We start from the raw sequence: 229693 nt of genomic DNA on the forward strand, positions 1-229693 counted from the left end.
TTCGGGTGAACTATGGTTAAGGAACTCGGCAAAATGCCCCCGTAACTTCGGGAGAAGGGGGGCCATTTCTGGTGATCCGATTTACTCGGTGAGCTGGGGGTGGCCGCAGAGACCAGCGAGAAGCGACTGTTTACTAAAAACACAGGTCCGTGCGAAGCCGTAAGGCGATGTATACGGACTGACGCCTGCCCGGTGCTGGAACGTTAAGGGGACCGGTTAGTCACATTTCGGTGTGGCGAAGCTGAGAACTTAAGCGCCAGTAAACGGCGGTGGTAACTATAACCATCCTAAGGTAGCGAAATTCCTTGTCGGGTAAGTTCCGACCTGCACGAATGGCGTAACGACTTCTCGACTGTCTCAACCATAGGCCCGGTGAAATTGCACTACGAGTAAAGATGCTCGTTTCGCGCAGAAGGACGGAAAGACCCCGGGACCTTTACTACAGTTTGATATTGGTGTTCGGTTCGGCTTGTGTAGGATAGGTGGGAGACTTTGAAGCGGCCACGCCAGTGGTTGTGGAGTCGTCGTTGAAATACCACTCTGGTCGTGCTGGATGTCTAACCTCGGTCCGTGATCCGGATCAGGGACAGTGTCTGATGGGTAGTTTAACTGGGGCGGTTGCCTCCTAAAGAGTAACGGAGGCGCCCAAAGGTTCCCTCAGCCTGGTTGGCAATCAGGTGTTGAGTGTAAGTGCACAAGGGAGCTTGACTGTGAGACCGACGGGTCGAGCAGGGACGAAAGTCGGGACTAGTGATCCGGCAGTGGCTTGTGGAAGCGCTGTCGCTCAACGGATAAAAGGTACCCCGGGGATAACAGGCTGATCTTCCCCAAGAGTCCATATCGACGGGATGGTTTGGCACCTCGATGTCGGCTCGTCGCATCCTGGGGCTGGAGTCGGTCCCAAGGGTTGGGCTGTTCGCCCATTAAAGCGGTACGCGAGCTGGGTTTAGAACGTCGTGAGACAGTTCGGTCCCTATCCTCTGCGCGCGTAGGAATATTGAGAAGGGCTGTCCCTAGTACGAGAGGACCGGGACGGACGAACCTCTGGTGTGCCAGTTGTCCTGCCAAGGGCATGGCTGGTTGGCTACGTTCGGAAAGGATAACCGCTGAAAGCATCTAAGCGGGAAGCCTGCTTCGAGATGAGTATTCCCACCCCCTTTGAGGGGTTAAGGCTCCCAGTAGACGACTGGGTTGATAGGCCAGATGTGGAAGCCCGGTAACGGGTGGAGCTGACTGGTACTAATAGGCCGAGGGCTTGTCCTCAGTTGCTCGCGTCCACTGTGTTGTTCCCAGGCCACGAACTATCGTGCCGGCGGGACTTGTTTCACTTACTTAATTGAAGAGTGTGCTTGTTCGCTAGAGCCCAAATAGGGTTTCGGTGGTCATAGCGTTAGGGAAACGCCCGGTTACATTCCGAACCCGGAAGCTAAGCCTTTCAGCGCCGATGGTACTGCAGGGGGGACCCTGTGGGAGAGTAGGACGCCGCCGAACAATCTTTGAAGGACCTTTGGTCCCAGCGTTCAGCGCTGGGACCAAAGGTCCTTTTTTTATTTCCCGAAGCGCGTCGGATCGCCGATTGCGTGAGAATGACTGCGGTACCCGAAGACAGGAGCCCCACCCATGTCCACCAACTCTCCCGACGACCGACCGGAGCGCGAGCCGCGTCGCCGGGACGGCGGTGACCAGGGCGGATTCCGCGGTGGTCGTGACAACCGATCCAGCGGCCCGAACCGGGACAACGACCGTGGTGGTTTCCGCCGTGACGACAGCAGCCGCGGCGACAACCGCGGCGGCAGCGGCGGCTTCCGTGGCGGTCGTGACGACCGTTCGTCCAGTGGTCCGCGCCGTGATGACCGTGGTGGACGTCCGGCCGGTGCCGGTGGTGGGTTCCGTGACGACCGTGGTGGGCGTCCGGCCGGTGGTGGGTTCCGTGGTGGTCGTGACGACCGGCCGTCGAGTGGTCCCCGTCGTGACGACGACCGTGGCGGACGTCCCAGCAGCGGTGGCGGATATCGCGGCGGACAGCGCGACGACCGGCCGTCCTTCCGTCGTGATGACAGCCGTGGTGACCGTCGTGATGACAGCCGGGGTGGCCGCCCCGGTGGTGGCGGTGGCTTCGAGCGTCGTGACGACCGTTCGTCCAGTGGTCCGCGCCGTGACGACCGTGGTGGGCGCCCGGCCGGTGCCGGTGGTGGGTTCCGTGGTGGTCGTGACGACCGGCCGTCGAGTGGTCCCCGTCGTGATGACGACCGTGGCGGACGTCCCAGCAGCGGGGGTGGATACCGCGGCGGACAGCGCGACGACCGGAGCAATGACCGCGGTGGGTTCCGTGGTGGTCGTGACGACCGGCCGTCGAGTGGTCCCCGTCGTGACGACGACCGTGGCGGACGTCCCAGCAGCGGGGGTGGATACCGCGGCGGACAGCGCGACGACCGGAGCAATGACCGCGGTGGGTTCCGTGGTGGTCGTGACGACCGCCCTTCCAGCGGCCCGCGCCGCGATGACGACCGTGGCGGGCGTCCCAGCAGCGGGGGTGGGTTTGCCCGTCGTGACGACCGGCCGTCCTTCCGTCGCGATGACAGCCGTGGTGACCGTCGTGATGACAGCCGGGGTGGCCGCCCCGGTGGTGGCGGTGGCTTCGAGCGTCGTGACGACCGTTCGTCCAGTGGTCCGCGCCGTGACGACCGTGGTGGGCGCCCGGCCGGTGCCGGTGGTGGGTTCCGTGGTGGCCGTGACGACCGGCCGTCCGGTGCCCCGCGCAGGGACGACGAGCGCGGTGGCGGTTTCCGCCGTGACGACCGGCCCAGCGGTGGCGGCTACGACCGGAGCAATGACCGCGGCGGCCGCCCGTCCGGCGGCGACCGCGATGGATTCCGCGGTGGCCAGCGTGACGACCGGGACCGTGGTGGATACCGCGGTGGTCAGCGCGACGAGCGCGGCGGCGGTTTCCAGCGTGACGACCGTGACCGCGACCGCGAGCCGATCAAGCGGCTCCCGATCCCCGAAGACGTCACCGGTCAGGAGATCGACAAGGACGTGCGGCAGGAGCTGATGAGCCTGCCCAAGACCCTCGCCGAGGATGTCGCCAAGAACCTGGTGATGGTCGCCCGGCTGATCGACGAGGACCCGGACGAGGCGTACGAGTACTCCCGTATCGCGCTCCGGCTGGCCTCCCGGGTCGCCGCTGTGCGTGAGGCGGCCGGTTTCGCCGCGTACGCGACCCAGAAGTACACGGAGGCGCTCGCCGAGTTCCGCGCCACGAAGAGGATGACCGGCACGGTCGACCTCTGGCCGGTCATGGCCGACTGCGAGCGTGGCCTGGGCCGGCCGGAGCGGGCGATGGCGATGGCCGGGGAGCCCGAGGTGCAGAAGCTGGACAAGGCGGGGCAGGTCGAAATGCGTCTCGTCGCCGCCGGTGCGCGCCGCGACATGGGGCAGATCGACGCGGCGATCGTGACGCTGCAGAGTCCGGAGCTCGCGTCGAACTCCGTACAGCCGTGGACCGCTCGGCTGCGCTACGCCTACGCCGACGCACTGCTCGCGGCCGGGCGTGAGGACGAGGCGCGCGAGTGGTTCGCCAAGACCATCGAGTCGGACAAGGACGGGTCGACGGACGCCTCGGACCGGCTCGCCGAGCTGGAAGGCGTCGAGTTCGTGGACGTCGAGGACGAGTCGGGCGACGGGCCCGCGGAGTCTCCGGCCGACGCCCCCGGCCACAGCGGGGACGACGACGGCACCGCAGCCGACCGGGACTGACCCCCCGCCGGCCCGGTGAAGGCCGCGTGCTGAGAACGACGAGGGCCGTACCCCGCGAAAGCGGGGTACGGCCCTTTTCCCGGTATCGGTGGTTTCAGTCGATGGTGAGGCTGCGCAGCACGAGCCCGGTCGCCGGTTTCGGCCCGAACGAGGTGGACTTGCGGGGCATCGTCACGCCTTGGCGGGCCAGTTCCCGGACGATCTCCTCGCGTACCGGATGCATCAGAACAGCCGTGCCGCCGTGCCGCTCCGCCTGCTCGACAGCCGCGTCCGTGGCATGGATGTACGCGATGTGCTCAGGGGTGTCGGGGACCGACCAGACCGTGTCCAGGAGCGTGTGGTGGAGGACGGTCGCATCGAGGGAGCGCCAGGCTGCCGGGTGGTCCGCGGGGACCGTGCGGGCCAGCAGCTCCCCGGAAGGGCGGTCGGCGAGATGGAACCGGCCGTCGCCGGCCAGCAGAAAGGCGTTGCCGCAGGCCGCGGCCTCGGCCAGCGCGTCGAGTGCCTGCGCAAGCGTGTCGAGCGCACGGACCCGGAAGACCCCGTCGAGCGCGGCCAGCGCATCGGCGACCGGCAGACGGTGCAGTACCCGGTGGATCGCCCGGACCTGGAGCGGATAGCGGACCGTGTCGATGAGGAGGACCAGTCCGTACCCCCACGGGCCGGGGCCCGGGTGTTCGGAGCGGAGCCGGAGATAAGTGGCCCACCGGTGGTGCCCGTCGGCGATCAGAGCCTGACGGCCCGCGAGGTCCGACTGCGCCTCCGCGATCTCCGCCGGGTCCGTGAGAGCCCACAGCCGGTGGCTGAAGCCGTCCTCGGTGGTCGTCGCGAGCAGCGGCGCCCCGGCTATGGTCCGCTCGATGACGGCCGTCGCGCCCGTGGTTCCCGTCGCGCCGCCCAGGTAGGTCAGAAGCAGCGGTTCGAAGTTGACGGCCGTGGTCCGCATCAGCGCCGCCCGGTCCTCGACGATGTCGGCCATCACGTCCTCGTGGGGGAGGACCACGCCCTCCTCGGGGGCGGAGAGGGCCAGAGCGCCGATCAGCCCGCGCTGGATTACGTCGCCGTTCCGCTGCTCGTACACATAGAGGGCGGCCTCGGGGTCGGCGGCGAGGATTCCGTCCGCGATCCAGCGGGCGAGCGTCGCCGCGGCCTTCTCGTTACGGGCGGCGGGCGTACCGGCCTGCGGCAGGATCAGCCGGACGATGTTGTGCGGATCGGCCGACTCCAGGTGCAGCAGCCCGTCGGGCCTGACGACGACGTCGTACGGGGGAGAGGTGACGGCCGCGAGGCTCCCCACGCGTTCAGGGACGTAACGCACTCCGCGGAAAGGGAGAAGCCGCAGCCCGTTGTCCGCATGCCGACCACTTGAAGTCATTGGTGCATGGTATGTGGGGATCCGTCGTACGGGATGATCGGGAGAAGGACAGCCAACGAGGAGTGCGATGACCCGGCAGACCAGGACCAGCCCCGACGGCATGAAGACGGCGCTGAGTGAGACGTACGACACAGCCCTGCTCGACCTGGACGGTGTGGTGTACGCGGGCGGTGAGGCGATCGACCACGCTGTGAAGTCGCTCGGGACCGCGCGGGACGGCGGGATGCATCTCGCGTACGTCACCAACAACGCGCTGCGGCCGCCGGACGCGGTGGCGCGCCACCTCACCGAGCTGGGGGTGCCGGCCGATGCCGCCGATGTCATCACATCGGCCCAGGCGGTGTCCCGGCTGATCGCCGATCAGGTTCCGCCGGGGGCCAGGGTGCTGGTCATCGGCGGGGAGGGACTCCGGCTCGCGCTGCGCGAACGGGGCCTGGTGCCGGTGGACTCCGCGGACGACTCCCCGGTGGCGGTTGCTCAGGGGTACGGCGGCCCCGACATGACATGGGCACGGTTCGCCGAGGCCGGGTATGCGATCAACAACGGTCTGCCGTGGTTCGTTTCCAACACGGATCTGACCATTCCCAGTGCGCGGGGGATCGCCCCCGGGAACGGGGCCGCGGTCGAGGTCGTCCGCATCGCTACCGGGGCCGAGCCGCAGGTGGCCGGGAAGCCGCTGCCCCCGATGCACCGGGAGACCGTGCTGCGGACCGGCGCCGAGCGGCCGCTGGTCGTCGGGGACCGGCTGGACACCGATATCGAGGGCGCGTTCAACGGAGGCGTGGACTCGCTGCTCGTACTGACGGGCGTGACGGACGCGGCGCAGCTGCTGGCCGCCCCGCCCGAGCACCGGCCGACCTACGTGGACGCCGACCTGCGGGGACTGCTCACCGCGCAGCCCGAAGTGACCGGGGACGGCGGTGCGTTCCGCTGCGGTGGCTGGACTGCTTCCGTACAGGACGGGCAGACGGTCGTCGAGGGTGACGGGGAACCGCTGGACGGTCTGCGGGCGCTGTGTGCCGCGGCCTGGACGTACGCCGGTGACGGTACGTACGGTGCCGGCGCGGGCGACGCGTTGTCGCGCATCGGGCTCTGACCGTACCGGGGCGTCTCCCTCCTCGAAGAATTATGGGAGGGTAGGCTAACCTAACCACGTGTTGGTCGACAGTCCCTCCAGACAGAGCGCGGAGCAAGCTCCCGCGCCCCCCAAGCACAACGCCGCGCGCGCCGCGGGGCTGCTGCTCTCGCTGGCCGTGCTCCTCGTGGTCGTCGTCGCCAGCATCGCGGTCGGTGCCAAGGCGGTGCCGGTCGGCGATGTGTGGCACGGCCTGGTGCACGGTTCGGGCAGCGGCAACGACGTCCTGATCCGGGACGTGCGGGTACCGCGCACCGTGCTGGGGCTCCTCGTCGGGGCCGCGCTCGGGGTCGCGGGAGCGGTGATGCAGGCGCTCACCCGCAACCCGCTCGCCGAGCCCGGGGTTCTGGGCGTCAACGCGGGGGCGTCCGCCGCGGTGGTCTCCGCCATGAGCTTTCTCGGTGTCAGTTCCTTCACCGGCTATGTGTGGTTCGCGTTCGCGGGCGCCGCCGTCGTCTCGGTGCTCGTGTACGTACTGAGCGGGAGCCGCGGAGCCACCCCGGTCAGGCTCGCGCTCGCCGGTACGGCTGTCACCGCGGCACTGTTCGGCTACGTCAACGCCGTACAGCTGCTGGACTCGGCCGCGCTGGACAAGATGCGCTTCTGGACGGTCGGTTCGCTGGCCACGGCCACGACCGGCACCGTCTCGGAGGTCTGGCCCTTCGTGGTGGTCGGGCTGCTCGTCGCGCTGCTGCTCGGCCGCCCGCTCAACGCGATGGCGCTGGGCGACGACACGGCCAGGGCGCTCGGCGCGCATCTGACGCGTACCCGGGTGCTCGCCATGGTCGCCGTCACCCTGCTCTGCGGTTCGGCCACCGCCGCCTGCGGCCCGATCGTCTTCATCGGGCTGATGGTCCCGCACATCGTCCGGGCCATCACCGGTCCCGACATGCGCTGGACACTCCCGTACGCGGCTGTCCTCTCGCCCGTCCTGCTGCTGGGCGCCGATGTCGTCGGCCGGCTGGTCGCCCGGCCCGCCGAGCTCCAGGTCGGCATCGTGACCGCGCTCATCGGCGGTCCCGTCTTCATCTTTCTCGTACGCCGCCGGAGGATGACTCAGCTGTGAAAGCGATCCATGCGATACGGACCCGGGGCGGGGTCTCCCTGCGGGTCGACGTCAGGGCCGCGGTCGTCGTCGTACTCCTCGCGGTGGTCGCGCTGGTGGCCGGCGTGGTGCTCATCGGCAGCGGTGACTTCCCGATCGCACCCGCCGATGTGATCCGCACGCTCCTCGGCAACGGCAGCACGGCCCAGGAGTTCATCGTCAGCGATCTGCGGCTGCCCAGGGCGCTCGTCGGTCTCCTCGTCGGAGCGGCGCTGGGCGTCGGAGGAGCCGTCTTCCAGTCCATCTCCCGCAATCCGCTGGGCAGCCCGGACGTGATCGGTTTCGGACAGGGCGCCAGTGTCGGGGCGCTCTCCGTGATCGTGCTCTTCCACGGTGGTGCCACGGCGGTGGCCGGCGGGGCGGTCGTCGGTGGTCTCGTCACCGGCGTCGCCGTGTACCTGCTGGCGTGGAAGCGCGGCGTGCACGGCTACCGGCTGGTCCTCGTCGGAATCGGCGCCGCCGCGATGCTCACCGCCTGCAACAGCTATCTGCTGACCAAGGCCAATCTCGTCGACGCGACCCGCGCCGTCGTGTGGATGACCGGATCGCTCGACGGCCGTGACTGGTCGCAGGTCTGGCCACTGCTCGCCGCCTGCGTGGTCCTGATACCGCTGGTGCTCGGATACGGGCGCAACCTCAGGATGCTGGAGATGGGCGACGACGCCGCGTACGCCCTGGGGGTGCGGGTCGAGCGGACCCGGCTGGTGCTGATGCTGGCCGCCGTCCTGCTCACCGCTGTGGCCACCGCCGCCGCCGGACCGATCGCCTTCGTCGCGCTCAGCGCTCCCCAGCTGGCCCGGCGGCTGACCCGCTCGCCGGGCGCCAATCTCCTCCCGTCGGCCTTCATGGGCTCCGCCCTGCTGGTCGTCGCCGACTGGATCGCCCAGCGGGCCTTCGGTGACCGGCAGCTTCCGGTGGGCGTGGTGACCGGAGTCCTCGGCGGCTGCTACCTGCTGTGGCTGCTGGTCTCCGAACGCAAGGCAGGACGGATCTGATGACAACCAGGAGTACGACCATGCAGCGACTCACCGCCGAATCGGTCACCCTCGGCTACGAGCAGCGGACCATCGCCGAGAACCTCTCGGTGGAGATCCCCGACAACTCCTTCACCGTCATCGTCGGGCCGAATGCCTGTGGCAAGTCGACACTGCTGCGCGCGCTGTCGCGCATGCTGAAGCCCTCCCAGGGGCGGGTGCTGCTCGACGGCCAGGTGATCGGCTCGATGCCCGCCAAGAAGGTGGCCAGGACGCTGGGGCTGCTTCCGCAGTCCTCCATCGCCCCCGACGGCATCACCGTCGCCGACCTGGTGGCGCGCGGCCGCTACCCGCACCAGGGGCTGCTGCGCCAGTGGTCGCCGGAGGACGAGCGCATCGTCGAGGAATCCATGGCGTCGACGCGGATCGGTGAGCTCGCCGACCGCTACGTCGACGAACTCTCCGGGGGCCAGCGCCAACGCGTGTGGATCGCGATGGCGCTCGCCCAGCAGACGCCGCTGCTCCTGCTCGACGAGCCGACGACCTTCCTCGACATCCAGCACCAGATCGACGTGCTGGACCTCTGCGCCGAACTGCACGAGACCCAGGGGCGCACTCTGGTGGCCGTACTGCACGACCTGAACCACGCCGCGCGCTACGCGACCCACCTCATCGCGATGCGGGAGGGCGAGATCGTCGCCGAGGGGCCGCCCGCGGAAGTGGTCACGGCAGGGCTGGTGGAGAAGGTGTTCGGGCTGCGGTGCCAGATCATCGACGACCCGGAGACGGGGACACCGCTGGTGGTTCCCGCCGGGCGCCGGGCCCGTACACCGGGGACGGCCGCGGCTACAGCAGTGTCCTGAGGCGCAGCAGATCACGGAAGCCCGCCTCGAGCCGGACCCGCCCCGAGCCCCAGGCCTTCGCGAAGTTCAGCTCGCCCCCGACCAGGGCCACCAGGTCGTCGCCCTTCATCGCCAGCCGGATCTGGGCCTTCTCGGGCGGCGGGCCCTGGACGGTGTCCAGGACCTGGATCCGGCCGTCCACCAGGCGCCCGGTGAAGGTGATGTCGAGGTCGGTGATGTGGCAGCTCAGTGAGCGGTCCTGAGCCGCCGCGCCGCGTACCTGGCTGTTCGCCTCTGTCATGTTGTCCGAGAGCCTGTCGAGGGCGCTGCGGCACTCTTCTGTCGTCGCCATCGTGACCGACCGTACCGCAGTGCTTCGCGGTAGCGTCTGGGCATGAGTGACGTGATGCCGGAGCCCGCCGGGGCGCGGGCCGGGAGCCAGGACGGTACGGAAGACACCCCTGCGCCGCTGGGGGTGGCCCGCACGCCGACCGGGAACAGCGGGGTGGACGCGGTACTCGACCGGCTGGCCGACGCCGACCACCTCGCTGCCGGCGGACATGTCGAGGTGTACGAAGATGTACACCAGGGGCTGCGCGATGCGCTGGACGCGCTGGACGCACCGCCCGGACCGCCGGTCCCGGCCGGTGGCCCCCTCCCTCACAACGTCCCTCACAACAGCAGGAGCTGAACCGAACGTGGCAGGAGTGGCACGCCGGCGTCTCGACGCCGAGCTGGTCCGCCGGAGTCTCGCCCGCTCGCGGGAGCACGCGAGCCAGCTCATCGCGGCAGGGCGGGTAACCGTCGCGGGCGCCACCGCGACCAAGGCGGCCACCCAGGTGGAGACGAGCGCCGCCGTGGTCGTACGCAAGGACGACGACGACCCCGACTACGTCTCGCGCGGCGGGCACAAGCTCGCCGGCGCCTTCGCGGCGTTCACACCGCTGGGGCTGCGCGTCGAAGGGCGGCGGGCGCTCGACGCGGGCGCGTCCACCGGCGGCTTCACCGACGTGCTGCTGCGGGCGGGCGCGGCACACGTCGTCGCGGTGGACGTCGGATACGGGCAGCTCGCCTGGTCGCTGCAGAGCGACGACCGCGTCACCGTCAAGGACCGTACGAACGTACGCGAGTTGACGCTGGACGACATCGGCGGAACGCCCGTGGACCTCGTCGTCGGAGACCTCTCGTTCATCGCCCTGGGCCTGGTTCTGCCCGCTCTCGTGCGGTGCGCGGGCCCCGGCGCCGATCTGGTGCTGATGGTCAAACCGCAGTTCGAGATCGGCAGGGACCGGCTGGGCAGCGGGGGTGTGGTCCGCAGCCCGGAGCTGCGCGCGGAGACGGTAAGGACCGTGGCCGGGCAGGCGGCCGGGCTCGGACTCGGTGTGCGGGGTGTCACCGCCAGCCCGCTGCCGGGGCCATCGGGAAACGTCGAGTACTTTCTGTGGCTGCGGGCGGATGCGCCCGCACTCGATCCGGCGAATGTGGAGCGTGCAGTGGCGGAGGGGCCGCAGTGACGGATGAAGCATCACCATCGGCAGCTGGTTCATGGCCGGGAGTACCACCGGCGCACGCTCCGGCAGCACCGGGAACCGTACCGGCGGCGGCGTCCACCGCCGAACGCACGGTCTTCCTGCTCGCTCACACCGGGCGGCCCGCCGCCATCCGCAGCGCGGAGCGCGTCGTGGAGGGCCTGCTGAAGAACGGGCTGCGGGTGCGGGTCCTGGTGGCGGAGGCGGCCGATCTGCCCGTACCGCCCTCGGTCGAACTCGTCGCCGAGGCGACACCCGCCTGCCTCGACGGCTGTGAACTGCTGATCGTGCTGGGCGGCGACGGAACGCTGCTGCGCGGTGCCGAGTTCGCCCGCGCGTCCGGGGTGCCGATGCTCGGCGTCAACCTGGGCCGGGTCGGCTTCCTCGCCGAGGCCGAGCGCGACGACCTCGACAAGGTCGTGGACCGGGTGGTCAGCCGGTCGTACGAGGTCGAGGAGCGGATGACCGTCGACGTCCTCGTCCACAACAACGGCGACATCGTGCACCGGGACTGGGCGCTCAACGAGGCCGCCGTGCAGAAGACCGAGCCCGAGCGGATGCTGGAGGTCGTACTGGAGATCGACGGCCGTCCGGTGACCGGCTTCGGCTGCGACGGCGTCGTCTGCGCGACCCCGACCGGTTCGACCGCGTACGCCTTCTCTGCCGGAGGACCGGTGATCTGGCCGGAGGTGGAGGCGCTCCTGATGGTGCCCATCGGCGCGCACGCCCTGTTCGCCAAACCGCTGGTGACCTCTCCCTCGTCCATCCTCGCGGTCGAGGTGCAGCCGCACACCCCGCACGGCGTCCTGTGGTGCGACGGGCGCCGTTCGGTGGAGCTGCCCGCGGGGGCGCGCGTCGAGGTGCGCAGGGGCGCCGTACCCGTACGGCTGGCACGGCTGCACCACGCGTCGTTCACCGACCGTCTCGTGGCCAAGTTCGCGCTGCCGGTGGCGGGCTGGCGCGGGGCGCCGCACTGACTGCTCCACGGCCGCGCGAGGCGTCCCGCGCGGCCGTGCCGGGGCCCCGCCGACCGGGCCACGTCGCACGGGACCCGGGAAACCTCGTATGGTCATGTGCGTGTTGGAGGAGATGCGGATACGGTCGCTCGGAGTCATCGACGACGCTGTGGTGGAGCTTTCACCCGGTTTCACCGCGGTGACCGGTGAGACCGGCGCGGGCAAGACCATGGTCGTGACCAGCCTCGGGCTGCTGCTCGGCGGGCGCGCCGACGCCGCCCTGGTGCGGCTCGGAGCCAAGTCGGCGGTGGTCGAGGGGCGGATCGTGCTGCCCCCGGGTGCGCCGGCCGCGGTACGGGCCGAGGAGGCGGGCGCCGAACTCGACGAGGGCGCGCTGCTCATCAGCCGGACCGTCTCCGCCGAAGGGCGCTCCCGGGCGCACATCGGCGGACGTTCCGTACCTGTCGGGCTGCTCGCCGAGATCGCCGACGAACTGGTCGCCGTCCACGGGCAGACCGACCAGCAGGGACTGCTGCGCCCGGCCAGACAGCGCCAGGCCCTCGACCGGTACGCGGGAGACGCCGTGGCCGGCCCGCACACGAAGTACGCGGCTGCCTACAAGCGGCTGCGCGCCGTCGCCGCGGAGCTCGACGAGCTGACCACCCGGGCGCGTGAGCGGGCCCAGGAGGCGGACCTGCTCCGCTTCGGTCTCGATGAGATCGCAGCGGTCGATCCGCTCCCGGGCGAGGACACCGAACTCGCTGCGGAGGCCGAGCGGCTGGGGCACGCCGAGGCGCTCGCGTCCGCAGCGTCCGCCGCGCACACCGCTCTCGTCGGCAATCCGGAGGACCCCGAGAGCGTCGACGCGACGACGCTCGTCGCCGGGTCGGGCCGGGCGCTGGACGCCGTACGCAGCCACGACCCCGCGCTGGCCGCGCTCGCCGAACGCATCGGTGAGATCGGCATCCTGCTCGCCGACGTGTCGGGGGAGCTGGCCGGGTACGCGGACGACCTCGACGCCGATCCGCTGCGGCTCGCCGCCGTGGAGGAACGGCGGGCCGCGCTGACACAGCTGACCCGTAAGTACGGACAGGACATCGCGGCCGTGCTGGCCTGGGCCGAGGAGAGCGCCGCGCGCCTCGCCGAGCTGGAGGGGGACGACGACCGGATCGGCGAGCTGACAGCGGAGCACGACGCGCTGCGCTCCGAACTGTCGGGACTCGCGCAGACGCTGACCGACGCCCGTACGGAAGCAGCCGAACGGTTCGCGGGCGCCGTCACCGCCGAACTCGCCTCGCTGGCCATGCCGCACGCGCGGGTGTCGATCGACATCCGGCAGACCGAGGACCCGGAAGGGGTCGAGGTCGGCGGGCGGACCGTCGCCTACGGCCCGCTGGGTGCCGACGAGGTGGAACTGCTGCTCGCCCCGCACCCCGGTGCGGCCGCCCGGCCCATCTCCAAGGGGGCGTCGGGCGGTGAGCTTTCCCGGGTGATGCTCGCGGTCGAGGTCGTCTTCGCGGGGTCCGACCCCGTACCGACGTACCTCTTCGACGAGGTCGACGCAGGGGTCGGCGGCAAGGCGGCAGTGGAGGTGGGCCGTCGGCTCGCCAGGCTCGCCAGGTCCGCTCAGGTCGTGGTCGTGACCCACCTTCCGCAGGTGGCCGCCTTCGCGGACCGGCAGCTGCTCGTCGAGAAGACGAACGACGGCTCGGTGACCCGCAGTGGTGTCACGGTCCTGGAGGGCGAGGACCGGGTCCGGGAGCTCTCCCGGATGCTCGCCGGCCAGGAGGACTCGGAAGCGGCGCGGGCACACGCCGAGGAGCTGCTGGCCACGGCGCGGGCCGACGGCTGAGCGGGACCCCGCGGAGGGCCGGCCCGCGGCGGCGGGCCGGCAGCCGGGCTGCGGGGGAGCGGCGCTGACGGGGGTTCGCGCCCGGAGTTCCGGGGTGCCGCCGGGACCCTCCCGCACGAGGCCTAGGGTGGAACGCATGATCAGACACGGCGCCCGTACCGCCGCACTCCTCGCCTCGTTCGGCGCGACCCGCGCCGTGGCGACAGGTCTGCGCAGCCGGCTGCCGGGCGGCTCGCCGCGCTGGGAGCGCACCAACTACGCGGGGCGCACGGTCGACCTCTGCGCCGGCCCGGCCGCCACGGTCGGAGCCGCGGTCGGCGCGGTTGCCGGGACCCTTCCGCCCCGCGCCCGAGGCGCGGCCACGCTTGCCGTGCTCACGGCCGGGGCCTGCGGGGCCTACGACGACACCGCCGGTGCGGGCGACCCGCGCCGCGGTTTCCGTGCCCATCTCCGGGCCCTGGGCCACGGTGAGATCACCAGCGGCACCGTGAAGCTCCTCGGTATCGGCGCGGCGGGTATGGCCGCGGGCGCGATGCTCAAGGACCGCCCCGTCGACCGGATACTCGCCGGTGTCGTCGTCGCCGGCACCGCCCACTTCGTCAACCTGGTGGACGTACGCCCGGGGAGGGCGGCCGTCGCCGTCATCGGCCTCGCGGCGCCCGGTCTGCTGCGGCGCGGCCCGGCCGGCGCGCTTGCCGCCGCACCGCTGGGAGCCGCATCGGCGGTCGTCATCGACGACCTGGCCGAACAGACCATGCTCGGCGACGCGGGGGCGCACGCGCTCGGCGCCGCCCTCGGCGTGGCAGTTGTCGCGGGAAACGGGCGGGCCGGACTCGCCGTCCACGCGGCAGCGGTGATCGCCGCAGCCGCGTACGGTGACAGGGTGAGCCGGGTGGCAGCCGGGTGAGCCGCGGCTCACCCGTGCGGGTGACAGCTCCGGCGCGTTGACGCGACGGTAGCGGGGCTCAGGCCTTCGGAGAGTGCCGGAACGCGCGTGCGGGCTGGCATCCTGGGGCGCACCATCCGTCCGACGCCGACTCAGGAGCTCCGGTCAGTGAGCAGCACCCAGGTCCCGCCGTACGGCCGTTCACCTCTCCGCGCCGTCCAGGTGCTGGGCGGCGGCAGCGCCGGCGGCAGCGCCCACGTCCGGTCCGTCTCCGCGGGCCTGGTCGAGCGGGGCGTGCACGTCACGGTGTGCGCCCCCGTCGAGCTGGAGCGTGCGTACGGCTTCAGCGGGACGGGCGCGCACTTCGTGCCCGTGCCCCGGCGCAGTGATCCGGCGTCCGTCACCGCGCTGCGCGCCGCCTGCCTGCGGGCCGACGTCGTCCACGCCCACGGGCTGAACGCCGCCGTGCGGACCTCGTTGGCGCTCAGTGGACTGCGGCTGCCCCTGGTCGTCACCTGGCACACCCGCCCGCACGCCGAGGGAGCCAGGGGCCGCCTCCTGCGGCTGATGGAGCGAAGGGCCGCCAGAGCTGCGGCAGTTGTGCTCGGTACGTCGTCCGAACTGGTCGACAGGGCGCGCAGCCGGGGCGCGCGCGACGCGCGACTCGCGCCGGTCGCCGTCCCGGCGCCCCGGGTGGCCGCCGGCGGGGCGGAGAGCAAGGCGCGTGCGGAAATGGGCGCGGTCGGGAGGCCGTTGGTGATGGCGGTGGGCAGTCTGGTCCCGCACCACGGATACGGGACACTGCTGGACGCCGCCCGGCTCTGGCAGCACCTCGACCCGGTACCGCTGCTGGTGATCGCCGGAGAGGGCGTCGAGCGTGCCGTGCTGCAGAGCCGTATCGAGGCCGACGCGCTCGCGGTCCGGCTCATCGGCAGCCGCGACGATGTGACGGAGCTCCTCGCGTCCGCCGATGTCGCGGTGCTGTGCAGCCGTTGGGAGGCGCGCTCACTGGTGGCGCAGGAGGCGCTGCGGCTGGGGGTGCCACTGGTCGCTACGGCGGTCGGCGGGGTGCCCGAGCTGGTGGGCGACGCGGCCGAACTCGTCCCGTACGGCGATCCCGGGGCGCTCGCCGCGCGGGTGAGCGCGCTGCTGGCCGACCCTGCTCGGCGGGACGAGCTCGCCCACGCGGGCCTGGCCCAGGCCGCGAGCTGGCCGACCGAGGACGAGACCGTGGCGCAAGTGCTGAGCGTCTACGACGAGTTGACGCAGTCCGCCACCGACGGCTGAGGCTGCGGCCCGCCGCATCCGGGGGCCCGGACAGACCTTGTCACGGGGTGTGCCTGCGGGCCCGCAGTGCCAGGCTCAGGGCCAGCACCGTCTGCGGGTCGTCCAGGTCGGTACCGAGGAGTTCGGCGATCCGCGCCAGCCGGTTGTAGAGCGTCTGACGGTTGAGATGCAGCTCCCGTGCCGTTTCGGCCTTGCGGCCCGCGTGCGCCAGATAGGTCTGGAGTGTGGGCAGCAGCGCGGGCCGGGACGTACGGTCGTGGTCACGCAGCGGGCCGATGGCCCGGTCCACGAAGGCCGCCAGGTCCGGCTGGTCGCGCAGCCGCCAGAGCAGCAGATCGATGTCCAGACGCCGCGCGTCGTACCAGGGGCGGTCGGGCAGACCCTGCGCGGCGGTCGCCGTCTCCGCGGCGTGCCGCAGACCGGCTGAAGCGGCGGCCCAGCCACCCGCAACGCCCACCACCACGATCGGCGGATGCGCGCCGGCCCGCTCCAGGCCCGCGCGCGCCACACCTGCCCGCAGCGCGACGGCCACCCGGTCGGCCACGGCGGTGCGTTCCGATTCCGTACGCAGGCCGAGAAGCAGCGGGACCCGGCCCTCCACGGGACGCACGCCCAGGAGCACCGGCACCCCGACGGAGCTCAGTTCCTCCAGGACGGCGCGGGCCAGCACCGCCCAGTTGCCCGACGGCGAGAGTTCGGCGGCCAGCCGCATCACCACGGGGAGCAGCGGGCCGTCACCCGGGCGGAAACCGAGGACCCGGGCCTGTGCGGGCGCGTCGTGGGACAGGACCCGGCCCTCGGCCAGGTCGGTCAGGAAGTCTCCGCGCCCGCGTGCGGCCAGCTCCTCCTCCTGGCGGGCCTGCATCAGGACGACGGCGAGGATCCCGGCGGCGCGCTCGGCGGCCATCCGGTGCACCGGGGCCAGCGGCGCCGTCACCGGGAGCAGCGCCAGTCTGGCCCGGACCGAACCGGCACCCGAGCCGCCGCCGGGCACGTCCACCAGCACCGCCCCCGCCGGGCGGTGCCCGCGCAGCCCCTCCCACACCTGGAGCGGCTCACCCTCGCCCGCGGCGTAGAGGAGCTGCCCGTCAGGGGTCTCCAGAAAGACCGGATTGGCGGTGAACTCGGCGAGGATCGACAGCACCTGCGGTACTCCGCCGCCGCCGAGCAGCGCCTGGGTGCACCTGCGGTGCACCTCGTCGGCGCGCTGCACCAGCGCGTAGTGACCGTTGACGATCTCGGTGTGGACCTCCTCCGTCACCGAGACGAAGGGCACCTCGCGGTGCAGCTGGACCAGCGGCAGTCCGGCTGCCCGAGCGGTCTCCACGAGCGTCGAGGGCAGCTGTGAGAAGCGCGGGCCGAGCTCCACGACGAGGGCGGCGATCCCGCGGTCGGCGAGCCGCCGGACGAACGCCCGCTGTTCGGCGGGGCGGGTGCCGAGCCCCAGCCCCGTGGTGAGGAGCAGCTCGCCGCCCTTGAGCAGGGAGGCCATGTTCGGCACCTCACCCGCGTGCACCCAGCGGACGGTGCGGCTGAGCCGGTCGGCGCCCGCGACGACCTCGGGCAGTCCGCCGCGCAGCCCCGGCAGCTCAAGCGCCCGCTGCACCGTGATCCCGCCCTGGTTCTCCATGGGGCCGGACGCTACCCGAAGCCGTGCCGAGGGTGCCCGTGAGCCATGTCCGCGCCCGGTAGCGCTCGGGATCGAAGGCGGGTGGGGCGTCCGCCGCGGGAGCCCTTGGCTTTGCGGCGGGCGATCTGGTCGCTGCGTTCCGGGCTGGTGAACGCGATCCCGCGAGCTCAACAATCGACAGGCTCCGCTGATCGACATCCACGCCGTTTGAACAGAGTCCCGATTTCACCCACCTCGCCAGACCGCGCGGGGTTACACCGAGTGACCGGCCTCGAACGTCGAAACGATGCCGCCGACCGCAGATCGGCAGGTCCGATCGGTCCGAGCGTCGGTGCCGTTCCCATTCCCGGCTTCCCGGCGTCGTGCGCGCATAACGCTGGGCTGACCGGCAAAAGAGACACTCGTTCATGCGATCACGAAGACCACGCGCGATCCTCGCTGCCGCGTTCTTTGCGGCGGTGACTGCGGTGGTGCTCACCAGACGTTACCGGCCGGCGCTCAAGACGACGGGGCTTCGCAACCCGGTACCCGGCCGGCGGTCATGGGTGTCGGCAGGCCGGCCGTCACAGCCGCGTCCACCAGCGGACTCCAGTTGATCGCCAACGAGCGTGAACACATCTCGAAGTCCATCGCGGCGGTTACCACCGATTCCGATATCGGTGCTGCGCTCACCGTTCGGCCGTCGGTCGCCGGCGCGACTGATCCGTCCACCGCGTGCACCAGAGCCTGGTAGAGCAGATGCGGGCCGGCGCCGCTGTACCCCCCCCCGCCGAACACCGTGCCTGAGCAGAAGTGTCGCCGTTATCATTGACCGGTGATCGGCAACCTTGAGTCGTTCCAGGACGAGCTGGCCGCCAGCGGGTTTCCGCCGCTGATCAACAAGCTGGCCGGGGCCGGCTTCCGGGGCGGGATCGCCACCCGTGACCTCGGGCCGCTGCGGCTGGTCTCCCTCGACACGCCCGAGAGCGCCTGCATCGGGCGGGAGCGCGACGCCTCCGACGGCGAGAACCTGGCGGTCAAGGTGATGACCCGGGGCCGGACGCGGATCGAGCAAGGGCGCGGCGACGCCGAACTCGGGCCGACCGACCTGGTACTGCTCGATCCCACGCGTACGCTCCGGTTCGAGAGCACCGCCTCGGCGCACGTCACCATCCTGGTTCCGCGCCGGGAGCTTCGGATCCGGCCCGCGCAGATCGACCGGCTCATCGGCGTACGCATCGACGGCAGCCACGGCCCGGGCGCTCTCGTCTCCGTGCTGGCCCGGCAGTCGGCGTGGTCGGCGACCGAGTTCCGCGAGGCGGAGGCGCTGCGGTCGGCGGCGGCCGTCGTCGAGCTGATCGCGGTCGCACTGGAGGCCCGGCTCGGCGACGAACAACCGGCCGCGGACGAGTGGCTGCGGAGCCGGATCGCCGGCTACATCGAGACCCGGCTGGCCGATCCCGATCTGTCCCCGCCTGGCATCGCCGCCACCCACAACATATCCGTACGCCGGCTGCACAAGCTGTTCGAGGACCAGCCGCTCACCGTCGCGGCCCTGATCCGCCGTCGCCGCCTGGAGCGCTGCCGGGCCGAGCTGACCGGAAGCGGACGTACGGTCACCGCCGTGGCCGCCCGGTGGGGATTCTCCGATCCCACCCATTTCAGCAAGCTCTTCAAGGCGACGTACGGCTACAACGCCCGTGCACTGGTAACCAGCAACCGTGCACAGACGACCAAGACGCGCACAGCCGGCCCGGACAAGGATGGTGGTGACCAAGGCAGGCAATAGCAATAGGAGAAGTCGTGGCGAAGATAAACATCGTCCGCCCCGGTGAGGGCGAGATCCTCGGCAGCGGGGCGCAGCAGATCCGCATCCTGGAGAACGGCGAGCACACCGACCACCGGCTGGGGTTCGCCGAGGTCACCATTCCGCCGGGCACCCCGAGCCCGTTGCAGCATCGCCACGCCCAGCATGACGAGGGCTTCTACGTGCTGGCGGGAACTTTCCGGTTCACCGTCGGCGAGGACCAATACGACGCCGGGCCGGGCACCTGGGTCATCGTGCCGACCGGGGCGCCGCACACGTTCGCCAACGTCGGCGACGAGAACGCGGTCATGCTGAACACCTTCACGCCGGACCTGTATGTGCAGTACTTCCGCGACTTCAAGGCCATGATCGATTCCGGGCAGCCGGTCAACGCCGAGACCATGCAACCGCTCTGGAAGAACTACGCCACCGAGATCTCGAACGAATACGCCTCGTGAAGCGCCTTCAATACGACCGCTACGGCGGCCCGGAGGTGATGCGGCTCGCTGAGTTCGAGCCACCACGCCCGGGTCCGGATGAGGTTCTCGTCCGCGTCCGAGCGGCGGCTTCCAACGCGCTGGACTGGAAGATGCGCAACGGCGAGATGAAGCTGATGACCGGCCGCTCCTTTCCCCGGGCGATGGGGCACGACTTCGCCGGAGTCGTCGAGGCGGTCGGCGCCGGCGTCACCCGCCTGAAGGCCGGCGACGCGGTACTCGGCCGGGCTCGGTTCCGGCATGCGGGGGCGTTCGCCGAGATGGTGACGGCCCCGGAGAAGGCGGTCGTGCTCAAACCGGTGGACCTCTCGTACGAGCAGGCAGCCGCCCTGCCGACCGTGGGCGTGACCGCCTACCAGGCCACGGCGGAAATCCGGCCCGGTCAGGCGGTCTTCGTCAACGGGTACCTGGGCGGGGTGGGCCGTTCCGCCGCCCAGTTCGCCCAGGCGCGGGGAGCCTCGGTCGCCGGCAGCTGCCGCAACCCTGCGGCCGACGAGGCCCACGAGCTCGGCGTCGAGCCGGTCGTGGGTTTCGGCTTCGACCCGGCCGCCCTCGCGGAACGGTTCGATCTCGTCCTCGACACGCCCGGCATGCTTACCTTCGCCGCGGCCCGAACGCTGCTGAAGCCCGGCGGAACCATCGTCGACATCGTCCCAACCCCGGCCAAAATGATCAGAAGCGCACTGCCCGGCCCGTTCCGGGCGATGATGGGCCGACCGGTGACCGCCGACCTGGAGGAGGTGGCCCGGACCCTGCGCCTGCCCATCGCCCGTACGGTCCCGTTGGCCGAGGCGATTCCCGCCCTGACGGAGCTGGAGCGCGAGCAGCGCCCGAAGGGCGGCAAACTGGTCATCGCCATGGCCGGAAGCTGAGCCGGGCCGAGCTGGGGCGTGTCCTGTAGGTCGGCACGCAGCCATCCTTGGTTCCGTGGCCCCGTGGCGTGGATCGCAGCGACTACGGCTTCACCGATCTGGGTCAGTTTCATCGGTGATGCCGTGGTTGTACGAGTGAGAAGTGGGTGTCCGATCTCGCGACGCAGTCTTCCAACTCTCGTGATCAGGGCCGTGCGGGCCGCGAGGTCCTCGTCATCGGCGGCAGACGGGCCTGACCTATCGTGGATCAGCTCGGCGCGATCGCAAGTCAGCAGCTCGCGCAGTGACATCCTGGCCAGCCGGTCGCGCCCGTCCTTGAGGACGACCTCCATGCCCGTGGCCAGGCTGGCGAACTCCACGACCTCGACCGTCTCGCCGTCCAGCCGGAAGTGCGTCCCGACCCCCAGCTTCGTCCCCGCCCCGCTCATGCTGCCCTCCGCAACACGTGGCCTGTGCTCAACGGCCGGTCCAGCGCGGTCGTCACATGCCCGGACCACAGCAGGTACAGCACCGCCGACTTCACCAGCGGCCGGGGACACTCCGGCCGCAGCCGGAAGGCGTCGCCCAGCGACATCCCGTCCAGGTCCACCGCCCGCAGCGCGGTCACCGGGTCAGGGTCGAACAGCCAGGCGCGGCGGTAGCCGGCCAGGAACCGGACGTTTTCCAGCACGTGCGGATCCGGCTCGCTCCACACCTCGTACTGCCACCCGCGCGAAGTCACGGCCTCCTGCGTCCAGGCGAAGGTGAAAGCGACTTCCGGCTTCTCAAGTCGGTGCCGCGGTTGACGTCCACGACCACCGGACCGTCATCCGTCAGTAGCAGATAGTCCGGGATGTGCTTGCGGACCTTGCCATCAACGCCGGCCTTGAGCAGGAACGGCTGGGCGACGATTTGCCGCACCTCGGGAGCGAAGCCGGCGAACAACAGCCGCCCCAGCTCCAGCCGCGACTCGTAGATCACATGATCGCCCACGGTCGCCGACCAATACGTGCCCGAATAGTGCTGCTGCCCCTTGAACCAGCGGAACGTCCGCCACGGCCGGGCCTGCCGCAGCAGCCCGAGCGGCACCGATGGCCACTCCAGGTCCTCCACCACGGACTCGTCACCACGCCGGACACTCAGCCGTACCGGCGCGGCCACCGCTGTACCCATCGGACCACCAACCCCGCGTTTCTCCAGGCAGCCTCGCCAGCCGCCGAACGCTGGGGTCCTGCCCCGGCCACGCCCGCAGACGCCGCCCGGGGCAGTCCTGTACAAAAAGTGGGGAACTACTGGCTCACGAGGCATGAATCCCATGCCCGCGTCCTACTGGCCACGCAGTGGACACGGCCGGTGGGAAAAGGACACGAGATCTGGGAACCTGCATCGGGTCAGCCCCCGTAGGCCCCCGACGCGGTGAGCCGCAGTGCCGTGTCGATCAGCGGGACATGGCTGAAGGCCTGCGGGAAGTTGCCGACCTGGCGCTGGAGCCTGGGATCCCACTCCTCGGCGAGCAGCCCGAGATCGTTGCGCAGGCTCAGCAGCTTCTCGAAGAGCTTGCGCGCCTCATCCACCCGGCCGATCATCGCCAGGTCGTCGGCGAGCCAGAACGAGCAGGCGAGGAACGCTCCCTCGTCACCCTCCAGGCCGTCGACACCGGCCGCGCCGCCCGTCGTCGGATAGCGCAGCACGAAGCCGTCCGGTGTGGACAGCTCGCGCTGGATGGCCTCGACGGTGCCGATGACGCGCTTGTCGTCCGGCGGCAGGAACCCCATCTGCGGGATGAGCAGCAGCGAGGCGTCCAGCTCCTTCGAGCCGTAGGACTGCGTGAAGGTGTTGCGTTCCTTGTCGTAGCCGCGCTCGCAGACATCGCGGTGGATGTCGTCACGCAGCTCACGCCAGCGCTCCAGCGGACCGTCGGCGTCCCCCGACTCGATCAGTTTGATCGTCCGGTCGACGGCGACCCAGGCCATCACCTTGGAGTGCACGAAGTGCCGGCGCGGCCCGCGCACCTCCCAGATGCCTTCGTCCGGCTGGTCCCAGTGGTCCTCCAGATACCGGATCAGCTTGAGCTGAAGCAGGGATGCGTAGTCGCTGCGGGCCAGGCCCGTCATGTGAGCGAGGTGCAGGGCCTCGGTCACTTCGCCGTACACGTCCAGCTGGAGCTGTCCGGCCGCGCCGTTGCCCACCCGGACGGGGCCCGAGTTCTCGTAGCCCGGCAGCCAGTCCAGCTCCGCCTCGCCCAGCTCGCGCTCACCGGCGATCCCGTACATGATCTGCAGGTTCTCCGGGTCGCCCGCGACCGCCCGCAGCAGCCACTCGCGCCAGGCGCGGGCCTCCTCGCGGTAGCCGGTGCGCAGCAGCGACGAGAGCGTGATCGCCGCGTCCCGCAGCCAGGTGTAGCGGTAGTCCCAGTTGCGGGAGCCGCCGATGTCCTCCGGCAGCGACGTCGTCGGCGCGGCGACGATGCCGCCGGTCGGCGCGTAGGTGAGCGCCTTGAGGGTGATCAGCGAGCGGACCACGGCCTCCCGGTAGGGGCCGTGGTACGTGCACTGGTCGACCCAGTCGCGCCAGAAGTCCTCGGTCGCCACCAGCGAGTTCTCGGGCTCGGGCAGCGCGGGAGGGGCCTTGTGCGAGGGCTCCCAGCTGATGGCGAAGGCGATCCTGTCGCCAGGTCCGACGGTGAAGTCGGAGTACGTCGTGAGGTCCTCACCGTAGGTGTCGGCCGAGGTGTCCAGCCAGACCGAGTCGGGTCCCGCGACCGCGACCGTCCGCCCGTCCACCTTGTGGACCCAGGGCGTCACCCGCCCGTAGCTGAACCGCATCCGGAGCGCGGAGCGCATCGGGACGCGCCCACTCACCCCTTCCACGATCCGGATCAGCTGGGGGGCGCCGTCACGCGGTGGCATGAAATCCGTCACACGGACGGTGCCGCGCGGCGTGTCCCACTCCGATTCGAGGATCAGTGAGTCCCCGCGGTAGCGGCGCCGGTCCGCGACCGGCGGGCATGCCGAAGGGGCATGCGCCGGTCCCAGCCGCCAGAAACCGTTTTCCTCGGTTCCCAGCAGTCCGGCAAAGACGGCGTGCGAGTCGAAGCGGGGAAGGCAGAGCCAGTCGGCCGTGCCGTCCCGGCAGACCAGTGCGGCGGTCTGCATGTCTCCGATGAGTGCGTAATCCTCGATGCGCCCGGCCACGTGCAATCTCCAGTCGAACGGCCACGTCGCCCCGCGGGGCGCTTGTGTTGCAGTCAGGGGCTCTTTACTAAGCGCTGACGAGCGCCGACGGGCGCTGGTTCCGGAGACCGGGCGGGGGTGGTGCCGGTTTCCGGCCGTCTCGGCAGCGAGTGTCCGAGCAGGATACGACGCACCCAGGTGATCCGCATGACGCGCCCGGCAACCCGGCTGGGCCGAACGGGTGAGCGTTGGGTGACTGGATTGCGACCGTCCGGTGAAGCCTGACCTGTGCGTGCTCGATTCGATGCGGTGCGTGGCCGGAAGCGGTCTCCCGTCGTCGCTGATACCCTGGTGGCCCGTGGACCGGTGGTCATTACGCCCCGAACCGCAGCGACGGCACCCCCGGAAGTCTCCGGGGCCTCGTGCCGGTACGCAATCCAGATCGCGACCACGGGAGCCCCCTCTTGGCCATGCAGGCCCGCAACTCGACATCCGCGACGACCAAGCACATCTTCGTCACCGGGGGTGTCGCCTCCTCCCTCGGCAAGGGTCTGACCGCCTCCAGTCTCGGTGCGCTCCTCAAGGCCCGCGGCCTGCGGGTCACGATGCAGAAGCTCGACCCCTACCTCAACGTCGACCCTGGCACGATGAACCCGTTCCAGCACGGCGAGGTCTTCGTCACCAACGACGGCGCCGAGACCGACCTGGACATCGGCCACTACGAGCGTTTCCTCGACGTGGACCTCGACGGCTCGGCCAACGTGACCACCGGCCAGGTCTACTCCACGGTCATCGCCAAGGAGCGGCGCGGCGAGTACCTCGGTGACACCGTGCAGGTCATCCCGCACATCACCAACGAGATCAAGCACCGCATCCGCCGGATGGCCACGGACGATGTCGACGTCGTCATCACCGAGGTCGGCGGAACGGTCGGCGACATCGAGTCGCTGCCGTTCCTGGAGACCGTCCGCCAGGTCCGCCACGAGGTCGGCCGGGACAACGTCTTCGTCGTGCACATCTCACTGCTGCCCTACATCGGCCCCTCGGGCGAGCTGAAGACCAAGCCCACCCAGCACTCCGTCGCCGCGCTGCGCAACATCGGCATCCAGCCCGACGCCATCGTGCTGCGCGCCGACCGCGACGTACCGACCGCCATCAAGCGCAAGATCTCGCTGATGTGCGATGTCGACGAGGACGCCGTGGTGGCCTGCGTCGACGCCAAATCGATCTACGACATCCCGAAGGTCCTGCACACCGAGGGCCTGGACGCGTACGTCGTCCGCAAGCTCGACCTGCCGTTCCGCGATGTCGACTGGACGATCTGGGACGACCTGCTGGACCGTGTCCACAACCCCGACCACGAGGTCACCGTCGCCCTGGTCGGCAAGTACATCGACCTGCCCGACGCGTACCTCTCGGTCACCGAGGCCATCCGGGCCGGCGGCTTCGCCAACCGGGCCCGGGTCAAGGTCAAGTGGGTCGCTTCCGACGACTGCACGACGCAGGCCGCAGCGGAGAAGCAGCTCGCGGACGTCGACGCGATCTGCATCCCGGGCGGTTTCGGTGAGCGCGGCGTGGACGGCAAGGTCGGTGCGATCCAGTACGCCCGGGAGAACCGGGTCCCGCTGCTCGGCCTCTGCCTGGGTCTCCAGTGCATCGTCATCGAAGCGGCGCGCAACGTCGCGGGCATCCCCGACGCCAACTCCACCGAGTTCGACGCGGCGACCGGCCACCCGGTGATCTCCACGATGGAGGAGCAGCTGGCCTACGTCGAGGGCGCCGGCGACCTCGGCGGCACGATGCGGCTCGGCCTCTACCCGGCGAAGCTCGCCGAGGGCTCCCTCGTCCGCGAGGCGTACGAGGACCAGCCGTACGTCGAGGAGCGCCACCGCCACCGCTACGAGGTCAACAACGCCTACCGCGCCGAGCTGGAGACCAAGGCCGGTCTGGTCTTCTCGGGCACGTCCCCCGACAACAAGCTCGTCGAGTACGTCGAGTACGCCCGCGAGGCGCACCCCTACCTCGTCGCCACCCAGGCGCACCCGGAGCTGCGCTCCCGGCCCACCCGGCCGCACCCGCTCTTCGCGGGCCTGGTGAAGGCCGCTGTGGAGCGCAGGACGGGCAGCAAGAAGGTCAAGTAGGGCGCGCGCACGAGCGGCTACCGTGGACCGGGGCAGGGGCCTCATGAGCCCCCTGCCCCGGTTTCTGCTTTTGAGAGGACGCTTCCATGGCCATCAAGGACACCGCCGAGGAGTGGCAGGTCACCGCGACCACCACTCCCTTCACCGGGAACAAGACCAGCGTCCGAACCGACGACGTGGTGATGCCCGACGGCGCCGTCGTGCACCGTGACTACCAGGTCCACCCCGGCTCGGTGGCCGTGCTGGCGCTCGACGACGAGGGCAAGGTCATCGTCCTTCGCCAGTACCGCCACCCCGTACGCCAGAAACTCTGGGAGATCCCGGCCGGGCTGCTCGACATCCCCGGCGAGAACCCGCTGCACGCCGCGCAGCGCGAGCTCTGGGAGGAGGCGCACGTCAAGGCCGGGAACTGGCGGGTGCTCGCCGATGTGTACCCGACGCCGGGCGGCTGCGACGAAGCCGTACGGATCTTCCTCGCCCGTGACGTGTCCGAGGCCGAGGGCGCGCGCTTCGAAGTCTCCGAGGAGGAGGCGGACATGGAGCACGCGCGGGTCGAGCCGGCGGAGCTCGTCCGGGGCGCGCTCGCCGGTGAGCTGCACAACACCTGCCTGGTCGTGGGGGCCCTGGCGCTGACCGCCGCGCTGAACGGCGACGGCCTCGACGCGCTCCGCCCCGCCGACGCCCCCTGGCCCGCCCGGCCGTTCGAGGCGTAGACGGAACGGAACGGGGAAACACCCGGGAGAGCAAACGAAGAACACCCGGAGAGCAGCCGTCGGTCAATCTGATGATCCGTTGATCCGATCGAGGGACATCCCTACTGAGCCCGCCCTGCTCCACCTGGTTCGTCTGGATACGTGAACTACGCTCGGCACCGTCCCGTCCGGGTCCCCGGCGGGCCGGTGCGCAGGCGGACGGAGCGAGCCCGTGACGGATCAGGCGGTGGACGCGATCGACCGGGTCACGACTCCGGGCACCGGGCGGACCAACGGACACTTCGTCGGCAGGCAGCGGGAGTTGAAAGCGCTGCGCGCCGACATCGAACGCGCCGGTCTGGACACCATGGCCGGGCGCAAGGGCGCCCGCCCCCGGGTGCTGCTCATCGCTGGCAAGCCCGGTTCGGGGCGGAGCGCACTCGCCGCCGAACTGGCGGAGCAGCTCGCCACCGACTACCCGGACGGCGTGTTGCGGGCCGGCCTCACCACACCCGGCGGCGACCCGGTGCCCACCGGGGACACCGCCCGTCAGCTGCTCGGTGCGCTCGGGGTTCCCGCGCCCGCCGGCGCGGCCGACGACGACCTCACGGAGCGGGTGCGCGAGGCGCTCGCCGGGCGCCGGGTGCTGCTCGTCCTGGACGACGCGGCCGAGGCCGGCCAGGTCGACCCGTTCCTCCCCGACGTCTCGCGGTCCCTGGTCGTGGCCGTCTCCACCGGGCCGCTGACCGGTATCCCCGACGTCAGGCCGTGCACGCTCGGAGGCCTGGACACCGGCTCGGCCGTCGGCCTGCTGGAGAACTTCACGGGCGGGGTCCGCATCACCGTGGATCCCCGGACGGCCGAAGCGCTGGCCGAGGAGTGCGGGGGGCAGCCCGCCGCACTGGTGCTGCTCGGCGGCTGGCTCGCCGCCCGGCCCATGCTGTCGGTCGCGGATGCGGCGCAGCAGTTCCGGGGTCTGCCCGATGAAGCCGGTGGTCCCGCGGCCGGCCGGCCGCTGGCCCGCGCCTTCCGGTTCGTGTACGGCTCCCTCCCGCAGCCGGCCGCCCGGATACTGCGGCTGCTGGCACTCGCCCCCGCCGGGCTCGCCGACGCGCACACGGCGTCCGCGCTGGCCGGCTGCTCGGTGTCGGCCGCCCGTTCCACCCTGGAGGACTTCGCCGGACTCGGACTGCTCCGGGCGCGCCCGGAGGGCCAGTTCGAGGTGCCGGGCTGTCTCGCGCCGCTGCTGCGCGCGCTGATGGAGGACCAGGACCGGGCGCCCGAGGTGCAGCTGGCGCGGGCGCGGATGCTTGAGCGGACCGTGCGGCTGCTCCAGTCCTGCCGGGCGGTCACCGACCCCGACGGTTCCCCGTCCCGGCGGAAGCTGGCCGGGCTGCCCCGCACGCTGCGCTTCGCGAACGTCCCGGCCGCCGCTGAGTGGCTCAGGGTCAGGGAGCCCGCTCTGCTCGCGAGCGCTCGGCTCGCCGTCGCGGACGGTGAGCTCGACACGCTGGCCAGGCGCCTGGTCGCCGCTCTCGTACGGGCCCTATCCGCGCACCTCGGCGCCGAGGCCGCGGCTTCCCAGCTGTACGGGCTCCACCAGCTGGTACTCGGCGTCGCCGAACGGCGCGGCCTGCACCGGGAGCAGGCGGCGGCACTGCTCAATCTCGCCGATCTGGACGCGCGTACCGGCCGTACCCAGGACGCCCTGGCCCGCTACCGGGCCGCGCTGGACGCGGGACGCACCGCGAACGACCCGTACGCGACGGGCCGGGCGACGGAATCCGTCGGCGCCGCGTACCAGGAGCTGGGGGACTGGGAGCGCGCCTGTGACTGGTACGGACGGGCCCTGTCCCAGCGGCAGGCGCGCGGGGAGGCGGCCGACGAGTCCAGGCTCTACGGGCGCCTCGGGACCGTCCACACCTACGCGGGCCACTACACCGACGCGCTGCGGAGCTGGCGCGCCGCGGTGGCCGGATACCGGCGCACCGGGGATCTGCCCGGCCAGGCGCGGGCCCTCAGCGAGGTGGCCCGGGTGCAGGAGTACGCGGGGCGCCCCGACGAGTCGCTCCGTACCTGCACGGAGGCGGTGGAGTGGGCGCGGCGCGCCGACGACGTGCGGCTTCAGGCGGCGCTGCATCTCCGGCTGGCCGACACCCTGGAGCGGCTGGGTGACTCGGCTGCCGCGCGGCTGCACCGTGGTTCGGCTGAGAGATTGCTAGCTGATTAGAGATTTGCCTACGAAATCCGTGGTGTCTCGACTGAAGATTGATGCTTTGAAAGGCTAGACAGCGCGAAGTCCTTCATTAACACTGGTTCTGTCGCGTCCATCCGGGATGCCTCCAGCTCTGCTGTGCATAACCGGACATGTGCGTCATCTCCAGGAACATCCCCCAGATCAAGGACCGTGATCGACGTGCTGGTCGGCATCCCCCGCGAGGTCAAGAACAACGAGTTCCGGGTGGCCATCACCCCGGCAGGTGTGCACGAGCTGGTGCGCCACGGACATCAGGTCGTCATCGAGCAGAGCGCGGGTGTCGGCTCGGCGATCACCGATGCCGAGTACGTCGCCGCAGGGGCGCGCATCCTCCCCACGGCCGACGAGGTGTGGGCCGCCGCCGATCTGCTGCTGAAGGTCAAGGAGCCGATCGCCGAGGAGTACCACCGCCTCCGCAAGGACCAGACGCTCTTCACCTACCTGCACCTCGCCGCCTCCCGCGCGTGCACGGACGCGCTGCTGGAGTCCGGCACCACCGCGATCGCCTACGAGACGGTGGAGACGGCGAACCGCCAGCTGCCGCTGCTCGCCCCGATGTCCGAGGTGGCCGGGCGGCTCGCCCCGCAGGTCGGCGCGTACCACCTGATGCGCTCGGCGGGCGGCCGCGGTGTGCTGCCCGGCGGTGTGCCCGGTACGGCGGCCGGCGAGGCGGTCGTCATCGGCGGCGGCGTCTCCGGCTGGAACGCCACGCAGATCGCGATCGGCATGGGCTTCCACGTCACCCTGCTGGACAAGGACATCAACAAGCTCCGCGAGGCGGACAGGATCTTCGGCACCAAGGTGCAGACGATCGTGTCGAACGCGTTCGAACTGGAGAAGGCGGTCGTCGCGGCCGACCTCGTCATCGGCGCCGTACTCATCCCCGGAGCCAAGGCGCCGAAGCTCGTCACCAACGCGCTCGTCGCCAAGATGAAGCCCGGAAGTGTACTTGTCGACATTGCGATTGATCAGGGCGGCTGCTTCGAGGACTCCCGTCCGACCACGCACGCCGAGCCGACGTTCCAGGTTCACAACTCGGTGTTCTACTGCGTGGCGAATATGCCGGGTGCAGTGCCGAGTACGTCGACTTATGCCCTCACCAACGCCACGCTCCCGTACATCCTGGAGCTCGCGAACCGCGGCTGGGAGGACGCGCTGCGCCGCGACCCCGCGCTCGCGCTCGGCCTCAACACGCATGACGGGCAGGTCGTTTACCGTTCAGTGGCCGAGGACCTCGGTCTCCCGCACACCGAACTGGGCGCTCTGCTCGGCTGACCCGTCAACACGCGCCGTCAATCTCACGCAACCGGCCGGACCTTGCTTGCCGAGGTCCGGCCGTGTGCGTTTCTGTCCCTTTTGTTCCCCTCGTTCAACTCGCCGTGAACGTAACCCTTTAGCCGTTTCGTACACCCGCGAAACGTGCTGAGTGATCCCTGTACGCCCTTGACACCGGGGTGTTCTGTTGCCGACACATCGAGCCGGGTCCGGCGGATTGTGTTGCTGCGGAGTGGTGACACGCCATAGAGTCGCCCATCGTCGGCATGGTGCCACGCTGACCTATCGATAAAGTTTCCTGGTCACGTCCAAGGAGGTAAGACGACTTGTGAATGAGTCGACATTTACTCCCGGGGGTGGTCGACCAGGAATGCCTGCTCGGGGCCACGGCCCTGCGGGGCGCGAGGCTGTCGGCTCCGTCGCTGTCCGCGCCTCCGCGAGTCACCAGACCCACCAGCACATGACGACAGCCCACCAGAGTATGGACGGCCTACACGTGAACGCCAGGGCCGGCGACCGGAGTGGCGATTCGACCACCCATCTCGCCGTCTACAACGAGGTACCCGAGGGTCACTTCTACGACCCGGACGCCGAGTACGAGCCCGACCCGGAGTACGCGGCCACGCTCGCCCCGGACGCTGCCCGCCAGCGCCGCGAGCGGATCGGCCCGACCGGACGGCCGCTGCCGTACTTCCCGATCCCAGGACCGCTGACCGACCACGGTCCCGCCAAGATCATCGCGATGTGCAACCAGAAGGGCGGCGTGGGCAAGACCACGTCGACCATCAATCTGGGCGCCGCCCTCGCGGAGTACGGACGGCGGGTGCTGCTGGTCGACTTCGACCCGCAGGGCGCGCTCTCCGTCGGTCTCGGTGTGAACCCGATGGAGCTCGATCTCACCGTCTACAACCTGCTCATGGAGCGGGGCATGGCGGCGGACGAGGTCCTGCTCAAGACCGCAGTGCCGAACATGGACCTGCTGCCGAGCAACATCGACCTGTCGGCCGCCGAAGTGCAGCTCGTCAGTGAGGTCGCCCGGGAGTCCACGCTCCAGCGGGCGCTCAAGCCGCTGATGCAGGACTACGACTACATCGTGATCGACTGCCAGCCGTCGCTCGGTCTGCTGACCGTGAACGCGCTGACCGCCGCGCACAAGGTCATCGTGCCGCTGGAGTGCGAGTTCTTCGCGCTGCGCGGAGTGGCGCTGCTGACCGAGACCATCGAGAAGGTCCAGGAGCGGCTCAACCCCGACCTGGAACTCGACGGGATCCTGGCCACGATGTACGACTCCCGTACGGTGCACAGCCGCGAGGTGCTGGCACGTGTGGTCGAAGCCTTCGACAACCACGTGTACCACACAGTCATCGGCAGGACCGTGCGCTTCCCGGAGACCACGGTCGCCGGTGAGCCCATCACGACGTATGCCTCCAACTCGGTCGGTGCGGCCGCCTACCGCCAGCTCGCCAGGGAGGTGCTCGCCCGGTGTCACGCCGAGTGAGTCTGCCGGGGGCCGACGAACTGTTCCGTACGACCGGCGGTACGGCGCTCCAGTCGTCGTCCCCGCGGCGGCCGGTCAACGGCGATGCGCGGATCCCCGGGCCCGCAGGTGAGAGCGACCCGGCCGCTTCGGCCGCGCCGTCCTCCGAGCGGGCCGGCCCCGGCGGGGCCGAACACTCCACGGCCGGGGCGGAGACCACCGAGTCACGCGGCAGGACCGGCGAAGCGGATGCGGCCGCGGGCCGCAGAGCGCAGGAGGCCCGTCCCATGCCGGCGCCGGCCGCTCCGGCCGGCCAGCAGCGCCGTCGCGGTGGCGGCAGGGGGGCCAACCGGCGCCCCACCGGGCGCGAGCGGCACGACGAGAAGATCACGGTCTACGTCTCGGCCGAGGAACTGATGGACCTCGAACACGCGAGGCTGGTGCTGCGCGGTGAACACGGTCTCGCCGTGGACCGCGGACGCATCGTCCGCGAGGCGGTGGCCGTAGTGCTCGCCGATCTGGAGTCGCGCGGCGACGCCAGCATCCTGGTCCGGCGGCTGCGCGGGCGCTGAGCGGCTGCGCGCCGGTAACCTGCGCGCGCCCGTACTTCCGTACCCTGGACCGCGATGCCTGCTGCCGACGACTCAGTCCCGAACCGACGTCGCGCCCTGGGACGTGGTCCGGGGGCGCCGTCCGGGGTGCAGGGGGCGCCGGAGCCCGTCGGTGCGCCCGAGCCTGTCACGGAGGCGCCCGTACCCGTACCACCGCCGGGGCCGGAAGCCGCGACGCCCGCACCCGCGCCGGTACCCGAAGCCGCCGCACCGGCTCCCGTACCCCCTGACCCTCCGCTTCCGGCTCCGCCCGCCGGTGACCCCGACGAACCGCACGACGGCCGGTTCACGGTGCGGCTCACCAATTTCGAGGGTCCTTTCGACCTCCTCCTGCAGTTGATCTCCAAGCACAAGCTGGACATCACGGAGATCGCCCTGTCGAAGGTCACCGACGAGTTCATGGCGCACATCCGGGCCATGGGCGCGGAGTGGGATCTCGACCAGACCACCGAGTTCCTGGTGGTCGCGGCCACGCTCCTCGACCTGAAGGCGGCACGGCTGCTGCCCGCGGCCGAGATCGAGGACGAGGGCGACCTCGCGTTGCTCGAAGCGCGGGACCTGCTGTTCGCCCGGCTGCTCCAGTACCGCGCGTACAAGCAGATCGCGGACATCTTCAGCGACCGGCTCGAAGCGGAGGGCAAGCGGTATCCGCGCACCGTGGGCCTGGAGCCGCACCACGCGGCCCTGCTGCCCGAAGTCGTCATCAGCATCGGCGCCGACGGCTTCGCGAAACTCGCCGTGAAGGCGATGCAGCCGCGCGCCAGGCCGCAGATCTACGTCGACCACATCCACGCACCGCTGGTCTCCGTACAGGAGCAGGCCGAGATCGTGGTGGCCCGGCTGCGGTCCTGCGGCGAGGTGAGTTTCCACACCCTCACCGAGGACGCGGCGGACACCCTCACCGTGGTCGCCCGCTTCCTCGCCCTGCTGGAGCTCTACCGCGAGAAGGCGGTCGTCCTCGACCAGGCGGAGGCGCTCGGTGAACTGCTGGTGCGCTGGACCGGCGGTGACGGCGCGGAGCCCGTGGTGACCGATGAATTCGATCAAGTGGTGGAGGAGCCGGCATGAGTGATCTCAGGTCCGCGACGAGCGATCCCGGTCCGCCGGCGAGTGATCTCAAGCCCGCGCTCGAAGCGGTTCTGATGGTCGTCGACGAACCGGCGACCGAAGAACACCTGGCCAAGGTCCTGGACCGGTCCGGACGCGAGATCGCCGACGCGCTGCGGGAGCTCTCGGACGAGTACACGGTCGCGGGCCGCGGATTCGACCTGCGGCTCGTCGCGGGCGGCTGGCGGTTCTACACCCGTCCCGAGCACGCCGGGGCCGTCGAGAGCTTCGTTCTGGACGGGCAGCAGGCCCGGCTGACCCAGGCCGCGCTCGAGACCCTCGCGGTGGTCGCCTACCGCCAGCCGGTCAGCCGGTCCCGGGTCTCCGCGGTGCGCGGAGTGAACTGCGACGGGGTCATGAGGACCCTCCTCCAGAGGGGTCTGGTGGATGAGGCGGGCGCGGAACCCGAAACAGGTGCGATCCTGTACAGGACGACGAACTACTTTCTGGAGCGGATGGGCCTGCGAGGCCTGGACGAGCTCCCGGAGCTCGCGCCCTTCCTTCCCGAGGCGGATGCGATCGAGGCCGAGACACAAGAAGGTGTGCCGTCGTTCGATCCGGATGCACCGTACGGTCCGGACACCGACGCAGACGACAAGACGGAACTTTGATGCGAAGCAACGGCAGGAACAGCGGAACCGGCAACCGGGACAACCGGGGTACGGGCGGGAAGCCGCCCCGTCCGAAGTCCGGGGGTGCCGGCGGGGCGCGCGGCGACAAGCAGGAGGAGCGCCCGCGCCGGCCCCGTCCCGAGGAGCGCCGTTACGACGTCGGCACGAGTTCCTCCGACGACCAGGGCCGCAAGCCTTCGGGCGGCGGCCGGGGCGGCCCGGCGGCGGGCGGCAGGTCCGGCGGACAGACCGGCGGCAAGACGGCGGGCAGCCGCGGTGCGGCAGCCCGCGGCGGCGCCAAGGGCGGCCCGAAGAAGAGCCCGCAGGGCACGCCCCCGCGCCGAGGCCCGCACGGCCAGCGGGAGACCTCCAGGCCGCGCGAGCTCGACGCCAAGATCGAGGAGCGCAACAGGGAGCGGCACAGCAAGCCGCAGGTGAAGACCCCCAAGACCTTCCCCGGTGCCGAGGAGGAGGGCGAGCGCCTGCAGAAGGTGCTGGCCAGGGCCGGTATGGGTTCGCGCCGCGCCTGCGAGGAGCTCATCGAGCAGGCCAGGGTCGAGATCAACGGCGAGATCGTCATGGAGCAGGGTCGCCGGGTCCTGCCGAAGGACGAGATCAAGGTGGACGGTCTGACGGTCGCCACCCAGTCGTACCTCTTCTTCGCGCTGAACAAGCCGGCCGGTGTCGTCTCCTCGATGGAGGACCCGGACGGCCGCCAGAACCTGGGCGACTACGTCAACAACCGCGAGACGCGGCTGTTCCACGTGGGCCGGCTGGACACGGAGACCGAGGGCATCATCCTGCTCACCAACCACGGCGAGCTCGCCCACCGGCTGACCCACCCCCGGTACGGCGTGAAGAAGACCTATCTCGCCGCGATCCAGGGCCCGTTGCCGCGCGACCTCGGCAAGCGGCTCAAGGACGGCATCGAGCTGGAGGACGGGTACGCGCGCGCCGACCACTTCCGCGTCGTCGAGAACACCGGCAAGAACTACCTGGTCGAGGTGACCCTCCACGAGGGGCGCAAGCACATCGTCCGCCGGATGCTGGCCGAGGCCGGATTCCCGGTCGAGAAGCTGGTGCGGGTCAGCTTCGGCCCGATCCCGCTGGGCGACCAGAAGTCCGGCTGGCTGCGCCGCCTCACCAACACCGAGGTCGGCATGCTGATGAAGGAAGTCGGCCTGTAGGCACGGCCGCATCCGTCGCACCGGGAACCCGGTCCCCGCTCGCAGCGGGGGCCGGGTTCTCCCTTGTTCCGGCCCGCTCCCTGCTTTATAGTCATAGTGACCATAAATAAGGCGGGCGGCTGCCCGGACCGGGCCCACGGGGGTGGACCGGGCCCCGGACAGCCGTGCGCCGGCCGGGCCGGAGGGGGCCGCGTGTGAAGGGCTACGACCCCTACGCCTTCGAGCCGTTCGCCGTCGCCGTGGACCTGGCCGTCTTCACGGTCAGGGAAGGGGCGCTGCATGTCCTGCTGATCCGGCGCGGCGAGGAGCCGTACCGGGGGGCCTGGGCGCTCCCCGGCGGCTTCGTCCTGCCGGACGAGTCGGCCGACGAGGCCGCCAGACGCGAACTGGCCGAGGAGACCGGGCTGTCGGGGAAGACCGCTGCCGCGCTCCATCTGGAGCAGCTGAGGACGTACAGCGAGCCCGGCCGCGACCCCAGGATGCGGGTCGTGTCCGTCGCGTACGCCGCGCTGGTACCGGATCTGCCGGAGCCGCGGGGCGGCGGCGACGCGGCCCACGCACAGTGGATGCCCGCCCGTACGGAGCATGCACTGGCGTTCGACCACACCCGGATCCTGGCCGACGCCCACCGGCGGATCGGCGCCAGGATCGAGTACAGCTGCCTCGCCACCTCGTTCTGCCCGCCCGAGTTCACCCTCGGCGAGCTCCAGCAGGTGTACGAGACGGTCTGGGGCACCGTGCTCGACCGCCCCAACTTCCGCCGCAAGGTCCTCGCCAGCCCCGGCTTCGTCGAACAGGTGCCGGGGGCCGCGCGCCTCACGGGCGGCCGCGGCAAACCGGCCGCCGTCTACCGGGCCGGCCCCGCCACCGCACTCCACCCACCTCTGCTGCGCCCGGAAGGACGATCCGAATGAGCCTCGCCAGCCGTACGAGCCGGATGAGCACCGCCACCCGTCAGGCCGCCACGGGCGCCCTCACGGGCCTCGCCCTGGGGGACGCCCTCGGCTACCCCACCGAGTTCCACGGCATACCGGCGATCCTCGCCGCGTACGGCCCCTGGCGGGAGATGGAGCTGCCCCGCCCCGCGCTCGTCACCGACGACACCCAGATGACGCTCGCGCTGGGGCGGGCCCTGCGGACCGTGATGGACCGCGGGGTACTCGAACCGTCGGCGACGGCGGCGGCGGTTCGGCAGGAGTTCGTCTCCTGGTACCACTCGCCGGAGAACAACCGCGCGCCGGGAAACACCTGTCTGACCGCCTGCGGCCTCCTCGACAGCGACCGGCCCTGGCAGCAGGCGAGCCGGCTGCACTCCAAGGGGTGCGGGGCCAACATGCGGGTCGCACCGCTCGGGCTCGTACCCGGCCTGAGCACCGAACAGCGCGCGGGAGCGGCCCAGTTGCAGGCGGCGCTCACCCACGGCCACCCGACAGCGCTGGCCGCCAGTGACCTGACGGCGCACGCGGTGTTCCTGCTGGCGCAGGGGGCGGAGCCGACCGGGCTGGTGGGACAGCTGCGTTCGTACGCCATCGAGAACCGCACGCACTACCACGAGCGGTGGCTCGGCGACCTCTGGACGTACGCGGGAGACTCCGGGGGCGCAACCCCCGCCGACTTCATGGCGCGGGGCTGGGACGACTGCCTGGCCGTCCTGGACCGGCTCGTCGACGCGCTCCGCGCGCCCTCGCCCGAGACGGACCCGTGCCTGGCCACCGGGGAGGGCTGGATAGCCGAAGAGGCCCTGGCCACCGCGCTGCTCTGCTTTCTGCTCTTCCCCGGTGAACCGCTCCTCGCGCTGCGCCGGGCCGCCTGCACCAGCGGCGACTCGGACTCGATCGCCTGCCTGGCGGGGGCATTCGCCGGGGCACGGCTGGGCCCCGGCGCCTGGCCCCAGGAGTGGGCGGAGCGGATCGAGCACCACGGTGAACTGCTGGCGCTGGGCGCGCTCTGGGACACCTGAGCGGCTGGTGCCCGGCGGCCCGGCCGGGAGTGCCCCGGTGCCGCATCGACGCGCTGCACGCCGCCGTTCTCGACGCGGCACAGGCCTCCTCGCCTCCTCGCACCTGTCCGCCGGGAGTCAGCGCTCCATGACCTCGTCGTACGGACCCGGCCGGAGCGCCGACTCCCGGCGGACCCGGAACAGGAAGTCCTCGACCCGGGCGCGGTCCGGTTCCGACGGAAGCGGGGTGCGGGCGGCGGCCTCCTCGGCCTCTTCGGCCAGCCGGGACATCCACCGCTCGGACTCCTGCCACGTCAACTCGCCCCGTCTGACGGCGAGCAGCCGCTCCCGAGCATCGCCGACGTCTATCACCAGCTCGCCGGTGCGCAGCAGATCGCGGCAGGCGGCCATCAGCCGCAGCAGATGCATGGCGTGCTTCCAGCGCGGGGCACCGTGCTGCCGTACATCCGCCGCCAGCTTCGCCCGCTGGCTCAGCGCGTACCGCGAGAAGGTGCGGTGTACGGCGCGGGAGAGGAACGCGTCACGCAGGGAGAGGAGTTCACGGCCCGTGGCGTCGATGTGCTCGACGATCGGGGAGTGCAGACACTCCAGGATGTTGGGGTTGGCGGCCAGGGCCAGCTCGCAGAAGCGCTCCAGCTCCCAGGAGAACTGCTCGTCGGCCGGGCCCTCCACATGCGTCGGCGGTTTCCCGAAGCCCCAGAAGAGCGGAGTCGGCGCGAGGAAGACCCCGCGGCGGTCCGTGTCGCTGGCTTCGGTTGCCAGACCGAAGGCACGCGAACCCATCACACAGGAGTAGACGGTGTGGTCACGGACCAGGGTGCCGGGAGTGAGCCGCATGCCAAGAGGCTACGGGAGGCGCCGTGGGCCGCTGCCCGTCTCGCAGGGCGGGCGCGGAGGCCGAAGGCCCTGGGGCCTGACTACTCTGGACGGACCGGCGCGGCAGACGGGCCGCCGGTGTGCACAGGAGCGAGGAGCAGGACGTGGCGGTACGAGCGGTCAGGGGAGCGGTCCAGCTGGAGCGGGACGAGGCCGGGCACCTGGAGGACCAGGTCGCCGCCCTCCTCACGGCCATCCTGGAGCGCAACGGCCTCGGCGCCGACGACCTCATCAGCATCTGGTTCACCGCGACCCCCGATTTGCACAGCGCCTTCCCCGCGGCTGCCGCGCGCGGGCTCGGCATCACGGACGTCCCGCTGATCTGCGCCCAGGAACTGGACATCGCCGGGGCCATGCCGCGCGTCGTGCGGATCCTCGCGCACATCGAGAGTGATCTGCCCAAGTCCGGGATCACCCACGTCTATCTCGGCGCCGCCGGGGCTCTGCGCAAGGACATCGCCCAGTGAGGACCGCCCTGGTCATCGGGACCGGTCTGGTCGGCACCTCCGCGGCCCTCGCCCTCGCCGGCCGCGGCGTCACGGTCCACCTCGTCGATCACGACGCCGGCCAGGCCCGCACGGCCGCGGCGCTCGGCGCGGGTACCGACGAGCCGCTGGAAGGGCGGGCCGACCTCGCGATCGTCGCCGTGCCGCCCGCCCACGTCGCGGCCGCGCTGGCCGAAGCCATGCGGCGGGGCGCGGCCCGCGCCTACCTCGACGTGGCCAGTGTGAAGAGCGGGCCGCGCCGCGAGCTGGAGGCGATGGGCTGCGACCTGGCCCCGTACATCGGCACACACCCGATGGCGGGCAAGGAGCGCTCCGGTCCGCTGGCCGCGACCGCCGACCTCTTCGAGGGGCGTCCCTGGGTGCTCACCCCGACCCGGGACACCGACACCGAGGCGCTCAACCTGGCCCTGGAGCTCGTCGCGCTCTGCCGGGCGGTGCCCGTGGTCATGGACGCCGAGGCACACGACCGGGCCGTCGCCATGGTCTCGCACACCCCGCAGCTGATCTCCTCGATGGTCGCCGCCCGGCTGGAGGAGGCGGACGAGACGGTCGTACGGCTCTGCGGCCAGGGCATCAGGGACGTCACACGGATCGCCGCATCGGACCCCCGGATGTGGCTGGAGATCCTCTCGGCCAACCCCGGTCCTGTGGCGGACGTCCTGACCGGGGTCGCCGACGACCTGGACGAGACGGTACGGGCGCTGCGCGCCCTGCAGTCCGCCGACGAGGAGAAGCGGCGGAGCGGGGTGACGGGCATCGAGGATGTGCTGAAGCGGGGCAACGCCGGCCGGGCGCGGGTGCCGGGCAAGCACGGGGCCGCACCGGCCTCGTACGAGATCGTGGCGGTGCTCATCAGCGACCAGCCGGGGGAGCTGGCGAGGATCTTCGCGGACGCCGGGCGGGCCGGGGTCAACATCGAGGACGTACGGATCGAGCACGCGACCGGGCAGCAGGCGGGCCTGGTGCAGCTGATGGTGGAGCCCAGCGCGGCCCCCGGACTGGCCGCTTCGCTGAAGGAGCACGGCTGGTCGCTGCGCCAGTAGCCCCGCACCGCCCCGCACCCGCCCGGCCCGGCCCCGGTGCGGTGCGGGGCCGCCGCCGGACGGCGTAACGGGACGGCCGCCCCAGCCAGTAACCTTGTGCGGGGCGCACCTGCGCCCCGCACATACCGCCCCGTGAAGCAGGAAGGTGTCCGTCACCGTGGAAACCGCCGCCCGGAACGCCCCGGCAGCAGTGATCGTCGCCATCGACGGCCCCTCCGGCACGGGCAAGTCCAGCACGTCGAAGGCCGTCGCGGCCAAGCTCGGCCTGAGCTACCTGGACACGGGTGCCCAGTACCGGGCGATCACCTGGTGGATGATCAGCAACGGGATCGACGTGCAGGACGCCGCGGCCGTGGCCAACGCCTCGGCGAAGCCCGCCATCGTCTCGGGCACGGACCCGTCGGCCCCGACCATCACGGTCGACGGCGCCGACGCCTCGGGCCCCATCCGCACCCAGGAGGTCACCTCCAAGGTCAGCGCGGTGAGCGCGGTGCCCGAGGTGCGGGCCCGGATCACGGAACTGCAGCGTGACATCGCCGCCGCGGCCGAGGGCGGCATCGTCGTCGAGGGCCGCGACATAGGGACCACCGTGCTGCCGGACGCGGACCTGAAGGTGTTCCTGACGGCTTCCCCCGAGGCGCGGGCCGCCCGCCGCAGCGGTGAGCTGAAGGGCAGCCAGGCCGCCGGCCTCACCGCCACCAGGGACGCCCTCGTCAAGCGTGACGCGGCCGACTCCAGCCGTAAGACATCGCCCCTGGCCAAGGCGGACGACGCCGTCGAGGTCGACACCACGGAGCTGACCCTTCAGCAGGTCATCGAGTGCGTCGTCACCCTCGTCGAGGAGAAGCGGGCCGCCAGGTGACCCCACCCGGGCCACGCGGTGCCGCGGTCGGGCGGGGCATCGGCATCGGGCTGATGTACGGCCTGTGGCGGCCCCGCGTCCTCGGCGCGTGGCGGGTCCCGTCGAGGGGCCCGGTCATCATGGCGGTGAACCACTCGCACAACATCGACGGGCCCATGCTGATGGGAACCGCACCCCGGCCGGTGCACTTCCTGATCAAGAAGGAGGCGTTCACCGGCCCACTCGACCCGTTCCTGCGCGGAATCGGGCAGCTGAAGGTGGACCGTACGACCGCCGACCGTGCCGCGGTGACGGACGCACTCGGGGTGCTCGCCGGCGGGGGAGTGCTCGGGATATTCCCCGAGGGCACCAGGGGCGAGGGCGATTTCGCCTCGCTGCGCACGGGGCTCGCGTACTTCGCGCTGCGCGCGGGCGCGCCGATCGTCCCGGTGGCCGTCCTGGGCAGCACGGAACGCGGTGGGCGCCTCGTCAAGGCGCTGCCGCCGCTGCGCAGCAAGGTCGACGTCGTGTTCGGCGAGGCTTTCGACGCCGGTGACGGCAGCGGACGGCGTACACGCGGGGCGCTGGACGAGGCCACCGCAAGGATCCAGCGGCGGCTCACCGCCCACCTGGAAAGTGCCAGGCGCCTCACCGGGCGCTGAGCGAGACTTGAGTAGTGGACCGCGCAACCGCGGTCCATCGATGACGCAACAGAGGAACGGACTTCATGAACGACCAGCACGACCACGGAGCACTCGGCGACGCCGAGTACGCGGAGTTCATGGAGCTCGCCGCGGAAGAGGGCTTCGACGCCGTAGACGTCGAAGGCGCTCTTGAGGAGGCGTCCCACGGCCCCCTGCCCGTCCTCGCTGTCGTCGGCCGGCCGAATGTCGGCAAGTCGACCCTGGTGAACCGCATCATCGGCCGCCGTGAGGCGGTCGTCCAGGACAAGCCCGGCGTCACCCGCGACCGCGTCTCGTACGAGGCCGAGTGGGCCGGCCGCCGCTTCAAGGTCGTCGACACCGGCGGCTGGGAGCAGGACGTCCTGGGCCTGGACGCCTCCGTCGCGGCCCAGGCCGAGTACGCCATCGAGACCGCCGACGCCGTGGTCTTCGTCGTCGACTCGACGGTCGGCGCGACCGACACGGACGAGGCCGTCGTCAAGCTGCTGCGCCGGGCGGGCAAGCCCGTGGTGCTCTGCGCCAACAAGGTCGACGGGCAGAGCGGCGAGGCCGACGCCAGTACCCTCTGGTCGCTCGGTCTCGGCGAGCCGCACCCCGTCTCCTCGCTGCACGGCCGCGGCACCGGCGACATGCTGGACGCCGTACTCGAAGCGCTCCCCGAGGCCCCGGAGCAGACCTTCGGGAACACGGTCGGAGGACCGCGCAGGATCGCCCTCATCGGCCGCCCGAACGTCGGCAAGTCCTCGCTGCTCAACAAGGTCGCGAACGAGGACCGGGTCGTCGTCAACGCGATGGCGGGCACCACCCGTGACCCGGTGGACGAGCTGATCGAGCTCGGCGGCATCGTCTGGAAGTTCATCGACACGGCCGGCATCCGCCGCCGGGTGCACCTCCAGGAGGGCGCGGACTACTACGCGTCGCTGCGTACCGCGGCAGCCGTGGAGAAGGCCGAGGTCGCGGTCATCCTGATCGACGCCACCGAGTCCATCAGCGTCCAGGACCAGCGCATCGTCACCATGGCTGTCGAGGCGGGCCGTGCGATGGTCCTCGCCTTCAACAAGTGGGACGACCTCGACGAGGAGCGCCGCTACTACCTGGAGCGGGAGATCGAGAGCGAGCTCGCGCAGGTCGCCTGGGCTCCCCGGGTGAACGTCTCCGCACGCACCGGGCGCCACATGGAGAGGCTGGTCCCGGCGATCGAGACCGCCATCAAGGGCTGGGAGACCCGGATCCCCACCGGCCGTCTCAACGCCTTCCTCGGCGAGATCGTCGCGGCGCACCCGCACCCGGTCCGCGGCGGAAAGCAGCCGCGCATCCTCTTCGGGACGCAGGCCGGCACGATGCCGCCGCGGTTCGTCCTCTTCGCCTCCGGCTTCCTGGAGGCCGGCTACCGGCGCTTCATCGAGCGCCGCCTGCGCGAGGAGTTCGGCTTCGACGGCACGCCGATCCACATCTCGGTCCGGGTGCGCGAGAAGCGCGGCCGCAACAAGTAGCCAGGAGTGCCGCGGGCCGGATGCCCGGCCCGCGGCACCTGCCGGGGCCACCGGCGGCCGGGCGGGTCACAGGCCTCTGCGCGGGCCCGGCGGCAGCGCGGCCCGCGCATGCCCCCCGGTGTTCTGGCGCTGCCAGGTGCCGGGACTCTCCGGCGGCCGCTGTGTGCCGCCGCCTCCGTGCGCCCCGGTGCCATGCATTCCGGTTCCGTGCATACCCGTGCCGTGCAGGCCGGTCCCGTGCATACCCGTGCCGAAGGCCGTGAAGCCGGTGTGTTCCTCGTTGTTCCGGTCGCCGGGGAGCGTACGGAAGGATCTGCGGTACTCGGCGTAGAGCGCGTCGTAGATCGGTGTGGCGGAACGGTGCCCCGTCGGGTCCTGCGACGGTCGCATCGCGGGGATCGGGGTCGGGTACGGCTGGCGGCTCGGCTCGTATGGGTGCACGTAGGGGCCAACGAACCCCGGGCTCTTCGGATGCGGGCGGACAGCAGCGGATTTTTCTACGCATAAACGCCCATAGCCCCCAGGCCGGAAGCGGCAGGGGGCCATGGGCGGAGGGTCACTCAGGTGCCGGCCAGCGGAAGAGCGGCGGCCACCAGGGCGCCCCGCATCGCCGCCCGCTCCAGAGCATCACGCAGCAGATCCTCGCGCCCCTGCTGCCCGATCGACCCCGCGGGCGCCGCGAAGACCAGCACCGTGTGCGACTTGTTGGCGGCCGCCCGCCAGCCGTCGGTCACATGGAGCGGCTGGTGCGCCTGCCACCAGGAGACGGGGCTGCCGCCTCCCGTGCCCGGCTGGAGGATGGCGTGCAGCTGCCCCATGGCGAGCAGCACGGACCAGCCCGGCAGAGCACCGGGCGCCCGGCTCAGATCGGCGACGGGCAGGAACCCCTGCTCGGTGAGGAGCTGCAGGAAGTCGTCCCCCGTACCGGTGGAGCCGGGCCGGACGACGGGAGCGGTCGGTTCGACGACGAGCGCCGGGTGGAGCTCGTCCCCGATCAGCACGAGACCGCTGGTGATGCCGAGCACGGCCTGCTCCGGCGCCGCGGCGGCCGGCGGGACCTGACCCTGCGGGGCGCCGCTCTCGCCCGTGATGCTCCGCACTGCTCCCTGGAGCTGTGTCTCGGAGACCTTGACGACCTGGGAGGGAATGCAGGTGGCGTGGGCGAAGGCGAGCACGGCGGTCTCGTCGCCGACGAACAGTACCGTGCTGGTGCGCTCCTGCTCGGAGTCTCCGGCGGTACGGCAGGAGGTGCAGTCGTAGCTGCCCGGGGCATTGTCCCCGGCGAGCAGGAGATCGGCTTCTTCGTCGCCGATCTCGGCACGTACGTCCTGGCTGACGTCGAGCATGCGCGGCACGGGTGGCTCCTCGAACTCGGTGCGTGCGCCGGCCAATTCCCGGCCGACAAGAGAACAACGGGAGACCCGCTGCCGGGGTCACGCGCAAAGGGCGAGGGAATCGAACCGGTCATGAAATCGAACTGGCCCCGGGAGGCGTCAGGTCCGCCGACCGGGTGGGGAAGCCGACGCCCGCCGCGCGGCACGATCATCATCCGATCCGATCTGTTTAGCGTGGCCCGATGCAGACCCCTCGTGTGTGGCCCGCCGCCCTGCTGGCCCTGCTGGTCGCCCTGGCGCCGTCCGGTGCCCACGCGGCGCCGCTGCACGGCGCCGTGGCCTCCGCTCCGGCGCCGGGCTCCGCACCGCTGCCGTGCACCGGCGACGCGCGGCCCTGGGGATGCCTCGCAGACTGTGAGAGCGGCGGCCGCTGGGACGCCAACACCGGCAACTCCTTCTACGGCGGGCTGCAGATCCTCCAGTCGACCTGGGTCGCGAACGGCGGTCTCACGTACGCCCCACGAGCCGATCTGGCCACCCGGGAGGAACAGATCGCCGTCGCGAAGAAGATCCTCGCCTCCCAGGGCTGGCAGGCCTGGCCGGTCTGCTCCAAGCGGTACGGCTTCGGCGCCCAGGACGGCCTCGGCGCGCAGGAGCGTCCGGCCCGGCCGGCGGGCCGGAGCCATGTCGTGGCGTCCGGCGAGAGCCTCAGCTCGATCGCCCGGCGCCACCACGTCAGGGGCGGCTGGCCCGCGCTCTACCGGGCGAACGCCCGCTCCGTCGGGGCGCACCCCGACCGCCTCGCCGTCGGCACCCGGCTGACGCTGCCCGCCACGGCCGGGGGCTCCGCCTGAGCGGCCGGAGGGCCGCCGAGTAAAGTCCCTCCCACGGCATCACGGGGGGAATCCGGGCGCCGGGACGCCGGGGATGCCGCAGGCCCCCGGGCACAGGGCGGGCAACGCGGGGGACACGACGGCGACATGCACATATCTTTCATGCTCCACAACGCCTACGGCATCGGCGGCACGATCCGGACGACCTTCACCCTCGCCGGGACGCTGGCCGAGCAGCACGACGTGGAGATCGTGTCCGTCTTCCGGCATCTCGACCGGCCGACACTGGGCGCCCCCGCCGGGGTACGCATGAGTCATCTCGTCGATCTGCGCAAGGAGAGCGCGGACTTCGCCGGTGACGATCCGCACCACTCAAGACCCGCCACCGTCTTTCCCCGCGGGGACCACCGCCACCGCCAGTACAGCCGGCTCACGGACACCCGGATCGCCGGGTACCTGAAGTCCGTCGAGGCGGACGTCGTCGTCGGTACCCGTCCGGGCCTCAACGTGCAGATAGCCCGCCAGACACGGCGCGGACCGGTCCGTATCGGCCAGGAGCACCTCACACTCGACAGCCACAACGCCCTGCTGCGCCGCGAGATCGGTTACCGCTACGGGCTGCTGGACGCGGTCACCACGGTCTCCGAGGCCGACGCGCACGCCTACCGCACCCGGCTGGCCGTTCCCGGCCTGCGGATCGAGGCCATACCCAACAGCGTTCCCGAGCCGGTACTCGCGGCGTCCGGCACCACCGCGAAGTGGGTCGTGGCAGCGGGCCGGCTGACCGAGACGAAGCGGTTCGACCTGCTGATACGGGCCTTCGAGCAGGTGGTGGCGGTCCGCCCGGACTGGCGGCTGCGCATCTACGGCAGCGGTGACGCCAGCGGCAACGAGAAGGGTGCGCTGCGGGCCCTGATCAACGAACTGGGGCTGTACAACCATGTGTTCCTGATGGGCCCGGCCAACCCGATCGAGGCCGAATGGGTCAAGGGCTCGGTGGCCGTGGTCACTTCGCGTCTTGAGTCCTTCGGCATGTCGCTCGTCGAGGCCATGCGCTCGGGCCTGCCCGTCGTCTCCACCGACTGCCCGCACGGCCCCCGCGAAATCATCAGCGACGGCACCGACGGACGCCTGGTGCCCGTCGGCGACACCGGGGCCATCGCGTCGGCGCTCCTGGAACTGATCGAGGACGACGCGCTGCGCGCCGCGATGGGAAGGGCCGCGCGCTCCAGTTCGGCGCGCTTCGACCCCGCGCCGGTCGCGGCACGCCACGAGGCGCTCTTCGCCGGACTGGCCGCCGGTCGCGGCGGCGGACCGGCCCGTGGCGCGCTGCGCGACTGGCTGCTGCGCGCCCGTGGCACGGCAGGGAGCAGAGCGTACGGACTCCGGCACCGGGTCTCCGGTGCGGTGCGAAGGAGGAGGGCCGCATGACCGGGACCGCTGAGGGGCTGCCGGCCTACGCCGTCGACTGCACGGCCGGTGCCGACGGAAGCATCGCCTTCGCCGTCACAGTGACCGGCCCGACCGGTCTCGTACTGAAGCGGCGGAACTCCGGTGACCTGGTCCGGCTGGCGCTCACGGAGGCATCCGACGGCGCGTGGTCGGCGGTACTCGAGGCCGGCGCCGAGCTCGGGGAGGGCCGCTGGGACGTCTTCACGGAGGGCGGCCCTGCCGGGGAACAGCGGGTCGAGCCGGGTCTCAGAGACCTGCGGCACCTGATCGGCCGCACACCGGGGCCCGCCGCGACGACGGTGGCCGCACGCGTCCCGTACCGGACGGCCGAAGGGAAGCTCGCGCTCCGCGGCTGGTCCCGCTCACCGCACGCCGAAGCGGGTGACCTCACCGTCCGGGACAGCGCGCTGACGGTCCGGGGGCAGCTGTACGGGGCGGAGACCGGCGTGGACGCGGTGATCGAGGCGCGGCTGCGCGGCGCACCGGGGCAGGTGCACAGGGAACCCGTGCTGACGGGCGGTGGGGGAGCGTTCAGCTGCACACTGCCGTACGGGCCCCTGGCCGGGGGCGACGGTGACGACCCCCGGTTCTGGGACCTCTGGCTGCGGCCCGCGGGTGCGGCGGACAGCGGGCGGGGTGTCCGCATCAGCCGGATCCTCGACGACCTCGCCGGCCGCAAGTCCGTGTTCGTCTACCCGGGCTCCCCGTGCGGCGGTGCGGACCGGGGCGCCACGGCGACGCCGTACTACACGGTGGACAACGACCTCAGCGTGCGGATCGACCCGGGGGAACACTGAGAGGCCAGGACGGCCCCGTCCGTTCCCGGAGCCTTGGCCCCGGCCCGGTGGGGAGCCGGGCCCGGTGCCGCGGCCGGTTCGGTCGGCCGTGTGCTCACGGTCGGCCAGCCGCGCAACGCCGCTCCGGGACGGATGCGGAAGCGTTCTGCCGAGCCGTTGACCGTCCGCACCGGCGCCGAGGTGGCCGGGCCGGAGCGCACCGGCCGCCGTCTCGGTCCGCACCACCGGCGGACACGTACCGCATCGGTGTCCGTACTTCTCGAAATGGCCCGGTCGCCGCGCCCGGCCACCCGCAGAATCAGGCTGACGACACCGTTTCCCCTCACCCGGAAGGGACCACGCCATGACCACCCCGCACGCATTCCCCCTGGAGCCCACTCCGATCCATGTGTCCGACACGGTCCTCGACGACCTGCGTGCCCGTCTCGCACTGACCCGTCCGCCGCTGGACGAGGGGAACGCGGACTGGTCCTACGGTGTCCCGGACAGCTGTCTCCGTGAGCTGGTCGCCCACTGGCGGGACGGCTACGACTGGCGCAAGGCCGAGGCGGCGATCAACGCCTACGAGCACTACCGGACGAGCGTCGCCGGCGTTCCGGTGCACTTCATGCGCAAGCCCGGCCGCGGCCCCGCCCCGATCCCGTTGATCCTCACCCACGGCTGGCCGTGGACGTTCTGGCACTGGTCGAAGGTGATCGACCCGCTGGCCGACCCTGCCAGGTTCGGCGGTGACCCCGCCGACGCGTTCGACGTCATCGTGCCGTCCCTGCCCGGCTTCGGTTTCCCCGGTCCGCTCACCGGCTTTCCGGACATCAACTTCTGGAAGGTCTCCGACCTCTGGCACACGCTGATGACCGAGACCCTGGGATACGAGAAGTACGCCGCCGGGGGCTGCGACATCGGCGGGATCATCTCCAGCCAGCTCGGCCACAAATACCCTGACGAGCTGTACGGCATCCACATCGGCTCCGGGCTGCCGCTCGACTTCTTCACCGGCCCCCGCGCCTGGGACTTCGCCCGGAACCGGCCCCTCACCGACGACCAGCCCGCCGACGTCCGCGCCCGCATCGTCGAACTGGACCACCGCTCGGCGTCCCACCTCGCCGTGCACACCCTCGACGGCGCCACCCTGGCCCACGGGCTGAGCGACTCACCCGCCGGACTGCTCGCCTGGCTGCTGGAGCGCTGGAACGCCTGGAGCGACAACGGCGGCGACGTCGAGTCCGTCTTCACCAAGGACGACCTGCTCACCCACGCCACGATCTACTGGGTGAACAATTCCATCGCCACGTCGATGCGTTACTACGCCAACGCCAACCGCTACCCCTGGGTCCCCGCCCACGACCGCACCCCGGTCGTGCAGGCCCCGGTCGGCCTCACCCTCGTCACGTACGAGAACCCGCCCGGTATCCACACCGCCGACGAGCGTGTCCGGGCGTTCGAGAACGGTCCGCAGGCCGACTGGTTCAACCACGTCAATGTCAACGCGCACGACCAGGGCGGTCACTTCATCCCGTGGGAGAACCCCGACGCCTGGGTGAGCGATCTGCGCCGCACCTTCCACGGCCGCAGGCACTGAACACCCCACGCGCGCTCGTCCGGTGAAGGCCGGGCGAGCGCCGTCCGGCGGGAGGGTGCGCCCCGGTCGCCGCCCGCCGGCATCCGGCTTGCCGACGGCTCTCCTCCGGCGTCCGCCGGCCTGTTTTGCGGCTGGTGCCCGAACCGGGACCCCGGGCCGGACCGGGCCGGACCCGCAGTGCGGATCCTGTGCGGAATTCGTGAATCAGCGACGCTCCGCTTATTCCTTCCCGAGTTATTCACCCGGGAATTCGGCACCCGTACACCGGGCGATCACAGCGGAATTGGAGAGGCGGCAATTAACCGGCGGTTCACGTTGCGGGCAATGAGGATTCGTCTTGGACGGAACACCCCATCGGGTGACGGGCCACGGCCGAACAGGTGTGTTGGTCCTGTGACAGAAGTGTGACAGTGAGCAGGTATCGCGGTGGTCCGGACGGGGCTCCCGCCCGGACTTCCGTCCCCCCGGCCAGGGGCCTACGGTGGGTGTCATGGCACCCATTCCGACCCCTCCCGTACAGCCCGATGACGCGCCCGACAGCTATGTGGGCCTCGATGAGGAGCAGGCCGGGCGGCTGGCCAGGGAACATGGCTGGTCCACCGTGAGAGCGCTGCCCACGGGCACCGTGATCACCATGGAGTTCCGGTCGGGCCGGCTCAACTTCGAGGTCGACGGGGGGAAGGTCGTCCGCTGCTGGCCGGGCTGATTCCGCCGCCGGAGGCCGGGACATCCGTTGGCCGCACGCGAAGGCCCCGGACCAGGAGGAACCCGGTCCGGGGCCTTCGCGTGCGGTGGAAGGAGCCTGTGCGTATCGCTCCGCACCCGCCGGGAGGCGCTGGTGCGCGCTCCGTCAGGTGGACCCGCCCGGCACCGGCCGGGTCTGGCCGGACCGTGGAGTGCGGTCGGCGTGCGGGGGGCGGCGGCTGCCCGCCGGGGTGACGGGTGTGCGCTCCGACCGCGGCCCGTGTGCCCGCTGGAGCGAGGTGGGGTGCGGGCCGCCGTTCCTGGGGGTCCCGGCGGTGCGTCCCGCGATGCCGACCGGCTCCAGCGGCTGGCTCTCCTCGTCGGAGCCCTCCGCCCGCGGGTGGCCGTGCGGGAGCAGTGCGGGCTGGACATCGACCGGCACGGGCGCGGGCCCGGCGGACCTGCGGCGGGAGGCGCGCAGCTTCTCGCGCACCGCGAAGACCGCGGCCTCGGTGCGCCCGATCAGCGGCTCGAACCAGGGGAGCGCCAGCAGGACCAGCAGCCCGGCGGCCCAGCCGAGCAGCACATCGCTCAGCCAGTGCGTACCGAGGTAGACCGTGGTGGCTCCGACACCCAGTGCCAGCGCGGACGAGCCCACCGACAGCCAGCGCCTGGCCAGCGGGGTGGTGGCCAGGTAGGCCAGGATTCCCCAGGTCACGACGGCGTTGGCGGTGTGTCCCGAAGGAAATATATCGCCGCCGTTGAAGAGCTCGGCCGAGCCGATCTGGGTGGCGTAGTGCGGGCCGAGACGGCCGAGGCCGAGCTTGACCGCGCCCACCGTGACGTTCAGCAGCAGCAGGGCGGCGCCGAGCGTCAGCAGGGGCCTGAGGGTGTGCTGCCGCCAGGAGCGCCAGCCGAGCCAGGCCGCGACCATCACCGCGGTGGGGCCGCGCTGGCCGAGCACCACGAAGTAGTCGAGGAAGGCGTGCAGCTGAGGCCACTGCTGGTACGGCCGGAAGAGCATGACCTTCCAGTCCAGTTCCACGAGCCAGGACGTGGACAGCACGGCGACGACGATGGCCAGGTAGAAGGCCAGCGTCGAGCCGAGCAGGGCGGCCCGGGTCCGGCTCATCCGCGGAATCTCTAGCTTCGGCGGTTCCGGCTCCCGGTCCAGGCGGGCAAAGATTCGGTCGATACGCACCCAATCGACGTTACAGCGAGTGAGTGACAAGGCTGGCCGATCCGGTCTCTTCGTGATGACGATGTGATGTGGACTATGTCTCAGCAGTTCGTTTATTCCAACGGAATGCCGAATAGCGGTTCGTGGGTCTCGTTATATGCAAGAAGGTCCTTACGCTCGTCTTATCGGCTCTCCACTGAAGGCTTTTGTGACTGAGCACTCAGTATTTTTCGAGGGTGCCGCCGCCGTACCGGCCCCCTCGCAGGCCCGTCCGGGCGCCCCGGGCCCACGGCCGGTCCGGTCCGGACGAAGGGCTCCGGAGGTGACATGGGCCACGTGACAGGCGCGAGGTCTCGCGTACGCTGACGGCTCACTCGCCCGTCGAAGCCGGGCCCCGGAGGGCGTGAGTCCCCGCAGGTCCGCCGAGCGCGAGGGAGACACTGTTGTGGGAGGTACGCGCATGTCAGGGACGTCCACGGCCGGCAGGCGCCCCGGCGCCGCCGTCGCTGCCGGTGCCAACCGCTGGGTCGTCCTCGTCGTCCTGTGCGTCAGCCTGCTGCTGGTGGCACTCGACGCGACCGTGCTGCACGTCGCGGTCCCGGCGCTCACCGAGGACCTGCGCCCCGGAGCCATCCAGCTGCTCTGGATCGTCGACGCCTATCCGCTGGTCTGCGCGTCGCTGCTGATCCTCTTCGGCACGCTCGGCGACCGGGTGGGCCGCCGCCGCATTCTGCTGATCGGGTACGGACTGTTCGGGGTCGCTTCGGCGGTCGCGGCCTTCTCCGGGACCCCCGCGATCCTGATCGGGGCGCGTGCCCTGCTCGGTATCGGTGGCGCGATGATCATGCCGGCGACGCTGTCGATCCTCCGCGCGGTCTTCCCGGACCGTCGGGAACGCGCCGTGGCGATCGGGGTCTGGACCGCGGTGGCCGCGGTCGGCGCTGCCATCGGCCCGGTGCTCGGCGGCTTCCTCGTGGAGCACTTCTGGTGGGGCTCCGTCTTTCTGATCAACCTCCCGCTGATGGCGGTGCTGCTGCCGCTGGCCCGGTGGGTGCTTCCCGAGTCGAGGGGCAGCGCCGACGGCCCCTGGGACGTGCTCGGCGCGCTGATGGCCGCCGCCGGTGTGCTCGGCGTGATCCTGGGTGTGAAGCGCATCGGCGGCGGAGAGGGCTTCCTGGGCGCCGCGACGCTCGTACCGCTGGTGGCGGGCGCCGTGCTGCTGGTGCTCTTCGTCCGGCGGCAGCGGAGCCGGGAGCATCCGCTCATCGATGTCCGGATGTTCTCCAGGCCCACCTTCACCACGGCGGTCGGCTGCATCGTCGTGGCCATGCTGGCCCTGGTCGGCCTGGAGCTGATCGCCGTCCAGTACCTCCAGCTGGTGCTCGGCCTGAGCCCGCTGGCGACCGGTCTGCGGCTGCTTCCGCTCACCTTCGCCGCGATCACCGCCGGAGCCCTGGGGTCCTGGGTGCTGCGCCGGGTCGGGCCGCGCCGGATGGTCGGCTGGGGTTTCGTGCTGACGGCGGCCGCCGTGCTCTGTCTGGTGCGGATGGGGTCCCACGACGACCCGCTGGTGCTGACCATCGCCTTCGTGCTGCTCGGTTTCGGCCTCCAGGCCACGCTCTTCGGGGCGTACGAGTCCATGCTCAGCGAGGTGCCCGCCGACCGGGCCGGCGGCGCTGCCGCGATCGGCGAGACCTCGTACCAGCTGGGGGCCGGTATGGGGATAGCGCTTCTCGGCAGCGTCATGAACGCCGCGTACGGCCCTTCGCTCCGCTCGGTGCCCGGGGTGCCGGCCGCGTCGAGCCGTCAGGCGGCAAACTCGCTGGGGGAGGCGTACCAGGTCTCCGCCCGGCTCGGCGGCCCCGCCGGCGCCGCGCTGCGCAGCGCGGCCCGCGACGCCTTCGTCCACGGGCTGCACGTGACCCTCTTCGTCAGTGCGGGGCTGCTGCTGCTCGGCGCGGTCGCCGCGCTGCGGCTGCCCCGGGTGATGGAGTGCGGAGCGGGTCCGCAGGAGCGGCCGCGCGTCGGCCGGCCGCGGACGGAGCCGGACGGGGCGCGGGCCGACGCCGGGCCGTCCGTCGACGGGCAGGTCCGTGAGGGTCTGCCGAGGGTGCCCGCACCTGCCCAGCCGCGTCCCGTGTCGGCCGAGGCGGCCGGGTCTGGACGAGCGGGACACTGACCCGTAACGTCAGCGGCACTTCCGTAACTAACACTGCTAGTTTTAATCCGTTGTCCGCGCGAGCCGCCGGAGGCACCCCCATGTCCGCACCGTCCAAGCTGCCGCCCTTCGACCCGGCCGATCCCATCGGGCTGGACGATCTGCTCGGCGACGAGGATCTCGCGATCCGCGGCACCGTCCGCGCGTGGGCCGCCGACCGGGTCCTGCCGCACATCGCCGGGTGGTACGAGAAGGGCGAGCTGCCCGGCATCCGTGAGCTGGCCCGTGAGCTGGGCTCGCTCGGCGCGCTGGGCATGTCCCTGCAGGGGTACGGATGCGCGGGCGCCACCGCCGTGCAGTACGGACTCGCCTGCCTGGAGCTGGAGGCCGCCGACTCGGGCATCCGGTCGCTGGTCTCGGTGCAGGGTTCTCTGGCGATGTACGCGATTCACCGCTTCGGCTCCGAGGAGCAGAAGCAGCGCTGGCTGCCCGGTATGGCCGCCGGCGAGATCATCGGCTGCTTCGGGCTCACCGAGCCCGACCACGGCTCGGACCCGGCCGGGATGCGCACGTACGCCAAGCGCAGCGGCACCGACTGGGTGCTGAGCGGCCGCAAGATGTGGATCACCAACGGATCGGTGGCGGGTGTCGCCGTCGTCTGGGCGCAGACGGACGAAGGGGTCCGCGGCTTCGTCGTCCCCACGGACACCGCGGGATTCTCGGCTCCCGAGATCAAGCACAAGTGGTCGCTGCGGGCCTCGGTCACCAGCGAGCTCGTCCTCGACGAGGTCCGGCTCCCGGCCGAAGCGGTCCTGCCCGAGGTCACCGGGCTCAAGGGCCCGCTGAGCTGCCTGAGCCACGCCCGGTACGGGATCGTCTGGGGGGCGATGGGCGCCGCGCGCGCCAGTTTCGAGGCCGCGCTCGACTACTCCAGGACGCGTGAGCAGTTCGGCAGGCCGATCGGCGGCTTCCAGCTCACCCAGGCCAAGCTCGCCGACATGGCGGTCGAACTGCACAAGGGCATCCTGCTCGCGCACCACATCGGGCGGCGGATGGATGCCGGGAGGCTCCGTCCGGAACAGGTGAGCTTCGGAAAGCTCAACAACGTGCGGGAAGCGATCGAGATCTGCCGCACCTCGCGGACGATCCTCGGCGCCAACGGGATCTCACTCGAGTACCCGGTGATGCGGCACGCGACCAACCTTGAGTCGGTGCTCACCTACGAGGGCACCGTCGAGATGCACCAACTGGTGCTGGGCAAGGCACTCACCGGCCTCGACGCGTTCCGGTAGGTCCGGGCCGCGGTCGCCGCCGGCCGTTACGTGCTCCGGGGGCCGTCCCCCCGGAGCACCGCCGGGGCTCACCCCGGGCTCAGCTCTGGTTGAAGAAGCCGCCCTCGGTGGACCGGCCGGCGGCCTCCCCGCTGACGATCTTCGTATCGGACGGGGTCAGCAGGAAGACCCGGTTGGCCACGCGGTCGATCGATCCGCGCAGCCCGAAGATCAGCCCGGCGGCGAAGTCCACCACACGCTTGGCGTCGGCGGGCTCCATGGACGTGAGGTTGACGATCACCGGGACGCCGTCCCGGAACATCTCGCCGATACTGCGCGCGTCCCTGAAACTGTCGGGTGTGATCGTCGCGATCCGGCGGCTCTTCGCCTGAGCCGCCTCGGAGGCGACCCTGACCCTCGGGTCGGTCACCCATGCCTCGGCCGCAGCCGGGGACTCGGCGCCCTCCGTGTAATCGTCGTCGTAGTAGCGGTCGTCGTCGTTGTCCTCGACGAGCCCCAGCCAGGCACTCGCCTTGCGTACCGATCCCATGGACGCCTCCTTTCGCCGCGGTTCTTCTGCGTTCCGCCCCCCTATCGTCGTCCATGATGTGGATCGTGCGCCAAGTGGATAGTCGGCGCGTAGGGGATTCGTGACGGTACTGGTGCAGAAGTTGTGGCGGTTCGTCAGGATTCTTCCTACGTACGACTGCTGACAGAATGAAAATAGGAAGTCTCCAGCCGTATGGGTGACGGTGGGGTCGTACGGGTGAAGAGGCCCCTCGCTACGATGCCTGGGGCGCCGTCACACCCTGTCCGGCACCGGTGAACGACGCTCGGGGGAGCACCGTGTTCGGAATAGTCAGGCCCTGTACGCACCGCCTCTCCGAGGGGTTGAGGGCCGAGTGGATGGCTCATCTGTGCGGGCTCTGCCTGGCGCTGCGCGGTGACCACGGCCAGTTCGCGCGGATCGCCACCAACTACGACGGCCTGATCATCTCCGTGCTGACGGAGGCTCAGACGGAACGGCCCACCGGCCGGCGCAGGACCGCGGGCCCCTGCCCACTGCGCGGTATGCGCACCGCTCCTGTCGCGAAGGGTGAGGGCGCCCGGCTCGCGGCCGCCGTATCCCTGGTGCTGGCCTCGGCGAAGATGCGGGACCACGCGGCGGACGGTGACGGGCTCCTGGCGCGCAGGCCGGTCGCCGCGGCAGCCCGGCGTGTCGCCGCCCGCTGGGACCGCGCCGGGGCCCGCACCGGCGCCGAGCTCGGATTCGACACCGCCCTGCTGCTCGACGCCGTCGACCGGCAGACCGGGATCGAGGCGCTCGCCGGCCCCGGCACGCCCCTGCTCACCGTCACCGAGCCGACCGAGACCGCCACCGCGGCGGCCTTCGCGCACACCGCCGTGCTGGCGGGGCGACCGGGTAACGCCGCGCCGCTCGCCGAGGCCGGCCGCCTCTTCGGAAGGCTGGCCCATCTGCTGGATGCCGTGGAGGACAGGGAAGCTGACGCCGCGTCGGGAGCCTGGAACCCGCTCGCCGCGACCGGTACCTCCATCGGCGAGGCCCGCAGGCTGTGCGACGACGCCCTGCACGGCATACGGCTCGCGCTCCGCGACGCGGATTTCGCGGACGACCGGCTGGCGCATGTACTGCTCGCCCATGAGCTCGGGCGCTCGGTCGACCGGGCCTTCGGCGGGAGCTGCACCCACCGGGCGCCCGGACCGTTCGGCCCGCCGCCGCCCGGATTCGACCCGGAAGCCCCGGAAGCACCCGAGGGCGGAGGGCCGGGCGGTGACGAAGGGCACGAGAAGCGTCCCGGGCGCGGTTTCCTGGCGGGCTGCGCCGTCGCCACCGGCCTCTGCTGCACCTGCCAGGTCTGCTGCTCCTCCGAGTTCGAGGGCCCCTGGTCGCGCCGGAAGCGCGAAGGCTGCTGCAACGACTGCGACTGCAGTGACTGCGACTGCGGCGGCTGTGACTGCAGCGGCTGCGACTGTGACGGCTGCGACTGCTGTTGCCCCTGTGACGGCTGCTGACCGCCGTACGGGGTTACTTGATCTCGGGCGGTGAGATCCGCGACTCCTTGATCCCGGACGGCACGGTGCCCCATTTCTTCAGGATGCGCTCGTACGTACCGTCCTTGATGAGCCGGTTCACCGCGGCCCGGAAGGCACGGGCGAGCGGAGTCCCCTTCTTGAAGGCGAACCCCACGTCGAGGCGGTGGAATTCATTGAGGAACTTCAGCCCCGGCTGCTGCTCGACCGCGAAGCGCAGGCCGTTGATCGTCGACATCACGACATCGCTGCGGCCCTGCTGGAGGGAGCCCCAGAGCGCGGCGGAGTCCGCGTACGTCTGGACCTTGTAGTCCTTCTTCCCCGCTGCGGCACACTGCTTTCCCGCTGCCTCCAGCGTCGCCTCGAACGTCGTGCCGGCACCGGTCGCCACATTCAGACCGCACAGCTGGGTCAGATCGGTCACCTTGCCCAGCTTGCTGTCCTCGCGTACGGCGAAGCCCTGGCCGTCATTGATGTAGGTGACGAAGTCGATGACCTTGCGGCGCTCGTCGGTCACACCGAAATTGCCTACGCCCAGGTCGAATTTGCCGCTGCCCAGCGCGGGCAGGATCGTCTCGAAACCCGCTGCCTGGCGCTTCAGCTTCAGGCCCAGCGCTCTGGCGGCGGCGTCCGCGAAGTCGATGTCCTGGCCCGCCATGGTCTTTCCGTCGGGCAGATAACTGGTGCCCGGCGGAGCGCCCCCCACCGCGGTCGCCATGCTGAGCGTGCCCTGTTTCCGCACGTCAGCGGGGAGCAGGGCGGCGGCGGCCCGGTCGGTACGGACACTCGACACCACATCCCGGGTCGGCAGCGCTGCCGGCTTCGCCGCGGGCCGCGAACCGCCGCCCGTCGTCGCCGGGTCGCCCGAACCGCAGGCCGTCAGGGTCAGCGCGGCCGCGGCGATCAGGGCAGCGGCAGCGCCTCTTGGGATCTTGTTCATGACGTCGGGTTCTCCAGATGCGCACGGCACGACAGCCGTTGCGACCGGCCCAGGACGGCGCACCGCGAGGCGCGGGCACGACGGGGCAGCGGACTACGGCGGAAGGGCCCACGGGGAAAGGCGGACAGTGAGGGAGGGGGGGAAAGCGCTGCGCGGGTGAAGGCGTGAGAGATCAGCGCGATGCCGCGGCGCGAACGCGGGACGAGATCGCCTGAAGGAGGCCCGCAGAGAGGGCAGGAGCGGAAGCGGTACGCGAAGAGGCGCGCAGCGAGAATGTGCGGGGGTCAGCTCAACAGGAAGAGGACCACACTCGACCGAAGTCGATGTGGGAGCGTGTGACCAGCCACTGCTGCGGATGCATGGCCCAAGTGGAACAGGCATCCGTTTCCCCGTCAACTGCCTTGAGACGTAACGCCCACAGTGTGGACATGCTTGACAGCGCACGGAACGGGCGCCGTAGTCTCAGCCGTGGACCGTGCTGAGGGGCTCGGTCCGCGCTGCAAGCGTTGAAGGCAACACCGTGTTCGATCTCTGCATCCACGGAGCCTTCTCATGTCCGCGTCGTCAGACACCCTTCCCCAGCTCTCCCAGGCGCCGCCCGCAGCCGAGGACCCCGTACCGCGCATCGTGCCGGTCCGCCGCACCGGCCAGTGGGTGGCGGCCACTCTGGTGGCGCTGCTGCTCGCGGGCGCCGTCACCTCCGTCGTCCGCAACGACGCCTTCCAGTGGGGCGTCGTCGGCGACTACTTCGCCACCACAGCGGTGCTGCGCGGGCTCGGCCTCACGCTGTGGCTCACCGCCGCCGTCATGGTGCTCGGATTCGCGCTCGGCACCCTGCTGGCAGTGATGCGGATGTCCGCCAACCCCGTTCTGCGCGCCGTCGGCTGGGGATACATCTGGCTCTTCAGGTCGACACCGATCCTGGTGCAGCTGCTGTTCTGGTTCAACATCGGAGCCCTCTACCCGCAGATCCTGGGCGTCAGGACCGTCAACCTCCTCGGCCCGGTCACCGTCGCCATCATCGGACTCACCCTGCACGAGGCGGCCTACGCCGCCGAGGTCGTCCGCGGGGGCATCCTCTCCGTCGGGCGGGGCCAGATCGAGGCGGCCGAGTCGCTGGGGCTCGGCCGGTGGCGCAGGCTGCGGCGGATCGTGCTCCCGCAGGCCATGCGGTCCATCGTGCCGCCCGCCGGGAACATGCTCATCGGCACCCTCAAGGGCACATCGATCGTCTCCGTCATCGCCGTCCAGGACCTGCTCTACTCCGTGCAGCTCGTCTACCACCGCACCTACCAGGTCATCCCGCTGCTCCTGGTGGCCACCATCTGGTACGCGGCCGTCACCTCGGTGCTCAGCGCGGGCCAGCACTACATCGAGCGCCACTACGCGCGCGGTGCCCGGTGAGGGGGACCGTCGCGGTGATAGGCGCCGGACCGCGCGGCACCGGATTCCTGGAGCGGCTCGCGGCCAACGCCCCTTCGCTGTACGGGAACCGGCCACTCGACATCCATCTGGTCGACCCGTTCCCGCCGGGCGGCGGGCGGATCTGGCGGCGTGACCAGTCCCCGTTGCTGTGGATGAACTCCATGGCGGCCGACGTCACCATGTTCACCGACGAATCCGCACAGCCCCTGGAAGGGCCCGTACGCCCCGGCCCCGCCTTCGACGCGTGGGCGGGGGCCGACCCGCAGTCCTTTCCCAGCAGGCAGGCGCAGAGCGGCTATCTGCGCTGGGTGTACGAGGAGGCCGTGGCGGCGCTGCCGCCGGGCAGCACCGTGCACGAGCACCCGGCACGGGCCGTACGGATCAGCGGTCCCGCCGACGGCCGTCAGCAGGTGTGGCTGGAAGGGGCCGCCGAGCCGCTCGTCGCCGATCTGGTGGTGCTGGCGTTCGGCCACCTCGACGCCGACCCCGACGAGGAACAGCAGGAGCTGGCCGCGTTCGCGGGACGGCACGGCCTCGTACACCTGCCGCCGGCCTTCACCGCGGACAGTGACCTGTCGGTGCTCGCGGCCGGTGAGCCGGTCGTCGTCCGCGGCTTCGGCCTCGCGTTCGTCGACCTGATGGTGCTCCTCACCGAGGGGCGCGGAGGCCGCTACGACGAGCGGGGGGAGTATCTGGCGTCCGGCCGGGAGCCGGTCCTGTACGTGGGATCGCGGCGCGGGGTGCCGTACCACTCCAAGATCGGCTACACCTGGACCGGCGAACGCCCGCCGCTGCCGCGCTTCTTCGGTCCCGCGCAGGTGGACGAGCTGCTCGCCAGGGACGAACCCGTCGACTTCGACCGTGATGTACGGCCGCTCATCGACCGTGAGCTCGGATTCGCCCACTACCACCGGCTCTTCACCGCACACCCCGGGCGCACCACCGTCGACTGGCCGGTCTTCGAGGAGAAGTACGCGGCCGTCTCCGGCTCCGAACTGGCCGCGCTCGCCGAGGACGCCGTCCCCGACCCCGCCGACCGATTCGACCCCGCCGCGATCGACCGGCCGCTGGACGGCCTACGCCATGAATCCGCCGACGCGCTCCAGGAGAGCCTGCGCGACTACATCGAGGCCGACCTCGCCCGCCGCCACGACCCGGCGTACAGCGCTGACCTGGCCGTCTTCCTCGGACTGCTCTCGGTCTACGGGCAGCTGACCCGCCTCGGCGACACCGGTGCCGGGGGCGCCCGCTGGCACGGGTTCTTCAGCTACCTGGCGTCGGGGCCGCCGGGCCCGCGGCTGCGCCGGCTCCTCGCCCTCTCGCGCGCCGGCGTGGTGCGGTTCCTCGGCGCGGGCATCACGGTCGAAGCCGACGAGAGCCGCGGTGTGTTCAGCGCGGGAAGCGCGAGCGTGCCCGGAGCGCGGGTCGAAGCCCGCGCCCTGGTCGAGGCGAGGCTCCCGTCGCCCTCGCCCGAGCGCACCCGCAGCCCTCTGCTGAGTGCGCTGTACGAGGACGGGGCGCGGTCCAACGAGGCGGGACTGCTCGTCGTGGACCCGGCGGACGGGCGGGTCGTGGAGCGCGGCACGGGACCCCATCCACGCCGCTTCGCGCTCGGCCCGCACACCACGGCCCGCTCCGCCGGCGCCTTCGCCAGGCCGCACACGAACGCCCCCGCCTTCCGGCAGAACGACGCCACCGCACGCGCCGCCCTCACCCTGCTCAAGGAGCCCACACCATGACAGCGAGCCCGACGGGAACGAGCCGCACGCGACCGGGCGGTACGGAGGCGAGCGGCACCGAACCCGGCACCGAACCCGTTGCCCCCCTCGCGGCGGGTACGGACACCTCCCCGGCCATGGTCGAGATCCGCGCCGTGCACAAGAGCTTCGGCTCCCTCGAAGTCCTGCGCGGCATCGACCTGACGGTCCGCGCCGGCGAGGTCACCGTCATCCTCGGCCCGTCGGGGTCGGGGAAGTCCACGCTGCTGCGCACCATCAACCACCTGGAGAAGGTGGACCGCGGCTGGATCAGCGTGGACGGCGCCCTGGTCGGCTACCGCCGCTCCGGAGACCGCCTCCACGAGCTGCCCGAGCGCGAGGTGCTCAAGCAGCGCACCCGGATCGGGTTCGTCTTCCAGAACTTCCATCTCTTCCCGCACCTGACCGTGCTGGAGAACATCGTCGAAGCGCCCGTGGCCGCCCTCGGGAAGCCGCGGAAGGAGGCGGAGGCAGCCGCGGCGGAGCTGCTCGCCCGCGTCGGGCTCGCCGGCAAGGCCTCCGCCTACCCGGCCAGGCTCTCCGGCGGACAGCAGCAGCGTGTCGCCATCGCCCGCGCGCTCGCCCTGGAGCCCCGGCTGCTCCTCTTCGACGAGCCCACATCGGCTCTCGACCCAGAACTGGTCGGTGAAGTCCTCGACGTCATCAAGGACTTGGCCGCCCACGGCACCACGATGATCGTCGTCACCCATGAGATCGGCTTCGCCCGTGAGGCCGCCGACACCGTGGTCTTCATGGACGAGGGCCGGATCGTGGAGCAGGGCCCGCCCGCCGGCGTACTCGACCACCCCGCGCACGAGCGCACCCGCGCCTTCCTCTCCAAGGTCCTGTGAAAGGACTCCTGACCATGGCAGCACCCCGACCCCTCCACCTCGCCGCCGAGATCGGCGGCCGGCCGCAGTACGGCGCCGCGCACCACACCGCCCTCGCGCGTCTCGCCGAGCGCGGCACTCTCGACTTCGTCACCCTCGACGACTCCTTCGCCCGGCCCGGCCCCGACGCGCTCGCCGTGCTCGCCCGAGTCGCACCCGAGACCGGACGGATCGGCCTCGTACCGACCGTGACCACCACCCATACCGAGCCCTTCCACGTCTCGTCCGCCGTGGCCACCCTGGACTGGGTCAGCCGCGGCCGGGCCGGCTGGAGCCCCGCCGTGTCGGCCACCGCGGGCGAGGCCGCTCTGTTCGGGCGGCGCGACGCCGCGCCCGTCGACGAGCTCTGGCACGAGGCGGGCGAAGTCGCCGATGTGTCAGCCAGGTTGTGGGACAGCTGGGAGGACGACGCGGAGATCCGGGATGTCGCCACCGGCCGCTTCATCGACCGTGACAGGCTCCACTACACCGACTTCACCGGCCGCACGTTCTCCGTCCGGGGTCCCGCCATCGTCCCCAGACCGCCCCAGGGCCACCCCGTCACGGTGATCGACGGAACCGGCGCCGCGGCCCGCGAGGCGGCCGTCCGCCATGCCGATGTCGTCCTCGTACGGGCCGAGGACCCGCTCACCGCCCGTACGCTCCGGGAGGAGATCAGGAACCGGGCAGCCGCCCGCGGCCGCAGGCCCGGACAACTTCGGGTCCTGATCTCGCTGCCGGTGGAACTGCACACCAGCGCGGACGCGGTGGGCCTCGCCCGGCTGATCGCCGACTGGTACGCGCAGGACGCGGCCGACGGCTTCCACCTGCGGCCCGACGACGTGGAACGCGACCTGCCCCTGATCGTCGACGGTACGGTCCCGCTGCTCCAGCACCACTGCCTGCTGCGCCGCTTCTACCCTGGCGCCACACTCCGCGAGCACCTGGGGCTCGCCCGGCCCGCCGGCGGGCACGCGCGCGGCCCGCGGGCCCCCGGCGCCGCCGCTCCGGGGCACTCACGGACACCGGGCACCCGGGCACGGGACACGCAGGCCCAGCACCCGAAGGACGCGATCACCGGGGGGCGGCCGTGACGGCACAGCAGAAGCAGATCCATCTCGCCGCCCACTTCCCGGGCGTCAACAGCACCACCGTATGGACGGATCCGCGCTCCCGGAGCCAGATCGACTTCTCGTCCTTCGAGCATCTCGCCCGCACGGCCGAGCGCGGCAGGTTCGACTTCTTCTTCCTCGCCGAGGGGCTGCGGCTGCGCGAGTACCAGGGGCGCATCCATGACCTGGACGTGGTCGGCAGACCGGAGTCGATCACCGTGCTCAACGCCTTGGCGGCCGTCACCGACCGCCTCGGTCTGGCGGCGACCGTGAACGCCACCTTCAACGAGCCGTACGAACTCGCCCGCAGGCTGGCCACCCTCGACCACCTCAGCGGCGGCCGGGCCGCCTGGAACGTGGTCACCTCGTCGGACGCCTTCACCGGCGAGAACTTCCGGCGGGGCGGTTACCTCGACCGGGCCGACCGCTACACCCGCGCCGCGGAGTTCGTCGCGACGGCGCGCGAACTGTGGGACTCCTGGGCCCCCGACGGGGGTCCGCGTCCCTTCGCCCACACGGGCCGGCACTTCGACATCGCGGGGGAGTTCACCGTCCCGCGCTCCCCGCAGGGGCACCCGGTGGTCATCCAGGCAGGCGACTCGGACGAGGGACGGGAGTTCGCCGCCTCCTCCGCGGACGTGATCTTCACCCGGCACGGCACGCTGGAGGCGGGCCGGACGTTCTACGCCGACATCAAGCGGCGGCTGGCGAAGTACGGCCGCGAGCCGTCGGACCTGAAGATCATGCCGGGTGTCAGCTATGTGCTGGGCGACACGGCGGCCGACGCGGCGGAACGGGCCGCGGCAATCCGCGAGCAGCAGGTCTCCCCGCAGAACGCGATCCTCGCCCTGGAGCAGATCTGGGGCCGCGACCTGTCCTCGTACGATCCGGACGGGCCGCTGCCGGAGACCGACCCCGACCCCGGTTCGGACTTCGTCCAGGGCCGTGTCCGGGTCGCCGATCCGGCGGCCGTCGCCGCGAAGTGGCGGGCCCTGTCGCAGGAGAAGGGGCTGTCCATCCGGCAGACGGTCATCGAGACCACCGGCCGTCAGTCCTTCATCGGCACTCCCGGGACGGTGGCTTCGGAACTGGACGAATTCGTCCGGACGGACGCGGCCGACGGGTTCATCCTCGTCCCGCATCTCACCCCCGGCGGGCTCGACGACTTCGTCGACCAGGTCGTACCGCTGCTCCAGGAGCGTGGCGTGTTCCGCACGGAGTACGCCGGCTCGACGCTCCGCTCCCACCTCGGCCTCGCCGAGCCGGTATGGAAGGGTTGATCTCATGACAGAAGGAACGGGCAGGACCGGCGGCGGGGACGAAGCGGCGACAGCGCCGGACAGCTGGAAGGCATGGCACGAACAGCGCACGGCGACGGTCGAGGCACCGTACGGTCCGCTGGCCCTCACCGGTACCCACTGGCTCGACGACGCGACGGACGGACGGATTCCGGCCGTCGCCGGGCGTTGGGAGGCGGCCGGCGACGAGGTGGTGCTCACAGCCACCGAAGAGGACGGACTCTCGCTCGACGGGAGGCCGTTCACCGGGCGGGCCGTGCTCACGGCCGACCACGCCCCGCCCGCGGAAGCCCGCCTGGCCCAGGGGGAGCGGAGGCTGGCCGTGCTGCGCAGGGAGGGGCTGTGGGCGGTCCGCGTCTGGGACCCGGACTCCGCGAACCGGCGGGCCTTCGCCGGTATCGAGGCCACCCCGTACAGCGCGGACTGGGTGCTGCCCGGCCTCTACCGGCCGTACGCCGCGAGCCGGACCGTGCGGGTCCCGAACGCCGACGGCCGGGACCGCGGTCTCGGCCTCGCGGGCGAACTCGCCTTCCATCTGGCGGGCGACGAACACACCCTCCAGGTCGCCGAGGAGGAGGACGGCTCGCTGTGGGCGGTCTTCGCCGACACCACCAGCGGGACGGGCAGTTACCGGTTCCGCTTCCTGCGGCCCTCCGCACCGGGGGCCGACGGCAGAGTGGACGTCGACTTCAACCGGGCTCTGCTCCCGCCCTGCGCGTTCGCCGAGCACTTCATCTGCCCCTTCCCGCCGCCGGGCAACACCCTCCCGATCGCGGTCGCGGCGGGTGAGCGCAGGGCGCTCACGCACTGACCCGGGACCGTGCCGCGGCGGTGCCCGGCCGAAAGGCGCTCTTGTGCCCGACGGCCGGGTCGCGCTGTACTCCCGGCAGCGCATTTGTCAGGGACACGGCGATTCCGTCGGCCGTGTCCCGGCCTGCGCCTCATGGGCCCCCACCCGAAGGGCCCGCGGATTCTCTTCCGGAGGAACTGATATGAGGATCAAGCGCACCACCCCCCACAGCGACCCGGCGAGACGCGGCCGGCTGGTCGCCGTCGCGTCCGGCCTGATGGTCGCGGCAGCGCTGACCGTCCCCGCGGCCCACGCCGACCAGGCCAGGTCGTACAGCCCCCAGCAGCTGACGGCCGCGAGCAACGCCGTGCAGAGTGCGGACGTGGCGGGCACCGCCTGGTACACCGACAAGGCGACCGGCACTCTTGTCGTCACCGCGGACAGCTCGGTCTCGGCGGCGGACATCAGCCGGATCCGGCAGCGGGCCGGGGCCGATGCCGGCGCGGTGCGCGTCGAGCGCACATCCGGCACGTTCAACAAGCTCCTCAAGGGCGGCGACGCCATCTACACCTCGCAGTGGCGGTGCTCCGTCGGCTTCAACGTACGCAGTGGCTCCACCTACTACTTCCTCACCGCGGGGCACTGCACCGAGGGTTCTCCCGCCTGGTACACCAACTCGTCCGACACCACGAGCATCGGCCCGACAGCCGGCACCAGCTTCCCCGGCAACGACTACGGCATCGTGAAGTACACCAACTCCGCCGTGGCGCACGACGGGACCGTCGGCAGCCAGGACATCACCAGCGCGGGCAACCCCACCGTGGGGCAGACGGTGACCCGGACCGGCTCCACCAGCGGGACCCACAGCGGCAAGGTCACCGCGCTGAACGCCACCGTCAACTACGGCAGCGGCGACGTCGTGTCCGGCCTCATCCAGACGACGGTCTGCGCCGAGCCGGGAGACAGCGGTGGCCCGCTCTACTCGGGCTCCAAGGCCCTGGGTCTCACCTCGGGGGGCAGCGGTGACTGCACATCGGGCGGTACGACCTTCTTCCAGCCCGTCACCGAGGCGCTGAGCGCCTACGGGGTCAGCGTCTACTGACACGGCATTTCCGCCCCGTCAGAGCCCCCGTCCGGAAGTCCGGACGGGGGCTCTGCGTACTTCACCGCCGCTGACCGCCCATCAGTACGTCATGCGGCGCGAGGAGTTGGTGGGAATGTGTGGGTACGGCTGAGGGGCGCCGCAATCCGGTCCTCCGGCGGTGGATAGCGGACATGAGGCAATCGCGCCCGCTTCGCGTTTGTCGCTTTCCGGGGCTTTCTTCGGTATTGATCCCGCTGGATGGCTCCCTATTCGTGAACGGAGTGCGGTCGCCTTGTTGGTGTCGTGTGCCCGTCCTCGAGTCGACCTTGTGTGCGAGCTGTGACTGTCGGAATAGTGGGCGGCTCCATCCTCCGCTTCCGGTCACCCCACATGACCGGAAGCGGCCCCCACAGGAGGTCGAAGTTGAAGCACCGTCGCATACCCAAGCGCCGCGTGATAGCGGCAGCGACCGGCGCCGCCGCACTGATCGCCGCAGGCGTCACCTTCCAGACGGCCAATGCCAGCGAGTCGGCACCGGCGTCCCCGGTGAAGACGCTGTCCGTGACGGCGGCCGGGAACCTGGCGTCGTCGCTGACCCACAAACTGGGCGCCGACTCGGCAGGTTCGTACTACGACGCCAAGAGCAAGAACCTGGTGGTGAACGTCGTCGACGAGGCGGCCGCCCAAGGTGTGCGCAAGGCGGGCGGCCGGGCGAGAGTCGTCCAGAACTCGCTGGCCGAGCTGACCGGCGCCCGCAAGACTCTGGCCGACAAGGCATCGCTGCCGGGCACCTCGTGGGCGGTGGACCCGGTCAGTAACAAGATCGTCGTCACCGCCGACCGCACTGTCTCCGGCGCGAAGCTCTCGAAGCTGGACGGTGTCGTCAAGGGCCTCGGCTCCAAGGCCGAACTCAAGAGGAGCGCGGGGGAGTTCAAGCCCCTCATCGCGGGCGGCGACGCCATCTGGGGCTCCAGCGCGCGCTGCTCGCTCGGCTTCAACGTGGTCAAGGACGGCCAGCCGTACTTCATCACGGCCGGGCACTGCACCCAGGCCGTCAGCAGCTGGTCGGACTCGCAGGGCGGCTCCGAGATCGGCACCAACGCGGCCTCCGACTTCCCCGGCCACGACTACGGCCTGGTGAAGTACACCTCGGACACCCCGCACCCGAGTGAGGTCGACCTCTACAACGGCAAGACGCAGCCGATCACCAAGGCTGCCGACGCGACCGTCGGCATGGCGGTCCAGCGCAGCGGTTCCACCACGCAGGTGCACGGCGGCACGGTCAAGGGGCTCAACGCCACCGTCAACTACGGCAACGGTGACGTCGTCAACGGTCTCATCCAGACCGATGTCTGCGCCGAGCCCGGCGACAGCGGCGGCGCGCTCTTCTCGGGCGACAGCGCGATCGGTCTGACCTCGGGCGGCAGCGGTGACTGCTCCGCCGGCGGTGAGACGTTCTTCCAGCCGGTGCCCGCGGCGCTGGCGGCCTTCGGGGCGACGATCGGCTGACGTCCCGCGACGGCACGTTCCGCGGCGGCATCCCGCCCGGCGGCGCGTTCCGTGACAACAGCACTGTGGCCCGGCCCGGACCGTCCCCACGACGGTCCGGGCCGGGCCTCTGCCGTGGCCCTCAGATCTCCGGCGCGGTCCGGGCGGGGCCCGGTGCGGCGGCCGGCTTCCTGCGGAACGTGGACATGCCGATCGTGATCACGGTGCCCACCACCGCCCAGCCGGAGAGCACCAGCAGTGACCCGGTGACGGAGTTGCCCCTGAAGTACGCGATGGAGCGCGCCGCCCAGGTGCCCGCGCCAGGGGGCAGCCAGGGGCCGATCGCGTGCCAGAACGGCGGCAGCATCGGCAGCGGGAAGGCCCCGCCGGCGCTCGGGTTGCCCGCGACCACGACCAGCAGGACGGCCAGGCCGATCCCCACGATGCCGGTGAGCGCCTGAAGGGCGAGGGTGATCGCGCCGACCCCGAAGACGACCAGGGCGCCGAGCCCCCAGAGCCCCAGGACACTGCCGGGCAGCGCGCCGAGCACCGGGCCGACGATGACGGCGCCCCCCAGCCCGCCCAGCACCGAGTAGAGCGCCATGGTGGCGAGCCTGAGCACCGCGCGCCGGCCGTTGGCGGCCCGGGATCCCGCGCTGATCGCCAGGATCGACGCGCAGAGGTAGCCGCCGACGCACCATCCGACGACCAGGTAGAACGCGGAGAGCCCGTCGAAGTCCTGGGCCGACGCCGGTGCCGTGTCGACGGTCCGCACGCTCCTCCCCTGCGTCTTCTCGACGCCGGTGATGATCCGGCCGAGCGAGGAGGACAGTACGGTCCCGCCGCCGGACGCGACCAGGAGAGTGTCCTTCGAGCCGCCGGGGCGGACGATCAGGGCACCGTCGAGATCGCGGTTCAGGATCTTCCGGCGGGCCTCGGCCGCGCTGGAGACCGTACGCGGGTCCAGCGGGCCGCCGGGGAGCTTCCTGAGCTCGCCGACGAGGCGCGGGGCCGCCTGGGCGGGGGCGACGACCCCGAAGGCGATGTCCTTCGGCTTGGGGTTGTGCAGCGCTCCCACATAGGACGCGATGAACAGCAGCTGCAGGACCAGCGTGCCGATGACGAGCAGGGCCGCCCGCGGAGTGACAGCGGTCTTCATCTCATCGGCGAAAGTCATGCGCCCACGGTCCGGCAGATCGGGTGTTTGTGCAGGTGGGGCGGGCCCGAATGGCTGACGCACCGTTAATCGCACAAGTATTCGAAAGTGGTCTATGGTGGAGAAGGGAGGTCAGGAACGGACTGGATCATCGGAGCAGGAGGTGCGGCGGATGCCCGGTTTCACGCATCTCCACACCGTCTCGGGGTTCTCCCTGCGGTACGGGGCCTCCCACCCGGAACGGCTCGCGGAGCGGGCCGCCGAGCGGGGCATGGACGCCATCGCCCTGACCGACCGGGACACCCTCGCGGGCACCGTCCGCTTCGCCAAGGCCTGCGCGGCGGCCGGGGTCCGGCCGCTGTTCGGAACGCGGCTCGCGGTCGGCGCGCTGCCGCGTCCCGATGGGCCCACACACCGGATGCGCACCCCGGTGCGCGGCGGGGTGTTCGTCGACGAGTCCGTGCCCCGCGTCACCTTCCTCGCCCGGGACGGCGCGACGGGCTGGGCATCCCTGTGCAGGCTGGTCACCGCTGCCCATGCGGCAGGGGAGCGGCCCCTGCTGCCCTGGGACGAGAACCACGGGGACGGAATCGCCGTCCTGCTCGGCCCGGACTCCGACGTCGGCCGGGCGCTCGCGGCCGGCCGCCCGGACAGGGCCGCCGTCCTGCTCGGGCCCTGGCGGGAGGTCCACGGCGACGCGCTGCGCCTCGAAGCGGTCCACCACGGGCTGAGCGGTACCGGACCCGGCTCGCTCAGGCTCGCCGCCCGTACGGTCGGTTTCGCTGCCGAGCAGGGCGTGCGCCCGGTGCTGACCAACGCCGTCCGCTACGCCGACCAGGGGCAGGGCCCGGTCGCCGACGTCCTCGACGCCGCCCGCAGGCTGGTTCCCGTCGACCCGCGCAAGGGTCTGGACAGCGGCGAGCGCTGGCTCAAGGACGCGGGTGACATGTTCCGCACCGCCGAACGGATCGTCGAGGCGGCGGGCTTCCGCCGGGACACCGCGCACCGGCTGATCGACGGGACCCGGGCCCTGGCCGCCTCGTGCACCGTCGACCCGGATGATGACCTCGGCATGAACACCGTCCACTTCCCCGAACCGCGTCTCGTCGGCGCCACGCACCGCACCGCCCAGCGCGTGCTCGTGTCCCGCGCCGCCGCCGGCATGGTGCTGCGAGGCTACGACCGCAGGCGCGAGTACTGGGAGCGGATGCACCACGAGCTGGACATCATCGCTTTCCACGGTCACGCCTCGTACTTCCTGACCGTCGCCCGGGTCGTGGACGACGTGAAGGAGATGGGTATCCGGGTCGCGGCCCGCGGCTCCGGCGCGGGCTCCCTGGTCAACCATCTGCTGGGCATCGCCAACGCGGACCCCGTCGAGCACGGGCTGCTGATGGAGCGCTTCCTCTCCCGGCGCAGGCTCGCGCTGCCCGACATCGACATCGACGTCGAGTCGGCCCGCAGGCTCGACGTCTACCGCGCGATCATCGGCCGCTTCGGCGCCGAGCGGGTGGCCACCGTGGCCATGCCGGAGACCTACCGGGTGCGCCACGCGATACGGGACGTGGGCGCCGCCCTCTCCATGGACCCGGCGGAGACCGACAGGCTCGCCAAGGCCTTCCCGCACATCCGCGCCCGTGACGCCCGCGCGGCGATGGCGGAACTGCCCGAACTGCGCTCCGTGGCCGAGGAGTCGAAGCGGGACGGCGGGAAGTACGGGCGGCTGTGGGAGCTGGTCGAGGGGCTCGACGCGCTGCCCCGCGGGATCGCCATGCACCCCTGCGGTGTGCTGCTCTCCGACGCCTCCCTGCTGCGGCGGACCCCGGTGGTGCCGACCAGCGGCGAGGGCTTCCCCATGTCCCAGTTCGACAAGGAGGACGTGGAGGACCTCGGGCTGCTCAAACTCGATGTGCTCGGGGTGCGGATGCAGTCCGCGATGGCCCACGCCGTCACCGAGATCGGACGGGCCACGGGCGAACGCCTCGACCTGGACGATCCCGCGCAGGTGCCCGCCGGCGACCCCGCGACGTACGGACTCATCCGCTCCGCCGAGACGCTGGGCTGCTTCCAGATCGAATCGCCCGGCCAGCGCGACCTGGTGGGGCGGCTGCAGCCCGCCACCTTCGACGACCTGGTCGTCGACATCTCGCTCTTCAGGCCGGGACCGGTCGCCGCCGACATGGTGCGTCCCTTCATCGAGGCCCGGCACGGCCGCGCGCCGGTGCGCTACCCGCACCCCGATCTGGCGGAGGCGCTGAGCGGTACGTACGGGGTCGTCGTCTTCCACGAGCAGATCATCGAGATTCTGCGGATCATGACGGGCTGTGGCCGGGACGAGGCGGACCAGGCGCGGCGCCGGCTGTCCGACCCCGAGTGGCAGGGGCGTATCCGTGCCTGGTTCGCCGGGGCGACAGCTGAACGGGGCTATACGCCCGAAGTCGTCGCGCGTACCTGGGAGATAGTCGAGGCGTTCGGCGCGTACGGCTTCTGCAAGGCGCACGCGGTGGCCTTCGCCGTGCCGACGTACCAGTCCGCCTGGCTCAAGGTGCACCACCCCGCGGCCTTCTACGCGGGGCTGCTCACCCACGACCCGGGGATGTACCCGAAGCGGCTGCTGCTGGCGGACGCGCGCCGGCGCGGGGTCCCGGTGCTGCCGCTGGATGTGAACCGGTCCGCGGTCGCCCACCATATCGAACTGGTGTCCGGTGAATTCGGTGTCCGTCTCGCGCTGTCCGACGTCCACGGCATCAGCGAGGCCGAGGCCGGGCGGATCGAGGCCGGGCAGCCCTACTCCTCGCTGCTGGACTTCTGGCAGCGCGCCCGGCCGGGGAAGCCGGTCGCGCAGCGGCTCGCGCAGGTCGGCGCGCTGGACGCGTTCGGCGCGAACCGCCGGGATCTGCTGCTGCACATCTCCGAACTGCACGCGGGCCGCAGCAAATCCGCGCACAGCGGCCAACTCGCCCTGGGGGAAGGGAGGAAGACGGCTCCCGCCGGGCTGCCCGACCTCAGCGACACCGAGCGGCTCAGCGCCGAACTCGGCATCCTCGGCATGGACTCCTCACGCCATCTGATGGAGGACCACTACGCCTTTCTGAAGGAACTGGGCGCGCTCTCCGCCCAGCGGCTGCGCTCCGCCGAGCACGGGCAGAGTGTCCTGGTCGCGGGCGCCAAGGCCGCCACCCAGACCCCGCCGGTGCGCTCCGGGCGACGGGTCGTCTTCACGACCCTGGACGACGGCACCGGCCTGGTCGACCTCGCCTTCTTCGACGACAGTCACGCCGCGTGCGCGTACACCGTCTTCCACTCGTGGCTGCTGCTGGTGCGCGGTGTGGTGCAGCGGCGCGGGCCGCGCAGCCTCAGCGTGGTCGGCTCGGCGGCCTGGAACCTGGCCGATCTGGTCGAACTGCGGCGTACCGGCGGCCTGGAGGCCGTCGCAGCCGCCCTGGCCGCGCCCGCACCCGGCGACCCGGAGGGCTCCGGCGACACGGGCCGCCGTATCCAGCTGTCCACCGGCTACGAGATGAACCCCTGGGCCGACCTCAGGCCGGCCGGTGACCAGGCCGTCACCGGTCGCAAGCTCTGGCACTCCAGCCCGGGGAGCGCGGGATGATCCTCTCCGTACGGTTCACGCCCGCGGCCCTGCCGATCGCCCTGATCGAGGACCTCAGCCCGGTGGTCCAGGCGTTCCCGCCCGACGCCGCGCTCGTCGATGTGCGCGGCGCGCAGCGGTACTTCGGGCGGAGCGCCACCGAACTCGCCGCGCTGCTGCGGGTGAGGGCGCTCGCGCACCACGGGCTCGACTGCGCGATCGGGGTGGGCGCCAATCCGCTGCTGGCCCGGATGGCCGCGCGCGAGGCCAGGCCCGGGACGACCCTGGTGGCAGGCGACGCCCGTACGTTCCTCGCGGACAAACCCGTCGCCGCGCTCCAGGGGGTCGGGCCGAAGCTGGCCCGCACTCTCTGCTCGTACGGCCTCGACTCCATCGGCAGGATCGCCGCGGCGCCCCTTGCCACCCTCCAGCGGATCGCCGGAGCGCGCGCCGGGCGTGAACTTCAGGAGCGGGCGCGCGGCATCGACCGCACGCCGGTCGTACCGAACGCCGCGGCCCGCTCGGTCTCGTCCGAACGGGCCTTCCCGCGCGACGAACTGGACCGGGACCGGCAGCGCCGGGCCCTCCTCTCGCTCACCGAGGAACTGGGGGTCCGGATGCGCCGTGAGGGGCAGGTGTGCGGCTCGCTGGCGCTCACCGTGCGGTACGCCGACCGGTCCACCACCACCCGCGGCCGCACCCTGCGCGAGCCGAGCGCGCACTCCGCGGAGCTCGCCGCCGCGGCGTACGCGATCCATGAGTCGCTCGGGCTGCAGCGGGCCAGGGTGCGCGGGATCGCGCTGCGCGCCGAGGGGCTGACGCCGGCCGAGCGCGCCGCCCACCAGCTGACGTTCGACCCCGCCGACGACAAGGCGCGCCGGATCGAGGCGGTCGCGGACCGGGCGCGGGCGCGGTTCGGTCCGGGGGCGATCGTGCCGGGGACGCTGGCCACGCAGGACCGGCGACACACCTGCCGTACGGAACGGTCCGCACGGCGGGCAGTTGTACGGTGACCGCGAAGATCGGTTTCTGATCCTCCATCAGTTCTTTACCGACGCGTAACTTCCCCCGCTACCTTACTCGCGCGTAATTTGACGTGAGCAGAACATTCTTGTGGTCCGGGCCGCAGGGCGAACATCCGTCGTCACCCCCTTGAGTCGCAAGGAGATCACTCGATGATGCCCTGGAAGCGTGCGCTCGCAGTCCTGCCCGCACTGGCTCTGGCGGTCGCCGCCGCCGCCGCCGTCCCCGCCGCCACGACGGCACAGGCCGCGGCCCCCAGCAGCGGATGGAACAACTACTCCTGCAAACCGTCCGCGGCCCACCCCCGGCCCGTCGTCCTCGTCCCCGGAACCTTCGGTAACGCGGCCGACAACTGGCTGGTGCTCGCCCCGTACCTGGTCGACCGCGGCTACTGCGTCTTCTCCCTCGACTACGGCCAGCTCCCCGGTGAGGGCCTCTTCGACGGGCTCGCCCCGATCGACCGGTCGGCCGCCCAGCTCTCCGCCTTCGTCGACAAGGTGCTCGCGGCGACCGGCACCCCGAAGGCCGACATCGTCGGCCACTCACAGGGCGGCATGATGCCGAACTACTACATCAAGTTCCTCGGCGGGGCGGCCAAGGTGAACTCGATGACCGGCATCGCCCCCGACAACCACGGCACCACCCTGCTGGGGCTCACCAAGCTCCTCCCGTACTTCCCCGGCATCGGCGACATCCTGGAGAAGGGCGCACCGGGCCTCTCCGACCAGGTCGCGGGATCGCCCTTCGTCACCAAGCTGAACTCCGTGCCCGACACGGTGCCCGGAGTGCACTACACCGTCATCGCCACCAAGTACGACGAGGTGGTCACCCCCTACAAGACACAGTTCCTGAGCGGCCCGGACGTCAACAACGTGCTGCTCCAGGACAAGTGCGCCGCCGACATCTCGGAGCACGTCACCATCGGCCTCACCGACAGGATCGCCTACCACGAGGTCGCCAACGCCCTCGACCCCGCGCACGCCACCCCCACCACCTGCGCGTCGGCCGTCGGGTAGGCCGTGTCCGCGATGCCGCGCCGCCGCCCAGGGGCGGGCGCGCGGCGTCCGGTGCGGCGGGAGTGCGTATCGGGCGTCGCATGCCAGGCGCGACTTCGCGGACACGGCCCGGCACCCGAGGAACCGGCAGGGCGCGGTGCCCCCTCCCGGGCTGGGAGGAGACACCGCGCCGGAACACGGTCAGCGTCCGCGCCGGCTCACCTGGCCGACCTGCGGCGGACGCCTGCGAACAGCGCGGCGGCGCCGATGGCCAGGGCGGCCGCGCCGCCCATCGCCAGGTACGGGGTGCTGCTGTTCCCACCGGTCTCGGCGAGGTGCTGCCCGTCGCCCGCAGCCGGGGCGGCCCGCCCGCCCTGCGCCTCCGGGGCGTCGGCACCGGTTGCGGGGGCTCCCGCGGAGTCCGGTGCGGCGGCTTCCGCGGCGGCACCCGAAGTGGCGTGATCCGACGGAGCCATGGACCCCATGCCGTGATGCATGGGCATGCTGGACTTGCCGGCCCCGTCGGCGATCTCCTGCTCGGTCGGGGCGGAGGCACTGGGTGCGGCGGCGGCACCCGACGAACCGGCGGACTGGCCGAAGACCACGTCGGAGCAGGTGTAGAAGGCCTCCTCGCTGTCCGAACGCTGCCAGACCGAGTAGATCAGCTGGCGGCCCGTCCGCTGCGGGACCGTGCCGTCGAAGATGTACTCGCCGTTCTCCAGTTTCGGGTCCGTGACCTGGGCGAACGGCTTCGACTCCAGATCCGACCACTTCAGCGGCCTGGTGGGGTCGTAGCCCTGCTTCGTGATGTACAGCGCGAAGGCGCCCTTGTGCGGCGCGGTGGCCCGGTAGTGGAAGGTGTGGCTGCCGGCGGCCATCCTGGTGGACGGCCAGTCGCCGCGGGGCAGATCGAGGCCCTTGTACTCGTCCTTGCCGGCACTGCACAGCTTGCCGTCGGGGACGCGCTCCTTCGACTGCCCCGCGGCATCGGCCATGTTGACCGCCGGCCAGTCGTACAGGGCCTGGGTGCCGCCCGCAGCGACTGCGGCCTTGCAGGCGGGCGTGTCCGGGCTCTCGGGTCCTTCCGCGTAGCAGGCGGCGATCCGGCTGACCGGATCCGTCATCGAGCCATGGGCGGCGGCCGGGGTGGCGGCCAGCGCGGTCAGGGCGAGCGGCGCGATACCGAGGGCGGCGATACCGGCGGCCTTACGACGAACGGTCATCGGGGCGTACTCCTTCAGCGGTGGGGTGCGTGGGGGGTGCCGGCACATGAGGGAGACCCGGCCGGACGCTCAGCACGCTAGCCCGCCGGAGCTGGGCAGACAGGGCCCGGGAGCGGCTGTTGGCGATCTTTATGGCGCGGTTAAGGGGCCGCTGAGTGACGGTTAAGAGCGGCCGGTGAGGGTCGTAACGTTGTTCGTATGAGTTCAGACGGCATCCGTCCCGCGACCGCCGCCGACGTCGCCTCGGTGCGGGCCGTGACCGAGGCGGCGTACCGCCCGTACACCGAGCGGATCGGGGTCGTCCCGGCGCCGATGGAGGCCGACCACGCCGCGGACGTGGCGGCGGGACGGGTGTTCGTCACAGGCGATCCGGTGGCCGGTGTCCTGGTGCTCGTGCGCGGGGCCGGGCATCTCCTCCTGGAGTCGGTCGCGGTCGCCCCGGACGCCCGCGGCACGGGGGTCGGCCGCCGGCTCCTCGCTTTCGCCGAGGTGTACGCACGGCGCTCCGGGCTCGGCGAGGTGCGGCTGTATACGAACGCGCTGATGCGGGAGAACCAGGCGCTGTATCCGCGGTACGGCTACGAACTCCTGGAGCGCCGCACGGACGGGCCGTACGACAGGCTGCACTACCGAAAGCGGCTCCAGGGGTGAGGCGATACATGCGTGTTTCGCCGGGCATGGGATCAGCCGGATTGTCAGTGGGAGCTGAGAACATCGGCTCATGACGATCAACTGGGATGCCGCGGCCGCCACCTTCGACGACGAAGCCGACCACGGTCTGCGCGACACCGGGGTGCGGGAGGCATGGGCGGGGCGGCTGAAGAGATGGCTGCCGGGGGAGCGGTCCGCGGTCCTCGACGTCGGCTGCGGCACGGGAAGCCTCGCTCTGCTCGCCGTTGAGCAGGGGCACCGGGTGACCGCGGTCGACCTCTCGCCCCGGATGGCCGAGCGGGCGCGGGCCAAGCTGGCCGGTACGGACGCCGAGGTACTGGTGGGGGACGCGGCGCAGCCGCCCGTCGGCGAGCGGACCTTCGATGTGGTGCTGGCCCGCCACGTGGTGTGGCTGCTGCCCGACCCCGAAGCGGCGCTCAAGCACTGGTGTTCACTGCTGAATCCGGGCGGCCGGCTGGTGCTCGTGGAGGGGGTCTGGGGCGGCGTCGGGCTCTCCGCCGGCCAGCTGATGGCGGCCCTCGACCCGCTCACCGAGTCCGTCCATCACGAACTGCTCTCCGCCGACCCCGCCCTCTGGGGCAAGGAGGTCGACGACGAGCGCTACGTACTGGTGGCGATGGCCTGACGTCCCCGGGGGCCGGCGGACGGCGGATGCCGGGCGGGCCCCTGCCTCCGCCGCCCGGTCAGGCGAGCGGCAACTGGCCCCGCCCGGCCAGGAGTTCAAGCTCGTCCAGCGCCTGTACGGCCTGCCGCGCCGCCACCGGGTCGCGCCCGGCCAGACCGCTCGCCTCGAACTCGTCCTCGTCCAGCCGGAGGATCTCGGATCCGTCCACCGACACCCACAGGTCGAGGTCCAGATCCTCCACGACCAGCTCGCCGTCACGCACCTCGACCGGGCGCGTCACGTCGCAGTACCAGCCCTTGAGCTGTCCGGCTGCGGTACGTACTTCCTTGACCGCGTACCACCGGTCGCGCCAGTAGTGCTCGGTGAACACATCACCGGGCTCGAACCGTACGAACCCGAAGTCCCGTACACCCGCCCCGGCCCACTCGGCCCGCACGCTCACCCGGGTGCCGTCGTCGGAGAGCAGTGCTGCCGGATAGCGGATCTTGGTGCGGCCCGCTTTCAGCAGAACGACCGTCATCCCGGCCGCCGGACTCGCGGACATGCCTGCCTCCGTCGTACGGATCCTGTGGCCGGGCCACTTGACTGCTCTTGATGGATCGCAGGCTACGTGGGGGCTCCGGCGGCCCGCCTCCCGTTTTTCCGGCCGGTGTCACGGAACAGGAGGCCGGCGTGGGGGAGAATCGCAGGGTGACTCTGAAGATCGCCATTGATGCGGACGCCGCCACCGCCCCGTACGAGCAGTTGAGGTCCCAGATCGCCGGACAGGCCCGTTCGGGAACGCTCCCCGCGGGATACCGGCTGCCGACGGTGCGCGGCCTGGCCGAGGAGCTCGGTCTCGCGGCGAACACGGTCGCCAAGTCGTACCGGGCACTTGAGGCGGACGGCGTGATCGAAACGCGGGGACGCAACGGGACTTTCGTCGCGGCCGCCGGTGACGCCGCGGAGCGGGAGGCGGCCGAAGCGGCACGCGCTTTCGCCGAGCGCGCCCTGCGGCTGGGCCTCGGCCAGGCCGCGGCCCGTACCGCGGCGGACGACGCCCTGAGGGCGGTCTACGGGCAGTAGACCCGGCCGCGCGTCGCCCCTCGCCCCGGCGGGCTGCGCCGACCTGCCCCACCGGCGGGACCGGCCGCCGCCCGCATTTCCGGGACCGGTGCGGGTGCCCGCAGCGACATGGGGTTATGGACGAGATGGGCCGGGTTCGCCGTGGCGTGGGCACTTCTGACCGGCGCGATATCGACTCTCTGGATGGAGGCCTGGGGCGAAAGCGTGATGTTCGGCGCCGTACAGGGGATCGTCGTCATCGTCGTCCGGAGGTCGCGGCCCCACACCGGCGGCGGCCCCCGGAGCGAGGAGCAGTCCCGCGGCGGGCCCCGTTCGCCGTGTGGCGACGTACCGCCCTCTACCCGAGGTGACGGCCGCCGGGCGGCCACGCGATCCGGGCGCTCATGGTGCAAGGGCCCCTTACAGGTAGAGCCCCGCGTCCATGCCCCGCTCCTGCGCCGGTACGGACGCGGGCCCCGCTCCCCGCCGCAGCGCGAACAGCTCCGCGAGCGTGGTGCCGTCCCGGCCGACGCCCTCCTCCGTGCCCAGCCACGCCGTCGACTCCGCACGCGTCAGCGGGCCGACCTCGATCCGGGCCAGACAGCGGCCCGGACGCACCACCGCGGGGTGCAGCCGCTCCAGGTCCTCGTTGGTGGTGACGCCGACCAGGACGTTGCGGCCCTGGCCCAGCAGCCCGTCCGTGAGGTTCAGCAGCCGCGAGAGAGCCTGGCCCGCGGTGTGCTTGGCCTCGCCGCGGATCAGCTCGTCGCAGTCCTCGAGCAGCAGCAGCCGCCAACGGCCCTTCGCGGAACCGTCGTCCTCGCCGATGGCGATGTCCATCAGATAGCCGACGTCGTTGAACAGCCGCTCCGGGTCGAGTACGCAGTCCACCTGGCACCAGTCACGCCAGGACCTGGCCAGTGTGCGCAGCGCGGACGTCTTGCCGGTGCCGGGCGGGCCGTGCAGGAGGAGGAGCCGGCCCGAGATGTCGTCGGGTGTGACCTTCATCAGGCCGTCCAGCGCACCGGCCACCGGAGCGGTGTAGTTGGCCCGCACCTCTTCCCAGGTGCCTGCCGCGATCTGCCGGGTCGTGCGGTGCGGGCCGCGGCGCGGGGACACGTACCAGAACCCCATCGTGACGTTCTCGGGCTGCGGTTCGGGCTCGTCCTGGGCATCGTCCGTCGACTGCTCCAGTACCTTCGCCGCCAGCTCGTCGCTGACCGCGGTCACGGTGACATCGGCGCCGCGGTTCCAGCGCGAGACGAGCAGGGTCCACCCCTCGCCCTCGGCGAGTGTCGCGCTGCGGTCGTCGTCCCGCGCGGCCCGCAGGACGGTCGCTCCGGGCGGCAGCAGGGTGAGTCCCTTCTTGACGCGGTCGATCGACGAACTGTGCGAGTACGGCTGCTCGCCCGTGGCGAAGCGGCCGAGGAACAGCGCGTCGACGACATCGGACGGCGAATCGCTGTCGTCGACGTTGAGCCGGATCGGCAGGGCGGCCTCAGGGGTTGCGGACATACGCCCATGATCCGGCACCGGGGCGGCCCGTGCACGCGCTTTGTGCCACGCGTTCCTGTCCGATGAGGCCGCGGTGCGTCCGTCCGGCCCACTGACGTCCTGTCACCGAAGGTGTGAATCGGAGGCGTTCACGCCCGGGGCAACCGGGTCCGGGATTCACTGACAAGCAGGCGTCCTGGGGCCGTCGAGGCGCCGAATACTTGGCATGCACACTTCCAGAAGTCGGGTGTGAGCTGGTACGACATACGTGGCGGAAATCCTGCTAAAGGAGGTTCCATGAAATTGTCCAGATTTGCGACTCTCTCATCCTCTGTTCTGCTCGCCGTCGGACTCGCCCTCACCGGGGCGGGCGCGGCTCAGGCTGCCCAACCGGCCGCATCCACCGGCTATGTGGCCCTCGGTGACTCGTACTCGTCGGGGGTCGGGTCCGGCAGCTACGACAGTGCCAGCGGGGACTGCAAGCGCAGCAGCCTCGCGTACCCGAAGCTGTGGGCGGCGGCCCACTCGCCCTCGTCGTTCTCTTTCGTGGCCTGTTCGGGCGCTCGTACGGGTGACGTTCTCTCCAGCCAGCTCTCCGCGCTGACCCCCTCGACCGGCCTGGTCTCCCTCACCATCGGCGGGAACGACGCGGGCTTCGCCGACACCATGACGACCTGTGTGCTGAAGTCCGAGTCGACCTGTCTCGCCAGTCTGGCGACAGCCAACACGTACATCACCTCGACCCTGCCCGGCCTGCTGGACAAGGTCTACTCGGCGATCACCGCCAAGTCCCCCTCCGCGCACGTGGTCGTGCTCGGCTATCCGCGGTTCTACCAGCTGAACGGCAGTTGCATCGCCGGACTGAGCGAGACCGAGCGTTCCGCGATCAACTCGGCCTCGGACCACCTCAACGCGGTGACGGCCAAGCGCGCCGCGGACCACGGCTTCGCGTTCGGCGATGTCACATCCGCCTTCGCCGGGCACGAGATCTGCTCGTCGAACAGCTGGTTGCACAGCGTCAACATCCTCAACCTGACCGAGTCCTACCACCCCACGGCGGCCGGCCAGTCCGGCGGCTACCTGCCGGTGCTCACCGCGCAGGACTGACGCTCAACGCCGGGGGAGCGGCCGGTCTCCGGGCCCCCGTCCGGTTCCTGCCCGCCGGTTCCGTCCGTCCGCTCCGGACGGAGCCGGCCAACTCTCCCCGGAACCAGATATATTCGTGGAGTTACCGTCAACCTCCGTATGGCAGAGGTGAATCCGGCGCCCGGGATACACGGACGCCTCCCAGGGGCGATAGGGTTACTGTGCCCCGGGCCGGGTGCCCTCGTACGGGTGGGGAGTGACATGGAACAGATAACGGTGCGCAGCAGGCCACGAGTGCCTGCGATTCAGTGCGGAAGCGGTGCGACCAGTTCGCGCCTCGACCGCCATCTCTCGGTGCTCGGCGGCCCTGTCGTCCCGCAGCGCGAGTCGGCAGAAGCGACGTCCCTGATGCGTGAGCTCACCTCGCGCGACGTCGCACATTCCAGTACGGGCAGGGGAGCGCGCGTGAAGCTCTTCGCACCGCTGCGGCGGCTGCGCCGCTCGCTCTTCGGCAGCCGCGGCTGAAGCCTCCGAACCGGAACTGACAGAGAAAACCGATCCACGATCGGGCGACCACACCGTCCCGGTGCGGCGCCGCTCACGCCCCGCCCGTCATTCCCGGGGCGCACAGTGGCGCGTCGGTGTGTTCGCCGGCTCCGCAACACGCCATGGACGTCCTCGGGTACTCCCCAGCCCGCAGGCCGGCCGGCGCCGGCTGAGTACGGCCCGCTGCCCCTCCACCCCCGTGCACGTCACTTCCCGTACTCCGCTTCCGCGCCTCCGGTGCTTCCGTGCGGCCGGCGCTCCCGCACTCTCCACGGCCCCGCGGTGTCACCGCGTCACACCAGGGCGAACTGGCCCTCTGGTCCCTCCTCGTGGTGGTCGAGCACCGAAGCGGGCCGCCGGGCCGCCGCGGGCACCGGCAGGACACCCGCCGATGCCAGCTCCGGCCGCCCGATACGCGGGCCCGCCGCCAGCTTCCGGTGCAACTCCTCCCGGTCAGGGCCCAGCCCGTCCAGCAGCGCCAGCACGGTGATCAGCTCAAGCAGTTCGGAACTCCACTCCGGGAGCCAGCCGGACGGCCGCAGAGCCTCCAGTGTGCCGGGCTCCGCGGGGGCGGTCCTGCGCCCGAACCAGAGGTCGAGCACCCGCACCCCGCCCACCGTGAAGTCCCAGGCCCCGGCCGGTACGGGTGAGATGCGCCCGGAGCCGAGCAGCAGAGCCTCTTCCCCGGCGTCGTACGCGAGTGTCTCCGGCCGGGAAGGGACGGCGGCCCGCACATAGGGCCGGCGGCCGCCGGGCAGCCGGGGGCGGCCACCGCCGCGGGCCCCGCGCAGCTGGATACCCAACAGCTGCCGGCCCAGCTCCGTCCCGCACGACCAGAGTTCCGGATCGGCGGTCAGCGGTACGGCGCACCCGGCGGGCGACGGGCCGGACGCGGCCGCCGCCCAGGCGAGTATCTGCTCGGCGGTGACCTCCCGCCCGTAGCGCTGGGTGAGCAGATCCGTCAGCCCCGGCGCGATGTTGGGTTCGGCTCCGCCGGGCCTGCGGTACAGGGGCCTGATCCGGCCGCCCCGGCCCGCCGGCGAACGGCCGTCCGGGAGCACGGCCGAGACCAGCAGCCCCGGGCCCGTACCGTCCCCGGCCTGTCCGACGGCGAAGTACTGCCGCTCGTCGGCGACCCTCCACAGCTCCGGGCGGGCGGCGTCCAGCAGCCGGTGGTCCGGGAGCAGCCACTGCTCGTCGAACGGGCCGCAGCCCAGCCGCACCGGCGCGGGGCACGGGCCCGCCTCACGGCTGAAGCGGCCCGTCCCGGTGGGCTGTCCGGGCAGCGCGGATACCGAGCTCTCCGGCGTCCTGGCTCTGGTGGCACGGAACAGCCGCTCCCGCTCGGGGCCCTCCGCCCGTACCAGGGCGTCCCAGCGCGCCTTGAGCGAACGGGTGTCGGGTGCCACCACCCAGTCGCGCCCGAACCGCGGGGACCCCACCGACCAGGGCATCAGATCGTCGAGCAGGGGAACGTCATGGGTCACGCTCCGCATGCTAGTGCCGCGTCATCGGGCACGCCGGTCCACTGCCCCCGCCGGGGAGGCCGGCGCTCTACTTTCTGACCACCAGGAAGACGATCACCGCGACAACGGCCAGGGCGGCCACCACCGCGGCGGCGATCTTGCCCTTGCTGTACGGGCGTTCGCCGATCACCTCGGCGGTCCGTGCGTTGACCATGACCTGCCAGCTCCGGCCCGCGTACAGGTAGGTCAGGAACCACACCGGCAGCAGCATCAGTTTGAAGGTGAGCCCGGAGTACCGGGTGTCGACCGAGTGCACCCGCTGTTCGTCCCCGCCGATGTCGGACCGGCAGTCGCCCGTGATGACCTCGGCCATCCGCTCCTTGGCCGTCACCAGCCCGTCCTCGGGCTCCACGTCGTACCGCACGGTCTGGAAGCCGGCAAGATATTCCGGCTGGTAGGGCCTGGCCTCCTCCAGCGGCCAGGGGGTCAGCTTGTCCAGCTGCTCGGTGGCCACGTGGTTGGTCCCCGCGACCAGCACGTCGTCGAAGTCGCGGCCGACCGTCCCGGCGGCGTGGTACCAGCGGGTGTGGCGCACCTCGCGGGTCTTGGTGACGGTCTCGCCGTTCTCCTCCGTGGTGTACGTCTCGGTGACGTAGTAGTACTCACCGCGCTGGCCCCGGTACACGGAGACCGTCCTGGCGTCGTACGTCCAGTGCGGCAGATAGCTGCCCTTGAAGGTCTCCGCCTCGCTGACCTTCTTCAGGCGGGAGGGGGCGAACCAGCGCGACGACGTCCACTTGTGCAGCGCCTCACGGGCGTTGTCGCGGTCCAGCCCGAAGGGGACGACCGCTTCCGGGGTGACGCGTTCGGCGGCGTCCGGCTCCGCGACCAGCGCGGTGGCGCAGAACTGGCAGCGAGCTGAGAGGTCGTCGCTCTCGGTGTGGGCGCCGCAGCCGGGGCAGACATAGCTCCGCACCCCCGCGGCGACGGAGCCCCGCGGTTTGGCGGGCAGCGTGGCCAGCTCGTCCCAGCTGTGTTCACGCACCTGGCGGGGCACCGCGGTGACTGCCTGTTCCTGGCCGCAGTACGGACAGCGCATCGCGTCGGAGCCCGGAGCGAACTCCACTGTGGCGCCGCACGCCCGGCACGGGAAGGTGCGGGTGGCCGGGGCGGACGCGGCCGCACCGGCGCCCGGATCGGTGCCGGGGCCGGTGTACTGGTCGTCGGTGCTCATCGTCCCCGCTCTCAGGCCTGGGGCGGGAGCGGCGGCGGAACGGAACCGAAGAGCCCGCTCACGCCGGGAACCTGGTCGGCGGGCAGCCAGCCGGACATCCCGTCCCGCCAGACGAGCGTCGTGCGCGCCAGGGTGCCCGCGCCGACCAGACCGCTCAGCGCGGCGCTGTCGTACGGCCCCTGCTGGGCGCCGTCGACACCGATGAACCACTGCTCCTGCGCGGGCAGCGGCGGCGGGCCCGCCGGGGCGGGTGCGGCGGCCTGAGCGGGCACCGCTGCGGGCTGCTGCGGGGCGAGACCCGCCGCCATCCGCTGGCCGGCGGCCATTCCCAGGCCGAGCCCCATGCCCTCGCCGACACCGCTGCCGGGGGTGCGGGCACCGGCGCCGAGCGCGTCCGCCGCCTGGAACTGGGTGTACTGGTCGAGATTGCCCGCGATACCCATCCTGGAGCGGGTGTCGATCGCCTGCTCCACCTCCGGCGGCAGCGAGATGTTCTCGATGATGAACCGGGGCACCGCGATGCCGACAGGAGCCAGCTCCTGGGTGAGTACACCGGCCAGCTGCACGCCGAGCGCGTCCTGCCGGGTGGCCAGGTCCAGCATCGGTACGCCCGAGTTGGCCAGCGCGCTGCCCAGCTTGCCGACGATCAGTTGGCGCAGGTACTCCTGCACCTCCTCGGTGCGGAACTGCGGGTCGGTTCCGGCCAGCTCGCGCAGCAGGGCGGCGGGATCGACGACCCGCGCCGCGAAGGCGCCGAACGCCCGCAGCCGCACCATGCCGAACTCGGGGTCGCGGACGACGACCGGGTTCTGCGTACCCCACTTCATGTCGGTGAACTGCCGGGTGGTGACGAAGTACACCTCGGCCTTGAAGGGCGAGTCGAACCCGTACTTCCAGCCCTTCAGGGTGGAGAGCAGCGGCAGGTTCTGCGTCTTGAGGGTGTACGTGCCGGGCTGGAAGACATCCGCGATCCGGCCCTCGTTGACGAAGACCGCAGTCTGCGACTCGCGTACGACGAGCCTGGCACCCATCTTGATCTCGTTGTCGTGGCGCGGAAATCGCCGGACGATGGTGTCCCTGCTGTCGTCGGTCCACTCGACGATGTCAATGAATTCTCCGCGGATGCTGTCGAACAGCCCCATGGAACCTCCCCCGCTCTTGCGTGTTCGCGCGCCGCTCCTGACCCGCCCGGGAACGATAGCAACCGGTCCGGACACCCGGCGGGGCCGTACACGGGCCCCCGGCCGGTTCAGGGTGATTCCACCGTCACGGAGAAGGAGAACCGGTCTCCCCGGTACCGGATCCGGGCCACATCCACCACCTGGCCCGACTCGTCGTACGTCACCCCTGTGTAGTGCAGGATCGGGGAGAGCAGCGGAACCTTGAGCAGCTCGGCCGTCACCGGGTCCGCCAGCCGGGCCTCGACCGTGTCGGTGATGCGGCTGATCCGCACCCCGACCTCGTCGCGCAGGACCTTGGTCATCGGCCAGCGCTCCAGATCGCCGACCCGGACGGCGGCGGCGATCTCCGGACGGAGCGCGTTCTCCGCCCAGTTGGTGGGCTCGCCGCTCTCGCCGTCCCAGCGCAGCCGGGTGTAGTCGACCACCTCGTCCAGGCCGGGGAAGTGCTCGGCCAGCTCGCCCGGCACGGGGACGGGGCCGTGGCTGAGCACCGTCGTCCGCTCGCCGGACTGCTGCGCGACGATCGCGTCGATCGACCCCAGCAGACGGCGCGGGGCGCTCGGACGTGCGCCGGGATCGATGAAGGTGCCGCGCCGCCGGTGCCGGGTGATCAGACCTTCGGTCTCCAGCTCCTTGAGGGCCTGGCGCATGGTGAGCACGCTGACGCGGTAGTGCCCGGCGAGCTGTTCCTCGGTCGGCAGCCGCAACGGGTCGTGCGGACGGCGGCCCAGTATCGAGGCCCGCAGTGACTGCGAGACCTGATACCAGAGCGGCAGCCTGCGGTTCAGGACCAGCGAGTCGGGAGCGAAGGCGGTCACGTGGGGTCTCCGTACGTACGGACGGTCGGCAGGTCCGGTGCCGGGACGGCGGTCGGCCGTGGTGTCCGGTGGAGTATCCCTCAGCCCTCCCAGTGCTTCTCCAGCCCCTGCCACACGTCGTCGTACCCGGTCTGCAGATGTCCGGCCCGCGCCGCCTGCGCCGTCGCCGTCATCGGCCAGCGCGTCTCGAACATGAAGGCGAGGCCGTCGTCGATCTTCTGCGGCCCGAGCTCGGCGGCGGAGGCCCGCTCGAAGGTCTCCCGGTCGGGGCCGTGCGCGGACATCATGTTGTGCAGGGAGCCGCCGCCCGGCACGAACCCGCCCTTGCCCGCTGTCTTCGCGTCGTACGCGCCCTCGATCAGACCCATGTACTCGGTCATCACGTTGCGGTGGAAGTACGGCGGTCTGAACGTGTCCTCGCCGACCAGCCAGCGTGGCGCGAAGACCACGAAGTCGACACCGGCGAGCCCCGCGGTGTCGGAGGGAGACGTCAGCACCGTGAAGATCGACGGGTCCGGGTGGTCGTAGCTGATGGACCCCAGCACATTGAACCGGTGCAGATCGTAGACGTACGGCACATGGCTGCCGTGCCAGGCGACGACGTCCAGCGGCGAGTGGTCGTAGGCCGCGGTCCAGAGATTGCCGCAGAACTTGTTGATCACCTGCACCGGGCGCCCGTCGCCGTCGTCCTCGTAGGCGGCCACCGGGGCCAGGAAGTCCCGCGCGTTGGCCAGGCCGTTGGCGCCGATCGGTCCGAGGTCGGGGAGCTGGAAGGGGCGCCCGTAGTTCTCGCAGACGTAGCCGCGGACCACCTCGTCCAGCAGCTCGACGCGGAACCGCACCCCGCGTGGGATCAGCGCGACCTGGCCGGGGCCCGCGCTCAGCAGCCCCAGCTCCGTGCGGATGAGGAGCCCGCCGCTCTCGGGGACGATCAGCAGCTCGCCGTCGGCGTCACTGAACACCCGGTCCGTCATCGGGGAGTTGGCGTGGTAGAGGTGCACGGCCATCCCGGAGCGCCGGCTCGCGTCGCCGTTGCCGCCCAGCGTCCACAGGCCGGCCAGGAAGTCCGTACCCGGCGCGGGCTCGGGCAGCGGGTCCCAGCGCAGCCGGTTGGGATCGGGGACCGTCTCGGTGAACGGAGCGCCCCGCACCGCGCCGTTGTCGGTCCGCACGAAGGGCGGATGAGCGGCGGACGGCCTGATCCGGTAGAGCCAGGAGCGGTGGTTGTGGGCGCGCGGCTCGGTGAAGGCCGATCCGCTGAGCTGCTCCGCGTACAGGCCGAGCGGGGCGCGCTGCGGTGAGTTCCGGCCGTGCGGCAGGGCGCCGGGCACCGCCTCGGTGCTGTGCTCATTGCCGAAGCCCGACAAGTACGTCAGTGCCCCGGCCGTCTCCCTGGCCTGCTGGATGGTGCTCATCACTCGCTCCCGGTGCCGAAAGAATCCTATGCTCAACAGTAGGATTGCGCTTACCGCGCGTCAACGGGGAGAAACCGGCTGCGACACCGCTCCGGGGCATCATGGGGTGCATGGACGATCCGAAGGCGCTCCGGCGCGTCCCCGTACAGCAGCGCAGTGCCGAGCGGCTGACCCGGATACTCGGTGCCTGCGCGGAAATCCTCGACGAGGGCGGCTACGAGCAGCTGACCACCCGCGCCGTCGCCGCGCGGGCGGCTGTGCCCATCGGCTCCGTCTACCGCTTCTTCGGGAACAAGCGCGCGATGACCGACGCCCTGGCGCAGCGCAATCTGGACGGCTACGCGGCCGGGGTCGCCGAGCGGCTGACCGCGGTCCCCGCGGCGGACTGGCGGGGGGCGATCGACGCCGTGCTGGACGAATACCTCACCATGCGGCGGACCGTGCCGGGATTCGCCTTCGTCGACTTCGGCGGCCCCGCGACGCTCGACGAACCCAACCCGAAGGTCGCCGACCGCCTCACCGGGCTGCTCGCGGCCCACCTCGGCAGGGCGGCGGACGGCACGCTGCGCCGCAAGGTGCTGGTCGGTGTCGAGGCGACCGACGCGCTGCTGCAACTCGCCTTCCGTGCCGAGCCGTCGGGGGACCCCGGCCTGATCGGGGAGACCCGGGAGCTGCTGCACGCTTATCTCGGGCCGGTCCTGGACTGAGGGGGCGGGACAGCGTGTCCGCGGCGGCGCCGCGGCAGATGTGCCGTACACATCCCTACCGGTCGGTATGGTGAATCGGTAGGGTCGGGAGCGCCCGTGCGCCACCATCGCCGCCGCCCCCGGGAGGGCCCGTGGATCCGACCGCCGCCGCACACCCCGCCCCGCCTCCGGCCGCCCGCACCGCGCTGCGCGTGTGTCCGCTGTGCGAAGCCACCTGCGGGCTGGTCCTCACCATCGAAGGCACTCGTGTCACGGGGGCCCGCGGCGACCGAGACGACGTCTTCAGCCACGGCTTCATCTGCCCCAAGGGGGCGTCCTTCGGTGAACTCGACGCCGACCCGGACCGGTTGCGCACTCCTCTCGTGCGCGAGAACGGCGTGCTGCGGAAGGCGGAGTGGGACGAGGCCTTCGGCCTTGTCGCGGCCCGGATCGGGCCGCTGCGCAGGGAGCACGGCGCGGACTCGGTCGGGGTCGTCCTCGGCAATCCCAATGTGCACACCGTCGCGGGCGCGCTCTACCCGTCGGCGCTGCTCGCCGCGGTGGGCACCCGCAACCTCTTCACCGCCAGCACCCTCGACCAGATGCCCAAACACGTCGCCGCCGGGCTGCTGTTCGGTGATCCGCTCGCCGTCGCCGTGCCCGACCTGGACCGTACGGACCATCTGCTGCTGCTCGGCGCGAACCCCCTGGAGTCCAACGGCAGCCTCTGCACGGCCGGGGACTTCCCCGGCAGGCTCAGAGCGCTGCGCCGCAGGGGCGGCACCCTCACGGTCGTCGATCCCCGCAGGACGCGTACCGCAAGGACGGCCGACAGCCATCTCGCCATCAGGCCCGGTACGGACGCGCTGCTCCTCGCCGCCCTCGCCCACACCCTCTTCGACGAGAAGCTCACCGCGCTCGGGACGCTCGCCGACCAGGTGCAGGGTGTCACCGAAGTCGAGGAAGCCGTAAGGGACTTCACCCCCGAAGCCGTTGCCGCGGCCTGTGACCTGGATGCCGTGGTGATCAGGGGACTCGCCCGCGAACTCGCCGCCGCGCCCGCCGCCGCCGTGTACGGCAGGATCGGCAGCAGCACCGTCGAATTCGGCACCCTGACCAACTGGCTCGTCGACGTGCTCAACATCCTCACCGGCAATCTGGACCGGCCCGGCGGCGCCCTCTTCCCGCTCCCGGCGACCTCCCCGCCACCGCGCCCCGCGGGGCCAGGCAAGGGCTTCGCGCTCGGCCGCTGGCGCAGCCGGGTGAGCGGCCACCCCGAGGCCAAGGGCGAACTGCCGGTCGCCGCACTCGCCGAGGAGATCGACACGCCGGGAACGGGCCGGATCCGTGCCCTGATCTCGATCGCCGCGAACCCGGTGCTCTCCGCGCCCGACGGTGACCGCCTCGACCGGGCCCTGGCGGGGCTCGACTTCATGGTGAGCGTCGATCCGTATCTCAACGAGACCTCGCGCCACGCGGACGTGGTGCTGCCACCGCCGCCGCCCTCGCAGAGCGCCCACTTCGACTACGTCTTCAACGGGATGGCCGTACACAACCAGGTCCGCTACTCCCGCCCCGCCGTGCCCCTCGCGGCGGGCCTCATGGACGAGAGCGAGATCCACGCCCGGCTGATCCTGGCGCTGGGGGAGCGCCACGGCGCGGACCCGGCCGAGGTCGACACGGCGGCCATCGGCCGCATGCTGACCAGGGCCGGCGTCCCCGGTGAGCTCGCCGGACGGCTCACCGGGCGCACCGGCCCGGAACGACGGCTCGATCTGATGCTGCGCCTCGGCCCGTACGACCTCACGCTCGACCGGCTCATCAGCCACCCGCACGGGATCGACATCGGCCCGCTGAGGCCACGCCTCGCGCAGGTCCTCAGGACCCGCAGCGGACGCGTCGAGCTCTGCCCGGAGCCCATCGCGGCCGACCTGCCCAGGCTGCGCCGGGCGCTCAGCGCCGGCCCCGCGCCGCTGGTGCTCGTCGGCCGCCGCCATCTGCGCTCCAACAACAGCTGGATGCACAACCTGCCCGCCCTGAACAGCGGTTCCAATACCTGCACCCTCCAGGTCAGTCCGCAGGACGCGGACCGGATCGGGCTCACCGACGGCGGCCGCGCCCGCGTACGTGGCGCGGGCGGGGAGCTCCTGGTGCCCGTCGAGGTGACCGACGCGGTACGGGCCGGGGTGGTGAGCCTGCCGCACGGCTGGGGCCACGACCGGCCGGGGACCAGACTGGGTGTCGCGTCGGCCCGCCCCGGTGTCAACGTGAACCAGCTGCTCGACGGCTCTCTCCTCGACCCGCTGTCCGGCACGGCCGTGCTCAACGGGTTCCCGGTGGAGGTGAGCCCAGGGCAGTGAGGCGCGGCGCTCCGTCCACCGGACATGAGCCGAGCGTGATGATTGGTCGGTCCGGGCCATTCCCAACCTGCGGGCGACCGGCTAGTTTTCGCCACAGTCGTCACTTTGGACACAGCGCTTCGGGTCACCGCCGTCGCGCTGACCGCCCCGGACGGAATGCCATGTCTCGTGCCATCTCCCTGCACAGCATCTCCAAGACGTACGACCGCGGCGTGCGCGCCGTCGACCGGGTCTCCATCGAGGTCGAGCCCGGCGAGTTCCTCGTGCTGCTCGGACCGTCCGGGTGCGGGAAGTCGACCGTCCTGCGCATGGTGGCGGGTCTTGAGGACATCACCGAGGGCGATCTCCTCCTGGACGGCGCCTACGCCAACCATCTGCCGCCCGGACAGCGCGGGATGGCCATGGTGTTCCAGAACTTCGCGCTCTACCCGAGCATGACCAGCCGCGACAACATCGGCTTCCCGCTGCGTTTCGAGGCGCCCGGCGAGGACAGCGCGCCGCGCGTCGAGGCGACCGCGCGGATGCTCGGTATCGAGGACATCCTGGACCGCTACCCCGGCCAGCTCTCCGGCGGCGAGCGGCAGCGCGTCGCGATGGGGCGGGCGATCTCGCGGCGGCCCTCCGTCTTCCTCATGGACGAGCCGCTGTCGAATCTCGACGCCAAGCTGCGCAACCATCTGCGGGCCGAGATCGCCCACCTCACCCGCGAGTTGGGGGTGACGACCATCTACGTCACTCACGATCAGTCGGAGGCGATGTCGCTGGGCGACCGGGTCGCCGTGATGCGCGGCGGGGTACTCCAGCAGATCAGCAGGCCCCGGGACGCCTACGGGCTGCCGGAGAACGTCTTCGTCGCCGCGTTCATCGGCACCCCGCGCATCAATCTGCTCCAGGCCGTGGTGCACGCGCCGCTGGACGGCGCGATGTCGGTCGACCTCGGCAGGCAGCGGCTCCGGCTCCCGGAACCGCTCTCCGCCGACCACCAGCTGCTCCGGATCCAGCAGGGCAGAGAGCTCATCGTGGGGCTGCGCTCGGAGGCCGTGCGGATCGCACCGCCCAGCCAGGCGCGACCGGGCGAAGTGCCGATCAGCGGTCTGGTCCAGCACATGGAGTACCAGGGGCATGAGGCGCTGGTACACCTCGACACCGGTTCGCGGCCCGCCGTGGTGCCGGAGCTGGAGTCGCCCCGTACGGCCACCGGTCCGCGCCGGCGCAAGAGCCCGGCGCCGGGCGTGCTGACCCGGATCAAGGGGCGTGCGCAGCACGTCACGGGGGCCGTGGGGGTGCTGGACGGGCCCGCCGCGCAGGGCCGCCCGTACACTCCCGACCGCCCCTCGCTCGGCTCGGCCGATCTGGTGGTCCGCACCGGCCCGGATCTGCGGGTGCGCACCGGAGCGCAGGTGCCCCTCCTCGTCGACCTGGCCCACCTGTACGTCTTCGACCACCACGGCCGCAGGATCTGCCCCGCGCCGGGTGATCTGCCCGGTCTCGACCAGGGGCCTCTCTGACCCGGCACCCGCGCGGGTAACCCGCGCTCGTCACCCGCACACCCCGTGGCCCGGCAGCTCTCCCTGCCGGGCCACGGTGCGCCGGACCGGGGCCGTCGCCCGGTGTGCTCGCGGCGCCGTTGCGGCAGCGAGACGTACCGGGGGGCCCTGGCGCAGGAAAACTAACACCGCTAGTTTGGGTGGTGTCACGGCGCCGGTGGCGGCCACGGCACGGCGCCGTACGGTACGGAACAGTCGGACCGGCAGGCTCTGGAGGAGTGCGATGAAGGCCCACGACGGCATGTACATCGGCGGCGAGTGGCGGCCCGCGGCGGGCCGGGACACGATCGCGGTGGTGAATCCTGCCGACGAGCAGGTCATCGGCCACGTCCCGGCGGGTACCCCGGAGGACGTCGACGCGGCGGTAGGGGCGGCCCGCGCCGCCTTCCCCGGCTGGGCGGCGACGGCGCCCGCCGAGCGCGCCGCCAGGATCGGGGCGCTGCGCGACGTGCTGGTGGCGCGCAAGGACGAGATCGCGGAGACCGTCACAGCGGAGCTGGGCGCGCCCCTGCAGTTCTCCCGGCTCGTACACGCGGGGGTCCCCGCGCTGGTCGCCGGCTCGTACGCGGAACTCGCCGCGTCACACCCCTTCGAGGAGACGGTCGGCAACTCGACGGTCCTCTCCGAACCGGTCGGTGTGGTCGGCGCGATCACGCCGTGGAACTACCCGCTGCACCAGATCGTCGCCAAGGTCGCCCCGGCGCTCGCGGCCGGCTGCACGGTCGTACTGAAGCCCGCCGAGGACACCCCGCTGACGGCGCAGCTCTTCGCCGAGGCGACCGCCGAGGCCGGGCTGCCCGCCGGAGTCTTCAACCTGGTCACCGGAGTCGGGTCCGTCGCGGGCCAGGCGCTCGCCGGCCACGACGGCGTCGACCTGGTCTCCTTCACCGGCTCCACCGCGGTCGGGCGCCAGATCGGTGCGGTGGCCGGGGCCGCGGTCAAGCGCGTAGCCCTGGAGCTCGGCGGCAAGTCCGCCAACGTCATCCTGCCGAGCGCCGACCTGGCCAAGGCGGTGGGGGTCGGCGTCGCCAACGTCATGGGCAACTCCGGCCAGACGTGCAGCGCCTGGACCCGGATGCTCGTCCACCGGGACCAGTACGACGAGGCGGTCAGCCTCGCTGTGGCGGCCGCCGCCAAGTACGTCCCGGGCGAGCGGATGGGTCCGCTGGTCAACGCCAAGCAGCTGGCCAGGGTCCGCGGATACATCGAGAAGGGCGTCGAGGAGGGCGCCAGGGTCGTCGCGGGCGGCGCCGAAGCGCCGCTGGAGCGGGGCTACTACGTCAGTCCGACCGTCTTCGCCGATGTCACGCCCGGGATGACCATCGCGCAGGAGGAGATCTTCGGCCCGGTTGTCTCCCTCATTGCCTACGAGGACGAGGAGGACGCCCTGCGCATCGCCAACGGCACCGTCTACGGGCTCGCGGGCGCGGTCTGGGCCGGTGAGGAGAGCGAGGCGGTGGCCTTCGCCCGGCGGATGGACACCGGCCAGGTCGACATCAACGGCGGCCGGTTCAATCCGCTCGCGCCCTTCGGCGGTTACAAGCAGTCCGGTGTCGGCCGCGAGCTCGGCTCGCACGGCCTCGCCGAGTACCTCCAGACCAAGTCCCTGCAGTTCTGAACCCAGGAGTACCGCACATGGTCCGCGCCGCCGTCCTGTCCGCCGTCGGTTCCCCCCTGGAGATCACCGGCATCGAACTGCCCGAGCCCGGCCCCGGAGAGGTGCGGGTGCGCCTCGCCGCCGCCGGGGTCTGCCACTCCGACCTCTCCCTCGCCAACGGGACCATGCGGGTGCCGGTCCCCGCTGTGCTCGGCCATGAGGGGGCCGGCACCGTCGTCTCCGTGGGTGACGGGGTCACGCACGTCGCCCCCGGTGACGGGGTCGTCCTCAACTGGGCGCCCTCCTGCGGGAAGTGCCACGCCTGCACGCTCGGGGAGGTCTGGCTCTGCGCCGACGCGCTGTCGGGTGCCGGCCGGACCCATGCCCGCACCGCCGACGGCACCGCACTCCACCCCGGTCTGAACGTCGCGGCGTTCGCCGAGGAGACGGTCGTCGCCGCCAACTGTGTCCTGCCGGTGCCCGACGGCATTCCGCTCACCGACGCGGCCCTGCTCGGCTGCGCGGTCCTGACCGGGTACGGCGCGGTCCACCACTCGGCGCGCGTCCGCGCGGGGGAGACGGTCGCGGTCTTCGGCGTGGGCGGCGTGGGCCTCGCCACCCTGCAGTCCGCACGGATCGCGGGCGCATCGGCGATCGTGGCCGTGGACGTCTCCCCGGCGAAGGAGGAACTGGCGCGGGCCGCCGGAGCCACCGAGTTCGTGGTGGCGTCCGACACGACGGCCAAGGACATCCGGAGGCTGACCGGCGGCCACGGCGTGGACGTCGCGGTCGAGTGCGTCGGCCGCGCGGTGACGATCCGTACGGCCTGGGAGTCGACGCGGCGCGGCGGGCGCACGACCGTGGTCGGTATCGGCGGCAAGGACCAGCAGGTCACCTTCAACGCCCTTGAGCTCTTCCACTGGGGCCGCACGCTGTCGGGGTGTGTCTACGGCAACTCCGATCCGGCGAAGGACCTGCCGGTGCTCGCCGGGCACATCAGGGCCGGCCGGCTCGACGTCGGCGCGATGGTGACGGAGCGGATCGGCCTGGAGGGCATCCCCGGGGCGTTCGAGAACATGCTGGCGGGCAAGGGCGGACGGGCGCTGGTGGTCTTCGGCCAGTGAGGCCGCTCCGGAGACCCGGCTGCAGGTCCGCGTCCCTTCGGGTGGCGCGGACGGGGGTTCGCCCGGTGCGGCGACCGGCATCCCGGTGAACTTCGGCGCAGGGGAGCGCGGCATCTGCGGCCGCAGGTGAACGCTGGCTAAGGTCGCGCCGCCGGCCTCATCCGGCCGCGCCGCCCCCTGCTTTCCGGACGCGGGGCTCCCACAGCCGAAAGGGTCTGCCCATGCATCGCGTTCCCAGCCGAGCCCGCCTCCGCAGAACCGCGCTGGCCGCGTGCGGGATCCCGGCGCTCCTCGCGCCGCTCGCACTGGCCGGCGCCGGCCCGGCGGCCGGAACACCCGTTCCTGGCAGCGCGAACCGCGGCGGCGGTTCCGTCATCACCGTGACCACGGTCGAGGTGGGCAGGCCCGGCAACCCGGCGATCGGCGTCGTGCCCTTCACTGACGCCGTCTACCGGTCGTGCGCCGACGCCCCCGTCACCTCCAAGGGCTGTCTGACGGTCGGCGGCGTCCGGCACCCGTACCAGATCGGGCAGCTCGAAGTCACCGTCGACGAGTGGGTGGCCTTCCTGAACACGGCGGACCCCACGGGCCGGGATCCCCACAGCCTCTACGACCGCACCGAGAGCGGGACCGCGTGGCCCAGATTCGGCCAGATCGATTTCTCCGCCGGGGCCCGCAGCGGTCACCACTACAAGGTGGCCTATCCGCAGTGGGCGGACAAACCGTACGGGTTCGCGACCTTCCTCCGGGCGGCTCGCTTCGTCAATTCGCTCTACAACGGCCGGCTGATCTCCGAGAAGAGCGGGAACGGCGGGGGTTTCAGGTCCAGGACGTACACCGTCCAGCTGTCGGCGCGTACCGAGCGGGGCATGTACGACCTCGCCCGGCCGAAGGCCACGCGCTCGCACAGGTCGGGCTTCGTCCTGCCGAGCCAGGACGAGTGGATCAAGGCGGCCTACTACGACCCGAAGGGCGGCGGCACCGATTCCTACTGGAAGTACCCGACCAACCCAGGAGTCTTCGGCGACGGTGACGCGACCGCTCCGGCGCCCACCGCCCTGAACCCCGCCACCGGGGACGTCACCAACGCGGAGACCCAGCCCCTGGCCACCTATCACGCCTCCGGTCTGCCGGCGCCGTCCTGGTGTCCGGGGCAGGTGCAGCCCGACGTCTGCTCCTCCGTCAACCCGTTCGGTCTGGACCCCACGCTCTACGCCAGTCTCTACCAGGGCAGCCTCAGCACGGTCGGTCAGGCGCGGACCACTTCGCCGTGGGGCACGTTCGACCAGGGCGGCAACGCGGTCGAGTGGACCGACACGATTGCTCCGGCTCCCTCCGGGCAGGACTCCAGCCGCGTCTGGCGGCGGCTGCACGGCGGGATCGCCAGTGCCCCGGCCTACCAGATGTGGCCGTCGGCCGTCGGGCTCCAGCCGCAGGACAACCCGTTCTTCGACCACGTCTACCCGTGGCTCGGTATCCGGGTCGGCGTCATCGGCAGCCTGCGGACAGCCGGTCACCGGCGCTGACGTCCGCCGCAGGCGTCAGCCGCCGTCCGGCACCGGCCGGACGGCGGTGAACTGCACCGCCAGGCCGTCCACCAGCGCCCTGAGCCCGGTCTCGAAGGCTCCGTCGTCGACCTTCTGCTGCCGGTCGGCGAGCAGATGGGCCTGGCCGAGGTGCGGGTAGTCGGCAGGGTCGTAGGCCGTTTCGTCGTCGACGAAGCCGCGGGCGAACGAGCCGAGCGCCGAGCCGGTGATGAAGTACCGCATCAGCGCCCCGATGTACGTCGCCTGGGCGGGCGGCCACCCCGCCCGGACCATGGCGCCGAAGACCGCGTCGGCCACTCTCAGCCCCGCCGGGCGCCGGCCCGGCCCCTGGGCCAGCACCGGAACGATGTTGGGGTGGTCGGTGAGGGCCGCCCGATAGGAGCCTGCCCAGTCGTGCAGCGCGGTGCGCCAGTCGCGGCCGTCGGTCTCGTCGAACATCGACAGGTCGATCTGCGCCGAGACGGCGTCGGCGACCGCTTCGAGGATCTCGTCCTTGGTGCGGAAGTGGTTGTACAGCGAGGGCCCGCTGACCCCCAGCTCGGCGGCGAGCCGGCGGGTGGAGACGGCGGCGAGCCCTTCGGAGTCCACGAGCGCGCTCGCGGTGGTGACGATGCGTTCCCTGCTGAGGAGGGGCTTGCGTGGGCGGGCCATGGCGCACATAGTAGGGCCTGCCACCAGGAAACTAGCAGTGCTAATTTAAATGAGGTGCCCGATGAATCTGGAGCTCAGTGAGGAGCAGTCCGCGGTACGGCGGCTCGCCGAGGACTTCGTCGCCCGGGAGATCGCGCCGCATGTCGTGGAGTGGGACCGGGCGGAGAGCGTCGACCGTTCCGTGGTGCGCAAGCTCGGCGCGCTGGGCTTCCTCGGGCTGACCGTTCCCGAGCAGTACGGCGGTTCCGGCGGCGACCACCTCGCGTACTGCCTCGTCACCGAGGAGCTCGGCCGCGGTGACTCCTCGGTGCGCGGCATCGTCTCGGTCTCCCTCGGCCTGGTGGCCAAGACCATCGCGCACTGGGGCGACGAGGAGCAGAGGCAGCGCTGGCTGCCCGGCCTCACATCCGGCGAGCTGATCGGCTGTTTCGGTCTCACCGAGCCCGGCACAGGCTCCGACGCGGGCAACCTCACGACGAGGGCCGTCCGGGACGGCGGCTCCGGCGACTACGTCATCAACGGTTCCAAGATGTTCATCACCAACGGCACCTGGGCCGATGTGGTGCTCCTCTTCGCCCGCTCGACGGATGCCCCGGGCCACCGGGGGGTGTCGGCCTTCCTGGTCCCCACCGACACTCCGGGGCTCACGCGCCGTACCGTCCACGGAAAGCTCGGTCTGCGCGGCCAGGCGACGGCCGAGCTGGCCTTCGAGGACGTGCGGGTGCCCGCGTCCGCGATGCTGGCGCCCGAGGGCAAGGGCTTCTCGGTCGCCATGTCGGCGCTGGCCAAGGGGCGGATGTCGGTCGCGGCGGGCTGTGTGGGTATCGCGCAGGCGGCGCTCGACTGTGCGGTGAAGTACGCGACGGAGCGCGAACAGTTCGGCAGGACGATCGCCCACCACCAGCTCATCCAGGAGCTGATCACCGACATCTCGGTGGATGTGGACGCCGCCCGGCTGCTCACCTGGCGGGTGGCCGATCTGATCGACAGGGGCGAGCCCTTCGCCACCGAGTCGTCCAAGGCGAAGCTTTTCGCGTCGGAGGCCGCCGTGCGCGCCGCGAACAACGCGCTCCAGGTCTTCGGCGGCTACGGGTACATCGACGAGTACCCGGCCGGGAAGCTGCTGCGCGACGCCCGGGTGATGACGCTGTACGAGGGCACCAGCCAGATCCAGAAGCTGGTCATCGGCCGTGCGCTGACCGGGGTCTCCGCCTTCTGACTGCCGTCCGGACCCCTTCAGGGCGCCGGAGGATGAGTATGCGCGCTGAGTAGCTGTGCGGATGTGGCGGGCGCCACATCCGCACGATGCTGTCCCCATGAGTGACACACCGGTCAGACAGCCGAACACCGCCGCCTACTACGGCCAGGCCGTCGCGTCCTTCGCGGTCGCGCTCGGAGCCATGGCCCTCGGGATCCTCAACCTGGATGTCAACGTCTGGGTGCGGGCCTTCCTCGGTCTCGGACTCCTCTACCTCACGACGTCCGCCTTCACCCTCGCCAAGGTCATCAGGGACAGGCAGGAAGCCGGGCAGATCGTGAGCCGCGTCGATCAGGCCCGGCTGGAGAAGCTGCTGGCCGAGCACGACCCCTTCCAGAAGCTCTGACGGGCCTGCGCGGCCGGTGCCGCCGGGCTTCTAAGCGCTTGCTCACCTTCGGGGTATGGTGTGCGTCCTGCAGCAGCGCTGCGTCATGGGCGGGAAGGGGCGAGCAATGAGCACGGCTGAGGAGACGGCGGGCGGCGAGGAGCCGTGGGCGGAGGTCGGCCCCGAGGCCGCCAGGCGGCTGCTCGTCGCCGCGGTCGAGGCCTTCGCCGAACGCGGCTACCACGCGACGACGACCCGCGACATCGCGGGCCGCGCCGGAATGAGCCCGGCCGCGCTCTACATCCACTACAAGACCAAGGAAGAGCTGCTCCACAGGATCAGCCGGATCGGCCATGAGAAGGCCCTGGAGATCCTGGAGACGGCGGCGGACGGGCCGGGTACCCCGAGCGAACGGCTCGCGGCGGCCGTCCGCTCCTTCGTCCGCTGGCACGCCGGGCACCATACGACCGCACGGGTCGTCCAGTACGAACTCGACGCGCTCGGCGCGGGACACCGCGAAGGAATCGTCGAACTGCGCAGGCGCAGCGACGACGCCGTACGCCGGATCATCAACGACGGTGTGGGGACGGGGGAGTTCGACGTCCCGTATGTCCCCGGAACCGCGCTGGCCGTACTGTCGCTCTGCATCGACGTGGCGCGCTGGTTCAACGTGGAGGGGCGCAGTACGCCCGACGAGGTCGGCGCGTTCTACGCCGACCTCGTGCTGCGCATGGTGTCCGCCCGGAAGTAGCGCGGGCGCCCTGGGGACAGCGGCACGGTCTCGCGGCCGACCCGGGCGGGCGCAGTGCGAGGACCCCTCAGGCGGGACGCGGGTCAGAAGTAGTAGCGCGAGACGGATTCCGCCACGCACACCGGCTTCTCGCCGCCCTCGCGCTCCACGGTCACGGTGGCCGTCACCTGAACGCCCCCGCCGGCCTCGGTGACGTCGGTGAGGACGCCCGTGGCCCGCAGGCGCGAGCCGACCGGGACCGTGGCCGGGAAACGCACCTTGTTGGTGCCGTAGTTGATGCCCATCTTCATTCCCTCGACCCGCATGATCTGGGGGACGAGCGTGGGCAGCAGCGACAGGGTCAGATAGCCGTGCGCGATGGTCGTCCCGAAGGGGCCCGCCGCCGCCTTCGCCGGGTCGACGTGGATCCACTGGTGGTCACCCGTGGCGTCCGCGAAGAGGTCGATCCGCTTCTGGTCGATCTCCAGCCAGTCGCTGTGCCCCAGCTGCTCTCCGACGCCGGAGCGGAGCTCCTCGGCGGATGTGAAGATCCTCGGCTCTGCCATGCGTGATCCTGCCTTTCCAACGGTCCCGGTGGTTGCGCGTCGCGACGTGTCCATGGGTAGTGTCCAAGCGCTTGCTCAGCATTGTCGGGAGCGGCCGTCCCTGTCAACGACCGGCTGTCCGGGAGCGGGCATTAGGCTTCGCGGAGTGCCGCAGATTCCAGAGAAGATCCACGAACTCACGGTCGGCCAGCTCTCCGCACGCAGTGGGGCCGCCGTCTCGGCCCTGCACTTCTACGAGAGCAAGGGCCTGATCAGCAGCCGCAGGACGAGCGGCAACCAGCGCCGCTACACCCGTGAGGCGCTGCGCCGCGTCGCCTTCGTCCGCGCGGCCCAGCGCGTCGGCATCCCGCTCGCCACGATCAGGAACGCGCTCGCCGAACTGCCGGACGAGCGCACGCCGACCCGCGAGGACTGGGCCCGCCTCTCCGCCGCCTGGCGCTCCGAACTCGACGGGCGTATCGCTCAGCTCGGCCGGCTCCGTGACCATCTCACCGACTGCATCGGCTGCGGCTGTCTGTCGCTGGAGAACTGCGTCCTGTCCAACCCGGACGACGTCTTCGGCAACCGCATGACCGGTTCGAGACTGCTTCCCGGTCCCGCGGGGGAGAGCGGAACCGGGTGACCGGGCGGCGGCTCCTCAGGCCGCCGATGCCAGGGCCGGGCGCAGGGCGCTCCTGGCGCGGGCCAGCGCGCCGGGGGTGAGGACAGGCCGCGGCACGAGGATCCCGCACCGGCTGCAGACCGGCCCCGACCACCGCTCACGGCCGGACCGGGAGGTCCACGTGATCGTCTTCTCGGCGCAGACGGGGCAGGCGCCGTCCGGATCGGCCCGTAGGGCGGAAATCAGCCGCCGCAGAACGTCCGCCAGCGGCCGGGACGGGTGTACGGACGGGTCGCCGCACCAGGCGACACCGCAGCCGCCCCAGGTGCGCCGGTGCCAGTCGTCGAAGGCGCCGGGACGCCGTATCCCGTCGTGCTTCTCCCGCTTGCGCCGCTCCGCGAACTCCGCCTCATAGGCGAGCCAGACGGTCCGCGCCTCTTCGAGTTCGTCGAGCGCGGCCACCAGCCGCGCCGGATCGGGGGCCCGGTCCTCGGGCCCGATGTGATGCCGGGCACACAGATGATCCCAGGTCGCCCTGTGTCCGTACGGGGCAAACCTCTCCAGACACTTGCGCAGCGAATAACGCCGCAGGGCAAGGTCGTGGTGCGGATCGCGCACCTGTCTCGCGAGACTCCGGAAACCGGCCATCGCCGCCACCTCCGTCGCTGAATACTGCTGCGTCAGTCAATGGACGTACGGCTACCCGGATCGGCTCCATCGAATTCCCGATGGGAGCCATCACCGATGCGACCGCTCCGGCACCTGTGTGGCGATTCGGAAAAGGTGACGCATGTTCACCTTACTGACGGGTCACCTCGCCAGTACCGTCCGTCTCATCGGCTTCCCCCTCAGGAGCATTCATGCGACGACGCACCGGAAAGCTCAGAACTGCCATCGCTGTAGCTGTGTTCGCGCTCGGCGCGGGCCTGATGACACCGCCGCCGGCTACCGCCGCGGACCCCGTCACCGACTACTGCAAGAGCCAGTGCAACGACATCCTGCCGCCGGGCGAGAACGGCAACGCCACCCTCGCCCAGATCCTCGCCCACCGGGCGCTGGGCACCCGGCCCGACCACAGCGCCGACCAGCTCGGACCGTACGACGCGCTGCCCGCCGGGGCCCCGTCGCTCACCGACTCCACCCTGGGCAACTTCTTCAACGACGGCTCGTTCGGGGTCCCCGCGGACCAGGTGGCATCGGTCACCAAGCCGCGCGACGACGTCAGCATCACCCGCGACAAGAAGACCGGCGTGCCGCACATCCAGGGGACCACGCGCTACGGGACCGAGTTCGGCGCCGGATACGCGGCGGGCCAGGACCGGCTCTGGCTGATGGACCTCTTCCGGCACATCGGCCGCGGCGAGCTCACCTCCTTCGCCGGCGGCGCACTCGCCAACCAGGGCCTCGAGCAGGAGTTCTGGCCGCAGGCTCCGTACACCGAGCAGGACCTCCAGGACCAGGCCGACCGGATAGCGGCCCAGGGCGCGCGCGGCAAGCAGGCCATGGACGACGCGCAGGCGTACGTCGACGGCATCAACGCCTACCGGCAGAAGTCCAAGGACGGCCGCTACTTCCCGGGTGAGTACGTCCTCACCGGGAAGATCGACGCGATCACCAACGCCGGTGAGATAGAACCCTTCAAGATCACCGACATGATCGCGCTCGCCTCGGTCGTCGGAGGACTCTTCGGCGGTGGCGGTGGCGGCGAGGTCCAGGCCGCGCTCTCGCTGCTCTCCGCCCAGCAGAAGTACGGCGTCACCGAGGGCAGCAAGGTCTGGGAGTCCTTCCGGGAGCGCAACGATCCGGAAGCGACTCTCACCGTCCACGACGGCACCAGCTTCCCGTACGCGCAGAAGCCCGCTGACCCCAAGGGCGCCGCGATGCCGGACCAGGGCTCCGTGAAGGCCGAACCGCTGGTGTACGACCGGACCGGAGGGGCCAAGAGCGGCGCGAAGGCACCGGTCAGCGCCCCGAAGAAACTGAAGCCCGTCCAGGGCATGTACGACAACGGAGTCCTGCCCGCCGATCTGTTCAGCAGCAAGAAGGGCATGTCGAACGCTCTGGTCGTCTCCGGGCAGCACACCGCGAGCGGAAATCCCGTCGCCGTGTTCGGCCCGCAGACCGGGTACTTCCTGCCCCAGCTGCTGATGCTGCAGGAACTCCAGGGCCCCGGCATCAGCGCCCGCGGAGTCTCCTTCGCCGGTGTCGGCATGTACATCCAGCTCGGCCGGGGCCAGGACTACGCCTGGAGCGCCACATCGGCGGGCCAGGACATCACCGACACCTATGCCGTGGAACTCTGCCAGGACGACACCCACTATCTCTTCCACGGCGTCTGCACCCCGATGGAGAAGATGGAGCGGACCAACTCCTGGAAGCCCACCGTCGCCGACTCCACGGCGGCCGGCTCCTACCGGATGCAGGTCTACCGGACCAAGTACGGCATCGTGACGCACCGGGCGACCGTCGGCGGCAAACCCGTCGCGTACACCTCGCTGCGCAGCACCTACGGGCATGAGGCCGACTCGATCGTCGGCTTCCAGATGATGAACGACCCGGGCTATGTGAAGGACGCCAAGACCTTCCAGGAGGCGGCCGACCACATCGGCTACACCTTCAACTGGTTCTACGCGGACTCCCGGCAGGCCGCCTACTTCAACAGCGGCATGAACCCGGTGCGCGCGGACGGTGTGGACGCCTCGCTGCCCGTCAAGGCCGAACCGGCCTACGAGTGGAAGGGCTTCGACCCCGGCCAGCACACCACCGACGTGACCCCGGCCGCCGAGCATCCGCAGTCCGTCGGCCAGGACTACTACGTCTCGTGGAACAACAAGCAGGCCAAGGACTACTCGTCGGCCGGGTTCGGCAACGGCTCGGTGTACCGGGTCGACCTGCTGGGCGACCGCGTGGCGAAACTCGTCGCCAAGGGCGGCGTGACCCGGGCCTCGCTGACCCGCGCGATGGCCGAGGCGGCCGTCACCGACCTGCGCGGCGAGGACGTCCTGCCCGAACTCCTCGACGTCGTACGGAGCAAGCCCGTCACCGACCCGGCCGAGGCCAAGGCCGTCGAGCAGCTGGAGGCCTGGGCCGCCGACGGCAGCCAGCGCAAGGAGAACGCCCAGAGCTCGCACGTGTACACCCATCCGGACGCCGTGCGGATCATGGATGCCTGGTGGCCGCTGCTGGTGGAGTCCGAGTTCAAACCCGGGCTCGGCGACGACCTCTACTCGGCGCTCACCGCCAACCTCTCCGTCGATGAATCTCCGTCGGCGGGCCACGGGCCCACCGGGGCCCACGCCGGATCGGCCTTCCAGTACGGATGGTGGAGCTATGTCGACAAGGACATCCGTACGGTCCTGGGGCGTCCGGTGCAGGGCAAACTGGGCAAGGAGTACTGCGGAGGAGGCGACCTGAGCGCCTGCCGGGACGTGCTGCTCTCGACCCTGGGCCAGGCCGCGGCCAAGACCCCGGCACAGGTCTACCCCGGCGACGACAGCTGCGCCGCCGGTGACCAGTGGTGCTCGGACGCGATCATCCACCGTCCGCTGGGCGGGCTGAAGTTCTGGCCCATCCAGTGGCAGAACCGGCCCACGTACCAGCAGGTCGTGGAGTTCCCCTCGCACCGGTAGCGGGTGCAGCGGATACCGGGAACAGAAAACCGCGGGCCGGGCCGGACAACTCCGGCCCGGCCCGCGGCCGTTGCTCAGCGGTACGCCAGATACCGTTCGCGGACCGAGCGGAAGGCGCTGAGTTCGCCCTGCCAGGCAGCCACCACGTCGTCGGTGCCCGCGCCCTTGTCGATTGCCGTGCGGACCTGCTCGGACCCCGTCAGCTTGTCGATCCAGTTGTCGGAGCGCCAGGCGAATCCCGGCCACACCCTCTTCGCCGTGACCAGCAGTCCGACGGCGGTCCGCACCGGGTCGAACACCGTACGGTCCTGCACGTGGAGCTGCACACCTCCGGCCGTCTTCCCCTCGAACTTGTCGAACGTCGGTGCGAAGTACGCCTCGCGGAAGACGACTCCTGGCAGCTCCAGCGCGTTGGCGGCCTCCGCCCACCGCCGGTCGATCCCCTCGGCCCCCAGCAGTTCGAAGGGCCTGGTGGTGCCCCGGCCCTCGGAGAGGTTCGTCCCCTCGAAGAGACAGGTGCCCGAGTAGACGAGAGCGGTGTCGGGCGTCGGCATGTTGGGGCTCGGCGGCACCCACGGCAGCCCCGTGGCATCGAAGAAATCGCCCCGGCGCCAGCCCGACATCCGCACGGTCTCCAGCTCGACCGGCTTCGCGAGGAACTCACCGTTGAACAGCCGCGCCAGCTCGGTCACCGTCATCCCGTGCGCCTGCGAGATCGGCTGCCGTCCGACGAACGTCGCGAACTCCTTGTGCAGCACAGGGCCGAGCGCGGCCCGCCCGGTGACCGGGTTCGGCCGGTCCAGCACCACGAAGCGCAGGCCCGCGAGCGCCGCCGCCTCCATGCAGTCGTACAGCGTCCAGATGTACGTGTAGAAGCGGGCGCCGGCGTCCTGGATGTCGAAGACCACCGTGTCCACGCCGGACGCGGTGAAGATGTCCGCCAGCGGCTGCCCGCTCTTCGTGTACGTGTCGTACACCGGCAGTCCGGTCGCCGGATCGTCGTACCGTCCCTCCGAACCGCCCGCCTGCGCCGTGCCGCGGAACCCGTGCTCCGGGCCGAAGACGGCGGTGAGGTTCACCTCCCGGTCGGCGTGCATGACATCGACGATGTGCCGGACGTCCTGGGTGACCCCGGTGGGGTTCGTGACGATCCCGACCCGCTGCCCGTCGAGCAGTCCGTATCCGTCGGCGGCCAGCCGGTCGAATCCGGTGCGCACCCGGCCGCGCGACCCGCTCGCGGCGGCCGGTTGCGCCGCGCCCACGGCCCCGAGCGCTCCCACCGCTCCGCTCGCTGCCAGCAGTCCCCGCCTGGAAAGGTTCATCGGGCTACCTCCTTGGTCTCGCCGACTGTCATGGGCACGCAGGCTAGTCCCGTGACCCCTTTCCCTGCTCCATACCGACTGGTTAGTCTGCTGGTGCATTCAATGGAGAGGCAGGTCCAGATGGGTACGGTCGACGGCGCGGGTGTAGTGGTCACAGGGGCGGGCGGCGGTATCGGTGCCGCACTGGCCCGGCGGTTCGCCGCGGAGGGAGCGCGTGTCGTCGTCAACGATCTGGACGCCGCCAAGGCCGGTGCGGTGGCGGCGGAGATCGGCGCGACCGCGGTGCCCGGCGACGCGTCGACGATCGTGGACGCCGCCCGGGAGGCGCTCGGCGGCCGCGTCGACGTCTACTGCGCCAATGCCGGCCTCGGCTCGCCCGGTGACCCCTTCGCCGACGAGGCGGTCTGGGCGTCCGCCTGGGACGTCAACGTGATGGCTCATGTCCGCGCCGCCCGCGCGCTGTTGCCCGACTGGCTGGAGCGCGGCGAGGGCCGGTTCGTCTCGACGGTGTCGGCCGCCGGGCTGCTCACCATGATCGGCGCGGCGCCGTACAGCGTGACCAAGCACGGTGCGCTCGCCTTCGCCGAGTGGCTCTCGCTCACCTACCGCCACCGGGGACTGAAGGTCCACGCGATCTGCCCCCAGGGCGTACGGACCGACATGCTCACATCGGCGGGTTCCGCGGGCGATCTGGTGCTTGCCCCGACGGCGATCGAGCCCGGGGAAGTCGCCGACGCGCTCTTCGCCGCCATCGCCGAGGACCGGTTCCTGGTACTGCCGCACCCGGAGGTCGCCGGGTACTACCAGGCGCGTGCCGCCGAGCCGGACCGGTGGATCGGCGGCATGAACCACCTCCAGCAGAAGTGGGAGGCCGCGCAGTGAGCACCTCCGTCTATGCGGCGAAGCCCTGGCTCGGGCTGCTCAGCGAGGCCCAGCGCCGCCCCCTGCACCCGCGGGCGAGCGTGGTGCACGCCTTCCGCGACGCGGTGGCCCGCACTCCGGAACACCCGGCCCTCGCCTACTTCGACGGGCGGCTCACCTACCGCGAGACCGACGCCCTATCCGACTCGGTCGCGGGGCATCTCGCCGCCAGGGGTGTCGGTCGCGGGGACCGCGTCGCGATCATGCTGCAGAACTCGCCGCACTTCGTACTGGCGCTGCTCGGCGCCTGGAAGGCGGGCGCCACCGTCGTGCCGCTCAACCCGATGTACAAGTCGGGCGAGGTCGGCCACGCCCTGCGGGACGCCGACGTCACCGCGCTGGTCTGCTCCGACCGCGCCTGGGAGGAGTATCTGCGGGAGACGGCGGCCGGTTCCCCGCTGCGGTTCGCGCTCACCGCCTGCGAACGCGACCTGCAGAGCCGTGACGACACACGGGTGCTCGGCTTCGAGCGGCTCCCGTGCCCCGACGACACCGACGATCTGGTGGCGGTCGCCCGGCTGGGGCTCCCGGCCCCAGCGGACCGCGATCCGCGCCCCACCGATGTGGCCCTGATCAGCTACACGTCGGGCACCAGCGGGACACCCAAGGGCGCGATGAACGCGCACGCCAAGATCATGGTGAACGCCGAACGCCAGCGCACCGGGCACCCCGTCGCGGAGGGCTCGGCGTACTTCGCGCTCGCGCCCCTCTTCCACATCACCGGCATGGTCTGCGAACTCGCCGCGTGCGTCGCCAACGCCGGCACGCTCGTCCTCGCGTACCGGTTCCACCCCGGAGTGGTCCTCGACGCGTTCACCGAGCACCGCCCCGCCTACACCGTCGGCCCCTCCACCGCTTTCATGGCGCTCGCGGCGGACCCCTCGGTCACCCCGGAGCACTTCGCGTCCTTCAAGGTGATCTCATCGGGCGGCGCACCGCTGCCGCCGGCGCTGGTGGACGGTTTCCGCGAGCGTTTCGGCCCGTACATACGCAACGGCTACGGACTCACCGAGTGCACGGCCCCGTGCGCCTCCGTCCCGCCCGAGCGGGAGGCGCCGGTCGACCCGGTGTCCGGCACGCTCTCCGTCGGGGTGCCGGGTCCCGACACCGTGGTGCGGATCATCGACGCCAGGGGCGACGAGATGCCCTTCGGCGGACAGGGCGAGATCGTGGTGAGCGGGCCGCAGGTCGTCTCCGGCTACTGGGGGCGCCCGGACGCCACCGCCGAGACGTTCCCCGGCGGGGAGCTGCGCACCGGGGACATCGGGTTCATGGACCAGGACGGGTGGCTCTACGTCGTCGACCGGATGAAGGACATGATCAACGCATCAGGCTTCAAGGTCTGGCCGCGTGAGGTGGAGGACGTCCTCTACACCCATCCGGCGGTGCGGGAGGCCGCGGTGGTCGGGGTCCCCGACGCCTACCGCGGCGAGTCGGTCAAGGCGTACGTGAGCCTGCGGCCCACGGGCTCCGGAACCGCTCCGGACCCCGCGGAGCTGGCGGCCTACTGCAAGGAGCGCCTCGCGGCGTACAAGTACCCGCGCGAGGTCGAGATCCTGCCGGAGCTGCCGAAGACGACCAGTGGGAAGATCCTCAGGCGGGAACTGCGTTCCCCGCAGTGAACGGTCGCGGGCAGACGTGCACGGCGAGCACACGAACGGACGGAAGGTGCGGCGATGGCAGCCAGAACGACCGACGGGAACGGCGTCCCCGTCCCGCAGAGGCTGCTGGCCGCCGCCACCCGGCTCTTCGCCGAACGCGGTTACGACCGGACCTCGGTCCAGGAGATCGTCGAAGCGGCAGGGGTCACCAAGGGTGCCCTCTACCACTACTTCGGCTCCAAGGAGGATCTGCTCCAGGAGGTCTACGCCCGGGTGCTGAGACTCCAGCAGGAGCGGCTGGACGCGTTCGCGGACGCCGACGCCCCAGTGGAGGAGCGGCTGCGTGAGGCCGCGGCGGACGTCGTCGTCACGACCATCGACAACCTGGACGACGCGGCGATCTTCTTCCGCTCCATGCACCACCTGAGCCCCGAGAAGAACAAGCAGGTACGGCTGGAGCGGCGCCGGTACCACGAGCGCTTCCGGGCGCTGGTGGAGGAGGGGCAGCGCACCGGGGTCTTCTCGACGGCCACGCCCGCGGACCTGGTGGTCGACTACCACTTCGGGTCCGTGCACCATCTGTCGACGTGGTACCGGCCCGACGGCCCGCTGACACCGCGCGAACTGGCCGAGCAACTGGCCGGCCTCCTGCTGAGAGCGCTGCGGCCTTAGGTGTCCTTGCGCTACGCCCTCCCGGTCGCGCCGGCACAGAGCGAGGACCTCTAGAGTCCCTGCCGGAAAGCCGCCGTGCCGCCCTCTGCTTCCGGGTGGCTCGGTCCGGCCGCGTATGCCGGCGGAGGGGCGATGCGAAATGGAACGGCACCGCCCTCTACCGGTTCGAGGACGGCCGGATCGCCGAGTCCACCTACGTCGAGGACCTCCTCGACCTCCAGCTCCGACTCGGCATCACCGAGATCCCCGCCGCCTGATCGGCCCCCGAAGGCCCCGCCCGTCGACCACTTGGCGACGCCTCCTTCCGCCAGTACCGGATCCGGTGCCGTGCCGTGCCGTGCCGTGCCCTGCCGTGCCGTGCGGGCCGGATCGGGCGGTGCCGGGGCGGGGCGGCGTCCCCCGGCCCCGGCAACGGGCCCGCCTGCCTACAGGTACTTCTTCAGCTCACGCCGCGCCAGAGACCGCTGGTGCACCTCGTCCGGCCCGTCGGCCAGCCTCAGCGTCCTTGCGCCAGCCCAGAGTTCCGCCAGCGGGAAGTCCTGGCTCACCCCGCCCGCGCCGTACAGCTGCACGGCGTTGTCGATGATGTCGATGACCGCGCGCGGCGTCGCGATCTTGATGGCCTGGATCTCCGTGTGCGCCCCCCGGTTGCCCACCGTGTCCATCAGCCAGGCCGTCTTGAGGACGAGCAGCCGCAACTGCTCCACGGTGACGCGGGCGTCCGCGATCCAGTTCTGCACCACGCCCTGCTGGGCCAGCGGCTTACCGAAGGCCGTACGCGACACCGCCCGCCTGCACATCAGCTCGATGGCGCGCTCGGCCATCCCGATCAGCCTCATGCAGTGGTGGATCCGGCCCGGACCGAGACGCGCCTGCGCGATGGCGAAGCCGCCGCCCTCCTCACCGATGAGGTTCGACGCGGGCACCCGGACGTTGTCGAACACCAGCTCGGCGTGGCCGCCGTGGTAGTGGTCCTCGTAGCCGTACACCTGCATGGCGCGGCGGACTTCGAGGCCCGGGGTGTCACGTGGGACCAGGATCATCGACTGCTGGCGGCGGACGTCGGCCCCGTCCGGGTCGGTCTTCCCCATCACGATGAAGATCCTGCAGTCGGGGTTCATCGCCCCCGAGATGTACCATTTGCGGCCGTTGATGACGTACTCGTCGCCCTCACGCGCGATGCGGGTCTCGATGTTCGTGGCGTCGGACGAGGCGACCTCCGGCTCCGTCATGGCGAAGGCCGACCTGATCTCGCCCGCCAGCAGCGGCTCCAGCCACTGCTTCTTCTGCTGCTCGGTGGCGAACTGGAACAGCACCTCCATGTTGCCCGTGTCGGGAGCCGCGCAGTTCAGCGCGGTCGGCGCCAACTGCGGTGAACGGCCCGTGATCTCGGCCAGCGGCGCGTACTGGAGGTTGGTCAGCCCGGCACCGTACTCCGCGTCGGGCAGGAAGAGGTTCCACAGGCCCTGGCGGCGCGCCTCGGCCTTCAGCTCCCCGACCACGGCCGGAGTGTCCCAGGGGGAGGCCAGCTGCGCCCGCTGCTCGTGGGCGACGGTCTCGGCGGGCAGGACGTGGTCGTCCATGAAGGCGAGGAGCTTGGCGCGCAGCTCTTCGGTGCGCGCGTCGAATGCGAAGTCCATGGGGGTGTTCAGCCTTCCTGGAGGGTGGTGAGGCCGTGCTCGATGAAGACGGGGACCAGCGAGCCGATCCGGTCGAATCCGGCGCCGACGGTCTGCCCGAGGGTGTAGCGGTAGTGGATGCCTTCGAGGATCACGGCGAGCTTGAACCACGCGAACGCCGTGTACCAGGCGATGGCGGAGGTGTCCCGGCCCGAGCGGGCCGCGTAGCGCTCGACCAGTTCGCCGGGCGAAGGGTGGCCGGCGGCGCCGCTCGTGGTGGAGACGGGCGATCCGGACACGCCCAGGTCGGAGCTGTACATCACCAGCAGGCCCAGGTCGGTGAGCGGATCGCCGAGCGTCGACATCTCCCAGTCGAGGATCGCGTTGATCCTGTCGTCGTCACCGAGCAGGACGTTGTCCAGGCGGTAGTCGCCGTGCACGACCGTGGGGGCGGGGGAGTGCGGCATGCCCCGGCCGAGTGCGGCGTGCAGTTCGCCGATGCCGGCGAGTTCACGGTTGCGTGAGGCGTCCAGCTGCTTGCCCCAGCGGCGCAACTGCCGGTCGAGGAAGCCGTCGGGGCGGCCGAAGTCCGCGAGGCCCACCGCGTCCGGGTCCACGGCATGCAGATCGACGAGCGTGTCGACCAGGCCCAGGACCGCCGCACGGGTGCGCTCGGCGCCGAGGGGCGCCAGCTGGCCGGCCGTTCGGTACGGAGTGCCCTCGACGAACTCCATGACGTAGAACGGCGACCCGATGACCGACTCGTCCTCGCACAGCAGCACCGGTGCAGGCACCGGGACCCCCGTCGGGTGCAGCGCGCTGATCACCCGGTGCTCGCGCTTCATGTCGTGCGCGGTGGCCAGCACATGGCCGAGCGGGGGCCTGCGTACCACCCACCGGCCGGTCCCGTCGCTGACGGAGTAGGTCAGATTGGACCGGCCGCCCTCGATCAGCCGTGCGCTGAGCGGTCCGTGCACCAGGCCGGGCCGCACCCGGTCGAGATGACCGCGCAGCGCCTCGGGGTCGATTCCCGGTGGATGGACTGCGCTCATGGAGCACCTCCGTGCGTAGGGCGGACGGTCCGGACGGACCGTCGCGCGAATGTCGGCCGGGACGCCGGCGGGAGACGTCTTCGACCATCATGCCGACCAGTCGGTATGCCGTCCAGCCCCGGCCCGGTCCGGCCGACCTGTACGTGATCGTCACACCACTGGTACACCGCCCGGCCGGGCGGGGTTCCACTCCGGCCGGAACCGCCGCCCGTCCCGGTGGGCCGGGTCCGGTTGCGCGCGGCCGGGCCTGACCAGAGGCTCGTAGGTATGAAGGCGATCAGTTACAGCCGTTACGGCGGCCCCGAGGTCCTGGAGTACGGCGAGCGCCCGGAGCCCAAGGTCGGTCCCGACTCCGTACTGGTGAAAGTACGGGCGGCGGCCGTCAACCCGGTCGATGTGCACGCCCGTGAGGGACACCTCGACGCGAGTCTTGAAGCAGTCTTCCCGGTCGTGCCCGGCTGGGACGTCTCCGGTGTCGTGGTGCAGCCGGGCGCCGCGGTGACGGAGTTCGCCGTCGGGGACGAGGTGATGGGGTACGTGCGCGAGGACTTCCTGTCGCGGGGGACCTTCGCCGAGTACGTGGCGGCCCCGGTGCGCACGCTCGCCCGCAAGCCGCTGCGGCTGAGTTTCGAGGAGGCGGCCGGGCTGCCGCTGACCGGGCTCACCGCCTACCAGGCCCTTCGGGCACTCGAGATCCGTTCCGACGACACGGTTCTCGTCCACGCGGCGGCCGGTGGTGTCGGCTCGATGGCCGTGCAGCTGGCCCTGCACTCCGGAGCACGGGTCATCGGCACCGCGAGCAGTCGCAACCACGAGCATCTGCGCACCCTGGGCGCGGAGCCGGTCTCCTACGGCGACGGGCTCGCCGACCGGGTGCGGGCCCTGGCGCCCGGTGGAGTGGACGCGGTCCTCGACACGGTCGGCGGCGACACCCTGAGGCTCTCGGCGAACCTGCTCGCTCCGGAGGGCCGGCTCGCGTCCATCGTCGACGGCGATGTCGCCGAGTTCGGCGGACGGTACGTCTTCGTACGGCCCGACCCGCTGGATCTGCACGTACTGGGCGAACTGGCCGACCAGGGAGTCATCGCGGTCCACGTGGACCGCTCCCTCCCGCTGGAGCAGACGGCCGATGCGCAGCGGCTCAGCGCCGAGGGCCACACCAGGGGGAAGGTCGTCGTCACGGTCGACTGGGACGCGGACTGACCCGTACCCGGGCCGGGCCGCGGCGTCCGTCTCCACCGGGCGCCGCGCCGCCGGCCGGGTCACGGACCCGGAGCGTGGTCCGGGTCAGCCGGTGCGGATTACGGCGCGTCACAGCGCCGAACACCACGGCGGTTTCGGTCATCAGCGCGATCCAGAGAAGGTGCACGGGCCGCCACGAGGGCGGGATCATGGAGACGTCCATGAGGCCCTCAACAAGGACTTCGGCGCCCACCAGGAGATGGAGAACGACGCGCAGGTCGGCCGAGTGCCCCGGCGAGATCCCGTCCCCCGGGGGCCGAGGGCGCCACAGGTATGAGCCGATCGCGTCCCGCAGGACCTTCGCCGCCGTGGCCCACCTGCCGGTGACTCGCACGTCCACTTCGTACCCGGTGCCCCCTCCGATGCCGGCCACGGGATCGCGCGCCGACGCCATCCTGACCGAGGGGAGGGCCGTGGGAAGGGGCGTTGCCGGATGTTCCGGTCCTCAGCGGACGACCGCCGCACCGATGACCGCCAGCGCGACGGGGCAGGCCGCCGCGAGAAGCGCGGTACGCAGGGTCATGGCCGGGGGCTCGCCGCCGGTGCTCACCGCGCGCATCCGGTGGTGCGCGGGCCGCAGGAAGGCCAGCCAGACCAGCGCGCAGAGCGCGATGACGAGGACCCCCGCGGCTGTGGTGCCGTGCTCCACCGCCTGCCTGCCCGCCAGCAGGGCGGCGACGGCGAAGGAGAGAGTCGTGCGCCGCCACGCCAGTCCGGTGCGTTCGGGCTGGAGCCCGGGGTCGCGGGCCGTCACCGGCCGGCCGGCCTGAGGATCACGACGACGACCATCGCCACCGCCACGACGCCCACCGCGAGGCTCAGCGCGGCCGGGAAGCGGGAGACCGGAAGGTCCTCGCCCCGCCGCATCGCCCGCTCGCAGCGCACCCAGTGGTTGACGGCCCGCAGCGCGCACAGCACGCCGGCGCCGAGCAGAGCCAGTGCGAGGCCGGCCCTGACCCCCCACGGCAGGTCCGGCAGGAACTGGTCCACGGCGAAACCGCCACCGATCAGCGCCAGTGCCGTCCGGATCCAGGCCAGGAAGGTCCGCTCGTTGGCGAGCGAGAATCGGTAGTCGGGCGTGCTGCCCTCATCCCGGACCCGCTCCGGTGCGAACCAGAGCCGGAGTCCCCGCAGGTAGTCGATCACCCGTCCGACCCTACGGTCTCCTCACCGGCGCCCGCCGCGCACGGTGCCGGTCCGCGGTCACCGGCGGCCGGAGAGCGGTCAGACGGCGGTACGCGGCGAGACCGTCGGGCACCCACTCCCACGCGCCGATACGCAGGTCCAGTTCCTCGTCGGAGAGGAAGCCGTGCCAGGCGACCTCCTCCACCTGGGGGTTCACGGGCAGCGTGCAGCGCACCTCGTAGACCCAGGACCACCAGCCCTGCCCGGAGCCCTCGTACAGGAACTTGAAGAGCGGCACGGGGGCGGGGAGCCCCGACACGCCCAGTTCCTCCTCCGCCTCCCGCAGGGCCGCCGCGTCGTAGGACTCGCCCGCGCCGACCACCCCGCCCACGAACATGTCGTACAGCGAGGGGAAGACCAGCTTCACCGGTGTCCGCCGGTGGACGAAGATCCGGTCCTCGGCGTCCCGGGCGAGGACGAAGACACAGCGGTGCAGCAGCCCCTTCGCGTACACCTCGCCCCGGCGCGCCTGTCCGGTCACCTGGTCGGACGCGTCGACCACATCGAGGATCTCGTCGGCCGGGGACGCGGGGGGCACGGAGTTCGCAGCGGTCATGCGGCCATCTTCTCCCGTGGCGCGCTCGCCGAACCGGACGGCATCGCCGGGTGCCGTCCCAGCAGCACGATCCCCACGACGATGGCCGCGAGCCCCGCCGACTCCCAGGCCAGCGCCCCGGTGTCGGTGCGCAGCCGGTCGCCGAGGAATCCCACGCCGCAGGCGATGCCCGCGAGCGGCTGCGCGGCGGTGAGCGCGGGCAGCGAGCTGCGCAGCGGCGCGGCCTCGAAGGCGCTCTGCACCAGGAGCAGCCCCGTCACCCCCAGCACGATCACGGCGTACGGCTCCCAGCCCGTCGCGAGCCCCGCCCAGCCGCCGCTCTCCAGATGCTGCCCGCTGATCCGGGTCAGGGCGTCCTGGAGCCCGTACAGCAGCCCGGCGCCGAGCGCGAGGAGGGCGGGTCCCACAGTGAGACGGGTCCGTTTGGCGCAGAGCGCCAGGAAGATCGCGGTACCCGCCACCACGCCGATGATCAGCCAGTGCCGCAGTTCGTTCACCGATGCGGCCCCCGCCTTCGGCTGGCCCGCCAGGATGAAGACCGCCACCCCTCCGGCCAGCAGCGCGAGACCGCCCCAGCCCTGCCGGCCCAGCGGCTGCCCGGTCTGGTAGCGGGAGAGTCCCATGGCGAAGAGCAGATTCGTCGCGAGCAGCGGTTCGACCAGCGAGATCTCGCCCTGGCCGAGGGCCAGGGCCCCCAGGACCATGCCGCAGACCATCAGCGCGATACCGCCGAGCCAGAGCGGCACCCGCACCAGGTCGAGCAGCAGCCGGAAGGAGAGGAAGTCCTTCATCGGGGCGTGCCGGGCGGCTCTCTGCTGGAGCACGAAGCCGAAGCCGAGACAGCAGGCCGCACCCACCGAGAGCGCGAGGACGAGTACGGACACGTGATCAACCTCAAGACCGGCCAGAAGGGGCTGGGTCCTGGCGACGATAGCGCCTGAGGGGGTACCTGCACCCGTTGAGTGCACCGAACGGGACGGTTGACGCGGCTTCGGGACGAACTGAAGATGTGACCCACAAGTAACCTGGCAGGGATGGGGCACATGGCGGACGACGCTGACGTGATCGTGATCGGGGCCGGGCTCGCGGGTCTGGTGGCCACTGCCGAGCTGGTCGACGCGGGGAAGAAAGTGATCCTCCTGGACCAGGAGCCCGAGCAGTCGCTGGGCGGGCAGGCGCACTGGTCCTTCGGCGGCCTCTTCTTCGTCGACTCGCCCGAACAGCGGCGCTTTCGGGTCAGGGACAGCCGTGAGCTGGCGATGCAGGACTGGCTGGGCACGGCGGGTTTCGACCGGCCGGAGGACCACTGGCCCCGGCAGTGGGCCGAGGCGTACGTGGACTTCGCCTCGGGCGAGAAGCGGGCCTGGCTGCACGCCCAGGGGATGCGGTTCTTCCCGGTCGTCGGCTGGGCGGAGCGCGGCGGATACGACGCCACGGGGCACGGCAACTCCGTGCCCCGCTTCCACATCGTCTGGGGCACCGGGCCCGGTGTCGTCGCGCCCTTCGAACGGCGGGTGCGGGCGGGTGTCGCACGTGGCCTGGTGCAGCTGAAGTTCCGCCACCGGGTCACCGGGCTCGCCCGCACCGCCGGTGCTGTGGACACGGTGACCGGTGAGGTGCTGGAGGAGAGCGGCGCCGACCGGGGCACCGCGAGCAGCCGCACGGTCGCCGGAGAGTTCTCCTACCGGGCGCAGGCGGTGATCGTCACATCGGGCGGTATCGGCGGCAACCACGATCTCGTACGGGCCCAGTGGCCGGAGCGGCTCGGCACCCCGCCCGCGCACATGCTGTCGGGGGTACCCGCCCATGTCGACGGGCTGATGCTGGGCATCGCGGAGGCCGCCGGCGGCAGCCAGATCAACCGGGACCGGATGTGGCACTACACCGAGGGCATCCAGAACTGGAACCCGATCTGGGCCAAGCACGGAATCCGCATCCTGCCGGGGCCGTCGTCGCTCTGGTTCGACGCGCGCGGCAAACGGCTGCCGGTGCCGCTCTTCCCCGGCTTCGACACCCTGGGCACGCTGGACCACATCATGAAGTCGGGCCACGACTACACCTGGTTCGTCCTCGACCAGCGCATCATCGGCAAGGAGTTCGCTCTCTCCGGCTCCGAGCAGAACCCGGACCTGACCGGGAAGTCCGTCACGGGCGTCATCGGCAGGGCGCGGGCCGACGTGCCGGCGCCGGTTAAGGCGTTCATGGACCAGGGCGCGGACTTCGTCGTGGAGAAGGACCTGGCGTCGCTGGTCAAGGGGATGAACGCGCTCACGGACGAACCGCTGATCGACGAGGCCGGGCTGCGCCGGGAGATCGTCGCGCGCGACCGGGAGGTCGGCAACCCGTTCACCAAGGACCTCCAGGTGATGGCAGTCCGCGGCGCCCGGAACTACCTGGGCGACAAACTCATCCGAACGGCCGCACCGCACCGCATCCTGGACCCCGCGGCGGGCCCGCTGATCGCGGTGAAGCTGCACATCCTGACGCGCAAGTCCCTGGGCGGGCTGGAGACGGACCTGTCGTCCAGGGTCCTCGCGGAGCCGGCCGGCGGGCCAGGCAGGGGCGAGCCCGTGCCCGGTCTGTACGCGGCGGGCGAGGCGGCCGGCTTCGGCGGCGGCGGGGTCCACGGCTACCGGTCGCTGGAGGGGACCTTCCTGGGCGGCTGCATCTACTCGGGGCGGGCCGCCGGGAGGGCGGCGGCGCGGGCGGTGGACTGACGGCCGGCGGGGCCGCCCCGGAGCCGCGGCCCGGCAGCGGCCCCGCTACAGCCGTTCCACCACGCGGAAACGCTCGGCCACGATCATCGTGTCGTCGTCCACGGTGAACTCCGGGTCCCGCAGCGCCTCCCGCATCTCGTCACCGTGCCAGAACCGCTCGTGCCCGGCGCGCCACTCGGCGACCGACGCGTACCCCTCACCCTCGTCCAGGGCGTGCTGCAGGCTGACGTCGCCCAGCCGCAGCACCCGTACCCCGGTCACCTCGACCACCGCGACCTCGCGGCCGTCCGAGTCGATCAGTGCTGAGCGCTCGCCGGCGGGGGGCAGTTCCTCCTGCTCCGCCTCGTACTCGGCGAGCAGCCCGCTGGTCGAGACCTTCTCACCGCTCAGCACGGCCTGGACGAGCCGGTCGCGGAGCGGGCCGGGGAAGGCGAGCAGCAATGGCTTGAGAGGCTCGGATTCGGTCATGGCACCACAGCGTACGCACACGGGTAAAACGGGTCGCCGGAAGGGGAGTTGAGGAGGGTGTGGCTCCGGTGCGGCCTTGACGTGGAGCCGTCACTACCGCTTTGCTGTCCGTGATCATTGCCCCCGGCGCCCTTGAGGAACCCCGCGGATGCCCCCTCTCCTCGGCCGCTCCCGAAGACGGGCCGGCCAGCTCGCCGACCCGGCTCTCGACGACGTCGAACTCGTCGAAGTGAGAACCCAGTTGGCCCAGGGCCGCTGGGGCAGAGTCAGCTCCCTGCTCACCGCGACCGCCGACGACTGGGACCGCCGCGGCCACCGCCTCGTCGTACTCGCCGAAGGAGCGGGATCGGCCGCCTGGGCGGAGGACTGGCTGCTCGCCGAGCCACAGAGCGCGGACGCCGCCGCCCTGCTGGCCTGCGCAACCGTCCTGCGGGCGCTGCGCGGCAAGGGCGGCAGGGGCGGTGAGACCGCCGCCAGGGAGGCCTGCCGCGTCGCGGCCCGGATGGCGCCCTCGGATCCCACGCCCTGGCTCGGCCTGCTGATCCTGGCCCGCAGCCTCGGCACCGAGGAGGAGGTCAGCCGCCTCTTCGACGAGGTGCGCTCACGCCACCCCGAGCACCATCACGCCCACCATCTGATGGCGGCGCGGCTCGCCGAGCGCCACCCGGAAGCAGGCCAGGACCCGCTCCACGAGGTGTACGACTTCGCCGCGTGGGCGGCCGAACAGGCGCCGGCCGACTCCCCGCTGGCGGTGCTGCCTGTGGTCGCCCACGCCGAGCGCTACCGGGTCCTGGCCGCCGCGGGCAGCGAGCCGGGCGACCCCGAGCGTTCCGGGCACTGGACGGGCAGGCGGGCCCGCCAGGTGATGAAGGCGGCCTTCGACTGGTGGCTGGAGTGGGAGCGCGAGGACCATCCCCGCAACCGCATCGACCTCAACTTCCTGGCCCACGCGAAGTTCTGCGAGGGGCGGCCCGCCGAGGCCGCGGCACTGTTCCACCGCATCGGGGAGCACGTCACCGAAGCTCCCTGGGCGTATCCGAACAGGGACCCGTACCAGGCATTCAGCGCCGCGCGCGGTACCGCGCTCGGCTCCGTGTAACTCCTCACCGAAGGGACCGACCCGCCATGCCGCCGGGCAGTTCGAGCACGAGCGAGATCAGCGAGATCAGCACGTTCAAGGGCCAGGACCAGGCGCTGCGCGCCGGCCGGCTGGGGACGGCGGGGCTGCTGCTCTCCGTACTCGCGGCCAGCGCCCCCCTGATGGTGGTCGCGGGTGTCATGCCCACGATCTTCGGCCTGATGGGGATCGTGGGACAACCGGTCCTCTACATCATCCTCGCGGTCGTCCTGGCGCTGTTCAGCGTCGGTTACGCGGAGATGAGCCGTCACGTCCACAACGCGGGGGCCTTCTACGCGTACATCGCCCGCGGTCTCGGCCCGACCGCCGGCGCGAGCGCCTCCTTCGTCGCACTGGTCGCCTACAGCGCCATGCAGGTCGGTATCTACGGCATCTTCGGCTTCGAGGTCTCCGGCCTCTTCGCCACCTATCTGAGCACCGAACTGGCCTGGTGGATACCGGCGCTGGTGGCTGTCGCGGTCGTCGGGGTGCTGTCCTGGCTGAAGATCGACCTCAACGCCAAGGTCCTCGGTGTGCTGCTGCTCATCGAGTGCGCCCTCGTGGTGATCTTCGACGTCGCCTCGGTCGCGAACCCCTCGGCGGAAGGCCTCTCCCTGCACGCCTTCAACCCGGGCACGCTCACCGGTGCGGGCTTCGGCACCGCGCTCTGCTTCTGCATCGCCGCTTTCGTCGGCTTCGAGCAGGCCCCGGTGTACGCCGAGGAGACCAGCCGGCCGCAGGTGGTCGTCCGCCGGGTGATGTTCCTCGCCGTCGGCTTCGTCGCGCTGTTCTTCGCCCTCAGCTCCTGGGCGCTCACCGTCGCCGCGGGGCCGTCGGCGATCGGGGCCAAGGCCGGCAAACTCGGTCCCGGACTGCTCTTCGACCTCAGTGAGGGCGTCGTCGGCAAGTCCTTCACGGATGTGCTCCACGTCCTCTTCGTCACCGGCATGTTCGCCGCGATGCTCAGCTTCCACAACGTCGTCGCCCGCTACGCCTTCGCGATGGGCCGCGAGGGGCTGCTGCCCGCGGCCTTCGGCCGGACCAACAAGTCCAGCGGCGCACCCGGCATCGGCTCGCTGCTCCAGACGGCGATCTCCCTGGTCGTGGTCATCGCCTTCGCGGTGACCGACAGCAAGCCGGCCGGCGACCCGACGTCGCCCGTCCTGCACCTCTTCACGTGGATGGGGAACATCGGCGCCCTCGGGATCATCCTGCTGATGGCCGCCGCTTCGGTCGCGGTCATCGCCTTCTTCGCACAGCGCGGAGCGGCCCGCGCGCAGATCTGGCGGCTGACCGCATCGGGGATCGCCTGCATCGCCCTGCTCGCCATCGCCTTCATGACGGTCAAGGACTTCGACGTGCTGGTCGGCGCCGGCCCCGGCTCCGTACTGAGCTGGCTGCTGCCCGGCATCATCGGTCTCGCCCTGCTGGGTGGCCTGGTCTACGGGCTCGTGCTGCGCTCGGGCAAGCCGGACGTACACGCCAGGATCGGGCTCGGCAACGAGGCGTTCCAGCTGGACAAGGCGGCCGAAGCACGGGCCGGAGCCGCCGCGGACATATGACGGAACGCTGACGGGCACCCGCGGTCGCTGGCTTCTGGCGCCCGCGGGTGCTCGAATCGTTGGGTGAAAGCTGAACCGTCCGACCGCGACGGCGCCCCCGTCGGCCGTCGCCTCGTCCTCGGCATGCTCGGCCTGGGCGCCGCCGGGCTGGTCACCGCGCCCTACATCCAGCGAGGGGTCGACTCGGCGCTCGGCGCGGTCGCGGGCAAGGACCCCACAGGACTGACGGGACTGCTCCCCAACGGCGGTGGATTCCGCTACTACTCGGTCACCTCCTCCGTGCCGAGCAAGGACGCCGCCACCTACCGGCTCACGGTGGACGGCATGGTCGAGCGCCCCGCCACCTACACCCTCGGCTCGCTGCGCCGCCTGCCGCAGACCCGGCTGGTGCGCGACGTGCAGTGCGTCACCGGCTGGCGGGTGCCGGGGACCCCCTTCGAAGGCGTCCGGCTGTCCCGCCTGCTCGACGCGGCAGGCGTCCGGCCGGGGGCCGGAGCGGTGCGCTTCACCTGCTTCGACGGCGCGTACAGCGAGAGCCTCACCCTGGACCAGGCGCGCCGCGCGGACGTCCTGGTGGCGCTGAGGATGCAGGACGAGCCGGTGAGCCACAGCCACGGCGGGCCGGTCCGGCTCTATGTCGCGCCCATGTACTTCTACAAGTCGGCGAAGTGGCTGTCCGGGATCACCGTCACCCGTGACGTGCGACGCGGTTACTGGGAGGAGCGCGGCTATGACATCGACGCCTGGGTCGGCAGGTCCAACGGACGCGACGACCACCCCACGGTCTGAACTGCGCCGCTTCACCCGCACGGTGCGGTGGGCGCACCGCACGACATCGGCCCTGATGCTGGTGTGCATCGTGTCGGCCGGCTGCCTCTACATCCCGCAGCTCGCGGAGCTCGTCGGCCGCCGCTATCTGGTGGTCACCGTCCACGAGTGGTCGGGTCTGCTGCTGCCGGTCCCGGTTGTGCTCGGACTCGCCTCGCGTGCGCTGCGGGACGACCTGGGCCGGCTGAACCGCTTCGCCCCCTACGACCGGGCCTGGATCCGGTCGGCGCTGCGCAGGGACGGCTCGCCTCGCACGGCAGGCAAGTTCAACGGCGGCCAGAAGATCTACGCGGGCTGGATCGCGGGCGCCGCGCTGGTGATGCTCGGCACCGGACTGCTGATGTGGTTCACGCACCTGGCACCGCTGGTCTGGCGGACGAGCGCCACGTTCATCCACGACTGGCTCGCGCTGGCCGTCGGCATCGTGATCGCCGGGCACATCGGGATGGCGCTGGGCGATCCGGAGGCCCGGCGGGGGATGCGGACGGGGTGGGTCGGGCGGGGATGGGCACGGCGGGAGCACCCGCTGTGGCTGGACGAGGAGTGAGGCGGCCGGGGCCGTGGCGTCAGCCGCCGAAGTCCAGCAGGACCTTGCAGGACTGCGACCGGTCGGCCGCGAGAGCGAACGCCTCCACGGCCCGCTCGACCGGCACCACCGCGCTCACCAGAGCGTCGAAGGACGCCTCCCTTGCCAGCAGTTCGATCGCCTCGTCGAACTCCGCGTCGAAGCGGAGCGCGCCGCGCAGCTCGATCTCCCGGCTCACCACCAGATTCCCGGCGAACGGACTCATCCCGGGCGGCAGCATTCCCAGCTGCACGACGGTCCCGCCGCGCCGCACCAGCCGCAGACAGGTGTCCAGGCCCGCCGCGGCGCCGGACGCCTCGATCGCCGTGTCGACCTCGTCCGGCCGGCCCGGATCCGCCGGTTCGTCGGCGCGTACCAGGGTCGTCGCGCCCGCCGACGCGGCGAACTCCAGGGCCCTGGGCAGCAGATCGGTGACGGTGACCGCCGCTGCGCCCGCGGCCCGCAGCGCCGCGACCACCAGAGCGCCGATCGGTCCCGCACCCGTGACCAGGACGTGCTTTCCCTCCACGGGCCCGGCGCGGCGTACCGCGTGCAGCGCCACCGACAGCGGTTCGGCCAGAGCGGCCCGGCGCAGCCCGAGACCCTCGGGCAGCGCCCTCAGCTGATCCGCCGGCACCGCGATCCGGGCCGCGAACCCGCCCTGCACATGCGGGGTACGGGCCGCGCTGCCCAGATAGCGGGTGTCCCGGCAGACGTTGGCCCGCCCGTCCAGACACTCGGGGCAGGCGCCGCACGGAGTCGCGGGGTGAACGGCCACGGCCGTGCCGGGCGCCGGACCGTCCGCTCCCCTGCCGTACGAGACCACCGTGCCGACGACCTCGTGACCGAGCACCATCGGCTCGTGCAGCAGGAAGTCACCGACCCCGCCGTGCCGCCAGTAGTGCAGATCGGAGCCGCAGACCCCGCCGTACCGCACCGCGACGACGGCCTGGCCGGGTCCGGCCACGGGCTCGGGCAGATCCTCGACCCGCAGGTCGTCCGCTCCGTGGATCACACATCCGCGCATCACAGCACACTCGTCATTCCGCCGTCGACGTACAGGATCTGGCCGCTCACGAAGTCCGCGGCGGGCGACGCGAGATAGAGCACGCCGCCCACCAGGTCCTCGGTGCGCCCCCAGCGTCCGGCCGGCGTACGGCCGCGAACCCAGGAGCTGAACTCCGCGTCCTCCACCAGCGGCCGGGTCAGCTCGGTCTCGATGTAACCGGGGCCGAGGCCGTTGACCTGGATGCCGTACCGGCCCCAGTCGGCGCACATGCCCTTGGTGAGCATCTTCAGTGCGCCCTTGGTCGCCGCGTACGGCGCGATACCGGGGCGTACCACCTCGCTCTGCAGCGAACAGATGTTGATGATCTTTCCGTGACCGCGCGGTGCCATCCGCCGGGCGGTCTCCCGGCCCACCAGGAAGGCGCTCGTGAGGTTGGTGTCCACGATCCGGTGCCAGTCGGCGTCGGTGAAGTCGAGCAGAGGCGCCCGCAGTTGCATCCCGGCGTTGTTGACCAGGATGTCCAGCGGCCCCGCCTGCTCCTCCGCCGCGGCGATCCCGGCGGCGACGGACGGTCCGTCGGTGACGTCGAACGCCGCGGTGAACACCGTGCCTCCGGCGTCGGCGAGCGAAGCGGCGGCGGCCTTCAGCCGGTCCTCGTCCCGGCCGTTGATGACGACGGTGCAGCCCGCCTCCAGCAGCCCCCGGGCGAGCGCGTGACCGATGCCCCTGCTTGCCCCGGTGACCAGCGCCGTACGGCCGCTGATCTCGAACAGTGGATGTGCCATGGCGTGTGTCCCTCTCCGTGCGGTGGCTCCGTGCGGGCGCAGCCGGCCCCGGTCCTAGAGAACCAGTGAGAGCAGCATGATGAAGATCATGGAGACCACCGAGATGATCGTCTCCATCACCGACCAGGTCTTGATCGTCTGACCGACATCCATCCCGAAGTACTCCTTCACCAGCCAGAAGCCCGCGTCGTTCACATGGCTGAAGAAGAGCGACCCGGCGCCGATGGCGAGCACGAGCAGCGCTACGTGCGCCGTCGACATGTCCGCGGCGAGCGGGGCGACCAGGCCTGCGGCCGAGACGGTCGCCACCGTGGCGGAGCCGGTCGCCAGGCGCATCACGACGGCGATCAGCCAGGCGAGCAGCAGCGCCGGAATCGACCAGTCCTTGGATATGTCCAGCACCATCTGACCCACACCGGAGTCGACCAGGGTCTGCTTGAAGCCGCCGCCCGCGCCGACGATGAGCAGCACACTCGCGATCGGGGCGAGGGACTTCTCGACGGTCTCCGACATCCTTCCCTTGCTGAACCCGGCGGCCCGGCCCAGCGTGAACATCGCGACGAGCACAGCGGCCAGCAGGGCGATCAGGGGCGACCCGACGACGTCGAACGCGCGCTGGACGGTGTCAGCGGGGTCGTCGATGAGGATGTCGACGAGCGCCTTGGCGAGCATCAGCACAACGGGCAGCAGCACCGTGGCGACGGTCGCACCGAAGCCGGGCCGCTTCGCCAGGTCCTCCGACGGACGGTCCGGCACCATGCGGTCGGGCGCCTGGATGTCCACCCAGCGGGCCGCGTACCGGGAGAAGACAGGACCGGCGATGATCACGGTGGGAATGGCCACCAGGACACCCAGCGCGAGCGTCACGCCGAGGTTGGCGTGCACGGCGGCGATGGCCACCAGCGGGCCGGGGTGCGGCGGTATCAGTCCGTGCATCACCGACAGCCCGGCCAGTGCCGGGATGCCGATGCGCATCAGCGAGAAGTTGCCGCGCTTGGCGACGAGCAGGACCACCGGGATCAGCAGGACGATGCCGATCTCGAAGAAGAGCGGCAGGCCCACGATCGCGGCGATGAGCACCATCGCCCACGGCATGCTGCGCCGGCTCGCCCTCGCGAGGATGGTGTCGACGATCTGGTCGGCGCCGCCGGAGTCGGCGAGGAGTTTGCCGAGGATCGCACCGAGCGCGATCAGGACACCGACGCTCGCGGTCGTCGAACCGAGTCCGGTGCTGAAACTGGTGATGACCTTGTCGAGCGGAGCGCCCGCGACCGCTCCCAGGACGAGCGACCCGATGGTCAGCGACAGGAACGCGTGGAGCTTGGTCTTCGTGATGAGCAGGACGATGACGGCGACGCCGGCGAGGACTGCTATCCCCAGCTGGGCGTGGCCGGCCGACGATATCGGCGCTGCGTCCGCTGCCAGCATCTCGACACTGAGACTGGACACGGTGGATTCCTTCGGTTCGTGAGGCAGTAGGCAGTAAGCGGCGGCGGAACTAATCGCCGATGGCGCGAAGTGCGGTGACGGCCCGCCCGGTGATGTCCTCGGGTGTGCCGGAGATGTCGACCGCGGTGCCCGCCTCGTCCCGGCCCAGCGGCTGGAGCGTGGCGAACTGCGAGTCGAGGAGTGCGGTGGGCATGAAGTGGCCCCTGCGCTCCGCCATCCGCCTCTCGATCAGCTCCCGGTCCCCGGTCAGGTGCAGGAAGACGACGCCGGGCGCCTCGGCCCGCAGCCGGTCCCGGTAGGAGCGCTTGAGCGCGGAACAGCTGACCACCCCGCCCCGGTCGGCGCGCCCGTGGGCCCACTGGCCGATCGCGTCGAGCCAGGGCCACCGGTCGTCGTCACCGAGGGGCGTGCCCGCCGACATCTTGGCGATGTTGGCGGCGGGGTGGAAGTCGTCCCCCTCGGCGTACGGAACGCCCAGTGCGGCGGCGAGCAGCGGACCGATCGTGGTCTTGCTGGTTCCTGCCACGCCCATCAGGACGACGACTCGGGGGGTGCTCATCGGTGGTGCCTCGCTGTCTTCTTCGACATGACTTCGACGGCATCGGCATGAATCCGTCGCGCTACTGAAACCCATTAGGTACGACTTATTCAAGAGCCTGTGACTTAAAAGTCATACTTAATAGGTCCGGCCTGTGCCCCGTAGGGTGATGCCATGACCACTCAGGTCCCGGGGCTGCACGCCCGTGTGCTGGAAAACGTCGGCCCTTCGATCACCTCGGGGGAGTACCCGCCGGGCAGCGTGCTGCGCACCGACGAACTGGCCCAGCGCTTCGACGTCTCCCGCACGGTGATCCGCGAGGTCATCCGCGTCCTGGAGTCGATGCACCTGGTGGAGTCACGGCGCCGGGTCGGCGTGACCGTGCGGCCCACCGAGGAGTGGAACGTCTACGACCCCCAGGTCATCCGGTGGCGGCTGGCCGGCACCGACCGGTCCCGGCAGCTGCGCTCGCTGACGGTGCTGCGGTACTCCGTGGAGCCGGTCGCCGCCGGGCTCGCGGCCCGGCACGCCACCGCGGAGCAGTGCGCCGCTCTCACCGAGCAGGCCCTCGGCATGGTCGCCACGTCCCGCGGCCACCAGCTGGCCGCGTATCTGGTGCACGACATCGCCTTCCACCGTCTCGTCCTGCGCGGCTCGGGGAACGAGATGTTCGCGCGCCTCGGCGACGTGGTCGCCGAGGTGCTCGCCGGGCGCACGGAACACCAGGTGATGTTCGACGACCCCGACCCGGCCGCTGTCACCTTGCATGTACAGGTGGCTGAGGCGGTACGGGAAGGTAATGCCGACCGGGCGGAGGAGCTGACCAGGGAGATCGCGGTGGGGGCTCTGAAGGAGCTCGACGTCCTGGCGCCCTGACAGCGCCGTTCCAAACGTTTTGTGACATAGATTGCATTCGGTTCTCGTGCCCGGCGTGTCCCCTTTACGCTAACGCCTTGATCAGCCGCCACCTCCCCCACGTAAGGCGACGCACCCCATGAGTGACCGCACTATCACCGCGGCAGACCCCTCTCTGCACGTCGATGCCGGTGATGAGGGCTACAGCAAAGATCTGAAGTCCCGACACATCAACATGATCGCCATCGGCGGGGCCATAGGCACCGGCCTCTTCCTCGGTGCCGGCGGCCGGATGGCAGGTGCGGGTCCCTCACTCGCCATCGCCTACGCGGTCTGCGGAGCCTTCGCCTTCTTCGTCGTACGGGCCCTGGGCGAACTCGTCCTCTACCGGCCGTCGTCCGGCGCCTTCGTCAGCTACGCCCGCGAGTTCATGGGAGAGAAGGGCGCCTACACCGCGGGCTGGCTCTACTTCCTGAACTGGTCGACCACCGCGGTCGCCGACATCACCGCCGCCGCGACCTACGCACACTTCTGGTCGATGTTCAGCTCGGTCCCGCAGTGGGTCTGCGCCCTCGTCGCCCTCGCCCTCGTCCTCACCGCCAACCTCATCTCGGTGAAGTACTTCGGCGAGACGGAGTTCTGGTTCTCGATCATCAAGGTCACTGCACTGGTCGTCTTCATGTGCATCGGCATCTATCTGGTGGTGACCCAGCACTCGATCGGCGGGCACGCCCCGGGCATCGCCACCATCAGCGACCACGGGGGCCTCTTCCCCAAGGGCGTCATGCCGATGCTGCTGGTCATCCAGGGCGTCGTCTTCGCCTACGCGTCCGTCGAGCTGTGCGGCGTCGCCGCGGGCGAGACCGAGAACCCCGGGAAGATCATCCCCAAGGCGGTCAACTCGATCATGTGGCGGGTCGGCATCTTCTACGTCGGCTCGGTGGTTCTGCTCGCCCTGCTCCTGCCGTACACCGCGTACTCGGACGGCGAGAGCCCCTTCGTCACGGTGCTGTCGAAGATCGGCGTGCCCGGCGCGGCCGGCGTGATGAACCTGGTCGTCCTGACCGCCGCCCTCTCCAGCCTCAACTCCGGCCTGTACTCCACCGGCCGCATCCTGCGCTCGATGGCGCTCGCCGGGTCCGCCCCGCGCTTCACCGGCCGGATGAACAAGGGCCAGGTGCCCTACGGCGGAATCCTGCTCACCGCCGGATTCGGAGTGCTGGGCGTCGTACTCAACTACCTGGTCCCCGGCAAGGCATTCGAGATCGTCCTCAACTTCGCCTCGATCGGCATTCTCGGAACCTGGGGCATGGTCATGCTCTGCTCGCTGCTCTTCTGGCAGCGCTCGAAGGAGGGCCGGGTCACCCGTCCCGCCTACCGGCTGCCGTGGGCTCCGTACACCCAGATCGTCACCCTCTGCTTCCTGGTCGCCGTCGCCTTCCTGATGTGGTGGGGCGGGGGAGTGGGCCGTACCACCGTGGAGTGCCTGCCGCTGATCGCCGCCGCACTCGTCGGCGGCTGGTTCCTGGTGCGCGGCCGGGTCGCGTCCGTCGCCGCCGAGCGCCAGGGCCTGGGAGACTGAGGTCACAACACTCGGTTTCACGGAAGGCTGTTGACGGCATGACGCAGCAGGTCCAAGGGGTCGTGGCCCCCGGCAAGAACCAACCCGTCCGCGTGGAGACCATCCTGGTCCCCGACCCGGGGCCAGGCGAGGCCGTGGTGCAGATCCAGGCCTGCGGCGTCTGCCACACGGACCTCCACTACAAGCAGGGCGGGATCAACGACGACTTCCCGTTCCTGCTCGGCCACGAGGCGGCGGGGATCGTGGAGTCGGTCGGCGCCGGAGTCACCGACGTCGCCCCCGGAGACTTCGTGATCCTCAACTGGCGCGCCGTGTGCGGCCAGTGCCGCGCCTGTCTGCGTGGCAGGCCGCAGTACTGCTTCGACACGCACAACGCGAAGCAGAAGATGACCCTGACCGGGGGCGCGGAGCTCTCCCCGGCGCTGGGTATCGGCGCCTTCGCCGAGAAGACGCTCGTCGCGTCCGGCCAGTGCACCAAGGTCGACCCCGCTGTCGCCCCGGCCGTCGCCGGGCTCCTCGGTTGCGGGGTGATGGCGGGCATCGGCGCCGCCATCAACACCGGACAGGTCGGCCGCGGGGACTCGGTCGCGGTCATCGGCTGCGGCGGCGTCGGTGACGCCGCCGTCGTCGGGGCCCGCCTCGCCGGAGCCGCGAAGATCATCGCTGTCGACATCGACGACAAGAAGCTCGCGACCGCGCGGCGGATGGGCGCCACCCACACCGTCAACTCGCGTACGGCGGACCCCGTCGAGGCCGTCCGCGAGCTCACCGGCGGCTTCGGCGCCGACGTGGTGATCGAGGCGGTCGGCCGCCCCGAGACCTACAAGCAGGCCTTCTACGCCCGTGACCTGGCGGGGACGGTCGTACTGGTCGGCGTGCCGACCCCGGAGATGCAGCTGGAACTCCCGCTCATCGACGTCTTCGGCCGCGGCGGAGCGCTCAAGTCGTCCTGGTACGGGGACTGCCTGCCCTCCAGGGACTTCCCGATGCTCATCGATCTGCACCAGCAGGGCCGGATCGACCTCGGCGCCTTCGTCACCGAGAAGATCCGGCTCGACGAGGTCGAGAACGCCTTCGAGCGGATGCACGAGGGCGATGTGCTGCGCTCGGTGGTGGAGTTCTGATGGCGGCCCGCATCGACCACCTCGTCACCTCAGGCACCTTCTCCCTCGACGGCGGCACCTGGGACGTCGACAACAACGTCTGGATCGTGGGCGACGACAGCGAGGCGATCGTCATCGACGCCGCCCATGACGCCGACGCCATCGAGGCCGCTCTGGGCGGCCGTACGCTGCGCGCCATCGTCTGCACGCACGCGCACAACGACCACATCGACGCGGCGCCCGCACTGGCCGCGGCGACCGGGGCGCCCATCCTGCTGCACCCCGACGATCTGCCGCTGTGGCGGATGACCCACCCCGCACGCCTGCCCGACGGGGAGCTCCAGGACGGGCAGACGCTGACGGTGGCCGGCACCACGCTGACGGTGCTGCACACACCCGGCCATGCGCCCGGCGCGGTCTGTCTGCACGCCCGGGGCCTGGCCACGGTTTTCACCGGCGACACGCTCTTCCAGGGCGGCCCCGGCGCGACCGGCCGGTCCTTCTCGGACCACCCGACGATCGTCGCCTCCATCCGGGACCGGCTGCTGACGCTCGGCCCGGAGACCGTGGTCCGTACCGGCCACGGCGACTCCACCACGATCGGGGCCGAGGCACCGGGCCTCCCGGAGTGGCTGGCGCAGGACGGCTGAACGGGCCCGGGGTGTTCCGGGAGCCGGTCCCGGCAGCCGGAACACCCCGCGGCTCAGGTCTTGCGGGCCACGCCCACCCAGCCGGGGATCGGCTCGTCGCCGGGGACCGGGACCCGCTCGCCGAGCTCGGGCCGCCACTCGGCAGCCAGTGAGACCCCGGGACCGAGAAGCTCGAAGCCCTCGAAGAACCGGGCGGTCTCCGCGCGCGAACGGGGCCGCAGCGTGAGGCCACGGGCCCGGTACATCTCGACGGCCTTCGCCGACCCCTGCGGGTCGAACTCCCCGGTGACATGCGAGAGGACGAGACAACTGCCCGGCGCCAGCGGCTCCATCAGCCGGTCCACCAGCGCGTACGCGTCCTCGTCGGGCACGAAGTGCAGCAGGGCCACCAGTGACAGGGCCACCGGGCGCCGGAAGTCCAGCAGCTTTCCGGCCGCTTCCAGAATAGTGGCCGGCTCCCGGGCGTCCGCCTGGATGTAGTCGGTCGCTCCCTCGGGCGTCGAGCGCAGCAGGGCCGCGGCGTGCGCCAGGACGATCGGGTCGTTGTCGCAGTAGACGACGCGGGAGTCCGGCGCCGACCCCTGAGCGATCTGATGCAGGTTGGGCTCGGTCGGTATGCCGGTGCCGACGTCCAGGAACTGGCGGACGCCGTCCTCGGCCAGACAGCGGGTGGCGCGGTGCATGAACGCCCGGTTGACCCGCGCCATCTCCCTGCCCCGCGAGTCGAGCGCGAGCAGTTGCTCAGCCATCTGCTGGTCGACCGGATAGTTGTCCTTGCCGCCCAGGAACCAGTCGTACATCCGGGCAGGATGTGGCTTGCTGGTGTCGATCTGGACGGGCGTGGGATCCAATCCGGTCACAGGACGCTCCAGTTGGTGGAAGAAGCCGACGACGGTGGGGAACGGTCACGTGAGGAGGAAGTCCGCCTGACCGGACTTCGCCCCCTGGATGAAAGCGGCGATCTCGCCGTTGGAGTAAATGAGCGCGGGGCCTTCAGGGTCTGTGGACTGGCGTACGGCGATCCTGCCGTCGGCCAGCTTCATGGCCTCGATGCAGTTGCCGCCGTTGCCGCCGCTCCACGGCTTGTGCCAGCCCTCGGTGCCGAGGTCCGCGGCAGGCATGCCGTTGTATATGCGATCCATTACAGCTCCTTGCGGAAATCCCTGAGGATCTCCTTCGTGCGTTGTGCAGTCGCGGCCTGAGCCGCCATGCGGTCCATGACCTCGAGGTGGGCAGCCACCTCGGGGCGCGAGTCGAGATAGACGGCGCCAGTCAGGTACTCGCTGTAGACCATGTCGGGGAGTTCGGGCATGGCGAAACGGAAGAGGACGAAGGGGCCGTACGTTCCCGGGTGGTGTCCGCCGGAGAACTCCGCTATCTGCAGCGTGACATGCGGCAGATCGGCGGCCTGGAGCAGCCGGTCGACCTGGCCCCGCATGACATCGCGGCCACCCGCGTGCCGGCGCAGGACCGTCTCGTCCATCACGACCCAGAGCGTCGGTGTGTCGGAGCGCGTCAGCAGTGACTGGCGCTCCATCCGCAGGGCGACATGGCGCTCGATGTCCTCGGGGCTCGTCTCGCCGACCGCGCCGCTCATCATGACGGCGCGCGCGTACTCCTCGGTCTGTAGTACGCCGGGCACGAAGTGCGGCTCGTACTGCCTGATGAGTGACGCGGCACCCTCCAGGCTGACGTACATGCTGAACCAGTCGGGCAGGATCCCGTGGAACCGCTGCCACCAGCCGGGCTGATTGGCCTCCTCGGTGAGTTCGACGAAAGCGTCGTTCTCGGCCTCGTTGATCCCGTACGCCTTCAGCAGTAACTGCACATAGGGGATCTTCAGCGCGACCTCGGCGGTCTCCATCCGGCGGATGGTGGCCGGGGCGACCCTGAGTACCTTGGCAGCCTGTTCGCGACTCAGGCCGGCTCGCTCGCGCAGTTCTTGCAAGCGCTTGCCTAGCACGACCTGGCCAACGGTCGGGGCGGACCGCGGCTCACTCAACTGAGACCTCCACGTGAGCAGTTGTCCAGCAGTGTGCCATGTCCGACACATTGGTGATACGCCACTCTGGACATTTCAAAGTGCCCCTTGCCAAGGTGTCAGTTACGGGGGACAGTGGACGGGTGAACCAGTTCACGCGACTGGCGCGCACCCGTGGGGGATGGTGCGGCAGTCGCCGTACCCCACCGTAAGGATCTCGGCTGTGGCTCCAGGCACCGCGTTCGTCCCCCAGCTCGTCGACCGGTGCCCCGGCAGTGACGTACGGCGCTACGCATTCGAATTACCGGCACGTACCGATTCTGTCTCCCGAGCCCGCCGTCTGACCCGGAATCGGCTCGCCTGCTGGGACTTCACGCAGGATTCCAGCGACACCGCACTGCTGGTCGTCTCCGAGCTGGTCACCAACGCGGTCGTCCACACAGCGGGCAATCACATCGCCTGCGAGCTCCGTGACGACAGGGGCCAGTTGCGCATCGCCGTGCAGGATCAGGGGTATGCCCCCGATGGCCCGCAGCTCTGCCGCTCGCCGCAGGGCGAGCACGGGCGCGGACTGCTCCTGGTCGACGCCGTCAGCAGTGCCTGGGGTGTCCGCGACGCGGTGCACGGACCCGGACGGCTGGTCTGGGCCGAGCTGGAGTGCTGTACGGGGCGGCCGTGCTGAGGAATGCTCTCGCGCGCGTCCCCACCCTCTCGACCCCACTCGGCTGCGACGCGGTCGGTGTGCCCGAACACCACGGTTTCCGTCTGCTGGCCAGGCTGCCCAAGCCGGGCTGTGTCTTCGTGGACGACGACTGGTGGTGGTGGATCGTCCCCGCCGGCTCCGATCTCGAACTCGCCTGGCCGGACCCGGTGCGCTATGCCCCCGGTGCGTACGTCCCGGCGGCCCGCCCCCGTCTCCTCCACTGGCCGCAGGACTCCCTGCCGTACACCCCGCCGATCCCGCTCTACCTCATGGTGTGTCAGCTCATGGGTCAAGTACCGGAGTGGGTGTAGTGCCGTAGCCGGTGCCGGCTACCGCCCGGGACGGCCGGCGGATCCGGGCCGGGGCGCGGCCCCGCACCACCCTGCTGGATCCGCCGGCCGGCGGGCCGCTACGGCCGGAGCGTGACGGCGCGGCCCGGCCTCAGCCGCACCGTGCGGCGCCAGTCCCCGGCCCGTACCTCCGTCGTCGTGCTCACCGCGGAGCGCAGCACCGCGCCGGTGACCTTCCCGGCCCGCCACTCCAGATCGACGGTGATGCCGCCACGCGCACCCACGCCGGTGATCCGGCCCCGTGCCGCCCAGGCGCCGGGCAGCGCGGGGAGCAGCTCGATCACGCCGGGCCTGGAGTACACCAGCATCTCGATCATCGCGGTCGGGGTGCCGAAGTTCGCGTCGATCTGCAGCGTTGCGCGTGAGCCGAGGTCGTACATGTCGAAGAGGTTCTGCGATGTGCCGTTGCTGGTGCCGTCCGATGGGGCCATGACCGTACGGACCAGCTGGTAGGCCTTGTCGGCGTCCTTGAGTCTGGCCCAGCTCGCGGCCCGCCAGGCGCACCCCCAGCCGAAGCTCGACATGCCGCGCGCCGTGAGCAGGTTGCGCGCGCCGGTGACCAGCTCGGCCGGGCTGTTCTCGGGGGTGATCCGGTCCCCGGGGAAGAGGCCGATCAGCGGCGACAGGTGACGGTGTGTGGTCTCGCCCAGGTTCTCCGGTGTCATCCACTCCTCCAGCCAGCCGGTCTCCGGGCTGACCCTCGGGAGGTAGAGCCTCGACTGGAGTCCGGCGACGGTCTTCGCGTAACCGGCGTCCCTGGAGAGCAGAGCGGCCGCCGCGCGGTAGTTCGCGAAGAGGTCCCGGACGAGTTCCTGGGCGTAGGTGATGCCCTTGGCGTCGGTCGGCCCCTGCTCCGGCGACCAGTCGCTGTCGTCGACCAGGACCTGGCCGGCCGCTCCGGTGACCGGATCGGTGACGGTCGTGGTGACCAGCCGCGCCTCCCAGAACTCGCAGGCGCCCTTGAGCAGCGGGTAGATCTTCTTCAGCTCGGTTCGGTCCTGGGTGTACTCGTAGTGCTGCCAGAGCGAGTTGCAGAGCCAGGCGTTCCCGGCCGGGTGCCACCACCAGCCCATCCCGCCGTGGATGTTGGTGGATATGGCGGTGGTCCAGCCGGCCACCTTGCCGCTGGAGTTGCGGAACCCGTTGCGCGGATCGTTGAAGGACTTCTGGGTGGTACGGGTCCAGGAAGGCACCTGTGCGACGCAGTAGTCGAGGAAGGCGCCGAAACAGTCGGGAAGTGCGGCCCGGTCGGCCAGCCAGTAGTTCATCTGCACGTTGATGTCCGTGTGGTAATCGCCCATCCAGTCGGGGTCCGTACGGTCGATCCACAGTCCCTGGAGGTTGAGCGGAACACTGTCCCGCGAGCCGCTGATCATCAGGTATCGGCCGAACTGAAGGTAGGCGGCCTCCAGTTCGGGGTCGGACGGTGCGCCGTCCTTGCCGAGCGCGGTGAGCCGGGACCAGGTGTCGAGTGAGCGCTGCGCGTCGGTGGAGACCCCGAGCTCGACCGTCATCCGGCTGAACAGCGGCTGATAGTCGGCGAGGTGGGTGTTCAGCAGCGCCGGGCCGCCGGCCTCCGCCGCGGCGCGCAGCCGGCCGGCCGCGACGGCGTGCGGATCGGCGTCCGGATCGCGGTAGCCGGTGGCGGGGTCCCGCGAGTAGTTCGTACCTCCGGCGATCACCACCAGTACCTCGGAGCACCCGGCGAAGGTGACGTCGGCCCCCTTGACGGCCACGGTCCCGGTGGCGCCGGTGACGCCCGCCGCTGCCGCGTAGGCCAGTCCGTTGGAGAACGCGCCCTTCAGCGATGCGGTACGCGCCGCGCCGTCCGCTGTCGCCGTCTCGCCGTGCCATCCGGCCAGGGAGAGCGAGCCGGTATAGCTCCCGCCGCCGCTCTGGGTGAGCCGGACCACGACGACTTCGTCGGGGTGGCTGGCGTAGACCTCGCGCCGGTAGGTGACCCCGCCCAGCCGGTAGGTGACCGCACTGAGTCCATTGCTGAGGTCGAGTGTGCGCCGGTAGTCGGTGACAGCCGTCATCGCATGCGCCGGGATGTCGAGCGAGACCTTCGCCAGCAGTGTGAAACTGCCGAAGTCGTCCGCACCGTAAGGGAATTGACCGTCGCTCTGGAGCGTGTCGTTCAGGCCGCCGGTCCACAGCGTCGCATCGGTGAGGTAGAGCACGTCGTGCGCCGGGTCACCGGTCAGCAGGGCGCCCGTACGGCCGTTCCCGACCGGCAGCCCCTGCTGGATGATCAGACTCTCGCTCGCGGGCGCCGGGTAGTGCAGCCCGGTGGCGGCCGATGCGGGTACGAGCGGGACCCCGTGGCCTTCCCTGCGCGGTGCCGCGGCTGCTGCCGTGAAGGGGCGCAGGCCACCGAGCGCGAGACCGGCGGCGAGAGTTCCGCCCGCTGCCCCCAGAACGCTGCGACGCGACGGTGCTGGTTGTTCCGGGGCGTGGGTCATCTGCCGGTCCCTTCGATGTGGTGTGCCCTGAAGGCACCTCAGGAAGCGACGGAAACGTACGATGTCTGCAAGGGCATGTCAACGCTCTGGGCGGATTCTGTGGTCGGTCGGCAGGGATCCCGTGGCATGAGATCCGATGTATCGCGTTGGAGGGTGCGTGTCGTAGAGGCATGAACACCCGCGGCCCCGGCGTGTGAGCAGAAGCGGGCCGGGGTGGGCGGCGGGCTGCCCGTGCCGACGGCGGAGTCGGACGGCTTCACGGTGCGCCGGGTGCGGCCGGACCGCAGGAACCCGAAAAGGTCCGGAACGACGGCGCACCCCGCGCAGCCGGCTCCGCCTGCCCGACCGGACGGTCGTCCTCGGTCGACGGGGTGGGCTCCGGGCGGTCAGTCACGCCGCAGAGAAACAGAAAGACCCCAGATCGACTGGGGTCTCTGCTGGTGCTGGTGTCCGAGGGGGGACTTGAACCCCCACGCCCGATAAAGGGCACTAGCACCTCAAGCTAGCGCGTCTGCCATTCCGCCACCCGGACAAGGTGTCTGTCTCACGGCCCTGGGCCGTTCCGACGTGGAAAACCATAGCAAACATTGGGAGGTGCTCGATCACGCGCCTGAGTCTGTGAACCGTGTATGACGACCGGTGCCCGCGCTTGGTACCGGGGGTGGCGCGAGCGAGTATGGGGCAGGGGACCACCAGCAGCGACAGTGGGAGGAACAGCGTGAGCGAGTCCAGCAGGGCAGGCACGGAACGGACCGTCTCCGGCGAGGACGAGGTCGTGGACCTCTGTCGTGACCTGATCCGTATCGACACCAGCAACTACGGCGACCACTCGGGGCCGGGGGAGCGGGCCGCCGCCGAGTACGTGGCGGAGAAGCTCGCCGAGGTCGGTCTCGAACCCCAGATCTTCGAGTCCCATCCGGGGCGTGCGTCCACGGTGGCCCGGATCGAGGGGGAGGACCGCTCCCGGCCCGCACTCCTCATCCACGGTCACACCGACGTCGTCCCGGCCAACGCCGACGACTGGACGCACCACCCCTTCGCCGGGGAGATCGTGGACGACTGCGTGTGGGGCCGCGGGGCGGTCGACATGAAGGACATGGACGCGATGACCCTCGCGGTCGTACGGGACAGGCTGCGCAGCGGCCGCAAGCCCCCGCGCGACATCGTGCTGGCCTTCCTCGCCGACGAGGAGGCGGGCGGCACGTACGGCGCGCGCCACCTCGTGGACAACCACCCGGATCTCTTCGAGGGCGTCACCGAGGCGATCGGTGAGGTCGGCGGGTTCTCGTTCACCGTCAACGAGAACCTGCGGCTGTACCTGGTGGAGACGGCGCAGAAGGGCATGCACTGGATGCGCCTCACCGTGGACGGCACGGCGGGCCACGGCTCCATGACCAACAACGACAACGCGATCACCGAGCTCTGCGAAGCGGTGGGACGGCTCGGGCGGCACAAGTGGCCGGTGCGGGTCACCAAGACCGTCCGGTCCTTCCTCGACGAGCTGTCGGACGCGCTCGGCACTCCGCTGGACCCCGAGGACATGGAGGCGACACTCGCCAAGCTCGGCGGCATCGCGAAGATGATCGGCGCGACGCTGCGCAACTCCGCGGCGCCCACGATGCTCGGCGCCGGCTACAAGGTGAACGTCATCCCCGGTCAGGCGACCGCCCACGTCGACGGACGCTTCCTGCCCGGGTACGAGGACGAGTTCCTGACCGACCTGGACAAGCTGCTCGGCCCGCGGGTCAGGCGTGAGGACGTGCACGGCGACAAGGCGCTGGAGACGAACTTCGACGGGGACCTGGTCGACGCCATGCAGGTGGCGCTGAAGGCCGAGGACCCGATCGCGCGGGCGGTGCCGTACATGCTGTCGGGCGGCACCGACGCGAAGTCCTTCGACGACCTCGGTATCCGCTGCTTCGGGTTCGCACCGCTGAAGCTGCCGCCCGAGCTGGACTTCGCGGGCATGTTCCACGGTATCGACGAGCGGGTGCCGGTCGACGGGCTGAAGTTCGGTGTGCGGGTGCTCGACCGTTTCCTGGACAAGTGCTGAACGTGCCGTCCGGGAGCCGGCTTCGGACGTGACCCGGACCTGATCCGCGCCGGTGTGGACGCACCGGACACCCGCGGGCCGCCGGACGCGGTGCGCCCTGGGGAAGGCGCACGGCGCCTTGCCGCTTCGGCATGGGCCGCACCGCAGGTGATCCGGCCGCAGGCGGCGGGGGCACGCTGAAACGGCTTTCCACTAATCGGCTGTATGTGCGTATGCGACCGGAAAGAGTGAATAGGGTGATTGCTTCGTAGCCCCGCAGGGTTCCCCTCGTTACAGGTGGTGCGGTCCGCAGTCTGGGCCGTATTGCCGACTAGGAGGAACTAATGATCAAGAAGGTCGTCGCTGCTGCGGCAGTCACTGGTGGTCTGGTGCTCGCGGGTGCGGGCATGGCCGTCGCTGACGCGGGCGCTCAGGGTGCCGCTGTGCACTCTCCCGGTGTGATCTCGGGCAACGTTGTTCAGGTGCCCGTCCACGTCCCGGTGAACGTGTGCGGCAACACGATCTCCGTGATCGGGCTGCTGAACCCCGCCTTCGGCAACACCTGCGCCAACGTCTGACGTTGTGCCCCCGGCCCGCGAGGGCCGGAAAGCCCCGCCGGCCCCGGAGCGCGCGCCATGCGCTCCGGGGCCGGAGAGGCATTCGGCCCATGGGCAACGAAGTCCGCGGGCTTTTCCGGAAGGTAGAAGGCAGGAAACGAACCTATGCGACAGGTCACGAAGAAAGGCCTGATCACGGTGGCGGCCGCGGGCGGAGTGTTCGCTCTGAGCGGTGGCTACGCGTACGCCGACGCGTCGGCTGACGGAGGCGCTTCGAATTCGCCCGGAGTGCTGTCCGGCAATTCGGTCCAGGCGCCGGTACACGTGCCGGTGAACGTCTGCGGCAATACCGTCGATGTGGTCGGGCTGCTCAACCCCGCGTTCGGCAACAAGTGCGCCAACGTGTCGTCCGCCAAGTCCGGACCCGGTACGTCCCACACCGGGAGCCGGCACGAGGGCAGCGGCCACCACCGCGCCCCCGGTCGGAGCACCGGCGGCGACCAGGGCCACCGGACCGGCGGCAGCCACGGCGGCGGAGCGACGGCGGAGGGCCGCACGACCGGTTCCCCCGGCGTCCTCTCCGGCAACAACGTGCAGCTCCCGCTGGACGTCCCGGTGAACGCCTGCGGCAACAGCGTCGATGTCGTCGGCCTGCTCAACCCCGTCTTCGGCAACGACTGCGCCAACGACGAGAGCACCCCGCCGCCGGTCACCGTCCCGCACCACCCGCAGCACCCGCACCACCCGGCGAAGCCGGCAACGCCGCGCGGCCACACGCCGTCCACCCCGAAGCCCGCGGCACCGCACGCCCCGGTCGCGCAGACCGTCTCGGTGCCCGAGGGCACCGAGCAGCTCGCGCACACCGGTTCTGCTCCGCTCGGGCTGATCATTCCGGCGAGTGCCGGACTGATGCTCGGGGGGATCGTCCTGTACAGGCGGTCCCGGGCAGCCGCGTAACGGGCTGTTGAGCCTGCGCGTATGCGCACGGAAGGGAGCGGGTCCCGCAGTCGCGGGGCCCGCTCCCTTTTCACCACGTGGCGCGCACCTGGCGAATGATCCGCCGGCGCAGCCGCACTCTGCGACTGCCGTCCCGGTGCAGACTCAGTCGGTCCAACTCCCAGTGTCCGTACTCGGCATGGTCGGTGAGCAGGCGGGTCGTGTCCTTGCGGGAGACCCCGCGCGGCACGTACACGTCGACAAATTCGTATTCCGGCATCGCGTCCATTGTGCGGGCAGCGGCCGGGCGGAGCAACGGTCCGGCGGCGCCGCCGCCCCTGTGGCGGCGGCCTCGTCCGGGTACACACCCCTGCACACGTTCCGATGCGCCCCCGGGGGTTTTGCCTGACCATCGACCATTTGGGGACGTTTCCCCAGGTCGGCAGAGAGCCAGTGGTGAATCTTCTGTGCGGGCAGAGGCCCTGTACGGATAGCGTCTGTCCTATGTCTGATGCTGCGCAGCCCACGGCTGCCGAGGTACGCGCCGCCGCCGAGGCGGTCAAAGCCGCGCTGGACCGTCACCTCGACGCGGTCGAAGCCCGTACGGGAGAGGACGATCCGGCCGTTTACAGCGCGTTCAACGCGCTCGCCGCGGCCGCCGAGGTGTACGACGAGAGGCTCTACGACCGGTACGACGAGGTCACTCCCTTCGAGATTCCCGGTGCGGACGACTCGCTGCCTCCGTACGCGGGTCCCGACGACCCGAACGCGCTCACGGTGCTGATCCGGCGGGACTACGCGGTGGTGCAGCCGCAGCGGCTGCTGACGCAGGCTCAGCGCGTCGTGGACCTCGACCCGGAGACCGGCGGCGGGCAGGGCGCCGGGGCTGTCGTGGGCAGCAGTGTGCATGCCGCGCTGGGGGTGTTGTTCGGCGAGTACGAACCGGACGAGATCGCCTCGCGGCACAAGGAGTTCGGCCTGGAGGAGGGCGACTCCACGCTCTGGATCTCGGCGGCGGACGATCTGCCCGAGCCGGGGGAGTGGCTGAGCGCACCGTTCGACCAGGCGGATCCGCAGCAGATCGTGTGCCGGTTCGACGTGAGCTCCGTCTTCGACGACGAGGAGCTGCTCGGTGACGACGACGATGATGATGCCGATGACCCCGGCGATGCCGATGAACCCGCGGCACCGGGGGGTCCGGAGGGCCGGACGGTCTGACCACGGCGCGTGATGTCCGGTGTCAGGGGCTGTCCGGGGCAGCGGCGGCCGGGACTCGCGCCCCGGCCGCCGCTGCCGTACGGCCCAGTTGTCTAGACGACCGCCGGCCGCAGCAGCGTACGCAGCCGGGTGGTGCGCTGCTGCGCGGGGACTTCGGACACCGCGTGGGCAAGTGCCTGGTCGACTCCGTGCACCACCGAGAGGTGCCGTTCGCCGCGCCCGAACGCGGTGTAGATCCAGGGCCTGCTCAGGCCGCCCGCCGCGTCCCCCGGCAGCACCACGACTGCCGCGGGCCACCGGAGCCCGGCAGCCTGGTGCGCTGTGAGTGCCCAGGCGTGCCGCACCGATGCCTCCACCCGGTCCTTCGGTACGACGACGGGTGTGCCGGCGCAGTCCAGGTGCAGGCCGTCGGCGTCCGCAGAGACGACCGTGCCGGGCAGTGTTCTCCCGGGCGCCGGTGTGTAGGCGGCCCGGTCGCCCGGGTCGAAGCCGCCGAAGCGGCCGGGACCGGGGTTGAGTCGCTCCTTGAGCGCGGCGTTGAGGGCGCGGGTGCCGGCCGCGCCGCCGTGCCCAGGGGTGATGACCTGGGTGTCGGACGTCGGCACGCCGATGGCCCTGGGTACGGAGTCGGCGACGAGCTGCACTGTTCTGTGCACCGCCTCACCGGCATCCCGTACGGGGACGATGACGACTTCCTTGCCGGGCGCTGCCACCTGGTTGAGCTCGCCGATCCCGATCCCCGAGACCAGCTCGCCGATGGGCCCCGCGTCGGGGGTGCGGGAAGCCACCTGCGGACAGGCGCGGGCGGCGAGGACATCGGTGAACACCTGACCGGCGCCGGCGGATCCGAGCACGCCGGGATCGCCGCTGAGTACCAGACGGGCGCCGTCGGCCAGCGACTCGACGAGTGCGGCCGCGGTCTCGACATCCAGCTGGGGCCCGTCGAGGACGGCCAGCAGGTCGAGGGCCAGAGCGCCCTCACCGTCCCGTCCCGGCCCCTCCGCACCGGTCAGCAGTCCTGAGACGGTGACGGCCGCCGCCGGGTCGCCGAGGGCTGTCGCCAGCCGCCGCCTGCCGTCGGAGGTATGGGCAGCCGCGTACGCCCGAAGACCCAGTGCACGCGCCGCAGTGACCACCGCCGCGGGTTCGCCGCGGGCGGCCTCGCCGCCGGTGTGGGCGACCAGGCCGTTCTGCGCGACCGCCCGGATCAGTTCGGCGGCCGACGGGGACGGGGCGTTGGCCGCGGCCTGCTCCCAGTCGGGCTGTTCGCCGCCCGGGGTGAGGGTGCTCGCGTTCACCAGCCGGGCCAGCCCGTCCGCCAGGCTCTCCTCGGCGAGCGCGTACCGGTCGAGGCCGAGCAGGACCCTGGCCGGTGCCGCTTCGGCCTCGTCCCCGTCGTCGGCCCGGTCGGGCGCGGCAGTTGTGCCCGGGTCCGGGTCGAGGGCGTCCTGGAAGACCAGCACAGCGCCTTCCGCGACGGCGCTCTGCAGTGCCTGGTCGGGATCAGGTACGGATCGCTCGGCGAGCGCCGCACGGACCGTGTCGGACTCCAGCGCGGTGTGCCCCTGAAGCGCGGCCCGCTCCAGCAGCCAGCCGACCAGCGCGGCGGCCCGCCGCTCGTCGTCCGGCCCGCACGCCGCGCCCAGGAGCGCACGGGCGAAGCCGTCCGCGTGCTCGGGCCGCACCCCGGGGACCGAAAGCAACCGCCAGGGGTCCTCGCGCAAGGCCTCGGCCGCCTGATCGCCGAGCACCTCGGCGGCCCGTACCGCCAGTGAATCCGGGGCGCCGCCCTCGGTGAGGACGGCCCGCACGGACGCCACGGTCGCCGGAGCGGCGCCAGTGACCGCCGGGGCCCCGGGCACCGCGGGGCGTGGCTCCGCGGGCGCGGCGGGCGCGGGACGCCTGGGCTCGGGCGCCGGGGGCGGGAACGAAGCGGCGGACGGCTTCTCGCCGCTCTCCACCGCCCGGACCGCGGCGAGCAGATCGGCGGCACGGCCGCTGAGCTTGGTGCCGGCGTCGATGGGCCCGTCCTTCTCGGCCTTGCGCTGCTCGATCCTGGCGCGCAGCTCGCGCTGGGCGGCCAGTTCGGCCTCGGCCTCGGTGGGAGCCGGAGCCTGCGCGCCCTCGGCCGCCCCAGTGGTGGCGGCCTCTTCGGCGGCGCCGGCTTCCCCGGTGGTCTGCTCCGCCGCCTCGGCCTCTTCGGCGGTCCCGGTCCCCTCCGCAGCCCCGGCCGGCTCGTCGGGACCGGCTTCTCCGGCCGGGCCGGCCGCATCCGGTTTCTCCTCGTCCGGGGCCCCGGCGCCGGACTCCGCCGGCTCGGCCTCCCCGTCCCCACCGCTCCCGGCCGTATCGCTCCCGGCCCTCCCGCCGCCTTCGTGCGCGGCGGTCGCGGTGGCCGGGGCGCTCGGGGCGCCCTCGGCGTCCCCGTCGGTCACGGCGGTCCCGGATACGCTCGCCGGAACGGCTTCGGCTTCGGCGCCGGGAGCGGCCTCGGCCCCGGTGCTGGCCTCGGTGTCGAGGTGGTCCGTACTCACAGCTCGGTCCAGTCCTGGTCGGGATAACGGTGAACGGGCTCCGACACGTCGTCGAGCGCCCGGCAGATCTCGTCAGGAAGACTAAGCGTCTCCACTGACAATGCCGCCGCGAGCTGCTGCGCGTTGCGCGCGCCGATGATCGGGGCGACCACTCCGGGACGGTCCCGGACCCAGGCGAGCGCAACCTGGAGCGGAGTGGTCGCGAGCCCGTCGGCCGCCGTGACGACCGCGTCGACGATCCTGCTCGCGGCTTCGTCCAGATAGGGCGCGACGAAGGGTGCCAGCTGCTCCGACGCCCCGCGCGAGTCCGCCGGAGTCGCATGCCGGTACTTGGCGGTGAGCACCCCCCGCCCGAGCGGCGACGACGGGAGGAGCCCCACACCCAGATCCACCGCGGCGGGCAGCACCTCGCGCTCCACCCCGCGCTGGAGCAGCGAGTACTCCATCTGCGTACTGGCCAGGCGGGTCCTGACGCCCGGCGCGGCGAGCTGCCAGGTGGCGGCCTTGGCCAGCTGCCACCCGGAGAAGTTGGACAGGCCCGCGTACCGTGCGCGCCCGCTGGCGACCGCGATGTCCAGCGCCTGGAGCGTCTCGTCCAGGGGGGTCTCCGGGTCGAAGGCGTGGACCTGCCACAGATCCACGTAGTCGGTCCCCAGCCGCTCCAGCGACGCGTCCAGCGCCGCCAGCAGATGCCCGCGTGAGCCGTCGAACCGGCGATAGGGATCGGGCACGCTGCCCGCCTTGGTGGCGATGACCAGATCGCGGCGGGGTATCAGGCGTTCGCAGAGCTGCCCGAGCAGGTACTCGGCGTCGCCGTCTCCGTACACATCGGCCGTGTCGACGAGTGTGCCGCCGGCCTCCCAGAACGCCTTCAACAGGTCCGCGGCGTCGTGCTCATCGGTGCTCCTTCCCCAGGTGAGAGTGCCGAGCCCGATCCGGGATACGCGCAGGCCCGTGCGGCCGAGATGCCTCTGCTCCATGGGCGCTGAGAGTACTGGCAGCGGGGCCGCGCGGTGGAGGCCTGTGGACAACCACCCCTGACGGATCCCGTCACCGCGCGCTAGAGTCCGCGGAACAGGGACGTTACTCATCAGTAAGGGAGCGGTCATGCGGCTCGGAATCAACCTCGGCTACTGGGGCGCCGGGATGGACGGCGACAACCTCGCCGTGGCTCAGGAGGCCGACCGGCTCGGCTACGACGTCTGCTGGGCGGCCGAGGCGTACGGCTCGGACGGTCCCACCGTGCTCTCCTGGGTCGCCGCCAGGACCGAGCGGATCGACGTGGGCTCCGCGATCTTCCAGATCCCGGCCAGGGCGCCCGCCATGACCGCGATGACCGCGGCCACCCTCGACTCGCTCTCCGGCGGCCGTTTCCGGCTCGGCCTCGGTGTCTCGGGGCCGCAGGTCTCCGAGGGCTGGTACGGCGTCAAGTTCGACAAGCCGCTCTCGCGCACCCGTGAGTACGTGGAGATCGTCCGCAAGGCCATGTCGCGCGAGCGCCTCTCCTACGAGGGCGAGCACTGGACGCTGCCGCTGCCCGACGGCCCCGGCAAGCCCATCAAGCTCACCGTTCACCCGCAGCGCGAGCACATCCCGCTCTACATCGCGGCGATCGGCCCCAAGAACCTGGAGCAGACCGGTGAGATCGCCGACGGCGCGCTGCTGATCTTCCCGTCGGCCGAGCACCTGGAGGCCACCGCGATCACTCCGCTGCGTGCGGGCCGCGAGAAGGCCGGGCTCACGATGGACGGCTTCGACGTCTGCCCGACCGTGCCGCTCGCGGTGGGCGACGACGTTCCCGCGCTGGCCGACACGTTCCGCCCGTACACGGCGCTGTACGTGGGCGGCATGGGCAGCCGCAAGCAGAACTTCTACAACAAGCTCGCGCAGCGCATGGGGTACGAGAAGGAGGCCGCCGAGATCCAGGAGAAGTACCTGGCGGGCGACAAAACCGGTGCGGCAGCCGCCGTACCGCATCAGCTGATCGACCAGACAACGCTGCTCGGCCCGGTGGACCGCATCGCCGACGGGATGCAGGCCTACGCGGCGGCCGGGGTCACCACACTGACGCTGGCCCCCGCGGGATTCACGCTCGACGAGCGGCTGGCCGCGCTCCGCGCCGGTACGGAGGCACTGGAGCGGGCGGGGCTCGCGTAGGTCCTGTCCGGCGGAGACGCCGCCGGGACCAGGAGGGGTCTGCGGCCGTGGTGGGGGCTCGGGGGTCTTCCCCGCCACGGCCGTCGTGCTGAACAACGCCTCAGGGGCCGCTCGGTTACGCCCTGGAGCGTGGGGCGGCGTACCACCTTTCGGCCCAACCGGGCAGGGGCACACATTGCCGGTCTACCGATATCGCATTTGACTCGTACCGTCAGGTATCGGCATGGAGGTGGCAGTGATGCTTTCCGCGCGGAGCGTTTTCCAGGAGATCGTCGGCAGCGACGACGCCTTCCGGCTCTTCTGCTCCATCGCAGCCGGCGGGGAGGCGCAGGGCGGCTGGGAGAACGGCCGCATCGCCGAGCTGGCGCCGCACAGCATGAGCGCCCTCGCTCCGAAGATCGCCAGGCACGGCGCCGACGAGGACAAACACGGCCGGATCTTCCACGCCCTCCTCAAGAAGCGCGGACTGGATCCCGTGGAGGTGCCCGCCGATACCGACTACACGATGCTGCTCGAACGCAGGGGCGTCGGACTGGGCCACCGCCGGCTGCGCGGCGGCGAGCGGCTGACCGAGCGGGAGATCGTTGTCTACCTCGCGCACAGCAGGGTGACCGAACAGCGTGCCTCCGGACAGATGAACACCCTGGTGCGCTACCTCGGGGACCAGCCGGACATCGGACGTGCCGTGCGCATGATCTGCCGGGACGAGGACAACCACCTCGCCTACTGCCACGAGGAACTGCTGCGCCTCGCCGCCCGGGGCCATGCCCGCACCATCCACGCCGTACTGCGGGAGAGCGCGCTGGAGGAGATCCGGGTGTACCGGGACGTCGGTCTCGCCGTGATGGAGCGGATGGGCCGCCTGCTCGGCTGGCCGAAAGGCAGATCGGCCGCGCTGGCAGCCGGTATCCACGGGCTGTACGCCTATGAGCGGGCGGGCGGCTGGCGCCGGTCGGTGAGCCTCACCATGCCTGAGCGGCGCAACGCGCTGGGCGGCCCTGCGACGCCCCTGACGGCCGAGTTCGCCTGAGCCGCAGGCGCGGGGCCATCAGGTCCGCAGCGGCCGCCCGAGGGGCGCCCGCCCGCTTTGCCTCAGAGCCACCCGCGGCGCTTGAACTGCCGGTAGAGGGCGAAGACGACCGCCACCATCACGGCGATCACCGTGGGATAGGACCAGGTCCACCCGAGCTCGGGCATGTGCTCGAAGTTCATCCCGTAGATTCCCGCCACCATCGTCGGCACCGCAGCCATCGCCGCCCAGGCGGAGATCTTCCGCATGTCGTCGTTCTGCCGCACGCCCATCTGTGCCAGATGGGCGGACAGGATGTCGGACAGCAGCCGGTCCAGCCCTTCCACCTGCTCGTTGGCGCGGATCAGATGGTCGCTCACGTCCCGGAAGAACGGCTGCGAGTGCTCGTGCACGAACGGCACCCCCGCCCCCGCGAGCCGGGTCATGGGAGCGGACAGCGGCCCACTGGCACGGCGGAATTCGAGTACCTGCCGCTTGAAGGTGTAGATCCGCGACGCGACGTTCTTCGAGTCGCCGCCGCTGGGCGCGAAGACCTGGGCCTCCAGCTCCTCGAGGTCGGTCTGGAGCTCCGCGGCCACGTCGATGTAGTGGTCGACGACCGTGTCGCTGACCGCGTAGAGGATGGCGGTCGGCCCGTGCTTGAGCACCTCGTGCTCCTGCTCGAGCCGTTTGCGCACGGCCGCGAGCGGGGCGCCCTCACCGTGCCGCACCGTCACCACGAAGGAGTCACCGAGGAAGACCATCAGCTCGTCCGTGGTCACGGTGTCGCTCTCGGTGTCGTACATCACCGGCTTGAGCACCATGAAGAGCGTCTCGTCGTACACCTCCAGCTTGGGTCGCTGGTGGGCCCGCAGGGAGTCCTCCACGGCCAGCTCATGCAGCCCGAACTCACTGCTGACCAGGTCGAATTCCTGCTGCGACGGCTCGTGCAGGCCGAGCCAGAGGAAGGCGTTCCCGTCCGCGCGCGCTTCGGCCAGGGCATCGGAGAGATCCGAGGGCCCCTCGACGCGGCGTCCGTCCCGGTAGATGGCGCAATCGACTATCACGGCGCGCATTCTTCCCTGGCCGGGCGGCTCGTGCACGCACGGGGGGCCGCACTCCCGCCGCGCCGGGGGCCGCACGTAGGCTGGCCGCCATGGCCACGCTGATTCTTGTACGCCACGGACGCTCCACCGCCAACACCTCCGGAGTGCTCGCGGGCCGGACTCCGGGTGTCTCCCTCGACGAGCGGGGTGTGACCCAGGCGGCAGCCCTGCCGGACCGCCTGGCGGGGCTCCCCCTCGCCGCCGTGGTCACCAGCCCGCTCCAGCGCTGCCGGGAGACCGTCGCGCCGCTGCTGGCCGCCAGGCCGGAGCTGCCCACGCACACCGACGACCGCATCAGCGAGTGCGACTACGGCGACTGGTCGGGGCGCAAACTCGCCGAACTCGGCGACGAGCCGCTGATGAAGACCGTGCAGCAGCACCCGTCGGCCGCCGCGTTCCCCGGCGGTGAGTCGATGCGTGCGATGCAGGCGCGTGCGGTGGAAGCCGTACGGGACTGGAACGCCCGGGTCGACGCCGAGCACGGCGAGGACGCGGTGTACGCGATGTGTTCGCACGGCGACATCATCAAGTCGGTGATCGCCGACGCCCTCGGGATGCATCTCGACCTCTTCCAGCGGATTCACGTCGATCCGTGTTCCCTCACGGCCATCCGCTATACCGCGGTGCGGCCGTTCGTCCTGCGGCTGGGCGACACCGGTGAGTTCGGCTCGCTGGCTCCGCGTGAGAGCGGTTCGGGATCGGACGCGGCTGTCGGTGGTGGCGCGGGCGCACCGTGATCGCTCCGCGCAGTAGGGTGGGCGGGCCGTAATCCGGACCACCCCGCAGCCGAACCCCATGGAGATCAGGACGTGTCCCGTCAGGTGTACTTCTACGACCCGCCGGACCGCTTCGTTGCCGGTACGGTCGGGCTGCCTGGGCGCCGTACGTTCTTCCTGCAGGCCTCGTCCGGGCCCCGCGTCACCAGCGTGGCCCTGGAGAAGACGCAGGTGGCCGCGCTCGCCGAGCGCATCGACGAACTGCTCGACGAGGTGGTGCGCAGGACCGGGGGCAACTCCCCGGTGCCGGCCGCCGCACCGTCCGGGACCGGTGACACCGCCCCGCTGGACGCCCCCGTCGAGGAGGAGTTCCGCGTCGGCACGATGGCACTGGCGTGGGACGGCGACGAACAGCGCATGATCATCGAGGCCCAGGCGCTCGTCGAACTGGAGGCGGACACCGACGAAGACCTTGCGGAGGCCGAGGAACGGCTCCTCCAGGACGACGAGAACGGCCCGCCGATGCTGCGCGTACGGCTGACCGGGGCGCAGGCCAGGTCCTTCGCCAAGCGCGCGCTCGACGTCGTCAACGCGGGACGGCCGCCGTGCCCGCTGTGCAGCCTGCCGCTCGACCCGGAGGGACATGTATGCCCGCGCCAGAACGGATACCGCAGGGGGGCGTGACGGACACCCGACTCCTCCTGGAGGGGGAGCTGACGGTCCGCGGCCGGGTGCGCGAGGCTTCGAACGCGGTGCTCTACTGTTCGGTCGCGTACGAGGGCCGGGAAGCGGCCTGCGTGTACAAGCCGGTCGCCGGTGAGCGGCCGCTGTGGGACTTTCCCGACGGCACCCTCGCCCAGCGGGAGGTGGCCGCGTACGAGGTCTCCGAAGCGACCGGGTGGGGGTTCGTGCCCCCGACGGTGCTGCGTGACGGGCCGTACGGCGAGGGCATGTGTCAGCTGTGGATCGAGTCCGCCGCCGAACCGTCGCTGCTGGCCCTCGTCGAGGAGGAAGAGCCCGCCGAAGGGTGGAAGGCCATCGCCTTCGCCGAGGTGGGCGAAGGGCGGACGGCGCTCCTGGTGCACGCCGACGACGAACGGCTGCGGCGGCTCTCGGTGCTCGACGCAGTGATCAACAACGGCGACCGCAAGGGCGGTCATCTGCTGCCGACCGGCGAGGGGCGGCTCTACGGCATCGACCACGGGGTCACCTTCAACGCCGACGACAAACTGCGGACGCTGCTGTGGGGGTGGGCGGGCGAACCGCTGACTCCGGAGACGGCCGCGGTGCTGGACCGGCTGGCGGAAGCGCTGGCGCCCGGCAGCGAGCTCGCGGACCGGCTGGCGGGGCTGATCACCGGGGCAGAGCTGGCGGCGCTGCGCGGGCGCGTGGAGGCCTTGCGCGAGGCCGGTCTGCACCCGGCTCCGAGCGGGGAGTGGCCGGCGATCCCATGGCCGCCGGTCTAGCCCTGCGGCGGCACATCGGCACGCCGCGGCACGGGATCGCGCGACGCGACGGCTCCTGACACCCGTGTTCGCCTCCTGCGCAAGGGTGCCGATTCGGCCAACGTCACTACTCCGGTTCGTTTCCGGAACTGGTGTCCGGTTACGCTCGTGTACATGTATGCCTGGCCCGCTTCTGAGGTTCCCGCCCTGCCCGGCAAGGGCGCCGACCTCCAGATCCACTCCACCGCGACCGGCGGACGAGTCACCCTCGACCCCGGCCCCGTCGCCCGCATCTACGTGTGCGGCATCACGCCGTACGACGCGACCCACATCGGTCATGCGGCGACCTACAACGCGTTCGACCTCGTGCAGCGCGTGTGGCTCGACACCAAGCGGCAGGTCCACTACGTCCAGAACGTGACGGACGTGGACGATCCGCTGCTGGAGCGGGCCGTCCGCGACGGTGAGGACTGGACCGAGCTCGCGGAGCGCGAGACGGCGCTGTTCCGTGAGGACATGACCGCGCTGCGCATGCTTCCGCCGAAGCACTACATCGGCGCGGTCGAGGCCATCCCGGGCATCGTGCCGCTCGTCGAGCGGCTGCGGGACAGCGGAGCGGCCTACGACCTCGAAGGCGACGTCTACTTCTCCGTGGAGAGCGACACGCACTTCGGCGAGGTGTCGAACCTGGACGCGGAAGCGATGCGGCTGCTCTCGGCCGAGCGGGGCGGTGACCCCGAGCGGCCCGGCAAGAAGAACCCGCTGGACCCGATGCTCTGGCTGGGTGCCCGTGAGGGCGAGCCGAGCTGGGACGGCGGCTCCCTGGGCCGTGGCAGGCCCGGCTGGCACATCGAGTGTGTCGCCATCGCCCTCGACCACCTCGGAATGGGCTTCGACGTCCAGGGCGGCGGGTCCGACCTCGCCTTCCCGCACCACGAGATGGGCGCGTCGCACGCCCAGGTGCTGACCGGCGAGCACCCGTTCGCCCAGGCCTATGTGCACGCCGGCATGGTCGCCCTGGACGGCGAGAAGATGTCCAAGTCCAAGGGCAATCTGGTCTTCGTGTCGAAGCTGCGTCACGACGGGGTGGATCCGGCGGCGATCCGGCTGAGCCTGCTGGCCCATCATTACCGCTCCGACTGGGAGTGGACGGACCAGGTCCTCCAGGACGCGGTGGAGCGGCTCGCGCGCTGGCGCGCCGCCGTCTCGCGGCCCGACGGCCCCTCCGCCGACGCCCTGGTCGAGGAGATCAGGCAGGCGCTCGCCGACGATCTCGACGCACCGGCCGCACTGCGCGCCGTCGACCGCTGGGCCGCACTTCAGCAGTCCGGCGGCGGTACGGACGAGGGTGCGCCCGGTGTCGTGTCGCGCGCTGTCGACGCCCTGCTCGGAGTGGCCCTGTAAAGGAGAGGTCCTGAGAGAGGCCGTCTTCGCCCCTTCCGCCCCCGGATTCCTCCGTATGGACTCCGGGGGCGGTCCCGTTCCATGGCGCGGCTGCCGGGCCCTGGGACCGCAGCGGAGAGGGGCGGTGCGCCGCACGCACCGCCCCTCTCCCGCAGTCAAGGACCCCGCCGGGCTCACTCCTCGGGGGAGTCCTCCGGGCCGGTCTCGTCGTCCGTCGGCCTGCCGCTGCCCGGCTCGGGCCGCTGGGGTTTCGGCGGTCTGGACCTGCTGCCGGGGGACGGGCCGTCACGCAGGTAGCTGCTCCCCTCACCGCCGTCCGTCGCGTGCCCGCCGCCCGCCAGGCCGGGACCAGGACCGCCGTCCCGGCGGCGCAGATACCGCTCGAACTCCCGCGCGATGGCTTCACCGGACGCCTCGGGGAGCTCCGCGGTGTCGCGCGCCTCCTCCAGCGTCTGGACGTACTCCGCCACCTCGCTGTCCTCGGCGGCCAGTTGGTCCACCCCTACCTGCCACGCCCGTGCGTCCTCGGGCAGCTCGCCCAGCGGGATCCGCAGGTCGATCAGGTCCTCCAGCCGGTTCAGCAGGGCGAGCGTCGCCTTCGGGTTGGGGGGCTGTGACACGTAGTGCGGGACCGCGGCCCACAGGCTCACCGCGGGCACGCCGGCATGGGTGCACGCCTCCTGGAGGATGCCGACGATGCCGGTCGGCCCCTCGTACCGTGTCTCCTCCAGGTCCATCGTCCGGGCCAGATCCGCGTCCGACGTGACTCCGCTGACCGGCACCGGCCTGGTGTGCGGGGTGTCGCCGAGCAGTGCGCCCAGGATCACCACCATCTCGACGCCCAGCTCGTGGGCGAAGCCGAGGATCTCGTTGCAGAACGAGCGCCAGCGCATGGACGGTTCGATCCCGCGGACCAGTACCAGGTCGCGGGGCTTGTCACCGGTCACCCGGATCACGGAGAGCCGGGTCGTCGGCCAGGTCACCTTGCGTACCCCGCCGTCCAGCCACACCGTGGGCCGGTTGACCTGGAAGTCGTAGTAGTCCTCGGCGTCGAGCGCCGCGAACACCTCGCCCTTCCATTCCCGGTCCAGGTGCGCGACCGCGGTGGAGGCTGCGTCGCCGGCGTCGTTCCAGCCCTCGAACGCGGCCACCATGACCGGGTCGATCAGCTCGGGAACCCCCTCGAGCTCGATCACCCAGTGCCTCCCTCCGAAGTTCTTCTCGTACGCATCAACCTTACGGCTTCCCGGGTACCCCGACGCAGCCCTTGCGCACGCCCCCGTTCATCCCGACCTGCGGTACACCGGGCAATCGCCGACGGGCCGAGCCGTTCCGACAGTCTGCCCATATCGCGCCGATTCATCCGAGCTGTACCGGCAAATCTCGTCTCACCTCTGGACGGTGGGGCATGTGCGGCGCTATACATCGGATGACAAATTAAAGGTCCGATGTTCTGACCGGTTCTCGCCGAGGCAGTTCTCATCAAGCCGGTTCTCATCAAGCCGGTTCTTACCAAGTCAGTTCTTACCAAGGGAGTGTGGATGAGTCCGACCGTCACGGGGTTCGAGGTCCACGACATCCGATTCCCCACCTCGGAACAGCTCGACGGCTCGGACGCCATGAACCCGGATCCCGACTACTCGGCGGCCTATGTGGTGCTCCGCACCGACGCGCCGGGCGGTGCCGAGGGGCATGGCTTCTGTTTCACCATCGGGCGCGGCAACGACGTCATCGCCGCCGCCATCGAAGCACTGCGGCCCTACGTGGAAGGACGGCCCGCGCCGCTCACCGCCGCCGGTCTCTCGGCGCTCCACCACGACCTCACGCACGACTCGCAGTTGCGCTGGCTCGGCCCCGAGAAGGGGGTGATGCACATGGCGGCGGGCGCGGTCATCAACGCCGCCTGGGACCTGGCGGCGAGCGTGGCGGGCAAGCCGGTCTGGGAGTTCCTCGCCGGTATGACACCGGAGGAGCTCGTCTCGCTCGTCGACTTCCGCTATCTGTCCGACGCCCTCACCCCCGACGACGCGCTCGCCATCCTGCGCGCCGCCGAGCCCGGCCGTACCGAGCGGGCCGCCCGCCTCCGCGCCGACGGCTACCCCGCGTACACCACCTCACCCGGCTGGCTCGGTTACTCCGACGAGAAGCTGGTCCGGCTCGCCCAGGAGGCGGTCGCCGCGGGCTTCGGACAGATCAAGCTGAAGGTCGGCGCCGACCTCGATGACGACGTCCGCAGAATGAAGCTGGCGCGCGCGGCCGTCGGCCCCGGCATCCGGGTGGCGGTCGACGCCAACCAGCGCTGGGACGTCGCGGACGCCCTGCGGTGGATGGACGCGCTCGCACCCTACGACCCGCACTGGATCGAGGAGCCGACCAGCCCCGACGACATCCTCGGTCACGCGGCCGTACGCGCCGGCCAGCCCGTGAAGGTCGCCACCGGGGAGCACGTCGCCAACCGGGTCGTCTTCAAGCAGCTGCTCCAGGCGGGCGCAGTCGACTTCGTCCAGATCGACGCGGCGCGGGTCGCCGGAGTCAACGAGAACCTCGCGATCCTGCTGCTCGCGGCCAAGTTCGGCATCCCGGTCTGCCCCCACGCGGGCGGCGTCGGGCTGTGCGAACTCGTCCAGCACCTGGCGATGTTCGACTACGTCGCCGTGTCGGGCAGCCAGGAAGACCGCGTCATCGAGTACGTGGACCACCTGCACGAACACTTCACCGACCCCGCGGTGATCGAGGCGGGACGCTACCGGGCGCCCCGCGCGCCGGGCTTCTCCGCCCGGATGCACCCCGCTTCCCTCGCCGCACACCGCTACCCCGACGGGCCCGTCTGGCAGGCCCGCCGCACCACCGAGGAGGTCAACTCGTGACCACTGCACGCGACTTCGAAGGGCTCGGCGCCCTGGTCACCGGCGGAGCTTCCGGCATCGGAGCCGCCATCGCCACCGAACTGCTGGCCCGGGGCGCCCGGGTCGCCGTACTCGACCGCGAGACAGACGGTGCGCCGGACGGAGCCCTCGCGCTCAAGGCGGACGTCACCGACGACGGCGCGGTACGGGAGGCGGTCGACGCGGCAGCGGCCGAATTCGGCGCGCTGCACACCGTGGTGTCCAACGCGGGCATCGGCGCCGTGGGTACCGTCGCCGACAACTCGGACGAGGAGTGGCAGCGCGTCCTGGACATCAACGTCCTCGGCATGGTCCGCACCGCCCGCCACGCACTGCCGCACCTGCGCCGCTCGGCCGCCGACCGCCCGGGGTGCGTCTCGGTCACCCACACCTGCTCGATCGCCGCGACCGCCGGACTGCCGCAGCGCGCCCTCTACAGCGCGAGCAAGGGCGCGGTCCTCTCGCTGACCCTGGCCATGGCCGCCGACCACGTCCGGGAGGGCATCCGGGTCAACTGCGTCAACCCCGGTACCGCGGACACACCGTGGGTCGGGCGCCTGCTCGGCCAGGCCGACGACCCGGCGGCCGAGCGCGCGGCGCTCAACGCCCGCCAGCCCACCGGACGCCTGGTCACCGCCGGAGAGGTGGCGGCGGCCGTCCTCTACCTCGCGAGCCCCGCGGCGGCGGCCGTGACAGGGACGGCACTCGCGGTCGACGGCGGAATGCAGGGACTGCGCCTGCGCCCCGCCGGCAGCTGAGGACGTTCCGGGCAGACCGAACGGGCACACGGGCCGGGCGGCCGGACCGTACGGCCGACAGAGCATCAAGCGCCACTATCAAGGACGGGACACCAATGAGAGTGCGTACAACGAGTGCGGCGGCCTGCGCCGTACTGCTGGCCGTGACAGCGCTCGCGGGCTGCAACCGCGACTCCGGCAGCGACTCGGCCGACAAGAAGGTCGGCATCGACCTGCCGCGCAGCGACAGCGACTTCTGGAACTCCTACCAGCAGTACGTCAAGAAGGGCGTCGCGGCGGGTGATGTCAAGGCGCTCCCGCTGACCAACTCGCAGAACGACATCGGCAAACTGGTCGCCAACGTCCAGACGTTCAGCGACCAGGGCGCCAAGGCCGTCGTGATGGCACCGCAGGACACCGGGGCCATCGCCTCGACGCTGCAGAACCTCAACCGGAAGAAGATCCCCGTCATCAGTGTCGACACCCGCCCCGACAAGGGCGACGTCTACATGGTGGTGCGTGCCGACAACCGCGCCTACGGCGAGAACGCCTGCAAGTACCTCGGCAAGCAGCTGAAGGGCAAGGGGAAGGCCGTCGAGTTCCAGGGCGACCTGTCGTCGATCAACGGCCGGGACCGCTCGGTGGCCTTCAAGTCGTGCATGACCAAGAACTTCCCCAAGATCAAGGTCTTCGAGCTGGCCACCGACTGGAAGGGCGACGTCGCATCGGCCAAGCTCCAGTCCACCCTGGCCGCCAACCCCGACATCAACGGCATATACATGCAGGCGGGCGGTGTCTTCCTGCAGCCCACGCTCGCACTCCTGGAGCAGAAGAAGCTGCTGAAGCCGGCCGGCACCAAGGGCCACATCACGATCATCTCCAACGACGGCATCCCGGAGGAGTTCGACGCGATCAAGGCCGGCAAGATCGACGCGACCATCTCCCAGCCCGCCGACCTCTACGCGAAGTACGCGCTGTACTACGCCAAGGCGGCCGTCGACGGCAAGACCTTCAAGACGGGTCCGACGGACCACGACTCCACCATCATCAAGATCCCGAACGGCTACGAGGACCAGCTCCCCGCGCCGCTCGTGACCAAGGCCAATGTGAACGACCCGAAGCTGTGGGCCAACCAGCTCGGGAAGAAGAACTGACGATGCCGGACGTACCCGCGATCCACGCGCAGGGCATCACCAAACGCTTCGGTCCCACCGTCGCACTCGACGATGTCCGCCTGACGGTCCAGCCCGGTGAGTCGCACGCCCTGGTCGGGCGCAACGGCGCCGGCAAGTCCACCCTCGTCGGTGTCGTCACCGGCCTCCACAAGCCGGACGCGGGCACGGTCACGTTCAGTGGTGAGCCCGCGCCCGCGTTCGGCGACACCATGGCCTGGCAGTCGAAGGTCGCCTGTGTCTACCAGAAGTCCATGGCCGTCCCCGATCTCACCGTGGCCGAGAACCTCTTCCTCAACAACTTCGGCACCCGCCGCGGTGAGAAGGGCGGCCGCTGGATCAGCTGGGCCCGTCTGCGCAAGCGGGCCGAGGCGCTGCTCGCCGAGTACGGGGTGAACGTCGACCCCAACACCCGGGCGAAGGATCTCTCCGTCGAGCAGGTGCAGTTCGTGGAGATCGCCCGCGCGCTGTCGTTCGGCGCCCGGCTGATCATCCTCGACGAACCGACGGCGCAGCTCGACGCACGCGGGATCCAGAGCCTGTTCACCAAGCTCAGGGACCTCCAGAGCCAGGGTGTGGCGTTCCTGTTCATCTCCCACCACCTCCAGGAGGTGTACGAGCTGTGCACGGCCGTGACGGTCTACCGCGACGCCCGGCACGTTCTGACGGCGCCCGTCGCCGACCTGGGCAAGGCCGATCTGGTCGCCGCGATGACCGGCGAGTCGGCGGCCGGGCCGGTGGCCTGGCATGCGGCGCCCGGTGCGAAGCAGGCCGCGGGGGTGCAGCCGGCCGGGCCGGTGCTGCGTACCGAAGGGCTCGCCCTCGACGGTGAGTTCGAGCCTCTGGACATCGAGGTGCACCCCGGCGAGGTGCTCGGTATCGCCGGGGCCGCCGCCAGTGGCAACACGGCGCTGGGCGAGACACTCGTCGGCATGCGCAGGGCCACGTCCGGACGGGTCTCCGTCCGTGGCCGTGCTGTACGGGCGGGAAGCGTGCCGCACGCGCTGGACGCGGGAATCGGCTACATCCCCGAGGACCGGCACCGCCAAGGGCTGGTGCTGGAACGCAGCGTGGCGGAGAACGCCACCCTGACCGTCGCCGGCCAGCTGGGGCCGTGGGGGACCGTACTGCCCTCCCGCACCCGTGAGTTCGCGCGAAGCATGATCTCCTCGCTCGACATCAAGACCACCGGCCCCGACCAGAAGGTCTCCGGGCTCTCGGGCGGCAACCAGCAGAAAGTGGTGGTCGCCCGTGCGCTGGCCCGCAACCCCAGCACCCTGGTCGCGGTACGGCCGACGGCCGGAGTGGACATCAGGTCCAAGGACTCGCTCCTGGGTGTGGTGAGGCGGGTCGCCGACGAGGGCAACGCGGCCGTGATCATCTCCGACGAACTCGACGACCTGCGCGTGTGCGACAGGGTGGTCACGCTCTTCCACGGGCGGGTCGTCGCCGAATACGACAGCGGGTGGACGGACGGGGAACTGGTCGCCGCCATGGAAGGTGTGGGGGAGCGGGCATGACCGACACGATCCGGCCGGTACCGGCCGAGACGGCCAGGGACCAGGTGAGCCCGGTGCGCGCCAGGCTGGCGCTGATCCGATGGAGCGACTTCTCGCTCGTGCCGGTGATCCTGGTGCTGATGGTGATCGGATTCATCGTCTCGCCGGTGTTCCTGACATCGCAGAACCTGATCAACGTCATCCAGCAGTCGTCCGAACTCAGCCTGCTGGTGCTCGCCCAGGCCTTCATCCTCATCTGCGGGCGCATGGACCTGTCGCTTGAGTCGACGATCGGTATCGCGCCGGTCATCGCGCTGTGGCTGGTCCTTCCGTCGTCGGGCGACCGCTTCACCGGACTGGGGCTGCTGCCCGCGTGGACGGCGATCCCGCTCTGCCTGCTCGCGGGCCTGGCGATCGGCGCCTTCAACGGCTTTCTGATGCTCAAGCTGCGCGTCAACGGTTTCATCGCGACGCTCGGCATGCTGATGATGCTCCGCGGGCTGCACATCGGGATCACCGAGGGCAAGTCGATCATCGATGTCCCGGCGTCGTTCAGCTACCTGGGCAGGGCTTCCTGGCTCGGCGCCCCCGCCGCGGTCTGGATCTGCCTGGCGCTGTTCGCGATCGGCGGGGCCGCGCTGGCCTGGACCCGGCACGGCCGGTCGCTGTACGCGATCGGCGGCAACCCGGAGGCGGCCCGCGCCGCCGGTATCCGGGTGGACCGGATCACCTGGATCGTGCTGGCGATCGGCGGGCTGCTGGCGGCCTTCGCCGGAATCCTCTACACCGGCCACTACGGCTCGGTGGGCGCCGCACAGGGCAAGGACATGATCTTCCAGGTCATGGCCGCCGCCGTCATCGGCGGCATCGGGCTGAAGGGCGGGCGGGGCACGATCTTCGGCGCACTCACCGGTGTGCTGGCCCTGCAGCTGGTGGTCAATGTGATGACGCTCGCCGGCGTGCCCGGCCAGTGGGAGACGTTCCTCAACGGCGCGATCATCATCATCGCGCTGATCGCCTCCCGCTTCGCGAGCGGTGAGGAGCAGGACTGACCGCTGTGCCTCCGGGACCGGGCCGCGGAGGCCCGGTCCCGCCCGGCACCGGACTCACAGCGTCGAGCGGAGCCACTGCTCGACGCTGGCGATGTGCACGGTCGCCCAGGACCGGGCCGCTTCGGCGTCCCGGTCCCTGAGTGCTGTCAGGATGGCGCGGTGCTCGTGGAGGGTACGGCTCACCGCGTCCTCCTGGGTCAACCCGCGCCACACCCGGGCGCGGGTGGTGGGCCCCGAGAGGCTGTCGAGCAGCGAGCAGAGGACCGAATTCCCCGAGCTCTGCACGATGCCCCGGTGGAACTCCAGGTCGCAGGCGACCAGCTCCTCCACGGACGGCTGCGGGCCGAGCGCGTCCAGCTGGGCGCTGAGCGTCTCCAGCTCCTCCTCGCCGATGCGGTGTGCGGCCATCGCGGTGGCGGCCGGCTCCAGGATGCGCCGGACGGCCAGGAATTCGAGCACGGTGTCGTCCCGGTGGAAGTCCACGACGAAGCTCATCGCTTCGAGCAGCAGCTGCGGGTCGAGGCTCGTGACGTACGTACCGTCGCCCTGCCGTACGTCCAGGATGCGGATCAGCGACAGCGCGCGCACCGCCTCGCGCAGCGAGTTGCGCGAGAGGCCGAGCTCCGCCGCGAGCTCGCTCTCCTTGGGCAGCCGGTCGCCGGGCCGCAGTGCGCCCGAGACGATCATTTCCTTGATCTTCTCGATGGCCTCGTCGGTCACAGCCATGGGAACCTCGCCTCAACAGACATCCGATGTATCTGCTGATTATGGCTCCTCCGCGGCCGCTCGCGCACGCGGGTCCGCGTATCCGGCCCGATCCGTCCTGACGGGCCCCGTACGCCGGTGGTCCGTGACCGATATTATTTCAGGGCTAAGGTTTCATCTTTACGTGATGTGTGAGCGGGGACAGGGAGGCTGCGGCGCATGGCCGGGAAGAAGGCGGCGGGGGCATACCGGGACGCTGTCGCGTCCATCGTGGGCGACTGGGCGAGGGAGCGGCCCGAGCTGGACACCGCACCGCTGGAGGTCCTCGCCCGACTGCACCGCACCTTCCTCCGGTACAGCGCCCGGCTCACCACCGCGATCGACCGGCACGGGCTCTCGGTGGCGGGCTTCGACGTACTGACCGCACTGCGCAGGGCCGGTGCCCCCTACCGGCTGACGGCGGGCCAGCTCGCCGACTCGGGGCTGGTCTCGTCAGCGGGGGTGACGCTGCGGATCGACCGGCTGGAGAAGGACGGTCTGATCGTCCGGGAGCGCGACGCCGACGACCGCCGCGTCGTCTACTCGCGGCTCACGGACGCGGGGCTCGCCAAGGCTGACGAGGTGTTCGCCGAGCATCTCGACAACGACCGCCGGATGCTCGGCGGACTCACCCCGGCGGAGTGCCGTCAGCTGGCACGGCTGCTCTCGCGTCTTGAACGGTCCATCACCGAGTCGGACACGGACCCCGGGCCTGCGGGCCGGGCCGGCCCGCAGGGTGTGCCCGGCGGTCAGTGAGCCGAAGCAGGGCCTGCGGGCCGGGCCGGCCCGCAGGGTGTGCCCGGCGGTCAGTGAGCCGAAGCGGGCTCCGCCGCCTGGGCTTCGGCCTCCGCCCGGTACATGCGGCGGAGCCGGACCACGCCCAGGTCGTGCTGGTAGAGGTTCTCCCGCTGGTCGGCGTCTGCGGGCATGGCCTCCAGCATCACCCGGTCCTGTTCCAGCACGGCCCAGTGGCGCTCCTCGATCAGGGTCCGGTAGAGGAAGCGCCAGCTGTCCCGCTGCCAGCCCTCGACCTTGCGGTAGCGCCAGAAGAAGACGCCCGTGCGGTTCTCGTCCACCGGGCACACCATCCCGACGATGCCGAACGGGCCACCGGGGCCCGCGGACGGCGGGTAGGGGATCGACAGGTCGACCCAGTCGACACCGGTCCGGCACAGCTCGACCCAGTCGAAGTTGACGCCGCGCTGGTCGGTCTTCTCGAAGTAGTAGCCGCGGTCCGTCTCCCGGATGCGGAACTTGGCCGTGGTGTCGCCGTCGAACATGGTGTGCGAGTCGTGGTGCAGGAACGCGCCGTGCATCGGGTCGAGCAGGTTCTCCACCGCGTACCGCCAGGGGCCGTTCCACTCCGCGTAGCAGAGGAACGAGTCGGTCTCCGGGTCGGTGAGCGGCTCCGGCAGAGTCAGCGGGGCCGGCTCCGGGTGCTCCTCGTCACCGAAGTACGCCAGCACAGCCCCGCCCACCTCGCGTACCGGCAGGCTTCTGACCAGCTTCTTGCCCTCCAGGTTGCAGCCGGGCAGCCCCGGCACGGACGAGACCGTGCCGTCGGTCTCGATTTCCAGGCCGTGGTACCAGCACGCCACCCGGTCGCCCAGGTGCTTGCCCAGCGAGAGCGGAGCTCCGCGGTGCGGGCAGCGGTCGGCGAGCATGCTGAGCGTCGAGTCGGAGCGTCGGAACAGCAGCCACTGCTCGCCCAGCACGGTGACCTTGCGCATGGCGCCCGGCGCCACGAACCGGGAGGGCACGACGGGGTGCCACTGGTTGCGCAGGCCCGTCGCGTAGATGTGGTCGGCGGTCGAAGTCGTCATGTCACGCTCCCAGTCGGTTGATCTCGGCGCGGAAGGACTCCTCGGTCCACGGCGCACCGTCGGGGGAGTGCACCTGGCGTGCGTTCAGCCCCCTTACGACGTCTGTCAGTTCATGGCCCTCGTGAGTGAAGACCTCTTCGAGCGCCGAGGCCAGCCGGTACTCGTAGGGGGTCGGCTCGTGGGTGCGTGACTGGTGCACGTCCAGGTAGGGCCAGTCGGTGGTCACAGTGCCTCCAGGGGGGCGGGGGTTCGGTGCCCGCGTTCAGAGAGTTCGAGTACTCGGAGTTCGTGTGCTCGGAGTCGGGGCGTTCGCGGATCGAGTCTTCAGAGATCGAGGACGAGACGGCCGGAGGCACAGCGCGACACGCAGATCATCATGGTCGCGTTCGACGCGTGCTCGGTGTCGCTGAGTACGAAGTCCCGGTGGTCCGGGATGCCTTCGACCACCCGCGTCTCACAGGTGCCGCAGATGCCGTCACGGCAGGAACTGCCGACGCCGATCCCCGCGGCTTCGACGGCCGCCAGGACGGACGTGCCGCCGTCGACGGTGACGGTCACGCCCGACGCGCGGCACTCGACGTCGAAGGGCGTGTCGTCGCCCGCCTGTTCCACGGCCGGTGCGGCGAACCGCTCCACGCGCAGCTGCCCGGCCGGGCAGACCGCCTCCACGGCGGCGAGCAGCGGCTCCGGCCCGCAGCAGTACACCAGCGTGTCCGGCCCCAATCCGTCGAGAGCGGCCGCCAGATCGATGTGCCCCAGCTCGTCCTGCGGATGCCGGAGTACGTTCCCGCCGCCGAGCGCCGCCAGCTCGGCGCCGAACGCCATGGACGCCCGCGTCCGGCCGCCGTGCACCAGCGTGTAAGGGACGGAGCGGCGTTCGGCCTCCCGGGCCATCGGCAGGACCGGGGTGATGCCGATGCCGCCCGCGACGAAGACGTACCGTGCCGCCGCCTCCAGGGCGAAGTGATTCCTCGGGCCGGCGGCGGTGACCCGCTGGCCCGGCCGCAGCCGGGTGTGCACATACCGTGAACCGCCGCGTGAGGCCGGCTCGTCGAGTACGCCGATGCGGTACCCGGACAGGTCGTGCGGATCGCCGCAGAGCGAGTACTGACGGGTCAGTCCGCCGACCTCCACGTCGAGATGGGCGCCGGGCTCCCAGGCCGGCAGCGGTTTGCCGTCCGGGTGCGCGAGGCCGACCGAGAGGACCCCTTCGGCCTCCAGGGTCATGGTCCGGACAAGGAGTTCGAGCCGGGGCTCGCTGGGTGCGTCCATGGTGGCCTCCCTACGCCGCGGGGATGGTGACGGGCGGGGTGAACGGGGTCTTCATCGGGCCGAGTTCGGCCAGGTCGACCTCGACGAGCACCGGCCCGCCCGACGCCACCGCGTGTTCGAGCACCGGGTGCGCGTGCCCGGCGTCGGCAATCCGGGCGTACGGGAGGCCGCAGGCGCGAGCCAGCTGCTCGAAGTCCGGCGTCGCCAGATCGACCCCGGACCGCCGCTCGCTGCGGCGGTCCTGCATATTGCGGAGCACGCCGTAGCCCCCGTCGTTGAAGACGACCAGTGTCAGGGCGGGCCGCTCCTGGGCGAGGGTGAGCAGTTCGCCGAGGTGGACCGCGAGGCCGCCGTCGCCCGCCATGACCACCGTGGGTGTGTCCGGCCGGGCGAGCGCGGCCCCGATCCCCATGCCGAGCCCCTGCCCGATGCCCCCGCCGCGCGGGAAGACATTGGACCGCGGGTCGTAGATGTCGAGCAGCCGGTTGCCCCAGCTGCTGGACGCGATGGTGACATCGCGGGCGACGACCGCCTCGCGGGGCAGCACGGCCCGCAGCGCGTCACAGACAGCGGCCTGCGGGCCGATGGAGTCGTGCAGCAGGGCCCGTACCTCGTCGCGTACGGCCGTGACCCGGGCCGGCCACTCCGGTGCGGACGGACGGGCGTGGGTCAGCAGGGACTCCAGTACGCCGGCCGCACGTCCGTGCAGCGCGTGGCGTGCCGGGTGGACCCGGCCCAGTGCGGCCGGGTCGACATCGATCTGGATGTGGGCCGGGGGGAGCGCGAGCGTGTAGTCGGCTGTCTCGTTGGACCGGAAGTGCGTACCGACGCTGAGCAGGACGTCCGCGTCGGCGAGCAGGGCACGCCCCGCGGGCGTGGTGGCGAAGTTGCCGATGACCGCCGGGTGGTCCTCCGGCACCGCTCCCCGCCCCGAGTTGGACGTCAGCAGACCCGCGCCGGTCGCGGCGATGAGCGCCGCCAGCTGCGGTCCCGCCCCGGCCGCCCCGCCTCCCGCCCAGATCAGCGGGCGCCTGGCGGACGCCAGCAGCTCGGCGGCGGAGGCGAGTTCGGCCGCGTCGGGCACCGGGCGAGGGGCCTCGGCCGGCGGCGCCCCGTCGTCCGTCTGCGCCGCGTACTGGAGATCCACCGGCCACTCGACGCTGCCGGGCCCGCCCGGAGCGGTGAGCGCGGCGCGGGCAGCCTCGCGCAGCAACCGGCCCGCGTCACCGGCCGATGTGACGGTCTCGGCGTACGCGGAGACCGCACGCAACATCGAGAGCTGGTCCTTGGTCTCATGGATGAAGCCGCGACCGCTGCCCAGGTAGGCGCTGTCGATCTGCCCGGTGACGTGCAGGACGGCTGTGCCCGAGCTGAGCGACTCGATGAGCGAACCGGCCGCGTTGCCCGCGCCGGTGCCCGTCGAGGTGAGCGCGCAGCCGATCGAGCCGCGCGCCCGGCCGTAGGCGTCGGCGGCGCTGACCGCGCTGGCCTCGTGCCGCACGGGCACGAAGCGCAGCTCCCGGTCGACGGCCTCGACCAGGGGGAGATTGTGCACGCTGACGATGCCGAACACCGTGTCGATGCCGAGTTCGCGCAGGGCGGCGACGAGGAGGTCGCCTCCGGTGGTGTAACGCATGGTGGTCCCCTCAGATGATGGAGCGGCCGACGCCGCCGCAGACGTCGATGCCGGTGCCGGTGATGTAGGAGGCACGGGGTGAGAGCAGGGCCAGCACCGCGTAGGCGACCTCCTCGGCGCGGCCCAGCCGGCCGAGCGAGACCCCGCGGTCGGCCGCCAGTTCGGCCTGCCACCGCTCGTAGGGGAGCGGGGTGCCGGACGCCTCGTGGCGCCGTGTCCACTGCCCGGTGTCGACCAGGCCCAGGCAGACCGAGTTGACCCGGATGCCGTCCGGGGCCAGCTCCTGCGACAGGGACTTGGCGAGGTTGAGGATCCCGGCGCGCGCGGCGCTGGTGGTGATGAGCCGCGGTTCGGGCTGTTTGGCGAGGACCGCGTTGATGTTGACGACGGAGGCCACCGGTGAGGCACGCAGCAGGGCGAGTCCCGCGTGCAGCGGGTTGAGGACACCGGCGAACTTCAGCTCCAGTTCGTCCCGCCAGTCCTGCGCCGTGCTCTCGGTGAAGCTCTTCATCCGGGACTGGCCCGCGTTGTTGACGAGCCCGTCCAGCGCGCCGAAGTGCTCCGCCGTGCGCTCGGTGAAGCGGCGGACCGCTCCGGCGTCCCGGACGTCGCAGACTCCGGTGAGCAGCCGGTCGCCGCCGGCGCCGAGTCCCGCGGCCGCAGCGGCGAGCCGGTCCGCGTCGCGGCCGCAGGTGGCGACGTACGCGCCTTCGTCGAGCAGGGCGCGGACCGTGGCCAGGCCGACGCCCGAGCTGCCGCCGGTGACCAGTACGGTGCGGTCGGCGAGGCCCAGATCCATATCAGTTGCTCCGAGGGTCAGTTCATGGTGAAGCCGCCGTTGACGGCGATCACCTGTCCGGTGAGGTAGCGGGACTCCGCGCCCAGCAGGAACGAGACGAGCCCCAGCAGGTCGTCGGGGCGCTGCGGGCGCGAGATGGCCCGGTTGGCGCGGTACAGCTCGTGGCGCTCGGCCGGTACGGACTCGGTGGCCTCGCCCTCGGTGATACCGGGCGCCACCGCGTTCACGGTGATGCCGCGGTCGCCGAGTTCCCGGGCCATGGCCCGGGTGAGCGCGATCACGGCGCCCTTGGATGTGACGTAGTGGGCGAGCCGTACCGAGCCGTACAGGGCGGCGTCGGAGGCGAGATGGACGATGCGCCCGCCGTCTCCGTGTGCCAGCAGCTGGGGCAGCAGGGCACGTGAGACCAGCCAGGGGGAGCGGGCGTTGACGGCCATCAGCCGGTCCCACTCCGCGACGGTGATGTCCTGGAACTCCTTGCCGCCCACGCCGTTGGCGAGCGCCGCGTTGTTGACTAGGCCGTGCAGCGGGCCCAGCTCGGCGACGGCCGAAGCGAGTGCGTCCACCGAGCCGGGATCCGCCACGTCGCACTGCACGAAGTGCGCGTCGAGCCCTTCACCGCGCAGCGAGCGGGCCGCCGTATCGCCGCGTTCCCGGTCGAGTTCGGCGACCACCGTGCGGAAACCGTCCGCGCCGGCCCGGCGGGCCATGGCCAGTCCCAGGCCACGGCCCGCGCCTGTGATGACGACGGTGCGCATCAGCCGCGGGTCACGCCGTGCATCGGCGAGTGCTCCGGGTAGGTCGGGACCTGCGGCTTCTGCGTGCCGATGACGACGCAGAACAGGGCGTCGGTGTCGCCCTCGTTCTTCAGCGAACGCGCCACGCCCGCCGGGACCACGATCATGTCGCGGTAGCCGAGTGTGCGGTACTGCGACTCGTTGTCGCCGCGGTGGATCCCGACACGCACCTTGCCCTCCAGGACGAAGAAGGCCTCCTCGACATCGTGGTGGGTGTGCTCGGGGCCCTCGGCGCCCGGCGGGAGCAGCATGTTGGAGAAGGTGAAGCCGCCGGACGGCAGGATCCGGTTGTCGCCGTCGTGGTTGCCGGTCGCGCCGGAACCGACGTAGCGGATCTGGGCGCGGCGGTACTGCTCCCCGGCCTTGGCCTGGAACGCGAGGGTGTCCCAGTCCGGCTCGCGGGAGTCCTTCGTGGCGATGAGGGCGTCGGTGTAGCGGGCGAGGTCGCCGCCGTTGTCGTACTCGGTGGTGGTGACGGGCATGACGTGCTCCTTCGGTGGGGTCGACACCCCGGCCGGTCGGTCAGCCGGGGATCCGTGCGGTGATGCGGAGGTGGGACAGGACCCAGGCGTCGAAGGCCCGGGGCTGCTCCTGGTTGGCCAGATGACCGGCGTCCTTGACGATCACGTAGGCGGATTTGTGGAGGGCCCCGGCGAGGAGCTGGCTCGCCTCGGCCCCGGTGATCCGGTCCTGGTCACCGCAGATGACGAGAGCGGGGGCTGTGATGCCGGGGAGTCCGGCACGCAGATCGGCCTTCGCCATCGCCTCCGCGGCGTAGCGGTAGCCGGGCAGCCGGACGGCGCCGGCCATGGTGTCGACGACCCGGCGCACCAGGTCCGGGGGCGCCGCGCCGGAGACGAGCCGGGGGCCGCGCTCTTCGGCGAAGGCCCGTGGCCCGGCGGCCGCGAGATCGTCGGCTCGGCGGCGCATGGCCGCCGCCTTCGCCGGATCGGCGCCCGAACCGGCGCTGGAGTCCGCGACGATCAGTGATTCGACGAGCCCGGGGTGACGGCTGGCGAGCCGCAGCGCGATGACCCCGCCCCAGGAGACGCCCAGCACATGGGCCCGGCCGCCGCGTTCCTCGATGAGCGCCGCCGCGGCGTCCGCGTAGTCGTCGAGCGTCAGCGGGCCCTGCGGGTCGGGCGACGCGGCGTAACCCGGCGCGTCCCAGGCCACCACGCGCAGATGGGCGGAGAGTTCCGCGAGCTGCGGCGCGAAAGCGGCGGACGACGAGCCGATGCCGTGCAGGCAGAGCAGCAGCGGGCCTTGCGTACCGGCCTCCCTCACGTGCGGGCCGGCCACCGGTGCGGCGGTCACAGGAGCTGCCCCGTCCGCCCGGCGACGGCGGCGATGCTGCGCAGCACCGCGTACGGCACGATCCGGCTGGTTGCCGGGTTGTCCGGGTCGGGGAGATGGGCGACCTCGAAGCGGTACGCGCCCGACGGGCCCTCGGCCTCGATCAGATGACGGGTGCGGGCTGCGCCCGGATCGGCGACCACCCGTACCCGTACCGCGTCCAGGTCCCCCACGGCGAGGGCGACCGATGCGGCCACATTGGTGGACTTGGGGAACTTCACCGGGATGTCGCGTGCGGTGCCCGACATGACCTCGACCGGTCCGGTCGCCGTCCGCAGCCGGGTCAGCAACTCCTCGTCCATCCAGGGCTGTTCCAGTGTCGAAGGCAGTTTGGTGGTGGTCAGCCGTACGTCGTGCAGTGGTCCGAGGCCGCGGGCCGCCTGCAGCAGGTCGAGGCCCCCGACGGCGCCCGACGTGAAGTACACCCGGCCGGGACCCGCGGCCAGCAGCCGCTTCGCCAGCTCCTCGTCGGTCAGGGCGCCGGTCGAGGCGATCAGCAGATCCGTCCCGGACCGCAGGACGCGCTCGGCCCACTCCCGTACGACGCCCTGGCCTGCCGCCTCCACGATCAGGTCGCAGCGCTCCAGGGCCTCGTCGAAGGTGAGCTGCGGGGCGGGGGCCCCGCCGATCGCCCGGTTGTCCACGACACAGACCAGTTCGGCGCCGTCCACGGCGCCCGCGGCGAGTGCGGTGCCCACGGTGCGGCCGATGGCGCCCCAGCCGACGAGTCCGACGCTGCGGGTCATGCCGGAACCTCCCCGGCGGCGGTGATGCCGCTGTCGGCACGGACGGCGGCGAGCGGGCCGGGGTCGGGGGTGCCCGCCATCCGGCTGCGGATCTCCGCCGACGGTGGCCCGGCCGTTCCCCAGAGGTCCGACAGCTCGGGGGTGCGCCGCCAGACCCGGGCGATCCAGGCGTCCTCGACGATCTGCGCGACCTCCGACGTGTACTCGCAGACGAGGCCCGCGGGGTCGGTGAAGTACGAGAACGTGTTGTCACCGGGGCCGTGCCGGCCGGGGCCCCACTGCGGGGCGATGCCGTGGTGGCGCAGGCGGCCCAGCCCGCGCATGAAGTGGTCGACCGAACTCATCTCGTACGCCACATGGTTGAGCGAGGCCCACTCGGCCTGGTTGAAGGCGATGCAGTGGTGGTCGGCGTTGCACCTCAGGAACGCCATCCGGCGCTCGGACCAGTCGGAGACCCGCAGGCCGAGGACGTCGCGGTAGAAGGCGACGGATGCGTCGATGTCAGTGGTGTTGAGCACGGTATGGGTGACACCCACCGGCACGGATCCGTCCCGGCCGCGCGGTGCGACCGCGTCGACCTCGGCGCTGATCTCGATCAGCCGGTGCTCCGGGTCGGTGAAGCGCAGCCCGTAGCCGCCGCCCACCTGGTCGAGCGGGCCGGGCCCGGCGGCCGGGGTGATACCGCGGGCCCGCAGCCGCCGGGCCGCTTCGTCCACCTCCGCCGGTGTCGCCACGGCGAAGGCGATCCGGCCCAGCCCCGTGCGGTCGGCGCGGGTGAGGTGCAGGACGTGGTGTTCGGTGCCGGAGCCGCGCAGCCAGCGCGACCCCGGGGCGGACTCGACACTCTCCAGGCCCCAGACCTCCTGGTAGAAGTCGGCGGTCTCGGTGAAGGCGGGCGTGAACAGTTCGACGCTGCGCAGCGACCGCAGCCGGGCGATGGGGGGTTGGGGCATGGCTGTCTCCAGGGATGCGGTGACGACTGGCCGGCCAGGTGCTGTCCGGCTCATGAGGGCCGGCCGGACAGGGGCGGCGCGGCGGCCCAGGGCAGAGGCGCGTCCGATGTGCCCCAGTACAGGGACTTCTGGCGCTGGTAGGCGCGGATGCCGTCGCGGCCCTTCTCCCGGCCCAGCCCACTGTCCTTGAGGCCGCCGAAGGGGGTGGCGGTGCTGAACTGCTTGTAGGTGTTGATCCAGACGGTGCCCGCCTCGACCCGGCGGGCGATGCGCCAGGCGGCCCGGTGGTCACGGGACCAGATCCCGCAGGCGAGGCCGTACACGGAGTCGTTGGCCCGGCGGACGAGGTCGTCCTCGTCGTCGAAGGGCAGCGCCGCGAGCACCGGGCCGAAGATCTCCTCCTGGCAGGTGCGCGAGGAGTTGTCGAGGCCGTCGAGCACGGTCGGCAGGTAGTAGGCGCCGTCCCGGTACTCCTCGCCCTGCGGCGCCGATCCGCCGCAGAGCACCCGGGCGCCCTCCGCGCGTGCGAGGTCGACCCGGGCCGCTACCGAGTCCCGGTGCCTGTGGTGCACCAGCGGGCCGACCCGGGTGTCCGGCGCGGTGCCGGGGCCGACCCGCAGGTTCCGGGTGCGCTCGACGAGTTCGCCGACGAAGGTGTCGTATATCCGGCGAGCCACGAAGAGCCGCGAACCGGCGATGCAGGACTGGCCGCTGGAGGAGAAGACGCCGAACATCACTCCGGCCAGGGCCTGTTCGATGTCGGCGTCGGCGAGCACGACCGTCGGTGACTTGCCGCCCAGTTCCAGCGAGACGGGCATGAGCTTCGCGGCCGCGGCGTGCGCGATCGTCCGTCCGGTGTCCGTACCGCCGGTGAAGCTGACCTTTCCGGTGCGCGGGTGACGCACGATGGCATCGCCGACCACACTGCCGCGCCCCGGAAGTACCGACAACAGGCCTGCAGGCAGGCCGAGTTCGGACAGGGCGCGGGTGATCAGGCGGCCCAGTGCGAGCGAGACCAGCGGGGTCCACTCGGCGGGCTTCAGCAGTACGGCGTTGCCGCCCGCGAGGGCCGGTGCGAGCTTCTGGGCGTCGCTGGCCACCGGTGAGTTCCAGGGGTTGATCGCACCGACGACGCCGATCGGTTCATAGGTGCTCATCGTGACGTAGTCACCGCGCGACGGGGTCAGCGTCTCCTCCGCGGTCTCCAGCGCGGCGGCCGTGTAACGGAAGGTGCCGGCCGCACTGGCGACCAGGGCGCGGGTCTCGGTGAGGGCCTTGCCCGTGTCGGCGGTCTGGAGTGCGGCGAGGTGCTCGGCGGCGCCCTCCGTCAGCTCGGCGATCCGGTGCAGGAGCAGAGCGCGCCGGTGGGGCAGGAGGGAGCGCCAGGCGGGTTCGGCGGCAGCGCGGGCCGCACCTTCGGCCGCCTCGTCGACCTCCGCCGCGGTCACGGCGTGCACGGTGGCGAGCACCTGGCCGGTGGCCGGGTCGACGGTCTGCGACGGGGCGCCGGCACCGCGGCGCCACACGCCGGCGACAAGCGCTTCGTCGGGTACTTCGGCAGCAGGGGACCGGAGCATGCGAGAGCCTCCTGACTGGACGGGTTTGGGTGAGGCCTTGAAATCTAAGACCTTAAGTATTCCAACGCAACCCCTCAATTCGTTGGTGATTTACCTGTGCAGGCCCTTGACGCCGTCCGGTGTGCAGGCGATACAACTTAAGCGCTAAGAAACTTTGGCCTAACGCGCTTCATAGTCCGGGTTGCGGACAACCCTGTGGGACGCCGCGTTCTTCTCGCCTCGCCCCCGCCCCTCAGCCGTGGAGTCGGAGGACCCCGCATATGACGATCGACGCTTCAGCGGACCGAGCCGTCCGGGCGGCCGTCGCCGCCCGTTTCGAACGGCTCCCGATGAGCCGCTGGCATGTCACCGTCCGGCTCATCGTGGGCGCCGTCACCTTCTTCGAGGCGTTCGACCAGCTCCTGATCGCGTACGCGATGCCCCAGCTGCGCGACGAGTGGCGGCTGACCGACTCGGCGTCCACCTGGCTGCTCACCGTCGGCTCCGTCGGGATGCTGATCGGCGCGGTGCTCTCCGGCCGGCTCGCCGACCGGATCGGCCGGGTCAAGGTCATCGCCCTCTGTGTGGCCGTGTCCAGCGTCGCCAACCTCGCCCTGGCCGCGACCACCTCGTCCGGCTCGTTCATGGCGGTGCGCTTCATCCAGGGACTGGCCATCGGCGGCGAGGTCCCGGTGGCCGCCACCTTCATCGCCGAGATCACCCGCAGCCACCGGCGCGGCAGGTTCGTCCTGCTCTACGAGCTGGTCTTCCCGGCCGGGCTCACGGTGGGCGCGCTGGTAGCCGCCTGGGTGGTGCCGCTGCTCGGCTGGCGCTGGATGTACGTGCTGGCTGCCGTGCCCGGGGTGCTGTGCGTGCTGGTCCAGCGCGCCGTACCGGAGTCCCCGCGCTGGCTCGCCGAACACGGCAGGGCCCAGGAGGCCGCCGAAGTGATGACCAGGATCGAGACCGAGGTCGAACGGGCCACCGGAAAGCCGCTGCCGCCCGTCGCCGGACCATCGCGGGACGAGGCGGCAACCGGGGCCGGGGCGGCTCAGGAGGCAGGCGCGAGCGGGCTGCGCGGACTGTTCACCGGCCGCTACCGCCGTCGCACCCTGGTGATCGGCGCACTCTGGTTCACCGGATACTTCGTCAACTACGGCATCACCTCATGGCTGCCGACGATCTACCAGAACCGCTACGGCCTCTCGCTCTCCGACGCCCTCCTCTACTCGACGGTGACCGCCTGCGCGGGCCTCGCCGGCTGCCTGGCCGCCGCGCTCACCGTGGACAGCGCCGGACGCAGGCGGGTCATCACGGTCTGCCTGTCCGGTGCCGCCGTCGTCCTGTTCGTGCTCGCGTACCTCGGTGCCAGGACACCGCTCCAGGTCCTGGTGTGGACCTCGCTCGCCGCGGTCTTCTTCTTCGGCTCCAACATCTGCCTCTATCTCTACACACCCGAACTCTTCCCGACCCGGATGCGCGCCCTCGGCAGCAGTGTGGGCGGGGCGCTGAACCGGCTCGGCGTGATCCTCGGGCCCATCGTCGTGGGCATGGTGTACGCCGGGGGACACGTCTCCCCGGTCTTCGCCGTGCTGGGAGCGGTCGCGCTGGCCGGCGCCGCGGTCGCGGTGCTCGGCGCGGAGGAGACGGCGGGGCGCCGGCTGGAGGAGGTCTCGCCCTGAACCGGCCTCAGGGGTCCTTGCGCTGTGAACGTCCGGTGGGGACGCGTGGGCTGGCGCCGTGTATCGCAGCGTTGGCGAACCACACGACCCGGGCGGGCACGGTGCGAGGACCCCTCAGTCCCAGAGAGTCGACGGTGCCTCCTTGCGCACCACCGGGGCGATCTCCTCCGCGAACCGCTGAAGCGTCTCCAGCTGCTCCCCGCGGGTGAGCCCGAAACCGTCCACGCTGATGGACTGGAGATCGTGCCGGTAGACCTCGTGGTACCCGAGGATCTTGTCGATGATCTGCTGCGGGGAGCCGATGAGCTGCGGGCCGCCCCCCATCGCGTCCTCAATGGTGCGAAAGGGCGTGTTGTATCCGGCTCTGCCCGCCAGATGCGGCTTGAAGGTCTGGGCCACCTTCGCCTCGTACAGCTCCTTGAAGCGCTCCACCGCCTGCTGCGAACTGTCGGCGATGAGCAGCCCGCCCGACCCGGCGGCGACCCGGGCGCGCGCCGGGTCGTGACCGTACTCCTCGAACTTCTCGCGGTAGTGGGCGATCAGCGCCGCGTACGCCTCACGGGGCTGGATGGCGTTGGCCGTGAAGAGCGGGTCACCGTGGCGGGCCGCCAGTTCTGGGGAGTTGAGGCTGGTCGCCGAGCCGTGCCAGATGCGCGGGAGCCCGCCGTAGGGGCGCGGGAGGGTCGTCACCCCGTGCAGGGCGGGCCGGAACTCACCTTCCCAGTCGACCTCCTCCTCGCTCCAGAGCCGGCGCAGCAGCTCGTACTTCTCCTTCTGGAGGTCCCACTGCCGCTCCTCGTCGAGCCCGAACAGGCCGAAGTGCCCCGCTTCGGCGCCCTTGCCGATCACCAGCTCGATACGGCCCCGCGACAGCTGGTCGAGGGTGGCGTAGTCCTCGGCGACCCGGACCGGGTCGAGGATCGCCACCACGGTCACTCCGGTCAGCAGCCTGATCCTGGAGGTACGGGCGGCGAGAGCGCCCAGCACCACGGTCGGGCTCGACGACAGAAAGGGGCCGGCGTGCCGCTCGCCGACCGCGTAGCCGTCGAAGCCGAGCTGCTCGGCCGCCACGCCGACGTCGACGACCTCGGCCAACCGGTCTGCGGCAGAAGGGAGTTCACCGGTCAGCGGGTGCGGTGCGTGGCTGATGAGGGAGAGCACTTGAAACTTCATGGTGCCACTCTGGGCGCCGGATATTGCGGCGCTGTGGCAGCCGTGTGGCACGAGCGAGGGGCGGCCCCGCAGGACCGCCCCCCACCTTTGCGGCGCCGTCGGCGCGCGGCCGTTACTTCTTGCCGAGTATGTCCTCGACCTTCGTCCGGATCTCGTCCGTGGCCAGGCCCCTGATGGTCAGCGTCGTACGGCGGCGCAGCACGTCGTCCGCCGTCTCGGCCCACTCGTGGTCGCGCGCGTAGACCACCTGCGCCCAGATCTCCGGGGCGTCCGGGTGGACACGCTCGGCCAGCGCCGGGTCCTCGTTCGCGAGCCGCGCGATGTCGAAGGAGAGCGAGCCGTAGTGCGTGGCCAGATGGCGGGCCGAATCCGCCGCCATGCCCGGCCCCGGTACGGCGCCGTCCACCATCAGGCGGTGCGCGACCGCGTGCGGGTTGGCGATGCCGGGCAGCGGCTGCTTCTTCGGCAGGTGCGAGATCGGCTCCATGTCATCGCCGAGGGGGTGGCCGGGCAGCGCGGCCAGCTTGTTCATGACCGTACGGCCGATGTGCCGGAAGGTCGTCCACTTGCCGCCCGCCACCGAGAGCATCCCGCCGCGCCCCTCGGTGACGACCGTCTCGCGCTTGGCCTTCGACGTGTCGCCGGGGCCGCCGGGCAACACCCGAAGCCCGGCGAAGGAGTACGTGATCAGATCGCGCGAGAGCTGCTGGTCCCGTACGGAGAACGCGGCCTCGTCCAGGATCTGGGCGGTGTCCTTCTCGGTGACCGAGACGTCGGCGGGGTCGCCCTCGTACTCCTCGTCGGTGGTTCCCAGCAGCAGCTGGTCCTCCCAGGGGAGGGCGAAGGTGATCCGGTACTTGTCGATCGGCGTCGCCAGCGCGGCGCGCCAGGGCGACGTGCGCTTGAGCACCAGGTGCGCGCCCTTGGACAGCCGGATGGAGGGCGCCGCGTTCGGGTCCTCCAGCTTGCGCAGGTGGTCGACCCACGGGCCGGTGGCGTTCAGCACGAGCCGGGCGCTGACGCCGAACTCGCTGCCGTCGAGACGGTCCTTGAGCTCCGCGCCCGTCACCCGCCCCTCGGTGAAGCGCAGCCCGGTGACCTCCGCGTGGTTGAGCACGGTGGCGCCGGACTCGACGGCGGCGCGCACGGTCATCAGGGCCATGCGGGAGTCGTTCATCTGGTCGTCGCCGTAGACCGCGACGGCCTTGAGGTTGTCGGTCCGCAGCTCGGGCACATCGCGCTGCGCCTTCGCCGGGGAGATGACATGGCCGACACCGTCGCCGAACGCGGAGAGCGCGGAGTAGGCGAAGACGCCCGCACCGAGCTTGGCCGCGCCGTGCGGGCCGCCCTTGTACACCGGCAGATAGAACGTCAGCGGATTGGCCAGGTGCGGGGCCACGTCACGCGATACGGCGCGGCGCTCGAAGTGGTTCTCCGCGACCAGCTTCACGGCCCCCGTCTGGAGGTAGCGGAGGCCGCCGTGCAGGAGCTTGGAGGAAGCGGACGATGTGGCGCCGGCGAAGTCGCCGGCGTCCACCAGGGCCACCCGCAGCCCGGACTGCGCGGCGTGCCAGGCGGTGGAGATGCCCAGAATTCCGCCGCCGATCACCAGGAGGTCGTACGTCGCCTTGGAAAGCTGCTCCCGAGTCTCGGCGCGGCTCGGAAGGGAGCCGGAGGCCGGGTGCGTCCCGAGGGCCGGGACGCTCTGCAGGGTGGTCATATTGGTTACTCCTCGTCTTCGAGCCAGCCCATGGTCCGCTGTACGGCCTTGAGCCAGTTCTTGTACTCGCGGTCACGGACGGCCGCGTCCATCCGGGGTGTCCACTCGGCGGCCCTGCGCCAGTTGGCGCGCAGTGCGTCGGTGTCCGGCCAGAAGCCGACGGCGAGACCGGCGGCGTAGGCAGCGCCGAGGCAGGTCGTCTCGGCCACCATCGGGCGCACCACGGGTGCGTCCAGGAAGTCGGAGAGCGTCTGCATCAGCAGGTTGTTGGAGGTCATACCGCCGTCGACCTTGAGCGAGGTCAGCTCGACGCCGGAGTCCTTGGTCATGGCGTCGCTGATCTCACGCGTCTGCCATGCGGTGGCCTCGAGGACGGCACGGGCGATGTGCGCCTTGGTGACGTAGCGGGTCAGACCGGCGATCACGCCACGCGCGTCGGGGCGCCAGTACGGGGCGAACAGGCCGGAGAAGGCCGGTACGAAGTACGCGCCGCCGTTGTCGTCGACCGAGGAGGCCAGGGTCTCCACCTCGGCGGCACTCTTGATCATGCCCATCTGGTCGCGGAGCCACTGGACGAGCGAGCCGGTGACGGCGATCGACCCTTCGAGCGCGTACACCGGCTTCTGGTCGCCGATCTGGTAGCCGACGGTCGTCAGCAGGCCGTTGTACGAGTTGACGGGCGTGTCACCGGTGTTCATCAGCATGAAGGTGCCGGTGCCGTACGTCGACTTGGCCTCGCCCTCGGCGAAACAGGTCTGGCCGAACAGGGCCGCCTGCTGGTCGCCGAGCGCGGAGGCGACGGGCACGCCGGCCAGTACGCCGGAGGCTGCCGTCCCGTACACCTCGGCGGACGAGCGGATCTCGGGCAGCACGGCCGCCGGGATCTCGATCGAGGCGAGGATCTTCGGGTCCCACTTCATCGTGTGCAGGTTCATCAGCAGCGTGCGGGAGGCGTTGGTGACGTCCGTGACGTGGACGCCGCCGTTCACCCCGCCCGTCAGGTTCCAGATGACCCAGGAGTCCATGGTGCCGAAGAGGATGTCGCCGGCCTCGGCGCGCTCGCGCAGCCCCTCGACGTTGTCCAGCAGCCAGCGGATCTTCGGCCCGGCGAAGTACGAGGCCAGCGGCAGCCCCGTCTCGCGGCGGAAGCGGTCCTGGCCCACGTTGCGGCCGAGCTCGCGGCAGACCGCGTCGGTGCGGGTGTCCTGCCAGACGATGGCGTTGTGGACGGGCTCACCGGTGTTCTTGTCCCAGAGCAGCGTGGTCTCGCGCTGGTTGGTGATGCCGATGGCCTTCACGTCGTCCGAGGTGATGCCGGCCTTCTCGACCGCGCTCGCCACGACTTCCTGGACGTTGGTCCAGATCTCCGTGGCGTCGTGCTCGACCCAGCCCGGCTTGGGGAAGATCTGCTCGTGCTCCTTCTGGTCGACGGCGACGATCCGTCCGTCCCGGTCGAAGACGATGCAGCGGCTGGAGGTGGTGCCCTGGTCGATGGCCGCGATGAACGGCCCAGTGGTGTGAGCGTCAGTGGTCACGGTGTGCTCCGGAAGTCTGAGGGGTGGTCGTCGGTTGCCGTGGGCTCACGCGAAGGCGAGGTTGTAGAGACCGCCTGCGAGAGCCCCGCCTATGAGCGGTCCTGCCACGGGTATCCACGCGTAGCTCCAGTCCGAGCTGCCCTTGTGGGGGAGGCGCAGCAGGGAGTGGACGATACGCGGCCCGAGGTCGCGGACCGGGTTGATGGCGTAACCGGTCGGGCCGCCGAGCGACAGCCCGATGGAGACGACGACCAGCGCGGTGATCAGCGCGCCGAGTGTGCTCAGGCCCTTGCCGTCGGCGCTCAGCCCCTGGGTCAGGATCGCCAGGACGAGGACCATGGTGCCGATGATCTCGGTGGCCAGGTTCTGTACGACGTTGCGGATCTCGGGCGCGGTGAAGAAGACGCCGCCCACCGGGCCGGGTCCGGGCTCACCCTTCTCGGGGCCCTTGTCGAGGGCCGCGATCTCCGGGTCCCTGAGGTGGGCCTGGAAGTGGCCGTAGTAGGCCACCCAGACGAGCGCCGCGCCGATCATGGCGCCGAACAGCTGCGAGCCCAGATACAGGGGCACGTCGCTCCAGGCGGTGTCGCCCTTGATGGCCAGGCCTATGGTCACCGCCGGGTTCAGGTGCGCGCCGGACACGCCGGTGGAGATGTAGGCGGCGGTCAGTACGGCGAAGCCCCAGCCGAACGTGACGGCCAGCCAGCCCGCGTCCTTGGCCTTGGAGCGCTTGAGGGTTACGGCGGCGCACACACCGGCGCCGAGCAGTACGAGTACGGCGGTCCCGATGGTCTCGCCGATGAAGATGTCGGAGCTGGACACCCGCGACTCCTTTGTCCTTCGTCCAGGGGAAGCCGGACACCGGTTTCCTCCGGTCGTCCGCGCCCTCAGGTGAGGGCGTTGCGGCCCTTGGCACCGTCACACCCTAACGCGTATTTCCGTTAAGTGTTCGACAATGCCGACCGATGAACGGCAGTTTTGTCCTGCGGTCGGTAAAGGTCAAGGGGCTGTGACGTGAAACTCGATCGGCGTTCCGGCCGCAGCCGGGAAGAGGCCCCGTAACGAGGCCGGAACGGGGCCGCGAAGGTCCCGTGGACGGGCCTCAGAAACGCCCGGCACCCAGGTCGCGCGAGACGGAGCGGGCGCAGTCGCGCACCGCGGCCACCAGCTCCGGGCGCAGCTCCCCGTCCACGCAGACCCGCTCGACCGCGCCGGTCACCGCGATGGCGCCCAGCGGCATCCTGCGCCGGTCGTGGATGGGGGCGGCCACCGAGGCCACGCCCTCCCAGGTCTCCTCGATGTCCGATCCCCAGCCGCGCGCCCTGGTGAGGTCGAGCGACGACTCGAACTGCTCCAGGTCGCTGACCGTGCGGGTGGTGAGACTCCGGCGCTCGCTCTCCAGTGCCTCGCTGTGCGCCACCGGGTCGTAGGCGGAGAGCACCTTGCCGAGCGCGCTGGAATGCAGCGGCTGCATGGCTCCGACCTCCAGCACCTGCCGGCTGTCGTCGGGGCGGAACACATGGTGGACGATCAGTACGCCCCGCTGGTGCAGGACGCCCAGATACACGCTCTCGCCGCTGGAGCGGGCCAGGTCGTCCGTCCAGACGAGGGCCCGCGCCCGCAGCTCGTGCACATCCAGATAGCTGTTGCCCAGGCGCAGCAGCTCGGCGCCCAGCTGATAGCGCCCGGACGCCGGGTCCTGCTCCACGAAGCCCTCCTGCTGGAGGGTGCGCAGGATGCCGTGGGCGGTGCCTTTGGCGAGGTCGAGGGAGGAGGCGATGTCGGACAGGCCGAGCCGCCGCTCGCCCCCGGCCAGCAGCCTCAGCATCGCAGCCGCCCGCTCCAGGGACTGAATGTTCTTCGCCATCGCTGGGCCACCCTCCACACTGTTCGGCAATGCTGAACACTATCGGTCCATGCCGACTCAGTGTCACCCGGAGTGCGGCCGGACGGTACCCGGCCTCCCCTGCGGTCCCGTGGCGCGACGGCGTCCGTCCGGTGGAACGCGATCCCCGTTCTGCGCCTCCACCGTTACTCTGGCCTGGTGCGTCATCCTGCCGGAAGGCGCAAAGCCGACAGCCGTCGCATCCCAGGGAGTACATTCCATGGCCTCGTCGCCAACCCCTTCCGCTGACAGCCGGACCCGCGCGGACGCTCTCCGTGAGGCACTAGCCACCCGCGTGGTGGTGGCGGACGGTGCCATGGGCACCATGCTGCAGGCGCAGGATCCAACTCTTGAGGACTTCCAGCAGCTGGAGGGCTGCAACGAGATCCTGAATGTGACCAGGCCGGACATCGTGCGGTCGGTCCACGAGGAGTACTTCGCTGTCGGCGTCGACTGCGTGGAGACGAACACCTTCGGTGCGAACCACTCGGCGGCGAACGAGTACGAGATCGCCGACCGGATCGTCGAGCTGTCCGAGGCGGGCGCGCGCATCGCCCGCGAGGTCGCCGACGAGTTCGGTGCGAAGGACGGCCGCCAGCGCTGGGTGCTCGGCTCGATCGGCCCCGGGACCAAGCTGCCGTCGCTCGGCCACACCACGTACGACGTGCTCCGGGACGGCTACCAGCAGAACGCCGAGGGCCTGCTGGCCGGCGGAGCGGATGCCCTGATCGTGGAGACCACCCAGGACCTGCTGCAGACCAAGTCGAGCCTGATCGGCGCGCGCCGGGCCATGGACGCCCTGGGCATCGACGTGCCGCTGATCTGCTCGCTCGCCTTCGAGACGACCGGCGTCATGCTGCTCGGCTCCGAGATCGGGGCCGCGCTGACCGCCCTGGAGCCACTGGGCATCGACCTGATCGGTCTGAACTGCTCGACCGGCCCGGCCGAGATGAGCGAGCACCTGCGCTACCTGGCACGCCACTCGCGTACGCCGCTGATGTGCATGCCGAACGCCGGCCTGCCCGTACTGACCAAGGACGGCGCGCACTTCCCGCTCGACCCCGAGGGGCTGGCCGACGCGCAGGAAGCCTTCGTCGGCGACTACGGCCTCTCGCTGATCGGCGGCTGCTGCGGGACAACGCCCGAGCACCTGCGCCAGGTCGTCGAGCGGGCCCGTGCCCTCACCCCGGCCTCGCGCGACCCGCGCCCCGAACCCGGCGCTGCCTCGCTCTACCAGACGGTGCCGTTCCGGCAGGACACCGCGTACATGGCGATCGGTGAGCGTACGAACGCGAACGGGTCGAAGAAGTTCCGTGAGGCGATGCTGGACGGCCGCTGGGACGACTGCGTGGAGATGGCCCGGGACCAGATCCGTGAGGGCGCGCACATGCTCGACCTGTGTGTCGACTACGTGGGCCGCGACGGTGTGGCCGACATGGCGGAACTGGCGGGCCGCTTCGCCACCGCCTCGACTCTGCCGATCGTGCTGGACTCCACCGAACTGCCCGTCCTGCGTGCCGGGCTGGAGAAGCTGGGTGGCCGTGCCGTCCTCAACTCGGTCAACTACGAGGACGGTGACGGCCCCGAGTCCCGCTTCGTGAAGGTCACCGAGCTGGCGAAGGAGCACGGGGCCGCGCTGATCGCGCTCACCATCGACGAGGAGGGCCAGGCCCGAACCGTCGAGCACAAGGTCGCGGTCGCGGAGCGGCTGATCGAGGACCTGACCGGCAACTGGGGGATCCGTGAGTCGGACATCCTCATCGACACCCTGACCTTCACCATCTGCACCGGTCAGGAGGAGTCCAGGGGTGACGGCGTCGCCACCATCGAGGCGATCCGCGAGCTGAAGCGCCGCCGCCCGGACGTCCAGACCACCCTGGGCCTGTCGAACATCTCCTTCGGCCTGAATCCGGCGGCCCGGGTGGTCCTGAACTCGGTGTTCCTGGACGAGTGCGCGAAGGCGGGTCTGGACTCGGCGATCGTGCATGCGTCCAAGATCCTTCCGATCGCCCGGCTGGAGGAGGAGCAGGTCAAGGTCGCCCTCGACCTGATCTACGACCGCCGCGCCGAGGGCTACGACCCCCTGCAGAAGCTCATGGAGCTCTTCGAGGGCGTCAACATGAAGTCCATGAAGCAGGGCAGGGCCGAGGAGCTCTTGGCGCTCCCGCTGGACGAGCGGCTGCAGCGGCGGATCATCGACGGCGAGAAGAACGGCCTGGAGGCCGACCTCGACGAAGCGCTCCGGGACCGTCCGGCGCTGGACATCGTCAATGACACCCTGCTGGAGGGCATGAAGGTCGTCGGTGAGCTGTTCGGCTCGGGCCAGATGCAGCTGCCGTTCGTGCTCCAGTCCGCCGAGGTCATGAAGACCGCGGTGGCCCATCTGGAGCCGCACATGGAGAAGACGGACGACGACGGCAAGGGCACCATCGTGCTCGCCACCGTCCGGGGCGATGTCCACGACATCGGCAAGAACCTCGTCGACATCATCCTGACCAACAACGGCTACAACGTCGTCAACCTCGGCATCAAGCAGCCGGTGTCGGCGATCCTGGAAGCCGCCGAGGAGCACAAGGCCGACGTCATCGGCATGTCGGGCCTTCTCGTCAAGTCGACCGTGATCATGAAGGAGAACCTGCAGGAGCTCAATCAGCGCGAGATGGCGGCCGATTTCCCCGTCATCCTCGGAGGCGCTGCTCTCACCCGCGCCTACGTCGAACAGGACCTCCACGAGATCTACGAGGGCGAAGTCCGCTACGCCCGTGACGCCTTCGAGGGCCTGCGGCTGATGGACGCGCTGATCGGGGTCAAGCGAGGTGTCCCCGGAGCGGTCCTGCCGGAACTCAAGCAGCGCCGGGTGCCCAAGCGGGACACGGTCGCCGTCCTGGAGGCGGACGAGCCCGCGGGTTCGGTCCGCTCGGACGTAGCCACCGACAATCCGGTGCCCGAGCCGCCGTTCTGGGGCACCCGGGTCATCAAGGGGATCCCGCTCAAGGAGTACGCGTCCTGGCTCGACGAAGGCGCGCTCTTCAAGGGGCAGTGGGGGCTCAAGGAGGCCCGCAAGGGCGAAGGGGCCACCTACGAGGAACTGGTGGAGAGCGAGGGGCGCCCGCACCTGCGCGGCTGGCTCGACCAGCTGCACACCAAGAACATGCTGGAGGCGGCCGTGGTCTACGGCTACTTCCCCTGCGTGTCCAAGGGCGACGACCTGGTCCTCCTCAACGACGACGGCAGCGAGCGCACCCGCTTCACCTTCCCGCGCCAGCGCCGCGGCCGCCGCCTGTGCCTGGCGGACTTCTTCCGCCCCGAGGAGTCCGGGGAGACCGATGTGATCGGCCTTCAGGTCGTGACGGTCGGCTCGAAGATCGGTGAGGCCACGGCCGAGCTGTTCGAAGCCAACTCCTACCGCGACTACCTGGAACTCCACGGCCTGTCCGTGCAGTTGGCCGAAGCACTCGCGGAGTACTGGCACGCCAGGGTCCGCTCCGAGCTCGGCTACGCGGGCGAGGACCCCTCGGATGTCCAGGACATGTTCGCGCTGAAGTACCGCGGGGCGCGGTTCTCGCTCGGCTACGGCGCCTGCCCCGACCTGGAGGACCGCGCGAAGATCGCCGAGCTGCTCCAGCCGGAGCGGATCGGGGTCCACCTCTCGGAGGAGTTCCAGCTCCACCCCGAGCAGTCCACCGACGCGATCGTCATCCACCACCCCGAGGCCAAGTACTTCAACGCCCGGTAGGCCGATTGCGCGGTACGTCCCGCGGATGCGCGCATCGTGGAGCGCGCCGGGCCGTCCGCACGTACACTTATCGGTCCGGTGCAGGCCGGTTGCCTTCCCAGCAGGGAGGGTGACCGGCCTTCGTGTCCCCCAGGAGGTGTCCCCGTATGACCAGTACGGTCGCCGCGCTCAACACCCGTATGGCCGAAGGTGCGGCCCTGCAGGCCGTCCTCCTCGACATGGACGGCACCCTGGTGGACACCGAGGGCATCTGGTGGGACGCGGAGGTGGAGGTCTTCGCCGCCCTCGGCCACCGGCTCGACGAACGCTGGCGCGACACCGTGGTGGGCGGCCCCATGACCCGCAGCGCCGGGTACCTCATCGAGGTCACCGGAGCGGACATCGCGCTGCCCGAGCTGACGACGCTGCTCAACGACCGGTTCGAGGCACGCATCTCGGGAGGGGTGCCGCTGATGCCCGGTGCCCTGCGGCTGCTCACGGAGCTGGCCGACCACGGCGTACCCACGGCGCTGGTCTCCGCATCGCACCGCCGGATCATCGACCGGGTGCTGGCCTCGCTCGGCCCGGACAACTTCGCCCTGACGGTCGCGGGGGACGAGGTGGCACGCACCAAGCCGCACCCGGACCCCTATCTGGCCGCCGCAGCGGGCCTGGGGGCCGATCCGGGGCGCTGTGCGGTCATCGAGGACACCGCGACCGGGGTGGCGGCTGCGGAGGCGGCAGGCTGCCGCGTAGTGGCCGTGCCCTCGGTCGCGCCGATCGCCGCGGCGGACGGCCGCGTGGTCGTGGGGTCGCTGGAAGAAGTTGATCTGGGCTTTCTCAGGGCACTGGTCAACGGAATGCGCTGACCCGGATACTGACCGTGTCGATTTCGTTTTGAAGTGAATCGGCGTCCGGCCCGCCGGATGTATTTCCGGGAGTGCGCGGAGAGCGCTTCATGCTTTACGAAAGGCGAGCCCCGAGTGACGTTCGTCACCCGATGGGGCGCCGACTCGGGAGGATTTGAGTGCCGGGGCCGGCGAATCGCGGCTCCCGGGGTGCCTATGTGTCCCGATTGGTGAAGCGGTGTACGAATCATTTCGGTGGTCGGATATTGACGCTCCGCTATTCGTGAAGATGGTGTGGATACCACCCAAGTCGCCCCCGGTCCAGGTTTCCTGAGGTTCCCCACTAATCTCGTGGCGAGAACTTCGCCGTACACTTCCGTGCCCCGGTGCTCACCAGGCCGCCGGGAACACTGGACAGATCGCTCTGTACCCGGCCCGATCGCCTCGCCCCGACCGGGCGGCAGCGGCGGAGTGTCTGTACATCGCTGTATCCCAGTGCCGGATGAGGAGAACGTCCAGAATGAACCGCAAGACTCTGGTGCTGCCGGCCATAGTGTGCCTGCTCGCTCCGGTACTCGCCGCGTGCGGCGGAGCAGACAGCGGCGACGACGGCGGCAAGCCCATCGTCGTGGGCACGACCGACTTTATCGAGTCCGGCAAGGGGGCCCGTGCTCCGCTTGACCCCGCCTACACCTATGACACCGGTGTCTGGAACTTCCTGCGCCCCACGCTCCAGTCACTGATGCAGATGCCGCGTGGTGGCGGCCTGCCGGTACCGGACGCCGCCAGCGACTGTCATTTCACGGACACCAAGAACGAGAGTTACCGGTGCAAGCTCCGCAGCGGGCTGCAGTTCTCCAACGGTGACCCCCTCACGGCGACCGATGTGAAGTACTCCATCGAGCGCGTCACGCGCATCCACGACAAGAACGGTCCGTCCGGTCTGCTCGAGAACATCGACACCATCGAGCCCGTGAACGCTCATGAGCTGGTCTTCCATCTCAAGACGCCGGACGCCACCTTCCCGTACAAGCTGGCGACCCCGGCCGCGGGCATCGTGGAGAAGAGCGCCTACGCACCGGACAAGCTCCGCAACGGCTTCGTGATCGACGGCTCCGGCCCGTACACCTTCAAGGCGGAGGTCAGCAACAACCGCCTGCAGAAGGCGACCTTCACCAAGAACCCCCACTACAAGGGGTCGCTGAAGCTGCAGAACGACAAGGTCGAGGTCGACTCCTTCACCGACGCCGCGGCCATGGGCTCCGCGCTCAAGTCGGGCAAGGTCGACATGATGGCCCGCACGATGTCCCCGGACCAGATCGAGAAGTTCTCCAGCGGGTCGTCGCAGGACATCAACTTCGTCGAGAGCCCCGGCCTGGAGATCCGCTACCTCGGCTTCAACACCGACGACCCCTCGGTGAAGAACAAGGCGGTCCGCCAGGCGATGGCCGCACTCATCGACCGCGGTCAGATCGCCAGCAAGGTGTACGGCGCCACCTCCGAGCCGCTCTACTCGCTGATTCCCACCGGAATCGGCGGACACACGAACTCGTTCTTCAACAAGTACGGCGATCCGAGCAAGTCCGAGGCCGCCCAGATCCTGCACTCCGCCGGGATCAACAGCAAGGTGCGCCTGACGCTGCATTACACGAGCGACCACTACGGGCCGAACACGGCGAAGGAGTTCGCCCTGCTCAAGCAGCAGCTGAACGCCTCCGGCCTCTTCGACGTGACGACCCAGGGCACCAAGTGGGCGCAGTTCCGGCCCGCCGAGCTCAAGGGCGACTACGCGGTCTACGGCATGGGCTGGTTCCCGGACTTCCCCGACGCGGACAACTTCATCTCGCCGTTCCTCAGCAAGGGCAACTTCCTCAACACGCCCTACGCGAACACCACGATCCGCGACACGTACATCCCGGACTCCCGGAGCGCCTCGGACCGCACCACGGCTGTGGTCCCGCTCCAGAAGATCCAGGACATCGTGGCGGACGACGTCCCGGTGCTGCCGCTCTGGCAGGGCAAGCAGTACGTGGCCGCCCGCGACGACCTGACCGGCGTGGAGTGGGCGCTCAGCAACTCGTCCGCCCTGCAGATCTGGGAACTCGCCCGCGGCGTCAGCTGACGGTCCGGGCGAGGCGCACCCGGCGGACGCCCAGGCGTCCGCCGGATACGCCGCCGGGGGGCGCGCCCGCTGCTACTCCCTGGCCCCCGGGCGTACCAGCCCGCTCTCGTACGCGTAGACCGCGGCCTGGACACGGTCACGCAGCCCCAGCTTGGTCAGTACGTGGCCCACATGCGTCTTGACCGTGGTCTCGCTGACGAACAGATCCGCCGCGATCTCGGCATTCGACAGGCCCCGCGCCACCAGCTTGAGGACTTCCACCTCGCGCTCGGTCAGCGTGTGCAGCGTGTCCGGAACGGGGTCCTCGCCGGACGGCAGATGGTCCGCGTACTTGTCGAGCAGCCGGCGCGTGATGCTCGGAGCCAGCGTCGCCTCGCCACCCGCGACGACGCGGATCGCCTGTACCAGCTCATTGGCGGGCGCGTCCTTCAGCAGAAAGCCGCTCGCGCCGGCCCGCAGGGCCTCCACGACGTACTCGTCGAGGTCGAAGGTGGTCAGTACGAGGACCTTCGCCGGGCCGTCCCGGCCAGGACCGGTGATCTGGCGGGTGGCCTCGACACCGTCCATCCGGGGCATCCGGATGTCCATCAGCACCACATCGGGCTGCAGCGCCCGGACCTGGTCGAGGGCCTGGAGGCCGTCCCCGGCCTCACCGACCACCGCAAGGTCCTGCTCGGCCTCCAGGATCATCCGGAAACCGGTGCGCAGCAGCGGCTGGTCGTCGACCAGTAGGACGCGGATCGCCACGGGAACTCCTTCGCTAGACCGGCCCCATTCTGCCCTGGCCGGCCCACCGGGACTCCGCGGGGCATACCGGGGGAGCCCCGGACGGATCAGGCACAGCGGTGCCGCGGCGGCCGGACGTCACTGTGGCCCGGCAGGCACCCCGGCCCCGGCCTCGTGCGTCACTTCCCGCGTCACGTCGGGTGTCACTTCCAAGGGGTAGACGGGCGGGGTGCCGCCGAATTCCGGACAGAAGGCCTGGTGGTCGCACCAGCCGCAGAGCTTCGTCGGCCGGGGCTGCCAGTCACCGCTCTCCGTGGCCTTCCTGATCGCGTCCCAGAGCGCGAGCAGTTTGCGCTCCACCCGCTCCAGATCGGCCTCGACCGGGTCGTACGTCACCACCTCGCCGTTCCCCAGGTAGACCAGCTGGAGCCTGCGCGGCACGATCCCCTTCAGCCGCCACACGACCAGGGCGTAGAACTTCATCTGGAAGAGCGCCCCCTCGGCGTACTGCGGGCGGGGAGCCTTGCCCGTCTTGTAGTCGACGATCCGGACCTCACCGGTCGGTGCCACATCGACCCGGTCGATGATCCCGCGCAGCCGCAGACCCGACGCCAGCTCCGTCTCGATGAACAGTTCTCGCTCGGCGGGCTCGAGGCGCGTCGGATCCTCCAGCGTGAACCACCGCTCGACGAGCGACTCCGCCTCCGAGAGCCACTGGGCCAGCTGCTCGCCCCCGGTGTCCTCCGCGAACAGCTCGCTGAGCTCGGGCCTGGACGAAAGGAGCCGGTCCCACTGGCCGGGCACCATCGCCCTGGCACGCGGGACCGTCCGCTCCGCAGCCGGGTCGTCGAACATTCGCTCGAGCACGGCATGCACCAGAGTCCCGCGCGTCGCCGCCGGGCTCGGCTTCTCCGGCAGCTTGTCGATCACCCGGAACCTGTACAGCAGCGGACACTGCATGAAGTCGCTCGCCCGTGACGGCGAGAGTGAAGTGGGCTGCTGGGCGGTAGTCATGCTCCAGACCCTACGACCCGCTGCTGACAACGGGCCGCATACCATCGACGGCAGACCTCCTCACACTGCATGATCGGGACATCGCGGAAAGCGGCGAGAGACCAGCGGTGGTGCGGAACGCATCCGAAGGACACGAAGGGACACCGTGGAAGAGAGCGGCGGCGAGGGCGGGCGCCCGCAGCCCGGCGCGGACGGGTCAGGTCCCGGACCCGCGCCCGAGGGCGGCAAGCCGCAGCGCCGGGACGCCCCGGGCGGCGGCATCCTGATGGGCCGTCCCTTCGGCGTGCCGGTGTACGTCGCCCCCAGCTGGTTCCTGGTGGCAGCGCTGATCACCTGGGTCTTCGGCGGTCAGCTCGACCGGATCCTGCCCGAGCTGGGCAACGTGCGGTACCTGGTGTCCCTCTTCTTCGCGGTCGCCTTCTACGCCTCCGTGCTGGTCCACGAACTGGCCCACACGGTCGCCGCGCTCCGGTTCAAGCTGCCGGTGCGCCGTATCCAGCTGCAGTTCTTCGGGGGTGTCTCGGAGATCGAGAAGGAGTCCGAGACGCCGGGACGCGAGTTCATCCTGGCCTTCGTCGGGCCGCTGCTGTCGCTGGTCCTCTCCGGCGTCTTCTACCTCGGTATGAAGGCGGTGGAGCCCGGAACGGTCCCCGGGGTCCTGCTGGCGGGCCTGATGATCTCGAACCTCCTGGTGGCGGTCTTCAACCTGCTTCCCGGGCTGCCGCTGGACGGCGGCCGGATGCTCCGCGCGGTCGTCTGGAAGATCACCGGCAAGCCGATGAGCGGCACTATCGCCGCCGCCTGGTTCGGCCGGGCGCTCGCCGTATCGGTCCTGATCGGACTCCCGCTGCTCACCCACACCGGCTCCGACGCCGACGTGGGCGGGATGGAGACGGTCATGGACGCGCTGCTCGCCGCGATCCTCGCCGGGATCATCTGGACCGGCGCGGGCAACAGTCTGCGGATGGCCAGGCTGCGCGAACACCTCCCCGAACTCAGGGCCCGCACGCTCACCCGGCGCGCGGTGCCGGTGGAGACGACGACACCGCTCTCCGAGGCGCTGCGCCGGGCCAACGACGCGGGCGCCCGCGCGCTGGTCGTCGTGGACAGCCAGGGGGATCCGAAGGCCCTGGTCAGGGAGGCCGCCATCGTCGGTGTGCCGGAGCACCGGCGCCCCTGGGTCGCGGTCAGCGGACTCGCCCAGGACCTCACCGACGGGATGCGGGTTCCGGCCGAGCTGGCGGGTGAGGCGCTCCTCGACCGGCTGCGGGCCAGTCCTGCCACGGAGTATCTGGTGGTCGAGGAGAGCGGTGCGATCTACGGCGTCCTCTCCACCGCCGACGTCGAACGGGCATTCGTCCAGGCGATGGCGCGACCCGGTTCCTGAGGCCGGTAGTCTGCTCGTATGTCCGAACCGACCGGTGCCGCCCGCCGACGTGGGCCCTTCAAAGTCGGGGACCAGGTCCAGCTCACCGACCCCAAGGGACGCCACTACACCTTCACGCTCGAAGCAGGGAAGAACTTCCACACCCACAAGGGTTCTTTCCCGCACGACGAGCTGATCGGTGCTCCCGAGGGCAGTGTTGTCCGTACCACGGGAAACGTCGCCTACCTCGCGCTGCGCCCCCTGCTCCCCGACTTCGTCCTGTCCATGCCCCGCGGCGCCGCCGTGGTCTATCCCAAGGACGCGGGCCAGATCCTCGCCTTCGGGGACATCTTCCCCGGCGCACGGGTCGTCGAGGCAGGTGTGGGATCCGGCGCGCTCAGCAGCTTCCTGCTGCGCGCCATCGGCGAGCAGGGCATGCTGCACTCGTACGAGCGCCGCGAGGACTTCGCGGAGATCGCCACCCAGAACGTGGAGCGCTACTTCGGCGGCCCGCACCCCGCCTGGCAGCTCACCGTCGGTGACCTCCAGGACAACCTCTCCGACACCGACGTCGACCGTGTGGTGCTGGACATGCTCGCGCCGTGGGAGTGCCTGGACGCCGTCTCCAAGGCGCTCGTGCCCGGCGGCATCCTGTGCTGCTACGTGGCCACCACCACCCAGCTCTCGCGCACCGTCGAGTCCATCAGGGAGATCGGCTGCTTCGCGGAGCCGCAGCCCTGGGAGTCCATGGTCCGCAACTGGCACGTCGAGGGGCTGGCCGTCCGCCCGGACCACCGGATGATCGGCCACACCGGCTTCCTCGTCACCGCCCGCCGCCTCGCCGACGGTGTGGAGGCCCCGCTGCGCCGCCGCCGCCCGTCCAAGGGCGCGTACGGCGACGACTACAGCGGCCCGGGAAAGAGCGACCGGCCGAAGCCCGAGGCAGCCGGCGACCCCGCTGAGCCGGCCGAGTCCGCCTGACGCCACAACGCACCGGCGCCGCCGTCGAGTTCCCCAGCACACCGGGGAACTCGGCGGCGGCTTCTTTACGTTGAACTTACGGACCCCGGCGTTCCGATCTCCTGTGACGTGTGGCACTATTCTGGCCACCCCCTCCGGCACTGCCCCACAGGAGACCTCTCGCGTGCAGCCCTCCGCGCTCCCGGACCTCGCACTACCGGACCTCGCGCACACCCGGGCCGGCCCGGTCCACTGGCTGGCCACGGCCACCGCGATGGCCGCGGTCGTCGCCATAGCGGGCTTCCTCACGCCCGACCCCGCCACCGCGTCCCAGCCCGCACCGAAACCGGCCACCGCGGCCGCCCCCGACCCGGCCGCAGCCACCTTCCCGCTGAAGTGCGGGGGTGTGGGCACGACCGTCACGAAGAAGGCGTCAGGGGATCTCGACGGGGACGGCAGCCCCGAAACGGTGGCCGCGGTGCGCTGCGACGCCGGATCGGGCACACCGCCCAGCGGGATCTACGTCCTCACCCGGCCGGGGGACGGCAGCGGCCCGCCCCGCGTCGTCGCCACACTGGTCGCCCCGGGGGAGCAGCAGAGCGTGGGAACCCTCGCCGTGCGGGACAGCGCGGTCACCGCGACGCTTCTGGGCTACTCGTCGCCCGATGTGCCGCGCTGGAACCCCGACGTCCGGCAGAAGGCCAAGTGGCGATGGGAGGGCGGGAAGTTCGTACGCTCGGTGCCGTCCCAGGCGCGGAGCGTATGACGTCTCATTCCGCCCCGGGGCCGTAGACCTCGACGCTGTCCGAAACCCGGCGTACATGGATGCAGTCGCCGGGACACTCCTTGGCCGAGTCCACCACGTCCTGGAGGAGGGGGAGCGGCACGGGCGTTGTCGCGCCGACCGACTGGAGCAGCTCGTCGTCGCCGCTCTTCACGTACGCCAGACCGTCGATGTCCAGCTCGAACACCTCGGGCGCGTACTGGGCACAGATACCGTCCCCGGTGCAGAGATCCTGGTCGATCCAGACCTCCAGCGCCTGGGCGCTGTCGCCGGTGGGAGCCTCGTCCTGCACGGTCATTTCTCCTGCCGTTCCTGCGCGGTTGAACCAATTGAAGCCAGCCCTGACGGGTGTTGAACACTTCGACGATACAACCGGCCGCTTTCCGATGTTGATGGGTGGGTATTCCCAAGGCGTGAGGGAGTACGCAAGGGTGAAGATCAGACACACCCCGACGGTCTTTGTGATCTAGGGGTTTCAATCACCAGCCGCCCAGGTAGGGTCAGGAAGCGTCCAGCTCCCCTTGGAGGAGGTGAGGACCGTGGCAGCCCACGACGACGACATCAACCGCGGCATCCGGCCCGCGCGAGGGTCCGAGGACCCCGCCGGCCAGGTTGCCTATCTTGAGCAGGAGATCGCCGTCCTGCGCCGCAAGCTCGCCGACTCTCCGCGTCATACGAGGATTCTCGAAGAGCGGATCGTCGAGCTGCAGACAAACCTGGCAGGCGTGTCCGCGCAGAACGAGCGGCTCGCCAATACACTCCGTGAGGCCCGCGACCAGATCGTGGCTCTCAAGGAGGAGGTCGACCGGCTCGCACAGCCGCCGGCCGGCTTCGGTGTCTTCCTGCAGGCCAATGAGGACGGGACATGTGACATCTTCACCGGGGGCCGCAAGCTCCGGGTGAACGTCAGTCCCAGCGTCGAGCTCGAAGAGCTCCGGCGTGGCCAGGAAGTCATGCTGAACGAAGCGCTCAACGTGGTCGAGGCCATGGAATTCGAGCGGGCCGGGGACATCGTCACCCTCAAGGAGATCCTTGAGGACGGCGAGCGCGCTCTGGTCATCGGGCACACCGACGAGGAGCGGGTGGTGAGGCTCGCCGAGCCACTCCTGGACATCACCATCCGCCCCGGCGACGCCCTGCTGCTCGACTCCAGGTCCGGCTATGTCTATGAAGTGGTGCCGAAGAGCGAGGTCGAGGAGCTCGTCCTCGAAGAGGTCCCGGACATCGACTACGACAAGATCGGCGGCCTGGGCGACCAGATCGAGCTGATCCGCGACGCGGTCGAGCTTCCGTACCTCCACCCCGACCTCTTCAAGGAGCACGAGCTGCGGCCGCCGAAGGGCATCCTGCTCTACGGTCCGCCCGGCTGCGGCAAGACTCTCATTGCCAAGGCAGTCGCCAACTCCCTTGCCAAGAAAGTCGCCGAGGTCACCGGCCAGCCCGCGGGGAAGAGCTACTTCCTGAACATCAAGGGCCCCGAGCTCCTCAACAAGTACGTCGGTGAGACCGAGCGGCACATCCGCCTGGTCTTCCAGCGTGCCAGGGAGAAGGCGAGTGAGGGCACCCCCGTCATCGTCTTCTTCGACGAGATGGAGTCCCTCTTCCGCACCCGTGGATCCGGTGTCAGCTCGGACGTGGAGAACACCATCGTTCCGCAGCTGCTCGCCGAGATCGACGGTGTGGAAGGCCTGGAGAACGTCATCGTCATCGGCGCCTCCAACCGCGAGGACATGATCGACCCGGCGATCCTGCGGCCGGGCCGGCTCGATGTCAAGATCAAGATCGAGCGTCCGGACGCGGAGGCGGCGAAGGACATCTTCGCCAAGTACCTGCGGTCGTCGCTGCCACTGCACACGGACGATCTGGCCGAACACCGGGAGAACCCCGACGTCACGGTCAGCGCCATGATCCAGTCCGTCGTGGAGCGGATGTACACGGAGTCCGAGGAGAACCGCTTCCTCGAAGTCACGTACGCCAACGGCGACAAGGAAGTCCTCTATTTCAAGGACTTCAACTCCGGCGCGATGATTCAGAACATCGTCGACCGGGCCAAGAAGATGGCCATCAAGGCCTTCCTCGACCAGGGCCAGAAGGGTCTGCGGGTCTCCCACCTCCTCCAGGCGTGCGTGGATGAGTTCAAGGAGAACGAAGACCTTCCGAACACCACCAACCCCGACGACTGGGCCCGGATCTCCGGCAAGAAGGGCGAGCGGATCGTGTTCATCCGCACCCTTGTCACCGGAAAGCAGGGCGCGGACACCGGACGCTCCATCGACACGGTGGCGAACACCGGTCAGTACCTGTAAAAAGCAGGGCGGCTGCGGGTTCCCCGGCGGGTACCCGCAGCCGCCGTGTTTTCCGGCCTTCGGCCGCAAGAACAGCAATGCCTGTAATGATCTCCCCAGCGACGCATTGGCGTTCTACGCTCTTCGGTATCACCGATTCGCGCAGTGCGGGGAGCGACCGCGCACGCACCGGAGAAGCAGCGGTACTTGAGCGACGTTTCCGCGAGGGGCGCTGCCGGGCAAGGAGGGCCGCATGACTGTACGGCGGGTAATGGGCATCGAGACGGAGTACGGCATTTCCGTTCCGGGCCACCCGAACGCCAATGCCATGCTCACCTCGTCCCAGATCGTCAACGCCTACGCGGCGGCGATGCACCGGGCGCGCCGCGCCCGCTGGGACTTCGAGGAGGAGAACCCGCTGCGGGACGCGCGAGGATTCGACCTCGCCCGGGAGACCGCGGACACCAGCCAGCTGACCGACGAGGACATCGGGCTGGCCAATGTGATCCTCACCAACGGGGCGCGCCTCTACGTCGACCACGCCCACCCCGAGTACAGCTCCCCCGAGATCACCAATCCGCGCGACGCCGTGCTGTGGGACAAGGCGGGTGAGCGGATCATGGCGGAGGCCGCCGAACGGGCCGCCCAGATCCCGGGCGCACAGCCGATCCATCTGTACAAGAACAACACGGACAACAAGGGCGCCTCGTACGGGACGCACGAGAACTACCTGATGAAGCGCGAGACCCCGTTCTCGGACATCGTGCGCCACCTCACGCCGTTCTTCGTCTCCCGCCAGGTGGTGACCGGGGCCGGCCGCGTCGGAATCGGCCAGGACGGGCGTGAACACGGCTTCCAGATCAGCCAGCGCGCGGACTACTTCGAGGTCGAGGTCGGCCTGGAGACCACTCTCAAACGGCCGATCATCAACACCCGGGACGAGCCGCACTCGGACGCCGAGAAGTACCGCCGTCTGCATGTGATCATCGGCGACGCGAACCTGTCGGAGATCTCCACCTACCTCAAGCTGGGGACGACCTCCCTGGTGCTCGCGATGATCGAGGACGGGTTCATCAATGTGGACCTGGCCGTCGACCAGCCGGTGCGCACCCTGCACCAGGTCTCGCACGATCCGGGTCTCCAGCAGCTGATCACGCTGCGCAGCGGCCGCACCCTCACCGCCGTACAGCTCCAGATGGAGTACTTCGAGCTGGCGCGGAAGTATGTGGAGGAGCGGTACGGAGCCGACGCCGACGAGCAGACCAGGGACATCCTGGGGCGCTGGGAGGACGTGCTGAACCGGCTGGAGAACGACCCGATGAGCCTGTCGGGGGAGCTCGACTGGATCACGAAGCAGGAGATCCTGGAGGGCTACCGCCGCCGGGACGGGGTGGACTGGGACGCGGCGCGGCTCCACCTGGTGGACCTGCAGTACGCGGATGTGCGGCCGGAGAAGGGGCTGTACAACCGTCTGGTGGCCCGCGGGAAGATGAAGCGGCTGCTGGACGAGCCCGCGGTCGCACGGGCCGTCTCGAACCCGCCCGAGGACACCAGGGCCTATTTCCGTGGCCGCTGTCTGGAACAGTACGCGGACGATGTCGCCGCGGCCTCCTGGGACTCGGTGATCTTCGATCTGCCGGGCTACGACTCACTGCAGCGGGTGCCCACGCTGGAGCCGCTGCGGGGCACCCGTAACCACGTCAAGGAGCTCCTCGACCGGTGCCGGACGGCGCAGGACCTGGTCCGGGTCCTGCAGGGAGGCTGAAAAGCCCCGCTTGTGGGAATCATCGGAGTAGGTCCCGGACGTTGAGGTAAGTGCGGGGCCAATGTCGGACCCCGCTTGTAGTGTCTGATCAAGCGGGTCCGATCACGCTTCTGATCGGGTCGGCTCGATTTCAGTCCGATTCAGTCCGTTTCTATTTCAACAACATCGAACCGAGCGGGGTGAGGTAGATGGCGACCAAGGACACCGGCGGCGGGCAGCAGAAGGCGACGCGCTCCACCGAGGAGACCGAGGAGCAGGCGCCTGAGGCGCAGGGCTCGGAGGACCTCAAGGAGCGCCAGGAGAAGCTCTCGGACGACGTCGACTCCGTTCTGGACGAGATCGACGACGTGCTCGAGGAGAACGCCGAGGACTTCGTTCGGTCATTTGTTCAAAAGGGCGGCGAGTAGCCCCTGTTGTCCGTGACCGGTGCGGGCGGCGGAAGCCGTCCGCACCGGGACGGATGACCGGCGCGGGCACGGGTAAGGTCCGTTCACAGTCCGCAAGATCGGCCCGGCCTCCAGAAGGCGGGCCGCCGCCCATCCGGAAGGAAACGCGTGGAAGCCAACCCTCGTAGCACCGGGCGTCTGCCGGCCGCTTTCCTGACGCCGGGATCCTCCTCGTTCATGGACTTCCTGTCCGACCACTCACCGGAAGTCCTCCCGGGGAGGCGGCCGTTGCCGCCCACCCAGGGGCCGGTCGAGGCGCCGCACGGGACGACCATCGTCGCCGCGGCGTTCCCGGGCGGGGTCGTCCTTGCCGGTGACCGGCGCGCGACCATGGGGAACATGATCGCGCAGCGCGACATCGAAAAGGTCTTCCCGGCCGACGAGTACTCGGCGGTGGGGATCGCCGGTACGGCCGGTCTCGCCGTGGAGATGGTCAAGCTCTTCCAGCTCGAGCTGGAGCACTTCGAGAAGGTCGAGGGCACCACCCTGTCGCTGGAGGGCAAGGCCAACCGGCTCTCCACGATGATCCGCGGGAATCTCTCGATGGCCATGCAGGGGCTCGCGGTGGTTCCGCTCTTCGCCGGGTACGACGTCGACCGCGAGAAGGGCCGGATCTTCTCCTACGACGTCACGGGCGGCCGCTCGGAGGAGCGCGGTTACGCCTCGACGGGCTCCGGTTCCGTCTTCGCCCGCGGTTCGATGAAGAAGCTCTACCGCGATGACCTGACGGAGCAGCAGGCCACCACGCTGGTCGTGCAGGCGCTGTACGACGCGGCCGACGACGACTCGGCGACCGGGGGGCCCGACGTGGCCCGCCGGATCTATCCGATCGTCACCGTCATCACGGACGAGGGCTGCCGCAGGCTGACGGACGAGGAGGGTTCCGAGCTCGCCCGTTCGATCCTGGAGCGGCGTCTCGAACAGCCCGACGGCCCCCGCGCCGAGCTGCTCTGAGGCCCCTTCCGATGCACTCGTCACTGACAGAAAGGGACGGATAGCCGGTGTCGACGCCGTTTTATGTCTCACCTCAGCAGGCCATGGCCGACCGGGCGGAATACGCCCGGAAGGGCATCGCCCGTGGTCGCAGCCTGGTCGTGCTGCAGTATGCCGACGGCATCGTCTTCGTCGGCGAGAACCCGTCCCGCGCGCTGCACAAGTTCAGCGAGATCTACGACCGGATCGGCTTCGCGGCCGCCGGCAAGTACAACGAGTACGAGAACCTGCGGATCGGGGGTGTGCGCTACGCGGATCTGCGCGGATACACCTACGACCGTGACGATGTGACGGCCCGTGGCCTGGCGAACGTCTACGCGCAGACGCTCGGCACGATCTTCTCCAGCGCCGCCGAGAAACCGTACGAGGTGGAGCTGGTCGTCGCCGAGGTCGGGTCCGATCCCGACGGCGACCAGATCTACCGGCTGCCGCACGACGGATCGATCGTGGACGAGCACGGTTCGGTCGCGGTCGGCGGCAATGCCGAGACGATCAGCACCTTCCTGGACCAGCAGCACCGCGAGGCGATGACGCTCGCCGAGGCGCTGAAGCTGGCCGTGCAGGCGCTGTCCCGCGACACCAACGGCGGTGAGCGGGAGATCCCCGCCGAGCGCCTCGAAGTGGCCGTGCTGGACCGGACACGCCCGCAGCAGCGCAAGTTCAAGCGCATCGTCGGCCGTCAGCTCGCCAGGCTGCTCGACGCAGCCGACGCGGCGACCGCCGAGACGGATGCCCCGTCGGACGAGGACGAGTAGCCGGGCCGCTGCCCGGCTGCGTCCGTGCCCCGGCCCGCCTGTGCGGTCCGGGGCACGCCTGCGCGCTGGGCGTGCACGGGCGGTGATCCGCGGGGCCGGCGCGTACCTCAGCCCGCTGCCGGGGCCGTGGAGCCACGCACGAGAAGGTTCACCGGCAGATCGCCGCTCTCGGGGCGGCGCCCGTCGAGCACGGCGAGCAGGGCCGCCATTCCGCGCTGCCCGATCTGCTCCGCCGGCAGGGCCACCGTGGTCAGTTCCGGTTCGATCGCTGTCGCGAGCGCCAGATCGTCGAAACCGGTGACGGAGAGGTCCTCCGGGATCCGCAGGCCCAGCCGCCGGGCGGCCTTGCAGGCGCCCGCGGCCAGGATGTCGTCGTCGCAGATGACTGCCGTCGGCCGGGGCCCCGGACCGGTGAGGGCCCCCTCGGCCGCCTGCCGGGCGGCGTCCACCGCCAGCGGTGCGGTGACGGTGTGCACCTGTGCCCCGCGCAGCGCGGACCGCAGCGCGACGGCCCGGACGTCGAAGGTCCACGAGTCGACCGAGGGTGCGAGGTGGACGAATCTGCGGTGGCCCAGGGCGAGCAGATGGTCCGTCACCTGGCGCATGCCGTCCGCGATGTCCAGGTTCACGTGGGCCGCGGCGCCCGACTGGCCGGGATCGCTGTCCAGCATCACCAGTGGCAGACCGGACCCCTGGATCGCGGCGAGCGCGCCGACGGCCATCGAGGAGGCGATGACCCCGTCCAGCGCCGTCCGCGCCGAACCGAACGGGTCGCGGGCAGGACCCACGCCGTCGGGGGAGGGGTAGAGCACCACCCCGAAGCCGTGCTCGGCCGCGGTACGTGCCGCACCGGTGTAGACGCGCGCGAAGAACTCGGTGGTGAGCGCGGGTACGACCAGCAGCACGGTACGGGTGCTGCCCAGGCGCAGATTGCGGGCGGCCAGGTTGGGACGGTAGCCGAGCTGCCCCGCCGCCTCACGGACCAGCCCGGCGGTGCGCTCGGAGACCCGTCCGCGCCACTTGTCGCCGAGCACCAGCGAGACGGTGGCCTGCGAGACACCGGCCGCTCGGGCCACGTCACGGCTGGTGGGGCGGGCCGGAACCACTGGTTCCGGCCTCGTCGCTCGGGCGTCCACTCGGGCCTCCGTCCGGCCTGTTCCCGACCGTGGCCATCTGGACTCGCGGTCTGCGCACATGGTACGTATGACCCCGTACGTTATACGTAACACTCCGGTCAGGGCCGGGAGACAGGGGCGGACATGGCCGCGGGATACGCGGAACTCTTCGGCACCAGGCATGTGAAACGGCTGCTCACCGGCACCCTCGTCGGACGGCTGCCGAACGCGACAGCGGCCATCGCCGTCGTGCTCTTCGTCCGCGCCGAAGGCGGCAGCTACTCGCTCGCAGGGGCGCTCTCCGCCGTCTACGGACTGGCCACAGCGGTCGGCCAGCCGTTGCTCGGCCGCGCCGTAGACCTGTTCGGACAGCTCCGGGTGATGCTGCCGTCCGCGGTGGTGTCGGCCCTCGGCATGGTGCTCTTCGCGGCGGTCGGCACGGATCCCGTAGCCGTCGCTGTCGCGGCGATGCTGGTAGCGGGTCTGTTCACACCGCCCCTGGAGGGCGGACTGCGCGCCCTGTGGCCCGGCGTCCTGAAGCGCGAGGACCGGGTGCACGCCGCGTACGCGATGGACGCCGTGGCCCAGGAGGTGATGTTCACGGTCGGCCCGCTGCTGGTGACGCTGGCCGTCTCGCTGTGGTCGGCGGCCGCCGCCCTGGTGGCCATCAACGCCCTCGGGGTGCTCGGGGCGCTCTCCGTCGTCGTGTCGGAGCCCTCGCGCAGCTGGCGGTCCGCGCCCCGCGAGGCCCACTGGCTGGGCGCGCTGCGCTCCCGTGGTCTGCTCGCGCTCCTCGGCGCGTTCTTCTTCGTCGGCCTGGCGCTGGGCTCGATCACGGTGGCGGCGGTCGCGTACGCCGACGGGCACGGCGGCGACGCGACGTACGGCGTGCTGATGGCGGCGATCGGCTTCGGCGCGCTCGTGGGCGGTCTGCTGTACGGCGCGCGGCAGTGGCCGGGCGCCGCCGAGAAGCGGCTGCGCGTCATCGTCGGCGCACTCGCGCTCGGCTACCTGCCGCTGGTGTCCGTCCCGGGAGTGACCGCCATGGCGGTGCTGATGACGGTGGCCGGTGTCTCCCTCGCGCCCGCCATCGCCTGTGCCTTCATCGTCGTCGACCGGCATGCCCCACGTGGCACCGTGACCGAGGCCTTCTCCTGGCTGGTGACGACCTTCGGCGTAGGCGCCGCACTGGGTACCGCTGTGGCCGGGCCGGCCGTCGAAGCGGGCGGCGTGGGCGCCGGGTTCGCCGCCGCTGGGGGCGGAGGGATCGCCGCGCTGCTCGTCCTGCTGGCCACTCAGCGGGTCCTCGCAGCTCCCGGCGGTACCGGCTCTGTGGTGGCCGGATCGGAAAATGATCGGAACGGGGCCGCCGAACCCGGTTTCAGGACAGGCCATCAGGCGTAATGTTCAGTCATGGACCGCCGCATTTTCGGGCTGGAGAACGAGTACGGCGTCACGTGCACATTCAGAGGACAGCGCCGACTGTCCCCTGACGAAGTGGCGCGCTACCTCTTCCGCCGTGTTGTCTCATGGGGCCGCAGCAGCAACGTCTTCCTGCGGAACGGCGCCCGCCTCTACCTCGACGTGGGATCGCATCCGGAATACGCAACTCCCGAGTGCGACAACGTGGCTGAACTGGTCACGCACGACAAGGCCGGCGAGCGCATTCTCGAAGGCCTGCTCGTCGACGCCGAACGCCGCCTGCACGAGGAGGGAATCGCGGGCGACGTCTATCTCTTCAAGAACAACACCGACTCGGCGGGAAACTCCTACGGCTGCCACGAGAACTATCTCGTCGCCCGCCACGGAGAGTTCTCCCGGCTCGCGGACATTCTCATTCCGTTCCTCGTCACCCGCCAATTGCTCTGCGGTGCCGGCAAGGTACTGCAGACTCCGCGCGGAGCGGTTTTCTGCGTGAGCCAGCGGGCGGAGCACATCTGGGAGGGCGTCAGCTCCGCGACCACCCGTTCCCGCCCCATCATCAACACCCGTGACGAACCGCACGCGGACGCCGAGCGCTACCGCAGGCTGCACGTCATCGTCGGTGACTCGAACATGTCCGAGACGACCATGCTGCTGAAGGTCGGCGCGACCGATCTCGTCCTGCGCATGATCGAAGCGGGCACCGTGATGCGCGATCTGACCCTGGAGAACCCGATCAGGGCCATCCGTGAGGTCAGCCACGACATCACGGGCCAGCGCAAGGTGCGCCTGGCCAGCGGGCGGGAGGCCTCGGCGCTCGAAGTCCAGCGCGAGTACTACGAGAAGGCCGTGGACTTCGTGGACCGGCGCGGTATCCGTACGGGCCAGGTCGCGCAGGTCCTGGAGCTGTGGGGCCGCACGCTCGACGCGATCCAGGAGGAGGACCTCGACAGGATCGGCACCGAGATCGACTGGGTGATGAAGTACAAGCTCATCGAGCGGTACCGGGACAAGCACAACATGACCATGTCGAATCCCCGGGTCGCCCAGATAGACCTCGCCTACCACGACATCCACCGCAGGCGCGGGCTGTACTACCTGCTGGAGAAGCGCGGACAGGCCGCGCGCATCTGCGACGACCTGAAGATCTTCGAGGGGAAGTCGGTTCCCCCGCAGACCACCAGGGCGCGGCTGCGCGGCGACTTCATCCGCCGGGCCCAGGAGCAGCGCAGGGACTTCACCGTCGACTGGGTCCATCTCAAGCTCAACGACCAGGCGCAGCGCACCGTGCTCTGCAAGGACCCCTTCCGGTCGGTCGACGACCGGGTGGAGAAGCTCATCGCCGGGATGTGACCCGCCGGTCCCGGCCGGCGCGAGGGCCCCGCACACCAGCTGTGTGCGGGGCCCTCACGCATGCCGTGCGCCACACGGGCGACAAGGAGTCGTAGAGTGGCGGCCACCGAAACCCCCACTACCCCGAGGACCACTGTGCGACGCCGTTTTGCTGCCTTGCTCATCGTGCCGGCCCTGGTGCTGACCGCCTGCGGAGGTGAGGACTCCAAGAAGAAGGACGACTCGTCCTCCTCGTCGCCCGACAAGGCCGCCTCGACGGCCGTGCCCAAGCCTGTCGATTCGGCGTCCCCCTTGCCCACGGTCTCCGGTGACGCGGGCAAGAAGGCGACCATCACGGTCCCCAAGAAGGACCCGAGCGGCAAGTTCGTCATCCACACCCTCTCCGAGGGCAGTGGCGCCGTGGTCAAGAAGAACGACCTGGTGATGGCCGACTTCACGGGCAAGGTCTGGAAGAGCGGCAAGGACATCGGCAGCTCGTTCGACAAGGGCGGCGCCCCGCAGCTCATCACCGCCGGTTCCAAGACGATCATCCCTGCCTTCGCCGACGCCGTCACCGGCAAGAAGATCGGCAGCCGGGTCCTGGTCGTCGCACCGCCCAACGCGGCCTTCGGCAGCCAGGGCCAGCAGCAGCTCGGTGTCACGGGCAAGGACACCCTGGTCTTCGCGCTGGACATCAAGAAGGTGATCCCCAAGAAGGTCGAGGGCACCCAGGCCCCCACCTCGTCCGACCTGCCCCAGATCAAGGCGGACAAGGAAGCACCCGCCACCATCTCCGTGCCCAAGAGCGACCCGCCGAAGAAGCTGGTCGACAAGGAGCTGATCCAGGGCAAGGGTGCCACGGTCAAGAAGGGGCAGACCGTCTACATGCAGTACAGCGGTGCTGCCTGGAAGCCCAATGAGGGCAAGGCGACCGCGACTCTGTTCGACTCATCCTGGAAGACCGGCACGCCGTTCCAGACGGTCATCGGGCAGGGAGCGGTCATCAAGGGCTGGGACCAGGGCATCGTCGGCAAGAAGGTCGGCAGCCGGGTCATGCTGGTGATCCCGCCGGACCTGGCGTACGGCGACAAGGCTCAGGGCACCACACTGCCGGCCAAGTCGACGCTGGTCTTCGTCGTCGACATTCTGGCGGCAGTGTAAGACTGTCCCGGTTGCCCAGTACCAAGAAGTAGGAGCAGTTACGTGAGCATTGAGAAGCCCGAGATCGACTTCCCGGGCGGCGAGCCGCCGGCCGACCTGGAGATCAAGGAGATCTGGGAGGGCGACGGCGCCGTCGCCAAGGCAGGGGACACGGTCAAGGTCCACTACGTGGGCGTGGCCTTCTCCACCGGCGAGGAGTTCGACGCGAGCTGGAACCACGGCAACCCGCTGCAGTTCCAGCTGGGCGTCGGCCAGGTCATCTCCGGCTGGGACCAGGGTGTCCAGGGCATGAAGGTCGGCGGCCGCCGCCAGCTGACCATCCCCGCGCACCTCGCGTACGGCGACCGCGGTGCCGGTGCCCGTATCGCGCCGGGTGAGACGCTGATCTTCGTCTGCGACCTGGTCGCTGTCTGACCGGAACTGATCGTTTCCGAGGGTCCATGCCTGCGGGCATGGACCCTCGGCTTTTGACCCGGCACGACGGAGCGGTACGGTCGTCGGTCGTAGAGCGTGCTGTGTCCATACGTGGTGCGGGCTGCGCCTCGCGTGCTGCGTTCCGGGGAATCGCCCCGGCGGACACTCCCGGACCACAGAGAGGGCGTCGATGGCGATTGCCAAGGCCGAGCGGCTCATGAATCTGGCGCTGTGCCTGCTCGGAACCAGGCGCCCCCTCAGCAAGCGTGAACTGCGGGGATCGATCGAGGCCTATCTGGAAGCGGGGTCCGACGACTCCTTCAACCGGATGTTCGAGCGGGACAAGGACGATCTCCGTGAGCTGGGCCTGGTCATCGAGACGGTCGAGAACCTGGACGGCGACGCCGGGTACCTGGCCCGCCGTGACAGCAACCGGCTCCCGCCGGTCGCTCTCGACGCCGAGGAGGCCGCCGCCCTCGGGCTGGCGGCCAAGGTGTGGCAGCAGGCCCGGCTGGCCGGCGCGGCCAGCGGCGCGCTGCAGAAGCTGCGGGCCGCCGGAATGCCGGAGGCCGAAGATCCGTACGCCGTGCAGCACGGGGCGCTGGAACCCCGCATCCCGGTGCACGAAGCCGCCTTCGAGCCCCTGATGCTGGCCTGCCGGGACCGCCGGCCGGTCGTCTTCGACTACCGCAAGGCCAACTCGGCCCGCCCCGAGGCCCGTCAGGTCGAGCCCTGGACGCTGGAGTGCTGGCGCGGGAACTGGTATCTGGCGGGCTGGGACCGGGAGCGCGGCGCCGAGCGGGTGTTCCGGCTCTCCCGTATCACCGGCAAAGTCCGTTCGAGGCCCGGTGTGTTCACCGCCGACGTACCCGACGTGGTGACCGTGCGCGAGACCGTGGAGACCTGGGCCGGTGAGACCGCGACCCGCAGCGCGCGGATCAGGCTGCGCTCCGGCGCCGGGTACCCGTTGCGTTCCCGTGCCACCTCGACCCGGGAACTCGGCGACGGGTGGGACGAGTTGGAGATTCCGTACGGACACGGCCTGGACGCCTGGCTGGTGGAGTTCGGGCCGGATGTGACCGTGCTGGAGCCCGCGGATCTGCGGGCCGATGTGGTGGACCGGCTGCGCGCCGTGGCCAAGGACTGAGGGACACATGGCTACGAACGCGATCGACCAGACCCGCCGGATGCTGTCCCTGGTGACCTATCTGCGTGAGCGTCCGGGGGCCCGCGTCGGGGACGTCGCCCGCGCCTTCGGTATCACGGAGGACGAGCTGATCTCGGATCTGGACGTGCTGCCCATGTGCGGTACGAGCTTCCGTGGCGGCGACCTCCTCGACATCGACACCGACGGCGAGTCCATCTGGTGGCACAACGCCGACGACGTGGCGGAGCCGCTGCGCCTCGCCGCCGACGAGGCCACGGCCCTGCTGGTGGCAGCACGCGCCGTGACCACCTTGCCGGGGCTCCGGGAGGGGGACCGTCAGGCGCTGCTGAGGGCCACCGCGAAGCTGGAGGCCGCAGCGGGTGAGGCGGCGGGCGCCAGCTCGAGGCTCTCGGTGACCTTCGAGTCCGAGGGCGGTGTGTTCGCGGACGTCGACCGGGCCATCTCGGAACGGCGCAGGCTCTGGCTGCGCTACTACTCGCCGGCGCGCGACGAGCTCACCGAGCGCGAGGTGGACCCGATCCGGCTCTTCGCCGTCGGCCACACGTACATGGAGGGCTGGTGCTACCTGTCGGAGGCCAGGCGTACGTTCCGTCTGGACCGGGTCGCCGAGATCCGGCTCCTCGACGAGCCTTCCGCGCCGCCCGAGCTGGAACTGCGTGACCTGTCGGCGGGTCTGGTCCAGCCCGCGGCAGAGGACCCCGAGGTCGTGGTCGAGGTGGGCCCCGGTGGGCGCTGGGTCGCCGAGTACTACCCCCACGACAGCGCGGAGGAGCTCGCCGACGGCGGTCTGCGGATCACCCTGCGCACGCCGGACCCGGCCTCGCTGCGCAGGCTGGCCCTGCGGCTCGGCCGCGACGGGCGCATCGTCTCCCCGCAGGACCTGGCGGTCAGCGCGCGGCTCGCGGCCCGTGAGGCGCTCGCGGCCTATGACGGGCAGGAGTAGAGGAGTTGAGGGATATGTCTGTTATGCCGGGATTTTCGGCACAGGTGGGCCCAGTCAGCTTCCGGGCCGCCTGCCCGGACTGCCGCGGCCGCTTCGAACTGACTGCCGGTGCGCTGCGACTGGCGATCGGCGCGAGCCGGCGTACGACCTTCTACTCCTTCACCTGCCCCGAGTGCGGGTCGTCGGTCCGCAAACCGGCTGGTGAGCGCATTGTCGAACTACTCACCGGCGGGGGCGTCCGGACGCTGCGCCTCCACTCCACTCTCTAGGGTGTTCACATGTTCTGGCCGATGACCGCTGTCTTTCTGGGCTTTATCGGAATCGCCGTGCTCGGTGTGCTGGCCATCCGGGTTTTCGTCGAGGCCCAGCGCCTCGGCAGCCAAGTGGCGCACGCCACACAGCAGATCAACCAGGCTGCTGAGGGCCTGGAGCGCGCGGCGGGTGGGCTCGCACGGAGCGGTGAAAGTTTGCGATAGGGGCGCCGGCCTCTGCTGCCGGGCCGTTTCGAGCGGTACGCTGCTGGTCGCGGGCCCGGGAGCGAGGCGCGGGCCGCAAGCGCGAGTCTGCACGGGCATTGCCCTGTGTTTACCCCCGCGGGTTACGATCGCTGCGAGCACGACGACCGGACGCCTGTCCGATCGGTCGGGCAGCCCCACCCAGCCGCCTCGGTGAGAAGGTACAGCTTATGTTCGGAAGGCTCGGCGCCCCCGAGATCATCCTGATCCTCGTCGTCATCGTCCTGCTGTTCGGCGCGAAGAAGCTTCCGGACATGGCCCGTTCGCTGGGCAAGTCCGCCCGCATCCTCAAGAGCGAGGCCAAGGCGATGAAGTCCGAGGGCCAGCAGACCGCCCCGGCCGACCCGCCGCACGACCCCACCGCCCAGACCGAGGTCCCCCGCACGATCCAGGCCGCTCCGGGAGACGTGACCAGCGCCCGCCCCGTGACCGAGCCGTCGGACTCGACCAAGCGCTGACAACTGGGCCGGAGCGGGCGCCGCGGTCAGTGGCTGCCCGCCGCACGAGATGAGGACGTGGGTTGCTTAATTCTGACCGCAAGTCGGAAACAGGGCCCGACGGGCGTATGCCTCTCGTGGAGCACTTGCGTGAGCTGCGTAACCGCGTAGCGAAGGCATTGCTGGCGATTATAGTCGTCACGATTATTGCGGCTTTCTTCTATGACCACATAATCGATATCGTCACCAAGCCGGTACTGCAATCTGTTGGTTGCAACACGAGTTTCGCCCACTTGGCAGCCAAGCCCGCCGGTACCTGCGCCCGCATTACGCTCAACGGCCTCCTCGCTCCGTTCACGCTGGCGCTGAAGGTCTCCTTGACAGCGGGTGTTGTTGTGGCGTCGCCTGTCTGGCTCTATCAGCTGTGGGCCTTCGTAGCGCCTGGCTTGCATCGGCACGAGAAGCGGTATGCGCGCTTCTTTGCCGGGGCGGGAGTTCCGCTTTTTCTCGGCGGGGCACTGTTCGCCTACAAGATCCTCCCGACAACTGCTTCGGTGCTTATCAAGTTCACTCCGCTGGGCGTGGACAACTTGCTACCGCTCGACGACCTGCTTGACCTCGTGACGCGAATGATTGTCGTTTTTGGACTTTCCTTCGAGATGCCGTTGCTTCTGGTGATGCTCAACTTCGTCGGGATTTGCACCGGTCGTCGGATGCTGGGCTGGTGGCGCGGCATGATTATGGGCATCACGGTGTTTGCTGCCGTGGCAACTCCCAGCGTCGATCCGCTCAGCATGCTCGCACTGGCTGCTCCAATCTGCTTGTTGTACTTCCTCGCAGTCGGTGTGTCGATTTTCCACGATCGCCGTAAGGCATCGCGTGAGGCTAACGAACCCGATGCTGACGAACCCTCCGAGCTGGACCTGACACCTGAAGGCGTAGGAGCGATCGAACCAGTCTCCCCTTCGCCGATGGTTCCCGAGCGGAGTGGTTTCAACAGGGTTGGCGAGCATGACGACATCACCTAATTGGTGGATTTTCTTCCATCGTGAATTGATTTGATGGAGGAAAGAGGTTGCGAAAAATGCGGTTCCACGGAATTCGTGGAACCGCATTTTCGTGCGATGGGTGGAACTTCAAGTCTTGGCGCAATCAGGGGCTACGCCAAGTAGCTCAAGGTCGAGTTCAGCAGCTCTTGAAGCCAAGGGGCTTGTTGTAGAACACATAGTTACCCTTGGCGCCCCCGGACGCCTTTATGCATTCGGTAGTAAATGCACCTGTTCTGACCTCAAGGCCTGACTTCCCGCTACAGGTGTTGTGGTAATAAACGGTCCATGTCACCGATCCGTCTGTCCAGGACCAGCTGAAACAGCCTGTCGATCCTGAATGGTAGGACAGCGGAGAAGCGTCGGCTGAGGTGGCGGCCATCGCCGGAGTCGATGCTGAGACCGCCAGGATTGCCGCAGCGGCCGCAGCGACAGCTCCCAAGCGCTGGAGCAGATTCTTACGCATATGATTCCCCCTTGGTGAGCGACGATTGCTCGGAGTTCGCGTTCCGTCACCCAGTGTATTCGTGAGCTCGATGACTATATTCAGGCTTTCGGATAAGAGTCAAGGAGATTTATTGACGCTTTGACTCGGCATTGTGAGTGGAACTGCCGATTTCTCCTGATCGGTGCGCTATCTCTCTCACTGGTCACTGCAGAGCTGATTTGTACGGCTTCGCCCCTCCTGTCGCGCCCGTCCCGCTCTTCCTTGCCGGGGGCTTCTTCGCGTACGAGACGCTCCCGACGATGGCGAAGGTCCTTCTCCAGCTCTCCCCGGGCAACATCGACAACCAGCTGCCTCTCGACGACCTGCTCGACCTGATCACCCGGATGGTCGTCGTCTTCGGCCTCTCCTTCGAGCTGCCGCTGCTGCTCGTCATGCTCAACTTCGTCGGGATCATCACCGGTAAGCGGATGGCCGGCTGGTGGCGCGGCATGATCATGGGCATCACGGTCTTCGCCGCGGTCGCCACGCCCAGCACCGATCCGCTGAGCATGCTGGCCCTCGCAGGGCCGATCTGCATTCTGTACGGCGTCGGCACCGCCGTCTCCCTGCTCAACGACCGCCGCAAGGCCCAGCGCGCCGCAGCGGGTCCGGACGACGACGAGGCGTCCGAGCTCGACCTCACGCCCGAGGCCATAGGGGAGGTCGAGACCGTGCCCGCCTCGCGGGTACCGGAGCAGGCGGGCAGTGAGACGGACGGTTCCAGGCCCAGCGGTCTGGGCGGTTACGACGACGTCACCTGACCTTGTAGGGTCCGGCGGGTGACCAGCGAGATCACCCTCTTCGTCAATCCCACCGCAGGACGCGGCCGGGGCGCGCACGCCGCGCAGCCGGCCGCTTCCGCGTTGCGGGACGCCGGTTTCTCCGTACGCACGGTGCTCGGCAGCGACGCGCCCGACGCGCTGCGCCGGGCGCGCGACGCCGTACGGGGCGGGACCGGCGCGCTCATAGCCGTCGGCGGGGACGGCATGATCAGCCTCGCCCTCCAGGCCGTCGCGGGCACCCGTACCCCGCTGGGCGTGGTGGCCGTCGGCACCGGCAACGACTTCGCCCGAGGGCTCGGGCTCCCGGTACGGGACCCGGCTGCGGCGGGACGCTCGGTGGCCGGGGCCCTCAAGGGCGGGGACATCAGGGAGATCGACCTGGGCCGGGTGGTCCCCGGCAGGGCTGGTGCCGGGGTGGGGACCGGCGACCGGCGGGACGCCGAGCGCTGGTTCGGGAGCGTGCTCGCGGCCGGGTTCGACTCGCGGGTCAACGACCGCGGCAACCGGATGCGCCGGCCGTCAGGACGGCTGAAGTACGACCTGGCGATGATCGCCGAGCTGGCCGCCTTCCGGCCGCTCCCGTACCGGCTGGCGCTCGACGGGGGGCCGCCTCGCGACATCGAGGCGACGCTTGTGGCCGTCGGCAACGGCCCCTCCTACGGCGGCGGGATGCGGATCTGCGCGGACGCGGAGCTGGACGACGGCCTCCTCGACGTCACGGTGGTCGGCGCCTGCTCGCGCACCACCCTGGTCCGGGTCTTCCCGAAGGTCTACCGGGGCACTCACCTCGGCCACCCCGCCGTCACGTCGTACCGGGTGCGCAGGATCGAGTTGGAGGCCGCCGGGGTCACCGGATACGCGGACGGCGAGCCGCTCGGGGCGCTGCCGCTGACCGCCGAGTGCGTGCCGCGCGCGGTCCGGGTCATCGGCTGCTGAAATGCCATCGGCAGTTGAAATGCTCAAATAAAGATCGCGGTGACTGTCCGAGGCGGCGGGTAGGCTCGATGACAAGATGACCGAGGACCTTTCGCCCGCTGAGCGTTATGCAGCCGCCCGCACCCGCGCAGTCGAAGAGGCCACCGCGCTGGCCCCGTTCCGCCGCATGTACGACTTCGACCTCGATCCGTTCCAGATCGAGGCATGCCGTGCCCTGGAGGCGGGCAAGGGTGTGCTCGTCGCGGCGCCCACCGGCTCGGGCAAGACGATCGTCGGCGAGTTCGCCGTGCACCTGGCCCTGGAACAGGGCCGCAAGTGCTTCTACACCACCCCCATCAAGGCCCTGTCCAACCAGAAGTACGCGGACCTCGCCAAGCGGTACGGCGCGGACAAGGTCGGCCTGCTCACCGGCGACAACAGCGTCAACGCGGACGCCCCGGTGGTCGTCATGACCACCGAGGTCCTGCGGAACATGCTGTACGCGAGCTCGCAGGCCCTCCTGGGACTCGGCTATGTGGTGATGGACGAGGTCCACTACCTCTCCGACCGCTTCCGCGGTGCCGTGTGGGAGGAAGTGATCATCCACCTGCCGGAATCGGTGACCCTGGTATCGCTCTCCGCCACCGTGTCCAACGCCGAGGAGTTCGGCGACTGGCTGGACACCGTACGCGGCGACACCGAAGTGATCGTGTCCGAGCACCGGCCCGTCCCGCTCTGGCAGCACGTGCTCGCCGGACGCCGGATGTACGACCTCTTCGAGGAGTCGACGGACCACGGCGGCCGGGGCGGCGCCAAGCGCGAGGTCAATCCGGATCTGCTGCGGATGGCGCGGCAGGAGAACCAGCGCACGTACAACCCGCGCGACCGCCGCCGCGGCAAGATGGTGCGCGAGGCGGACCGCGAGCGCGAGCGGCGCTCCCGCAGCCGGATCTGGACCCCCAGCAGGGCCGAGGTCATCGCCAGGCTCGACGCCGAGGGTCTGCTGCCCGCCATCACCTTCATCTTCAGCAGGGCCGGCTGCGAGGCCGCCGTGCAGCAGTGCCTCTACGCGGGTCTGCGGCTCAACTCGGAGGAGGCGCGCCACACGGTCCGCGAGCTCGTCGAGGAGCGCACCGCCGCCATTCCGCGCGAGGACCTCCATGTCCTCGGTTACTACGAGTGGCTGGAAGGCCTGGAGCGCGGCATCGCGGCGCATCACGCCGGGATGCTGCCGACCTTCAAGGAGGTCGTCGAGGAGCTCTTCGTCCGCGGCCTGGTGAAGGCCGTGTTCGCGACGGAGACCCTGGCGCTCGGCATCAACATGCCCGCCCGCTCCGTGGTCCTGGAGAAGCTCGTCAAGTGGAACGGCGAGCAGCACGCCGACATCACCCCCGGCGAGTACACCCAGCTCACCGGCCGTGCCGGGCGGCGCGGTATCGACGTCGAGGGCCACGCGGTGGTGCTCTGGCAGCGTGCCATGGACCCCGGCGCGCTCGCCGGACTCGCCGGTACGCGCACCTATCCGCTGCGCTCCAGCTTCCGGCCTTCGTACAACATGGCCGTCAATCTGGTGCAGCAGTTCGGCCGGCACCGCTCCCGGGAGCTGCTGGAAACGTCCTTCGCGCAGTTCCAGGCCGACAAGTCGGTCGTCGGGATCTCCAAGCAGGTGCAGAAGAACGAGGAAGGCATCGCGGGCTACCGCGAGGGCATGACCTGCCATCTCGGGGACTTCGAGGAGTACGCACAGCTGCGCCGCGACCTCAAGGACCGCGAGACGGAGCTGGCCAAGCAGGGGGCCGTGCAGCGGCGGGCCGCCGCTGCCGACGCCCTGGAGAAGCTCAAGCCCGGCGATGTCATCCATGTGCCGACCGGCAAGTTCGCCGGGCTGGCACTGGTCCTCGATCCCGGGCTGCCGGCCGGGCGGGCCAATGGGCACCGGGGCTTCGAGTCGTACGACGGGCCGCGGCCGCTGGTGCTCACCGCGGAGCGGCAGGTCAAGCGGCTCGCTCCGATCGATTTCCCGGTGCCCGTCGAAGCGCTGGAGCGGATGCGGGTCCCGAAGTCGTTCAACGCGAGGTCGCCCCAGTCCAGGCGCGATCTGGCGTCCGCGCTACGGACCAAGGCCGGGCACATCGTGCCCGACCGGCACCGCAGGCCGCGCGCGGAGGCGGCCGACGACCGGGAGATCGCCCGGTTGCGCACCGAACTGCGCGCACACCCGTGCCACGGCTGCGACGAGCGGGAGGACCACGCCCGCTGGGCCGAGCGCTACCACCGGCTGCAGCGTGACACCCGGCAGCTGGAGCGCCGGATCGAAGGCAGGACCAACACCATCGCCCGTACCTTCGACCGGATCTACGCTCTGCTGACCGAGCTCGACTACCTCCGCGGTGACGAGTCGACGGTGCACGGGAAGCGGCTCGCCCGGCTCTACGGTGAGCTGGACCTGCTGGCATCGGAGTGCCTGCGGGCGGGTGTCTGGGAGGGCCTCAACCCCGCCGAGCTGGCAGCCTGTGCCTCGGCGCTGGTCTTCGAGGCGCGGCAGTCCGACGACGCGGTCGCGCCCAAGGTCCCCACCGGCGCGGCGAAGACGGCACTGGGCGAGATGGTCCACATCTGGGGCAGGCTCGACGCCCTGGAGGAGGACTTCAAGATCAACCAGACGGAGGGTGTGGGCCAGCGGGAACCCGACCTCGGCTTCGCCTGGGCGGCCTACCAGTGGGCGTCGGGCCGGGGCCTCGACGAGGTGCTGCGCGACGCCGAGATGCCTGCCGGTGACTTCGTCCGCTGGTGCAAGCAGGTTATCGACGTGCTGGGCCAGATCGCGGCTGCGGCCCCCGGTGAGAACAGTACGGTCTCGCGCAACGCCCGCAAGGCGGTCGACGCGGTACGGCGCGGTGTGGTGGCGTACAGCTCGGTGGGCTGACGGAGCGCAGTGCGTACGGGCTCCGCCGGACTCGGCGGAGCCCGTACGCGTGTCTCAGTGCCCCGCCGCCCACTCGTCGAACGCCGTCCAGGCGAGGAGCGAACGGCCGCTCTCGAAGCGGTGCTCGGCGCCGGTGACCGGATCGGTGAATTCCAGAACCCTGGCCAGCAGTTGGAGCGGCCTGCGGAAATCGTCCGGCGCCGGGTCGGTGACCACGGGGAAGAACGGGTCGCCGAGGAGCGGGACGCCCAGCGCGTCCATATGGACACGCAACTGGTGTGTGCGGCCCGTGACGGGAGTGAGCCGGTAGCGGCCCAGAGCGCCCCGGCGCTCCGCGAGTTCGATGTGTGTCTCGCTGTTCGGCTCGCCGGGCGTCTCGAAGGCGGCGACGACGCCGGGCACCTTCGTGATGCGGCTGCGTGAGATGTGCGGCAGGCCGAGCCCGGCCCGGTACGGTGCGACCGCCTCGTACTCCTTGTGCACCTTCCGGTCCCGGAACAGCGTCTGGTACGCGCCGCGTTCCTCGGGCCGTACGGAGAACAGCACAAGGCCGGCGGTCAGCCGGTCCAGCCGGTGCGCCGGACTCAGGGCCGGCAGCCCGAGCTCCTTGCGCAGCCGCGCGAGCGCGGTCTGGGTGATGTGTCTGCCGCGCGGGGTGGTGGCCAGGAAGTGCGGTTTGTCGGCGACGACGATGTGCTCGTCCCGATAGCGCACCCCGATGGCGAACGGAACGGGCACCTCGTCGGGGAAGTCCCGGTGGAACCAGACCGAGCCGCCGGGCAGATAAGGAGTGCCGGCCCCGACCGGCCCGTCCGGCCCGATGAACGCGCCGTCCCGCAGCATGGCGTCGACGGCCTCGGCTCCGCCCGGCAGCCGCTCGGCCAGATGCTCCCGGACGGTGGCCCAGGCGCCGTCGACGGGGAGCCGGAGGCGTACCGCGTCGATGCCCTCGCGCTGGGGCAGGGGGCCCGGAAGCCGGGAATTCTTGCGTCTCATCGTGGCTCAAGAGTACGAGCGGCGGCGCTGAGCGCCCACCCCCGTCCGGCTCGTCCCGGTCGTGCGACGCACGGAGGTGTCCGCACGGACGCGGGCCGCCGCACAGCAGATGTGCGGCGGCCCGCGAAGTGGGACGCTTGAAGCGGTACCCGTACCGGCTCCGCAGCGGTTACTTCGGCATCAGCACCGAGTCGACGATGTAGACCGTGGCGTTGGCCGTCGGGACATTGCCGCAGACGACGTTCGAGGCGTCGTTGACCTTGTACGAGACGCCGGAGCCCGAGGTGGTGAGGTTGCTCTTCTCCAGCGTCGGGTAGCTGCCCTTCTCCAGCATCTTCGGCGTGAGCTTCTTGCCGACGACGTGGTACGTGAGGATCTTGGTCAGCATCGCCTTGTCGTTGAGGACCTTGTCCAGCTGGGCCTTCGGGATCTTGTTGAAGGCGTCGTTGGTCGGGGCGAAAACGGTGATGTTCTGGGCGTTGTTCAGCGTGTCGACCAGACCGGCCTTCTTGACGGCCGTCACCAGGGTGGAGAGCGCCGGGTTGTTCGACGCGGCGGTCGCGACCGGGTCCTTGGCCATCCCGTTGAAGCTGCCCGCACCGTTCTTCGGGACCGTCGCACAGCCCGGACCGAACGGCTTGCTGGTGTCCATGGCGTTCGACTTCGTGGCGGTCGCGGCCGGCTTGTCCGAGCTCGCCTTCGAGTCGTCCTTCTTCGAGTCGTTCGACGAGCAGGCGGAGAGCGCCAGCGGAAGGGCCACCGCGCCGACGACGGCGAGGGTGATGCGGGGGAAGCGAGTGGTGCGCATGGGGTTCTCCTAGTGGAAGGGGTTGTCCGGAACGTCTGCAAGGGATGGGGCACAGGCGGAGTGAGGCGCCGCCACGTAGCGCGTCGCGCAGCGGGTGTTCTGTCCGAAACCCGGTGCGGCCGCATCTCTCCGAAGTGCACTCACGTCGGCTATTCGGGCCTGGTGCGGTCCCGGATTGGTCTGTCATCCGATCGTGTGACGGACCAATCCGTATGGACGCCGGCCGCGAATACCTGGTGAGGGGCGGTGCCCGAGATGACTTACCGGAAGGAGCGGCATGGCGGACCAGAGGCGTCGGACGGCAGTAGTGGGAAGCGGGGTCGCGGGGCTGACCGCCGCGCATGTCCTCCAGCGCGCGCACGAGGTCTCGCTGTACGAGGCGGACGACAGGCTCGGCGGCCACGCACACACCCACGACATACCGTCGGCCGACGGCCGGGTACACGCTGTCGATTCCGGGTTCATCGTCCACAACAGGCGGACCTATCCGAACCTGCTGCGTCTCTTCGCCGAACTGGGCGTAGAGACCCAGGAGTCGGAGATGAGCATGTCCGTACGGTGCGAGGGGTGCGGCCTCGAATACGCCGGCGCCCGCGGCCTGTCCGGAATATTCGCCCAGCCGCGCAACGCCTTCCGAGGCCGCTATCTGCGGATGCTGGCCGAAGTCCCGCGCTTCCACCGTGCGGCCCGCAAGCTGCTGGCCGACGGTCCGGGTGCGGACACGCCGACGCTGGGGGAGTTCCTCGGCCGCGGCGGATTCTCCCCGTACTTCACGGCGCACTTCATGACCCCGCTGGTCTCAGCCGTCTGGTCGTGCGACCCGGTGACCGCGCTGGGCCACCCCGCGGTCCCGCTTTTCCGCTTCCTCGAACACCACGGCCTCCTCTCGGTGACCGGATCCCCGACCTGGCGCACGGTGACCGGCGGTTCGCGTGCCTATGTGGACCGGGTCGGCAAGGAACTCACCGCTCTGCATACCTCGACCCCGGTCCGCAGCGTGCGGCGCACGCCCGACGGCGTCGAGATCACCGCGGACGACGGGACGACCGCCCGGTACGACGCGGTGGTCATCGCAGTCCACCCCGGCCAGGCGCTCGCCATGCTCGCCGACCCGACCGAGCAGGAGCGCAGTGTGCTGGGCGCGTTCCGCTACTCCCGCAACCCCACCGTGCTGCACACCGACACCACGGTCCTGCCGCGCAGCCCGCGGGCCCGCGCCTCCTGGAACTACCTGATGCCGCGGTGCGCCGCCGGAGCCGACAGCGTCCAGGTCAGCTACGACATGAACCGCCTCCAGCGCCTCGAAGCACCGGAGACCTACGTCGTCACGCTGAACGGCGCCGGCCGGATCGACGAGAGCCAGGTGATCGACCGCATGGTGTACGAGCACCCCGTGTTCAGCGTCGATTCGGTGGCCGCCCAGCGCCGGCTGCCCGGACTGAACGGCCCGGTCACCGCCTTCGCGGGCGCCTACCACGGCTCGGGATTCCACGAGGACGGCTGCCGTTCCGGCGCCGTCGCAGCTCAGGCACTGGGGGTGACCTGGTGAACGCCGTCTACCCGTCCACGATCACGCATGTGCGGACCTCGCCCAAGCGGCACACGCTGCACCACCGCACCTACATGTGGCTGATCGACCCCGACGCGCCGCCCAGGCTGCCGTTCCCGCTGCGCCCGCTCGCCCGGTTCGACGCCCGTGACCACTTCGGCGGTGGCGAGCGGACCATCCGCGCGGGCCTGGAGAAGTTCCTGACCGCGCGCGGGGTCGATCTGGGCGACGGGAGTGTGCTGATGCTCGCCCACGCCCGGGTGCTGGGCCATGTCTTCAACCCGCTGACCGTCTACTGGTGCCGCGACGCCGGAGGGCGTCCGCTGTGCGTCGTCGCCGAGGTGCACAACACCTACGGCGAGCGGCACTGCTATCTGCTGCGTCCCGGCCCGGACGGCCGGGACGTCGTGAAGAAGGAGTTCTACGTATCGCCGTTCTTCCCCGTGGACGGCGACTACCGGATGCGGCTGCCCGAACCGGGCGAGCGGCTGAGTCTCGCGGTGCACCTGGAACGCGACGGTGCCCGCCCGTTCACCGCGACCGTACGGGGCGAACGCCGGGACGCCACCCCGGCCGTTCTGCTGCGGTCGGTGCTGCGCCATCCGTGGTCGACCATGGCCCTCTCCCTCGGGATCCGGGTACATGGGATCTGGCTGTATCTGCGCGGGCTGCCTGTGCAGCCCCGTCCCCGTCATCTGCCCCAGGAGGGCGTGAAGTGAGTGTGTCCGTCTCCCCGGCGTCTCCCGGATCCACTGGATCTCCCGGGTCCGCCGCCCCTTCAACAGCACTGTCCCGCGCCGCGGTCGACGCCGAGCGCTGGCCGGACGTGGCCCGGCTGCCGGACGCCTCCTGGCTGCGCAGCGCCGTCGCGGAACGCATCGTCCGCCGGGCGCTCGCCGGACTTCCGCTGCGGGTCCGGCTCGCAGGCGCCGAGACCCTCGGGCTCGGCGGGCCGCTGCTCGACGTGCACGACCCCAGGGCGTTCTTCCGCCGGATCGGCGCCGGCGGACTGATCGGCTTCGGCGAGTCCTGGATGGCGGGCGAGTGGGCGGCCACCGACCTCGTCGGCGTTCTGACCGTGCTGGCCGAACGGGCCGCCAGCCTGATTCCCGCACCACTGCAGAGACTGCGCAGCGTCTGGGCCAGGAAGCAGCCGACAGCCCAGCGCAACACACCCGAGGGTTCACGCGAGAACATCAGCCACCACTACGACCTCTCGAACGACCTCTTCGCGCTCTTCCTCGACGAGACGCTCTCGTACTCGTCGGCACTGTTCCGCGGCTTCCCCGCCGACCGGTCGCTGCTGGCCGCGGCCCAGCACCGGAAGATCGACCGGCTGCTCGACGAGGCCGGAGTGGGCCCCGGCACCAAACTGCTCGAGATCGGCACCGGCTGGGGCGAACTCGCCGTCCGGGCCGCCGCGCGAGGCGCCAGGGTGCGCACCGTGACGCTCTCCAGGGAACAGCGCGAGCTGGCCGTGGAACGTATTCGTGCCGCTGGGCACGAGGACAGCGTGTCGGTGGAGATCCTCGACTACCGCCGGGTGGAGGGGAGCTACGACGCCATTGTGAGTGTCGAGATGATCGAGGCCGTCGGCGCGGAGTTCTGGCCCGAGTACTTCATGACGCTGGACCGGCTGCTCGTGCCCGGCGGCCGGATCGCGATCCAGGCGATCACGATGCCGCACGAGCGGATGCTTGCGAGCAAGGACACCTTCACCTGGATCCAGAAGTACATCTTCCCCGGCGGTCTGCTGCCGTCGACCGAGGCGATCGAACAGATCACCGCCGCACGGACAGGGCTCCGCGTCCGGCGTCGCGAGGAATTCGGGCCGCACTACGCGGAGACGCTCAGGCTCTGGCGCGAACAGTTCGACGCACAGACCGCTGAGGTCGGCGCGCTCGGCTTCGACGAGACCTTCCAGCGGATGTGGACCTTCTACCTCGCCTATTCCGAGGCGGGCTTCCGCTCCGGCTATCTCGACATGCAGCAAGTGCTGCTCTCCAAGGACTCCAAGGAGGAGACCCCCCGATGACGCGCCCTCAGACCCGGAGCGGCGCCGCCCAGCAGCTGTTCCCGCTCGTCGAACAGCTCCTCGGCGGCCGCCTTCCACTGCGCCTGCGCGCCTGGGACGGCTCCGTCGCGGGCCCCGATGGCGCACCCGTCGTGGTGCTCCGCTCCCGCCGGGCCCTGCGCCGGCTGGTCCGGCAGCCCGACGAACTGGGCCTGGCCCAGGCCTACATCACCGGCGAACTGGACGTCGAGGGTGATCTCGCCGAGGGCCTGCGCACCGTATGGAGCGCCGTCCGCGCCCGTGGTCTGCGTCCACCCCGGCTCACCGTCGCCGACCGGGTACGGGCGGTGCGCACCGCGGTGCGCCTCGGGGCCGTCGGACCCCGCCCTCCGGTGCCCGCGGCGCAGGCCAGGCTGCGCGGCACCCTGCACAGCAAGGCCCGCGACCGGGCCGCGATCAGCCACCACTACGACCTCTCCAACGACTTCTACGCCCTGCTGCTCGACGAGACGATGGCGTACTCCTGCGGATACTGGACCAGCGACGATCCGCAGTACGGGCCGGCCGACGCGCAACGCGACAAGCTCGAACTGATCTGCCGCAAGCTCGCACTGACCCCCGGCGCCCGGCTGCTGGACATCGGCTGCGGCTGGGGATCACTCACCCTGTACGCGGCGCAGGAGTACAAGGCGAAGGTCACCGCGGTCACCCTCGCCGCCGAGCAGGCCGACTACGTCAGGCGCCAGGTCGCGGAGCGGGGGCTGGACGATCTGGTCGAGGTGCGGCACTCGGACTACCGCGACATCACGGGCGGCGACTACGACGCGGTGTCCACCGTCGAGATGGGCGAACACGTCGGCGATGCCGAGTACCCCGGGTTCACCGCCAAGCTGCACGGAATGCTCCGCCCGGCAGGCCGGGCGCTGGTCCAGCAGATGTCCCGGGGCGCGGTCGCCCCGGGCGGCGGCGCCTTCATCGAGGCGTACATCGCACCCGACATGCACATGCGCCCGCTGGGCGAGACGGTCGCGCTGCTGGAAGGCGCGGGCCTCGAAGTGCGGGCCGTGGAGTCGCTCCGCGAGCACTACACCCGCACGGTCGGCGCCTGGGAGCGCACCCTGGAGGAGCGCTGGGAGGAGTTCCGCGCCCTGGTCGGTGAGGAGACCGCCCGGGTCTGGCGGCTCTATCTGGTGGGCGGGCGGCTCGCGTTCGAGGAACGCCGGATGGGTGTGGACCAGATCCTCGCCGTACGCCCCGACGACAGCGGCTCCAGTGCGATGCCCGCCACGCTGCACGACTGGTACGCCGAGGACGCCCGGTTGTGAGCGGCTACCCGTGGGGCGCCTTCGGCCAGGGGGTGGGCGCTGCGGCCGCCGCGGCACTCGCGGTCATGCTGCTCACCTTCGCCGTCGCTGTGGTCAGGGGACTGCACCGGATCGTCGACATCGCCTGGGGCCCCGCGTTCGCCGCTGTCGCCCTCGTCTCGTACGCCGTGTCGGCGGGGGAGGGCGGTGACGGCGTACGGCGGCTCGTGGTCACCGCGCTGACCGTGGTGTGGGGACTGCGGCTCGGCATCCACATCGCGCTGCGCGGACGAGGCCACGGCGAGGACGCGCGGTACGAGGCGATGCTCGCGAAGGCGCCCGGCAACCGGGATCTGTACGCGCTGCGCATGGTCTATCTGCTGCAGGGCCTTCTGGTCCTCGTCGTCTCGCTGCCGGTCCAGGCCGCGCAGTACCTGCCGGGCGCGATGGGGCCCGCCGGGTACGCGGGCTGTGGGGTGTGGCTGGCCGGTCTGCTCTTCGAGGGGGTGGGGGACCTGCAACTGGCCCGCTTCAAGGGCGATCCGGCGAACCGCGGCCGGATCATGGACCGCGGCCTCTGGTCCTGGACCAGGCACCCGAACTACTTCGGTGACTTCTGTGTCTGGTGGGGGCTCTTCCTGATCGTCTGCGACGACCCGGTGGTGGCCGCCGCCACCGTCGTGAGCCCGCTGGTGATGAGCTGTCTGCTGATCGGCGGTAGCGGGAAGAGACTCCTCGAACGGCACATGGCCGACCGGCCGGGGTTCGCCGAGTACGCCGCGCGGACCAGTGGCTTCTTCCCGCTGCCACCGAAGCGGAGCTGACCCGGCGAAGGGCGTGGAGGGGGGATCCGGCCGGCCGGATCCCCCTCCACCCCGTCCCTCCACCCCGTGGAGCGGCCCGGTCAGGCCGCGAACTGCATGAGGGCCAGCGGGTCGGTCGTCGGCGCCTTGGAGCCGCCCGCAGGTTCGACCGTGATGCCCATACCGACCGCCGAGTCCACGGAGCCCTGCATGAGCACGCTCTCCGAGGAGGACGAAGGATTCAGCAGACCGGCGGAGCGCATCGTTCCGTTGTCGTTGAACCAGAGCTGGTAGACCTTGCCGCTCGGCGGCTTCGGCAGTCCCGAGCTGAGGAAAGCGGCTCTGTTCCTGGTGTGGGAGACGACGACGGTGCCGCTCGCCCCGTCCTTCAGCTTCCCCGTCGTGATCCTGGCGTCCGGCGCTGCCAGCACCGCGGCCAGTGACCGGGCCCGCTGCTGCGACTGCGCCGCGGTGCTCCTGGCATCGCCCGCCTCCTGGTGCTGCCACACGGCGATCCCGCCGAAGCCGACGGCCGCGGCGAGGCAGGCGGCGAGCGCGAAGCGCGAGAGCGCCCGTCCACCGCGTACGGTGCCGCCGCCCCGGTGCTGCTCGGGCAGCAGCGGTCCCTCCTGACGCTCGGTGGCGATCCGGCGCAGGACCTCCTGCTTGAGCGCGGGGGGCGGGGTCACCGTGACGGCGAGCGCGAGCCTGCCCGCTGTCGCCACCAGCTCACGGACCTCCTGGGTACAGGCCGGGCACACCAGGAGGTGCTGCTCGAATTCGGCACGCTCCTCCGGGTCCAGGGCGTGCAGCGCGTAGGCGCCGGTGAGCGTGTGCAGATCCGCTGTCATCATGCGCTGACCCCCAGGCAGTCGCGCATCCGGATGAGTCCGTCGCGCAGTCGAGTCTTGATGGTGCCGAGCGGTACGGAGAGCAGCTCGGCCACTTCCCGGTAGGCAAGACCCCTGTAGTACGCGAGCGTCACGGACTCGCGCTGCACCTCTGTCAGGGAGCTCAGACAGCGGCGTACCTGTTCACGCTCCAGGCGGGACTCGACCTGCTCGACGACCTCGTCGAACGCCGGTGTCCGGTCGAGCAGCGCCGCCCGCTGCTCACGGTCCGATGCGGCCTGGGCCGAGCGCACCCGGTCCACCGCCCTGCGGTGGGCGAGCATCAGGACCCAGTTCATGGCCGACCCGCGGTCGGCCTGGAAACGTGCCGCGCTGCGCCACACCTCCAGGAGTACTTCCTGTGCCACTTCCTCGGACTGCGCGGGATCGCGGAGTACGGCACGGACCAGCCCGAGCACGGGACCGCACACCGAGTCGTACAGACGCGAGAAAGCGTCCTGGTCGCCGCGGGCGACCATGGCGAGCAATTGCTGCAGATCAGGTCCCGCCGAAGCGGCTCCGCTGATGTGCACGGCTTCTTTCACGCGGTGTTCCTCCACGGTACGGGCAGGCGGCGTACGGGTTCTCGCTCGATATTCGGAGCGGGTGCGGCGACGGATTGGTCAGATGTGCGAAGGGTTCCAGAGCTTGCCGGTTCCGCGGTACACCGCGGCCCAGTCCATGATCATCGTGCTCGGCATGCTGGTGCGCCGACGGGAACCGATCGTCGGCATCGGCGCGTTCTGCTGCCGCCCCCGTACAGCGGGAGGTCCCGGTGGCGAGCACACACGCTCGCCACCGGGACCTCTGCGCGCCGTGGTCAGCCCGTCTGCTGCTGCGGCTGCTCCTGCTCGGCCTCGACCTGGGCGTTCCACTCGCGCTTCACCGCACGCCAGGTCTCGTCGTCCTGCCCGAGCCGCCAGTAGCCGGAGATGGACAGCTGCTCGCGGGGGACGCCCCGGTCCATCCGCAGATGGCGCCGCAGCTCCTTCACGCAGCCCGCCTCACCGTGTACGAAGGCGCTCAGCTCACCGGCCGGGAAGTCCAGCGTCCGCACCGCCTCGACCAGCGCCTCACCTGCCGGGCGACCGCCGCGGTGCAGCCAGCGCACACCGACGCCGTCCGGCGCCGCGATCTTCTGCTCCTCCTCGGGCCCCGACACCTCGACGAACGCGTGGACCACCGCCCCTTGGGGCATCCGCTCCACCGCGGCCGCGATGGCGGGCAGCGCGCTCTCGTCGCCCGCCAGCAGGTGCCAGCCGGCCGCCGGGTCCGGCGCGTAGCCGCCGCCGGGTCCCAGGAAACGCACCGTGTCACCGGGCCGGGCACCTGCCGCCCACGGCCCCGCGAGCCCTTCGGTGCCGTGGACGACGAAGTCGACCGTCAGCTCGCGCAGCGCGGGATCCCAGGCCCGCACCGTGTACGTCCGGGTGACCGGCCACTGCTCGCGCGGGTACTCCTCGCGGATCCGGGCCATGTCGAAGGGCTCCGGATAGCTCACTCCGGCGGGTGCGAAGAGCACCTTGATGTAGTGGTCGGTGAATTCCGACGCGTCGAACGTGTCCAGCCCCTCACCACCGATGACGAGCCGGACCATGTGCGGGGTGATCCGCTCGGTGCGGATGACGTGCGCCTCGCGGGCCTGCGGTGTCTTACGGGCCGGTGCTTCCGCCACTGACGGCTCCCCTGATCGATGTGGTTAGGCTGACCTAAGTTAGCACCCCGGTTCTGATCCGGTCAGCCCCGGAGAGTGGTGAGCAGCCGCTGCAGCGAGCCGCCCAGGCCCCACAGGGCGGCCTGCTCCTCCAGAGTGGCCGGGTCGCGGGGCTCCGCGGGCAGCGCCGGGTCGAAGGGCGGCAGCGGCACGTCCGATGCGACCCGCACCACCTTCGGTGCCACCGCGACATAGGGGCGGGCCTCGTCCAGCTTCCTGCGCTGCGAGGGAGTGAGCCGGGAGGCCGGATCGTCGACAGCGGCCATGATCCCGGCCAGGTCGCCGAACGCGTCGAGCAGTTTCGCCGCCGTCTTCTCGCCGATCCCCGGAACGCCCGGCAGCCCGTCGCTCGGGTCGCCCCGAAGCAGCGCCAGGTCCACGTACCCCTGGCCGGTCACCCCGTACTTCTCGCGCAGCAGCGCCTCATCGGTGAGCTGGAGGCTGCCGACGCCCTTCAGCGGATACAGCACCCGGACACCGCGGGCGTCGTCCACCAGCTGGTAGAGGTCGCGGTCGCCGGTGACGATGTCGACGGGCCCGGTGGCCCGGCCGGTCAGTGTGCCGATCACGTCGTCCGCCTCGTACCCCTCGACACCGACCCGGGCGATTCCGAGCGCGTCGAGCACCTGCTCGATCATCGGCACCTGCGGGGCCAGTGTGTCGGGGGTGTCCTCCTCGTCGGGGCCCTGTTCCGTCTCCTGCGCCACCCGGTGCGCCTTGTACGAGGGGATCAGGTCGACGCGCCACTGGGGGCGCCAGTCCGCGTCCATGCAGGCGACCAGGGAGTCCGGGCGGTGGTCCTGGACCAGCCGGGCGATAAAGTCGAGCAGCCCCCGTACGGCGTTGACCGGGGTGCCGTCCGGGGCCCGTACGGAGTCGGGGACCCCGAAATAGGCCCGGTAGTAGAGGGAAGCGGTGTCGAGGAGCATCAGGCGTCGGGTCACACCCCGATGATGCCGTACGCCACTGACAGTCACCTGAGGTGAGCTGGGTCACTCTTCTGTTTGGGATGTGTAAAGGCGGGCAGGCGCCGCCACGGAGCGGAACCAGTAGCAGATTCAAGTATTGCGAGGGTGAAGCGGACCGATCCCGCGCCGCTCCACGACCTGTCGACACGGGGGTGACGGGTCGTTTTCGTTTCAACGCGTGAGGTATATGTGTCCAGGCTGCAAGCCGACCGCTTGTACAAAGTGTTCGGCAGACGACCCGATGAAGCCGTGCAGAAACTCGAGAACGGCACCGGCCGCGATGAGCTGCGCGGTGAGGGGACGACTGCTGCGGTCATCGACGCGTCGTTCACCGTCGAGCCGGGCAATATCTTCGTGGTCATGGGCCTCTCGGGGTCCGGCAAGTCCACGCTCCTGCGCATGCTGAACGGTCTCCTGGAGCCGACGTCGGGCCGGGTGCTCTTCGACGGCCAGGACCTGACCGCCCTCAGCGACAGCGAGTTGCGCGAGGTGCGCTCCAAGAAGATCAGCATGGTCTTCCAGCACTTCGCGCTCTTCCCCCACCGCAGTGTCCTGGAGAACGCGGGCTACGGCCTGGAAGTCCAGGGTGTTCCCCGTGCCGAGCGCGAGAAGCGGGCGGCCGAGGCCCTGGAGATGACGGGTCTCGCGGGCTGGGAGAAGTCCTGGCCCGACGAGCTGTCCGGCGGTATGCAGCAGCGTGTGGGCCTGGCCCGCGCGCTCGCGACCGACGCGGACCTGCTGCTGATGGACGAGTCCTTCAGCGCGCTCGACCCGCTGATCCGCCGCGACATGCAGGACCAGCTGCTCGAACTGCAGAAGCGGCTGAAGAAGACGATCGTCTTCATCACCCACGACCTCAACGAGGCCATGCGCCTGGGTGACAGCATCGCGGTCATGCGTGACGGTGAGATAGTCCAGCTCGGCACCGCCGAGGACATCCTCATCACACCGGCCAACGACTACGTCGCCTCCTTCACCAAGGACGTGGACCGCACGCGCGTCCTCACGGCCGCGGCGATGATGACCGACGCCCACCGTCCCGACGCGGGCGAGTGCGGCTGTGAGACCGTCACCCCCGACACCACCTTCGCCGACCTGTGCGGCGTGAGCGCGCGTGTCCCGCACCCCGTGGCCGTCAAGGACGCCCAGGGCAAGCTGGTCGGTGTCGTACAGCAGTCCCGACTCATAGGATTCCTCGGCGAGTACGCCGAGGCCCCCCTGGCCTGCGACGCAGCCCCCAAGAACAAGGCGGTCGCCAGTGCCTAGGTTCCATTTCGGCGACTGGGTCGAGAACATCGTCCAGTGGCTGCAGAATCACGTCGGATGGCTCTTCGACGCGATCAACAGCGTTCTCACGAACATGTACGACGGCGTCAACGCCGTGCTGGGCGGCGGTGAGCCGCTGCTGATGGCGGGCATCTTCGCCGTCCTCGCCTTCTGGCTCCGCGGGCTGGTGCCTGCGGTACTGACCTTCGTCGGCTTCGCCCTCATCGACTCCCTCGCCCTCTGGGACGACGGGATGGAGACGCTGTCGCTGGTGATCGTCGCGGCCGTCATCACGATCGTGATCGCGGTACCGATGGGTATCTGGGCGGCGCGCAACGCGAAGGTCGGCGCCGCGGTCCGCCCGGTGCTCGACGTCATGCAGACGATGCCCGCCTTCGTCTACCTGATCCCGGGCGTCATGTTCTTCGGCGTCGGGGTCACCCCCGGCGTGATCGCCACGATCGTCTTCGCGATGCCCCCGGGCGTCCGGATGACCGAGCTCGGCATCCGTCAGGTGGACAGCGAACTGGTGGAGGCCGCCGAGGCCTTCGGCACCTCCCCGCGCAACATCCTGCGCCGGGTCCAGCTGCCGCTCGCACTGCCGACGATCATGGCCGGTGTCAACCAGGTCATCATGCTCGCGCTGTCCATGGTCGTCATCGGCGGTATGGCCGGCGCCGGCGGTCTCGGCGAGAAGGTCTACGCCGCCATCACCCAGCTCCAGGTCGGCCTCGCCGCCGAGAGCGGTGTGGCCGTGGTCATCCTCGCCATCTACCTGGACCGGATGACCGGCGCCCTCAACCTGCGGGTCTCGCCGCTCGGCCGCCGCGCCGCCGCGAAGGCGGCCGCCCTGGCCCAGCGGTGGAGCTTCACGCACTACCGTCCCGGCACCACCGTCGCCATGATCGGCGTCGTGATCCTCGGACTCGTCGCGGGAGGCATGAACCTCGGTTCGGCCTCGGACAGCGGCAGCTCTTCGCAGGCGGGCTCGGACGTCGGCCACGGCAAGCAGATCAAGATGGGGTACATCCCCTGGGACGAGGGCATCGCCTCCACGTTCCTGTGGAAGGAGCTCCTGGAGCAGCGCGGCTACACGACCGACGTCAAGCAGCTCGACGCCGGCCCGCTCTACTCCGGTGTGGCCCGTGGTGACATCGACTTCCAGACGGACTCCTGGCTGCCGACCACGCACAAGGACTACTGGAACAAGTACAAGTCCCAGCTCGACGACATGGGCAAGTGGTACGGCCCGACGTCGCTGGAGCTGACCGTGCCTTCGTACGTCAAGGGTGTGAAGTCCCTGGCGGACCTGAAGGGCAAGGGCAAGGAGTTCAACGGCAAGATCATCGGCATCGAGTCGAGCGCCGGTGAGATGGGCCTGCTGAACAAGAAGGTCCTGAAGTCCTACGGGCTGCAGGGTGAGTACAAGGTCGTGTCGTCGAGTACCTCGTCGATGCTGGCGCAGCTGAACCGCTCCATCAAGAAGAAGGAGCCGGTCGTCGTGGTGCTGTGGTCGCCGCACTGGGCGTACGGCAAGTACGACCTGACGAAGCTCAAGGACCCGAAGGGTGCCTGGGGCAAGAGCGACTCGATCCACACCGTCGCGCACAAGGGCTTCGACAAGAAGGACCCGACGGTCGCGAAGTGGCTGAAGGACTTCAAGCTCTCCGAGGGCCAGCTGACCAGCCTGGAGAACGCTGTCCAGGCCGCCGGTGAGGGCCATGAGCAGGACGGTGTGCGCGCCTGGCTGAAGAAGAACCCCGGCATGGCGGACAAGCTCGCACCGGTGGCGAAGGGCGCGGGCGCCCCGCAGAAGGGCAAGGACGCGGGCAAGAGCGTCAACCTGGGGTTCTTCCCCTGGGACGAGGCCATCGCCTCCACGTACCTCTGGCAGAACATCCTGGAGGACCGCGGCTACAAGCCCAACGTCAAGCAGCTCGACCCGGGCCCGCTGTACACCGCGCTGGCCCAGGGCCAGGAGGACGTGCAGTTCGACTCCTGGCTGCCGACGACCCACAAACAGTACTGGGACAGATACAAGAGCAAGCTGACCGATGTCGGCTCCTGGTACGGGCCCACCTCCCTCGAACTCTCCGTGCCTTCGTACGTCAAGGGTGTGAAGTCCCTGGCGGATCTGAAGGGCAAGGGCAAGGAGTTCAACGGCAAGATCATCGGCATTGAGTCGAGCGCCGGTGAGATGGGCCTGCTGAACAAGAAGGTCCTGAAGTCTTACGGGCTGCAGGGTGAGTACAAGGTCGTGTCGTCGAGCACGTCGTCGATGCTGGCGCAGCTGGACCGCTCCATCAAGAAGAAGGAGCCGGTCGTCGTGGTGCTGTGGTCGCCGCACTGGGCGTACGGCAAGTACGACCTGACGAAGCTCAAGGACCCGAAGGGTGCCTGGGGCAAGAGCGACTCGATCCACACCGTGGCCCGCAAGGACTTCGGCAAGGATCTGCCCGAGCTGAACGGCTGGCTGAAGAAGTTCAAGCTCAGCGAGGACAAGCTCAACTCCCTTGAGGTCGCGATCCAGAACGGCGGTGCGGGCAAGGAGAAGCAGTCCGCCCGCAAGTGGCTCGACGCCAACCCGGGCCTGGAGGACAAGCTGGCGCCTGTCGGCAGCTGATCCGACTCTCCCGCAAGGGAACCTTCCACGGAAGGCTCACCCGCAAGGGGTGGACAACGCCAACGGCGTTGTCCACCCCTTGCGGCGTTCCGGGGCACTGACGTCAACTCCGCGCCGCGGCTCCGCATTTGAGTTCCGCGGCGCCGGAGGATTTTGGCCCAGGGGGCGCGGTCGCGCGGCGGGAAGGTTGTACGACGCAGGTGCGGCAGGAGCGCCCGCCGGCGGCCCGAAGCTGCGTAAGGTGCTTCCAGACACATCCGGCGACAGGGCAGAAGGAGGGGAACCAGGGATGGACGCGAACGAGAAGGAAGCGTTCCGGGTGGGTGCCGCCGTCCGCAGGCGCCGCCGCACACTGGGGCTCACCCTCGCCAAGGTCTCCGCGCGCAGCGGACTCTCCGTGCCCTTCCTCAGCCAGATCGAGAACGAGCGGGCCCGGCCGAGCGAGCGCTCCCTCCAGCGGGTGGCCGACGCGCTGGAGACTACGGCGGTGGAGCTGCTGGCCGCGTCAGAGGCGGGCCGCACGGTCGACGTCGTCCGCGCGGCGGCCGGGTCCGTCCCTGATCCCGAGCCGCAGATCCGGGCGCTGGTGCGCGGCCACCACCAGCTGCACGCGATGGAGTTCACCGGCGAGCAGGAGACCGGGCGTGAGCTCCAGCACCGCAACGACGAGGTGCTGTACGTGGCCGAAGGCGCGGCCGAGGTGGAGGCCGAGGGCCGGGCGTACCGGCTGGAGCGCGGCGACAGTCTGTTCCTCTCGGGGGGTGTGCGGCACCGCTGGCGTGCCACGGTCCCCGAGACCCGGATCGTCGCTGTCGCCGTCGCCGAGCACGTGGACGCGACCGCCGATCAGCGCGCCAGGCGCTGTCCGTAACGTTGACCCTCCGGGCGACGGCGCGGCATCGCGGACACGGCCCATTGCCGCGACGGGCTGCACCCGCCCAAGGCGCCGAGCGCTGAACTCTGGAGTGACCGGATGACCCACACGACACCGCCCGGCTGGTACCCGGACACCGGCCGTCCCGCCACCGAGCGGTGGTGGGACGGTGCGGCCTGGACCGCGCACACCCGCCCGCTCGACGCCGTACCGCAGCAGCCGGGACCGGACGGCTACGGCCCCGTGGGGGCCGCGCCGCGGGGCTTCGGGCCGCCGTCGCGCCCTCCGGCGCGGCGCGGGGCCGGCAGAGTGGCGCGCGCCGTACCGACCGCCGTCGCCGCGGCCGCCGCCGCGATGGCCGTCGCCGTGATCGTGACGGCGGTGATCACCGTCGGCCATCGCGGAGGCGGCACGGCCGCGCCCGCCAGGACCAGCGCGCCGGCCACCGCCCGTGCCTCGGACGCCGCGCGCAGCCCGGATCCGGACCCGGCGCCGCCGACCGCCGGTCCCGCGCTGCTCGTCGACCAGCTGGACGGCATCACACTCCCGGTCCCGGCGGGCTGGGAGAAGCCGACGAGCACCGTCGAACACGTGACGACCATGCGGACCAGCCACTCCTACGAATGCCCCGGGGACTCGGCGTCCTTCTGCTACCACGGCACGGTGACGTCGAACACCGCAGCCGAGACCGACCTCTCATCGGCGGAAGCCGTGGCCAAGGCCGACATCAAGGACGCTGCCGACACTTCGTACGACAAGGACATCGTCGGCAATCTCAACTACGACGGCATCACCTCGCACACCCGGCTCAAGTCGGAGTCCGTGACCGTCGCGGGCCGCACCGGCTATCTGGTCCGCTGGCGGGTCAAAACCGGTGCGGGGCCCGGCGGTTACGTACAGTCCGTCGCCTTTCCCTCGTCCGTCGGCTCGGAGTCGATGGTGGTGGTGCGCCTCGCGTTCGACGCCGGGCCCGACGGGCCCCCGCTCGGCGGCATGGACACCATCACCGGCGGGATCCGCCCCATCGGTGATGCCACGAACGGTGGGGTGGGCAGCAGCATCGGCCCGTGAAGTGGCTCGGCAGCGGGCGCCACTTCGCGCGGGGGCCGTGTCAGAGGAAGGTGTGGCCTTCCCCGCGGTACGTCGCCGCCGTACCGGTCACCCGGTCGCCCTCGATCAGCTGGAGCGCGTCGAACCGCTCGCACAGCTCGCCCGACTTCGCGTGCCGGAACCACACCTTGTCGCCGATCAGCAGATCGTCGGCGGGCGAACCCAGGAGTGGTGTCTGGACCTCGCCGGGGCCCTCCTGCGGGTCGTAGCGCAGCCCCTCCGGCAGGTAGGGGACAGGCAGCCTGTCCGCTCCCGCGGCGCCCGACGCGGGGTAGCCCCCGCCGAGCACGGTCACCACGCCCACACCCGGCCTGCGCACCACGGGCAGCGCGAAGAGGGCCGCCGGACGTCCGGTGAAAGAGGTGTAGTTGTCGAAGAGCCGCGGTACGAAGAGGCCCGAACCTGCCGCGATCTCCGTCACCGCGTCCTCCGCGGCCGTGTGCTGGACGCTGCCCGTACCACCGCCGTTGACGAATTCCAGTTCCGGCGCCACCGCCCGGACCGCCCGCACCACGGCTCCCCGCCTGGCAGCCAGTTCCCTGCGGGCGGCCGACTGCATCAGCCGGACCGCGCGGGAACGCAGCGGCCGCCCGGCGACCGAGTCGCCCACCCCGGCGATGTGGCCCTCGTACGCCATCAGCCCCACCAGCCGGAAGCCGGGGCGGCGCGCCACCGACCTGGCCAGCTCGGCGAGTTGGGCGGGATCGCGCAGCGGTGACCTGAGCGCTCCGATGCGTACCCGCCCGCCCAGCATCCGGAGCGAGGTGTCCAGTTCCAGGCAGACCCGGATCTCCTCACGGCCGCCCTCCCGGGCGCGGTCGATCAGCTCCAGCTGGGCAGGATCGTCGACCATCACGGTCACGGCCGCGGCGAGCTTGGGGTCGCCCGCCAGCTCCGCGTATCCACGGCGGTCCGCCGACGGGTACGCCAGGAGCACATCGTCGAATCCCGAACGGGCCAGCCACAGCGACTCCGCCAGTGTGAAGGACATCAGCCCCGCGAATCCGTCGCGCTCCAGCACGCGCTCCAGGAGCGCGCGGCAGCGTACGGACTTGCTGGCCACCCGGATCGGTTTGCCCGCGGCCCGGCGGACCAGGTCGTCGGCGTTGGCGTCGAAGGCTTCGAGGTCGACGACCGCCAGCGGGGCGTCGAGGGCGGCGGTGGCCCGGTCGTACCGGGTCCGGTCAGCAGCACGGGGCGTCATGGCCGAAGCCTGCCAGACATGATTACCGGAGGGTAGGGGGATGTTCTGGGCAGATGCCCCGTGCGTACCGTCCGGTTCCCGCAGCCCCCCTCCCGGCCCGTAGAGTGGCCGACGGACCCGCCAGGAAGGCGAATTCGGGCGGTGCCGTGATCGAGGAGCGGGGCAGACGGGTGCGCGGCCGCGACGGCGGCCGCCGGCACTGTACGGCTGACGCAGCGGGCGTACTGCGGGCCCCGGCGCACACAACCGCCGTACACGGCGGTGTACGGCGCACGCGCGGTACAACGGACACACGGCACGACCGGACGCACAGGGGGGCGGATGAGTACCGAGACACCGCGGCGTGCCCCCTTCCCGTCCTTGCCGCCCCGTCCGAAGGGACCGCCACCCGCACCGGCCGGTACGCGGCAGGTTCCCACCGAGGCCCCCACCGAGACGACCACGCGGCTGCGGCCCGTGGCCGGCCCGTCCGCGCCGCCGTCCGGCGTCCCGCTCCGGCCCACCGCTCCACCGTCCGGCGTCCCGCCCCGCCCCACCTCACCCCCGCCCACCCGGCGCAGGCCGGTCGGGGCCGTCGATCTCACCCCCCGGCCGGGCGCGGACAGCCCGGTGGCGTTCCCGCCGCCGCGGCGGGGCGCCGCGGAGTCTCCGGTGGAGACCACCACCCGGCTGCGGCCCGTTCCCGCGCGGCGCCCCGCCAGGGCCGCCGCCGCGGCCTGCGTGGTGCTGGGGCTCGGACTGATCGGCGGTGCGGCCGCGGGGAGCATGCTCAGTGGTGACAGCGCCGCGGCCGGTCCCCGTGACGGGTTCACGCAGGCGCGCGGTCTGTGGCACAGCACTCCCGTCGACACCCTCTTTCCCCGCACACTCACCGGTACCGGCGCCGGCCCCGGCGGCGCCGACCGGACCTGGACCAGGCTGGGCGTCGCGCCGGACACCACGTGCACGGGCCGGCTCGACCCCATGCTGCTGAGGGCGCTCCAACCGGTGGGCTGCACAAGGCTGGTGCGCGCGACGTACGCCGATGCCACCAGCACCAGCGTGACCACGGTCGGCATGGTCTTCACCGAGGGCGGACCGGCGGCGACGGCCGCCCTGCGCAAGCGGTTCGCGGCGGAGGGGCTCGGCCGGCGCACCGATCTGATGCCCGGCGCCTATCCGGTGAAATCCACTGCCGCTGCCTCCTTCGGCGACCGGCAGCGGGCCAGCTGGACGGTGAACGTCCTCACGGACGCGCCCGTCGTGATGTACGCGGTATCCGGATTCGCCGACGGACGCACGGTCACCGACCCGCAGCCCGCGTCCGTGGCCATGGAGCAGTCGCAGACAACCGCCGCCGCCCAGGCGGGACTCGGCCACGAGGCCAAGGGCATCGAGGAGCGCGTCGAGCGGGCCCTGCGCAAGGACGTCGCCGCCACGGAGAAGCCCTGAACCGCACGGAGGAGTACCGATGAGACGCCGAGGACCGACCGGACTCACGGCCGTGCTGGCCGCCGCGGCCTTCACCGTGCTGCCCGCGGTGCCGGCCCGTGCCGACTCCATCCGCTCGCAGCAGTGGGAACTGGCCGCCATGCACACCCAGCAGGCGTGGCGTACGACCAAGGGCAGGGGCGTCACGGTCGCGGTCCTCGACACCGGGGTCGACGCAGCCAGCCCCGACCTCGCGGGACAGGTCCTGCCGGACAAGGATCTGATCGGCTTCGGAGCGCACCGCGGCGACCGGTCCTGGGCGCGGCACGGCACGGCGATGGCGGGCATCATCGCCGGGCACGGGCACGGGCCCGGCCACGCCGACGGGGTCCTGGGCATCGCACCCGACGCCCGCATCCTGCCGGTGCGGGTCATCCTCGAAGGCAGCGACCCGGCCATCAGGAAGGCGCGCGCGTCACGGGGCGGAGCACTCGCCGAAGGCATCCGCTGGGCGGCCGACCACCACGCCGATGTCATCAACCTGTCCCTCGGCGACGACAGCGCCTCCGCACGTCCGGAGCCCGGCCAGGACGCCGCTGTCCAGTACGCGCTCTCCAAGGGCTCGGTGGTCGTCGCGTCCGCGGGCAACGGCGGCGAGGACGGAGACCACATCTCCTATCCGGCCGCCTACCCCGGGGTGATCGCGGTGACCGCGGTCGACCGGTACGGCACACATGCCGCCTTCTCCACCCGCCGCTGGTACGCCACAGTCAGCGCCCCAGGTGTCGATGTCGTGATCGCCGACCCCGACCGCAAGTACTACGAAGGCTGGGGCACCAGTGCGGCCTCCGCCTTCGTCTCGGGCGCGGTCGCGCTGGTCAGGGCCGCGTACCCGGATCTGACGCCGGTCCAGATCAAGAAGCTCCTCATGGACACGGCCCGCGACGCCCCGCAGGGCGGCCGTGACGACGCCCGCGGCTACGGCATGGTCGACGCGGCGGCAGCACTCACGGCTGCGGCGAAAATCGCCCCCGCGCAGATCCGCACCGAATCCGCCGGATACGGGAAGCGGTACTTCGGGCCGGGCCCCGATGCGGAGCCGGGGGGCGGGCAGCCCGGTGCGTGGCTGGGGCCGCTGGCGGGCGGCGCGGGGGTGCTGCTGCTGGCCGGGGCCCTGGTGCTGTGGCGCGGCGGCTCCTCCAGGACCAGGCGCGGCGCCGGATTCAGCCGTTTCCGCCGGTCACTGTGACGGCGGGCGCGTGCGGCGGCGGGCGACGCAGGCGGTACGGCCGGTGAGCCGGGCCCCGCAGCCGGGCGCCGCTCACCGGCGGGCGGACGACGCCTGGCGAGGCACTAGGCTCGGGGCGTGGCGCTCAAGAACATTCCGGACTCCGGATTCTCCGACGACGACGGCACCGCCGACACCCGGCTGACCGCGGCGCTCGCCGCCTGGTCGCAGGACAGGGGGGCCGAGCCGGAGGTGCTCGAAGCCCTGCGGGACGCCCGGCTGCTGGTGCCGGTCGTCGCTCTGCTCGGGGAGGCCGAGACGGGCGAGGACGGGCTGCGCCGCGAGAAGTCCAGCGACATGGCCGTTCCGACGCTCCAGGCCGGTGACCGCAGGGCGCTCCCGGCCTTCACCTCGACCGCTTCGCTGGCCCGCTGGGACCCGCAGGCCCGCCCGGTCGCCGTGCCGCTGCACCAGGCCCTCCAGGCAGCCGCCCACGAACGGGCCGACACACTCGTACTCGACCTGGCGGGCCCGGTGCCGTACGAGCTGGCGGGCCCGGCGCTGCTCGCGCTCGCGGAGGGGCGCGCCGGCGCGGACCCGCTCGACGATCCGGCCGTGGTGGATGCGGTACGCACCGTCGTCGCCGCGCACCCCGGCGTTCTCCGCGCCCATCTCGGCCCCGGCCGGGCCGACGGCACCCTGGCGCTGGTCCTCGTCCCCGGTGCGGACCCGTCGGCGGTCACCGCCGTCGCCACGGATCTGGCCGCCCACG

207 protein-coding genes, 1 tRNA gene, 2 rRNA genes and 2 pseudogenes (2 of these 212 running past the window's edge) are annotated in these 229693 nt (G+C 70.8%); 137 read left to right on the plus strand and 75 right to left on the minus strand.

Annotated features, from left to right (window positions below):
• From OG584_RS28005 to OG584_RS28020, 4 genes are all read left to right on the plus strand, one after another.
• A 23S ribosomal RNA gene (locus OG584_RS28005) occupies positions 1-1263 on the plus strand; it begins 1862 nt to the left of the window's first position.
• Between the two features lie 111 nt (positions 1264-1374).
• A 5S ribosomal RNA gene (gene rrf / locus OG584_RS28010) occupies positions 1375-1491 on the plus strand.
• Between the two features lie 268 nt (positions 1492-1759).
• Positions 1760-3052 carry a hypothetical protein gene (locus OG584_RS28015; RefSeq protein ID WP_405781929.1) on the plus strand — a complete coding sequence of 431 codons (1293 nt, stop codon included), beginning with the start codon at positions 1760-1762 and terminating at the stop codon, positions 3050-3052.
• Positions 3052-3756, plus strand: a complete 705-nt coding sequence (locus tag OG584_RS28020) for a hypothetical protein (protein WP_405781931.1) — start codon at positions 3052-3054, stop codon at positions 3754-3756. The genes OG584_RS28015 and OG584_RS28020 overlap by 1 nt, the downstream gene beginning before the upstream one ends.
• 94 nt (positions 3757-3850) lie before the next feature.
• Here the strand turns inward: OG584_RS28020 and OG584_RS28025 are convergent, their stop codons facing one another.
• Positions 3851-5131 (minus strand): DUF1015 family protein, encoded by a 1281-nt coding sequence (locus tag OG584_RS28025; RefSeq protein ID WP_405781932.1) that lies wholly within the window; start codon positions 5129-5131, stop codon positions 3851-3853.
• Positions 5132-5198: 67 nt separating this feature from the next.
• On the opposite strand from OG584_RS28025, the gene OG584_RS28030 reads away from it, so the two are divergent.
• The 4 genes from OG584_RS28030 to OG584_RS28045 are packed head-to-tail and all read left to right on the plus strand — an operon-like array spanning position 5199 to position 9208.
• Positions 5199-6227, plus strand: coding sequence for an HAD hydrolase-like protein (locus tag OG584_RS28030; RefSeq protein WP_405781933.1), 1029 nt, complete (start codon positions 5199-5201; stop codon positions 6225-6227).
• A 58-nt stretch (positions 6228-6285) separates the two neighbouring features.
• Positions 6286-7332: a FecCD family ABC transporter permease gene (locus tag OG584_RS28035; RefSeq protein WP_405781934.1), complete on the plus strand. Its 1047-nt coding sequence runs from the start codon at positions 6286-6288 to the stop codon at positions 7330-7332.
• Positions 7329-8366, plus strand: coding sequence for a FecCD family ABC transporter permease (locus OG584_RS28040; RefSeq protein WP_405781936.1), 1038 nt, complete (start codon positions 7329-7331; stop codon positions 8364-8366). Before OG584_RS28035 ends, OG584_RS28040 begins: the two co-directional genes overlap by 4 nt.
• A gap of 20 nt (positions 8367-8386) precedes the next feature.
• Complete coding sequence (locus tag OG584_RS28045; protein ID WP_405781938.1) at positions 8387-9208, plus strand: ABC transporter ATP-binding protein; 822 nt, start codon at positions 8387-8389, stop codon at positions 9206-9208.
• Here the strand turns inward: OG584_RS28045 and OG584_RS28050 are convergent.
• Complete coding sequence (locus tag OG584_RS28050; RefSeq protein WP_405781939.1) at positions 9192-9539, minus strand: SCP2 sterol-binding domain-containing protein; 348 nt, start codon at positions 9537-9539, stop codon at positions 9192-9194. The genes OG584_RS28045 and OG584_RS28050 overlap by 17 nt on opposite strands.
• Before the next feature lie 42 nt (positions 9540-9581).
• On the opposite strand from OG584_RS28050, the gene OG584_RS28055 reads away from it, so the two are divergent.
• From OG584_RS28055 to OG584_RS28080, 6 genes are all read left to right on the plus strand, one after another.
• On the plus strand, positions 9582-9878 hold the full coding sequence (locus OG584_RS28055) for a hypothetical protein (RefSeq protein ID WP_405781941.1): 297 nt from the start codon (positions 9582-9584) through the stop codon (positions 9876-9878).
• Positions 9879-9885: 7 nt separating this feature from the next.
• Positions 9886-10701 carry a TlyA family RNA methyltransferase gene (locus OG584_RS28060; RefSeq protein WP_405781943.1) on the plus strand — a complete coding sequence of 272 codons (816 nt, stop codon included), beginning with the start codon at positions 9886-9888 and terminating at the stop codon, positions 10699-10701.
• Complete coding sequence (locus OG584_RS28065; protein ID WP_405781944.1) at positions 10698-11693, plus strand: NAD kinase; 996 nt, start codon at positions 10698-10700, stop codon at positions 11691-11693. The genes OG584_RS28060 and OG584_RS28065 overlap by 4 nt, the downstream gene beginning before the upstream one ends.
• 88 nt (positions 11694-11781) lie before the next feature.
• Positions 11782-13524 carry a DNA repair protein RecN gene (gene recN, locus OG584_RS28070; RefSeq protein WP_405781946.1) on the plus strand — a complete coding sequence of 581 codons (1743 nt, stop codon included), beginning with the start codon at positions 11782-11784 and terminating at the stop codon, positions 13522-13524.
• Between the two features lie 136 nt (positions 13525-13660).
• The gene (locus OG584_RS28075) at positions 13661-14431 is read left to right on the plus strand and encodes a hypothetical protein (RefSeq protein ID WP_405781947.1); all 771 of its coding nucleotides are present in this window, start codon (positions 13661-13663) and stop codon (positions 14429-14431) included.
• Positions 14432-14578: 147 nt separating this feature from the next.
• Positions 14579-15697 carry a glycosyltransferase family 4 protein gene (locus OG584_RS28080; RefSeq protein ID WP_405781948.1) on the plus strand — a complete coding sequence of 373 codons (1119 nt, stop codon included), beginning with the start codon at positions 14579-14581 and terminating at the stop codon, positions 15695-15697.
• A gap of 40 nt (positions 15698-15737) precedes the next feature.
• Here the strand turns inward: OG584_RS28080 and OG584_RS28085 are convergent, their stop codons facing one another.
• Positions 15738-17327 carry a PucR family transcriptional regulator gene (locus OG584_RS28085; protein WP_405781949.1) on the minus strand — a complete coding sequence of 530 codons (1590 nt, stop codon included), beginning with the start codon at positions 17325-17327 and terminating at the stop codon, positions 15738-15740.
• 814 nt (positions 17328-18141) lie between these two features.
• On the opposite strand from OG584_RS28085, the gene OG584_RS28090 reads away from it, so the two are divergent.
• Genes OG584_RS28090 through OG584_RS28100 form a run of 3 tightly spaced genes read left to right on the plus strand, consistent with a single transcriptional unit; the run spans position 18142 to position 20482 of the window.
• Complete coding sequence (locus OG584_RS28090) at positions 18142-19095, plus strand: helix-turn-helix domain-containing protein (protein WP_024494954.1); 954 nt, start codon at positions 18142-18144, stop codon at positions 19093-19095.
• A gap of 14 nt (positions 19096-19109) precedes the next feature.
• Positions 19110-19571: a cupin domain-containing protein gene (locus tag OG584_RS28095; RefSeq protein ID WP_405781950.1), complete on the plus strand. Its 462-nt coding sequence runs from the start codon at positions 19110-19112 to the stop codon at positions 19569-19571.
• Positions 19568-20482: an NADP-dependent oxidoreductase gene (locus OG584_RS28100; protein ID WP_405781951.1), complete on the plus strand. Its 915-nt coding sequence runs from the start codon at positions 19568-19570 to the stop codon at positions 20480-20482. Before OG584_RS28095 ends, OG584_RS28100 begins: the two co-directional genes overlap by 4 nt.
• A gap of 424 nt (positions 20483-20906) precedes the next feature.
• On the opposite strand, the gene OG584_RS28105 is transcribed toward OG584_RS28100, so the two are convergent.
• The 3 genes from OG584_RS28105 to OG584_RS28115 all read right to left on the minus strand — a co-directional run bounded on the left by OG584_RS28105 (position 20907) and on the right by OG584_RS28115 (position 23655).
• The gene (locus OG584_RS28105; protein ID WP_405781953.1) at positions 20907-21203 is read right to left on the minus strand and encodes a hypothetical protein; all 297 of its coding nucleotides are present in this window, start codon (positions 21201-21203) and stop codon (positions 20907-20909) included.
• The gene (locus OG584_RS28110; RefSeq protein ID WP_240799408.1) at positions 21200-21577 is read right to left on the minus strand and encodes a TnsA-like heteromeric transposase endonuclease subunit; all 378 of its coding nucleotides are present in this window, start codon (positions 21575-21577) and stop codon (positions 21200-21202) included. Before OG584_RS28110 ends, OG584_RS28105 begins: the two co-directional genes overlap by 4 nt.
• A gap of 275 nt (positions 21578-21852) precedes the next feature.
• Complete coding sequence (locus tag OG584_RS28115; protein WP_405781954.1) at positions 21853-23655, minus strand: glycoside hydrolase family 15 protein; 1803 nt, start codon at positions 23653-23655, stop codon at positions 21853-21855.
• Positions 23656-24104: 449 nt separating this feature from the next.
• Here OG584_RS28115 and OG584_RS28120 point away from each other — a divergent pair, with 449 nt between their 5' ends.
• The 11 genes from OG584_RS28120 to OG584_RS28170 all read left to right on the plus strand — a co-directional run bounded on the left by OG584_RS28120 (position 24105) and on the right by OG584_RS28170 (position 36952).
• Complete coding sequence (locus tag OG584_RS28120; RefSeq protein WP_405784316.1) at positions 24105-25775, plus strand: CTP synthase; 1671 nt, start codon at positions 24105-24107, stop codon at positions 25773-25775.
• Positions 25776-25861: 86 nt separating this feature from the next.
• Positions 25862-26488, plus strand: a complete 627-nt coding sequence (locus tag OG584_RS28125) for an NUDIX domain-containing protein (RefSeq protein ID WP_405781956.1) — start codon at positions 25862-25864, stop codon at positions 26486-26488.
• Between the two features lie 211 nt (positions 26489-26699).
• Complete coding sequence (locus OG584_RS28130; RefSeq protein WP_405781957.1) at positions 26700-28697, plus strand: tetratricopeptide repeat protein; 1998 nt, start codon at positions 26700-26702, stop codon at positions 28695-28697.
• A 186-nt stretch (positions 28698-28883) separates the two neighbouring features.
• The gene (gene ald / locus OG584_RS28135) at positions 28884-29999 is read left to right on the plus strand and encodes an alanine dehydrogenase (RefSeq protein WP_405784318.1); all 1116 of its coding nucleotides are present in this window, start codon (positions 28884-28886) and stop codon (positions 29997-29999) included.
• Between the two features lie 370 nt (positions 30000-30369).
• The gene (locus OG584_RS28140; RefSeq protein ID WP_405781959.1) at positions 30370-31497 is read left to right on the plus strand and encodes a ParA family protein; all 1128 of its coding nucleotides are present in this window, start codon (positions 30370-30372) and stop codon (positions 31495-31497) included.
• On the plus strand, positions 31494-32048 hold the full coding sequence (locus tag OG584_RS28145; protein ID WP_405784320.1) for a hypothetical protein: 555 nt from the start codon (positions 31494-31496) through the stop codon (positions 32046-32048). Before OG584_RS28140 ends, OG584_RS28145 begins: the two co-directional genes overlap by 4 nt.
• Before the next feature lie 54 nt (positions 32049-32102).
• Positions 32103-33155: a segregation and condensation protein A gene (locus tag OG584_RS28150; RefSeq protein ID WP_405781961.1), complete on the plus strand. Its 1053-nt coding sequence runs from the start codon at positions 32103-32105 to the stop codon at positions 33153-33155.
• A complete protein-coding gene (gene scpB / locus OG584_RS28155; RefSeq protein ID WP_405781963.1) occupies positions 33152-33805 on the plus strand; it encodes an SMC-Scp complex subunit ScpB in 654 nt (217 codons plus the stop codon). The genes OG584_RS28150 and scpB overlap by 4 nt, the downstream gene beginning before the upstream one ends.
• On the plus strand, positions 33805-34992 hold the full coding sequence (locus OG584_RS28160; RefSeq protein ID WP_405781964.1) for a pseudouridine synthase: 1188 nt from the start codon (positions 33805-33807) through the stop codon (positions 34990-34992). Before scpB ends, OG584_RS28160 begins: the two co-directional genes overlap by 1 nt.
• Before the next feature lie 194 nt (positions 34993-35186).
• On the plus strand, positions 35187-35906 hold the full coding sequence (locus OG584_RS28165) for an NUDIX hydrolase (RefSeq protein ID WP_405781966.1): 720 nt from the start codon (positions 35187-35189) through the stop codon (positions 35904-35906).
• A complete protein-coding gene (locus OG584_RS28170; RefSeq protein WP_405781968.1) occupies positions 35903-36952 on the plus strand; it encodes an ADP-ribosylglycohydrolase family protein in 1050 nt (349 codons plus the stop codon). The genes OG584_RS28165 and OG584_RS28170 overlap by 4 nt, the downstream gene beginning before the upstream one ends.
• 117 nt (positions 36953-37069) lie before the next feature.
• Here the strand turns inward: OG584_RS28170 and OG584_RS28175 are convergent, their stop codons facing one another.
• The gene (locus OG584_RS28175; RefSeq protein WP_405781969.1) at positions 37070-37789 is read right to left on the minus strand and encodes a DNA polymerase beta superfamily protein; all 720 of its coding nucleotides are present in this window, start codon (positions 37787-37789) and stop codon (positions 37070-37072) included.
• Positions 37790-37932: 143 nt separating this feature from the next.
• On the opposite strand from OG584_RS28175, the gene aroH reads away from it, so the two are divergent.
• The 5 genes from aroH (at position 37933) to der (ending at position 42394) form a co-directional block, all read left to right on the plus strand.
• Positions 37933-38295, plus strand: coding sequence for a chorismate mutase (gene aroH / locus OG584_RS28180; RefSeq protein ID WP_405781971.1), 363 nt, complete (start codon positions 37933-37935; stop codon positions 38293-38295).
• A complete protein-coding gene (locus OG584_RS28185) occupies positions 38292-39377 on the plus strand; it encodes a prephenate dehydrogenase (RefSeq protein ID WP_405781973.1) in 1086 nt (361 codons plus the stop codon). The genes aroH and OG584_RS28185 overlap by 4 nt, the downstream gene beginning before the upstream one ends.
• A 145-nt stretch (positions 39378-39522) precedes the next feature.
• Positions 39523-40239, plus strand: coding sequence for a (d)CMP kinase (gene cmk / locus OG584_RS28190; RefSeq protein ID WP_405781975.1), 717 nt, complete (start codon positions 39523-39525; stop codon positions 40237-40239).
• Positions 40197-40880: a lysophospholipid acyltransferase family protein gene (locus OG584_RS28195; protein ID WP_405781977.1), complete on the plus strand. Its 684-nt coding sequence runs from the start codon at positions 40197-40199 to the stop codon at positions 40878-40880. Before cmk ends, OG584_RS28195 begins: the two co-directional genes overlap by 43 nt.
• 65 nt (positions 40881-40945) lie before the next feature.
• The gene (gene der, locus OG584_RS28200; protein ID WP_405781979.1) at positions 40946-42394 is read left to right on the plus strand and encodes a ribosome biogenesis GTPase Der; all 1449 of its coding nucleotides are present in this window, start codon (positions 40946-40948) and stop codon (positions 42392-42394) included.
• Between the two features lie 66 nt (positions 42395-42460).
• Here der and OG584_RS28205 read toward each other — a convergent pair whose 3' ends face one another.
• Positions 42461-42784 carry a hypothetical protein gene (locus OG584_RS28205; protein WP_405781981.1) on the minus strand — a complete coding sequence of 108 codons (324 nt, stop codon included), beginning with the start codon at positions 42782-42784 and terminating at the stop codon, positions 42461-42463.
• Between the two features lie 170 nt (positions 42785-42954).
• Positions 42955-43749 (minus strand): hypothetical protein, encoded by a 795-nt coding sequence (locus OG584_RS28210; protein WP_405781982.1) that lies wholly within the window; start codon positions 43747-43749, stop codon positions 42955-42957.
• 221 nt (positions 43750-43970) lie between these two features.
• Here OG584_RS28210 and OG584_RS28215 point away from each other — a divergent pair, with 221 nt between their 5' ends.
• From OG584_RS28215 to OG584_RS28235, 5 genes are all read left to right on the plus strand, one after another.
• A complete protein-coding gene (locus OG584_RS28215; protein ID WP_405781983.1) occupies positions 43971-44582 on the plus strand; it encodes a transglycosylase family protein in 612 nt (203 codons plus the stop codon).
• Positions 44583-44708: 126 nt separating this feature from the next.
• The gene (locus OG584_RS28220; protein ID WP_405781984.1) at positions 44709-45992 is read left to right on the plus strand and encodes a glycosyltransferase family 4 protein; all 1284 of its coding nucleotides are present in this window, start codon (positions 44709-44711) and stop codon (positions 45990-45992) included.
• A complete protein-coding gene (locus OG584_RS28225; RefSeq protein ID WP_405781985.1) occupies positions 45989-46810 on the plus strand; it encodes a transferase in 822 nt (273 codons plus the stop codon). The genes OG584_RS28220 and OG584_RS28225 overlap by 4 nt, the downstream gene beginning before the upstream one ends.
• Before the next feature lie 343 nt (positions 46811-47153).
• Positions 47154-48389 (plus strand): epoxide hydrolase family protein, encoded by a 1236-nt coding sequence (locus tag OG584_RS28230; protein ID WP_405781987.1) that lies wholly within the window; start codon positions 47154-47156, stop codon positions 48387-48389.
• 490 nt (positions 48390-48879) lie between these two features.
• Entirely contained in the window at positions 48880-49095 is a 216-nt protein-coding gene (locus OG584_RS28235) for an I78 family peptidase inhibitor (protein ID WP_405781988.1), read from the plus strand.
• Between the two features lie 144 nt (positions 49096-49239).
• Here the strand turns inward: OG584_RS28235 and OG584_RS28240 are convergent, their stop codons facing one another.
• Positions 49240-50274: a phosphatase PAP2 family protein gene (locus OG584_RS28240; protein ID WP_405781990.1), complete on the minus strand. Its 1035-nt coding sequence runs from the start codon at positions 50272-50274 to the stop codon at positions 49240-49242.
• A 439-nt stretch (positions 50275-50713) separates the two neighbouring features.
• Here OG584_RS28240 and OG584_RS28245 point away from each other — a divergent pair, with 439 nt between their 5' ends.
• Together OG584_RS28245 and OG584_RS28250 are read left to right on the plus strand one after the other, a co-directional pair.
• On the plus strand, positions 50714-52432 hold the full coding sequence (locus OG584_RS28245; RefSeq protein WP_405781992.1) for an MFS transporter: 1719 nt from the start codon (positions 50714-50716) through the stop codon (positions 52430-52432).
• An 80-nt stretch (positions 52433-52512) separates the two neighbouring features.
• Positions 52513-53703: an acyl-CoA dehydrogenase family protein gene (locus OG584_RS28250; protein WP_405781993.1), complete on the plus strand. Its 1191-nt coding sequence runs from the start codon at positions 52513-52515 to the stop codon at positions 53701-53703.
• A 79-nt stretch (positions 53704-53782) separates the two neighbouring features.
• On the opposite strand, the gene OG584_RS28255 is transcribed toward OG584_RS28250, so the two are convergent.
• The gene (locus OG584_RS28255; RefSeq protein ID WP_405781995.1) at positions 53783-54232 is read right to left on the minus strand and encodes a cell division protein SepF; all 450 of its coding nucleotides are present in this window, start codon (positions 54230-54232) and stop codon (positions 53783-53785) included.
• A 296-nt stretch (positions 54233-54528) separates the two neighbouring features.
• Here OG584_RS28255 and OG584_RS28260 point away from each other — a divergent pair, with 296 nt between their 5' ends.
• Positions 54529-55716 carry a DUF5685 family protein gene (locus tag OG584_RS28260; RefSeq protein WP_405781997.1) on the plus strand — a complete coding sequence of 396 codons (1188 nt, stop codon included), beginning with the start codon at positions 54529-54531 and terminating at the stop codon, positions 55714-55716.
• Between the two features lie 13 nt (positions 55717-55729).
• Here OG584_RS28260 and OG584_RS28265 read toward each other — a convergent pair whose 3' ends face one another.
• Positions 55730-56674, minus strand: coding sequence for an ABC transporter substrate-binding protein (locus OG584_RS28265; RefSeq protein WP_405781999.1), 945 nt, complete (start codon positions 56672-56674; stop codon positions 55730-55732).
• A gap of 552 nt (positions 56675-57226) precedes the next feature.
• Here OG584_RS28265 and OG584_RS28270 point away from each other — a divergent pair.
• The 8 genes from OG584_RS28270 (at position 57227) to OG584_RS28305 (ending at position 66518) form a co-directional block, all read left to right on the plus strand.
• Complete coding sequence (locus OG584_RS28270; RefSeq protein ID WP_405782000.1) at positions 57227-58078, plus strand: amino acid ABC transporter permease; 852 nt, start codon at positions 57227-57229, stop codon at positions 58076-58078.
• Positions 58075-59838, plus strand: a complete 1764-nt coding sequence (locus OG584_RS28275) for an FAD/NAD(P)-binding protein (protein WP_405782002.1) — start codon at positions 58075-58077, stop codon at positions 59836-59838. Before OG584_RS28270 ends, OG584_RS28275 begins: the two co-directional genes overlap by 4 nt.
• 116 nt (positions 59839-59954) lie before the next feature.
• The gene (locus OG584_RS28280; RefSeq protein ID WP_405784322.1) at positions 59955-60707 is read left to right on the plus strand and encodes an amino acid ABC transporter ATP-binding protein; all 753 of its coding nucleotides are present in this window, start codon (positions 59955-59957) and stop codon (positions 60705-60707) included.
• 14 nt (positions 60708-60721) lie between these two features.
• Positions 60722-61819 carry an LLM class flavin-dependent oxidoreductase gene (locus OG584_RS28285; protein ID WP_405782004.1) on the plus strand — a complete coding sequence of 366 codons (1098 nt, stop codon included), beginning with the start codon at positions 60722-60724 and terminating at the stop codon, positions 61817-61819.
• Positions 61816-63117 carry an NtaA/DmoA family FMN-dependent monooxygenase gene (locus tag OG584_RS28290; RefSeq protein WP_405782006.1) on the plus strand — a complete coding sequence of 434 codons (1302 nt, stop codon included), beginning with the start codon at positions 61816-61818 and terminating at the stop codon, positions 63115-63117. Before OG584_RS28285 ends, OG584_RS28290 begins: the two co-directional genes overlap by 4 nt.
• A gap of 4 nt (positions 63118-63121) precedes the next feature.
• The gene (locus tag OG584_RS28295; protein WP_405782008.1) at positions 63122-63946 is read left to right on the plus strand and encodes a DUF1684 domain-containing protein; all 825 of its coding nucleotides are present in this window, start codon (positions 63122-63124) and stop codon (positions 63944-63946) included.
• A gap of 181 nt (positions 63947-64127) precedes the next feature.
• Positions 64128-65027: a S1 family peptidase gene (locus tag OG584_RS28300; RefSeq protein WP_405782009.1), complete on the plus strand. Its 900-nt coding sequence runs from the start codon at positions 64128-64130 to the stop codon at positions 65025-65027.
• A gap of 405 nt (positions 65028-65432) precedes the next feature.
• The gene (locus tag OG584_RS28305) at positions 65433-66518 is read left to right on the plus strand and encodes a S1 family peptidase (RefSeq protein ID WP_405782010.1); all 1086 of its coding nucleotides are present in this window, start codon (positions 65433-65435) and stop codon (positions 66516-66518) included.
• A 121-nt stretch (positions 66519-66639) separates the two neighbouring features.
• On the opposite strand, the gene OG584_RS28310 is transcribed toward OG584_RS28305, so the two are convergent.
• The gene (locus OG584_RS28310; protein ID WP_405782012.1) at positions 66640-67674 is read right to left on the minus strand and encodes a DUF3533 domain-containing protein; all 1035 of its coding nucleotides are present in this window, start codon (positions 67672-67674) and stop codon (positions 66640-66642) included.
• A gap of 151 nt (positions 67675-67825) precedes the next feature.
• Between OG584_RS28310 and OG584_RS28315 the strand changes: the two genes are divergently transcribed.
• The 3 genes from OG584_RS28315 to OG584_RS28325 all read left to right on the plus strand — a co-directional run bounded on the left by OG584_RS28315 (position 67826) and on the right by OG584_RS28325 (position 73281).
• Positions 67826-71263, plus strand: a complete 3438-nt coding sequence (locus tag OG584_RS28315) for a DNA polymerase III subunit alpha (RefSeq protein WP_405782014.1) — start codon at positions 67826-67828, stop codon at positions 71261-71263.
• Entirely contained in the window at positions 71260-72255 is a 996-nt protein-coding gene (locus OG584_RS28320; RefSeq protein ID WP_405782016.1) for a hypothetical protein, read from the plus strand. Before OG584_RS28315 ends, OG584_RS28320 begins: the two co-directional genes overlap by 4 nt.
• Before the next feature lie 162 nt (positions 72256-72417).
• A complete protein-coding gene (locus tag OG584_RS28325; RefSeq protein WP_405782018.1) occupies positions 72418-73281 on the plus strand; it encodes an esterase/lipase family protein in 864 nt (287 codons plus the stop codon).
• Positions 73282-73478: 197 nt separating this feature from the next.
• Here OG584_RS28325 and OG584_RS28330 read toward each other — a convergent pair whose 3' ends face one another.
• A complete protein-coding gene (locus tag OG584_RS28330; RefSeq protein ID WP_405782019.1) occupies positions 73479-74483 on the minus strand; it encodes a lytic polysaccharide monooxygenase in 1005 nt (334 codons plus the stop codon).
• Between the two features lie 198 nt (positions 74484-74681).
• Here OG584_RS28330 and OG584_RS28335 point away from each other — a divergent pair, with 198 nt between their 5' ends.
• Together OG584_RS28335 and OG584_RS28340 are read left to right on the plus strand one after the other, a co-directional pair.
• Positions 74682-75134, plus strand: coding sequence for a GNAT family N-acetyltransferase (locus OG584_RS28335; protein WP_405782021.1), 453 nt, complete (start codon positions 74682-74684; stop codon positions 75132-75134).
• A gap of 70 nt (positions 75135-75204) precedes the next feature.
• A pseudogene (locus OG584_RS28340) lies at positions 75205-75777 on the plus strand (class I SAM-dependent methyltransferase); the annotation flags it as partial.
• A gap of 61 nt (positions 75778-75838) precedes the next feature.
• Here the strand turns inward: OG584_RS28340 and OG584_RS28345 are convergent.
• Positions 75839-76324 (minus strand): DUF402 domain-containing protein, encoded by a 486-nt coding sequence (locus OG584_RS28345; RefSeq protein WP_405782023.1) that lies wholly within the window; start codon positions 76322-76324, stop codon positions 75839-75841.
• Between the two features lie 146 nt (positions 76325-76470).
• Between OG584_RS28345 and OG584_RS28350 the strand changes: the two genes are divergently transcribed.
• Positions 76471-76845, plus strand: a complete 375-nt coding sequence (locus OG584_RS28350; protein ID WP_405782025.1) for a GntR family transcriptional regulator — start codon at positions 76471-76473, stop codon at positions 76843-76845.
• 399 nt (positions 76846-77244) lie between these two features.
• Here the strand turns inward: OG584_RS28350 and OG584_RS28355 are convergent, their stop codons facing one another.
• Entirely contained in the window at positions 77245-78339 is a 1095-nt protein-coding gene (locus OG584_RS28355) for a DUF5925 domain-containing protein (RefSeq protein ID WP_405782027.1), read from the minus strand.
• A 276-nt stretch (positions 78340-78615) separates the two neighbouring features.
• Here OG584_RS28355 and OG584_RS28360 point away from each other — a divergent pair, with 276 nt between their 5' ends.
• Together OG584_RS28360 and OG584_RS28365 are read left to right on the plus strand one after the other, a co-directional pair.
• Positions 78616-79425, plus strand: coding sequence for an SGNH/GDSL hydrolase family protein (locus OG584_RS28360; RefSeq protein WP_405782029.1), 810 nt, complete (start codon positions 78616-78618; stop codon positions 79423-79425).
• A gap of 240 nt (positions 79426-79665) precedes the next feature.
• A complete protein-coding gene (locus tag OG584_RS28365) occupies positions 79666-79929 on the plus strand; it encodes a hypothetical protein (RefSeq protein ID WP_405782031.1) in 264 nt (87 codons plus the stop codon).
• A 314-nt stretch (positions 79930-80243) separates the two neighbouring features.
• On the opposite strand, the gene OG584_RS28370 is transcribed toward OG584_RS28365, so the two are convergent.
• The 5 genes from OG584_RS28370 to hmgA form a co-directional block, all read right to left on the minus strand.
• Positions 80244-81446, minus strand: coding sequence for a type ISP restriction/modification enzyme (locus tag OG584_RS28370; RefSeq protein WP_405782033.1), 1203 nt, complete (start codon positions 81444-81446; stop codon positions 80244-80246).
• 58 nt (positions 81447-81504) lie between these two features.
• The gene (locus OG584_RS28375) at positions 81505-82650 is read right to left on the minus strand and encodes a hypothetical protein (protein ID WP_405782035.1); all 1146 of its coding nucleotides are present in this window, start codon (positions 82648-82650) and stop codon (positions 81505-81507) included.
• A gap of 11 nt (positions 82651-82661) precedes the next feature.
• On the minus strand, positions 82662-83792 hold the full coding sequence (locus OG584_RS28380; RefSeq protein WP_405782037.1) for an SPFH domain-containing protein: 1131 nt from the start codon (positions 83790-83792) through the stop codon (positions 82662-82664).
• A 107-nt stretch (positions 83793-83899) separates the two neighbouring features.
• Positions 83900-84649 carry a GntR family transcriptional regulator gene (locus tag OG584_RS28385; RefSeq protein ID WP_405782039.1) on the minus strand — a complete coding sequence of 250 codons (750 nt, stop codon included), beginning with the start codon at positions 84647-84649 and terminating at the stop codon, positions 83900-83902.
• Between the two features lie 80 nt (positions 84650-84729).
• The gene (gene hmgA, locus OG584_RS28390; protein ID WP_405782041.1) at positions 84730-86064 is read right to left on the minus strand and encodes a homogentisate 1,2-dioxygenase; all 1335 of its coding nucleotides are present in this window, start codon (positions 86062-86064) and stop codon (positions 84730-84732) included.
• 110 nt (positions 86065-86174) lie between these two features.
• On the opposite strand from hmgA, the gene OG584_RS28395 reads away from it, so the two are divergent.
• The 6 genes from OG584_RS28395 (at position 86175) to OG584_RS28420 (ending at position 94904) form a co-directional block, all read left to right on the plus strand.
• Positions 86175-86771 carry a TetR family transcriptional regulator gene (locus OG584_RS28395; RefSeq protein ID WP_405782042.1) on the plus strand — a complete coding sequence of 199 codons (597 nt, stop codon included), beginning with the start codon at positions 86175-86177 and terminating at the stop codon, positions 86769-86771.
• A 131-nt stretch (positions 86772-86902) separates the two neighbouring features.
• Positions 86903-89110 (plus strand): molybdopterin-dependent oxidoreductase, encoded by a 2208-nt coding sequence (locus OG584_RS28400; protein ID WP_405782044.1) that lies wholly within the window; start codon positions 86903-86905, stop codon positions 89108-89110.
• A gap of 161 nt (positions 89111-89271) precedes the next feature.
• Positions 89272-90618, plus strand: coding sequence for an ABC transporter ATP-binding protein (locus OG584_RS28405; protein WP_405782046.1), 1347 nt, complete (start codon positions 89272-89274; stop codon positions 90616-90618).
• A gap of 262 nt (positions 90619-90880) precedes the next feature.
• Positions 90881-92275: an aldehyde dehydrogenase family protein gene (locus OG584_RS28410; protein WP_405782048.1), complete on the plus strand. Its 1395-nt coding sequence runs from the start codon at positions 90881-90883 to the stop codon at positions 92273-92275.
• Positions 92276-92292: 17 nt separating this feature from the next.
• A complete protein-coding gene (locus tag OG584_RS28415) occupies positions 92293-93378 on the plus strand; it encodes a Zn-dependent alcohol dehydrogenase (protein ID WP_405782050.1) in 1086 nt (361 codons plus the stop codon).
• 221 nt (positions 93379-93599) lie between these two features.
• A complete protein-coding gene (locus tag OG584_RS28420; RefSeq protein ID WP_405782051.1) occupies positions 93600-94904 on the plus strand; it encodes a hypothetical protein in 1305 nt (434 codons plus the stop codon).
• A gap of 15 nt (positions 94905-94919) precedes the next feature.
• Here OG584_RS28420 and OG584_RS28425 read toward each other — a convergent pair whose 3' ends face one another.
• Complete coding sequence (locus tag OG584_RS28425) at positions 94920-95576, minus strand: TetR/AcrR family transcriptional regulator (protein ID WP_405782053.1); 657 nt, start codon at positions 95574-95576, stop codon at positions 94920-94922.
• Positions 95577-95637: 61 nt separating this feature from the next.
• On the opposite strand from OG584_RS28425, the gene OG584_RS28430 reads away from it, so the two are divergent.
• From OG584_RS28430 to OG584_RS28440, 3 genes are all read left to right on the plus strand, one after another.
• The gene (locus OG584_RS28430) at positions 95638-96795 is read left to right on the plus strand and encodes an acyl-CoA dehydrogenase family protein (protein WP_405782055.1); all 1158 of its coding nucleotides are present in this window, start codon (positions 95638-95640) and stop codon (positions 96793-96795) included.
• 97 nt (positions 96796-96892) lie between these two features.
• Positions 96893-97180: a YiaA/YiaB family inner membrane protein gene (locus OG584_RS28435; RefSeq protein WP_405782057.1), complete on the plus strand. Its 288-nt coding sequence runs from the start codon at positions 96893-96895 to the stop codon at positions 97178-97180.
• Positions 97181-97286: 106 nt separating this feature from the next.
• Positions 97287-97910, plus strand: coding sequence for a TetR/AcrR family transcriptional regulator (locus tag OG584_RS28440; RefSeq protein ID WP_405782059.1), 624 nt, complete (start codon positions 97287-97289; stop codon positions 97908-97910).
• An 83-nt stretch (positions 97911-97993) separates the two neighbouring features.
• Here OG584_RS28440 and OG584_RS28445 read toward each other — a convergent pair whose 3' ends face one another.
• On the minus strand, positions 97994-98455 hold the full coding sequence (locus tag OG584_RS28445; RefSeq protein WP_405782060.1) for a MaoC family dehydratase: 462 nt from the start codon (positions 98453-98455) through the stop codon (positions 97994-97996).
• A 145-nt stretch (positions 98456-98600) separates the two neighbouring features.
• On the opposite strand from OG584_RS28445, the gene soxR reads away from it, so the two are divergent.
• Positions 98601-99077 (plus strand): redox-sensitive transcriptional activator SoxR, encoded by a 477-nt coding sequence (gene soxR, locus OG584_RS28450; protein WP_405782062.1) that lies wholly within the window; start codon positions 98601-98603, stop codon positions 99075-99077.
• Positions 99078-99092: 15 nt separating this feature from the next.
• Here soxR and OG584_RS28455 read toward each other — a convergent pair whose 3' ends face one another.
• A complete protein-coding gene (locus tag OG584_RS28455) occupies positions 99093-99704 on the minus strand; it encodes a hypothetical protein (RefSeq protein WP_405782064.1) in 612 nt (203 codons plus the stop codon).
• A gap of 212 nt (positions 99705-99916) precedes the next feature.
• On the opposite strand from OG584_RS28455, the gene OG584_RS28460 reads away from it, so the two are divergent.
• Entirely contained in the window at positions 99917-102685 is a 2769-nt protein-coding gene (locus tag OG584_RS28460; protein ID WP_405782065.1) for a penicillin acylase family protein, read from the plus strand.
• A gap of 74 nt (positions 102686-102759) precedes the next feature.
• Here the strand turns inward: OG584_RS28460 and OG584_RS28465 are convergent, their stop codons facing one another.
• Positions 102760-104007, minus strand: coding sequence for an exo-beta-N-acetylmuramidase NamZ domain-containing protein (locus OG584_RS28465; RefSeq protein WP_405782067.1), 1248 nt, complete (start codon positions 104005-104007; stop codon positions 102760-102762).
• A 120-nt stretch (positions 104008-104127) separates the two neighbouring features.
• Here OG584_RS28465 and OG584_RS28470 point away from each other — a divergent pair, with 120 nt between their 5' ends.
• The 4 genes from OG584_RS28470 to OG584_RS28485 all read left to right on the plus strand — a co-directional run bounded on the left by OG584_RS28470 (position 104128) and on the right by OG584_RS28485 (position 107458).
• Entirely contained in the window at positions 104128-104889 is a 762-nt protein-coding gene (locus OG584_RS28470; RefSeq protein ID WP_405784324.1) for an SDR family oxidoreductase, read from the plus strand.
• Positions 104886-106550 (plus strand): class I adenylate-forming enzyme family protein, encoded by a 1665-nt coding sequence (locus OG584_RS28475; protein ID WP_405782069.1) that lies wholly within the window; start codon positions 104886-104888, stop codon positions 106548-106550. The genes OG584_RS28470 and OG584_RS28475 overlap by 4 nt, the downstream gene beginning before the upstream one ends.
• A gap of 54 nt (positions 106551-106604) precedes the next feature.
• Positions 106605-107201, plus strand: coding sequence for a TetR/AcrR family transcriptional regulator (locus tag OG584_RS28480; protein WP_405782070.1), 597 nt, complete (start codon positions 106605-106607; stop codon positions 107199-107201).
• A gap of 95 nt (positions 107202-107296) precedes the next feature.
• Positions 107297-107458: a hypothetical protein gene (locus tag OG584_RS28485; RefSeq protein WP_405782072.1), complete on the plus strand. Its 162-nt coding sequence runs from the start codon at positions 107297-107299 to the stop codon at positions 107456-107458.
• Positions 107459-107626: 168 nt separating this feature from the next.
• On the opposite strand, the gene OG584_RS28490 is transcribed toward OG584_RS28485, so the two are convergent.
• Complete coding sequence (locus OG584_RS28490) at positions 107627-108841, minus strand: acyl-CoA dehydrogenase family protein (protein ID WP_405782074.1); 1215 nt, start codon at positions 108839-108841, stop codon at positions 107627-107629.
• Between the two features lie 8 nt (positions 108842-108849).
• The gene (locus OG584_RS28495) at positions 108850-109872 is read right to left on the minus strand and encodes a phosphotransferase family protein (protein WP_405782076.1); all 1023 of its coding nucleotides are present in this window, start codon (positions 109870-109872) and stop codon (positions 108850-108852) included.
• Between the two features lie 267 nt (positions 109873-110139).
• Between OG584_RS28495 and OG584_RS28500 the strand changes: the two genes are divergently transcribed.
• Positions 110140-111075, plus strand: coding sequence for an NADP-dependent oxidoreductase (locus tag OG584_RS28500; RefSeq protein ID WP_405782078.1), 936 nt, complete (start codon positions 110140-110142; stop codon positions 111073-111075).
• Here OG584_RS28500 and OG584_RS28505 read toward each other — a convergent pair.
• The 5 genes from OG584_RS28505 to OG584_RS28525 all read right to left on the minus strand — a co-directional run bounded on the left by OG584_RS28505 (position 111050) and on the right by OG584_RS28525 (position 113739).
• On the minus strand, positions 111050-111448 hold the full coding sequence (locus OG584_RS28505; protein ID WP_405782080.1) for a hypothetical protein: 399 nt from the start codon (positions 111446-111448) through the stop codon (positions 111050-111052). The genes OG584_RS28500 and OG584_RS28505 overlap by 26 nt on opposite strands.
• Before the next feature lie 111 nt (positions 111449-111559).
• The gene (locus OG584_RS28510) at positions 111560-111868 is read right to left on the minus strand and encodes a DUF202 domain-containing protein (RefSeq protein WP_405782082.1); all 309 of its coding nucleotides are present in this window, start codon (positions 111866-111868) and stop codon (positions 111560-111562) included.
• Positions 111865-112260, minus strand: coding sequence for a YidH family protein (locus OG584_RS28515; protein WP_405782084.1), 396 nt, complete (start codon positions 112258-112260; stop codon positions 111865-111867). Before OG584_RS28515 ends, OG584_RS28510 begins: the two co-directional genes overlap by 4 nt.
• A 10-nt stretch (positions 112261-112270) precedes the next feature.
• The gene (locus OG584_RS28520; RefSeq protein WP_405782086.1) at positions 112271-112855 is read right to left on the minus strand and encodes an NUDIX domain-containing protein; all 585 of its coding nucleotides are present in this window, start codon (positions 112853-112855) and stop codon (positions 112271-112273) included.
• Positions 112852-113739, minus strand: coding sequence for a DMT family transporter (locus OG584_RS28525; protein ID WP_405782088.1), 888 nt, complete (start codon positions 113737-113739; stop codon positions 112852-112854). The genes OG584_RS28520 and OG584_RS28525 overlap by 4 nt, the downstream gene beginning before the upstream one ends.
• Positions 113740-113898: 159 nt before the next feature.
• Between OG584_RS28525 and OG584_RS28530 the strand changes: the two genes are divergently transcribed.
• Positions 113899-115572, plus strand: coding sequence for an FAD-binding dehydrogenase (locus OG584_RS28530; RefSeq protein ID WP_405782090.1), 1674 nt, complete (start codon positions 113899-113901; stop codon positions 115570-115572).
• A 45-nt stretch (positions 115573-115617) separates the two neighbouring features.
• On the opposite strand, the gene OG584_RS28535 is transcribed toward OG584_RS28530, so the two are convergent.
• Positions 115618-116040: an ASCH domain-containing protein gene (locus tag OG584_RS28535; protein ID WP_405782091.1), complete on the minus strand. Its 423-nt coding sequence runs from the start codon at positions 116038-116040 to the stop codon at positions 115618-115620.
• A gap of 148 nt (positions 116041-116188) precedes the next feature.
• Between OG584_RS28535 and OG584_RS28540 the strand changes: the two genes are divergently transcribed.
• From OG584_RS28540 to OG584_RS28555, 4 genes are all read left to right on the plus strand, one after another.
• Positions 116189-117139 (plus strand): hypothetical protein, encoded by a 951-nt coding sequence (locus tag OG584_RS28540; protein WP_405782093.1) that lies wholly within the window; start codon positions 116189-116191, stop codon positions 117137-117139.
• Positions 117140-117165: 26 nt separating this feature from the next.
• Positions 117166-118719, plus strand: a complete 1554-nt coding sequence (locus OG584_RS28545) for an APC family permease (RefSeq protein ID WP_405782095.1) — start codon at positions 117166-117168, stop codon at positions 118717-118719.
• A 123-nt stretch (positions 118720-118842) separates the two neighbouring features.
• Complete coding sequence (locus OG584_RS28550) at positions 118843-119508, plus strand: molybdopterin-dependent oxidoreductase (protein ID WP_405784325.1); 666 nt, start codon at positions 118843-118845, stop codon at positions 119506-119508.
• Positions 119450-120094, plus strand: coding sequence for a cytochrome b/b6 domain-containing protein (locus OG584_RS28555; protein WP_405782096.1), 645 nt, complete (start codon positions 119450-119452; stop codon positions 120092-120094). The genes OG584_RS28550 and OG584_RS28555 overlap by 59 nt, the downstream gene beginning before the upstream one ends.
• A gap of 19 nt (positions 120095-120113) precedes the next feature.
• Here the strand turns inward: OG584_RS28555 and OG584_RS28560 are convergent, their stop codons facing one another.
• Genes OG584_RS28560 through OG584_RS28575 form a run of 4 tightly spaced genes read right to left on the minus strand, consistent with a single transcriptional unit; the run spans position 120114 to position 123914 of the window.
• Entirely contained in the window at positions 120114-121139 is a 1026-nt protein-coding gene (locus OG584_RS28560) for an L-idonate 5-dehydrogenase (RefSeq protein ID WP_405782098.1), read from the minus strand.
• Positions 121139-121906: an SDR family oxidoreductase gene (locus OG584_RS28565; RefSeq protein WP_405782099.1), complete on the minus strand. Its 768-nt coding sequence runs from the start codon at positions 121904-121906 to the stop codon at positions 121139-121141. The genes OG584_RS28560 and OG584_RS28565 overlap by 1 nt, the downstream gene beginning before the upstream one ends.
• A 54-nt stretch (positions 121907-121960) precedes the next feature.
• On the minus strand, positions 121961-123355 hold the full coding sequence (locus OG584_RS28570) for a gluconate:H+ symporter (RefSeq protein WP_405782101.1): 1395 nt from the start codon (positions 123353-123355) through the stop codon (positions 121961-121963).
• 49 nt (positions 123356-123404) lie between these two features.
• Entirely contained in the window at positions 123405-123914 is a 510-nt protein-coding gene (locus OG584_RS28575; RefSeq protein ID WP_405782103.1) for a gluconokinase, read from the minus strand.
• Positions 123915-124067: 153 nt separating this feature from the next.
• On the opposite strand from OG584_RS28575, the gene OG584_RS28580 reads away from it, so the two are divergent.
• From OG584_RS28580 to OG584_RS28595, 4 genes are all read left to right on the plus strand, one after another.
• Positions 124068-124769, plus strand: coding sequence for a FadR/GntR family transcriptional regulator (locus OG584_RS28580; RefSeq protein ID WP_405782105.1), 702 nt, complete (start codon positions 124068-124070; stop codon positions 124767-124769).
• 118 nt (positions 124770-124887) lie between these two features.
• On the plus strand, positions 124888-126330 hold the full coding sequence (locus tag OG584_RS28585) for an amino acid permease (protein ID WP_405782106.1): 1443 nt from the start codon (positions 124888-124890) through the stop codon (positions 126328-126330).
• A 38-nt stretch (positions 126331-126368) separates the two neighbouring features.
• A complete protein-coding gene (locus OG584_RS28590; protein WP_405782108.1) occupies positions 126369-127454 on the plus strand; it encodes an S-(hydroxymethyl)mycothiol dehydrogenase in 1086 nt (361 codons plus the stop codon).
• Positions 127454-128083 carry an MBL fold metallo-hydrolase gene (locus OG584_RS28595; protein WP_405782110.1) on the plus strand — a complete coding sequence of 210 codons (630 nt, stop codon included), beginning with the start codon at positions 127454-127456 and terminating at the stop codon, positions 128081-128083. The genes OG584_RS28590 and OG584_RS28595 overlap by 1 nt, the downstream gene beginning before the upstream one ends.
• Positions 128084-128136: 53 nt before the next feature.
• Here the strand turns inward: OG584_RS28595 and OG584_RS28600 are convergent, their stop codons facing one another.
• The 3 genes from OG584_RS28600 to OG584_RS28610 are packed head-to-tail and all read right to left on the minus strand — an operon-like array spanning position 128137 to position 130085.
• Entirely contained in the window at positions 128137-128943 is an 807-nt protein-coding gene (locus OG584_RS28600; protein WP_405782111.1) for an SAM-dependent methyltransferase, read from the minus strand.
• 45 nt (positions 128944-128988) lie between these two features.
• Positions 128989-129225: a DUF397 domain-containing protein gene (locus OG584_RS28605; protein WP_405782113.1), complete on the minus strand. Its 237-nt coding sequence runs from the start codon at positions 129223-129225 to the stop codon at positions 128989-128991.
• Positions 129225-130085 (minus strand): helix-turn-helix domain-containing protein, encoded by an 861-nt coding sequence (locus OG584_RS28610; RefSeq protein ID WP_405782114.1) that lies wholly within the window; start codon positions 130083-130085, stop codon positions 129225-129227. The genes OG584_RS28605 and OG584_RS28610 overlap by 1 nt, the downstream gene beginning before the upstream one ends.
• 202 nt (positions 130086-130287) lie before the next feature.
• Between OG584_RS28610 and OG584_RS28615 the strand changes: the two genes are divergently transcribed.
• Both OG584_RS28615 and OG584_RS28620 read left to right on the plus strand, forming a co-directional pair.
• Positions 130288-130746: an ATP-binding protein gene (locus tag OG584_RS28615; RefSeq protein WP_405782116.1), complete on the plus strand. Its 459-nt coding sequence runs from the start codon at positions 130288-130290 to the stop codon at positions 130744-130746.
• Positions 130722-131078 carry a hypothetical protein gene (locus tag OG584_RS28620; protein ID WP_405782118.1) on the plus strand — a complete coding sequence of 119 codons (357 nt, stop codon included), beginning with the start codon at positions 130722-130724 and terminating at the stop codon, positions 131076-131078. Before OG584_RS28615 ends, OG584_RS28620 begins: the two co-directional genes overlap by 25 nt.
• Positions 131079-131176: 98 nt before the next feature.
• On the opposite strand, the gene OG584_RS28625 is transcribed toward OG584_RS28620, so the two are convergent.
• Together OG584_RS28625 and OG584_RS28630 are read right to left on the minus strand one after the other, a co-directional pair.
• Positions 131177-133582 (minus strand): glycosyl hydrolase family 95 catalytic domain-containing protein, encoded by a 2406-nt coding sequence (locus tag OG584_RS28625; protein ID WP_405782120.1) that lies wholly within the window; start codon positions 133580-133582, stop codon positions 131177-131179.
• Between the two features lie 444 nt (positions 133583-134026).
• Positions 134027-134114: transfer RNA gene (locus OG584_RS28630), tRNA-Leu, on the minus strand.
• A gap of 186 nt (positions 134115-134300) precedes the next feature.
• On the opposite strand from OG584_RS28630, the gene OG584_RS28635 reads away from it, so the two are divergent.
• From OG584_RS28635 to OG584_RS28645, 3 genes are all read left to right on the plus strand, one after another.
• Complete coding sequence (locus tag OG584_RS28635; RefSeq protein WP_405782121.1) at positions 134301-135635, plus strand: M20/M25/M40 family metallo-hydrolase; 1335 nt, start codon at positions 134301-134303, stop codon at positions 135633-135635.
• A gap of 323 nt (positions 135636-135958) precedes the next feature.
• On the plus strand, positions 135959-136192 hold the full coding sequence (gene chpH, locus OG584_RS28640; RefSeq protein ID WP_405782123.1) for a chaplin ChpH: 234 nt from the start codon (positions 135959-135961) through the stop codon (positions 136190-136192).
• Positions 136193-136336: 144 nt separating this feature from the next.
• On the plus strand, positions 136337-137128 hold the full coding sequence (locus tag OG584_RS28645; protein ID WP_405782124.1) for a chaplin: 792 nt from the start codon (positions 136337-136339) through the stop codon (positions 137126-137128).
• A gap of 70 nt (positions 137129-137198) precedes the next feature.
• Here OG584_RS28645 and OG584_RS28650 read toward each other — a convergent pair whose 3' ends face one another.
• A complete protein-coding gene (locus OG584_RS28650) occupies positions 137199-137387 on the minus strand; it encodes a DUF5703 family protein (RefSeq protein ID WP_405782125.1) in 189 nt (62 codons plus the stop codon).
• A gap of 224 nt (positions 137388-137611) precedes the next feature.
• On the opposite strand from OG584_RS28650, the gene OG584_RS28655 reads away from it, so the two are divergent.
• Positions 137612-138325, plus strand: coding sequence for a hypothetical protein (locus OG584_RS28655; protein ID WP_405782127.1), 714 nt, complete (start codon positions 137612-137614; stop codon positions 138323-138325).
• Positions 138326-138417: 92 nt separating this feature from the next.
• On the opposite strand, the gene OG584_RS28660 is transcribed toward OG584_RS28655, so the two are convergent.
• Positions 138418-140859, minus strand: coding sequence for a helix-hairpin-helix domain-containing protein (locus tag OG584_RS28660; protein WP_405782129.1), 2442 nt, complete (start codon positions 140857-140859; stop codon positions 138418-138420).
• Complete coding sequence (locus OG584_RS28665; RefSeq protein ID WP_405782131.1) at positions 140856-141839, minus strand: aldo/keto reductase; 984 nt, start codon at positions 141837-141839, stop codon at positions 140856-140858. Before OG584_RS28665 ends, OG584_RS28660 begins: the two co-directional genes overlap by 4 nt.
• A 127-nt stretch (positions 141840-141966) precedes the next feature.
• On the opposite strand from OG584_RS28665, the gene OG584_RS28670 reads away from it, so the two are divergent.
• Positions 141967-143016, plus strand: a complete 1050-nt coding sequence (locus OG584_RS28670) for an LLM class F420-dependent oxidoreductase (protein WP_405782133.1) — start codon at positions 141967-141969, stop codon at positions 143014-143016.
• Positions 143017-143254: 238 nt separating this feature from the next.
• Complete coding sequence (locus OG584_RS28675) at positions 143255-144046, plus strand: ferritin-like domain-containing protein (protein ID WP_405782134.1); 792 nt, start codon at positions 143255-143257, stop codon at positions 144044-144046.
• Positions 144047-144108: 62 nt separating this feature from the next.
• Here the strand turns inward: OG584_RS28675 and corA are convergent, their stop codons facing one another.
• Positions 144109-145101, minus strand: coding sequence for a magnesium/cobalt transporter CorA (corA, locus tag OG584_RS28680; RefSeq protein WP_405782136.1), 993 nt, complete (start codon positions 145099-145101; stop codon positions 144109-144111).
• 80 nt (positions 145102-145181) lie between these two features.
• Between corA and OG584_RS28685 the strand changes: the two genes are divergently transcribed.
• The 4 genes from OG584_RS28685 to mshC all read left to right on the plus strand — a co-directional run bounded on the left by OG584_RS28685 (position 145182) and on the right by mshC (position 148696).
• Complete coding sequence (locus tag OG584_RS28685; RefSeq protein WP_405782138.1) at positions 145182-145868, plus strand: histidine phosphatase family protein; 687 nt, start codon at positions 145182-145184, stop codon at positions 145866-145868.
• Between the two features lie 72 nt (positions 145869-145940).
• Entirely contained in the window at positions 145941-146531 is a 591-nt protein-coding gene (locus tag OG584_RS28690; RefSeq protein ID WP_405782140.1) for a DUF3090 domain-containing protein, read from the plus strand.
• The gene (locus OG584_RS28695; protein WP_405782142.1) at positions 146495-147313 is read left to right on the plus strand and encodes an SCO1664 family protein; all 819 of its coding nucleotides are present in this window, start codon (positions 146495-146497) and stop codon (positions 147311-147313) included. The genes OG584_RS28690 and OG584_RS28695 overlap by 37 nt, the downstream gene beginning before the upstream one ends.
• 153 nt (positions 147314-147466) lie before the next feature.
• Positions 147467-148696, plus strand: a complete 1230-nt coding sequence (mshC, locus tag OG584_RS28700) for a cysteine--1-D-myo-inosityl 2-amino-2-deoxy-alpha-D-glucopyranoside ligase (protein WP_405782144.1) — start codon at positions 147467-147469, stop codon at positions 148694-148696.
• A 173-nt stretch (positions 148697-148869) separates the two neighbouring features.
• Here the strand turns inward: mshC and OG584_RS28705 are convergent, their stop codons facing one another.
• Positions 148870-149892, minus strand: a complete 1023-nt coding sequence (locus OG584_RS28705) for a PAC2 family protein (protein WP_405782145.1) — start codon at positions 149890-149892, stop codon at positions 148870-148872.
• A 345-nt stretch (positions 149893-150237) separates the two neighbouring features.
• On the opposite strand from OG584_RS28705, the gene OG584_RS28710 reads away from it, so the two are divergent.
• The 5 genes from OG584_RS28710 (at position 150238) to OG584_RS28730 (ending at position 156041) form a co-directional block, all read left to right on the plus strand.
• Complete coding sequence (locus OG584_RS28710; RefSeq protein ID WP_405782146.1) at positions 150238-151563, plus strand: enolase C-terminal domain-like protein; 1326 nt, start codon at positions 150238-150240, stop codon at positions 151561-151563.
• Positions 151560-152339 (plus strand): SDR family NAD(P)-dependent oxidoreductase, encoded by a 780-nt coding sequence (locus OG584_RS28715; protein ID WP_405782148.1) that lies wholly within the window; start codon positions 151560-151562, stop codon positions 152337-152339. Before OG584_RS28710 ends, OG584_RS28715 begins: the two co-directional genes overlap by 4 nt.
• A 95-nt stretch (positions 152340-152434) precedes the next feature.
• Positions 152435-153472, plus strand: coding sequence for a sugar ABC transporter substrate-binding protein (locus tag OG584_RS28720; protein WP_405782149.1), 1038 nt, complete (start codon positions 152435-152437; stop codon positions 153470-153472).
• A 2-nt stretch (positions 153473-153474) separates the two neighbouring features.
• Positions 153475-155010 carry a sugar ABC transporter ATP-binding protein gene (locus OG584_RS28725; protein WP_405782150.1) on the plus strand — a complete coding sequence of 512 codons (1536 nt, stop codon included), beginning with the start codon at positions 153475-153477 and terminating at the stop codon, positions 155008-155010.
• Positions 155007-156041 carry an ABC transporter permease gene (locus tag OG584_RS28730; protein ID WP_405782151.1) on the plus strand — a complete coding sequence of 345 codons (1035 nt, stop codon included), beginning with the start codon at positions 155007-155009 and terminating at the stop codon, positions 156039-156041. Before OG584_RS28725 ends, OG584_RS28730 begins: the two co-directional genes overlap by 4 nt.
• Before the next feature lie 54 nt (positions 156042-156095).
• Here the strand turns inward: OG584_RS28730 and OG584_RS28735 are convergent, their stop codons facing one another.
• Positions 156096-156767: a FadR/GntR family transcriptional regulator gene (locus OG584_RS28735; RefSeq protein WP_164265741.1), complete on the minus strand. Its 672-nt coding sequence runs from the start codon at positions 156765-156767 to the stop codon at positions 156096-156098.
• A 198-nt stretch (positions 156768-156965) separates the two neighbouring features.
• On the opposite strand from OG584_RS28735, the gene OG584_RS28740 reads away from it, so the two are divergent.
• Positions 156966-157541, plus strand: coding sequence for a MarR family winged helix-turn-helix transcriptional regulator (locus OG584_RS28740; protein ID WP_405782153.1), 576 nt, complete (start codon positions 156966-156968; stop codon positions 157539-157541).
• A 50-nt stretch (positions 157542-157591) separates the two neighbouring features.
• Here OG584_RS28740 and OG584_RS28745 read toward each other — a convergent pair whose 3' ends face one another.
• From OG584_RS28745 to OG584_RS28795, 11 genes are all read right to left on the minus strand, one after another.
• Entirely contained in the window at positions 157592-158608 is a 1017-nt protein-coding gene (locus tag OG584_RS28745) for a Rieske 2Fe-2S domain-containing protein (RefSeq protein ID WP_405782155.1), read from the minus strand.
• 1 nt (position 158609) lies between these two features.
• Positions 158610-158834: a recombinase-like helix-turn-helix domain-containing protein gene (locus OG584_RS28750; RefSeq protein WP_405782157.1), complete on the minus strand. Its 225-nt coding sequence runs from the start codon at positions 158832-158834 to the stop codon at positions 158610-158612.
• Positions 158835-158932: 98 nt separating this feature from the next.
• On the minus strand, positions 158933-159880 hold the full coding sequence (locus OG584_RS28755) for a PDR/VanB family oxidoreductase (RefSeq protein ID WP_405782158.1): 948 nt from the start codon (positions 159878-159880) through the stop codon (positions 158933-158935).
• Positions 159881-159890: 10 nt separating this feature from the next.
• On the minus strand, positions 159891-161516 hold the full coding sequence (locus OG584_RS28760; protein WP_405782160.1) for a thiamine pyrophosphate-binding protein: 1626 nt from the start codon (positions 161514-161516) through the stop codon (positions 159891-159893).
• A 10-nt stretch (positions 161517-161526) separates the two neighbouring features.
• Positions 161527-162315, minus strand: a complete 789-nt coding sequence (locus OG584_RS28765) for an SDR family oxidoreductase (RefSeq protein WP_405782162.1) — start codon at positions 162313-162315, stop codon at positions 161527-161529.
• Between the two features lie 17 nt (positions 162316-162332).
• Positions 162333-163073 (minus strand): SDR family oxidoreductase, encoded by a 741-nt coding sequence (locus OG584_RS28770; protein WP_405782164.1) that lies wholly within the window; start codon positions 163071-163073, stop codon positions 162333-162335.
• On the minus strand, positions 163073-163594 hold the full coding sequence (locus tag OG584_RS28775; RefSeq protein WP_405782166.1) for a cupin domain-containing protein: 522 nt from the start codon (positions 163592-163594) through the stop codon (positions 163073-163075). The genes OG584_RS28770 and OG584_RS28775 overlap by 1 nt, the downstream gene beginning before the upstream one ends.
• Before the next feature lie 40 nt (positions 163595-163634).
• The gene (locus tag OG584_RS28780) at positions 163635-164429 is read right to left on the minus strand and encodes an alpha/beta fold hydrolase (RefSeq protein WP_405782168.1); all 795 of its coding nucleotides are present in this window, start codon (positions 164427-164429) and stop codon (positions 163635-163637) included.
• The gene (locus tag OG584_RS28785) at positions 164426-165214 is read right to left on the minus strand and encodes an aspartate dehydrogenase domain-containing protein (protein ID WP_405782170.1); all 789 of its coding nucleotides are present in this window, start codon (positions 165212-165214) and stop codon (positions 164426-164428) included. The genes OG584_RS28780 and OG584_RS28785 overlap by 4 nt, the downstream gene beginning before the upstream one ends.
• Positions 165211-166167: a VOC family protein gene (locus tag OG584_RS28790; RefSeq protein WP_405782171.1), complete on the minus strand. Its 957-nt coding sequence runs from the start codon at positions 166165-166167 to the stop codon at positions 165211-165213. The genes OG584_RS28785 and OG584_RS28790 overlap by 4 nt, the downstream gene beginning before the upstream one ends.
• A 50-nt stretch (positions 166168-166217) precedes the next feature.
• Entirely contained in the window at positions 166218-167744 is a 1527-nt protein-coding gene (locus tag OG584_RS28795; protein WP_405782173.1) for an aldehyde dehydrogenase, read from the minus strand.
• 260 nt (positions 167745-168004) lie between these two features.
• Here OG584_RS28795 and OG584_RS28800 point away from each other — a divergent pair, with 260 nt between their 5' ends.
• On the plus strand, positions 168005-169405 hold the full coding sequence (locus OG584_RS28800) for an MFS transporter (RefSeq protein WP_405782174.1): 1401 nt from the start codon (positions 168005-168007) through the stop codon (positions 169403-169405).
• A 114-nt stretch (positions 169406-169519) separates the two neighbouring features.
• On the opposite strand, the gene OG584_RS28805 is transcribed toward OG584_RS28800, so the two are convergent.
• The 5 genes from OG584_RS28805 to OG584_RS28825 all read right to left on the minus strand — a co-directional run bounded on the left by OG584_RS28805 (position 169520) and on the right by OG584_RS28825 (position 175700).
• A complete protein-coding gene (locus OG584_RS28805; RefSeq protein ID WP_405782176.1) occupies positions 169520-170578 on the minus strand; it encodes an LLM class flavin-dependent oxidoreductase in 1059 nt (352 codons plus the stop codon).
• A gap of 112 nt (positions 170579-170690) precedes the next feature.
• On the minus strand, positions 170691-172298 hold the full coding sequence (locus OG584_RS28810; protein WP_405782177.1) for an FAD-dependent oxidoreductase: 1608 nt from the start codon (positions 172296-172298) through the stop codon (positions 170691-170693).
• A gap of 5 nt (positions 172299-172303) precedes the next feature.
• A complete protein-coding gene (gene glpK, locus OG584_RS28815) occupies positions 172304-173833 on the minus strand; it encodes a glycerol kinase GlpK (protein WP_405782178.1) in 1530 nt (509 codons plus the stop codon).
• Between the two features lie 45 nt (positions 173834-173878).
• Positions 173879-174655: an MIP/aquaporin family protein gene (locus OG584_RS28820; RefSeq protein WP_405782180.1), complete on the minus strand. Its 777-nt coding sequence runs from the start codon at positions 174653-174655 to the stop codon at positions 173879-173881.
• Between the two features lie 280 nt (positions 174656-174935).
• Complete coding sequence (locus OG584_RS28825; protein WP_405782182.1) at positions 174936-175700, minus strand: IclR family transcriptional regulator; 765 nt, start codon at positions 175698-175700, stop codon at positions 174936-174938.
• Positions 175701-175938: 238 nt separating this feature from the next.
• On the opposite strand from OG584_RS28825, the gene metH reads away from it, so the two are divergent.
• The 3 genes from metH to OG584_RS28840 all read left to right on the plus strand — a co-directional run bounded on the left by metH (position 175939) and on the right by OG584_RS28840 (position 182403).
• Positions 175939-179454, plus strand: a complete 3516-nt coding sequence (gene metH / locus OG584_RS28830) for a methionine synthase (protein WP_405782184.1) — start codon at positions 175939-175941, stop codon at positions 179452-179454.
• A 146-nt stretch (positions 179455-179600) separates the two neighbouring features.
• On the plus strand, positions 179601-180302 hold the full coding sequence (locus OG584_RS28835; protein ID WP_405782186.1) for an HAD family hydrolase: 702 nt from the start codon (positions 179601-179603) through the stop codon (positions 180300-180302).
• A 499-nt stretch (positions 180303-180801) separates the two neighbouring features.
• Complete coding sequence (locus OG584_RS28840) at positions 180802-182403, plus strand: ABC transporter substrate-binding protein (RefSeq protein WP_405782188.1); 1602 nt, start codon at positions 180802-180804, stop codon at positions 182401-182403.
• Positions 182404-182475: 72 nt separating this feature from the next.
• On the opposite strand, the gene OG584_RS28845 is transcribed toward OG584_RS28840, so the two are convergent.
• Together OG584_RS28845 and OG584_RS28850 are read right to left on the minus strand one after the other, a co-directional pair.
• Positions 182476-183150 carry a response regulator gene (locus tag OG584_RS28845; protein ID WP_405782189.1) on the minus strand — a complete coding sequence of 225 codons (675 nt, stop codon included), beginning with the start codon at positions 183148-183150 and terminating at the stop codon, positions 182476-182478.
• Positions 183151-183267: 117 nt separating this feature from the next.
• Positions 183268-184143 carry a RecB family exonuclease gene (locus OG584_RS28850; protein ID WP_405782190.1) on the minus strand — a complete coding sequence of 292 codons (876 nt, stop codon included), beginning with the start codon at positions 184141-184143 and terminating at the stop codon, positions 183268-183270.
• Between the two features lie 145 nt (positions 184144-184288).
• Here OG584_RS28850 and OG584_RS28855 point away from each other — a divergent pair, with 145 nt between their 5' ends.
• The 3 genes from OG584_RS28855 (at position 184289) to OG584_RS28865 (ending at position 187235) form a co-directional block, all read left to right on the plus strand.
• On the plus strand, positions 184289-185530 hold the full coding sequence (locus tag OG584_RS28855; RefSeq protein ID WP_405782191.1) for a site-2 protease family protein: 1242 nt from the start codon (positions 184289-184291) through the stop codon (positions 185528-185530).
• An 18-nt stretch (positions 185531-185548) separates the two neighbouring features.
• A complete protein-coding gene (locus OG584_RS28860; RefSeq protein ID WP_405782192.1) occupies positions 185549-186490 on the plus strand; it encodes a tRNA (adenine-N1)-methyltransferase in 942 nt (313 codons plus the stop codon).
• Between the two features lie 163 nt (positions 186491-186653).
• Complete coding sequence (locus OG584_RS28865) at positions 186654-187235, plus strand: hypothetical protein (protein ID WP_405782193.1); 582 nt, start codon at positions 186654-186656, stop codon at positions 187233-187235.
• 4 nt (positions 187236-187239) lie between these two features.
• On the opposite strand, the gene OG584_RS28870 is transcribed toward OG584_RS28865, so the two are convergent.
• A complete protein-coding gene (locus OG584_RS28870; protein ID WP_405782195.1) occupies positions 187240-187551 on the minus strand; it encodes a ferredoxin in 312 nt (103 codons plus the stop codon).
• Positions 187552-187792: 241 nt separating this feature from the next.
• Between OG584_RS28870 and arc the strand changes: the two genes are divergently transcribed.
• The 5 genes from arc (at position 187793) to prcA (ending at position 193497) form a co-directional block, all read left to right on the plus strand.
• Complete coding sequence (gene arc, locus OG584_RS28875; RefSeq protein WP_405782197.1) at positions 187793-189559, plus strand: proteasome ATPase; 1767 nt, start codon at positions 187793-187795, stop codon at positions 189557-189559.
• 232 nt (positions 189560-189791) lie between these two features.
• Complete coding sequence (dop, locus tag OG584_RS28880) at positions 189792-191303, plus strand: depupylase/deamidase Dop (protein ID WP_405782199.1); 1512 nt, start codon at positions 189792-189794, stop codon at positions 191301-191303.
• 188 nt (positions 191304-191491) lie between these two features.
• Positions 191492-191710, plus strand: a complete 219-nt coding sequence (locus OG584_RS28885; RefSeq protein ID WP_164263898.1) for a ubiquitin-like protein Pup — start codon at positions 191492-191494, stop codon at positions 191708-191710.
• A gap of 147 nt (positions 191711-191857) precedes the next feature.
• Positions 191858-192703, plus strand: coding sequence for a proteasome subunit beta (gene prcB / locus OG584_RS28890; RefSeq protein ID WP_405782201.1), 846 nt, complete (start codon positions 191858-191860; stop codon positions 192701-192703).
• A gap of 47 nt (positions 192704-192750) precedes the next feature.
• Positions 192751-193497: a proteasome subunit alpha gene (gene prcA / locus OG584_RS28895; RefSeq protein WP_405782203.1), complete on the plus strand. Its 747-nt coding sequence runs from the start codon at positions 192751-192753 to the stop codon at positions 193495-193497.
• A gap of 107 nt (positions 193498-193604) precedes the next feature.
• On the opposite strand, the gene OG584_RS28900 is transcribed toward prcA, so the two are convergent.
• Positions 193605-194693 carry a LacI family DNA-binding transcriptional regulator gene (locus tag OG584_RS28900; RefSeq protein ID WP_405782204.1) on the minus strand — a complete coding sequence of 363 codons (1089 nt, stop codon included), beginning with the start codon at positions 194691-194693 and terminating at the stop codon, positions 193605-193607.
• A gap of 63 nt (positions 194694-194756) precedes the next feature.
• On the opposite strand from OG584_RS28900, the gene OG584_RS28905 reads away from it, so the two are divergent.
• The 13 genes and pseudogenes from OG584_RS28905 (at position 194757) to OG584_RS28965 (ending at position 208160) form a co-directional block, all read left to right on the plus strand.
• The gene (locus tag OG584_RS28905; protein ID WP_405782206.1) at positions 194757-196016 is read left to right on the plus strand and encodes an MFS transporter; all 1260 of its coding nucleotides are present in this window, start codon (positions 194757-194759) and stop codon (positions 196014-196016) included.
• A gap of 9 nt (positions 196017-196025) precedes the next feature.
• A complete protein-coding gene (gene pafA, locus OG584_RS28910; protein WP_405782207.1) occupies positions 196026-197387 on the plus strand; it encodes a Pup--protein ligase in 1362 nt (453 codons plus the stop codon).
• Positions 197388-197522: 135 nt separating this feature from the next.
• On the plus strand, positions 197523-198527 hold the full coding sequence (locus OG584_RS28915) for an FKBP-type peptidyl-prolyl cis-trans isomerase (RefSeq protein ID WP_405784327.1): 1005 nt from the start codon (positions 197523-197525) through the stop codon (positions 198525-198527).
• 42 nt (positions 198528-198569) lie between these two features.
• A complete protein-coding gene (locus OG584_RS28920) occupies positions 198570-198941 on the plus strand; it encodes an FKBP-type peptidyl-prolyl cis-trans isomerase (protein WP_405782209.1) in 372 nt (123 codons plus the stop codon).
• A 190-nt stretch (positions 198942-199131) separates the two neighbouring features.
• Positions 199132-200088, plus strand: a complete 957-nt coding sequence (locus OG584_RS28925; RefSeq protein WP_405782210.1) for a helix-turn-helix transcriptional regulator — start codon at positions 199132-199134, stop codon at positions 200086-200088.
• 7 nt (positions 200089-200095) lie between these two features.
• Entirely contained in the window at positions 200096-201052 is a 957-nt protein-coding gene (locus OG584_RS28930) for a helix-turn-helix transcriptional regulator (protein ID WP_405782212.1), read from the plus strand.
• A 23-nt stretch (positions 201053-201075) separates the two neighbouring features.
• A complete protein-coding gene (locus OG584_RS28935; protein WP_405784329.1) occupies positions 201076-201321 on the plus strand; it encodes a hypothetical protein in 246 nt (81 codons plus the stop codon).
• Positions 201322-201330: 9 nt separating this feature from the next.
• Complete coding sequence (locus tag OG584_RS28940; protein WP_405782213.1) at positions 201331-201528, plus strand: hypothetical protein; 198 nt, start codon at positions 201331-201333, stop codon at positions 201526-201528.
• Positions 201529-201737: 209 nt separating this feature from the next.
• The gene (gene tatA / locus OG584_RS28945; RefSeq protein ID WP_405782215.1) at positions 201738-202025 is read left to right on the plus strand and encodes a Sec-independent protein translocase subunit TatA; all 288 of its coding nucleotides are present in this window, start codon (positions 201738-201740) and stop codon (positions 202023-202025) included.
• A gap of 62 nt (positions 202026-202087) precedes the next feature.
• The gene (gene tatC, locus OG584_RS28950; RefSeq protein WP_405782217.1) at positions 202088-203032 is read left to right on the plus strand and encodes a twin-arginine translocase subunit TatC; all 945 of its coding nucleotides are present in this window, start codon (positions 202088-202090) and stop codon (positions 203030-203032) included.
• Between the two features lie 669 nt (positions 203033-203701).
• Positions 203702-204298 (plus strand): annotated as a pseudogene (locus OG584_RS28955) (twin-arginine translocase subunit TatC); the annotation flags it as partial.
• Between the two features lie 18 nt (positions 204299-204316).
• Entirely contained in the window at positions 204317-205255 is a 939-nt protein-coding gene (locus tag OG584_RS28960; protein ID WP_405782219.1) for a diacylglycerol kinase, read from the plus strand.
• A gap of 76 nt (positions 205256-205331) precedes the next feature.
• On the plus strand, positions 205332-208160 hold the full coding sequence (locus OG584_RS28965; RefSeq protein ID WP_405782221.1) for a DEAD/DEAH box helicase: 2829 nt from the start codon (positions 205332-205334) through the stop codon (positions 208158-208160).
• A gap of 54 nt (positions 208161-208214) precedes the next feature.
• On the opposite strand, the gene OG584_RS28970 is transcribed toward OG584_RS28965, so the two are convergent.
• Entirely contained in the window at positions 208215-209156 is a 942-nt protein-coding gene (locus OG584_RS28970; protein WP_405782222.1) for an RluA family pseudouridine synthase, read from the minus strand.
• 169 nt (positions 209157-209325) lie between these two features.
• A complete protein-coding gene (locus OG584_RS28975; protein WP_405782224.1) occupies positions 209326-209964 on the minus strand; it encodes a fasciclin domain-containing protein in 639 nt (212 codons plus the stop codon).
• Positions 209965-210241: 277 nt separating this feature from the next.
• Here OG584_RS28975 and OG584_RS28980 point away from each other — a divergent pair, with 277 nt between their 5' ends.
• The 5 genes from OG584_RS28980 to OG584_RS29000 all read left to right on the plus strand — a co-directional run bounded on the left by OG584_RS28980 (position 210242) and on the right by OG584_RS29000 (position 215655).
• Entirely contained in the window at positions 210242-211513 is a 1272-nt protein-coding gene (locus tag OG584_RS28980; protein WP_405782226.1) for an NAD(P)/FAD-dependent oxidoreductase, read from the plus strand.
• Positions 211510-212232, plus strand: coding sequence for a DUF1365 domain-containing protein (locus OG584_RS28985; protein WP_405782227.1), 723 nt, complete (start codon positions 211510-211512; stop codon positions 212230-212232). Before OG584_RS28980 ends, OG584_RS28985 begins: the two co-directional genes overlap by 4 nt.
• 68 nt (positions 212233-212300) lie before the next feature.
• The gene (locus tag OG584_RS28990; protein ID WP_405784331.1) at positions 212301-213548 is read left to right on the plus strand and encodes a class I SAM-dependent methyltransferase; all 1248 of its coding nucleotides are present in this window, start codon (positions 212301-212303) and stop codon (positions 213546-213548) included.
• Entirely contained in the window at positions 213545-214852 is a 1308-nt protein-coding gene (locus OG584_RS28995) for a class I SAM-dependent methyltransferase (RefSeq protein WP_405782229.1), read from the plus strand. Before OG584_RS28990 ends, OG584_RS28995 begins: the two co-directional genes overlap by 4 nt.
• Positions 214849-215655 (plus strand): DUF1295 domain-containing protein, encoded by an 807-nt coding sequence (locus OG584_RS29000; RefSeq protein WP_405782231.1) that lies wholly within the window; start codon positions 214849-214851, stop codon positions 215653-215655. The genes OG584_RS28995 and OG584_RS29000 overlap by 4 nt, the downstream gene beginning before the upstream one ends.
• Positions 215656-215735: 80 nt before the next feature.
• Here OG584_RS29000 and OG584_RS29005 read toward each other — a convergent pair whose 3' ends face one another.
• The 4 genes from OG584_RS29005 to OG584_RS29020 form a co-directional block, all read right to left on the minus strand.
• Positions 215736-216488, minus strand: coding sequence for an anti-sigma factor domain-containing protein (locus OG584_RS29005; RefSeq protein ID WP_405782233.1), 753 nt, complete (start codon positions 216486-216488; stop codon positions 215736-215738).
• Positions 216485-217069, minus strand: coding sequence for a sigma-70 family RNA polymerase sigma factor (locus OG584_RS29010; RefSeq protein ID WP_405782234.1), 585 nt, complete (start codon positions 217067-217069; stop codon positions 216485-216487). Before OG584_RS29010 ends, OG584_RS29005 begins: the two co-directional genes overlap by 4 nt.
• A 275-nt stretch (positions 217070-217344) precedes the next feature.
• The gene (locus OG584_RS29015) at positions 217345-218199 is read right to left on the minus strand and encodes a siderophore-interacting protein (RefSeq protein ID WP_405782235.1); all 855 of its coding nucleotides are present in this window, start codon (positions 218197-218199) and stop codon (positions 217345-217347) included.
• 62 nt (positions 218200-218261) lie between these two features.
• Positions 218262-219182, minus strand: coding sequence for a 5'-3' exonuclease H3TH domain-containing protein (locus OG584_RS29020; RefSeq protein WP_405782237.1), 921 nt, complete (start codon positions 219180-219182; stop codon positions 218262-218264).
• A gap of 213 nt (positions 219183-219395) precedes the next feature.
• Between OG584_RS29020 and OG584_RS29025 the strand changes: the two genes are divergently transcribed.
• The 4 genes from OG584_RS29025 to OG584_RS29040 all read left to right on the plus strand — a co-directional run bounded on the left by OG584_RS29025 (position 219396) and on the right by OG584_RS29040 (position 225040).
• A complete protein-coding gene (locus tag OG584_RS29025; protein ID WP_405782239.1) occupies positions 219396-220472 on the plus strand; it encodes a glycine betaine/L-proline ABC transporter ATP-binding protein in 1077 nt (358 codons plus the stop codon).
• Positions 220465-223095, plus strand: a complete 2631-nt coding sequence (locus tag OG584_RS29030; protein WP_405782240.1) for an ABC transporter permease/substrate binding protein — start codon at positions 220465-220467, stop codon at positions 223093-223095. The genes OG584_RS29025 and OG584_RS29030 overlap by 8 nt, the downstream gene beginning before the upstream one ends.
• A gap of 289 nt (positions 223096-223384) precedes the next feature.
• Positions 223385-223966 (plus strand): cupin domain-containing protein, encoded by a 582-nt coding sequence (locus tag OG584_RS29035; protein ID WP_405782242.1) that lies wholly within the window; start codon positions 223385-223387, stop codon positions 223964-223966.
• 102 nt (positions 223967-224068) lie between these two features.
• Positions 224069-225040: a DUF2510 domain-containing protein gene (locus OG584_RS29040; RefSeq protein WP_405782243.1), complete on the plus strand. Its 972-nt coding sequence runs from the start codon at positions 224069-224071 to the stop codon at positions 225038-225040.
• Positions 225041-225080: 40 nt separating this feature from the next.
• Here OG584_RS29040 and OG584_RS29045 read toward each other — a convergent pair whose 3' ends face one another.
• Positions 225081-226283: an amino acid deaminase/aldolase gene (locus OG584_RS29045; RefSeq protein ID WP_405782245.1), complete on the minus strand. Its 1203-nt coding sequence runs from the start codon at positions 226281-226283 to the stop codon at positions 225081-225083.
• A gap of 651 nt (positions 226284-226934) precedes the next feature.
• Here OG584_RS29045 and OG584_RS29050 point away from each other — a divergent pair.
• From OG584_RS29050 to OG584_RS29060, 3 genes are all read left to right on the plus strand, one after another.
• Positions 226935-227714: a hypothetical protein gene (locus tag OG584_RS29050; protein ID WP_405782246.1), complete on the plus strand. Its 780-nt coding sequence runs from the start codon at positions 226935-226937 to the stop codon at positions 227712-227714.
• Between the two features lie 19 nt (positions 227715-227733).
• On the plus strand, positions 227734-228942 hold the full coding sequence (gene mycP / locus OG584_RS29055) for a type VII secretion-associated serine protease mycosin (protein ID WP_405782248.1): 1209 nt from the start codon (positions 227734-227736) through the stop codon (positions 228940-228942).
• A 117-nt stretch (positions 228943-229059) separates the two neighbouring features.
• Positions 229060-229693 carry the 5' portion of an SseB family protein gene (locus tag OG584_RS29060; protein ID WP_405782250.1) on the plus strand. It continues 92 nt past the right edge of the window, so only the first 634 of its 726 coding nucleotides appear in the window; the start codon lies at positions 229060-229062; its stop codon lies off the right edge, out of view.

Origin of the sequence: Streptomyces sp. NBC_00859, from assembly GCF_045161865.1 — a bacterium.
Classification (GTDB): Bacteria; Actinomycetota; Actinomycetes; order Streptomycetales; family Streptomycetaceae; genus Streptomyces.

Bases quoted from the DNA above. Each gene is read 5' to 3' on its own strand.
- OG584_RS28565 (WP_405782099.1), bottom strand. From the start codon at position 121,906: ATGGCACATCCACTGTTCGAGATCAGCGGCCGTACGGCGCTGGTCACC.
- OG584_RS28835 (WP_405782186.1), top strand. From the start codon at position 179,601: ATGACCAGTACGGTCGCCGCGCTCAACACCCGTATGGCCGAAGGTGCG.
- chpH (WP_405782123.1), top strand. From the start codon at position 135,959: ATGATCAAGAAGGTCGTCGCTGCTGCGGCAGTCACTGGTGGTCTGGTG.
- OG584_RS28665 (WP_405782131.1), bottom strand. From the start codon at position 141,839: ATGGAGCAGAGGCATCTCGGCCGCACGGGCCTGCGCGTATCCCGGATC.
- OG584_RS28575 (WP_405782103.1), bottom strand. From the start codon at position 123,914: ATGAGCACCCCCCGAGTCGTCGTCCTGATGGGCGTGGCAGGAACCAGC.
- OG584_RS28250 (WP_405781993.1), top strand. From the start codon at position 52,513: ATGTCCGCACCGTCCAAGCTGCCGCCCTTCGACCCGGCCGATCCCATC.
- OG584_RS28490 (WP_405782074.1), bottom strand. From the start codon at position 108,841: ATGGACTTCGCATTCGACGCGCGCACCGAAGAGCTGCGCGCCAAGCTC.
- OG584_RS28170 (WP_405781968.1), top strand. From the start codon at position 35,903: ATGAGCCTCGCCAGCCGTACGAGCCGGATGAGCACCGCCACCCGTCAG.
- OG584_RS28020 (WP_405781931.1), top strand. From the start codon at position 3,052: ATGAGCCTGCCCAAGACCCTCGCCGAGGATGTCGCCAAGAACCTGGTG.
- OG584_RS28455 (WP_405782064.1), bottom strand. From the start codon at position 99,704: ATGGCCGGTTTCCGGAGTCTCGCGAGACAGGTGCGCGATCCGCACCAC.
- dop (WP_405782199.1), top strand. From the start codon at position 189,792: ATGACTGTACGGCGGGTAATGGGCATCGAGACGGAGTACGGCATTTCC.
- OG584_RS28415 (WP_405782050.1), top strand. From the start codon at position 92,293: ATGGTCCGCGCCGCCGTCCTGTCCGCCGTCGGTTCCCCCCTGGAGATC.
- OG584_RS28850 (WP_405782190.1), bottom strand. From the start codon at position 184,143: ATGACTACCGCCCAGCAGCCCACTTCACTCTCGCCGTCACGGGCGAGC.
- OG584_RS28470 (WP_405784324.1), top strand. From the start codon at position 104,128: ATGGGTACGGTCGACGGCGCGGGTGTAGTGGTCACAGGGGCGGGCGGC.
- OG584_RS28245 (WP_405781992.1), top strand. From the start codon at position 50,714: ATGTCAGGGACGTCCACGGCCGGCAGGCGCCCCGGCGCCGCCGTCGCT.
- OG584_RS28120 (WP_405784316.1), top strand. From the start codon at position 24,105: ATGCAGGCCCGCAACTCGACATCCGCGACGACCAAGCACATCTTCGTC.
- OG584_RS28710 (WP_405782146.1), top strand. From the start codon at position 150,238: ATGAGTCCGACCGTCACGGGGTTCGAGGTCCACGACATCCGATTCCCC.
- OG584_RS28285 (WP_405782004.1), top strand. From the start codon at position 60,722: ATGGCAGCACCCCGACCCCTCCACCTCGCCGCCGAGATCGGCGGCCGG.
- OG584_RS28555 (WP_405782096.1), top strand. From the start codon at position 119,450: ATGACATCGACGCCTGGGTCGGCAGGTCCAACGGACGCGACGACCACC.
- OG584_RS28605 (WP_405782113.1), bottom strand. From the start codon at position 129,225: ATGGATCGCATATACAACGGCATGCCTGCCGCGGACCTCGGCACCGAG.
- OG584_RS28460 (WP_405782065.1), top strand. From the start codon at position 99,917: ATGCGACGACGCACCGGAAAGCTCAGAACTGCCATCGCTGTAGCTGTG.
- OG584_RS28445 (WP_405782060.1), bottom strand. From the start codon at position 98,455: ATGGCAGAGCCGAGGATCTTCACATCCGCCGAGGAGCTCCGCTCCGGC.
- OG584_RS28365 (WP_405782031.1), top strand. From the start codon at position 79,666: ATGGAACAGATAACGGTGCGCAGCAGGCCACGAGTGCCTGCGATTCAG.
- OG584_RS28055 (WP_405781941.1), top strand. From the start codon at position 9,582: ATGAGTGACGTGATGCCGGAGCCCGCCGGGGCGCGGGCCGGGAGCCAG.
- OG584_RS28050 (WP_405781939.1), bottom strand. From the start codon at position 9,539: ATGGCGACGACAGAAGAGTGCCGCAGCGCCCTCGACAGGCTCTCGGAC.
- OG584_RS28930 (WP_405782212.1), top strand. From the start codon at position 200,096: ATGGCTACGAACGCGATCGACCAGACCCGCCGGATGCTGTCCCTGGTG.
- pafA (WP_405782207.1), top strand. From the start codon at position 196,026: ATGGACCGCCGCATTTTCGGGCTGGAGAACGAGTACGGCGTCACGTGC.
- OG584_RS28785 (WP_405782170.1), bottom strand. From the start codon at position 165,214: ATGACCCGCAGCGTCGGACTCGTCGGCTGGGGCGCCATCGGCCGCACC.
- OG584_RS28765 (WP_405782162.1), bottom strand. From the start codon at position 162,315: ATGGATCTGGGCCTCGCCGACCGCACCGTACTGGTCACCGGCGGCAGC.
- OG584_RS28755 (WP_405782158.1), bottom strand. From the start codon at position 159,880: ATGGACGCACCCAGCGAGCCCCGGCTCGAACTCCTTGTCCGGACCATG.
- OG584_RS28075 (WP_405781947.1), top strand. From the start codon at position 13,661: ATGATCAGACACGGCGCCCGTACCGCCGCACTCCTCGCCTCGTTCGGC.
- OG584_RS28480 (WP_405782070.1), top strand. From the start codon at position 106,605: ATGGCAGCCAGAACGACCGACGGGAACGGCGTCCCCGTCCCGCAGAGG.
- OG584_RS28725 (WP_405782150.1), top strand. From the start codon at position 153,475: ATGCCGGACGTACCCGCGATCCACGCGCAGGGCATCACCAAACGCTTC.
- OG584_RS29040 (WP_405782243.1), top strand. From the start codon at position 224,069: ATGACCCACACGACACCGCCCGGCTGGTACCCGGACACCGGCCGTCCC.
- OG584_RS28225 (WP_405781985.1), top strand. From the start codon at position 45,989: ATGACCGGGACCGCTGAGGGGCTGCCGGCCTACGCCGTCGACTGCACG.
- metH (WP_405782184.1), top strand. From the start codon at position 175,939: ATGGCCTCGTCGCCAACCCCTTCCGCTGACAGCCGGACCCGCGCGGAC.
- OG584_RS28870 (WP_405782195.1), bottom strand. From the start codon at position 187,551: ATGACCGTGCAGGACGAGGCTCCCACCGGCGACAGCGCCCAGGCGCTG.
- OG584_RS28825 (WP_405782182.1), bottom strand. From the start codon at position 175,700: ATGGCGAAGAACATTCAGTCCCTGGAGCGGGCGGCTGCGATGCTGAGG.
- OG584_RS28730 (WP_405782151.1), top strand. From the start codon at position 155,007: ATGACCGACACGATCCGGCCGGTACCGGCCGAGACGGCCAGGGACCAG.
- OG584_RS28580 (WP_405782105.1), top strand. From the start codon at position 124,068: ATGACCACTCAGGTCCCGGGGCTGCACGCCCGTGTGCTGGAAAACGTC.
- OG584_RS28900 (WP_405782204.1), bottom strand. From the start codon at position 194,693: ATGTGCGCAGACCGCGAGTCCAGATGGCCACGGTCGGGAACAGGCCGG.
- OG584_RS28310 (WP_405782012.1), bottom strand. From the start codon at position 67,674: ATGACTTTCGCCGATGAGATGAAGACCGCTGTCACTCCGCGGGCGGCC.
- OG584_RS28595 (WP_405782110.1), top strand. From the start codon at position 127,454: ATGGCGGCCCGCATCGACCACCTCGTCACCTCAGGCACCTTCTCCCTC.
- OG584_RS28970 (WP_405782222.1), bottom strand. From the start codon at position 209,156: ATGAGACGCAAGAATTCCCGGCTTCCGGGCCCCCTGCCCCAGCGCGAG.
- OG584_RS28380 (WP_405782037.1), bottom strand. From the start codon at position 83,792: ATGGGGCTGTTCGACAGCATCCGCGGAGAATTCATTGACATCGTCGAG.
- OG584_RS28795 (WP_405782173.1), bottom strand. From the start codon at position 167,744: ATGCTCCGGTCCCCTGCTGCCGAAGTACCCGACGAAGCGCTTGTCGCC.
- OG584_RS29035 (WP_405782242.1), top strand. From the start codon at position 223,385: ATGGACGCGAACGAGAAGGAAGCGTTCCGGGTGGGTGCCGCCGTCCGC.
- OG584_RS28335 (WP_405782021.1), top strand. From the start codon at position 74,682: ATGAGTTCAGACGGCATCCGTCCCGCGACCGCCGCCGACGTCGCCTCG.
- OG584_RS28560 (WP_405782098.1), bottom strand. From the start codon at position 121,139: ATGCGCGGATGTGTGATCCACGGAGCGGACGACCTGCGGGTCGAGGAT.
- OG584_RS28215 (WP_405781983.1), top strand. From the start codon at position 43,971: ATGCAGACCCCTCGTGTGTGGCCCGCCGCCCTGCTGGCCCTGCTGGTC.
- OG584_RS28030 (WP_405781933.1), top strand. From the start codon at position 5,199: ATGACCCGGCAGACCAGGACCAGCCCCGACGGCATGAAGACGGCGCTG.
- OG584_RS28965 (WP_405782221.1), top strand. From the start codon at position 205,332: ATGACCGAGGACCTTTCGCCCGCTGAGCGTTATGCAGCCGCCCGCACC.
- OG584_RS28325 (WP_405782018.1), top strand. From the start codon at position 72,418: ATGATGCCCTGGAAGCGTGCGCTCGCAGTCCTGCCCGCACTGGCTCTG.
- OG584_RS28160 (WP_405781964.1), top strand. From the start codon at position 33,805: ATGCGAAGCAACGGCAGGAACAGCGGAACCGGCAACCGGGACAACCGG.
- OG584_RS28540 (WP_405782093.1), top strand. From the start codon at position 116,189: ATGCCCCCTCTCCTCGGCCGCTCCCGAAGACGGGCCGGCCAGCTCGCC.
- OG584_RS28520 (WP_405782086.1), bottom strand. From the start codon at position 112,855: ATGACCGCTGCGAACTCCGTGCCCCCCGCGTCCCCGGCCGACGAGATC.
- OG584_RS28585 (WP_405782106.1), top strand. From the start codon at position 124,888: ATGAGTGACCGCACTATCACCGCGGCAGACCCCTCTCTGCACGTCGAT.
- OG584_RS28440 (WP_405782059.1), top strand. From the start codon at position 97,287: ATGAGCACGGCTGAGGAGACGGCGGGCGGCGAGGAGCCGTGGGCGGAG.
- OG584_RS28230 (WP_405781987.1), top strand. From the start codon at position 47,154: ATGACCACCCCGCACGCATTCCCCCTGGAGCCCACTCCGATCCATGTG.
- OG584_RS28885 (WP_164263898.1), top strand. From the start codon at position 191,492: ATGGCGACCAAGGACACCGGCGGCGGGCAGCAGAAGGCGACGCGCTCC.
- OG584_RS28925 (WP_405782210.1), top strand. From the start codon at position 199,132: ATGGCGATTGCCAAGGCCGAGCGGCTCATGAATCTGGCGCTGTGCCTG.
- mycP (WP_405782248.1), top strand. From the start codon at position 227,734: ATGAGACGCCGAGGACCGACCGGACTCACGGCCGTGCTGGCCGCCGCG.
- OG584_RS28625 (WP_405782120.1), bottom strand. From the start codon at position 133,582: ATGACCCACGCCCCGGAACAACCAGCACCGTCGCGTCGCAGCGTTCTG.
- OG584_RS28740 (WP_405782153.1), top strand. From the start codon at position 156,966: ATGGCCGGGAAGAAGGCGGCGGGGGCATACCGGGACGCTGTCGCGTCC.
- scpB (WP_405781963.1), top strand. From the start codon at position 33,152: ATGAGTGATCTCAGGTCCGCGACGAGCGATCCCGGTCCGCCGGCGAGT.
- OG584_RS28760 (WP_405782160.1), bottom strand. From the start codon at position 161,516: ATGCGTTACACCACCGGAGGCGACCTCCTCGTCGCCGCCCTGCGCGAA.
- OG584_RS28255 (WP_405781995.1), bottom strand. From the start codon at position 54,232: ATGGGATCGGTACGCAAGGCGAGTGCCTGGCTGGGGCTCGTCGAGGAC.
- recN (WP_405781946.1), top strand. From the start codon at position 11,782: ATGGTCATGTGCGTGTTGGAGGAGATGCGGATACGGTCGCTCGGAGTC.
- OG584_RS28205 (WP_405781981.1), bottom strand. From the start codon at position 42,784: ATGCGACCGTCGCAGGACCCGACGGGGCACCGTTCCGCCACACCGATC.
- OG584_RS28810 (WP_405782177.1), bottom strand. From the start codon at position 172,298: ATGACCACCCTGCAGAGCGTCCCGGCCCTCGGGACGCACCCGGCCTCC.
- OG584_RS28530 (WP_405782090.1), top strand. From the start codon at position 113,899: ATGGCGGACGACGCTGACGTGATCGTGATCGGGGCCGGGCTCGCGGGT.
- OG584_RS28495 (WP_405782076.1), bottom strand. From the start codon at position 109,872: ATGAGCGCAGTCCATCCACCGGGAATCGACCCCGAGGCGCTGCGCGGT.
- OG584_RS28535 (WP_405782091.1), bottom strand. From the start codon at position 116,040: ATGACCGAATCCGAGCCTCTCAAGCCATTGCTGCTCGCCTTCCCCGGC.
- OG584_RS28125 (WP_405781956.1), top strand. From the start codon at position 25,862: ATGGCCATCAAGGACACCGCCGAGGAGTGGCAGGTCACCGCGACCACC.
- OG584_RS28430 (WP_405782055.1), top strand. From the start codon at position 95,638: ATGAATCTGGAGCTCAGTGAGGAGCAGTCCGCGGTACGGCGGCTCGCC.
- OG584_RS28805 (WP_405782176.1), bottom strand. From the start codon at position 170,578: ATGAAGTTTCAAGTGCTCTCCCTCATCAGCCACGCACCGCACCCGCTG.
- OG584_RS28345 (WP_405782023.1), bottom strand. From the start codon at position 76,324: ATGTCCGCGAGTCCGGCGGCCGGGATGACGGTCGTTCTGCTGAAAGCG.
- hmgA (WP_405782041.1), bottom strand. From the start codon at position 86,064: ATGAGCACCATCCAGCAGGCCAGGGAGACGGCCGGGGCACTGACGTAC.
- OG584_RS28545 (WP_405782095.1), top strand. From the start codon at position 117,166: ATGCCGCCGGGCAGTTCGAGCACGAGCGAGATCAGCGAGATCAGCACG.
- OG584_RS28975 (WP_405782224.1), bottom strand. From the start codon at position 209,964: ATGCGCACCACTCGCTTCCCCCGCATCACCCTCGCCGTCGTCGGCGCG.
- OG584_RS28280 (WP_405784322.1), top strand. From the start codon at position 59,955: ATGGTCGAGATCCGCGCCGTGCACAAGAGCTTCGGCTCCCTCGAAGTC.
- OG584_RS28465 (WP_405782067.1), bottom strand. From the start codon at position 104,007: ATGAACCTTTCCAGGCGGGGACTGCTGGCAGCGAGCGGAGCGGTGGGA.
- OG584_RS28355 (WP_405782027.1), bottom strand. From the start codon at position 78,339: ATGTCCGCAACCCCTGAGGCCGCCCTGCCGATCCGGCTCAACGTCGAC.
- OG584_RS28800 (WP_405782174.1), top strand. From the start codon at position 168,005: ATGACGATCGACGCTTCAGCGGACCGAGCCGTCCGGGCGGCCGTCGCC.
- OG584_RS28735 (WP_164265741.1), bottom strand. From the start codon at position 156,767: ATGGCTGTGACCGACGAGGCCATCGAGAAGATCAAGGAAATGATCGTC.
- OG584_RS28300 (WP_405782009.1), top strand. From the start codon at position 64,128: ATGAGGATCAAGCGCACCACCCCCCACAGCGACCCGGCGAGACGCGGC.
- OG584_RS28670 (WP_405782133.1), top strand. From the start codon at position 141,967: ATGCGGCTCGGAATCAACCTCGGCTACTGGGGCGCCGGGATGGACGGC.
- OG584_RS28590 (WP_405782108.1), top strand. From the start codon at position 126,369: ATGACGCAGCAGGTCCAAGGGGTCGTGGCCCCCGGCAAGAACCAACCC.
- OG584_RS28905 (WP_405782206.1), top strand. From the start codon at position 194,757: ATGGCCGCGGGATACGCGGAACTCTTCGGCACCAGGCATGTGAAACGG.
- OG584_RS28410 (WP_405782048.1), top strand. From the start codon at position 90,881: ATGAAGGCCCACGACGGCATGTACATCGGCGGCGAGTGGCGGCCCGCG.
- OG584_RS28320 (WP_405782016.1), top strand. From the start codon at position 71,260: ATGATCCTCTCCGTACGGTTCACGCCCGCGGCCCTGCCGATCGCCCTG.
- mshC (WP_405782144.1), top strand. From the start codon at position 147,467: ATGTATGCCTGGCCCGCTTCTGAGGTTCCCGCCCTGCCCGGCAAGGGC.
- OG584_RS28995 (WP_405782229.1), top strand. From the start codon at position 213,545: ATGACGCGCCCTCAGACCCGGAGCGGCGCCGCCCAGCAGCTGTTCCCG.
- der (WP_405781979.1), top strand. From the start codon at position 40,946: ATGAACGACCAGCACGACCACGGAGCACTCGGCGACGCCGAGTACGCG.
- OG584_RS28370 (WP_405782033.1), bottom strand. From the start codon at position 81,446: ATGCGGAGCGTGACCCATGACGTTCCCCTGCTCGACGATCTGATGCCC.
- tatA (WP_405782215.1), top strand. From the start codon at position 201,738: ATGTTCGGAAGGCTCGGCGCCCCCGAGATCATCCTGATCCTCGTCGTC.
- OG584_RS28085 (WP_405781949.1), bottom strand. From the start codon at position 17,327: ATGGAGAACCAGGGCGGGATCACGGTGCAGCGGGCGCTTGAGCTGCCG.
- OG584_RS28235 (WP_405781988.1), top strand. From the start codon at position 48,880: ATGGCACCCATTCCGACCCCTCCCGTACAGCCCGATGACGCGCCCGAC.
- OG584_RS28045 (WP_405781938.1), top strand. From the start codon at position 8,387: ATGCAGCGACTCACCGCCGAATCGGTCACCCTCGGCTACGAGCAGCGG.
- OG584_RS28360 (WP_405782029.1), top strand. From the start codon at position 78,616: ATGAAATTGTCCAGATTTGCGACTCTCTCATCCTCTGTTCTGCTCGCC.
- OG584_RS28375 (WP_405782035.1), bottom strand. From the start codon at position 82,650: ATGAGCACCGACGACCAGTACACCGGCCCCGGCACCGATCCGGGCGCC.
- OG584_RS28330 (WP_405782019.1), bottom strand. From the start codon at position 74,483: ATGACCGTTCGTCGTAAGGCCGCCGGTATCGCCGCCCTCGGTATCGCG.
- OG584_RS28745 (WP_405782155.1), bottom strand. From the start codon at position 158,608: ATGACGACTTCGACCGCCGACCACATCTACGCGACGGGCCTGCGCAAC.
- OG584_RS28270 (WP_405782000.1), top strand. From the start codon at position 57,227: ATGTCCGCGTCGTCAGACACCCTTCCCCAGCTCTCCCAGGCGCCGCCC.
- corA (WP_405782136.1), bottom strand. From the start codon at position 145,101: ATGCGCGCCGTGATAGTCGATTGCGCCATCTACCGGGACGGACGCCGC.
- OG584_RS28685 (WP_405782138.1), top strand. From the start codon at position 145,182: ATGGCCACGCTGATTCTTGTACGCCACGGACGCTCCACCGCCAACACC.
- OG584_RS28140 (WP_405781959.1), top strand. From the start codon at position 30,370: ATGCCTGCTCGGGGCCACGGCCCTGCGGGGCGCGAGGCTGTCGGCTCC.
- OG584_RS28295 (WP_405782008.1), top strand. From the start codon at position 63,122: ATGACAGAAGGAACGGGCAGGACCGGCGGCGGGGACGAAGCGGCGACA.
- OG584_RS28980 (WP_405782226.1), top strand. From the start codon at position 210,242: ATGGCGGACCAGAGGCGTCGGACGGCAGTAGTGGGAAGCGGGGTCGCG.
- OG584_RS28500 (WP_405782078.1), top strand. From the start codon at position 110,140: ATGAAGGCGATCAGTTACAGCCGTTACGGCGGCCCCGAGGTCCTGGAG.
- OG584_RS28550 (WP_405784325.1), top strand. From the start codon at position 118,843: ATGCTCGGCCTGGGCGCCGCCGGGCTGGTCACCGCGCCCTACATCCAG.
- OG584_RS28220 (WP_405781984.1), top strand. From the start codon at position 44,709: ATGCACATATCTTTCATGCTCCACAACGCCTACGGCATCGGCGGCACG.
- OG584_RS28695 (WP_405782142.1), top strand. From the start codon at position 146,495: ATGCCCGCGCCAGAACGGATACCGCAGGGGGGCGTGACGGACACCCGA.
- OG584_RS28175 (WP_405781969.1), bottom strand. From the start codon at position 37,789: ATGCGGCTCACTCCCGGCACCCTGGTCCGTGACCACACCGTCTACTCC.
- OG584_RS29005 (WP_405782233.1), bottom strand. From the start codon at position 216,488: ATGATGACAGCGGATCTGCACACGCTCACCGGCGCCTACGCGCTGCAC.
- OG584_RS28265 (WP_405781999.1), bottom strand. From the start codon at position 56,674: ATGAACAAGATCCCAAGAGGCGCTGCCGCTGCCCTGATCGCCGCGGCC.
- OG584_RS28770 (WP_405782164.1), bottom strand. From the start codon at position 163,073: ATGCGCACCGTCGTCATCACAGGCGCGGGCCGTGGCCTGGGACTGGCC.
- OG584_RS28935 (WP_405784329.1), top strand. From the start codon at position 201,076: ATGCCGGGATTTTCGGCACAGGTGGGCCCAGTCAGCTTCCGGGCCGCC.
- OG584_RS28790 (WP_405782171.1), bottom strand. From the start codon at position 166,167: ATGCCCCAACCCCCCATCGCCCGGCTGCGGTCGCTGCGCAGCGTCGAA.
- OG584_RS28405 (WP_405782046.1), top strand. From the start codon at position 89,272: ATGTCTCGTGCCATCTCCCTGCACAGCATCTCCAAGACGTACGACCGC.
- OG584_RS28150 (WP_405781961.1), top strand. From the start codon at position 32,103: ATGCCTGCTGCCGACGACTCAGTCCCGAACCGACGTCGCGCCCTGGGA.
- OG584_RS28395 (WP_405782042.1), top strand. From the start codon at position 86,175: ATGGACGATCCGAAGGCGCTCCGGCGCGTCCCCGTACAGCAGCGCAGT.
- OG584_RS28775 (WP_405782166.1), bottom strand. From the start codon at position 163,594: ATGCCCGTCACCACCACCGAGTACGACAACGGCGGCGACCTCGCCCGC.
- OG584_RS28425 (WP_405782053.1), bottom strand. From the start codon at position 95,576: ATGGCCCGCCCACGCAAGCCCCTCCTCAGCAGGGAACGCATCGTCACC.
- OG584_RS28315 (WP_405782014.1), top strand. From the start codon at position 67,826: ATGCCCGGTTTCACGCATCTCCACACCGTCTCGGGGTTCTCCCTGCGG.
- OG584_RS29045 (WP_405782245.1), bottom strand. From the start codon at position 226,283: ATGACGCCCCGTGCTGCTGACCGGACCCGGTACGACCGGGCCACCGCC.
- OG584_RS28645 (WP_405782124.1), top strand. From the start codon at position 136,337: ATGCGACAGGTCACGAAGAAAGGCCTGATCACGGTGGCGGCCGCGGGC.
- OG584_RS28655 (WP_405782127.1), top strand. From the start codon at position 137,612: ATGTCTGATGCTGCGCAGCCCACGGCTGCCGAGGTACGCGCCGCCGCC.
- OG584_RS28840 (WP_405782188.1), top strand. From the start codon at position 180,802: ATGAACCGCAAGACTCTGGTGCTGCCGGCCATAGTGTGCCTGCTCGCT.
- OG584_RS28860 (WP_405782192.1), top strand. From the start codon at position 185,549: ATGTCCGAACCGACCGGTGCCGCCCGCCGACGTGGGCCCTTCAAAGTC.
- OG584_RS28650 (WP_405782125.1), bottom strand. From the start codon at position 137,387: ATGCCGGAATACGAATTTGTCGACGTGTACGTGCCGCGCGGGGTCTCC.
- OG584_RS28435 (WP_405782057.1), top strand. From the start codon at position 96,893: ATGAGTGACACACCGGTCAGACAGCCGAACACCGCCGCCTACTACGGC.
- OG584_RS28675 (WP_405782134.1), top strand. From the start codon at position 143,255: ATGCTTTCCGCGCGGAGCGTTTTCCAGGAGATCGTCGGCAGCGACGAC.
- OG584_RS28940 (WP_405782213.1), top strand. From the start codon at position 201,331: ATGTTCTGGCCGATGACCGCTGTCTTTCTGGGCTTTATCGGAATCGCC.
- OG584_RS28025 (WP_405781932.1), bottom strand. From the start codon at position 5,131: ATGACTTCAAGTGGTCGGCATGCGGACAACGGGCTGCGGCTTCTCCCT.
- OG584_RS28420 (WP_405782051.1), top strand. From the start codon at position 93,600: ATGCATCGCGTTCCCAGCCGAGCCCGCCTCCGCAGAACCGCGCTGGCC.
- OG584_RS28720 (WP_405782149.1), top strand. From the start codon at position 152,435: ATGAGAGTGCGTACAACGAGTGCGGCGGCCTGCGCCGTACTGCTGGCC.